This is a genomic window from Acidobacteriota bacterium, from assembly GCA_009838525.1.
In the GTDB taxonomy this organism is placed as follows: domain Bacteria; phylum Acidobacteriota; class Vicinamibacteria; order Vicinamibacterales; family UBA8438; genus VXRJ01.
In genome coordinates this window covers 58311-288996 of sequence record VXRJ01000034.1, presented here as the reverse complement: position 1 = coordinate 288996, position 230686 = coordinate 58311, and the positions used below count along the sequence as shown (strand labels likewise).

The window sequence follows — 230686 nt, the reverse complement described above, 5'->3', positions numbered from 1 at the left end:
TTACATTTAATAAGAAGTGGCCTCGCGCATCTGGAACCTCAAGACCGCCCGGAAGCCGCCATTTCCGTTCACCAGATTCGACGGCGACACTATACTGTCGATGACTATGCACCGGACGCTCCCTCTCGCCGCGGCGCTGGTTCTGGCCGCTCTATTTCCGGCCGCGCCCGCTGCTGCGCAGGCGCGGGACGTCCCCATCCCTCACGATGTCGGCCAGAGCGTCAGTCCGGTTTTTGAGGGCTGGTTTCCGAACGACGACGGCACGTACACCCTCTCGTTCGGCTACTTCAACCGGAACTACGAAGCCACCCTGGATATTCCGATCGGCCCCGACAACCGCTTCGAGCCGGGTCCCGCCGACCGCGGCCAGCCGACGCACCTGATGCCGCGCCGCCAGACTGGCATCTTTACGGTCGTCGTTCCGGCCGACTTCGACAATCAAACGCTCACCTGGTCGCTGACCTCGGCGGGCGAGACCTATGCCGTGCCGGGGCATATCCGCCCTGAATGGCAGATCGACGCCCTCCATGAAATAACGAGTGACAACCGACCGCCGGTCGTCGTGTTCCCCGGAGGGGCATCGGGGCAGGGACCGACCGGTGCGCGGCAGTCGCTGGAGGCGTCCGTTGGCCAGCCACTAACCCTCGACGTGACGGCGACCGACGACGGTGTCATGAAGCGCCCCACTGGCCAGCCGCCGATGCTCGGCCTCGCCTGGAGCAAGTATCGCGGCCCCGGGGAAGTCACCTTCGCCGAGCCTTCACCGGAGGTGGGTGGCGACGACCGCGCTACCACGACGGTGAGCTTCGCCGCGCCCGGCGACTACATTCTGCGCCTTCTGGCCTGGGACGATTCCGGTGGCCCGGGTGCGATAATGGCGTTGGGCTTCCAGTGCTGCTGGACCAACGCGTACGTCGACGTTCGTGTAGAGTGACACTGGCCGCCGGAACGCAAATCGCCGTAACGCTGGAGATGGATCGATGAAGATGCAGATTCTTGCGCTCGTGGCTGTGGTCACGCTGTTCGTTGCGGCTTCCGCAGCGCCCTCGGCCGTCGCTCAGATCACCGCCGGGGATGACCCGACGTTCGCGCGCGATGTCGCACCGATCCTGCAGCGAAGCTGCCAGGCATGCCACCGAACCGGCAGCATGGCGCCGATGTCGCTCGTCACTTATCAGGAGGTGCGGCCGTGGGCGCGCTCCATCCGCGAGAAGGTGGCGGGACGCATCATGCCGCCGTGGCACATCGATCCGACGGTCGGCGTCCGCGAGTTCGCTAACGACATTTCACTGAGCGATGAGGAGATCGACGCGGTGGTCCGCTGGGTCGACGCGGGCGCTCCGTTGGGCGATCCGAATGACATGCCGCCGCCAATTGAGTGGCCGGCGGGCGACATCTGGCGACTGGCGGACAAGTACCAGGAACTGGGCGAACCGGATCTCGTGGTCCGCTCGACGCCCTGGACGCAGGACGCCCAGGGGCAGGATCAGTGGTACCAGCCGATCGTCGAGACCGGGCTGACCGAGGATCGCTGGGTAAAGGCGCTCGAAGTGCGTCCTTCCCTGGTGGGGCGGCCGATCGTGCATCATGCCGTCACCTACCTGATGCAGGACGAGGATCCGGACGACTTCGAGGCGGCGGTTGACGTCCCGGGGACCGGCTCTTATTTCACGGAGTTCGCGGTCGGCAAGATCGGCGACATCTTCCGCGAGAACACCGGCAAGCTGCTGAAGGCGGACTCGCGCATCCGCTTCGATCTGCACTACCACTCGGTCGGGGAGGAGATCACCGACTCGACCGAACTGGGTATCTGGCTCTACCCAAAGGGCTATGTGCCGAAGTACCGGGTCTACGCGCAGGCCATGGGCGTGCGGCAGGCGATGCAGACGCTCGACATTCCACCCGGTGAGGTCACCGAGCACGAGGCGTTCATCCCGCTGCGCCACCCGGCGCGCCTCGAGAACTTTCAGCCGCACATGCATATTCGCGGCAAGGCGATGGCGATGGAGGCGATCTATCCCGACGGCCGGACCGAGATGATCAACTACGTCGATCGCTTCGACTTCAACTGGCACGTCAACTACGTCTACACCGAGGATTCCGCTCCGGTCCTGCCGGCCGGCACCATCATCAAGCTGACGGCCTGGCATGACAACTCCGCCGGCAACCGCGCCAACCCCGATCCCACCCAGTGGGTCGGCTGGGGCCAGCGCAGCTACGACGACATGTACCACGCTCACGTCAACGTCGTGTACCTGACCGACGAGGATTACGGGCAGATCGTCGCCGAGCGGGCCGCTACCGACGACAACTAGCGCGCCCGGCCGCGGTAGATTCGGGGTGGCCTCGTCGCGTAGGGGTTGCGCGGGCTCTCGTTGCTGTAGCGGCTGCCGTAACGGCTGTAGGGGTTGTTGACGCTGTCGGGGCTGTAGCGGCTGCCGTAGCGGCCGTACGGGTTCGCGATCGAATCCGGATCGTAGGGGTTGGCGCTCAGCTTGCCGAGATACCTGCCGTCGCGACTGTAGATTCTCGCGCTCGAACCGAACCAGCGGTTCCGGCGGCCAGTGGAATCCGCGGCCCTGTCTCGGGTCCAATGGCGGTCGAGGCGGTCAAGTAGTCTGGCGACAGAATCTGGGAACCAGCGATTGGCGCTGAGGGTGCCCAGATAAGTGCCGCGCGGCTCGTCGTTCCGGCCATCGCGCCGCTGCGCGGCAACCTCGGCCGCGAGAGTCAACAGGAGGATGAGCGCGGCGAAAGCCGTCAGGGAGGACCAGCGACGAGGGGGCGTGGACGCGGGCGCACCCGCGTGGCGTGATGCGTGATCCATACCCCCCAGTCTACGGTCAGGGGGTGACAGAAACTGTCAGGTCGGCCGTCGCCGCAAGGCCACCGTCGTGCGCGATGGCGCGCAGGATGTAGTCGCCCGGCGCGCTGAACGTCGCCTCCGCTGTCCAGCGGCCGTCCTCCGGCGGATCCGGAGTCAGGAAGCCCAGCGCCCAGGGGGAGTTCATGCCGTCTCGCGTGTCCTCCCAGACGCTGATCTGCTCCGGGTGGAAGGTGACGTTGTCGCCGGGGCCGCGGAAGACGAACCATGACAGCCGGTGACCGGTCGCGGTGTCGGTGGTGATCGGCCGCGCAAGCTGGACCCTCGTCGACGCCCGGCCGAGAGGCCGCGCGCGCGGCTTTCCATCGTCCGTCGAAACCGCCGTCAACGGCAGAGGCTCGCCAACCCTGACCGTCCGCTGCGCCGGGCCTTCGATGTCGAGCGTCGGAGCCTGGTTGTCCGGCAGCTCCGGAGTGGTCCCGGCCGCGCCGCCGGCCCCGTAGTTCGCCTGCACCACCAGGTCGTCGATGTAGTAGTCGCGCTTCAGCGTGGCGTAGGCCTTCTCCGTGGTCCCGTTCACGGTTACGGTCCAGACCAGTTCCTGCTCGCCGAAGTCGGCCGGAACCGGAACCTTGAAGACGAAGCGGTTGCGCCGCGGCAGGAAATAGGTGGGCTGACCCCGGTCTGGCTCCCCCGGCTCGAAGGAATTGTCCGGACCAACCGGCACGTACGGCGCCTGAGCCCAGTTCCGGTTCAGGTAGCCGAACACCAGGTTGAACGATCCGTCGTCGTTCACTTCCCAGCCTTCGTAGGCGGGCGAGAGGGTCTGTCCGAAGTCGTAGCGTTCCTGCAGGGTAGCGGCAGGGACGGCCGCCAACGCGACGACCAACGCAACCAGGGCTACTGCGGACGGCTTCAAGGCATCAGGCATACGTTTCTCCCGCACTCTTGTGCCGAAAGGGACGCCGACCCTCAGATGACGTGACCTAGTCCTAGTTGCCACCGCCGCCGGCAGTGTCTTCGTCAGCCAGCGTGTCGCAGGTGAGGCAGCCGATATCGGTCCCGCCGTTGGCCTCGAGCGCCGCCTCGCGCTCCGCGACCGCCGCCGCGAACTCCTCGTCATCCATGTAGATCGCCTGCATCAGGTTGATGAACATGTTGTCGACGGAGCGGTGGCCGGAGCCGGACCAGTTGCGCGGATCCGGTACGTTCGGGTTGGTCGGCGAGTTGTCGAAGTAACCGGTCAGCCGGAGCACCGTTCCCTTCGGCAGGAGCGGAGCCGCCGAGTCCGCGTACTTGTAGACGCGCACCCAGCTATGGTCGTAGCCGGCGCAATTGAGCATCTGCGACTGGGAGTTGTGGATCGCCTCCAGGCACATCCGGACACCCGGCGCGTGCATGTGCGGCTCGAAAACGCTGATTTTCGCGTTGTCGCGGAGGGTCAGGTACGCCTCGGCGCGTTGGTTCTTTTCCATCGCCCGGATGTCGAGATCCGGCCCGTTGCCGAAGAAGAGCAACTGCATCTCCTTCTCCGGCTGGTAACCCTTCGGGTGGAACTTGAAGCCGACATCGAGGTGCGCCCGCACGTCGGTCCCGTTCGCATGCAGATGGGTCGTCGGGAAGATCACCTGCGAACCCGCCTTGAGCAGCCGGCCCGCCTTCTCGTCGAAGACGTCGGCGTTGCGCCCGACTTCATGCACGGGCCAACTCACCAGCGCGTCGTCCTCCTCCGGACCCTTGATGTACAGCGCTGAGTGGTGAACCACGAACAATCCGCCGACCGTGTCGGAGCGGACGCCCCGCTCCATGTCGTTCCGCTCCTTGTACTCGATCGCCGCCACGTAGCGGTCCTCGGTCAGTCCGGACTCGACGGTGCCGAGGGCTCCCCACCAGTCGGGCTGTTCCGCCGCCACCTCGAATTCGGGCGACGAAACCACGAGATCCGGCTCGCCAATCTCCCACTCGTCGACGTCGATGAACGGCGGCGGCTCCGGCATGTCGGCGGGATCGCCCTGCGGCGCGCCGTTGTCGGCCCACCGAGCGATCGTGAGAATCTCGTCGTCGCTCAGCGACCAGTCGTCCTTGAACTCCTGGATGCCGATGTTCTTCTCGATGTACCAGGGCGGCATCACGCCCGGCTTGTCGCGCAGGCCGGTGCGGAACTTGATGGAGCGCGCCCACGGCCGGACATCCTCGTAGGTGATGAGCGACATCGGCGCCAACGAGTTGGGCCGGTGGCACTTCTGGCAACTTCGCTGGAGGATCGGCGCGATGTCCTTGCTGAACGTCGGCTCCTCGGGAGCCTCACCCGCGAACGCCGGAACCGGCGACACGAGCGCGACCATCGCGGCAAGACCAAGCAGGGAAAATCTCTTCGAAATCGTCATCATCGATGAACCTCGCACGACTACCCGGACCCGTCCCGGGGATCGTTGATCATATCACGGGCGGCCCACTCCTCGGCCCCGCTCCAGTGCCTCGAGCCGCTCCACTTGCATAGACGGTTGGCCACGCCGCGAGGTTCCGCGACCGGCTTCACCGGTACGCGCGGGTTGATAGAGTACGTTACCGATGCTTCCGACTGCCGGTCGCTGGCTGTTCCGTTTCGCGCTGGCCGGATCGCTGGCCGGATCGCTGGCCGCCTGCGGGACCGGGGCGGGTTCGGGCGCCGGCGCGCCCGCTCCAGGTGCGGATCCGCCGGGAGCCGCGGCCCCACCGGAAGAGACGGCAGCATCCGCCGGCTGGTTCGCCGAACGCGCGGAAGACGCCGGCCTCGACTTCGTCCATTTCAACGGGATGACCGGCCGGTTCTATTCGCCGGAGATGACCGGGCCGGGCCTCGGCCTGCTCGACTACGACAACGACGGCGACCTCGATGTCTACCTCGTGCAGGGGGTCCTGCTCGGAGACGGCGCGCCGCTCATCGGCCCGGCGGAGGGCCAGCCGCCAGGCGACCGCTTGTACCGCAACGACCTGATCGTCTCTCCCGACGGTGCGCGGATGCTGAGGTTTACCGACGTCACGCGCGAGGCGGGAATATCCTCCAGCGGGTACGGCATGGGCGTGGCGGCCGGCGACTACGACAACGACGGCCACATCGATCTCTACCTGACCCGGTTCGGACCGAACCAGATGTTCCGAAACCGGGGCGACGGGACGTTCGCCGACGTCTCGGTGGAGACGGGCACCGACGACCCGGCGTGGGGCGTTCCCGCGTCGTTCTTCGACTACGACCGCGACGGCTGGCTCGACCTGTTCGTCGGCAACTACCTGAACTACACGCTTGCGACCCACACCCAGTGCTACGACCGGGCGGGCGCGCCCGACTACTGTGCGCCGGGCACGAGCCGGCCGCATCCGGACGTTCTGTACCGCAACCAGGGCGACGGCAGCTTCGAGAACGTGACGGCGACGGCGGGGCTGGCGCGCGAGTACGGACCGGCCCTCGGCGCGGTGACCGCGGATGTTGACGGCGACGGCTGGCTCGACCTGTTCGTCGCCAATGACCAGACGCCGAACCAGTTGTGGGTCAACCAGCGGGACGGCACGTTCCGCAACATGGCGCTGCCCTGGGGCGCGGCCCTCGGCGCGGGCGGCAACGCCAAGGCGGACATGGGCGTGGGCGCGGGCGACTTCGACAACGACGGCGACGAAGACCTTTTCATCACCGAGCTGACCGGGCAGGGCAGCACGCTGTACGTCAACGACGGGACCGGACTGTTCCGGGAACGCAGCGCCGCACTCGGCATCCGGGCGCCCAGCCTGCCCTACACGGGCTTCGGCGCCGGTTGGCTGGACATCGACAACGACGGGTGGCTGGACATCCTGGCGGTGAACGGGTCGGTGGTCGTCAACTTTGAGTCGCGCGGCGAGAATCCCTTCCCGCTGGACCAGCGCAACCAGGTGTTTCACAACCTGGGCGGCGACCGCTTCGAGGATGCGACCGCGCGCGCCGGAGACGTGTTCGAACTCTCCGAGGTAAGCCGCGGCGCAGGATTCGGCGACATTGACAACGACGGCGACACCGACGTGGTGGTGGCCAACGCCGCCGGCCCGGTTCGGCTGCTGATCAACGAGGTCGGGCATCGGGCGCGCTGGCTGGGGCTGAGGCTGGTCGGCGGCGACCCGCCGCGGGATCTGAGCGGCGCCTGGGTAACCGTGGTGCGTGAGGATGGGTCGACGCTGCGGCGGCGGGCGCGCGCCGACGGGAGCTTCGCTTCGGCGAACGACCCGCGGGTGCTCTTCGGGCTCGGCGCGTCGGGCGTTTCGCGCCTGCGGATCACCTGGCCCGACGGCAGCACCGAGGAATGGGACGATGTGGAAACCGGCCGCTACACGACGCTGACCCAGGGCGAGGGCCGCTCACAATGAGGATCCTCGATCGCAGGCTGCCGGCGCTGCTCGTGGCGACAGTGGCGGTGACCGCGGCCTTGCTGGGCGCGGCGTGCGCCCCGGGGGGCGACACTGCTGCCCCCGGTGTCGAGACCTCGTCCACCGCCGCCGGCGGCGCTGATCCGACGTCCGGGGCTCCGGACGCCTCGCCGGCGGACGCGCCGGAAGTCGACGCGCCCCCGCCGCCGGTGGAGCTGCCGGACCTCTCCGAGCTGCCCGAACCGGTCCAGGTCCAGGTCCGCGAGAGCCACGACGCCCTGCTCCGCGCCCAGGCGGAATCCGCGCCGGCGGCGGCTCTCGGCGAGGCCTACGGCGAGTTCGGCCTGATCCTGATGGCCACCCGGTTCTACGACACCGCGGCGGCGGCCTTCCTGAACGCCTCGGCCGAGTCGCCCGGAGAGATGCGGTGGCCGTACTACCTCGCGCAGCTCTACCGGACGACCGGCGACCAGCCCCAGGCCCGCCGCTACTTCGAGCGTGCCGTGGAGATAGACCCCTCGTACCTGGCGTCGCTCGTGCGTCTGGGCGAGATGTACCTGGATGAGGGCCGCCCCGAGGAAGCCGAGCCGCTCTTCGAGCAGGCGCTCGCCATCGATTCCTCCTCCGCCGCGGCGCTCTCCGGCGCGGGGAGCGCCGCCCTCGCCCGCGGCGAGCCCGCGCGGGCGATCGACTACCTGGAACGGGCGCTCGCGGCGGGTCCGCCGGCCTGGAACGTCCACTATGCCCTGGCGACCGCCTATCGCGAAACAGGAGACCCGGCCAGGGCCGACGAGTACCTGAACCAGAGCGGCGGCGACCCGCCGGAGCCGCCCGATCCGCTAATGACGGCCTACGAGAACCTGCTCCGCAGCCCGCGCGCCTACGGCAACCGCGGGGCCGCGGCGATGCGCGAAGGCCGGCCGGCCGAAGCGGTGTCGATTTTCCGCGAAGGACTGGCCGAGGCGCCCGATGACGCGGACCTGCGACGGCAACTCGGCGACGCGCTGCTGGCCACCGGCGACACCCGAGGTGCGGGAGAGCAGTACGAGGCGGCCCTTCGGCTGAACCCGACCGAGGCGCGGGCCTACGTCGGCATCGGCGTGCTTCTGGCCATGAGCGGCCGGCACGCCGAGGCGATCGATCGCTATGCCGCGGCCATCCGCCACCAGCCCGACTATCTGGAGGCCCGGCTCGGCCTCGTTGACGCGTATCGCGCCGTCGGACGGACTGACGAGGCGGCGGCGGAAGCGTCACGGGCGGTCGAGGTAGCACCGGGGTTCCCCGACGCCTGGCTGGGCCTGGGGCTGCTCCTCACGCAGCTTGAACGTTACCGGGAGGCGCGCGACCGGCTGGAGGAGGCGATCGCGATCCATCCGGACGAACTCCGGCTGATCGACCTGCTGATCCGCATCCTCGCCGCCGCGCCGGACGACGCGGCGCGTGACGGCCAGCGCGCGATGGTACTCGCCGCGCCGTTGCTCCAGGCGCCGCCGAACCCGACCATCGACGAGACGGTGGCGATGGCCCTCGCGGAGACGGGACGCTACTCCGAGGCGGCAGAGCGCCAGCGCCGCGCGATCACCGCCGCCGAGCAGGCGGGACGGCCGGACATCGCTCGCGCCATGGCGGCCGCACTCACCCTCTACGAACAGGGACGGGCGCTGCGCTCACCGTTCGGCCGGGCGCCGCGGTAGCTTCGTCCGCGCTCTACGGCTGGGAATCCGACGTGAGCTGCGCCGTGAACTCCGCCTCGAGTTCAGCCTCCCACTGCGTGCGCTCCTCGATCTGATCGGGTCGCGTCTGGAGGCAGTCGTAGCAGACCGACCCCGGGATCTCGTGGCCTTCGCCCTCGGTGTCGATTCCCCGGGCGATCATCAGCTCGCGCAGGTGCGCCGCGGTGTGCTTCTGCGCCTTGTAGAAGTCCGAGTAGCTGAAGCCCTCGGCGACGGCGAGGGGAGACCAGCCGTGGACCGTCCGCGCGTCGAGGTCCGCCCCCCGCGCGACGAGGTAGTCGGCAAGGCTGTTGATGCCCCGGAACGCGGCCCCGTGCAGCGCCGTCATGCCCCGGTAGTTGGCGGCGTTGACGTCGGCGCCCTGCTCGACGCAGATCCGGACCGCCTCGAGCACCTCCTCCTCCTGCCCCTTGAGCGATCCGCCGTCCTCTCCCGGGTTCCAGATGGCGACGCCGGCCGCCACCATCAGCGGTGTCGTGCCGTCGGCATTGGGCGTCAGCGTGTCGGCGCCCGCATCGATCAGGACGCGCATCGCCTCCGTGTCGGTCACCTTTGCGGCGAGAAAGAACGGCGTGGCCCCCAGTCGGTTCAGCCGGTTACGCTGACCGTCCTTCATGCCGTTGACGGTCATGCGGGCGTTGACGTCGCCGCCCAGTGCGATCATCTTCTTCAGCACGTCGATGCTGTCGACGCTGCCGGTCGGAATCGGCGCCGGGAAACCGAAGCCGGTGTTCATCCGGCGGGTCCGGAGCAACTGGTGGAGGGCGTTCCAGCCGGCGTCCGCCAAGTTCGGGTCGGCGCCCCGGTCGAGCATGTAGTCGGCCAGCTCCCAGTTGGCGTTCGCCACCGTGACGACCAGCGCGCTCTGGCCGTCGGACAGCGTGTCATTGATGCCGGCCCCCGCTTCCAGCAGGACGCGCATGGCGTCGAGATGCCCGTCGCGCGCCGCGAACATCAACGCCGTGAAGCCGGTCGGATGCGGCGCGTAGAACATCCGGCTGCCGTTCGGAGGCCGTCCACCCGTCTCCGTCCGCGCATGGATGTCGGCGCCCAACTCAGCCAGAGCGTGGATGGCGGCGGCGTTGTTCCGGGACGCCGCCCACATCAGGGCGGTCTGGCCGCGGTACTCGTCGCGCGCGTTCGGGTCGGCGCCGCGCACGAGCAACAACCGGATGGCGTCGGCGTCGCCAGAGCGCGCCGCCGTCATCAGCACCGTTTCGCCTTCCGGGAGCGCTGCGTTCGGATCGGCGCCGGCGTCGATCAATACCTCCAGAATCGCCGCGCTGCCGTTCTCGGCGGCGAGTGCCAGCGGTTGTACGCCGTACCGGTTGATCGCGGCTACGTCGGCGCCCGCTTCGAGCAGCAGGTCAACCAGAGCGGGGTCGTTGCGGTGCACGGCCCAGTGCAGGGCGGTGGCGCCGTCCGGCTCGGCCTGGTTCACGTCGACGGTCGCGTCGCCGACCAGCGCGCGGACCGCATCGACGTCGCCCGCCCTGACCGCCGCGATCAGGGGCACGTCACGGTTGCCGGCCGCTTCCGCCGCCGGGCTCGCCGCCAACCCGGCGACCAGCACCGCGAGCGCGGCCAGCGCAACCGGGACTGCCCGCGAACCGCTTGACGACTTCAACATGTTCCTAGACCCCCGTCAGCGGCCCGGTGCTGTCGCTTATTCGGTCCACCTTCACGTCCACCTTCTCGAGCAGGGTCAGCCCGAGGTTCATGAACGGCGTGTGCATCTCGTAGACGAGGTGCCGGTTGCCGTCGAGCTGGCCGGCGCCGCCGCCCATCAACGTGATCGGCAGGTTGTACGGCGTGTGCTGATCGCCGTCGCCCATGCCCGCCCCATGCAGAAGGATGCTGTGATCGAGCAGCGTACCGTCACCGTCCGGCGTGTTGCGCATCTTCTCGACCAGCTTCGAGAAGAGCGTCATCTGGTACTGGCTGATCTTCGTGTACTGCGCGATGTTGTGCGGATCCTGCTGGTGGTGCGACACCGTGTGGTGCGCCTCCGGCACGCCGATGTTCGGGTAGGTCCGGCCGCTCGTCTCGCGCGCCATCTGCATGCAGCTCACGCGGGTGATGTCGGCCTGGAAGGCGAGCACCAGCATGTCCTGCAGCAGGCCAACATGCTCCTCGTAGTCGTCCGGCACGCCCGCCGGCTGATCGACGGCGGGAAGCGGCGTCGTCGTGTTCGTCTCTTCCGTCCGCTGAATACGCCGTTCGATCTGGCGGATCGACGACAGGTACTCGTCGACGGTGGCGCGGTCCTGCGCCCCGATCCGCCGTTCGATCCGCTGCACGGAATCCGTGACCGAATCGAGGATGCTGCGGTCGGTCTTCATCTGCGCCAAGCGCGCTTCGACGCTGCCGCCGTCGCCGAACAGCCGCTGGAAGATGACGCGCGGGTCGCGTTCGTGCGGCAGCGGAGTCGTCGGCGTCAGCCAGGATGTCGAGTTGCGGTAGGCGCACGAGTAGCCGTTCTCACAGTTGCCCACCTGGTAGTTCGACTCGGTCGTCAGCTCCAGCGAGCGGAGCGCGGTGTCAGCCCCCAGCTTGTCCGCCGCGTACTGATCGATCGTCTTGCCGGCGCGGATGTCGGCCCCCTCGGTCCGTTTCGGGAGGATGCCGTTCAGCCAGCCGCCGTGCGCCCGCGTGTGCACGCCGCCGCCCTCGTTCGGGCTGACCACCCCCGAGTTGCTCAGGCCCGTGACCACCGTCATCTGATCGCGAAACGGTGCGAGCGGACTCAGCACGGGGGTCAGCTCGAAGCCCGACCCGCCGCTTCCGTCCGGATGGAAGCTGCGCGGAAGGATGCCGTTCGGCACATAGAAGAACGCCAGCCGCGGCACCGGCGCGGTGACCGCCCGCGCCGTGGCCGACAGGGCCGGCACCATGGCGTCGAGCAGGGGGAGGGCTACGGTGGCGCCCAGTCCGCGCAGCACGGTCCGCCGGGAAAGGGACTTGTGCGTGACGATCATGATTGCGATCTCCTCATGAGGAACGGATCACTGGTGACGATACCCAGGATCACCGACTGGATGCGGTAGTCCGGCGCCGCTTCGCGCACGATGCGGCGGACGGTCGGCATGTCGTAGTAGTCGAGGCCGCGGCCGAGCGCGTAGGTCATCAGCTTCTCGGTCACGGTGGTGACGAACTGCTCCGGCCGGGAGGCGAGCGCTTCGCGCATCTCGCCCACGCTGCCGAACGACCGGCCGTCCGGCAACACCCCCGACGGATCGATCGGGTAGAACGACTCGTCCACTTCCCGCCACCGGCCGATCGCGTCGAAGTTCTCAAGCGCGAAGCCGGTCGGATCGATCATCGCGTGGCAGGCCGAGCACGCCGGGTTGTCGCGATGCTCCTCCATCCGCTTGCGGAGGGTCGGCCGCTTCGCCTGCGTCCGTTGGTCATTCAGGGCCGGGACGTTCGCCGGCGGGTCGGGCGGCGGCGTGCCCAGCAGGTTGTCGAGAATCCACTTGCCGCGGAGAACCGGGGAGGTCCGGATGGCGTGCGACGTGAGGGTCAGGATGCTGCCGTGCCCCAGAATCCCGCGGCGCGGGCTGTCGGCCGCGTGTGTCACCCGCCGGAAGTGGCTGCCGGTCACGCCGGGAATGCCGTAGTGCTCCGCGAGCCGCTCGTTCAGGAACGTGTAGTCGGCGGTCAGCAGCTCGATGATGCCGTGGTCGGCCCGGATGACGTCATCGACGAACAGACCCGTCTCGCGCAGCATGCTCTGCCGGAGTGACTCGTCGAAGGCGACCGAGAACGGATCGCCCGGACGCACTGTCGTCTCCAGGTTCCGCAACTGCAGCCACTGCGCCGCGAAATTCGTCGTCAGCGTCTCGGAGCGTGGGTCGACGATCATCCGGCGCACCTGCCGCTCGAGTTCGGCCGGGTCGCCCAGCCGCCCCGCTTCCGCTGCGTCGAGCAACTCGTCGTCGGGGATGCTGCTCCAGAGGAAGAAGGACAGCCGCGACGCCAACTCGATATCCCGGACGCGGTAGGGTGCGCCGGGCTCGACGCCATCCGGGTCCACCTCGATCCGGTAGAGGAACTCGGGACTGACGAGCAGGCGACGGAGCGCCAACTCGATCCCGTCCTCGAAGCTGCCGCCGCCCCGGCCCTGTTCATAGAAGTCGAGCAGGACGCCCAACTCTTCGGCGGTCGGAGCCCGGCGGTAGGCCCGGCGGGTCAGCGTCGTGAGGATCTCGCGCGCGCAGGCCGGCTCGCCCGCTTCGGACGCCGGCCGGCAGGTGAAGATTCGCGCCCGCGACGGCGTCTCCGAGACGCCGGTCGCATCGTACGGGCCGGTGATGGTCACGCTCTGGACGAACGGCTGCGCGCCCGCAAGGCCACCTGCGTTGCCCGCGACCCGCGGGTTCGCGAACGGTTCGCGCACCTGTTCGACGAGCGCCGCCGGCTTCCGGAAGAAAGTGACGCCGACTTCGCGGGGGCCGGCGGCAAAGGGTAGGCGCAGGTCGATCGTCGACGCCTGCGCGTACGGATTCTCCGGCACTCCCTCGGCCGGCGGGCCAACCGCGATCAGCCTTGCCTGCTCCCCGTCGATCGTCACTTCAAGATCGTGCGTCTCGGCCAGACGGCGTGCGTTACTCAACTGGATCCGGACCTCGTATTCCGCGTCCTGCGGAAAGAGATGCTCGATGTGCAGGCCGCCGCGCGTCCCGAACGGCAACCGCTCGACCCGCGCGTGCTGCGACAGGTCCTGCGCCGCCTCGTAGGTGTCCGCGGCGACGGCCGGCGGGGGGCTGCCGACGGCAAGGCGGCTCACGGTGCGGGCCGCGGCGAGATAGCGCTCCATAAGCGCCTGGGACATCCGCAGCACGCCGCCGATGTTGTCGAAGCCGAAGCTGGCGTCGTCGGCCGGAAGCAGGTCGTCGGCTTCGAGTTCGACCGCCAGCAGGTCGCGGATGGCGTTGCGGTATTCGGTCCGGTTCAGGCGGTGGAACGTCGCCGTTCGGCCCGGGTCGCCGGTGACCGCCCAAGCCCGATCCAGTTCGCCCTCCAGCCAGTCGAGGAAGCGCCCGGCGGCGGCGGCGTCCGGCCGGGGACGTCCGGCCGGCGGCATCACGCCGCCCCGCATTTTCCGGACCACGCGCTCCCAGTCGGCGGCGTGCGCGCCAACGTCGGCGACGTCCAGCGTGTCCAGGGTGAGGCCGACCGAGCGGAGTTGCGCGACGAGCGGCGAGGCGGGTTCGCCGGCGCCCGTCACCATCGCCGTGTTGTGGCAGGTGACGCAGTAGCGGTCGAGCAGGGCGCGGTGGTCGGTCAGCTCGGACTGGGCGGCCGCGGCCCGCGGTGCGGCCAAGCCCAGGGCAAGCACCGCTGTCGTCACGAGCGTCGCGAGATACGTCTGGCTCACGTCGTCAGCACCCGCCGGCTGGCCGTTCATGCCCCGGAATCAGGGCAGTTTCGTACCAGCATGCCATCGATCCCTGGATGCTAAACCGCGCCCGGAGGGGTGTCAATCGGGCCTTGACGGCCCTGGCTTGCGGCGCCAGCTCGACCGATCCGCAGCGTTGGCTCACCGCTCGGGTGCAGCCAAAGGGAGCCGCTAATCGGCCAGGTGCTCCCGGAGGAACGCCAGGGTGCGGGGCCACGCGTCTTCCGTGGCGCGGCGGTTGGCGTCCAGGCCTTCCTGGGCCTTCAGGAAGACGGTCGCCCCCTCGTAGACGATCGGCTCGAAAGAACGTCCCGCGGCGGCCATGGCTGCCGTCACCCGCGGCACCGTCTCGGCCGTCCTGAGGTCGCCGCCGTAGAGGGCGAGCACCGGTGCGTTGATCCGCTCGTAGTGGGATGCCGTGCCGGAAGCGGCCCCGTAAAAGACGACCAGCGCATCCAGGCCCGGTTGCGCGACCGCGTAGGCCAAGCCGGCCGACCCGCCCCAGTCGAAGCCGACCATCCCGAGAGGTCCGCTGGCGGCCGGCAGATCGAGCGCCCAGGATCGAACCGCGTCGAGCCGGACCGTCAGCTCACGCGACGAGATCCTCGAAACCGTAGGCACGACCCTGGTCTCCTCGAGGAAGAAGGGGTGGTCGCTCCCCGCGGGTGCAGCGGCAGTGAGCAGATCGGGAGCGACTGCGAGGAACCCCTCCGCCGCAAACGCGTCGGCGATGCTCCGGACCCAGTTCGACAGCCCGTAAAGATCGGAAAGGACAATCACGATGGGGGCGCGGGGCTGATCCGGATGGACCACCCAAGCGCGGACCGGCGTCACGCCTTCGGCAAGCTCGATGTCGACGAACTCGGCGCGCCGGGACGACGCTTCGAGATCACCTCGCGCCGTAGCTCCACTCGGCGGCAGGTGCGCGGCCGAGACCGGTGCTGGTCCTTCCCCACCGAGGATCGTCCCCACGACCGCGGACAGACCGCCAATCTGAAGCGCTGCGACCGCGAGGAGCAGAACTCCCGACAACACCCACCCGTTTGCCTTCCATCGTGGCGCAACCCTGACGTCGAATGGCTCTCCCGCCATGAACGCATGCTAGTCGAGAGAGCCGTCGTTGACCAGAGCCCCGGGTGACGGGAGAACGCCAATCGGATGGAAACGGATGGACAAATGGATGGCAAGCATGGCAAGCTCAATATCGGATGGAAACGGATGGACAAATGGATGGCACACCTAACGTGTCGTCGTTGCGCATCACTCCGGAGATCCTTGGACTCATCGCAGAGATCGACGAATTCAAGGGCGCCTGGCTCGCCCTAGGCCGCCTGGAACCGGAGAGGTTGTCTCGCCTGCGACGGGTGGCAACGATCGAGAGCGTCGGCTCGTCCACGCGCATTGAGGGGGCGAAGCTGAGCGACGCGGAGGTCGAGCGGCTGCTCTCCGAGGTAGAGGTCGGGTCGTTCGCGACGCGTGACGAACAGGAGGTGGCTGGGTACGCCGACACCTTGAACACGGTGTTCGCCGCCTGGGAGGTCATCGACCTCACCGAGAACCACGTACGGCAACTTCACCGCGACCTGCTGAAGTACTCGGAGAAGGACGAACGCCACCGCGGCGCCTACAAGACGCTTCCCAACCACGTGGAAGCGTTCGGCCCCGACGGCACGCGACTGGGCGTCGTTTTCGAGACCGCGGCGCCCTTCGACACGCCCCGGCTGACCGCCGATCTGCTGTCGTGGACGCAGGCCGGCCTGGCGCGCCCCTCGCCGGACCTGCACCCACTGCTGACCATCGCCGTCTTCGTCGTCACGTTTCTCGCCATCCATCCTTTTCAGGACGGCAATGGCCGCCTTTCGCGGATTCTGACGACCCTCCTCCTATTGCGTGCCGGATACGGCTACGTCTCCTATTCCTCCCTGGAACGCGTCGTCGAACAGAGCCGGGACGCCTACTATCTGGCTCTGCGCCGCACCCAGCGAACGCTCCGAACCCGCGCGCCGGACTGGAGTCCCTGGCTGGGGTATTTTCTGGCCGCGCTGCAAAGGCAGAAGCAGCACCTACAAGAGACCATCGAGCGTGAACGCCTGATGCTCGGCGACTTGCCCGAGCTATCGTTACGCATTCTGCGGATCGCCCGAGACCACAGTCGCGTCACCATTCGTGCCGCCGCGGAGGCGACCGGGGCCAGCCGCAACACAATCAAGGATCACGTAAAGGCACTGACCCGCAACGGCCATCTGACCAGACACGGCCATGGACGCGGGACGTGGTACCGGCCCACCTGACCTCCGCCTCAACGCAGCCCCACCTCCCGGTCATCGGGCGACAGGTGTAGGATGGCTGGCATCAGAGAGATTCAGCGGTCCGGGCCATCGCGCGTCCGGCAACTGCGCCACTAACGGAGGTCACGCCATGCGTCAGTCGTTCCCACTTGCCCTGCTGTCGGCACTGCTCGTCTTCGGACCCGCGCCCTCGGACGCCCAGTCGGCGGGATCAGATGGGCCGTGGCAGACCTACGACACGTCCAACGGCGAGTGGATGAGCTACGCCGGCGACGTCAAGGGCACGAAGTACTCGCCGCTCGACCAGATCGACCGGGACAACTTCGCCGATCTCGAGATCGCCTGGGAGTGGACGACCGTGGATCGAGTAGTGAGCCGAACGATGCCCGGGGGCGGCGAATGGTGGGCCCCGCTGGACGACATTGTCGACTCCCTGGTCGAGGACACGCCGGATCTCTACCGTCCCGGTCACCGTCCGGGGTACTCGCGCCTGCAGGCGACTCCGCTGATGGTGGGAGGCGTTCTCTACTTCAACACGCCGCTCTCGCAGGGCGTGGCGGTCGATGCGACGACCGGCGAGACGCTCTGGGTCTACAACCCGAAGAGCTACGAAGCGGGAACGCCGACCATGAGCGCCCCGTGGTCGCAGCGGGGCGTTGCCTACTGGACCGACGGCGAGGGAGACGAGCGCATCTTGTGGGGAACCGGCAGCGGCTTTCTCGTTTGCGTCGCGGCGAAGACGGGCGAGCCGTGCGAGGGGTTCGGCACAACAGACAACGGCATGGTGGACGCCATGGTGGGCCTGCCGCGCGCCGACCGTAACGAGCGCGACTACCTGAACGCGCTGCCGTGGGGAATCCACTCGCCGCCCATCGTCGTGCGCGACCGGGTGATCCATGGCTCGCACGTCGCCGACCGGCGGATCACAAAGGAAGCGATCCCGGGCTGGGTGCGGGCCTGGGACGTCCGGACCGGTGAGCATGCCTGGGACTTCCACACCGTTCCCAACAGCACCGACGAGTTCGGCGTCGACACCTGGCTGAACGACTCCTGGCGCTACTCGGGCAACGCCAACGTCTGGTCCATGCTCGCCGGCGACAACGAGCTGGGGCACGTCTACTTGCCCACCGGCACGACGACGAACGACTACTACGGCGCCGACCGGCTCGGTGACAACCTGTTCTCGGAGACGCTCATTGCCGTCGACGTCGAGACCGGCGACCGGCTCTGGCACTTCCAGGCCGTCCACCACGGGCTGTGGGACTACGACTTCGCGACCCACCCGAACCTGGTCGACGTCGTCGTCGACGGGCAGCCCATCCGCGCCATCGCGCAGGTGAGCAAGCAGGGCTTTGTCTATGTCTTCGACCGGGAAACGGGCGAGCCCATCTGGCCGATCGAGGAGCGTCCGGTGCCGCAGGAAACCAACATGCCGGGCGAGGTCCCCTCGCCGACCCAGCCGTTCCCGACGAAGCCGGCGGCGTTCGACTACCAGGGCATCGAGATCGACGACCTGATCGACTTCACGCCGGAGTTGCGGCAGATGGCCCTGGAAGTAGTCGACGGCTACCGACTCGGCCCGCTCTTCACCCCGCTCGACCGGCCCATCGAGGGCGTGACGCGCGGCACGCTCATGCGGCCGCCGCCGGGCGGCACGGCCGGTTGGTCCGGCGCCGCGGTCGATCCCGACACCGGCATGATCTACATCCCGTCCCGCAACCGCCCGGCGCTCATAACGCTCTACTCGCCCGACCCGGCCCTCGGCGCCACCGTCACCTATACGCACGGGGCGCCCGAGGAGCAGCGGCTTTCCGGCACCGCGCCGCGCGGACCCCAGATGCCGCAGGGGCTGCCTCTGGTCAAGCCGCCCTACTCGCGGATGACCGCGATCGACCTGAACACCGGCGACCACGCCTGGTGGGTGCCGACCGGCAACGGCGACCGTTTCCGCAATCACCCGATGCTGCGGGACCTGAACCTGCCCCCCCTGGGCGGCGACAACGCCATCAACGGTCCCCTGCTGACCAAGACCCTGCTCATCTACTGCCTCACCGCCGGCGGGTCGGACGGCGGGCCGCGCATCGTCGCGTACGACAAGGCGACCGGCGACGAACTGGCGTCGATCGACCTGCCAAGCGGCGCCATCGGAACGCCGATGACCTATATGGCGGATGGGCGGCAGTACATCGCCCTTACCGTCGGCGGCGGGCCGCGGCTCATCGCGTACGCACTACCGCAATGATGAACTCCGGGAGGGACGTCATGGCGGACAAGCACGCACGGACTCCCAACGACCGGCGGCTCTCCTGGATGGCGGCCGTCATCGTGCTGCCGCCCTTGTTCCTGGGGCTCCTGCTGGTCGCCGCCCGGCACGACGTGGCGCGGTCAGGGATGGCGGTTCCGCCGGATTCGATTCGGGGAGCGGCCTCGGCGCGAACCGACATCGACCCCGACTGGGCGGTGGTGGAGGAATACCTCGACCTGCAGAACGCCTGGAGTCAGCGCATGGGCGAGATCGCCGCCGGCCTGCCCGCCGAGGAACGGAACGCTCGCATCATGGAGGCGTTCGCCGACCGTCCGGACATCCGGCCGGCCATCGCCGCGGCGACGGCGATCATCGACGCCGGCGGCGACCACGACAGAGTGACGGAAGCCGCGGAGTTCCTGGTCATACGGACGGTCGGCGAGCCGGATGCCGGCCAGCACATGGCCAGGGGCGCACAGGCGCTTCTCGCCCACGCGCCAAACTCCCGGCGCTGGCCAGCGATCCTGAGGCAGATGGATGCACGCCGGTTCCACATGCCGGACGGCCGGTCCTCGACGCCTGACATCGACCGGTTCTTCGAAGAGGCGGCGGCCGACGCCGAGAGTCCATCTCTGCGCGCGATGGCGCAGTACTACGTGGCCTCCGGCTTCATGCGGTCTGCCAACGCATTGCGGCTGGACGAAGAACAACGGAACGACTGGCGACAACGTGCGCTCGATGCGGCTGAGGGCTTGAGTGCCGGCGTGGAGGACGAGCTCTTCGACGGCGCAACTGCCGCGCCGGCCCTTTCCGCCGGCGCACCGGGCGGTCCGGTCGGAGCGTTCACGCCTCGCACGTTCTCCGAAGCCGAGGCGGACCTCATCCAGGCCATACGGCACGCAACTCCAGGGGGTACCGCGCTGGACATCGCGGGTCGCCGGCTCGACGGCGCCGAGGACAGCCTCTCGGCCCATCGGGGCCGGGTCGTGTTAATTGACTTCTGGGCGACATGGTGTCCGCCCTGCATCGACGCGCTGCCGGAGTTGCGCGAGCTGGTCTCGGAGCTGCCGGCGGATCGATTCACCCTGCTGGCGATCAGCATCGATGACGAGCTCGAGACGGTCAACCGGTTTCTGGAGCGGGAGTCGATGCCGTGGGTCAACTGGCATGTTGGTCCCGACAACGACATCCGGCGAACCTGGGACCTGCGTGGGGTCCCGGTCTACGTCCTCGTTGACGAAGAGGGTCTGATCCTGGCTCGCTCGAACAGTCTTCCGGACTGGTTTACTACGCGCATCCGGGAAGCGGTCACGGGCGAGGACGCGCGTCCGGCCGACACGGCGGTCTACACGTGGGATCCGCCCGACATTGAGGAGCTTCGGCGCGCCGCCGAGGAGGGGGATCCCGAAGCGCAAGTCCAGCTCGGACAGGCGTACCAAAGTGGCAACGGCGTTGCGATGGACGACGACGCCGCCACCGCGTGGTACCTGCGGGCGGCGGAGCAGGGAAGCGCCGACGCGCAGTTTCACCTCGGATTCGCCTACAGCGGTGGCTCCGGTGTGCCCCTGGACTACAACGAGTCCCATGACTGGTTCGAGCGCGCGGCCGAACAGGGACATGACGCCGCACAGTGGATGCTCGGTTCGCTCTTCTACTCTTTCGGACGCGGCGATGTGGCCCGGGACGACGTCAAGGGGGCGATGTGGCTCTATCTCGCCGTGTCGCAGAACGACCGGCACGATCGAACGACGCTCGACATGCTGGAGGCGCGGATGACCCCGGCGCAGATCGAGGAAGCGCAACGGCTGGCGAGGGAATGGCGCGAGGCTCGGGAGTAGTGTTATCATAAAATGTTAAAGTGATAACATGATTCGGACCCAGATATCGGTCGACGCGGAGCTGTACGAGCGAGCAAGGGAGCTCGCGAAGCGCCAGGGCATCTCGCTTGCCGAGTTGTGCCGCCGGAGCCTGCAGGAAACGGTCTCGCGGGAACCGAGCAACAAGCCGTGGATGGCGTTTGCGGGCGATCTGGACGGCCATCCGAACGACAGCACAACCGTTGACGAAGTCGTCTACGGGCACGACGACCCGTGAACGGTGGACCGGTGTTTCTCGACACCGGGATCTTCGTCGCGATCCGCACGACCCGGGACCGTCATCACGAGCAGGCACGGGTCCTGTTCGGAGGGCCGCAGCCGCGCTGGTTCACTTCGGTACTCGTCTGCGCCGAGGCGTACGCCTGGTTCCTTCACCGGCACGGCGAAGAGGCAGCCCGGCGATTTCGGCTCCTGATCGATAACCTCGACGGGCTGGTTGTCCTGGACACCGACCCCGATCTCCGCGACGAGACGTGGCGCATGCTGAACCAACTGCGCGGCGCACGCCTGACCTGGGTCGACGCCTCCAGCCTGGCGCTGATGGCGCGCCACGGCATTCGGACCGTCTGGGCGACGGACCATCACCTCGGCCTGACCGGCGCGGAAGTGCTTCCCCGTTCATGAGCATCGACGCACTGCTCCGTGTTGGCCTCCTCGTCGTCGCTGCCAAGCTGAGCGAAGGCGTCCTGGGGCGGATTGGCCTGAGCGCCATCGTGGCGTACACGCTGGCCGGCGTGCTGCTCGGGCCTGCGACCGGCATTGTCGAACCGACGGACGACCTTCAGGTCTTCCTCAGCGTCGGCGTATCCGTCTTCTTCTTCCTCATCGGCCTCGACGAGCTCGACCTTCCGGGCTTCAAGGCCACCATCCGCGGTCCCTATTTCGTTGCCGCGACGGTATCGGTCGCGATCTCGGTTCTCGTGTCTCTGGTCGTCACGTCCGACCTCTTCGGCCTGGAGTTCGCGTTGGGGCTTGCGTTCGACGAGGCGTTGGCGGTTGCCGGGATCCTGTCGCTGTCCAGCCTGGGTCTCGCGGTCAAGGTGCTGGCCGACCTCGGGATTCTGAAGAAGCTGATAGGGCTCAGGATCTTCACCACCGTCATCATCGCGGAAGTGCTTGCCCTGCTCCTGGTCGGGGTAACTATCGGCGAGGCCGTCCACGAGACGAGCATTCGCGGCGTATTGCAGTTGCTCGGGCAGATCATCGGCTTCGCGGTGGTCACGTGGTTCCTGTCGACGAAGGTGCTTCCCGTCGCCATCGCTTTTCTCCAACGTTGGCTGCACGTGTCCGAGCTCTCGTTCGGGTTGTTGATCGGCAGCCTCTTCGTCGTGGTCGCGGGGGCTGAACGGATCGGCCTCCACGGCTCGCTCGGCGCGCTCCTGTTCGGCGCCGCGCATTCCGGGCTGCCACACCGCATGCGCAGGGACATCATGCCCGGCATCCGGAGCATTGCGGACGGACTCTTCGTGCCCCTCCTGTTCGCGTCTGCCGGTTTGTACCTGGACTTGTCCTTCACCGCGCTGCCCGCCGCCACGATCATCGCCGTGGCGGCCGTCCCGATCGGGGGCAAGTTCGCCGGCGCCCTCATCGGCACCTACCTGGCGCGGCTCGACACCCCGGTCGTCCTCGCCGTTGGGCTGATGGCCAAGGGTGTAGCCGAAATCGCTCTCCTGCTTGTTCTGCTCGAGACCGGCATGATCACCCGCGAGGTCTTCTCGCTCCTTGCGTTCATCATGTTCGGGTACATCCTGGTGATGCCCTCCGTGATCGGTCTGGCCACCCGCCGGGCCAAGGATCCGGAGCGCGCGACGCCTCCGTCGGCCGTGCCGCCGTCGTTCGCCCGGCACGCGATGAAAGGGGTCCTGGTGGGGTCCATCATGGACCGCACGCGCGCCTACCCCGCTCCCGAGCTGTCCGTGAGGGACTTCCTGAACGAATGGACGGTTCCGAACCAATCGGACTACCTCGTCGTGGAGGACGATGCTGCCGTGGGCGTCGTGTCGCTGGCAAGACTCCACCGTCTGGACGAACGCTCGCAGGCGGATACACCCCTGAGGGACCTGCTGCGCCGTAACGTTCCGCGCGCCTGGCCCGATGAGCCGGTTGACGACGTGCTGGAGCGTATGACGGATCACTCGCTGGGCGTCATTCCGATCATCGAGCGCGACACGGACCGGTTTCTGGGTTCCGTCGCCAGCCACGATGTCCTGGACCTGGTAGTGCTGATGCACGAGATTGAAGGCGAGGCGCAACGGCTTGCGGCCGAGAAGGACCCAGCGGAGGGTTGAATCTCGGCTCTTGTGAGCGGCGCTGAAGTACTGCCCCGATCCCGACGGGATCGTGATTGAATGTTGTCGTTCCGAGCCGGAATCGAGGTTCCCTATGCGCAAATCGCTCTCACTCGCCGTGATGCTCCTGCTCGCCGCGCCGCACTGGGCGGCCACCGCCGCGTACGCCCAGCAGGGCGGCAACTCCGGCCCCTGGCAGACGTACGACACCTCCAACGGTGAGTGGCGCAGCTACGCCGGCGACATCGGCGGCAGGAAGTACTCGCCACTCGATCAGATCGACGCCGGCAACTTCGCCGACCTCGAGCTGGCCTGGGAGTGGCTGTCGGTGGACCTTCAGGTCAGCAAGACGACGCCGGGCGGCGGAGAGTGGACGGCGCCGCTTGACGCCATCGTCGAGGAACTCGTCGCGGAGACGCCCGACCTCTACCGGACCGGCCACCTGCCGAGCCCCACCGGCTTCCAGGCGACGCCGCTGATGGTGGACGGCGTTCTCTACTTCAACACGCCGCTGTCCCAGGGGGTCGCGGTAGACGCGACGACCGGCGAGACGCTGTGGGTCTTCAATCCGAAGAGCTACGAAGAGGGCACCACCCCCATGACCGGCACGTGGCGCCAGCGCGGCGTCGCCTACTGGACTGACGGGGAAGGGGACGAGCGAATCTTCTGGGGCACCGGCAACGGCTATGTCGTCTGCGTGAAGGCGGGGACCGGGCGGCCGTGCCCCGACTTCGGGCCCGACGGCAGCGGCATGGTCGATGCGATGGTCGGCCTGCCGCGTGCCAGCCGCGAGGATCGCGACTATCTGAACGCGCTGCTCTACGGCATCCACTCGCCGCCCATCGTCGTCCGCGACAAGGTGATCCACGGCTCGCAGATCGCCGACCGGCGCATCACGAAGGAAGCGATTCCGGGCTGGGTGCGGGCGTGGGACGTGCGGACCGGTGAGCATTCGTGGGACTTCCACACCATCCCCAACAGTCCCGACGAGTACGGCGCCGACACCTGGCTGAACGAATCGTGGCGCTACTCCGGCAACGCCAATGTCTGGTCGATGCTGGCCGGCGACAACGAGCTGGGGCACGTCTATCTCCCCACCGGGACGACGACCAACGACTACTACGGCGCCGACCGGCTCGGGGACAACCTCTTCTCGGAGACGCTGATCGCGGTGGACGTGGAGACGGGCCAGCGCGTCTGGCACTTCCAGGCGGTCCACCACGGGCTGTGGGACTACGACTTCCCGACCCATCCGAACCTCGTGGACGTCGTCGTCGACGGCACGCCGATCAAGGCGATCACCCAGGTGAGCAAGCAGGGCTTCGTCTACGTCTTCGACCGGGTGACGGGCGATCCGATCTGGCCCATCGAGGAGCGGCCGGTGCCGCAGGAAACGAACATGCCGGGCGAGGTGCCGTCGCCGACGCAGCCCTTCCCGACGGAACCGGCGGCGTTAGACTAACAGGGGGGGACCCTCGACGACCTCGTGGGCGTGCCGCCGGGGATCCGCGAGATGGCGATGGAAGCGGTCGAGGGCTTCCGGCTCGGACCGCTGTTCACGCCGCTGGATCGCCCGATCGAAGGCGAAACGCGGGGTACCCTGATGCGGCCTCCCGACGGCGGCGCGGCTGGCTGGGCCGGCGCGGCGATCGATCCCGAGACGGGATGGCTCTACGTGCCGTCGCGCAACCAGGCCACGGTGATCCCGCTGTATGCGCCGGACCCGGCGCTCGGCGCCACGATGCGCTTCACGCACGGCGCGCCGGAGGCCGAACGGCTCGCCCGCCGCGGCGCCATCCGGCAGAGTCCGCAGATGCCGCAGGGGCTTCCGCTGCTGAAGCCGCCCTATTCGCGCATGACGGCGATCGACATCAACACCGGGGACCACGTCTGGTGGGTGCCCACCGGTAACGGCGACCGCTACCGCAACCACCCGCTGCTGCGCGACCTCAACCTGCCGCCGCTCGGCGGCGACAACGGCAGCAACGGGCCGCTGCTGACGAGGACGCTGCTCATCTACTGCCTGACGGCGGGCGGCTCCGACGGCGGACCGCGCATGGTGGCGTACGACAAGGCGACCGGGGAGGAGCTGGCGTCGGTGGACCTCCCGAGCGGCGCCATCGGGACGCCGATGACCTACCTGGTCGACGGCCGGCAGTACATCGCGCTCACCATCGGCGGCGGGCCGCGGCTGGTCGCCTTCGCGCTCCCGGAGAGCTAGCGCGCCCTGGCGGGCCGCGAAGAGTTCGCCCGCGCTACTTCTGCGGCACAGGCTCCTGACCGCCCGGTCCGCGTCCGTCTTACGTCAAGCGGAACATGGATCCCGGCGTGGCGGGCTTCAGACTCTCCCGCATCCGTTTCGCAAAGTCGTCCAGCGTGATGGACGTCAGGAAGCCGGCCCCGACGGCTACGGCAATTGTCATCGCGGCCACCGCGGCGACCCAGCGGAACAACACGTACTGGATCCCGACAGCCGCAGCCACGGCCATGAAGAGAACCAACATGGCCCCCATCGCGAGGGTGTTGCGGGTCGGATCCATCGGCCTGCCGAACGGTACCCCGCCTATCAGCCACAGCCCCACTCCCAGATAGAACGAAGAGACGGCCGTGCAGTAGGCGATGAACAGGACGGCATCGACGAAGCCCCAGGACCAGGCGAGCACGAGCAGCAAGAAGGCGTTCGGGAGCAGGACCACGAGGATCCAGAGGGCAGCGTGGATCCCGCGAGCGAACGGGCGGAACCGGTCGTCCGGTACGATGGCAAGCGACCAGGCGCCCTTGTAGTCGTTCCCGTACGCCAGGAGCAGGCAAACAAGTAGCACGAGCATGCCCAGCAGGTGCGGCAGAAAGTGCGTGAAGGCGAACTCCGGGCCAAATGGCGATCGGTCGCGCCCGACGACGAGCAGGACAGTGAGCATCACCAGTAGACCCGGCGCCTGCATCGCCATGCTGCGCCGGAACTGCCAGTCCCGGACCAGCAACCAGCGGAGATACTCGTAGCCGGCGCGGGCGGCCTGCCCGCCGGTGAGCCTCCCCACCCAACGCGCGATCGGCAGTCGCCGGCGCGTGCGCCGCCGGGTTCCGGCCCCTGATTGCATCAGGCTCGACGCCCGGATCAGATGATCCCGAGACAGCGCGCGGAGCCCGAAGACGACCGCGAACGTCGCCACGGCCACGACCGCGATCATCACCAAGGGCCAGAATCCGCCCGGTAGCGCCTCCCCGGTCGCGCGCCACGCCGCAGGCAGCCCGACCGAGGCTGCACAGGCTCGCAGCTCCGCGGCCAGGTCATCCAGGTATCGAAACCCGAAGATGAGGAGCATGGGGACAGCCTGGAACGCTGCCGCGGCCCCCTTCAGACGCCGAACCGGCACGAAGCGCACGAGCCATCCATACAGACTGCAGCACAGCAGTCCGGCGACCAGCCCGGCCGCCAGCACGGTCACGAAGTGGGTCAGGGGATAGGCCAGGCGGGCGTACGTGCCGCTGTGGGAAAGCAGCGCGCCGACGAACGCGGGCACCCCGTTCATCCCGATCACGACGCAGACCACGACGCGGACCAGGTGAGTCACTTTCGCCGCCCACCAGGTGGCGCCGTTTACCGGCTGATGCGCCAGGACGAGTCCGTCGACCGGGTTCACCAGGGTTTCGGCGACCTCGGCAACCAGGACGACGCTGAGTTGAAAGACCGTCAACGCCAGAAAGATCAGAAGGTAGGTCTGCGGGGCCTCACCCACCGCAGCCATCACGACGCTGATGAAGGCCGACAGGATGAACCACATGATCGCGAGGAAGCGCACGGAGTCGTAACTTCCGAGGCCCATGAGTTCCTGGCGCGCGCCCAGCGTCTCGAAGAGGTCGACGAGGACCCAGTACTGTCGCGGATCGATGCCGCGGCGCTTGAGCAGACGGGTGACCGCCGGTCCGCGAACCAGGTGCCGCAGTCCAGTGGGCAGGGTCGTCACGAGCGCAGCGCCTCGATGACGGCGGAAACGCCGCTGCTCGCCTCTTCCGTATCCGTCAGTTGCCGAAAGACGTCCTCCAGGCTGCCCCGCTCGGCGGACGCCTTTAACTTCTCGATCGAGCCATCGGCGATCAGCCGGCCTTCTTCGATGATCAGGACGCGGTCGCAGACACGCTCCACCACGTCGAGCACGTGGGAGCTGTAGAGAATGGTCTTGCCTTCCGCCGCCAGCGCCGCCACCAGATCCCGCACCATGATGCCGGTGTTGACGTCGAGGCCCGAGAGCGGCTCGTCGAGCAGGACGATGTCCGGATCGTGCAGGAGCGCCGCGCACAGCAGGATCTTCTGGCGCATTCCCTTGGAAAATTCGTCGAGGGGGCGCACGCGATCCTCGGTCAGCCCGAACGGTTCCAGGAACCGCTCGATGCGCAGCTGTAGCCGTTCCTCGGGGACGTCCTGAAGACGACCCATCAGCTCAAGGAACTCCTCGCCGGTAAGGCTCTCGAACAGACCGGCGGCCTCAGGCACGTAGCCGATGTGCTTCTTTGCCTCGACCGCTTCGTCCGGCATCGCATGACCGGCGACGGCTACCGTCCCGTCGCCCGGCGGCAGGATGCCCGCGAGAATCTTGATGGTCGTGCTCTTCCCGGCTCCGTTACGCCCGAGCAGCCCGACGACTTCGCCGCGCCGGAGCTCGAAGGAGATCCCATGCAGGACCTCGCCCGCTCCGTAGGTGAACGTGAGGCCGTCCACGCTTACCGCGACGTCAGGTTCCGGTGTAGTCCGCACGTCGGATGGTGATTCTAGTCCCGCAAGGCACCGATACCCAGGTATTGCCCGTTCCACCGGTGCCGAGTACGATGCAGGCCTTCAACGCGGTCGTCTCGACGGGCCGCAAGGGTCCGCTGACCGAAGGAGCATCGATGGTGCGGCGGCGGGACGAGTGTCGGCGCCGGATGGCCGGACAAACAGGCGGGAGGCTATTGACGGCTGCCGTCTGCGCCGTCGTGCTGGCTGGCGCGGCCGTGGGAACCGCAGCAGCCCAGACGGCGGCCGACGCCTCGCCGCGCGCGGTCTTCGACCGTTACTGCGTCACCTGCCACAACGATCGGCTGCAGACCGGCGGCCTCACACTGACTGCGACCAGCGTCGATGCGGACGACCCCAGCCGCCACGCGGACGTCTGGGAGCGGGTGATCGGCAAGCTGCGAACCGGCGCTATGCCGCCCCCCGGAAACGCCCGCCCGGACGCGGCGACGTATGACGCCGTGGCGAGCCGCCTCGAGGCCGCGATCGACCGCGCCGCCGCCGCGAACCCTGACCCCGGTCGGACGAGCACCGTGCACCGGCTGAACCGGACCGAGTATCGCAACGCGATTCGCGACCTGCTCGCCCTCGACCTCGACGTGACGCCCCTGCTGCCGGGCGACGAGACCTCGGACACCGGCTTCGACAACAACGCCGACGTGCTGTCCATTTCGACCGCGCAGCTAGAGCGGTATCTCTCGGCCGCGCGCACCATCACGCGTCTCGCGACCGGCCTTCCGCCGGCCAGCCCGGGATTCGAGACGTTCGACGTGCCGCTGCTCCTCCTACAGGACGAACGCCAGGACGAGAGCCTCCCGCTCGGCTCGCGCGGCGGCGTCGCCATCCCGCACTACTTCCCCGTCGACGGCGAGTACCTCATCAAACTGGAGCTCCGCACGAACTGGCAGGACTACATCCTCGGCATGGGATCGGAGCATCAGCTCGACGTCCGCATCGACGGCGAGCTGGTCAAGCGATTCACGGTGGGCGGCGAAGCCCGCGGCCGGCCCGCGCCGGTGACGTTCACCATCGCGGAGCCCGGCGATCCGGAGTGGGAGGCCTACCTCCAGACAGCCGACGAGAACCTGGAGGTTCGCGTGCCGGTGGCGGCGGGTCCGCGCGTCGTTGGCATCTCGTTCGTCCGCAACGTCTGGGAGCCGGAGGGGATCCTGAAGCCGCGGCAGGCCGGCGAGTTGCTCTCCAACGACGAGGTCTACCACGGCAACGCGGCGGTCAGCGCGGTGGGGATCGGCGGTCCGTATGACGTGACCGGACCGGGCGACACGCCGAGTCGGCGCGCCATCTTCAGTTGCCGGCCGGAGACGGCGGCCGCCGCGGCAGAGCGGGCCTGCGCCACCGAGATCGTCTCGCGGCTGGCGCGGCGCGCCTACCGCCGGCCGGTGACGGCGGAAGATGTCGACACGCTCCTCGGCTTCTACGAGAGCGGCCGGGAGAGCGGCGGCAGCTTCGACGCCGGCATCCAGCTCGCGCTGGAGCGCGTGCTGGTCGACCCTGACTTTCTGCTTCGCATCACTCGGGACCCGGAGGGCACGGCGCCCGGCGCGCCCTACCGCCTGAGCGACGTGGAGATCGCCTCTCGCCTCTCCTTCTTTCTCTGGGGGACCGTTCCCGACGACGCGCTGCTCGACGCGGCGGAGGCGGGGCGGCTGACCGAACCAGCGGTCCTGGAGGCGCAGGTCCGGCGCATGCTCGCCGATCCGCGGGCGGACTCGCTGATCGACGACTTCGCCATGCAGTGGCTGCACCTGCGCAACCTGGAGGACGTCAAGGGCGATCCCGTCCCCTACCCCGACTTCGACGACAACCTGGTCGAGGCGTTCCGGCAGGAGACCACGCTCTTTCTCACCAGCATGCTGCGCGACGACCGTAGCGTCGTGGACTTGCTCGACGCCGACTACACGTTCGTCAACGAGCGTCTCGCCCGCCACTACGGTATTCCCGGCGTCTACGGATCGCGGTTCCGGCGCGTCACGCTGCCGGACCGCCAGCAGCGCGGCGGCCTCCTCGGTCAGGGCTCCCTCCTCGCCCTGACCTCGTATCCGACCCGCACGTCCCCGGTTCTGCGCGGCAAGTGGCTGCTCGACACCATTCTCGGCGCGCCGCCCCCATCACCGCCCGCCGACGTGCCGGCCCTGCCGGAGCGGGGCGAAGGCAGCCACACCACGTCGGTGCGCGAACGGCTGGAGCGCCACCGGCAGGCGCCCGCCTGCGCCACCTGCCATGCGTCCATCGATCCGCCCGGCTTCGCCCTCGAGCAGTTCGGCGGCCTCGGCGCGTGGCGGACCCGGGACGAGTTCGGCAACGCAATCGACGCCACCGCCACCATGCCGAACGGCCGGACGGTGGAAGGGATGGCCGGACTGCGCGCGCTGCTGCTGGAGCGTCCCGAGCAGTTCGCCGGGACGGTGACCGAAAAGCTCCTCTCCTACGCTCTCGGGCGGGGCCTGGAGCACATCGACAAGCCGACCGTGCGCGCCATCGTGCGCGACGCCGCGGCCGACGACTACCGCTGGTCGGCGCTCATCGCCGGGATCGTGAAGAGCCCGGCATTTCTGATGCGCAACGCGGCGGCGGAGTGAGACAATGGCGGTGCAGGGGAGAACGACAGCATGACCATCAGCAGGAAAGCGCTGCCGCGCCGGACCGTGCTGCGCGGCCTCGGCGTGACCTTGAGCCTCCCGTTCCTCGATGCGATGTCGCCCGCGTTCACGGCGCTGGCGAAGAGTGCGGCGAAGCCGATCCACCGCTTCCAGGCGATCTACGTGCCGAACGGCATGGCGATGCAGTACTGGACGCCGGAGAAGGAAGGCCGCAACTTCGAGCTGACGCCGATTCTGGCGCCGTTCGAGCCGTTCCGCGACCAGTTGCTCGTCATCTCCGGGCTGCGGGCATCGTGGGCCTACGTCCACGCCGGCGCCTCGGCGTCGTTCCTGACCGGGACGCCCCATGGCGGGCAGAACGAGACCGACGTGCTGGCCAGCACGTCGATGGACCAGATCCTCGCGCGCGAGCTGGGCAAGACGACGCAGCTCGGCTCGCTCGAAGTGTCGATGGACAAGTTCGCCAACGCCGGCCAGTGCACGGCCGGGCTGAGCTGCGCCTATACGCAGACCATCTCATGGCGCACGCCGACGATGCCGCTGCCGATGGAGAACAATCCGCGCGCGGTCTTCGAGCGGCTGTTCGGCGACAGCGGCTCGGCCGACCCGGCCGTCCGCCGCGCACGGCGGCACCAGAAGCAGAGCATCCTCGACTCGGTAACCGACAAGCTGACCGACCTGAAGGTGGCCGTCGGCCCGCGCGACCGGTCGAAGCTGGACGAGTACACGGAGGCGGTGCGCGACGTCGAGCGGCGCATCCAGCTCGCCGAGCAGCAGCGCGACGTCGAGCCGTCGTTCACCGAGCAGCCGTCAGCCCCGCCGCGCGTCTTCGAGGAGCACCTCGGCCTGATGTTCGACCTGCAGTTCCTGGCCCTCCAGGCCGACCTGACGCGCGTCGTCACGTTCATGATGGGACGCGAGCAGAGCACGCGCTCGTATCCGCAGATCGGCGTGCCTGACGCGCACCATCCCCTGTCGCACCACGAGGACGATCCGGAGCGGATCGCCGTCATGTCGAAGATCAACGCGTACCACGCGAAGCTGACGACCGACTATCTGGCGCGGCTGCGCGCCGCGGAAGACGCCGACGGGTCGCTGCTCGACAACATGACGATCCTGTATGGCGCCGGCATCTCGAACAGCACGCGGCACCTGGGCGTCAACCTGCCGCTGCTCGTTCTCGGCGGCGGCGCCGGCAAGCTCAAGGGCGGCCGGCACCTGCGCTACCCGAGCGACACGTCGAACGCCGATCTGCTGATGACGCTGATGGACAAGCTCGACATGCCGCTCGACCGGCTGGGCGAGAGCACGACGCAGTTGCCGATCGACACGCTGTCGGAGGTCTGATGACCCGCATGACGCGTCCCCTCGGCGCTCGACGGCGGCTCGCCCTTGGCGGAGCGCTCCTCGGTTGGCTGACGCTGGGACTCGTGGCAGGCGGGTTCGCGGCGGACCAGCCGCTTCCCGACGCCGCGCAGCGCGCTGACTGGAGCATCGTCCGCACGCTGATCGACGACGGCGCCGACGTCAATGCCCGCCAGGGTGACGGGGCGACGGCGCTGCACTGGGCCGCCTACTGGGACGAACTCGAGGTCGCCACTCTGCTGATGCGCTCCGGCGCGGATGTGAACGCCGCCAACGACCTCGGCGTGACACCGCTCTGGGCCGCCGCCGAAAACGGCAGCGCCCCGATGGCGCAGCGGCTGCTCGACGCGGGGGCGGACCCGAACGTTTCGCTCCTTTCCGGCGAGACGCCGCTCATGACGGCGGCCCGGGTCGGCGCGGCGGACGTCGCGCGGGCACTTCTGGAGGCCGGCGCCGAGACCTCGATGACCGCCGGCCGCGGCCAGACGGCGCTGATGTGGGCGGTCGCGCAGCGGCATCCCATGGTGGTCGAGGCGCTGCTGGGGCACGGGACGGCGGTCGACGCCCGGACCGACGTCTGGACCGAGGTCGTCAAGACCACGCCGGAGCCATGGAACCCGGAGTACGTCGCGGAGCTGCCGCAGGGCGGCTACACGCCACTGCTGTTTGCGGCTCGCGTGGGAGACCTCGCCTCGGCGAAGCTGCTCGTCGCGGCCGGCGCCGACGTGGACGATCAACCGCCCTACGGCACGAGCGCGACGGTCGTCGCGGCCCACAGCGGACACCGTGACGTCGCCGTCTACCTGCTGGAACAGGGCGCCGATCCGAACGCGGCGGACGCCGGCTACACCGCCCTCCATGCGGCGATCCTCCACAAGGACGCCGGGCTGGTCCGCGCGCTGCTCGACCACGGCGCCGACGCGAATGCCCCCGTGCGGACTTCCACCCCGGTGCGGCGCGACTCGGTCGACTTCTATCTCCATCCGTCGTGGACCGGCGCCACGCCGTTCTGGCTCGCGGCCCGTTTCAACGCGCCCGACATCATGCGGCTGCTGCTCGACCACGGCGCCGACCCGCTGGCCGTCCACCATCCGAAGTACTGGCCCGGGTCGCTGTCGGTGCGGGACGAGCGGGTGCAGGTGGAAGAGGGCTCCACAACCGCGGTGATGGCGGCGGCGGGCCTGGGGGGGCGGAATCCGCTGATCTCGGTAGACCGGATGGATCGCATCGCCGAGAGCGCGCCGGTCCGGAGCACGCGGCGGGAACCGGATCGCGACGTCGTGGAGCGAACGATGCTGGAGGCGGTCACCTTCGCGGCCGAGCAGGGAATCGACGTCAACGTCGCCAACGCGGACGGGAACACGGCCCTGCACGCCGCCGCCGGGGCAGGCTATGACGGCGTCGTCGAGTACCTCGTCGCGCAGGGCGCCCGGGCCGACCTGGAGAACGCCGAAGGGCGCACGCCGCTCGCGCTCGCCCAGCGCGGTGCGCTCCGCGGCCGCGGTGATGGACCCCACGAGAGCACCGTCGAACTACTTCGCCGCCTCGGCGCCAGCGAGTAGGCTGGCCTGCCAGTTACAGTTGCAGCCCTTGCTGGCGCGATCCGGCGATCTTGAACAGGCCGACTATCGGTCCGGCGTGCTCATGAAGAGAGCCAACCGGAGACGTCGTCCGCCTCTTGAGAGGTCATTTCGTCCGGTCGGACAATGTCTAGGCCCAGGCTATCGAGGTGATCGATGAAGTCGGCCAGGGGCATTCCGCTGAGTTGCGCAGCCTTACCCAGCGAGACACGGCCGTCACGGTACAGCGTGATCGCACGAGCCCGTCGTTCGCGCTCGTCGTCCAGCGGCGATTCCCCCCGAGCGTTCGTGGGCATCCACTTCAGTGTACGCCTCGAAGCAAGGAACCGGCGCTGGCGCGCCGTGCTCTCGATGGCAGGCGGGTTCGCCATCGCGTGGCTCGCACTAGCACCGGTAACAGCCGCCAGCGCCCAGCCGACGCCCCAGGACGAGCATCCGGACATCCGGCTCTTCCTCGAAGCCGGCGTGCCGGGCCCGCAGAGCGGGGACGCGCTCCGGCAGATCGAGGCGCAGTGGCGCGATGCGTACGCCGGCATGATGTGGGATCTCGCCTGGATGCTGCGGCCGCCCGGCCAGGGCTTCGTCCATTTCTTCTCGCTCATCGGATTCCTGCAGGAGCTGACCGGACAGCCGTTCGGCGGGGATCTCGCCGCGTGGCAGCGATGGATCTGGTCGCAGCCGTACGATCCCCACCCGGACCACGCGTTCTTCAAGGGACAGTGGTACAGCCAGATCGATCCGCGCTTCGCCGACTTCTTCCCGCGCGGAGTGACTTCCCGCATCCGGCTCGACGAGATCGAGTGGGGCGGGGTGGCGGTCAACGGGATCCCGCCGCTCGAATACCCACTAACTCTGGTCGCCCCGGACGCCGCCTATCTGGCTGACAACCACGTCGTCTTCGGCATCGCGCTCAACGGCGAAGCGCGGGCGTATCCCAAGCGCATCCTCGCCTGGCACGAGATGGCCCTCGACAGCCTTGGCGGAATCGAGCTGACCATCGTCTACTGCACGTTGTGCGGAACGGTCATCCCCTTCGAGAGCGTGGCGGGCGGGCGGCATCTGACGTTCGGGACGAGCGGACTGCTCTACCGCTCGAACAAGCTGATGTTCGACCACGAGACCAGGAGCCTCTGGAACACGTTCGAAGGAATCCCGGTGGTCGGCGAGCTAGCGGGCGGCGACCTGCGCCTGACGCCGCACGCGGTCGTGACCACCACCTGGGGCGAGTGGCGGCGCCGGCATCCGGATACGACCGTCCTGTCGCTCGACACCGGCCACCGGCGGAACTACGCGGAAGGAGTCGCCTACCGGAGCTACTTCGGCACCGACGACCTGATGTTCGCGGTCTCCCGCACCGACGACCGCCTCGCCAACAAGGAAGAGGTGCTCGTCCTGCGCCAGCCCGACCCGGCTGGCGGCGGCGACCCGGCCGCGTTGGCCATCACCGCCCGTTTCCTCGCGCGCAACCGTGTCTTCCACCACGACTTCGCGGGCCTGAACCTAGTCGTGGCGACGAGCGAGCAGGGGGCGAACCGGGTCTACGACGCCGGCGACTTCCGCTTCGTCCGGCACCTCGACGAAGAACGCCTGGCCGACGACATCGGCCGGGCTTGGCGGGTCACGGAAGACGCGCTCGTCCTCGACGCCGACGCGAGCGTGCGGCGCATGCGCATCCCGGCCCAGCGCGCGTTCTGGTTCGGCTGGTACGCGCAGTTTCCCGACACCGCGTTGATCGACTGAGCCCCGCTCACCCGCCCGACGTCCATTCGTAGTTGATCCGGACGTAGTAGAACGCGCCGTTCGCGCCGAACGGCGTCTGCACGCTGAAGCGGTTTCCCTTTTCGCCGGCGATGGGGTTTTCCTCCGGGTCGTTGCCGAACGCGTTCCGGCCACCGACGGTGAGCGTGGCGGCGTCGTTGATCGCGTACGCGACCTCGAGGTCGACGACCGCGTCGCCGTGGTAGAGATAGAGATCTCGCGAGTCGAACCAGTCGTCGTAGTAACTGACGCGGCCAAGCAGGCCCCAGCGGCCGAGCTGCTGCCGGACCGAGGCGTTCCAGCGCGTGCCCGGAATCGCCTCCTGCAACTCGCGCACCCGCAACGCGTCCAGCACCGACGGATCGAAGCGAGTGACGGTGGTCGCGGTGCGGTTGAAGAGGAAGCCGAACGTCGTCCGCCCGCCGAGCCGCGGCGGCGCGTAGGTGGCGACGATGTCGAGTCCCTGCGTGCGGGTCTCGAAGTGATTCGTGAAGAAGCGGAAGTTCTGCAGGTTGCGCGCGCTCGTCACCCCTTCCGCGAGCAGCCCGCCCACTTCCGCCGCCTCCAGCGCAAACAACTGCGTCAGCGCCAGGCGGTCGGCGAGCCGTATCCGGAAGTAGTCGACGGTAAGGCTGAACGGTCCGGCATCGACCACCGTGCCCAGCGCCTGGCTGAGCGAACGCTCCGGCTGCAGCGGCTCCCCGCCCCGGAGCTCCGCGACCCGGGACGTGGATGGGATGGTGCCGTTGTTGACGAGGTCCATCAGCTCGTGGTCGTACTCTGTGGAGACGTTGAAGGCGTTCTGCTGGCCGGGAGTCGGGGCCCGAAAGCCGCTGCTCACGCTTGCCCGCAGGGCGGCGGCGGAGCCCAGCCGGTAGCGCCCGGACACCTTTCCGTTGGCCGTCGTGCCGAAGTCTTCGAAGTCCTCCAGCCGGAGCGCGCTGCCGAGCGTCCACGCGTCGTCCCCGCCCCGCAGTTCCACCTCGCCGTAGAGCGCCGTGTTGGCGCGGCTCCAGGCGCCGGCGGCGATGGGGCTGAAGCCGGGGAATCCGTTCGACCCGGCGCTGAAGCCCTGCGGCGCATAGGGGCCGATCTGCCACGACGGCTCGTCGCCGAGCCCGATCGTGAAGCGCTCGTCGCGCCACTCGGCGCCGCCCGCGAGATGCACGCGATCGCTGACGGGATAGCTGAGGTCGACGTTCAGGCCGATCTCCTCCTGGCGATAAAGGCCGGGATCGAATGTCGTCGGCGTCGCCGGGCCGAGCGAGGCATTGACGGTGTCGTAGATGAAGAAGTCCGCCTCGCTGACGCCGGCGCTCGCGCTCGCGTCCCACAGGATGCCGCCGCCGAACTGTCCGCGCATGCCGGCGACCAGCGAAGCGTCCAGCACGTCGCCACCGAACTGCGGCGTGAAGCCGCCCGGGAAGCGTTCCTGGAACGAGAAGCAGTTCGGATCGGCCAGGACCTGCGTCAGGGCCGCCTGATCCGGCCGCGCCGCGACGACAGGGACGACGGGGCAGCCCGCGGATCCGTCCGGAATGCCATCCCGCGCATCCAGCACGTCGCCAATCAACAGACTCCGCCCCTGATCGCCGCTGAAGACGGCGGCGCGCGTGTTGGGATTCCGGAAGAAGAAGCCTCCTTCGACCCGCCGGCCCGCGTAGTTGGCGTGACCGTAGAACTGGGCGCCGCCGTCAAACAGGTAGCCGAAGTTGCCCCACAGCTTCAGGTTGTCGTCGATGCGGGGCGAACCCGAGATCTGCGCCGGATCCCGCACCGCGTCGTTGCCGGCGGCAACCAGCGCCAACGCGTCGTCCCGCTGCACGCTGCGGCTGGTCGGCCTCGCATTGCCGTACTCCAGGCTGAGATTCGCGAACCCGGTCCGGCCGAGCGGCAATCCGGCGTTGCCGGCGACCGTATAGGTGCCGCCGTCACCCGCCGCATAACCCCCGGTGTGCAGCTCCAGACTGCCGCCCTCGCGGGCGTCCTTGAGCAGGAAATTCAGCACGCCGGCGATGGCGTCCGAGCCGTACTGGGCGGCCGCGCCGTCTCGCAGCACCTCGACCTGCCGCAACGCGATCGGCGGGATGGCGGAAATGTCCGGCCCCTGCGCCCCGTCCGAGACGCCGTTGCCGATCCAGGTAATGACGGCGCCCCGGTGCCGGCGCTTGCCATTGATCAGGACCAAGGTATGGTCCGGGGCCAGCCCGCGCAGGTTGGCGGGACGCATGATCCGCGCCGCGTCGCCGACCGGCTGCGGGTTGACGTTGTAGGACGGAACGAGGGTCCGCAACTGATCGCCGACGTCTATATGGCCCTGGCTGGCTATCTCTTCGTACGGAATGGCGTCGATGGGGACCGTCGATTCGGTCACGGATCGCGGCTGGGCGCGGCTGCCGACAACGACCACCCGCTCTTCGAACTGCGCCGTCATCACGATGTCGAGCGTCGTCGTGCCCGAGTCACCGATCGCCACGCCCCGCCGCACCTCCGTGACAAAGCCGGGCAGGGTGAACGTCACGTCATACATCGCGGGCGCGAGCGCGGGGAAGGCGAACCGGCCCGTGGCGTCGGAAACCACGCTCCGAACCGAAGCCGCACCGGTGGCGTCGCGCGCCTCCACGGTGACCCCGGGCAGGGCGAGGCCGGTCGCGTCGGCGACCCTGCCGGACAGCAGCCCGTCCTGGCGGGCCGCTTCACCGTTGGCCGGGACGGGAAGCAATCCGCAGACCAGGAGGCTCAGGCCTAGCAGCCTGTGGAGAGACTCCGCGTAGCACCGAGAACGGCAAGGCGCCCGGCTGACAAGGCGCGACGAGGCCCGTCTGAGGGCGCCCGCGCTCACAGGCGTTGAGCTCCTGACACGATGTGTTCCGACTTCCCGGCGCCGGCCTTACCGCCCGCGCCAGGCGTAGTTCACGCGCGCGTAGTAGTACCCGCCGCTGAAGCCCCACGGCGTGAACTGGCTGTAAGGGAGGCCGAACTGCGTGGCGAACAGGTCCATACGGTCCGAGAAGGTATTCAACACATTCTGGCCGCCCACCGCGAGCGACACGTCGGGGGCAAGGGGGATGGTCGCTTCGAGGTCGACGATGAACCGGCCGGCGAGCGCGGGCGCCTCGGCCCCTCGCACCGACCGCGCGTCGAGATGGTCGACCCATGACCCGTAGCGGTGCACCCGACCCAGCAGGCCGACCCGGCCCAGGCGCTGGTTGACGGCGACGTTCCAGCGGGTCTCCGGCACGCCCCGCTCTATGGCAAGCACGTCGCCGGGGCCCAGCAGGTCCGATTCCTCCGTTACCTCCGTGTCGGTGTGGTTCAGGGCGAAGCTGAAAATGGTGCCGCCGCCCAGGGCCGGCGGCGCATAAGTCGAGACGACGTCGATCCCCCGCGTCCGCGTCGAGAAGTCGTTGATGAAGAACCGGAAGAAGGCCAGGGTCCGGGCCGACGTAATGCCTTCGGACAGGAGCAGCGCGCGCTCGTCGGCTTCGAGGGTGAAGTTCTGCGACAGCGCGAGGCGATCGGTGACGTCCACCTGGAAGTAGTCGGCTGTCAGCGTGAAGGGTCCGGTGTCAAATACCATTCCGGCCGTCGTGTTGGCCGACGTCTCGGGGCCGAGCGGCTGGCCGCCCCGGAGCTGCGCGGCCCGGTAGGTGGACGGCACGGTGGCGCTGTCGACGAGGTCCAGCGTCTCGGGATTGATGGTCGACTGCACGTTGAACGTGTTCTGCTGGCCGGGCGTCGGCGCGCGGAACCCGGTGCTGACCCCGCCGCGCACGGACACCGCGTCGGCCAGCCGGTAGCGGGCTGACAGCTTGCCGTTCGTCGTCGCGCCGAAGACGTCGAAGCGCTCGACGCGCAACGCCCCGCCGAGAGTCCAGCGGTCATCCCGTCCGCGCAGCTCGACGTCCCCATAGAGGGCGACATTCGCCCGGGTCCAGGTTCCGGCCGTGTAGTCGGGGAAACCCGGAAAGCCATTGGAACCGGAGACGAAGCCCTGCGCCGCGTAGGGTCCGACTTCCCACGAGGGCCGTTCGCCGGCGCCGATCGTGAAACGCTCGTCCCGCCACTCGGCCCCTCCGGCCAAGTGGACTACGTCGGACGCGGCGTAGGAGACGTCGACGTTGAGGTTGACCTCCGCCTGCCGGTAGAGGCCCGGATCGAAGTCGCGCGGGCTCGCCGGGCCAAGCGACGCATTGACGGTGTTGAAGATGAAGAAGTCGGCCTCGTGCGCGCCGTAGCTGGCGCTGGCGTCCCAGGTAAGGCCATTCTCTGCGACGCGCCGCACGCCGGCGACCGCCGACAGGTCGGTGATGACTCCGCTGTACGACGGCGTGAACCCGCCCGGGGCTATCTCCTGAAAGGTGAAGCAGTTCGGGTCGTCGAAAACCCGCCCCAGCGCGGCCGGGTCCGGCCGGTGGGCGGTAATCGCCACCGTAGGGCAGCCCGCCGTACCGTCCCGGATGCCGTCGCGCGCGTCGAGTACGTCCCCGACCAGCAGCGTTCTGCCGCTGTCGAGACTGAAAATATTGGCTCGCGTGTTGGGGTTTCGGAAGTAGAACCCCTGGTCGGAGGTCCGGTTGGCATAGTTCGCGTGACCATAGAGCTGCAGGCCATTCGAATACAGGTGCCCGAAGTTGCCGAACAGCTTGAGGTCATCCTCGCTGGTCGTGTTGCCCCACGGCTGCGCCGGGTCGGCCACGGCGGTGTTGCCGGCCGCGATGAGCGCCGCCGCATCGGCGCGCTGCACGCTGCGGTCTGTTGGGCCGGCATTGCCGTACTCCAGGCTTAGGTTGGCGAAGCCTGTGTCACCGAGCGGCAGCCCGACGTTGCCGGCCACGCGGTACGCGTCGCCATCGCCCGCACGGTAGGTTCCCGTATCGAACTCGAGACTGCCTCCGCTGCGGCTGTCCTTGAGCAGGAAGTTCATCACCCCGGCGATGGCGTCCGAGCCGTACTGCGCCGAGGCACCGTCGCGCAGCACTTCAACCTGCCGCAGGGCGATCGCCGGGATGGTGGAGATATCCGGCCCCTGCGTCCCGTCCGTCACGCCCCCGAACCAGACGAGAATTGCCGAGCGATGGCGGCGCTTGCCGTTGACGAGCACCAGCGTGTGGTCGTGCGCGAGATTGCGCAGGCTGGCCGGCCGCACCAGCGAAGCGGCGCCGCTGATCGGATGCGTGGCGACATTGAACGAGGGAACCAGGTTTCTCAACTGGTAGTCGAGAGTGGTTGCCCCCTGCCTCGCCACCTCCTCGAACGGGATGGCGTCGATTGGGACTGGTGATTCGGTGACCGACCGAGGCTGGGCGCGGCTGCCGACCACGACCACCCGCTCCTCGAGTTCGACCACCAGCTCCATGTCGACGGTCGCCGTCGCCCCCGCGCTAACCGCCACGGCGCCGCGCGTCGCCGCGTGGAAACCGGGCAGCGTGAACGTCACGTCGTAGGCGCCGGGCGGCACGGAGATCGTGAACATGCCGGAACCATCGGTGACCACGATGTGCGGCGGACCGCCGGCCGCGTCACGCGCCTCCACGGTGACGCCGGGCAGTACGGCCCCGGTCGTGTCGGTGACGGTCCCGGAGAGCGTCGCGTCCTGGGCGGCAGCGCTTCCCGCTGCCAACCACACTGTGCAGAATGCAAGCAGGACCAGAAGAGCCGAACGTCGGGCGGCGTCCATGTCTTCGCGCTTCCTTCCGTCGGATAGCGACATGGCGATAGGGAACGTGCGGGCCCGCGTTGGCCGGCCGGATCAGGGCTGGTCGTTTTCCACGAAGGCCGGGACGTCGCGCAAGCGCTCCTGCACCGTGCCCGGAATGCCGAGCCGGGTGTTTGCACCCAACTCCGCGAGCAGGGCCGCGGTTTCGGGCCAGCTCTGGAACTGGAACGACTGCTTCGAGCCTTCCGCCATCCGGTAGGCAGTGCGGCCGCGGAAGTCGCGCGCGTCGATGTCGGCGCCCTGTGCGACGAGATACTCGATCACCTCGTTCAGGCCGCGGAACGCGGCGCCGTGCAGCGCGGTGAAGTCCGCCTCGTTGACGGCGTTGATGTCGCCGCCCGCCTCCACCAGCAGCTCGACCGCCGCCTCGGCGCTGGGCGACCGGACGCCACGCGGCTCGCGCGGCGTGTACGTGGCGCGGCCCAGCCCGGCCGCCGCCATCAGCGGCGTGGTGCCGTCGTCCGTCGTCAGGTGCTGATCCGCGCCCGCCGCGAGCAGGGTCTCGAGGATCTCGACGCCGCTGGACGTCCGGCTCGCGCCGCGGCTGAACACCTGACCGCCGGCGCCGTTCATGTCGAAGGCGGCGACCCAGAGCGGTGTGGCGCCGCGCAGATCGCCGGTTCCGCAGGCGAACGGCTCGAACGCGCCCTTCTTCGGGTAGCCGATGTAGCTCATGATCATCGCGGACGACGCGATCCGGCCGTTCGGGTCGGCGCCCCGATCCAGCAGCGCGCGCACGATCGGCAGCCTCGCCTGACCGCTGAGACGGGCGGCGCCCGGCCGGCGGTACAGTCCGCCGCGGCCATGCCGGCGATACCAGTCGAGCAGCCACGTGCCGACTCCGCCCGACGCCGCGTGAAGCGCCGGAACACCGTTCATCGTCCCGTTCGGATCGGCCCCCTCCTCGATCAGGAACATCGCGAAGTCGGCCTGGCCACCCACGATGGTGAACGGCAACAGGTGCGTCCCGTCCGCGCTCGGAGCATTGATGTCGGCGCCCGCCGCTACCAGCCCGCGCGCCGTCTCGACGTCGCCGTTGCTGGCGGCGAACATCAGCGGCGTGAACCCCTTGACGGTCGATGCCGACGGATCGGCGCCGGCGTCGAGCAGCAGGCGGACGATGGACGGGTGCGGTTCCGACACCGCCCACATCAGCGCCGTGCTGCGCGTGGCGTGCACGAGGGCGTCGACGTTCGCGCCGGCGTCGAGCAGGGCGCGGACGATCGCAGGATCGCCGGTCCGCGCCGCCGTCATGAGCGGCGTCAGGCCGCTCTCCTGGGCTGCGTTCGCGTGCGCCCCGGCGGCCAGAAGCACCTCGATCATCGGGAGGCTGGCGTTCTCCGCCGCGCGCTCCAGCGGCGTGACGCCATGGTCGTCCGCTGCGTTGACGTCGGCGCCGGCCGCGATCAGCCGCTCGGCGACCTCCAAGTCGTCGAGGTGCGCCGCCCAAAGCAGCGCCGTCGCGCCGTCCGCCCGCGCCAGGTTGACGTCCACTCCCTCGTCGAGCAGGGCGAACACGGCGCCTCGATCCTGGTCCGCCACCGCCGTCACGAGACGCAGGTCCGGGGCCTGGGCCGCCACTGTCGCCACACCGGCTGCGACGAGCAGGCAAACGGTGATGAGCAACCGAACTGTGGCGAACATCTTCGGTATCATGCCATGCCCTTTCGGTATTGTGCGAAGCACTATAGCGGTAACCTCGCGGCAGGGGTAGCCCTCTCAGCGCCCGTGCTCACAACTTCTTGAAGTACCTCGCGATCGGGACCCGGCGGAAGCCCGCAGACTCGTAGGTTCGGCGGGCCGGAGCATGCCCTGGGTCTCCTCCGGTATCCACCACCACGGTCGTCATGCCGGCCTCCTTGAACCAGGCAAGCGAGTGCCTGGTGAGTGCCGCCGCGATTCCCCGCCGCTGGAAATCGGGATCCACGGCGATCATGTAGATCTCGCCCATGCGCTCCTCGGGGTGAAGCTTCAGGGCGACGAATCCCACCGTCTGGAAGCCCTCCAAGGCGACCCAGACGTGGCAATCCTCCTGCGAGCAGACGGATTCGACCGCGCTCCGCTGGGTCACGCGCCAGTCCGGATGCTGCTCGCGAAAGATGTCGGCGCCCATCGCCTTCTCGATGGACTCGAAGACGGGTTCCCAGGCTCGCAGCGATAGCCGAACCACCGCATCAAGCCTGGAGTCGTCGTAGGGTTCGATTTCCATCGCGCGTATTGTCTCCTGCGCGTTCCTAGCGTCCTGTTGACAGCTAGAGGAGCTCTGGCTATTGTTCCTCTAGATGGCTAGAAGAAACTGTACGGCGGCGCTGGGAGACGCGGCAAGGAGGTGACCGTGACCCTTCGCCCCCAGAGGGACGACCTTCGAGGCTCCCTCGACTTGGTGATCCTGAAAACACTCTCGCTTGGGCCGATGCACGGTTGGGGCATTGGCCAACGGATCCAGCAGATGTCCTCGGGGGTGCTGGAGGTCAACCAGGGCTCGCTGTATCCGGCCCTCCAGCGCCTCGAGAAGCAGGGGCTGATTCGCAGCGACTGGGGAACGACGGACAACAACAGGCGGGCGCGCTACTACCGGCTGATGCCGTCGGGCCGGCGAGCGCTCGGCGAGGAGATCGACAGTTGGCAGCGCTTCGCGGAAGGCCTTAGCGCGGTGTTGCGGAGCACGTGATGCGGTGGGTGGGCGCCGCCCGCTCCCTTCTCCGCCGTCTGCTGTTTCGTGAAGAGGCCGAGCAGCGGATGGACGAGGAGTTCCGCTTCCATCTCGACATGGAAACGGAGCGATTGGTGCGCGAGACGGGAGTCGACCCGCGGGAAGCGCGCCGACGGGCGCGCGCCAAGTTTGGCAGCGTCGAAGCGCACAAGGACGCGGTGCGTGACGGTTGGGCCTGGCTGTCCGGGCTCCAGTTCGGTCGCGACGTCCGCGACAGCATTCGGTCCCTGGCCAAGCGCCCGGCGTTCGCGGCCGTTGCCATTCTCTCGCTGGCGCTCGGCATCGGCGCGAACGCCGCCGTTTTCAGCGCCATTAACAGTCTGCTGCTGCGGGATCCGCCGTTCAGAGAGCCCGATCGGCTCGTGCGCGTGACGAGCGTCCGCGGCGACGCGGACGGCGGCGCGCTGGCAGTGCCAGAGCTGGATGATCTGCTGGCGCTTCCGGTGATCGAGGACGCCGCGATGTACACCGATCAGGGCATGTACAACGCCAGCGGCTTCGGGACACCTGAAGAGTTGCAAGCGACGATCACGACCCATAATCTCTTTCGCCTGCTCGGGATCGAGCCGCTCGTCGGATCGACGTTTCCCGCCAGCTTCGATCGCACCCGCAGCTTCGGACTCGTCATCAGCCACGGCCTGTGGGTGCGCAAGTTCAACCGGGACCCGAATATCGTCGGGCGATCGATGACGCTCGACGGCGCGCCCGGCTACACGATTCACGGGGTGATGCCGCCCGCGTTCAACTTTCCATCGCATTCCGATCTCTTCCGCAGCGCCGGTATCGCGCCCGACCCGCAGTCGTATCGGCGGCGTGACGTCCGCGAGCGGTACGTCCTTGCGCGCCTTGCGCCCGGTGTCGGCCTCGAGCGAGCGCGAGACGCCATCGATGACCTGGCGCACCGGCTCGAGCGCGAATTCCCAGCCACCAATGCCGGCCTCGGCTTTCGCGTCACCCCGCTTCGCGAAATGTACTCCGGTCAGATCCGGCCGTACGTGCTGCTGCTGTTCGGCGCCGTGGCGCTGGTCCTGGCCGTCGCGTGCGCCAACGTGGCGAACCTCCTGCTGTCGCGCGCGATCGCGCGCCACCGTGAGATGGCCGAGCGCGCGGCCCTGGGAGCGGGTCGCTGGCGCGTCATCCCTGCAATCCAGGGTGACAGCATCGTCCTCGCCCTTGGCGGCGCGGCCGTGGGAGCGGTACTGGCGCTCGCCGGCGTTCGGGTGCTGACGAGGCTGGTCCCGGTCCAGCTTCCTCCGTGGATGCAGATCGACGTGGACGTGCACGTGGCGGCTTTTCTCATGAGCGTCGCGGTGCTGACAGCACTAGTCACCGGGCTCATGCCGGCGGTCCGTATCGCCTCGCAGCAGCCGTACGCCGCACTTAAGGAGGGCACAAGAGGATCGTCAGAAGGCGTCCAACACCGTCTGCCGCGGACGCTGCTCGTCGTGGGAGAGGTCGCACTCGCGGTGGTCCTCGTCGCCGGCGCCAGCCTGATGCTGCAGAGCGTCTGGCGCCTCACTAGCGTCGATCGCGGGTTCGACACGGCGAACACGCTGACGTTTCGGGTCGAGTTGGGGTGGGCGGCGTACGACACGTTCGAGAAGGAGCGTGCGTTTCACGATCGTGTCGTGTCGCGGTTCCGTGAGCTGCCCGGGGTGACGGCGGTGACCTTCGACGACAACTTGCCGATGGGCGGCGCGCCGCGCGCGCCGGTGGCCATACGCGTCACCGGACAAGGTCCGGACGATGAGGTCAGAAATCCGTACGTCAACCACCACTCGGTCGGACCGGACTACTTCGAGGTGATGGACATCGCCATCCGCCGGGGACGCGCCTTCGACGATCGGGACCGATTCGACACGCTTCCAACGGCCGTGGTCAGCCAACGTCTCGCCGACCGGCTCTGGCCCGGTGGCGATCCAATCGGCCAACGGCTGCAACTCGAGAGCACGGGGCGACCGCATGTCTGGTGGACGGTGGTCGGCGTATCGGCCCCAGTACTCCACCACGAGCTCGACGGCGAGCCGGGATTCGAGCTCTATCGCGCGCAGGCCCAGGTCGGGACCAGGGGTCCGTACTACGTCATTCGCACCAGGGGCGATCCGATGATCATCGCCCGGGCGGCGACGGCGATTGTCGGGGAGACGGATCCCAACCAGTCGTTCCTGGACGTGCAGACCTATGACCGTCGAGTCGAGAATCGAATCTGGCAACGTCGTCTCGCCGGTGCGCTGTTCGGCAGCTTCGCGGCGCTGGCGCTCGTGTTGGCCGCCGTCGGTCTCTACGGCGTGCTGTCGTACATCGTGAGCCACCAGACGCGCGACATCGGTGTCCGCCGGGCGCTCGGTGCGACGTCCGACGGCATCGTCCGCGAGATCCTCGCCCGCGGCTTGAGACCAGCCATTGCGGGTATCGTCCTGGGGCTCGTGCTCGTCGTCGCCTTCGGGCGTCTGATTGCCGGCATGTTGTACGCGGTCAGCCCGGTCGATCCGCTGACGCTCGTGCTCGCCCCGACACTTCTGCTCGCCATTGCCGCGCTTGCCTGCTACGTCCCGGCTCGCCGGGCCACACGCGTGGACCCGATCGTGGCGTTGCGGACCGAGTAGCGGTTCCGGTGTCGACCGTCGTCTCTTGCCTTGTCAGACCCGCGGGAGCCGGTAGACCCGTAACGCGGTGTCGTGGAACATCGCCGCCCGCTCGTCGGCCGAGAACCCCCGCGTCAGCTTCTTGAACTGGTTCCAGAGCACGGTGTACGAGCACGACAGTTTGTCGACCGGGAAGTTGCTCTCGAACATGCAGCGCTGCGGCCCGAACGCCTCGATGATGTGGCGATACCAGTCGCCGTTGGCCTCGAGCAACTCGTCCGAGGTCGGCGGCCGGTCGCGCTCGTGCCAGCCGTAGCCGTTAACGACCATCTGGATCCCACCCACCTTCGCCACCACGTTCGGACGTCGGGCCAGCTCGGTCACGGCTGGCCTCCAGACCTCGAAGACCTCGTCATGGCGTCCGGCGTAGGGCCCGATCCCGATGGGCCCGCCGAGGTGGTTGAAGATGATGGTCGTGTCGGGGAACGCATCCGCGAGGTCGGCCAGGTCTGCAATGTGGGTGTGATAGAGCCAGCCCTCGAACGTGAGTCCGTAGGGGCGCAGGTGCGCGTAGCCACGACGGAACTCGGGATCGAGAAGCAGATGCTCGGGTCCGGTCGGACGCCGCGCCACGACGGGCGGCTCCGCCCAGGCGGCCCGATGGCGGACGCCCCGGAAGCGCTGCGGGCTGGCCGCGATCTGCGCCTCGAGCACCGGCGCCACGCGGTCGCCGAGGAGCAGGTCGGCCGACCCCACGATCCCGGTCGCCACCCGGGTTTCACCGTACTGGCCGCTCGCGCTCATGGCGGCGACGCCCTGCACGAACTCCGTCTCGCCCACGATACGGAGCTCCTCCGGACCGTCCGCCCGATACATCGACGTGCACTCGACGAAGACGGTTTGACGGACGTTGTGCGTGTTCGTGTCCTCGAGCAACTCCTCCAACAGGTAGCGGTTGCCAGGGCGATCCCACAGGTGGTGGTGCGGGTCGATGATGGGCAGCTCCGGTTCCACCACGGCCTCGTCGGTCAGCGCCAGCCAGTCGGCGCGAGGACCGCTCGGCGCCGCCGTGCGCTGGGTCTGGGCACGAGCGCGCATCGAGCCGGGCAGACCAGCCGTTCCCGCCGCGGCCCCGAGGGCCCCCGCCGCCGCTCGACCGAAGAACGTCCGTCGCGAGATGTCATCCATGGTCGTCACTCCTGCCTCCTTGCGAGCACGCGCGCCCGTGCGGGCGCGTTGGAAGTTTAGCTGGCGCAAAAGCGTGCCCGGCGCGTTGGAAGTTTAGCTGGCGCGAAACTCTACGGCGCAAGCACCTCGCCGTCACTTCTCCTCTGCAATCTGGATCAAGTTGCCGCACGAATCGTCGAATACCGCGACAATAACAGTCCCGAGGTCTGTTGGCGGCTGTACGAATCGCACACCTCTTGCCAGGAGACGCTCGTGTTCGGCTTCGACGTCGTCGACCGCGAAGGAGGTCCAGGGGATACCGTCCTCTACGAGCGCTCTCTTGAACGGACGCACCGCGGGATGGGCATCGGGCTCGAGCACCAACTGTGTCCCCTCCGGAGCCTCCTCGGATACCACAGTGATCCAGGCGTGCTCTCCCAGGGGAATGTTGTGCTTCAACTGGAAGCCAAGCGTTTCCGTGTAGAAGCGAAGTGCCTTCCGTTGGTCGTCTACCGGGACGCTGGCCAGGTGAATTCTCATCTTTCAAACTCCCTTTCATCTGTCGAGATCGGCCAACGCTCCGTGATGGCCTTCAGCGGGCCGCCCTCGAACCAATGGAGCTTCGACCTTCCCTCGCGCCTCGTGCTAATCAGCCCGGCGGCCTCCAGGACGTCCAGGTGCTGCGTGATCGCCTGCCGTGAGGAGTTGATGCCGTGTTTCATGGTCAGGCGTGCGCAGAGTTCGAAGAGCGACTGGCCTGACCGATCGACAAGTTCGTCCAGGATGGCCCGCCGGGTAGGGTCAGCGATCGCGCGATACACGTCCACAAGAACATTATCAGGCAAGTGCTCGCTTGCATGTCAGGGGCCCATGATATGCAAGTGTGCGCTTGCATGTCAACGGTTCAACCTCACGCCGTCGAGGACGACGGCGACGGCCTCAACGTAGCGCCTGCCGGTGTCAAGGCAGCGCGAAAACTACCAGCCGCTCGTTCCCGCGCGGCTCGCCGCTGGCCGGCGCCGAGACGTTCGCCGCCACGTACTGTCTTCCGTCGCTGCCCGCGTAGGTGATGGGGACCGCCTCGACGTTGTAGTCGAACGCGACCGTCCACAGCTCCTCGCCGGTGCGGGAGTCGAACGCCCGGAAGCGGCGGTCGACGGTCGCGCCAATGAACACGAGGCCGCCCGCGGTGACGATGGCGCCGCCGACGTTCCGGCTGCCGACGCGCTGCTTGCCCTCGGGCAGGAGCTCGTCGATGCCCAGCGGCACCTGCCACGCGATCTCGCCGCTGGCCGCGTGGACCGCGTAGAGGCTCGCCCAGGGCGGCTTGAAGCAGGGCAGCGCACCGAGCCGCTCGCCGGCCGCGTCGAAGATGGGGGCCTCGAACGGCGGGCCGGCCTCGCGGACGAAAGCCACCTGGTCCTCGACGCCGGGACCGTACTCTTCGTTCTCCACCATCCAGCCGCTGATCGGCGCGTCCTTGGAGTTGACGAAGAGGTAGCCGAGCTCGGGATCGTAGGCGGTCCCGTTCCAGTTCACGCCGCCGCCGGTGCCGGGGAATACGAGCGACGGCGGCGTGCCTTCCTGCCGGTACCGGATGGGCGTGTACGGCCCGTCGTTGTAGTAGCCGACGGTGTCCCACAGCTCGCGGCAGGCGGCCGCGTGTTCTGGAGTGGTGTCGTCGGGCGTCACGATGTCGTCGGGGCCGACGCTGACCCGCGAGACCGCGGGCGGCGCGAGGGGAAAGGGCTGGGTCGGCGAGTACTGCTCGCCGGGCACGTCGCCGACGGGCACCGGCCGCTCCTCGATCCCGTGGATCGGCTCGCCGGTCACCCGGTTCAGGATGAACATCCAGCCCGACTTGCCGACCTGTGCGACGGCGGGAATGACCTCGCCGTCGCGCTCGATGTCGAGCAGGCCGGGCGCCGGCGGCAGGTTGTAGTCCCACAGCTCGCGGTGGATGTTCTGGAAGTACCACGCGAGCTCGCCGCTCCGGATGTCGATGGCGATGGTCGAGTTGGCGAAGAGGTTGGAACCGGGGCGGTCGCCGCCATAGAAGTTCGAGCCGGGACTGCTGACGGGCATGTAGACGAGGCCCCGCTCTTCGTCGACGGTGAGCGTGAACGCCCACACGTTGTTTCCGATGCGGTTGCGCCAGCTCTGGTTGCCCCACGTCTCGCTGCCGAAGTCGTTCTCCGTGGGCAGGGTCGGGAATTCCCAGAGCAGGGCGCCGGTCGTCGCGTCGATAGCCCGCGGCCAGGCCCGCGTAGGCTCTCCCCCGCCCCGCGGCTGGTTCAAGTGGGGCGCGATGTGCAGCTGCCCCGGTCCGAAGGCGCTCGATCCGAGGATCAGGGTGTCGTCGTAGATAACCGGCACGCCGGTGTAGGGGATGCGCAGCGCCGCCTCTCCCCCGTCGCCGAACGCGGCGTCGCGCTCGCCGGTCGCCGCCTTCAGAGCGATGACCTTCGACAGGCTGGTGAAATAGATGCGGGCCTCGTGGGCGTCGGTGGCCGGCCCGTAGGCGACGCCGCGGAACGACGCCAGCCCCTCGCTCAGCTCGTGCCGCCAGATCTCCTCGCCGGTCTCCGGCCGCAGGGCGACCACGCGGTTGCCGGCGGCCAGGTACATGACGCCGTCCACCACGATGGGCGTGACCTGCTGGAAGAGCTCCGCCGGACTCGGGCCTTCGATGAAGCCGTCCTCGGGATGGAAGCGGTACGACCAGACTTCCTGCAGCTCGCCGACGTTGCTGGTGTTGATCTGGTCGAGGGGCGAGTAGCGTGTCCCCGCCAGGTCGCGGTTGTAGGTCGGCCAGTCCGCGGCGGGGCTCCGGTCGGGTGCCTGGGCCAGTGCCGGGGCCGCAAGCAGCGCCGTCACCGCGAACGCCGCGAAGGCCCCGGCAGCAATCCTCGATCGACGCAGCGACAACCGTCTTCGGATAGCGAATCGCATGGCTCGTCTCCCTCTTGGATTGCGGCCCGCGGCCACGACTCACTATATGTCGACATCCAGCTCGCGAAGGGCGGCGTCGAAGATCCCAGGCCAACCACGGTTCGCGGCCGGGCTGGCCGGGCTCGGATGGGGCGCGGCGCCGCATCGTGCGCCGGCCGCTTCCGCGATCGGGCGGGCGCGGTCGGCCGCGAACCGGCCGACGCCCACCACCACGGCGGGCCGCAGGTGCTCCACCGTCGCGGCCAGCGCCTCGTCGCAGATCGCGAACAGCCGCTCGCGCGCCTCGCGGGGACGCAGCTTGTCGGGGGTGACGTTGCGCCCGCCGTCGTCGACGAAACACAGGGGACAGTAGTTCCACACGAAGGCGCGCCGAAAGAAGCGCTCCGGCGTCCCGAAACGGTCCCGGGCCCAGCCCCAGAGACGCGCGCCGCTCACTTCTCCCCGACCAATCCCGAAGCCGAGCACGGGCCGCCGCGGATGTTCGCGCTCCGGCCGCCCCACCGGCGCCTCGATGCCGAGCCAGTCCCGCACCATCGTCACGTCCCCGAACGGCACGCCGGTCTGCGCCATTCCGAACGGGCCGGGATTCATGCCGACGAAGAGAATCTCCCGCGGCCCGCGCCCGTAGCGCTCCAGGTACATGCGGTGCGGCGCCCAGGCGTAGTCGAGCGGGGCATACACGTGGGAGACGGGGCCGTCGAACCGGAGGGGGCGGGTCCTTTCCTGCAGTTTTTCGGCAACCGCTACGAGGACGTCCATGGCCAGACCCTACCAGCATCCGCGCGGCGCGTCGGCAAGACGACTCCGCCCACCGAATCGCAGCAGGACGGCACGATTCCCGGGTAGCAAACGCCCGGCGGTGCGCGGTAGACTTGCGCTTATGGCGAGGCTGCTATCGGTGCGTCTCGCGCTGGCCGCGTGCGCGACCGCGGTTTTCTTGTCACCGCTGTCCGCCGCGGCGCAGGCGCCGGAGCGCGTACTGTTCGACCGCTACTGCGTTACCTGCCACAACGAGCGGCTGCAGACTGCCGGACTGATGCTCGACCGGCTCGACATCGGCGACATCGCCGGCAACGCCGAGACGCTCGAGAGGGTCGTCCGCAAGCTCCGGAGCGGACAGATGCCGCCCGAGGGACGCCCCCGTCCCGATGAGGCCGAGATCGACGCGTTCGCCGGCGCGCTGGAATCCGCCCTCGATCGGGTCGCCGCCGAACGCCCCGACCCGGGCCGCGTCGCCTCCCGACGGCTGAACCGGCTGGAGTACGTCAACGCCATCTACGACCTGCTGGCGCTCGAGATCGACGGGGAGGCGCTGCTGCCCAGCGACATGGCGGGTTTCGGCTTCGACAACAACGCCGACGTGCTCTCGATTACGCCGGCGCTGATGGACCGCTACATCGCCGCGGCGACGAAGATCAGCCGCGCCGCGGTCGGGAGTCCCGACAATCGGGCGGTGATGCAGGTCTACAAGGTCGGTTACGAACGGCGCGACGTCCGGCGCAGCGACGACATGCCGTTCGCGACTCATGGCGGGCTCGCCGTGCGTCACAACTTCCCGCTCGACGGCGAATACCTCTTCGCCATCCGCCTGAAGCGGAATGAGACGATCGAAACGATCGACGGCATCGCGGAAGACGAGCATCAGATTGAGCTGCGGATCGATCACGAACTGATCCGGCGCTTCAACATCGGCGGGCGGTTTCCCGGCCCTGATCCCGGGCAGTTGATCGCCGTCCCGGAAGACGACGTCGAGGGGCAGCGCCTCCACGAGTACCGGATGACCGCCGACAACGAGCTGGAGATCCGCCTCCCCGTGCGCGCCGGGACCCGGCTCGTCTCGGTCGGCTTCACCGATTCCGCACCCTCGCCCAACGTCCCCACCGACCTGCCGGGAATCGACATGCTGTACCTGTCCGGGCCGTTCGACGGCGCCGTGCCGGCGAACACGCCCAGCCGGCAGCGCATCTTCACGTGCCGGCCGGAGAGCCCGGAGACCGCGGCAGAGGAAGCGTGCGCGCGGCGGATCCTCGGCACGCTGGCCCGGCGCGCCTACCGCCGGCCGGTCACGGACGACGACCTTGATCCGTTACTCACCGTCTACCGCGAGGGGCGCGCGGCGCGCGATTTCGAGGCGGGCATCGAGCGCGCGCTCGAGGCGCTGCTCGCCATGCCGGGCTTCCTGCTGCGCGTCGAGCGCCAACCCGTCGACACACAGCCGGGCGCCATCTACGAGCTGACCGACCTGGAGCTGGCCACCCGGCTCTCGTTCTTCCTCTGGAAGAGCGTCCCCGACGACGAGTTGCTCGAACTGGCCGAGCAGGGCCGCCTCCGCGATCCCGGCGTGCTGGCCGGCCAGGTGCGGCGGCTGCTGGCGGACCGGCGATCCACCCGGTTCATGAACGACTTTGCGGGGCAGTGGCTGCAGATGCGGAACATCCACTCCCAGGATCCGGACGGCGCGCTCTTCGCCGGATTCAACGATTCGCTCCGGAACGCGATGGTGCGCGAGACCGAGCTGTTCTTCGAGAGTCAGGTGCGCGCGGATCGTCCCATCGACGAACTGCTGACGGCCGACTACACGTTCCTGAACGAGCAGTTGGCGGACCACTACGGCGTTGAGGGGATCTACGGCAGTCGCTTCCGCCGCGTCGGCTGGAACGACGACCGGCGACACGGCCTGCTCGGCCACGCGAGCCTGCTGACGGTGACGTCCTACGCCAACCGGACCTCCGTCGTCTTGCGGGGCCTGTGGGTGCTCGAAACGCTGCTCGGCGCGCCGCCGCCACCGCCGCCGCCGAACGTCCCGCCGCTCGCCGAGAACGACCGGTCCAACCCGACGTCGCTGCGCGAACGGATGGAGCAGCACCGCCGCAACCCGGTCTGTGCAAGCTGCCACCGGCGGATGGATCCGCTCGGCTTCGCCATGGAGCACTTCGACGCCATCGGCCGCTGGCGCGAGAGCGACGGCGGCGCGCCGATCAATGCGACCATCGAGTTGTCCGGCCACACCATCGACAGTCCGCGAGCGCTGCGCGAGGCGCTGCTGGCGGAGGGCGACCGGGAATTCGTCCGGACGGTCGCGGAGAAGCTGCTTATCTACGCGATCGGACGAGGCGTGCTATACACCGATCAGCCGCTGCTCCGGCGGATCTCGGACCAGTTGGAACGCGAGGGAGACCGCTGGTCGTCGCTCGTGGAGGCGGTGGTCGCAAGCGATCAGTTCCGGATGCGGCGCGCTCCGGATGCCAACCGCGACAACGCGGTGGCGGCCGATCAGCCGTAGGGGATCGAGAGCGAGGAGCCAGAACGATGTTCATCACGAAGACGCACCTGCCACGACGCACCGTGCTGCGCGGACTCGGCGCGACGATCGCGCTGCCCCTGCTCGACGGGATGGTCCCGGCGCTCACCGCGCTGCAGCGCACCGCGGCCGCGCCGATCCGCCGCTTCGGCGTCTTCTACGTGCCGAACGGCATGTCGATGCCGTACTGGTTCCCCAAGACGGAGGGACCGATCGACGAGTTGCCGCCGACCCTCTCCTCGCTGCAGCCGTTCAAGGACCGCGTCCTGCTGTGCGGCGGGCTCGACGACGAAGCCGCCAACCTGGTGAAGGGCGGCGGCGACCACGCCCGCTCCGCCGGCACCTTCCTCACCTGCGTACCGTTCAAGATCACGAGCGGGGCCGACGTCTTCGCCGCCGTTTCGATGGATCAGCTCGCCGCGCGCGAGCTGTCGAAGGAAACCCAGATCGCCTCGCTGGAGCTCGGCATCGAGTCGAACGCCATGGTCGGCAACTGCGACGGGGGCGCGAGCTGCGCCTACACCAACACCATCGCGTGGCGGACGCCGACGACGCCGCTGCCGATCGAGAACGATCCGCGCGCAGTCTTCGAGCGGCTGTTCGGGACGAGCGGCAGCACCGACCCCGCCGCCCGGATGGAGCGCCTGCGGCGCGACCGGAGCATCCTGGACGCGGTCGGAAGCGAGCTGAAGGATCTGGAGCGCGTCATCGGCCCGGGCGACCGGGTCAAGCTGGACGAGTACACCGACGCCCTGCGCGACGTCGAGCGCCGTATCCAGATGGCGGAGGATCAGAGCGCGCGGGAGCTACCGGTCGTGGATCAGCCGGTCGGCGTCCCGAACGACTATGCCGAGCATGCGCGGTTGATGATGGACCTGCTCGCCCTCGCCTATCAGACCGACCTGACGCGCATCTCGACGTTCATGCTCGCCCGCGAGGTGAGCGGCCGCGCCTATCCGGAGATCGGCGTCCCCGACTCGCACCACCCGCTGTCACACCATCAGGACGAGCCGGCCAAACTGGAGCGGCTCCACAAGATCAACCAGCACCAGTTCGCGCAGTTCGCCTACCTCGTGGAGAAGATGGCCAACCTGCAGGAGGGCGACGGCTCGATGCTCGACTCGACCCTCTTCCTCTACGGCACCGGCATCAGCGACAGCAACACGCACTTCCACGATGATCTGCCGATCGCGCTCGTCGGCGGCAAGGCGGCCGGCATCCACGGCGGGCGCTACATCCGCTACGCCGACGACACGCCGCTCGCCAACCTGCACATGACGATCCTCGAGATGCTGGGCGTCCCGCAGGAGACGTTTGGCGACGGTACCGGCAACCTGCCGCGCCTCACCGTCTAGAACCCATGGCGCGCCGGCGTACGCGGTGCCCTGGCCGGTGCGCCGGCAGGTGCGTCGGCGGGTCCGCCGGCCTCCAGGCCGGCATCAAGAGGTCCGCCGGCCTCCAGGCCGGCATCAAGAGGTCCGCCGGCGTCCACGCCGGCATGAGCGCGGCCGCACTACTCCTGGCGCTACTGGCTGCCACCACCCTGCACGCCCAGAACCCCTACCCCGAGTACACCGCCGACCATCTGGCCGGCACGATGGAGACGGTCGGCCCCAACTTCGATGCCGGCGTCCGCGCCCTCGACGCGGCCGACTACGCCGCCGCCAAGGAGCGCTTCGTCCGCGCGCGAGAACAGCTCGCGACGACCATCACGTTCTGGCGGCAGCGCGACCGCGAGGACGCCATGCAGTGGGTCCGCGACGCCGTCACGAAGCTGGACAGCCTCGACACCGCCCTCTCGCAGGAATCCGTCGACGGCACTGCCGCCGCTCGCCAGGCCCGGGAGATTGAAACGACCTGCAACGCCTGTCACGCCACGTACCGCGAGCAGGATCCCGCTACCGGGGAGTACCGCCTGAAGCCGGGCGCCGCCGGCTGATGGCCGCTCGCGGCACCCGACCGTACGAGTCCGGAGCGACCTCTGCGATCCCGACGACCGCCCCGTCAGCCGAAGCTGACCGGTCGCGCGGTCAGGGCCGCCGCTGAGCCCCAATCACGCGGGCGCCCGTGATGAACCGCCGGTAGTTCGAGATCTCATGAGTGATGAACTGCCGGGTGACGCCGGCGTTCCGCCAGACCGTCATCGACTCCATCGACGAGGGCAGCAACAGCGTTTCGTCCGGGTCGGAGAACGCCACCCGGCGGTAGCGGACCGTGCTGGTGGAGCTCTCGATGATCATCGTCGCCGGCCCGCCCCGGCGACGCTGCTCGCGCGGCACGCGAAACTCGAACATGCCGCTCAGGCGCTCGTCCACGCGCAGCACGTCTCCGCTTTCCGCGTCGGCCCAGACCCTTCCGCGAGTGTGCCCAGGCAGATCGACGCTGACGCAGTTGCCTTCCCACTCGATGGTTGGGTCTTCGTGGCGCCGCAGCCGATACTCGATGACGTCCGTTTCCCGGCCAGCTTCGCGATCGCGCCCGAACCAGTCGAACACGAAGTCGTTGCGCCTCGCGGGGAGGAAGATGGCGAGGGGTTCTTCCGAGAACGGCTCAGGGTCGGCGCACTCGGGCTCGTCCTCCGGCTCCGCCGGCCGGCCATTGGCTTCCAGAAGTCGTCGCCTCACGACCGGCTCGGGCGACGCAGTGTCCACCCCCTCCGCCCACTCGACTCGCATCTCGTACAGGAGGCTTCTCGGAAAACCGGTGTCGCGAAAGCCCCGCGCCATCGACCGCACGCGAACTCGAACGTCCGCCAGCACGTGCAGCGCCCGCGAATAGAAGTGTTCGACGGAGGCCTGGATGCGTTGCACAATCGCCTCTACGTCGGGGTCGCCGGCACTCTGCGCGGCGACCGGTGCTGCGCCGACCAGGTGGGCTCCCAGAACGAGCACCCACAGGATTCGCCAGCGCATCCCGAGACAATAGCCACGGCGTCGACATCTCGCAACATCGCGCGCCTCCTCGACGGCAAGGGCGCCGAGCAAGAGGAGGTTGCCTGCTGAGGAGACTCACGGCGTTTCCCATAGGCGGCGAATCGGCACCGCGTACAGGCGATCACCGAAGCTGGCGCTCACTTCGCCATCGTAGAGGACCACGCCCTGCGCGAAGCGGTCGCCCGCGGCGGCCACCAGCTTGCGCAGTCCGCGAAAATCTGCTGGCGTCACCGTTGCGGCCGCCTTGACGTTCAGGCTCGGCAGATTGAAAGGTTTAGGGCCGGCTGATCGAAAGGTTCTTCGTCCCCTTGAACTTACTTCAGCCCGAGCTGGGCCTTGTACTGCGGCCAGTCCTGCTTGAGCGCCCGAAAGGCGTCGAAGTCCCGGCAGCGCAGGAAGGGGTTGGTCTCCTTCTCCAGGGCGAGCGTGGAGCTGGGCCGGACGCCGTAGTCGTGGCCGGGCCAGATGGTCGCCTCGTCGGGATAGTGTTCCAGCACGCGACGGAGGCTGTCCCACTCGGCCGCCGCGTCGGCAGCGGTCTTCGTGCCCCCCACCTTGCCGACGAAGATCAGGTCTCCCGTGAAGAGCAGGCGGCGCGTCGGCTCGTACAGGGTCAGGTGGTCGGCGCAATGACCGGGCACGTGAAGGCATTCGAGGACGAACGAGCCGACAGGCAGGCTGGCGCCGTCCGGGAGCGGGACGGACGGGCCAATCGGGCAGTCGGGGTGCGCGGCGACGGCCGGTGCGCCGGTCAGGCGCAGCGCCTCCGCGTTGCCGCCGGTGTGGTCCGGATGGCCGTGCGTGTTGACGATGTGCGTCACCGCGAGGCCCTGCGCCGCCGCACGCTCCGCCAGCGCGGTTGGCTCCGGGGACGGGTCGATGAGAACCGCCGCGCCGGCGTCCCGGTCGCCGAGCAGGTAGCCGAAGTTCCGGTCGCCCCCGGTCCGGACCTGTTCAAAAATGAGCGTCATGAAGGTATATTTTAGGGTCCGCGCCGCAAGGGTGGAGCGCGGGAGAGGTTTCAGGGAGAGGTAACCATGCGGAAGTCGCTGCTTGTAAGTGGACTGGTGATGGGCCTGGTGATCGCGTCCGGCCTCCTCGGCCGTCCGGCGATGCTTCAGGACGTGTTCGTGCTGCAGTTGCCGCTCGGACCGAGCCCGTACGACGTGGTCGAGGGCTGGCTGAAGCCGTTCGCGCCGGCCGGACACGCGTTCGGGTCGCATACCGGCGTTTTCGCGGAATCGCCGGACCGAATCTTCATCGTGCAGCGGGGCGAGATCCGCCTGCCCGATCCGGTGCCGCCCGGTTTCGCCGGCTTCGTCGGATCGATCGGCATGAACGCGCTCGAAGCGGGCGATGACCGCGTCTGGCGCAACTCCATCTTCGTCGTCGACGGCGACGGCAACATGATCGAGTCGTGGACGCAGTGGGACGAGATGTGGGAGGGCGGCGCCGGCCCCCACAAGGTGAAGATCAACCCGTTCGATCCCGACCGGAAGGTCTGGGTGGTGGACGAGACCAACCACCAGGTGCACGCGTTCACGAACGATGGCTCCGAGCTGGTCATGACGATCGGCGAGGAAGGGGCGGGTGACGGCGAGAACAACTTCAACCGGCCCCAGGACATCGCGTTCCTCGAGGACGGCTCGATCTTCGTCGCCGACTCCGACAACTCGCGCGTCGTGAAGTTCGACGCCGAGGGGAACTTCGTCACCACGTGGGGGACGATGGGCATCGAGCGCGGCCAGTTCGACGCCGTGCACGCGGTGGCGACGGACAGCATCGGCCGCATCTATGTCGCGGACCGGAACAACGACCGGATCCAGGTGTTCAACGAGACGACGCGCTCCGTCTGGTATCACCCGAACATCTCGCCCGTCGCGGCCTGGCCGGGCTTCGAGTTCCCGAACGACATCTATGCGAGCGGCTACGAGGTCTGGATCGCCGACAACCAGGAAACGCAGTTGATCAAGCTGGACTGGAACGGCAACCCGCAGTTCGCCTTCGATCTCGGCGGCGAGGGGCAGGGGCTGTTCCGCGAGCTGCACCAGTTCTCGGTCGACGCGGACCGGAACTTCTACGCGGTCGACAACATCCAGGGCCTCACGCAGAAGTTCGTCCCGAAGGAAGGCGCGAGCTTCACCGAACTGATGGGGCGCCCCGACCCCGCGCTCCGGTAGGCGTTCCGGCAGAAGCCGTGCCCCGACCTGCGGTCTGGCCAGTCGTCGCCGCGCTCCTGATCGCCACGCCGGCCACCGCCGCGGAGGCGACGGCCGCGCAGGCGCCGTCCGGACAGGCGCCGGCCAGCGCCCAAGCGCCGGCCGACGCACTACCGTCGGGGGCGGAAGTGGACGGGCGCGCCTTGTTGCGGCAGTACTGCGCCGCCTGCCATAACGACCAGGCCCGCACCGGGGGCCTGACCCTCGAGGGGGTCGATCCGGAGCATCCGGAGCTCGACCCCGCCACGTTCGAGCAGGTAATCCTCAAGCTGCGGACCGGCATGATGCCGCCCGAGGGCCGCCCGCGCCCGGAGACGCCCGTCCTCGCCGCGTTCATCGATCAGCTCGAGACACGCCTGGACCGTGCCGCGGCGGCGGCGCCCAACCCGGGGCGGCCCATCCTCCACCGGCTGAACCGGACCGAGTACGCCAACGCGGTCCGCGACCTGTTCGGGCTGGAGATCGACGCGACGTCGCTCCTGCCGCCCGACGACATGAGCCAGGGCTACGACAACATGTCCGACGTCCTGACCGTCTCGCCGACGCTGCTCGAGAGCTATCTGACCGCCGCCGGCCGGATCGCCCGGATGACGGTGGGCGACCCGGACGCCACGCCGTCGGTCGACACCTACGTCGTCCCACAGGCGTTCTCGCAGATGCGGCACGTCCCCGGCACGCCGTTCGGCACCCGCGGCGGCGTCGCCGTCACCCACAACTTCCCCGCCGACGGCGAGTACGTCTTCCGGCTGTCGTTCTACTTCGCCAGCATCGGCGCGTTCTTCGGCGACAACATCCCGGCCGAAGGAGAACAGATTGAGATCGCGGTGAACGGCGAGCGGGTGGCCCTGCTGGACCTCGACCGCAAGCTGCGGACGACCGACGTGCTCCGGACCGAGCCGATCCCGATCCGCGCCGGCCCGCAGCAGATCTCCGCCGCGTTCATTCAGCGCGCCGCCGGCCCCGTGCAGGACTTCGTGATGCCGTTCGATCAGGCCCTGGCCGACCTGTCGACCGGGCATTTCCCCGGGCTGACGGGGCTGCCGCACCTCCGGAACCTGGGCATCGACGGGCCGTACGACGTGACCGGGGTCAGCGAGACGCCGATCCGCCTGCGGCTTCTGACGTGCCGGCCGCGCGCCGGCGCGCCCGACGAGGAAACGGCGTGCGCGGACGAGATCCTCTCGCGCGTGGCCCGCCGCGCCTTCCGCCGACCGCTCACCGACGGCGATCGCACGCGCCTGCTGCGCTTCTACGACGAGGGACGCGCCGCCGGCGACCACGAGGCGGGCCTCCGGATGGGGCTGCAGGCGATTCTCGCCGACCCCGAGTTCCTGTTCCGTTTCGAGCGGACCCCGCCGGGAGTCGCGCCGGGCGAGAACCACCGGCTGACCGACCTGGAACTGGCGGCGCGACTGTCGTTCTTCCTCTGGAGCAGCCTTCCGGACGAAGCGCTGATCGACGTGGCGGCGGACGGACGGCTGTCGGACCGCGACGTGCTCGAGGCGCAGGTGGAGCGGATGCTGGCCGACCCGCGCGCCGAATCGCTCTCGACCAACTTCGCGTCGCACTGGCTGCGGCTGCAGAACCTGCAGGACGTGCATCCGGACGTCTTCCTCTATCCGGACTGGGACCTGAACCTGAGCGCGTCGATGCGGCGCGAGACGGAGATGCTGTTCGACAGCATCGTCCGCGAGAACCGCGGCGTGACGGACCTGATCGGCGCCGACTACACCTTCGTCGATCAGCGCCTGGCCGAGCACTACGGCGTGCCGAACGTCATCGGTAACCGGTTCCGCCGCGTCCCGGTGACCGACGACGCGCGCCGCGGCCTCCTCGGCCATGCCAGCATCCTGAGCCTCACGTCGCTCGCCAACCGGACGTCACCGGTAATCCGGGGCGCCTGGGTACTCGACGTGCTGCTGGGCGCGCCGCCGCCCCGCCCCCCGGCGGACATCCCGCCGCTCGACGAGAACGAGCACGGCGAAGAGCCCGCGACGATGCGCGAGCGGCTCGCCGCGCACCGGGCCAGCCCCGCCTGCGCGTCGTGCCATCGCATCATGGACCCGGTCGGCTTCGCCCTCGAGAACTTCGACCCGACCGGCGCATGGCGGACGCGCGACGGCGGTGAGCCGATCAATCCGAGCGACGTGCTGTTCGACGGCACCGCGGTCGCCGGTCCGGCCGACATCCGCCGCTTTATCGAGCGCCATGAAGAGAGCTTCGTCACCAACTTCACGCGCAACCTGCTGATGTTCGCGCTCGGGCGGATCCTGGAACCGACCGACATGCCGGCGGTCCGGGAGGTGGTTCGGCAGGCGGCGGCGGACGAGCACCGGTTCTCGACGTTCGTCATGGAGATCGTCACCAGCCCGCCCTTCACGATGCGGCGCGTGGACGCGGAAGTTGCCGGGGCGGCGATTCAGCCGTAGGATGCACTGATCCGAGCGTCCTGGGAGGGAGATCGCGGCATGTACATCACCGGTAATCACCTGTCGCGCCGCACCGTGCTGCGGGGAATGGGCGTATCGCTCGCCCTGCCGTTCCTCGACGCGATGGCCCCGGCGATGGCGGCCACGCGCCGCACCGCCGCCGCGCCCCGCACCCGGTTCGCCGCCATCGAGATGGTGCACGGCAGCGCGGGCAGCACCGGCGACGGCACGCGCCTCCACTACTGGTCGCCCAAGACGGTCGGCAAGGACTTCGAGATGACGCCGATCCTCCGGTCGCTAGAGCCGCACCGCGACTACCTGACCGTCGTCAGCCACACAGACATCGCCCCGGCGACGGCGCAGACCGAAGCCGAGGCGGGGGCGGACCACACGCGGTCGTCGGCCGCCTTCCTCACGTGCGCGCACGCGAAGATGACCGAGGGGGCGGACATCTACAACGCCACGTCGGCGGATCAGATCTACGCGCAGGCTTTCGGCCAAGAGACGCCGCTGCCGTCGCTTCAGCTCTGCATCGAGGACGTCGGCTCCCTGACCGGGGCCTGCGGCTACGGCTACAGTTGCGTCTACGCCAACACGATTTCGTGGTCGTCGCCGACCACCCCGCTCCCGATGGAGCGCGACCCGCGCGTCGCCTTCGAACGGCTGTTCGGCGACGGGGCGACGCCGGAGCAACGCGAGGCGCGGCGCCGCGCGAACGCCTCCATCCTCGACTCCATCCTGGACAAGATCGACGACCTCGAGATGGGCCTCGGGGCCACCGACCGGGCTCGCCTGGACGACTATCTCGAAGACGTCCGCGAGATCGAACGCCGCATTCAGCGCGTGGAAGCGACCAACGCGTCCGCCGTCGTGCGCGAGCTGCCGGCCTCGCCGATCGGCGTGCCCGACAGTTGGACCGACCACGTCAACCTGATGTTCGACCTGCAGGTGCTCGCGTTCATGACGGACACGACGCGGGTCGCCGCGTTCAAGATGGGGCGCGACGTCAGCTCGCGCGTCTTCACCGAGGCGGGCATCGAGACCCCGTTCCATTCGCTGTCGCACCACGGCAACCGGCCCGACCGGCTGGCGGAGTTCGCGAAGCTGAACGCGTTCCACGTCGACCAGGTGGCGCATTTCATTCAGCGGCTGAAGGAAACGCCCGACGGCGACGGCAACCTGCTCGACCAGTCGCTGGTCCTCTACGGCAGCCCGATGGGAGACGGCAGCGTCCACAACCACCTGCGGGTGCCGCTGTTCCTCGCTGGCCACGCGAACGGCCAGTTCAAGGGGAATCACCACCTGCTCTGCGCCGACGGCACCCCGATGGCAAACGCGCTGCTGACGGTGCTCCGCCGGCTGGGAGTCGACGCCGACAGCATCGGCGACAGCACCGGCGAGCTGGACCTCTAGCGATGAGATCACTGGTGCGCCGGCGTCCACGGCATCCGGGCCGGTGCGCCGGCGTCTACGGCCGCTGCGCCGGCGTCCACGCCGGCATTCTTCTCGCCGCCCTCTTCCTGCTCGCAACCACCGCCTCGCCGGCCGCCGCGTCCGACTCCCCCCTCGCCGACGCCGCCCGGGACGGCGACGTCGAGCGCGTCCGCACTCTGATCGCCGAACGCGCCCGACTCAACGCCCCGCAGGGAGACGGCATGACCGCGCTCCACTGGGCGGCGTTCAACGACGACCACGAGATCGCCGAGCTGCTGCTCGGCGCCGACGCCAACGTGATGGCCCGAACCCGCGTCGGCGCGATCACGCCGCTCTGGCTGGCCGCCAGCAACGGCAGTGCGGCGATGCTCGACCGGCTGCTCACGACCGAAGCAGATGTCAACATCCCGACCGCCACCGGCGCGACCCCGCTGATGGCGGCCGCCATGGCGGGCAGCGTCGAGGCAATCGACCTCCTCGCCGAACGCGGCGCCTGGGTCAACGCGCGCGAGAACGAGAACGGCCAGACCGCGCTGATGTTCGCGGCGTGGGAAGACCGCGCGGACGCGATCCGCGCCCTCGTCCGGCACGGCGCGCTGACCGGGTTGATGTCGTTCGTCGTTTCGATGATCGAGGACCGCCTGGACGAGTACGGCAATCCGATTCCCAATCGGCGTCGCCGCGTCCCGGGGGGCAGCTCGGTGATGGGCGGGCTGACGCCGTTGCTCTTCGCGGCGCGCGAGGGCCATCTCGACGCGGTCCGCGCGCTGGTCGAATCGGGCGCCGACGTGGACCGCGTCAGCGGCGGCGACGGCAGCAGCCCGATGGTGATCGCCATCGGCAACGGTCACTACGACGTCGCCCAGTACCTGCTCGATCGCGGCGCCGACACGAACCTGGTCAACCTCGACGGCCTGGGGCCGCTCTACGCGACCGTCAACATGCGGCACGCGCCGATCTCGTGGGCGCCGAATCCGCCGACGGATCAGGAAGGGGTGGACTCGCTCGACCTGATGCGCAACCTGCTCGCGGCGGGCGCCGACCCGAACGCCCGGCTCCTCCGCAAGCTCTGGTTCAGCCCGACGTCGCACGACCGCGGCTGGGTGGACTTCGCCGGATCGACCCCCTTCTGGCGGGCCGCGCACTCGACCGACGTCGAAGCGATGCGCATTCTCGTCGAGGCGGGGGCCGATCCCAACCTGGCGACCGACGCCGGCGCGACGCCCCTGATGGTGGCGGCGGGCGTCGGCTGGGTGGGCAACTTCACGCAGAACGCGCCCGACTCGTTCATGGAGGCGATCCGCTACTGCCTCGAGCTGGGGAACGACGTCAACGCGACCGACAGCCGCGGCTACACGGCCCTGCACGGCGCGGCCGGCCGCGGCGACTCGGAAATGGCCCGCTACCTCGTCGAGCAGGGCGCGCGCATCGACGCGTTGACGCGCGACGGCAACTCGCCCGCCGACATGGCGTTCGGGCCGTCGCGCTTCTTCATCCCGAAACCGGAGACCGCCGACCTCCTGGTCGCGCTCGGCTCCCCCTTCCAGAACAACTGCCGTTCGGATCAGTGCGTCGACGGGAAGTTCTTCGGCGGCGCGGGCGACGTCCCCGCCCGATAGGCGCGACCGGGCGGCACCTGGAGGTCCCCGAACTGCGCGGCAGCGGCGTCGGCCGTGCGACCACGGCTGACTGGGTACGGCGCGCCGCGCTCCTCGCGATGGTGCTGTGGCCGGCGCAACTGGCCGCCCAGACCCCCGGCGCCGATACGGACGACGACGATAACCCCGGCTGGGACAACGCCACCGAATTGAGCGTGGTCCGGACCGGCGGCAACGCCGAGACCCAGACCCTCGGCTTCTCGAACACCCTGCGGGTCCGCGGAGCGGCCCACCGCCTGCGGCTGCGCTTCGATGGCGTCCGCTCGCGCACCGGCGACGAGCGCTACCTCACGCTCCCGCCCGGCGTCCGCTTCCCGCTAGGGGGAACGCCCGAGAACTTCGAGACGGTGGTGGTCCGTCCGCCCCTCGATCCGGATGTCGAGCAGTACTTCCTGGAGGGCCGCTACGACCGCGAGCTCGGCGAGCGCTTCCTCTGGCACGCCGGGGCGAGCTGGGACCGCAACCGGGACGCCGGCATCCGCAACCGAAACATGATCTTCGCCGGCGTCGGCAACACCTGGGCCGATCGGGAATCGCTTGCCCTGTCCACCGCCTACGGGTTCAGCTACACGACCCGCGAGGAGGAGGAGACGGACGGCTTCAAGGCGAACCGGTTCGCCGGCCTCCGCATCAACGGCGACTACCGGCAGCAACTCGGAACGATCACGACGCTCGACGGCGCCCTGACGATGAACGTCAACATGACGGATCGCTCCGACTACTCGCTCAACACGGCCAGCGGCGCTTCCGTCGCGATGACGGATCACCTTTCGCTCCGCGTCAGCCTGCAGTGGCTCTACGAGCACCAGCCGGCCCTGGAGGAGGCCGCGATCGTCGCGCGCATCGCGCTGCGCGATCCGGACGGCATACCGTCCAGCGGCGACGAACTGTTCGAGACCGTCGTCAACGGCGGCCTTACCGTGGATCTGGGCACAGGCCGACTCCGCAAGGACGGGCTGGATACGATACTGAGGACCGCGCTCGTGATCAGTTTCTGACGGACGGAGGATGCCATGTGCGGAAACCACCGGCTGACGGCCCGGCTCGGCGTCGCGTCAACCGCGTTCGTTCTGTCGGGGCTGCTGGCTGCCGCGACCGGCGCGGCACCGACAACGGCTCAGACGGCGGCGCCCACGCCGGACGAGCGGGCCGGCTGCGAGGCGCTGCAGCAGATTCGAAACCTGACGATCACGCACGCCGGCGTGACGGAGACGGGCGCCGGCGAGCCCTATTGCTACGTGCGGGGCATCCTGCCTCCCGCCATCCACTTCCACGCGCAGTTACCGCTGCCGCGCAACTGGAACGGCCGTTTCTTGAAGTGGGGGGACGGCGGCAAGGACGGCGACCTCGACTTCGCCGACCACCGGGTGGCCGAAGGCTACGCCGTCGCCAACAGCAACACCGGCCACGACAACGGCGCGGAGCCCGGCTCGTCGTTCGCCTGGAACAACCGGCAGGCCGAGATCGACTTCGGCTATCGGGCCGTCCACCTGACCGCCATGGCGGGCAAGACGCTCGTGCGCGCCTACTACGACGCCGAGCCGGAGTACTCGTACTTCGAGGGCTGCTCCACCGGCGGGCGGCAGGGGTTGATGGAGGCGCAGCGCTACCCCGGCGACTTCGACGGGATCGTGGCGGGCGCGCCGGCGAACCACTACCAGGACATGAACGCGGTGCGGGTCTGGCTGCTGCAGCGGATGTTCCGCGACGACTTCGCCGGCGCGCTCGGCTTCGACACCGACGGCGACGGCCGGTTCGACAGCGTCCGGAAGGTGGAGATCCTGGCCGACGCGGTGCTGTCCGCGTGCGACCGCAACGACGGCGTCGCCGACGGCGTGATCGACGATCCGCTCGGCTGCGACTTCGATCCGGACCGCGACCTCGCGCCGCACCGGTGCATCGACGACATCGACGGCGACGAGTGCTTTACGCGCGCGCAGATGCAGACGGTCCGCGACTTTCATGCCGGGCCGCGCGACCGCCACGGCGAACCGATCTACGCGGGCAAGCCTCTCGGCTCGGAACTCCAGTGGCCGCGGCTGTTCATTCCGTATCCGGTGAACAACTTTGCGCCGGGGGCGGTGGGTCTCGGCGGCGACCACCTCAACTACCTCTTCTACGACGAGGACCCCGGCGTCGCTCCGGCCGACATGGTCGATGTTTCCACGCCGCCGGACCGGAACGCGACGCCACCTGAATGGGCATGGTGGGAGTTCGATATCAACGACGTCACGGACGGGAAGGGCGACGTCATGAAGGCGATCACGGACGCCGTGGATCCCGACCTGACGCGCTTTCTGCGGCAGGAGGACGGGAAGCTAATCCTCTACCACGGGTGGGCCGACGCGCTGGTGGTGCCGCAGCCCACCGTCACGTACTACGAGGAGATGGTCGAGACCACCTTCGGGGGCGACCTGGCGGCGGCCCAGGAGCGGGCGCGGCTGTTCATGGCGCCCGGCATGGGCCATTGCCGGGGCGGACGGGGTCCGGATACATGGGACCGCCTGGCGCCGCTCGTCGCCTGGGTCGAACGCGGCGAGGCGCCCGACGCGCTCATCGCCACGCACGCGACGGACGGCGTTGTCGACAACGAGCGGCCCCTCTGCCCCTGGCCGGCGCGGGCCGTCTATACTGGACCGGCCGGCGGGGCGGACGACCCCGCGAACTGGACCGCGGCGAGCTTCACCTGCCGGCAGCCTATCAGGTACATTGGTCGCGTGCCCTCGCCAGAGTCTTCCCATCGAGAGTTTCCGTCGGCTTTCCAGCCTCTTCCAAAGATCAGCCCCGACATGCCTCGGTGGGGCGAGCGTTTTGCTCGGGAGATGCCGTCGCTGGAGCCACCTTTCTACGGCGTGAATCTGGTGGATGTGCGCCGGGAGCACTACGACGCGATCTTCCGGAATATCGAACTGCAGGTGCAGGGCGCCGCCCAGCTCTTGGGTGGCCGACTGCACTTCTACTCCGTGACGGACTACGGAGAGATTCGGCGCGTGATCTTCATCATCTACTTTGAGACCTTCCCCGACTCACTGGCAGGACTAGTCCCCGATCAGGACAACGACGTGACCGGGTTTCCCGACATCTGGTCGGGGTCCGAACTCTGGTCGGAACAAAGGCAGGCGGGCCGCGTGGATTACTCCGCCGCCGGGACGTAGGCGGGCGCGGGGCCGGCGAACTGCACCGCCTCGTTGCCGGACGGCGCGCTGCCGAACATGCGGGCCGGGCGCTCGACCACTTCGGGAGGCGCGCTGCTGGTCAGGACCAGCCAGTTGGTGACGGCGCCCGGCTCGATGAGCCCCATCCGCAGTTCCTCGACGCTGTCCACCTGGTCGAGGAACGCGCTCTCCTCGAGGCTGCGCCACTCCACGCGCACCTGCGTGTCGCCCTTGTTGGTGAGCCGATAACGGTACTCGTAGCCGTCCGCCGTCGCCTCGACCTCGGACTCGAAGACGACATTGACGTAGTACCAGAGCTCGTACTCGACGTCGAACGCACGGGTCCCGCGCGTGGTGACGAGCGGCTCCCACGTGTCGGTCTGGATCGCGCCGGCGGTCGGCGCGGCAACGACCAACACCAGAGCCAGGGCCGCGGCGCGCGCCGCCCAGGGGAGTGCCATCGAACGTATTGTAGCGCCGCCCGAAACGGCGGTTGCCGTATGATTAGTGGCTTCCATGAAGGACGGAGAAGGGCGGCGGTCGTGCGCGCCGCGATACCTGCGGCGGCTCGCGACGGTAGCGTGCGTATGGCTGGTCGTCTGCGCCGGCGCGCCGGCCGGGGCGCAGACACCGGGCCCCGTCGCCATCGCCCCCTTCGCGAACGTCAGTCAGGAGCCGGCGGACGACTGGATCAGCGACGGCATCACGGAAGCACTCGCTACCGATCTCTGGGGACTGGGCGTTACGGTGGCCGACGATGCCGCGTTGCGGAACGCGCTCGACCCGGCCGCGTCGCCCCCCCCGCCCGAGGACGCGGCGGTGGCCGCCAGCCGGGTTCTCGGCGCGCGGTGGCTGGTCCTGGGGGGCTACCAGTTGCTCGGCGGCGAAATCCGCATCACGGCACGCCTGTTCGACGTCGCGGCGGGTATCGTGCACGGGACGGCGAAGATCGACGCGCCGCTGGACGACCTGTTCCAGGCCCAGGACGAGCTCGCCACGCGGATCGGGGAACTCTTGCCCGGCGGGGGGAACGTCGTCGCCGAACGGCGCGACGCCCCGAGAGCGCGCGGCGAGACGCCGGCGGAGCGCGGCAGCGCCCCGGTCGGTCGCGGCGGCGGCGCCATTCGATCTCGGCCGCCCGGCGCGCTGGGCGGCGGCGGCCGGCGCGCCACCGCGCCTCCGGCCGAAGGGGAAGGCTTCGCCGAACGGGACGGAAACGCCGTCACGGGGGTCCTGGAGCTGCCCGGGGCGCCCGGCAACCGCGGGACGGGGAGCGGCGATGGCGGGAACCAGGCCGGGCGCGACAGGCAGCGGACGGCGGGCCGAACGCGCTCCGGCGGCGGCCTCGGCGGCTTCGCGGCAGCCCCGAACGTCCAGCGGGCAGCCACCATCGGATTCGCCGCGCAGGCGCCCCAAATCGACGGCCGCCTGGACGATTCCGTCTGGGAGACGGCCACCCACATCACGGAATTCGTGCAGGTGGCGCCCATCGAAGGCGCGCCGGGCACGGAAGAGACCGAGGTGTGGATGGCGTATGACCGCGACAACCTCTACTTCGCCTTCTACGCCCACTACTCCGACCCGGGAATGATGCGCGCCAACCGGGCCGACCGCGACGAGATACGCGGCGACGACCGGATGGCCATCCTCTTCGATCCGTTCCTCGATCAGCAGCGCGCGTATCAGTTCGAGGTGAACGGCTACGGCGTGCAGAGCGATTCGCTCGTCAACGCGGACGGGAGCCGCGGCGCGTCGCGCAGCCGCAGCATGATGTCGCGTTCGTCGAGCCGCAGCGCGAGCGGCACCTCCCGCAGCAGCGGCGGGAGCGGGTTGAGCAACTCGGGCCAGTTCGGCATCCGGGGAGACGATTCGTGGAACGCGCTCTTCACGACCAGCGGCCGCGTGGTCGAGGACGGCTGGACGGCGGAGATGGCAATCCCGTTCAAGAGCCTCCGCTACCCCCAGCGCGCCGCCGCAGAGACCCACCGGTGGGGCTTTCAGATAACGCGTGTCATCCGGGGCAAGTCCGAGGCGCAGGCGTGGTCGCCGATCTCGCGCGGCGTCGCCGGGCAGCTCACGCAGTTCGGCATCCTGGACGGCCTGCGCGAGCTGTCGCGGAGCCGCAACCTGGAGATCCTGCCGGAACTGACCGGCGCCCAGTTGGGCTCGCTCGACACGAACACCGGCGCATTCAACGTCCCGGATCCGTTCGGCGACCTGGGCGTCAGCGTCAAGTACGGGCTCACCCCCAACCTGACCGCCGACTTCACCTACAACCCGGACTTCTCGCAGATCGAGTCGGATCAGCCGCAGATCGAAACGAACCAGCGCTTCGCCCTCTTCTATCCGGAGCAGCGTCCATTCTTCCTGGAAGGACAGGAGATCTTCCAGACCGCGACGACGCTCAACCTGATGCACACGCGCACCGTCGTCGATCCCCGCTTCGGCGGGAAGCTGACCGGCAAGGTGGGGAACACGACCCTCGGCGTGGTCGTCGCGGATGACGAAGCGGCGGGCCGGCTCGATGACGCCGGCGATCCGCGGTACGGCACGACGGCGCAGACGGTGGTGGGCCGGGCGCGTTACGACCTCTACCCGGAGTCGTATCTCGGCGCCATCATGACGTCGCGCCAGTTCGGCGACGACTACAACCGCGTCGGCGGGATCGACGGCCGGTTCCGCCTGGGCCGGACCCACCGGTTCAGTTTTCTCGCCGTCAACTCATCGACGCGCGATCGGGAATTCGGCGAGACGACGGCCCCCGCGTTCGAGGCGGACTTCATCCGGCAGGGCCGGAACTTCGGCTACAACGCTTCGTACAGCGACATCGACCCCGACTTCTGGACGCAGACCGGTTTCCTGCCGCGCGTGAACCTGCGGCAGGCGAGCACGACCGTGAGCTACCGCTGGTGGCCCGAGTCGACGCTCATCACGTGGGGGCCGTCCCTCACCTACCTCCGGCTGTTCGACCACTCGGGCGTCCTCCAGGACGAGCAGATCCAGACCACGACGAGCTTCTCGTTCCAGCGGAACATCTCGATCACGGCCAACGCCAACCGCGACCTCGAGCGTTTCGGCGAAGTCGACTTCCGGAAGACGGGATACGGCGCATTCGGCGTCATCAGCGCCCGCCTGCTCTCCGTGGTCGGCGGCTTCAACGTCGGTGACGGCATCTTCTACGACGAGACGAGCCCGTACCGCGGCCGCCTCACGTCAGCGAACTTCCTGATCTCCGGCCGCCCTACATCACGCTGGCGGGCGGAACTGACCGGCATCTACAACAAGTTCTTCAATCCGCTCGCGGGGACGGACGTCTACAACGTGCAGATCTACCGGTTCCGGAGCACGTACCAGTTCACGACGCGGATGCTGGTCCGGTACATCGCCGAGCACAACACGCTGGCCCGCACCCTCGGCAACAACGTTCTGTTCACCTATCGCATCAACGCCGGGACGGTCGCGTACCTGGGCTACGATGATCGCTACCGGCAGGGGCGGCTGATCGACGAGCTGCGGTTCCCGCACGATCGGTTCGAGCGAACCAACCGCGCGGTCTTCGGGAAGTTGTCGTACCTCTTCCGGTACTGACGCGCGCACAAACGCCGGGGAGCATTAAACATAGGGCTTAGTTATTTAATACTGGCGGCGGCGTCGAGAGGCTCATATTGTCATATATGGCTCCATTGCTTAATAAGGGTCGTGCCGTAACGACGGCAGTCGTGGTGGCAGTCCTGGTGGCCGTCGCGTTCGCCCTCTGTTTGCCGGCGGTCGCCCGGGCGCAGGCGATCCACGTCGACCCGCTGCTGCTGGAGCGCTACGTCGGCCAGTACGCGCTGTCGGAGCACTACGTCCTCACCATCCTCGTCGACCGGGACCGGCTCTACGTCCGGGCGCCCACCCGGGGACAGCGGCTGCTGATCCCCAGGTCCGAGACCGAGTTCATCGAAGTAGAGTCAGGCCTTCGCATCCGGTTCGGCATCCGCCAGGACACGCGGGAAGTGGATCACCTGATCTTCGAGCAGCAGGGGTTCGGCCGGCGCGCCGACCGCATTGCGTCGGATGTCGGGATCGACCCCGCTACCCGTCCGGCCGCCGCGCTGCCCAAGGCGACGCTTGAGCGCTACGTCGGCCAGTACGAGGAGCAGCCCGGCTTCGCTATCACCATCACCCGCGATGGCGACCACCTGCTGGCGCAGTTGACCGACCAGGAAGCGGTGGCGATCTTTCCCGAATCCGAAACCGATTTCTTCTACCGCGACAGCAACGCGCGCATCTCGTTCCGCGTCAGCGGCGGGCAGATCGAGGCGCTGGTGTTGCATCAGGGCGGTTCGGCGCTCGAGATGCGCCGGATGGACTAACGACAGGCGCGCCCACAAGGGCGCACGGAGGCGTCCGGCGCCGCCGGACGGAGGGACCATGGGCACGACGCAAGACAGACGGCGGTTCCTGAAGCAGACGGCGCGCGCCAGCGCGGCGCTCGCCGCCACCGGGGCGGGACTGGGGGCCGCCGGGCGCACTGTTACCGCGCAGGCATCGCCCGATCTCGTCCGGTTCGATCATGTCGCGGTGCCGATGCGGAACACTGCGGCGATGGTCGACTTCTACCGCGGGCTGGGTTTCGAGCTGATGGAAGGCGAACGGATCGTCTCGGTCCACTTCGGCGATAGCAAGATCAACTTCCATCGCCCCGAGATCTGGGAGAGCGGCACGTTCACGCTGCGCGCGCCGGAGGCGGTGCCGCCGTGCGGCGACTTCTGCTTCGTCTGGGGCGGGAGCGCCGCCGCGCTGGAGCAGGCGCTCGAACGGGTGGGCGCCGTCGTAATCGAAGGTCCGGCGCCTCGCCAGGGCGGCCGCAACGGTGGCCTCGACACCGGCACCAGCCGCTATATCCGCGACCCGGACGGTAACCTGCTCGAGTTCATCATCTACCCGTAGCTGAGCGTTGAAGCGGTCAAGCAGTATTCGAGGGCGGCACTGCCCTACTGGATACGTTGCGTCAACTCCTCCCGGAGAGCATATGCTGCAAGCGCGGATAGAGACCCGTAACGAGGCGGTCCAGATGTTCTCGCATCCACGCGACGGCATCGTCGAGGCTGGCAGGGTCCTCACTTGCCGCCAGAAAAGCCAACCCGGTGTTGCGCCTGAATCCAATTCTCGGGCGGCCCGCGCTGTTGCCCCACCGAATCAGATCGCTCCCAATCTCCTGTCGGAACTCCTCGAACAACGTCTCAAGTTCCTTGTATACGCGAACGGCAGAAGGAATGTCCTTGCGGCAGGTAACGTAGCAACCAATCGTCGGCGACTTACGGTACAGGTATGCGCCGAATGAGAGACCCCAATCGCCGAAACCGGAATTCGGCACCTTCAGGTAGATTGTCGATTCCTTGCTCGGCGCCGGGACCTCCACGTCAACGGCCTTGAACGCGTAACCCTCTAGCATCCTGGTCCAGAACTGGAGATTCTGCTCTTCATAGGGGAGAGGATCGGGATCCGGATCTGGACCGACGCGACGGCCGGTTGCCTCGTCGATGACGATTCGGTGCACTATTTCGGTCCGGGCAAGAACGCGGGGCTGGACGACGAGGTGATCGGTGCCGTCACGGTACAGAGCGGCCTCCACCAGAGCCAGATTGAAGTGCAAGCCCGTGTAGCGCTGGACGAAGTCCACGATGTTCTCCACGCCTTCACGGATGCCGTCACCGATGATCAGCAACAGGAACTCGCCACGCTTCAGGTGCCGTGTCACGTTGTCTACGAAATCGGCCTCATTCAATCCCGGCTCGTGCTTGCTCACCAGTTCGTAGAGAGTGTTCCCGTCAGTCCCGAGGGCCTTAGACACTTCGCGCTGCAGGTCTTCGTACCTCCACGAGGCAAGTTCCTTCGTGTAGTCGAGGATTTGGCCTATCACTTCGCGGCGCGCCTGAGGGTTGCGCCACAGCTTGAATTCGGCGAGGGTCAACCTGCCGAGAGCGTTGACATATAGCGCGTCCACGCGGCCGGCTCGCGTGGATAGTTCGCGGCAGATTGGGACGGGGTCGGCGTACGCTGCATCGATGGCGGCGATTGGCAGCGTCTGCGGGTACCGGTAGAGCAAGTCCTGTAGGAACGACTCGTCAACTCCCCCGCTGTCGCTGGAGGCACCAAGAGGAATACGCCGCAGAAGCTGAGCTGGCGCGCCGTTCTTCCGAGTGAGCCGTAGCAGACTTCCGTGGGCTTCCATGGGACGTAGACCGGCGCCTCCGAAGACCTTCAGACTACGACAGCAGGTCCCGCAGGGCTGGCTCAACCTCCGGGAACCGGAACTCGAATCCCTCCGCCAGCGCGCGTTCGGGCAGCACATGCTGCCCCTGTACCAGCAGCTCCGCCGCCTCACCCAGCGCGAGACGCAGCGCAAACGACGGCGCGGGCAGGATGGCCGGGCGGCGCAACACGCGTCCGAGCGCCCTCGAGAACGCCAGGTTCGTCGCGGGATTCGGCGCCGTGCCGTTGTAGACGCCGCTAACCTGATCGTTCGCGATCGCCCATTCGAACATCGCCAGCAGATCGTCCATGTGGATCCAGGAGATCCACTGCTCCCCGCTCCCGACCGGTCCGCCGACACCCAGCCGGAAGGGCAGCAACATCTTCCCCAGCGCCCCGCCGCCCGGATGCTGCACGACGCCGATCCGGATCGTCGCGGTCCGTACCCCGGCGTCGATTGCGGGTTGCCGCGCCGCCTCCCATTCGACGCTGAGCTGGGCCAGAAAATCGTCGCCCGCGCCATCGCGCTCCGTGAACCGGCGGAAGGTACTGAAGCCGTAGTAGCCGATTGCCGACGCCGTGACGAACACGGCGGGCCCGGCGTCGGCGACCGCCTGGGCCAGAAGCTGCGTGGTGTCCACCCGGCTCTCGCGTAACCGCTCCTTCTGGCGAGCGGTCCACCGCCGGCCGATCACGTTCTCGCCAGCCAGGTGGAGGACCGCGTCGCTCGCACTTACCGCCTCGCGAATGGCGTCCGGATCCCAGGTGACGTCGCCGCCCGGGCCGCGGCTCACGACACGGACCGTGTGTCCCAGCTCCTCGAGCCGCGTCTTCAGGCGCGACCCGATGAATCCCGTCCCTCCTGTAAGCAAGACCGTCATCCACTTCCTCCCGGCGCCGGCGCTCTCGCGATGGTCGCGCGCCTGGCGGCGCGACGCTTCGCGTGCCGAAGGCGCTCCTGTGCCTCCCATTGAATCACCAAACCGGCAGGCCTGTAGTATCGTGAGGCACAGGGAGACTCACATGCCGTTTGCCAACGCGCGTCGACGTACTACCCGGTCACCCCTCCGCTTCGGCCTGCTCATCGGCGCGGCGCTGGTCGCGGCGGGAACGGCGGGCGTGGCGCAGCAGGCGGCCGATGTCCGACCGGTCACCGATGCCGTGCTGCAGAACCCGGACGCGGGCGACTGGGTCAACTGGCGGCGCACGCTCGACGGCTGGGGCTACAGCCCGCTCGACGAGATTACGCGCGACAACGTCGGCGACCTGCAACTCGCCTGGTCCTGGGGCCTCGAGCCGGGAGTTTCGCAGACGACACCGATCGTCCGTGACGGCGTGATGTACATCGCCAATCCCGGGAACGTCGTGCAGGCGCTCGACGCCGCCACTGGTGACTTCATCTGGGAATACCGCCGCGAAATGGACGAGCGGCTCCGCCCGGCGGCGCAGATGCGGAGCCTAGCCATCTACGAGGACCTGATCCTGCTGAACACTGTCGATGCGCACATCGTCGGCCTGGACGCACGCACCGGCGCCGTCCGGTGGGACACCGACGTCGCCCCCGACCATGACGGCTACGGCTTCTCGAGCGGCCCGGTCGTCGCGGACGGCGTCGTCGTTGCCGGCCTGCGGGGATGCGAGCGGTTCCGCGAGGACACCTGCTACATCGTCGGTGTCGACGGGCGGACCGGACAGATTCTCTGGCGAACGTCCACCATCGCTCGCCCGGGCGAGCGGGGCGGCGACTCGTGGGGCGACCTACCGCTCCTGTTCCGCGCCGGCGCCGACGCCTGGATCCCGGGGAGCTACGACCCGGTCAACCGCCTCGTCTACTACGGCACGTCGCAGGCGAAGCCCTGGACGCGCGACGCCCGCGGCACCGACGGCGATGCGCTCTACAGCAACTCGACGCTGGCTCTCGACCCGGCTACCGGCGAGATGCAGTGGTACTACCAGCACATCCCGGGCGACAGCCACGACATGGACGAGACGTTCGAGCGAATCCTGATCGACGTGGACGGACAGCCTTCGGTCTACAGCATGGGCAAGCTGGGGATTCTCTGGCAGCTCGACCGCGTAACCGGCGACTACATCAACGCGACCGACCTCGGCTACCAGAACCTGATGGATCTGAACCGCGAGACGGGTGAGCTCACCTACCGCGACGGCGTCGTCGTGGACGTCGGCGAGGAGCTCTTCTTCTGCCCGAGCACGGGTGGCTTCAAGTCGTTGCGGGCGATGGCCTACCACCCGGACACCGCAGCGCTCTACGTCCCGATCAACCTGCAGTGCGAGACCGCCGCGTTCGGTCCGGTGGAGCGGCGTGACGGGGGCGGCGGCACCGGCGGCGTGCGGGGCCGGCAGAACCACTTCCATCCCGACGCCCCCGATCAGTTGGGTGAGGTCCGGGCCATGGACATCCGGACCGGCGACACGCTCTGGCACCACCGCCGTCGCGCGCCGTACAACACCGCCACGCTCACCACGGCCGGCGGCCTCGTCTTCATCGGCGACTGGGAACGCTACATCTTCGCCTACGACGCGGCGACCGGCGATCAGCTCTGGCAGAGCCGGCTCTCCACCATGTCGAACGGCTACCCGATCAGCTATGCGGTCGACGGCAAGCAGTACATCGCGTTCGGGGCCGGCGGTCCGCTCGGCGGTTCGAGCTGGACCAGTGTCATTCCGACCGATCTGCTGCCGGAGATGCGCAACCCCAGAGCCGGGAACGCCATCTTCGTCTTCGCCCTGCCTGAATGACCAATAGGTATCCGCCAAGGTCCAGCGTTGTGCAGGTGGCATCGTAAACTACTGACTAGTAGTAATTTATTACTTACACGCGCGATCCGAAGCGGTCAGAACGCGGCGCGAAATCCGCTTCATTCCTGCATATAATGGGGGAATGGATGTTGTAGCCGAAACCACCCCTGCACGCCGCAGAACCAAGCGCCGAGGACGCCATCCCGAAAGGGCGCTCTCGGCCGCCTTCGTCCGGTCCGCACCGCCGGGACGGCACGCGGACGGGAACGGGTTGTACCTGTTCGTCCAGCCCACCGGAACGCGAAGCTGGGTCCAGCGGATCGTCATCCGAGGACGCCGCCGCGAACTCGGACTCGGCGCCGCCGGGCTCGTCACACTGGCCGAGGCCCGCGAGCTGGCCCTGGCCAACCGCAAGCTGGCGCGCTCCGGCGGCGACCCGCTCTCCGAGAAACGCCGCGCTGACGGCGTTCCCACCTTCGCCGAGGCCGCCGAGCGCGTATTGGAGCAGAAGCGCGGCGGCTGGCGCGGCCGGTGGCACGCGCAGACCTGGTGGAACAGCATGGAGCGGTACGCCTTCCCGCGCATCGGTCGCCGGCCCGTCTCCGAGGTCAGCACGGCCGACGTGCTGGAGATCCTCACTCCCATCTGGCACGTCAAGGCGGAGACGGCCAGGGCGGTGCGCCAGCGCATCCGGTCGGTGATCGAGTGGGCGATCGCGCTCGATATGCGGAACGACAACCCATGCGACCGCGTGCTGCCGGTGCTCGGCCCGCAGAACGACATCGTGACGCACCGGCTGGCGCTGCCCCACAAGGACGTGGCCGCGGCCATCGAGACCGTGCGGACGTCGAAGTCCGGGCAGCCCGCCGTCAAGCTGGCGTTCGAGTTTCTCGTGCTCACGGCCGCTCGGTCGGCGGAGGTTAGGCTTGCGACGTGGGACGAGATGGACACGGCCGGCCGCGTGTGGACCGTCCCGGCGCTGCGGATGAAGGCGAAGCGGGAGCACCGGGTCCCGCTGTGCGGGAGGGCGCTCGAAATCCTCGAGGCGGCGCGGGCGCTCGGCGACGGCGGCCCGCTCGTGTTTCCCATGCGGAGCGGCAAGGCGATCTCGGCGTCGACGCTGCCGAAGATGCTCCAGTACCATCGGATCGCCGCCGTGGCGCATGGCTTCCGCTCCAGCTTCCGGGACTGGGCGGCGGAGGAGACGGACCACCCGCGCGAGGTCATTGAGGCCGCGCTGGCTCACGTCGTCCAAAACAAGGTCGAGGCCGCCTACGCGCGGTCGGACCTGTTCGAGCGTCGGCGGCGGCTCATGGACGATTGGGCCGAGTACCTGGACGGAGGATGTCGGCAGGCCGCCCCGCTCCACCGATGAGATCGGAGTCGGCAGGGCACTCCGCCGCAGACGTGCGCGGAGGTCCATCTCGGTCGGCTTGACCGGCTCGACTATCCTTGGAGGCAGTTTCCCGAGCAGCCGCCGGGACGCAGCGGCCGATACCGAAGCCGGCCACGGAGACAGCGATGCACCGGCGATTCGGACTTGTCACGGCGATGACAGTCTTGACCGTATGCGCCAACGACGCCCGGGGCCAGACCGGGCCGTATATCGAGATGGACCTGGGGACAAGCCTTGCACCGCCCCTCACCGTGCACGGGTCGGACAACGACTGGGGCACGAAGTGTGACCTGATCATCAACCCGCTCGGCGTCGAGGCCGCCGGCGAGTGCGACGCCGCTCCACCGCTCACGGCGTGGACCAACGAGTTCGACGGGGGCGCCGGCTTCCGGGCGGGCGTCGCGCTCGGCTACGACTGGGGACCTGTCCGGCTCGAAGGCGAGTACTTCCACCGCGTAACGATCTATGGCGATCAGTCAGACATCGACATCTTCGACGACGTGACGCTGGACAAGGGGGAGCAGGAGATCGAGCTGGCGGTTGGCGGCGTCGACGACTGGCGGTCGCACGGCGCCTTCGTGAACGCGTACTACGACTTCGGGGCGTCGGCAGCCTGGACGCCGTACCTCGGCGCCGGGTTCGGCATCGAGCGGGCATCGCTCGACTACGAGTCCGTGTGGAAGCGCAACGATGACCCTGAACGGATCTCGACGTTTGCCGATCCGCTCCTGCGCGCCAAGATCGCCGGCACGACCACGATCGGCGACGCACGGCTCACCGACGTCCTGGCCGGCTACCAACTGCTCGCGGGGGTGGACTACCAGCTCCGGGCACCGGTGACGCTGGGCGTGAGGTTCCGCTGGGTGGATTTCGGCGAGTTCACGAGCGAGCCGCTGCCCTGGAACCAGCTTCGCAGCCACGAGTCGAGCGTCGGACGGGGCGAGACCATCCTGTACCGGATGACGACGGACGCCAGCCGGTTCTGGGGCGTCAGTCTCAACCTGAAGTACCGGTTCTGAACGCGCCATCCCGCGAATCGCCATGGGGCCGCATGCCCCAGACTAGCGGCACTGCCGCTCGATGGTCGTTCCACAGCCAATGCGTCCCCGTCCGAGCACAAGTTCTCGCCATGCACCTTCAGCTGACGCTCGGCCGCCGTCTCGATCTTCACCCGCTCGTGCTCCAGCCAGCGCTGGCGCGGCGATGTCAAGTCGCTCCTGGTTGGAACATGGAACAACGACCTCCGGATCGGCGACGTGGCCACGGCGGCGACCGGCGGCGCCACCGGGGCCGCCGTGCGCTCGGTCAGCGTCACGGGAACGGCGCCGGATGCGACCTTGACGACGGCGCCGACAGCCTTCCTGGAAGGAACAATTCGCCGGGAGCGACCCCTGCGCGATGGGTGTGACTCGGGAACACCCATTGCGCCGCAAGACCGCGGGTCTTGGAGGGGTCGCTCCCGGCACTACGGGCGGCGCAATTGGGTCCGCCCGCTTCTTTGCCGAAGGCGTGATCCGTCCAGCAAAGACTGGACGATCCGGTGCGCCGATCGGGCCGGCGGGATGTGATTCGGGCTGTGATCGAGGGGCGCTGACTGAATCACACGCTGGCGCGGCGAATTAGGCGTCGGTGGTATGTGATGCAGGCGACGACGAGACGGGATTGCGGTTCGACACCGGCCTACTCGGACATCGGCGGCGGTACGGGTCGTGCCGGCTGCCCGTTGACCGACGCCTTCAGCTCCTTGCCCGCCTTGAAGTAGGCGACGCGCTTCGACGGCACGTGCACCGACTCGCCGGACCTGGGGTTGCGGCCGAGGCGCGGAGCACGGCGGCGAAGGCGAAAGCTGCCGAAGCCGCGGAGTTCAACCTTCTCCCCACGGCGGAGCGACTCGACGATGCTGCCGAGCACGGTCTCGACGACGGACTCGGCGGCCTTCTGCGGAACATCGGCCACCTGGGCCACCTCCTCGACGAGCGCAGCCTTGGTCAACTTGCCTTCGGTCACGGGTCGGTCTCTTGTCAGCGGAGCGCGATTGGTGGCGCCAGACGCGGGGAACTCGCTCGCTCAGCGACGGCCTGCCACGAGATGATACCAGCGGCAACGGTGAGGGGACACCCGCCACAGGGCTGGCCCGCGCGACCGCGCCCGCAAGCATATGGCGGCCCCGGCCAGGGGCCGGAACGGCGCAGGTCCCGGGGACCGAGCGAACCGCCAACCGGCACGGCCGGGCGGCGCAACGGCGGGGGTTCGAAGGGGGCGCGCAGCGTCCCCTCGCCAGTCCGATGTAGCACATCGGGTCTGCTGGCTCATGGCTCCTAACGGACCATGAGCCAGCGACGACCGCAGGTCGTCCGTCGCTCTTCGTCACCGCCGGTTCCTCGTGGCTGCCGGTCGTGAAGACGATGGCGTCTCGGCTATGCGGCGGGTCGATCCGAACCAGCTCGGGGACGGCTGGCGATGAAGTCGAGCACCTCCTGCTCGACCCAGCGGACCGCCCGGCTGCCGATGCGGATCGGCTTCGGAAAGCGGGACTCGGCCATCAGGGCGTAGACGGCCGAGCGGGACAGGGCGGTCATCCCCGTCACGTCGCGGAGCGTGAGAAGTCTCGTGGTCATGTGTGCATCTCCAGTTGTCCGGCCCGGGTGTTCCGAGGCGGTATTGCGCGGTTTCGCCGGGCACGGCGAGGGCCGAGTGTAGCACACAAGAAAGACCGTAAACTATTTATTAATAATAGTTTATTACTACTCGTTCCCGCCCGTACGGCAACGGACGACTGCGTATCGACCGGAACGGAGTACGCCGGTTGGCACGAAGTTTGCGGCTCGTTCGGGAGTGAGGCCAACCGACGAGGAAACCTGAGCCAGGAGGGCGACAGTGACGAAGCAACCGGACGTGTACACGACGCTCGGGCAGCAGTGCGGATGCTGCGGGCACCGGCACCCGACCGTGCGGCAGGCCGGACGATGCTTGGAGGACTACTGGCGGCGGGGATTCTCAGACCGGATCGCGGTCGCCGTCGCCGCCGCGTAACGCCGGCCGTCGGCACCGGTCACTAGGACGTGCTGCGATGACGCCAACGCTGGTGTCAACGCCAGCGAAGCAGACCGTGTCTTGCCTTTGGCCGAAACACTGTTCTCAATGCTGTTTCGTCAGCGAGGCGCTGGACGAGACGTGTACGGCACTTGACTACGCGGTTGCACGACCGGCACCAAGACAATAGTCTACTATTGAGGATAGTCATGCCTGAGTGGTTGATTCCCACCCTAGTCGCGCTGGCAGTTCCCGTCGTTGGAGGGCTGCTGTACTTGGCGCACTGGATGGGCAAGGTGGACGAGCACCGGGGCGCCGTCACCGCCTTCATGGACGAGATCCGGTCCAAGCTCGACGGCATCTTCGACAGACTTCCCCCGCCACGTACGGTGGAAAGCAAGAGCCCGCTGAAGGTGACCCCGTTCGGAAGGGAGTTGGCCAAGGCTCTGCAGGCTGGTGATTGGGCTGTCAGGACGGCCCGCACGCTCGCTAATCAAGTGAAGGAACTGACGGAAGACTACAGAATCGACGAATTCGCAAAGACCTATGTTTCGCAAGAGTTAGACGAAGTCTACAAGGATCGCGTTCGTGCAGTCGCGTACGACCACGGAATAGATACAGATGCCGTTCTGGTCGTTCTACGCGTCCTCTTGCGCGATGAATTGATAGCCATCAGGCAGCGCCAGCAGACGCCCACGGTGGAGGAGGAGCTGCCGTTCTAGGAGCCCGTGGTGAAACCCCCCGCTACATTCGAGCGGCGATGCATCCCGCCCGAACGGCGTTGCTCCTCGGTCACATATGGCCAATATGCTCCCTCGTCGCGCCCTGTCGGGCGTGCGCCTCGCCGCTCTCGGTGCTACGCAGGATTTCACCACGGGCTCCGAGGGTAGGCGAACCAAGTGGTTCGGGGGCAGAATCCCAACCGCGTCTACCCCAGGCAACGAGAAGAGGAGCGTCAACGTGGCATCTGCAGAAAGACCCATAGCCAGCAGGGACACCGAGAGGGCGTTAGCGCAGATCATAGAGCTGCTGGGCGAGCAGAACAGCCTCTTGGACCGTCAAGCGACGGCGCTAGAGCAAATCGCTAGCACGCTTGACGACATAACAACGGGCATCACGGTGGCTCCGATCGCCGTGACGGTAGCAGATCCAGTTTCCGTGAAAACGGACTAGCGGAACCCCGAGGAGGCTCCGCGCGGATCGACTAGCGGCGCGGTCCAATGATCCTCACGATTTGCCCGTTGCGACCAATCGTGAGGGTTCCCCAGTCCTCCGACCTCATGTCGTCCAGTATCGGTTGCCACCGTTCGTCATGGCCCACGTGCGCCCAAAACCACGCCGATGTCGCAAGCATGGCTACCGTCGAGACGAACATGGCGGTCCAGAACCAGTCGGCCGGATAGGTAGGCTCACGGGACTGGGTGCTGTTGCTTAACAGCTGCCCGTGGCCTCCGTGCACAAAGTCATTAAGCCACGGCGAGAGCCCGACCCACAGCGTACTCAAGTCCGGCCATCCTCGGCTGGTTGCTAGCTCTTTCAGACTCTTGCGCGTAATGCGGAGCCGACTGCCTACTATTCGCTTCCAACCATCGTCGTCGCCCTCGTAGGCGCCAACCATTGACTGTTTCAGCAGCGCCTCCAACGTCGGTCGAACCAGCGCGAAACCAGACGCGAACAACTCGGACCTGAAGGCGCTGGTGACAACTTGCGTGTGACTTGTGATGATCGGCGTGTACGCGCTCGCCGCGACCTCTCGCGGCGGTGCGTCGCGCCTGTATTGTGCATCCTCTCGCGGCGCGTGTCGCGAGAGCCGACGATACCGATCCAGTACGGCGTCCTTGATGATGCCGAACTCTCGGCTGTCAGTCGCCGAAGCCGAGACATCAATCTCGTACATCTCCATCACCCTCTCCAACAGATTGCCGGATGCCCCCATCCGACCATAAGAGCGTCTGCACCTCGTCCAGGGTTTCGACTGACAGTGCGGATGCCAAAGACTGTCGCCGCACCGACCGTGGCGCCTCGACTCAAGTGTACCCTCCGGTGCTGGATTGTCACGTCGGAAGCCCTGGAAGCTCAACGGCTCGTCGAGTTGCGCGACCACTGGCTGAATCCGCCGGAATGGGTCGACTTGGGTCGACGAGCCGGTTCCTGGATACCCGAAGCGGCTCGTTCCCCGGGAGAAGCGCACGCTGACGAGCCCCTACAACGCCCGTCCTCAGTGGCTCGCTGATGCGCACGAGGCTCTTGACGCGGCCGTGGCCGCCGCGTACGGTTGGTCGGCGGACATCTCCGACGACGAGGTTCTGCGGCAGCTGCTGGCTCTGAACGGCGGCGGGCAATGGACCTGCCGAGGTTCGGAGCGGTTCGCGGACGGCTCGAATGTTGCTCTGGATTCCCGCGCGGAGTGTGGTAATGGACGGGGGAATCACAACCGGCGGGGCTTAAGTAAGTCTCTTATTTATAGTCACTTGTGAGAATTAGGCGACTCGCCCTGCCTGAGTAGCCAACAGAGGGTCTGGTTCTTGCACCCCGGATTCCGGGACGCGTTACGAGGCCGTCACGGGTCGTCCGGCCGGGCCATGCGGTAGCCGACCCGGCGCTCGGTCACGATGTAGGCTGGCCGCTCCGCGTCATCGCCCAGCTTGTGGCGGAGCCTTTTCACGTAGGCGCGCAACCGCGGCACGTTGGCTTTTTTCTTGCCGCGCCACACCTGGCCCAGCAGCGCGTCGTAGGTGTGGACCCGTCGCGGGTTGAGCGACAGCGCGCGCAGCAGCTCGTACTCGGTGGCCGTCAGCCGCACCGTGCGGCCCGCGACCGTCACCCGGCGCTCCTCGTAGTGGATGGCGAGGTCGCCGAGCCGGAACGGCTCCACGTCGCCGAGCCGCCGCAACGTCGCCCGCACCCGGGCCGTCAGCTCCGTCGGCGAGAAGGGCTTGACGATGTAGTCGGCGGCGCCGGCCTGCAAGGCCCGCGCGATGGTCTCGTCGCGGCCGTAGCCTGAGATGAAGATGACCGGCAACTCGGCCAGCTCGGGGACGCGGTGCATCAGCTCGATGCCGTCCGCCCCCGGCAGCTTCAGGTCGAGCAGGACCAGTTGAGGCTGCTTCGTCTCGACGAGCCGAGCCAGCTCCTCCGGGTCGCCCGTCACGACGGGGGAGTAGCCGGCCGCCGTGAGCGCGTCCCGAACCGAGCGCAGCGTCTGCGGGTCGTCGTCGAGAACCAGGACGCGCGTCCGGCCGTCGTCCGGCGGCGAAGCGTCCGCACCGGAGCCGGCCGGGGTGGCGGCAGCCGCCTCGTCGGCCACCGGGATCGTGAACGAGAAGCGCGTGCCTAGCCCCGAGCCTTCGCTCTCGGCCCAGATGCGGCCCCCGTGGGCCTCCACCAGTCCCTTGCAGATGCCGAGGCCGAGCCCTCCGGACCCGCGCGCCGGATCGGCCGCAGCGAAGCCACCGCGCTTCCGGAACAGCAGCGGCAGCCGGTCCGCCGGCACGCCCCGGCCTTCGTCGGAGACCGAGACCGCCACGTAGACGCCGTCCCGCTCGGCCGCGACCCGGATGGGCGACGAGGAGGGAGCGTGCCGCGCCGCGTTCGACAGCAGGTTGTTGAGAACCTGGACGATGCGCTGTCTGTCGGCCATCACCTGCGGCAGGTCGGCCGGCAGGTCGATCTCCAGCGGGTGCCGGCCGCCGCCGCTGAGGTACGTGGTCCTGGCCTCGTCCACCAGGCCGGCCACCTCCGTTGCCGCGGGAGCGATCGTCAGCGTGCCCGTCTCGATGCGCCCCGCGTCCAGCAGGTCGTTGATCAAGCCACGCATGTGGTCGGCCTGCTCGTCGATGATCCGGAAGAACTGGCGCGTCTCGGCCGGGTCGGGCGGTGCGGCGCCCAGCGCGGCGGCCGTCGAGCCCATGATCGAGGTGAGCGGGACCCGCAGCTCGTGGCTCACCATGCTGAGGAACTCGGCCCGCAGATGCTCCAGCTCCTCAAGCGGCGCCAGGTCCTGCAGGGTAACGATCATCGATTCGACCGCACCATCCGCCGAGCGGATCGGCGTAGCGTTGACCAGCGTCCGGACGCTCCGGCCGTCGGGGACCGAGAGCACCATTTCCTCGGCACGCACCGTCTCGGGATCGGTCCACTGCTCCGCCAGCGGGAACTCGTCGAGGGCCACCTCCCGGCCATCGGCGCGCCGGCAGATCAGCACCCCCAACAGCTCCTCCGGCGGGCGGTCAGGCGCGGCCAGGCTGCCCACGATCCGCTTCGCCTCCCGGTTGAACAACACCGGATGGCCGGTCCGGGCGTCGAAGACCGCGACGCCCACCGGCGAGGTGTCGACCAGGGCCTCCAGATCGGCCCGCGCCCGCTGCTCGTCGCGGTGCTTGCGGGCGTTGGTTATCGCCGCCGCCGCCTGCGAGGCGAACAGGACCAGGATCTCTTCGTCCTCGCGCGTGAACTCCGGCCCGCCCTGCTTCCCGTTGAGGAAGAAGCTACCGACATGCGCCCCGTGGTGGCGCATGGGCGTGCCGGCCAGGGTTTTCTCGCGCATCAGGTCCGGAGCGAAGCCCAGCGACCGGACGTAGGCGTGCAGGTCGTTGAGCCGAACCGCGCCCGTCAGGCTCTTGAAGTGCGCGAAGAGCTGCGGCCCCTCGGGCCAGTCGACCAACTCCTGGCGCTCCTCCGGCGTGAAGCCGGAAGTGACGAACTCCTGGGGCTGCCCGGCGTCGTCGACGGTCGTGATCACGCCGTAGCGGGCGCCAATCAGCGCGCAGGCGCTGTCGACGACTTCCCGCAGCACGGTGTGGACATCGAGGCTCGCGCTGATCCGCAGGATGGCCGCGCTGAGCGCGGAGATGCGGTCACGTAGTGCCGCGTTCTCGCGTTTCAGTTCGTCAGGACCGTTCAAGTGGCTCTCGTTGCCATGCCGATGATAGTAAGGCTCAAAGCCATCTATCGGAAGAATAACAACTGAATTCATGATAAAGACCCGAAATGTATATGTAAACGTCATTCTTGTCTGGTGTGGTTCCTCTAGGGCCTCGACGCTCTCGTAGCAGACGATGCTCGATGCCGTGTAATACCGCCACCGCGGCCTCGGGCTGCTTGGGGACATGCAGGAACCGGTCATGCCGCGCGCCCAGACCGTTGTCGTTGAGGATCTTCTGGATCGTGATCTACGACACCCGCCGGCCCTCCAGCGACGGCATCGCTTCAAGACGGTTGCAACCATACGCCGGGTGCTTCAGCGCCAGTTCCTTGATCCGCTCCACCGTTTCCGGCGGCGTCGTCTGGGGATGGCTCTTGTGGATCGGCGGCAGGTCCTTCAGACCCTCGAACCCGTGGGTCTGGAAGCGCCGCTTCCCCTCGTAGCTCGTCCGATCCAGTCCGCGCTGGCGGCACGCCTCGGCGACGTTCCCTAGCTCCCGGGCCAACTCCAACACGCTCAGGCGGTGCTCGGCGAGCTTGGTCCTCGCATCCCGCTTGCTGCTCTCAGATTTCGTTGCGGAACGTCCCACGACGGCCTCCTCTCCGTGCCAGAAAATAGAACGGCGCCCGAGGCATCGGGGTCCGAAGGCAACACGTGATGTCGGGTGAAGATGCCTCTCCGTGATACCCTCATTCGCAGACGGAGGAATCGATGAAGACCGGATCCACCGGTTTCCGGAAGGGCCCGCCTCGCATTCCCAGCGATAGCAACCGTAACCATTCCCGGCGGCAGGAGCCGATTGCCATCGTCGGCATGGCCTGCCGGTTCCCCGGCGCGAACGGCATTCCGGCCTTCTGGCGACTGCTCGAGGCCGGCGGAAACGCGGTTACCGAAGGAGTTCCGGGCTCCAGCGTCGGCCGCATGGGTGAGCTGTTTCCGAACGCCGATGTTCAGAACGAAGCGTGCCGGTTCTGCGCTTTCGTCTCCGACATCGACCAGTTCGACGCTTCGTTCTTCCGAATCTCGCCGGTGGAGGCGCAGCTCCTCGATCCGCAGCAACGCATGATGCTGGAGACGAGCTGGCAGGCGCTTGAGGACGCGGGAATCGATCCGGACGGGCTGAAGGGAAGCCGCACCGGCGTTTACGCCGGAATCAGCAACAACGAATACCGCAGTCTCATCCTGGGCGCCAGCGATGCGGCCGAGCCCGCCGAGAGCCTCTACGCGGTCGCCGGAACTTCCTTCAACACCGCCATCGGCCGGGTCGCCTTCGCGTTGGGTCTCGAAGGACCGGCGATAGCCGTGGACACTGCCTGTTCCTCGTCGCTGGTGGCGATCCATCAGGCAGTGTCCGGGCTGCAGCGGGGGGAGGCGGATCTGGCGCTTGCGGGCGGGGTCAACACGATCCTCTCCGGCCGGTTGCTGGAGCTGCGCGGCAACGCCGGCATGCTGGCCCCGGACGGCAAGTGCAAGACGTTCGACGCCTCGGCGAACGGATACGTACGGGGTGAGGGTTGCGGGATCGTGGTGCTGAAGCGGCTCACCGACGCGGAGGCGGACGGCGAGCGCATCTGGGCGGTGATCCGTGGGTCCGCCCTCAACCAGGACGGAGCGAGTCCCGGACTGACAGTGCCGAACGGCGCGGCACAGGAACGGGTAATCGAGGCGGCGCTGTCACACGCCGGAGTCCGGCCCGCGGACGTGGACTACCTGGAGGCCCACGGGACGGGAACGGAGGTCGGAGACCCGATCGAATTGCAAGCGGCGGGGACGGCATACGGCAAGGAACGCGCCGCGGACCGGCCCCTGTTGATCGGCTCGGTCAAGACCAACATCGGCCACCTCGAATCGGCGGCGGGCGTCGCGGGACTGATCAAGACGGTGCTGGCCATGAACTGCGGGGTGATTCCCAGACACCTGCATTTTCGAAACCCGAATCCTCAGATGGACTGGGACCGGTTGCCTGTGCGGATCACGTCCGAGGCGATGAAGTGGCCCTTCGAGCCCCATCGTCCCCCGACGGCGGGCGTCAGCGGGTTCGGCTGGTCGGGCACCAACGCGCACGTCGTGTTGCAGTCTTACGACGCCTCGGAGAAGGTCCCTCAAGCTGCGCCCGAGCGGCTGTCGGCCGCGGGTCCTCCATACTCGGTTTCCGTTTCCCTGCCGGAGTCCGTCGCAGACCTTCCTGGCTTCAAGAAGGAACTTCCTGCGCCGGAGACGCGCCTGTTGCCCCTGTCAGGCAAGACGGAGAAGGCACTTCGCGAGCTGGCGGCACGCTATCTGTCGTGGCTCGACGACCGGGCCGAGGCGCTTGCCTCCGAAAGCGCCGCCACCGATCCGTTGCTTTCCGACATGGCGTGGACCGCCGGTGTTGGGCGAGCCCATTTCAGCCACCGCGCAGGGTTGGCGTTCCGCGACGCCGAGTCGCTTCGGGAGCGCTTGCGCCCGCTTGCCGAGGGAAATGAAGGACCCGAGCCGCGCGAAGCGGGGAGGGTGGCCTTCCTCTACACCGGACAGGGCTGCCAGTGGGTGGGGATGGGCGAGACGCTCTACGCGAGCCAGCCGACGGTGAGGGCGGTGCTGGACCGGTGCGATGCGCTGCTTCGAGAAGAGCGAGACGGCGCCTCGCTGCTGGACGTGATGTTCGGCCGGAACGGTGCGGCTGGAGACCTGGACGACCCGATGTGGAAGCAGCCGGCGATCTACGCGCTGGAGTGCGCGCTTACCGCGCTATGGTCGAGCTTGGGGGTGCGCCCGGAGGTGGTTCTCGGACACAGCCTGGGAGAGATCGCGGCGGCCCATACCGCCGGGGTGTTCGGTCTGGAGGAAGGACTGCGGTTCGCGGCGGCACGGGGCGCGCTCATCGGAGCGCTGCCCGGAGAGGGAGCGATGGCCGCGGTGTTCGCGCCGCCGTCCCGGGTGGTAGCGGCGCTGGAGGAGCACAGCGCTGGGACCCGAGGCTTGGGTCTGAGCATCGCCGCGGACAACGGGGCGCACCAGGTGGTGAGCGGTCCGGTGGAGGCGATCGAGTCCATCACGGATCACTTCGAGGCGGAAGCGATCCGGGTCAGGCGGCTGAGAAAGAGCCCCGCCTACCACAGCGCCATGATGGAACCCGCCCTGGACGACCTGGAAGCGGCGCTCGGAGACATGGCGTTCGCTCCTCCGACGACCACCCTGGTGAGCAATTTGACCGGCCGGGTGGTGGAGCCGGACACGTTGCTCGCCGCGGCGTACTGGCGCCGGCAGGCTCGGGATCCGGTCGCGTTCCGCGCATGCGTCGAGACGCTGGCGGAGCTGGGAGTGAACGCCGTCGTGGAGATCGGACCCCATGCGGTGCTCGGGCCGATGACGGCCCTCGCCTGGCCGGAGTCGGCGGCAGGCGGCCGGCCGCCGGCGATCGTCTCGAGCCTCAGGCAGCCGCCGTCCGATGTCCCGACGGCGGAGACGGACGACGCCTTCGTCGTCGCGGTCGCTCACGCGTACGAGGCCGGGCTCCCGATTCGATTCGAGGGGCTTTTCGCGGGCGAAGCGCGGCGCCGCATCGCGCTGCCCGGCTATCCCTTCCAGCGCGAGCGTTACTGGGTCGAGGCGGCGAAGCGGCGACGGCCCAGCGCCGGCCACCCATTGCTGGGCGACCGGCACGAGTCCGCACGCGGCGAGATTGCGTTCGAGACGGAGGTGTTCCCGTCCGATCCGGCCTGGCTGAGCGACCACCGGGTGTTCGGCCAGCTCGTAGTGCCGGGCGCGCTCTACGGGGCCATGGCCGCATCCGCCTCCCTTGCCGAGGGGACCGGATCGGCGGTTGTCGAGGACTTCCAGATGCAGAGCGCAATGGTCTTCCCTCAGGAGAATGGCGGCGCAGGCGAAAAGGGCCTGCGAATACAGATTCTGCTCGATGGTGCCGGGGAGGGCTCGTCGCGCGGTGTCCAGGTCCTCAGCCGAGGCGACACCAGCGAGGGGTGGACGCTGCACGCAGAGGGACGGATTGCGACAAGCCCGGGCGCCGGCGCGCCGCAAGGGGCCCCGCCGCTGAATCCGGAAGGACTGAAGGCGTATCTGTCGCCGGAAGACCTGCCGGCCTACTACCGTTCCAAGGCCGCGGTCGGGATCGATCTCGGTCCGTCGTTCCGCACGTTGCAAGCGCTCTGGTCCCGGACCGGAGAAGCGTTGGGCGAGATCGCGCTCCCTCCGGGAGTCGCCCGGAGCCGATTCGACGTGCATCCGCTCCTCCTCGACGGTTGTTTCCAGGTGATGGCGGCGGCGCGCGAACCGGCGGGAACCGCGGACAGCGGCGCCACGTATCTGCCTTTCGCGTGGGAGCGCCTGTGGCTCGCGGGGCGGTTGCCGGAGCGGGTGATTTGCCACGTGTCGCTGCGGGATTTCGCAAGTGACCGAGAGGCCGGCGCGGAGGCGGCCGAGCCACCCGAGGTCGTGAGCGGAGACATGCGCATCTACGCCCCCGACGGGGTACTGCTCGGTGAATTGAGCGGATACACCGTGAAGCGGGCGACACGCGCCGCGCTGCTCTCGACAGGTGGAGGATTCGACGATCTGCTGTACGACGTCGTCTGGCGCGATCGGGCTCCCGCGGCCGGAATGCTGCCGGCCGATTTTCTCCCGAGCCCGTCGAGGGTTGCTGCCGAAACGGACGGCTTCTCGCAGTACCTGGCGGCCGAAGGGGTCGACGCGTCGGTCAGACCCGCCTTGATGCAAGAGCTGGAGCGTTTGTGTCGACGCTATGCGCTGTCGGCCGTGGACAAGCTCGGTTGGGTACGGACGGGGGGCGAGGCGGTGGACGCGGAAGGCCTACGCCAACGCCTGCGGATCCTGCCCGAGCACGGAAAGATGTTTCGCCGGATGCTGGACATCCTTGCCCGGGGGGGCGTGCTGGAGACGGCGGGTGACGACCTTGCGGTGGCGGTGGGGTCCGGCGATTCGGTGCCGGTGGAGATCCCGGAAGACCCCGAGGCGTTCGTCGCATCGCTGAGCCAACGCTACTCGTACGCTTCGAACGAGATTGGAATCCTCCACCGGAGCGCCAGCGCCCTGGCGGACGTGCTCCGCGGCCAGGAGGATCCGCTGACGCTGCTGTTCGGCAGTGGGGAGCCGAGCGCCGCCGATCTGTACATCAAGGCGCCGGTCTGGCGCGCGGCCAACAAGATGCTGGCGGATGCGGTGAGAACGCTCCTGGCGGGACTGCCAGACGGACGACGCCTCCGGGTGATCGAGGTAGGGGCAGGTACCGGGTCGGCGACCCTCTCGGTCCTGCCGGAGCTCCCGGAAGGACGGTTCGACTACACCTTCACGGACATCTCGGCCGGCTTCTTTGCGGAGGCGGAGGGGCGCCTCGGGGACGGCGGCGGGTGCATCGAGTACCGGGCGCTGGACATCGAGAAGGATCCCGTCGCCCAGGGCTTCGACTCGCACGGCTACGACCTGCTGATCGCGTCCAACGTGCTGCACGCGACACGTTATCTGGAACAGACGCTCGCGCACTGCGGCGAGTTGCTGGCGCCGTCGGGGCAGTTGGTCGCACTTGAGAACCTGTGCGGTCAGGACTGGCTGGACATGACCTTCGGACAGCTCGACGGCTGGTGGCGGTTCTCCGACGACTGCCGCCCCCGCTACGCCCTGGCGGGACCGGAGGTTTGGCGGCAGGCCCTGGGCGCCGTGGGATTCGAGGAGGTGGAGGTCCTGGGACTGGGCAAGTCGGGATCCGGCGAGATGCCGGACCGGGGCGTGATTGTGGCTCGTGGACCGGCGGAGGTGACGGAACGACCGGGCCTGTGGGTGCTTGCCGCGGACCGGGGCGGCGCCGCGGCAGAGCTCGCCGAAGAGCTGGCGGGGCACAACCAGACGGTGGTGCTGGCCGGCTGCGACGGGCAGGCTGGCGGCGCATCGGCAGATGGCGCGCCAGGAATCGTCGAGGCGTTCGTCGAAATGGAGCGTCGCGAGTCATGGTGCTCGCTCCTGAATGATCTGCCGGACGACGTTCCGCTCGCCGGCATCGTACATCTCGTCGCGCTGGACGGTCACGGGACGGAGGCGTCCACCGAGGAGATGGCGAAGGACGTGCGGCAGGCGACGGCGAGCGCGCTGGCGCTGACGCAGGCGGCGGTCGACACCGACATGACCCCGGCAAACGGCGTGTGGTTCGTCACCCGTGGCGCGCAGGTGCTGGAGCGCGAGCGCGGCGGACAGTTGGCGGGCGCGACTCTCTGGGGACTCGGAAAAGTGGCGGCCCGGGAAGCGTCCCAACTGCAAGCCCGGATGGTCGATCTCGATCTCGAAGCGACGGCGGCGCCGGCCGATCTGGCGCGTGAGCTGCTCTATCCCGACCCGGAAACCCACATCGTGCACCGTAACGGACGACGACGCGTGGCCCGTGTGGTCCGGGCCGGTTCGGAGACGCGGCGTCTCGCCCTTCCGGAGGGGCCGGGCTGGGTCGTCGGGGTCGGCGCGAGCGGTGCGCTCGAGATCCTGCCGGTGGAGCGCCCGCGGTTGGGGCCGAGAGAGGTCCGGGTGGCGGTGGAGGCCGCCGGGCTGAACTTCTGGGACGTGTTCGCGTCGCTCGGCCTGATCGAGGAGAAGCTGCTGGGCACGGAGATGTGCGGGCGGGTGGCGGAGATCGGCTCCGAGGTGTCGACCGTCTCCGTGGGCGATCGCGTGGTCGGTCTGAGGCGCGGCAAGCGCGGTACGTTCGGGCCGGAGGCGGTGACGCGTGAGGAGCTGGTGGTGCCCGCGCCGCCGAACATGTCGGCCTCGGCGCTCGCCTCGATGCCGACCGTATTCGTATCGGCCGCGTTGTCCTTCGAACTCGCGGGATTGAAGGCTGGCGACCGGGTGCTGATTCACGCCGGCGCGGGCGGTGTCGGCCTGGCCGCCATCCAGTTGGCGCAAGCCGCCGGCGCGGAGGTCCTTGCAACCGCGAGCGCGCCAAAGCAGGCGTATCTCCGATCGCTCGGAGTGGAGCACGTATTCGACAGCCGTTCGACGGCGTTCGGCCAGGAGATCCTGGAAGCGACGGGAGGCGCAGGCGTCGACCTGGTGCTGAACAGCCTGACCGCGGAAGGCTTCATCGAGGCGACTCTGTCGTGCCTGGCCCAGGGAGGCCGGTTTGTGGAGCTGGCGGCGCGCGACATCCTGAGCGAGGAGGAGATGGCGGAGGTGCGGCCGGACGTCGCCTATTCCATCGTGAAGCTGGATGTTCTGAAGGAGGATCAGCCGGCGTGGCCGCGAGCGCTGCTGAAGGACGTGATGGCGCGCCTGGAGGCGGGAGAGCTGAAACCGCTCGTCCATACCCGATGGCCGCTGGCCGAGGCGGTGCCGGCCATCGAGTTCATGCGCGACGGCCGGCATATCGGGAAGATCGTCTTCACCAATTCACCACTTGCCAGCGGTCGCCTGCGGGCGGATCGCACGTACCTGGTGACCGGAGGGTTGGGTGGGATCGGATGCGCCGTGGCCGGCTGGCTCGTGGACCAGGGCGCGGGGACGATCGTGCTCAACGGGCGCCGGCCGCCGGATCCCGAGGCGGAAGAAGCGATCGGCGCGCTGAGGACACGCGGAGCCACGGTACGGGTCGAGTTGGCAGACGTGACGGATCCCGCCGCGCTGGACGGCATGTTGGCGAGGATGGACCGCGAGCTGCCCGCGCTCGGCGGCGTGATCCACAGCGTCGGTGTCCTGTCGGACGGCGCCCTGGGGAACCAGAGCTGGGAGCAGTTCGAGACGGTGCTGTGGCCGAAGGTGCTCGGCGCCTGGCACCTGCACCGGGCGACCGTGGACCGGGATCTGGACATGTTCGTCCTGTTCTCGAGCGTGGCAGGAGTTTTCGGCAGCCCGGGCCAGTCGAATCACGCGGCGGCAAACGCGTTCCTCGATCAGCTCGCCGGGCACCGCCGCGCACTGGGACTCCCCGGACAGGCCATCGCCTGGGGCGCATGGTCGGAGATCGGCGAGGCGGAGGAACAGCGGGAGCGGATCTCCACGCGAATCGCCAGGACTGGGATTGACTGGATCAACCCGCAACAGGGTCTCAGGGCGTTCGAGCACGTTGTGCGTGAGGACCCGGCAACGGCCGTGGTCGTCGCGAGGGACTGGGCGGTGTTCGGGGAATCCCTCGAGGTCCACCCACCGCTGTTCGAGGACCTTCTGTCCACCGCCGACGACGCCGATTCCGACGTCTCCGAATCCCCGGAAGACCTGCTTTCCCGGCTGCGCGAGGCACCCGCCGCGACGCGCGAGGAGCTGCTGGTGACGTTCCTGCAGCGCGAGGTGCAGGCGGTGTTGCGGCTTCCGTCGAAGCCGGCGCCTTCGGTGGGGTTCTTCGACCTGGGGATGGACTCCCTGATGGCGGTGGAGTTGCGTAACCGGCTGAATCGGGCGTTGTCTGCCGAGTACACGGCGCCGAACACCGTCGTGTTCGACTATCCCGACATCGCCGCCCTCGCTGCCCACCTGGCGGGAGAGCTCGCCGAGATCGGCGGCGTAGATGCCGCCGCGCAGCAACCGGCGCCGGCGGCGGCGCCTGGCCCTGTTGCACGGTACGATGACGGGAGCAGTCCGGAGGGCATCGCCATCGTCGGCATGGCTTGTCGCTTCCCGGGCGCGCCGAACCTGCCGGCTTTCTGGCGGCAGCTCGAAGCGGGGGCCGACGCGGTGACCGACGAACGCCCGGAGCCGGGCCCCTGGCAGGATTTCGTCGAGAACCTGCCCGCCCAGTACGGCGCCTACCGCCGGGCCGGTTTCGTGGATGGGATCGACGCCTTCGATGCCGCGTTCTTCCGCATCACGCCCATCGAGGCGCGGCTGATGGACCCGCAACAGCGGATGCTGCTGGAGACAGCCTGGCAAGCGCTCGAGGACGCGGGCATCGATCCTGACCGACTGCGGGGCAGCCGCACCGGGGTGTATGCCGGCGTGGCGGCCAGCGAATACCGGGACCTGATGCGAGGCGGCGACTACGGCGTCGGCTACCTGAGCACCGCCGCGAGCATGACGGTCGGGCGGGTCGCCTTCCAGCTCGGCCTGGAGGGGCCGACGGTGCCGTTGGAGCTCAACTGCGCCTCGTCATTGATCGCCGTGCATCAGGCGGTCACGGGCCTGCGCCTCGGGGAGTCGGACCTGGCCCTGGTCGGCGGTACGAGTGCGGTTCTCTCGGCCGGCATCACCCGAGAGATGGCGGACTTGCGGCTCCTGTCGCAGGAGGGTCGATGCAAGAGCTTCGATGACTCCGCAGACGGCTTCGTGCGCGGCGAAGGCTGCGGGATGGTCGTCCTGAAGCGGCTGAGCGAGGCGGAGTCCGACGGCGATCGGATCTGGGCGGTCATCCGCGGCTCGGCCTTCAATCAGAATGGCGCGAGCGCCGGCGCAACGGTACCGAGCGGCCCGGCGCAGGAGCGATTGATAGAGCGGGCACTCGCACAGGCCGGCATCGCGCCGTCCGAGGTGGACTACCTGGAGGCCTACGGCGGCGGCTCCGCGTTCGGTGACCCGATCGAGGTGAAAGCGGCGTCGGCGGTTTACGGCAAAGGACGCGCGGCGGACCGCCCGCTGCTGATGGGCTCCGTCAAGACCAACATCGGCCACCTGGAGGCGGCGGCCGGCATTGCCGGCCTGATCAAGGCCGTGCTGGCGATGAAGCAGGGCGTAGTCCCGCGCAGCCTTCACTTCAAGAACCCGAGTACGCTCGTCGATTGGGAAACTCTGCCGGTGCGTGTGATGGCGGAGGCCGAGGATTGGCCTCAGGACCCCGACCGGCCGCCGCGGGCCGGGGTCAGTGCATTCGGGATTTCGGGCGTGAACGCACACGTCGTGCTGGAGGGATACGGGCCGACGAATGGCGCTTCGCCCGAGGCCGATCGAGGGCATTCGCACGCGGGAGCTGCACTGCGCGTCGCCGCGACCCTTCCGGAGCCGGTCGCCGGTCTGCAGCCGACCGGGGACGGTCTCTCGGCGCGCCGCACGCGGTTGCTGCCGCTCTCGGCCAAGTCCGACGAGGCGCTCCGGGCGCTGGCGGGACGGTATCTCTCATGGCTCGACGAACATGCCGACGCATTGTCGGCGGAGAGCGCCGCGTCCGCCCCCCTGCTCTCGGACATGGCGTGGACAGCCGCCATCGGCCGCAGCCACTTCGGCCATCGTGCGGGGGTGGTGTTCAAGGACGCGGCATCGCTGCGGCAGGCTCTCACCGAGCACACAGGAGCGGTAGAGGGACGTGGCCCCAGGATGGCAACCAAGGTGGCATTCACCTGCGCCGGCGAGGGGAACCGGTGGACCGGCATGGGCGCGGCGCTCTACGAGTGCGAGCCGGTCGTGCGCGCGGTGCTCGATCGGTGCAACGCAGTGCTCGGCGACGACCGGGGGGAGTCGCTACTCGACGCGATGTTCGGCCGTGCCGCCTCAGCCGGACTTCGCGACGATTCCACGTGGGCGCGCCCTGCCACCTATTCGCTCGCGTGCGCGCTGGCGGCGCTTTGGGAGAGTGTCGGCATCCGTCCGAGCGTGATAGCCGGGAACGGCGCCGGCGAGATCGCGGCAGCGCAGGTCGCCGGGTTGTTCAGCCTGGAGGACGGATTACGCCTTGCGACGGCCGGGGGCGATCCCGAGGGGGCGCCGGAGGGTGGCGCGATTGGCCAGCCATCGGCGATCCTCGTGAACAGCCACACCGGGCGGGTGGTCGACCCGGATCAAGCCATGGATGACGCTTACTGGCGTCAGCAAGCGACCGGCGATCCGCAGGAAACCGGCGGCTGCGCGGGAACCTTCGCCGAATTGGGCGTAGAGGTCGTCATCGAGATCGGCCCTGGCGCGGTGCTGCCGCCGCCGCAGGCCCAGACAGGGGGAAATGCAGTTGACGCCGCCGCGGCCCCGACCGTGGTGTCCAGCTTGCCGCGGCCATCGGATGGCGAGGAAACGGTAGCGGCAGGAAGTTCCGACGGGGGCTTCGTGGACGCGGTCGCCAGGGCCTACCAAACGGGGCTCGGCGTTTCCTTCGCGGGGCTTTTCGCGGGCGAGACGCGGCGGCGTGTGTCCGTTCCGGGCTATCCCTTCGAGCGCCGGCGATTCTGGCTCACGAAGCCGGGGCGGCCCGCCGCTCGGGGTTGATCCCCCGCTGGCGAGTCCTCCGGGGCGCCGGCCGAACCGGCGCTACGCGAGGCCGTGCCGCTCCAGGAACTCGCGTGTCAGGGCAGCGCACTCCTCTGGTTTTTCCAGTGGCAGCATGTGCGTTGCTTCCGGGATGAAGTCGTAGTCCACCAGCGAGGCGAGCCGCGGGTCCAGGGCCGGCAGATACGCATGCGGGATCGTGGGGTCGGCGCCGATGAATTTCGTCGGGCACTCGAGCAGATCGAGATCCAGCAGCGGGAAGAAGCTTCGGCAGTAGAGCATTAGTTGCGCTTCGTACTCGGGAGGGCAGCGAAGCTCATAGCCCTCGCCACTTGCGGACCGACGAAGCGTGGTCCGCGCCATGAGCTCGCGCACGCCGGGAACGCTTCGCCGGAACATTGGGAACATCCGTAGGAGCTCGACGAAATCCTCGCGCTTCCTGAAGCGATGGGCCCGCTGCCGATACGCGGCGGCCGTGCGCTCAGCGGCTTCCAGCTGCTCTCGTTGACTCATGCCGGCCCTGGTCAAGGGCGGATCGAACAGAACCAACGCCGAATAGAACTTGTTGACGGAGAGGAGCGCGACAATCGTGGTGAGCGAATGAAAGACCCCGACGGTCAGCTTGCTTCCATAGACGCGGTCGATGGCCTCCAGAATGGTGTCATGGTCGTGAATCAGTGTCGGGACATTGTGCTTCCACTGGGGGCCGACACTGTTCCAGCCGTGATTCCTGAGGTCGTAGACCATCAGGTCGTAATCGTCCGCGAGCAGCGACCAGTACGGATAATAGAGATCCGTCGCCAGACCGCTGGCGTGGCTCACGAAGACCCTCGGCCCCGACGGATTGCCGTGTTGGCGCACGGTGGTGACGGTTTCGGCGTCCAGACGGACTTCACACGTCGAAAGTGGTTCGGGCACCTCCCACACCGCCTCGGTCGCCATGGATGAAGATCGATTCTGGTCAGGAAGGACCATGGATGCAAGGAACCGGAATCGATTCCGTCCGCACCGCCTCCACAGGGCGCTTCACGAGAACTGCATCCATCCAGACACCGCCCCCAGCCGGCCCGCTTGCTCCTTGCTCAATCACGCCGCACGGCGACGCTATCCGGACTGAGATATCCATGTCAACGCGTTGTAAGGCCCATGGCACGTGGCAATCGGGTACTGGCGCTAGGATTTGAGGGTTCAGCTGGTCGGACGTCCGGCGCCGAAATCGGCTCCCGACCGCAACTGCTCCAAGGTGGCGCCATCGCGTGCTCCCTGGGGCTTGGAAAACTCGCTGGCGTACCGCCGGAAGAGGACCGGGCCTTTGCCGTTTACGAATTGACCCGGAATTACTTGCGACAATAACATCGGAGCGTGGTCAGAAGGTTGTGTTCGGTCCAGACGATAGAGACGAGCATGATTCGGATCAGCGGATCCGTCACCGCAACGTGTCGCACGGGCCGTCGACCGTGGCGCGGCTCGTGCTCCACCGGAGGGTGGGCTGGGCCAACCGGCCATCGTGGAGAAGCCGGGTTCTGGCGGCGGACCATCGTCATGTCGCGCCTCTGCCCCGTCGCGAGGCGCCGTTGCGCTTACGCCGAGTGGGGACCCCGTGCGAACGGCAAGATCGGCGGATTCCTGATCGCCGATTCCGGCTGTTGAAACGTTTACTGTATGGGGACGAAACGATGAAACATGATGTCCAGATGGCACTGCTCGACAGGATGGTGGAGCTTCGGAAGCGAGGCCGGGACCAACGGGCTAACGGAGGAATCTCACATCTGTCTCTGGACCCCTATACGAACCAGGAGATTCTCGACCGGGAACTCGAAACCGTCTTTTCGGATTGCCCCTTCGTCGCCGGCCACGTGGACAGAGTACGCAAGCCCGGGCAATACATGCTCAGCGACTGGAACCACCAACCCTATGTCGTCGTTCGGGGGAACGACGGTGTCCTGCGGGCTTTCATGAACACCTGCCGCCACCGCGGCGCGCCGTTGGTGGAGAGAGAGAGAGATGAACCATTGCGCGCGTTCGTGTGCCCATTCCACGGCTGGACCTACGGGTTGGACGGCGCGCTGAGCGGCATGCCGTGTGCATTCGCTTTCCCTGGCATCAACAAGCAGGACCTCGGTCTGAAGGAGCTCCCGGTAACAGAGAGCACGGGACTCGTTTGGGTACACCCGAAAGAGGACGGCCCGCTCGCTCCGATCGAAGACCTGGGGTGTTTCTCGGAGGACTTTGAACACTTCGCGCTGGACCGTTACGTGCGGTACAAGAAAACCGTGACCGAGAAGAAAGCCAACTGGAAGCTGCTGATCCAGTTGAACCTGGAGGGATATCACGTCGCCGCCGTGCACCGGAACACCCTTGCCAAGGGGTATGGCGGGTTTCTGGATCATGACGCGGAAGGCGCACATCTGCGCATCCTGGCGGCGAAGGCCCACTTGATGGATTCGGTCCGGATGCCGAAGGAAGAGACCAATCTGTTGGATTTCGTGCAGCTTCTCTATTTTCTGTTCCCTAATACGATAATTATCATTAATGAGCACGCTTTTTCGATGCTGAGGTTCTTTCCTGTCGCGCCGGACAGGACGCTGTATTCATACGAGTTGGTCTATTTGCCCGATCGATACGGCGGCGAATCGGGCCAGCAATCCCTCAGGAATCGATTCATTTACGGCGGCGTGGTGATCGGTGACGAGGATTTTGCGATGGCTGAGAAAGTGCAGAGGAATCTTCATAATGGTGTCAACGACACCCACATGCTCGGCCAGGAGGAACAACTCGTTCTGTTCTTTCACGAGAGCGTCAACAAGTGGATTGGGTCGGGACCCTCCGGTCAAGGGACACGTTGAAGCGGCGAGGCCCCGGTCTATGCGCTCCCGAAGCCTCGCTCCGGCGTCAGAACCGCGTAGAGACCTCCCGACTCGCCCCGCACCTCCGGGTCCGACCCCCATTCCCTGGTTGGACCGCGCTGGGAACCATGGTCCCATGTTTCCTGCTATCGCCATGCGAATCGCTCGGGAGCCCTACCCCATACCCGAAGGCCGCTTGCGCCGGATCATCCGACGTCCACGGTCGCTGAAGTAAGCGCTCTCCGCCAGGAGGTCGCCGTGCACTGCGCCCGCTTCGGCGAGTTCGATGTGCTGACGCGCGATGGGCTTGTACGGGAGCAGTTCCTTCCGGTACTGTCGAATCGGATAGTCGAGGTCTTGCGCCCGCTGCAGGTCGTAGTGTGATCCCGCATCGATAAAGCGCAGCACGTGGGCCGCCCGCCGGGAAAGCTCTCCTTCCTCAAGCCTGATGCTCTTGTGGACGACCATCTTGTGAAACACGAGGACGTCACCGGGTTCGAAGTCGTCCTCGACCTGGTGGTTCTCCATTATCTCAAGCATGACCGGTGAATTGAGGATGCCGTGACGGAGTTCGAAATAATCCGCCAGGCTCGTCTTGACTCCCGCTTCCTCCCTGGCCTTGAGCGTCGATACCACCGCAGCTTCCATTTCAAAGACCCACTCCCCCGAAATGACCGGCCGAGGGACGCAAGCCACCCCCCCCCGCTGCCCCTTTGCATTCACAGGATGAAGTGGCGCCCATATGTTGCAACCGAACTCTCTCGCGAACTGATAGCCGAAACTCTGAACGCCGACCTGCCACGGCTGCCCTGGGCTGACGTTCTTTTCGACTTCGAACAGCTCGAAAGTGAAGAAAAGATCCCGTTCCACTAGATCCGTCAAAGCCCGCCGGACGTAAGGCCGTTCCAAAAGCTCGAAGATGTCGCCTTTGTCGCCCTTATGGTCATACGTGACCCGCTTGAGGAGCGAATGCGCCGTGGTCTTCTCCGCGTCTCGGCCCATTTCGGCGTCTACCCGATGAAGCAACATTTCGACTACGTTGGCATTCAGGAATCCGGGCAATTTGACGAACCCGTCGCGCTCGAACTGTTTCTTTTGTGCGGGCGTAATGCGAAACCCATGATCGAAGGAATGTCGCGTCATGGCTTGCTCCTCATCGTCTCCTGCCGAGAGCACGGGGCGAAGATGGCGAACGCCATACCGCGCGACACACTCACCAGGTTGGAGCGCGTTTCGCGACTGTGCCCGCGCCAGCGCCTGACGATGGAGACGGGCGCCCACCCATTCGATGTCAAGAGCCGCCGCGTTAACTCCGCAGAGCGTCGCAGGTGGCTTCGTCTAACTGAATCTGCAGGCGCTTCACGGGTGAATGATATCATGACGGAATGACCGGGTGTCTCCCCGCTAATCACGGAACTAGCCGAGGGTGACGGGCGGGATCGCGAAGTTTTCGGTCCGCTTGGCAACCTTGGCGCCGGCGTCGATGGTAGTGCGGCCGATCGTGAAAGGCGAGAGCGGGATGAGCTACACCTCGGGCTCCGATGAGTTCGGCACCATCCGCTACGAGGACCCGAGCCGGATTTACCAGGTCGGCGACAAGCTCGAACTCATCGTCTCGCACTGCCACTTCCTGCCGCTCGACAATCGCGACGCCCGCGACGGCACCCGCGCCCTGGCCCCGACAGAACACGAGGAGAACAAGGTATGAACCGACATCCCTTCGATCATGAGTTTCGGATTACTCCGGAGCAGAAGGCGCAGTTCCAGCGTGACGGGTTCGTCAAACTGGCGGGATTCTTGAACGCTGAAGTTATCGAAGCCCTGCTTGATCGGGTCGAAGTCGAACTGCGTCGGGGCACAGTTGACAACTTCAAGGCGGATTCACAGTTCAAACGCGCCAAATATGACTTCGAGAGCAACAAGGACGCCATCTTCCAGCTGCTGGAACGGCGCTACTTTCGGAACGCGCTCACGGACCTGGTAGAACGCGATCTCTTTCTCACGTTCGAACTGTGCTTCGAAATCGAAAGGGGGGTCAGCAAGGGATTCCCGTGGCATGTCGGCGCGCAGAGTTTCGGGTACCAATTCGCAGAGGAGTTCGGATGCACATTGTGGGCGCCGCTGCATTCGGTGGACACGAAGGGCCAGCACGGAGGAATGGCATATGTCCCCCAGCACGTCGTATCCGGTGAGTTTGTGTTTGACCAAATCGAACCGGCGGTTGTCTCGACGCTCAGGGCCAAGGATCGGGCGGGGGTCAGGACGAGCGTGAACGAGTATTTCGCCATGCGTGGGGGGATTCTCAATTCACCGGCCATCGGTGACATACTTGAGAATCACCGGGTCGAAGACGATTTCGAGCCCGGCGACGCGCTGCTGTTCAACAAGACGGTTGTTCATAGGAGCGTAATGCTCGGGGACGGCGAACTCGCCAGCCGCGCAGCCTACGTGTTGCGTTTTGTCGATGCGGGATCGCGCTACGACCTGCGGCGGGCGCAGAACCTCGAGTATCCCGTTCAAAGGTACGGGAAAGGACTTTTCCCGTACAGGCCAATCACGCGTCAGCACATTGAGATCGCGGAAGCCGGAGCGGCGGACGGCGACCTTATCTCCACTTGCGCTTACTTCAGCGATCGGAACCGTCGGATGGTGCGGCGGGAGCAGCCTCCGGCGTAGGGCGGGAGCCGATCGGCCGCCGCCCGCCCTTCAGGGCCCCGGGATCTCGCTTGCGCCCGCATTCGGGATTCGCGGATCCGACGTGTCCTTGGCGACACGATCCTCGGGACCTGTGATATTAATAACCAATTCGCTTTTAGGAGGAACCATGACCACGACGACCACCGAGCAACGTTTGGTAGATCTTGCTCACGAGCATCTCGGTATCGACCCATCACCCGAAGCCAACAGCAATCTGGCCGAAACTGGAGTGTCGTCCATTGACCTCGTCGCCTTCCTGAAGGTGGTGAGTAAAGAGTTCAACGTGACATCGCTGAACGTTGGCGATTGCGACGGAGTGGAAACGCTTCGCGATCTCGCCGCCCTGGTGGATTCGCATAAGGGCTGACGCCGCCCGGACTTCCCGAGCTCGCCCCGCCGGGTTTGGGTGTCGGACTCGCCCGTTCTTCGAGAGGGCGCCGACGCGGGGAGTGGTCATCGATGTAGACGTGGACGTAGTCCCAGCCGGCCCCTGGCGTGCACCGGCGGCGGTTGCCGGTGGCGCGGTGGCCGGGCTGGTTGAAACGCGCGAGTTTCTTGACACACCGAACGTCACGCCCACGGCCCGGGCGCGTTGGAGCAGGTGGTTCCAGTCCGGTCGAGGGTGGCTCATTGCTGTCGGCTCCGCGGCCTTCTATGCGCCGGGTCCGAGCCGCCCCAATGTCCGTTGCAGGTCGTCGAGAATCAGACAGCCGACCGGCACGAGAATCAGGGTGATGAACGTCGCGAAGAGCACTCCGAATCCCAACGAGACCGCCATCGGCACGAAGAAAGCAGCCTGCCCGCTCCGATCGAACATCATGGGGGCGAGTCCGGCGAACGTGGTCAACGAGGTGATGAGGATCGGACGGAAGCGCGTGCCCGCCGCTGCGAGGATTGCGAGGTCGAGACCCGTCGAGGTCAACCCGCGCGGATCCTGAGGTCCCGCTGCGTCACCGGCATGGCGCGCTGACGCGGATTGCCGGTCCCGCGCCCGATTGATGCCGTCGATCATCACCAGGCTGTCGTTCACCACGATTCCAGACAGCGCGACGCAACCCAGTAACGACGACGTGGAGAAGTCGAGGTTCATCAACACGTGGCCCAGGATGGCGCCCGCAACTCCGAACGGGATGGCGGCCATGATGACGAGCGGTTGCAGGTACGACCGCAACGGAACGGCCAGCAGGGCAAAGATCGCGAGCATGGCGAGCATGAACCCGCGCTGCAGGCCGCCGATGACCTCCGCCTGATCGGCCTGCTGGCCTGCGAAAGCGTACGACACCCCCGGGTGCTCCGCCATTACGGCCGGCAGGATGCGCTCACTCAAGTCGGCGACGATCTGCGCGGTTGACGCCGCTCGCGGATCGACTCCCGCGGTCACGTTGACCGTGCGGTTGCGGTTGACGCGCCTGATGGACGAGAAACCGCTTTGCGGTTCCACCCGCGCCACGTAGCTGAAGGGCACCTCGCCGCCGGCCGGCGTCCGGATGCGCATGTGCTCCAGATCGCCGAGCGATCGGCGCTGGTCGCGGGGATAGCGGACCATGACACGGATGTCGTCGCGGCCGCGCTGGATGCGCTGGACTTCCTCGCCGTAGAACCCCTGACGGACCTGGCGCCCCAGATCCTGCAGCGTCAGGCCGAGAGTCTCCGCGGCCGGCTTGATGCCGAGTTGCATCTCCCGTTTGCCGGCGCGGAACGAATCGCGGACGCCGTAGACGCCGGCGTACTCGGCCAGCCGGCGCTTGACCGCCTCGGCGGCGGCGCGCAGGCGGCCGACATCCGATCCGGTCAGCTCGAGGTCGATGTCGGCCCCCGTGTTGACGAGCGAGGTGCTGAAATCGATGGCGACAGCTTCCGGGATGGGCCCGGCCGCCTCGCGCCACAGGAGCCCGAGCCGCTCGCTGGTGTAGATCCGGTCATCCGGCGGCGCCAGCTCGACCGTGATCTCGCCAAGGTGCGCCCCGGCCACGATTGTGGCATCCCCGCCCGAAAGCGGGCTCGCGTTTCCCGCCAGCGTCGGCTGGTCGCCGACAATCGTGGACACGTGCCCGAGATGGTCGATTCCGGTCTCGGTCATCAGACGGGTCCGCAGGCGCGCGGCGCCTGCCTCGAGCGCGGCGATGGCCTGCGAAGTCGCTTCGGCGGGAGCGCCTTGCGGCATCGTGACGGACGCCGTTATGTAATCGGCCTCCATCGCCGTGCGAAAGCTGAAAGCGGTCCAGCCGCCCAGCACCATGCCGGCGGCCAGCACCAGGATCGAGACGCCGACCGCGGCGGTGGCGTACCGCCAGCGGAGGGCGGTCCGGAGCACCGGCGTCCGGTAGACCGTCGCGGCAATCTCCATGCTCCTGCGCACGATCCGCTGGAGCCCGTGGAGCGGGCCGCGACGGGCCCGCGCGCCGGTGTGGGCGAGGTGGGCCGGCAGGATGCCGAGTGATTCGAGCAGGGAGAACAGCAGGCACGGCGCGACGATAAGGGGAATGACCTCGAACATCTGGCCGAACGCACCGGGGATGAAGAGCAAAGGCAGGAAGGCCGTCACGGTGGTCAGGACGGCAAAGGTCACGGGCTTGGCGACCTCTCTTGCTCCCTCGATGGCGCTCCGCAGTCCGTTTCCTGGTTCTTCCTGATGCCGGAAGATGTTCTCCCCGACGATGATCGCATCGTCGACCAGCACGCCGAGCACGAGGATGAAGGCGAAAATCGAGATCATGTTGATCGATACGTTCAGCACCGGCAGGAGGGCTATCGCGCCGAGGAACGAGAGCGGAATCCCGAGACTGACCCAGCAGGCCAGCCGCAGGTCCAAGAACAACGCCAGGACTATGACGACGAGGACGAACCCCATGGCGCCATTGCGGAGCATGACCGAGAGCCGATCCCGAAGCAGTGCGGACTGATCCTGCCAGACGGTCAGGTTGATCCCGTGCGGCAGACTCGCCGGCCGGTTCTCGACGTAGCGGTGTACGGCGGACGAGATGTCGAGCGCGCTCTGTTCGCCGCTTCGGAAGACCGACACCATGACAGCGGCATCCCCGTTGAATCGGGCGGATTGGTCGGTCTCGGCAAAACCGTCGACGACGGTTGCAATGTCGCCCAGCTCCAGCCGGCTGCCGTCGGATCTTGTCCAGAGCACGAGATTCTCGTATTCGTGGCCCCGGTAGGCCTGACCGGTGGTGCGCAGCAGGATCTCGCCGCCCTCGGTCCGTACGGAGCCTCCGGGCAGGTCGAGCGACGACCGGCGGACGGCATCCGCGAAGCTGTCGAAGGTCAACCCATGGCGACGTAGCGCGACCTCGGACACCTCGATGGAGATCTCATAGGGCGGGGCGCTTACCACGTCGACCTGCGAGATCTCGGGCAGGGCCGAAAGCTCATCGCGCACCCGCTCGGCGGCTTCCTTCAGGACGAACGCGTCGGCACTGCCGGAGACGATGATGTCGGCAACCTGGTTGCGAGCGATCAGCTCACGGATGATCGGCCTCTCGGTCTCGATCGGAAAGGTAGTGATGGCGTCGACGTTGTTCTTGACTTCGTCGACCACCCGGCGGGTGTCCGCACCGGTTTCCAGCTCGACGGTGACCGACGCGGTGCCTTCCGACGCGACGGACCGGATCTCCTTGACCCCGTCAACGCCCTGGATCGCCTCCTCGATGCGTGAGACGACGCCCTCCTCGACTTCTTCCGGCCCAGCGCCGAGATAGGGAACTTCGATGCTGATGCTGTCGAGTGCGAGATCGGGATAGACCTCCTGGGTGACGGTCGAAACGCCGATCAGCCCGCTCGCCACGATCAGGACCATCAGGAGATTGGCCGCGACGGAATTGCGGGCGAGCCAGGCGATGGCGCCGTTCATGGTTGCTCAGCCCAGAGTGCAGGTCGGCGTTCCCATCGCCATAGGGCGCCAGTCTAGCAGGCTGTGGCAGAACAGCCGCTTTGCAATGTGTTGACACGACGCGAACCGGTTGCAACAATGCGCGTGGTTTCAGTCGGGGTCGAGCGCCGCACGCCATCTGACTGTGTCCAATGTCCAGCCTTGGTGGCGACCGTTCAGGAAGGCCCGCGCCGTTACCGTGGCGCATGTCGATTTGACGCCCCACGCCGCACGTGAAGCGGCGGCGATGACGGCGCTCGACGAGGAGGAACGGGGGCGTTGGCGGCGTTTCACGCACGACGGTTCGAGACGGCGATTCACCCTGTGCCGCGCGGCGCTTCGCGCCGTGCTCCGTAGCCAACTCGGCTGCCGAAACGAAGAGCTGTCGTTCGGCGCCTCTAGTCACGGAAAGCCCTTCGCCCTGGTGCACGGAAGACCGGCGCCCATCAGCTTCAACGTCAGCCACAGCGGCGAGCATGGACTTATCGCGTTTGCGGCCAACGGCCGTCTGGGTGTGGACGTGGAAGAGCGCGTGGAGCGGCGAGACCTCGACGGGTTGATCGCGACGGTGTTGGGGCCGGACGAGCAGGCTGAGCTTCTCACCGCACGCGGCCGCCGCAGGCTTCACCTGTTTTTTGGACTCTGGACGCTGAAGGAAGCGCTGATCAAGGCGCGCGGGCTTGGACTGTCGCTGCAGATGTCCCGGTTCGAGATCCCAGCCGCGATGCGCCGCGGCGCGGCGACGGGCCTGTTCCGGTTTCCCGACACGCCGGCGGTCCAATGGCGGCTGGAAGACCTGAGCAACGAGCGTTTTGCGGCCGGCGTCGCCCATGAAGCGCGCGAGTCCGTTCCCTAACTGTCTGCCACCCGTTCCTTGACCTGGACGGTCACGATATCAGCGTCGTGGTACTGTTGATGCCGCACGGAAGAGGCCAGGTGCTGCAACAACCGGATCGAGACGTCCCGCTCGGACCGACCCTGATCGTTCACGTCCCCAAGGAGCGCGAGTCGTTCCTGAATGTTCTCGCCGCTCGGTGCCACGACAAACTCCAGCGTCGCCCCGCCCTCCCCCCTGGATGATGAGAGCCGGAGGCGGCGCGGCCGGTCGTGCGTCTCACCGTCCTCAAACTGCTGGAGAAGGGTCAGCAACGTCTCCTCGGCGACCGCGTCCAGGCGGTCCGCCATCGCTCCGCTCCAGCGGTTGCGGGCGGCGAACGCCTTCAAGAACTCCCGGATTTCCGGGAGCGCGGAAACGGCGCATTCTGTTTCCATGCGGTGGGGGCGCGGTCCGGTGGCTTCCACCAGCCAGGTCATGAGGATGGCGGCAAGGCCACCGGCAGTCAACCCGTTGCTCAGGATCCCGCCAGCGAGATCCGAGACCAGCTCAGGGTAGATCAGATCATTCTGGAAACCGACGCCGAGCCAGAAGGAGACGCCGACGATCAACACCTTGCGGTAGTCCATCCCTTCCTGCAGCGCCATGCTCATGCCGATTACGAAGAGGATCGCCATCAGAACGATGAGGTAGGCGCCCACGACCGGACCTGGTACGGCCAGCACCACTGCGAGCGCCTTGGGCAGGCAAACCAGCGCAAGGAAGATGGCTCCGGTGGCGACCCCGATCGCCCTGGACGCGACCCCCGTGACCTCGACGAGCGGAGCGGCCAGGGAGTAGGTCGTGTTCGGCACTGTTCCGGCCAACCCGGCGAGCAAGTTGCTCATACCGTCGACCGTGACGGAGCCCTGCACGGACCGGAAGTCCACGGGCCGCCGGCTACGCCAGGACACACGCTGCATTGCGATGCAGCTGCTCATCGTGCGGATCGAGCCGATCAGCGCCGCCAAGAGGAAGGCCGGAAGGAACGCCCAGAACGGCGGACCGAAATCGAGATCGAATCCCGGCGCCCGCCACTCGGTCAGTCCGAACCAGGGGGCCGCGGCGATGCGATCCACATCGTACACGCCGAAGAAGCCCGCCACCGCCGTACCCGCGACAATGCCGATGATCGGTGACCAGATACGGAGTGCGGGGCTTCCCTTCAACGAAGCGCCGACGATGGCGGTGGTCGTGGCGAGTGCGATCACGGGCCCGACGTAGGCAGGGCTGCCCTCCGGTACGTCCTCGAGCATCCCGAACACGATAGGCACGACCGTGACGGGCACCAGCATGATCACCGTGCCGGAAACAGCCGGTGTGAGAAGCTTCCGGAAAAGCGCGAGCCGCTCGGATACGAGGAGTTGCAAGAGCGCGGAACAGACGACGAGGGTGGCGAAGAGTGCCGGGCCGGCCTCTGCAATCGCTACGATGCTGACGCCGATGAACGCGCCAGAGGTGCCCATCACGAGCACCTGGCCGGCACCGATCCTGCGCCACCGGACTGCTTGCAGCGCAGTGCCCGCGCCGGAGATCGCGACGGCGGCAAACGCTGCCCAGGACAGATAGTCCTCTGGAGCACCGGCGATTCGCATGACCGCGGTCGGGATCAAGACCGGGATGGCCACCGTGAGCACGGCGAGCTGAAGCCCCAGACCCATCGTGAGACGCACGGGAGGAGTCTCGTCAGCCTGGTAGCGAAGCCCGGTCTGGCGGCGCCCGCCCCTGCTGCTCATCGCGCTTCCGCCGTCAATTGGACCTTCGCTCGCCCAAGGCGGTCTGGATGTGGTTATCTCTACCGCGAACCGTCCGGGTACGACGGCATCTCCGGCTCAAGTTCGACGTGCACCGCGTCGGCGACGCGGTTGATGTAGTTGAAGAAAGAAACGACCTGTATCGCGTGGTGGATCGCTCGGTCGCCAAGGCCGGCCGCTCGTAGAGGCTCCAGGTCCGCCTCGGTCATCGCCGCGGGGTCCCGCGTGAGCTTCTCGGCGTAGGCGCACAGCGCCGAGTCGACCGGCTCGAGCGGGGCCTTACGCCAGTCCGCGAGCACGGCGTCCGCCACTCCCGCGTCGCCACCCCCTCGTGCGATCTCGACCCGGAGATCGTCTGCGTGCTGCAGCATTCAATAGTGGCAGTCGTTGGCCCGGCTCACCACCGTGGCCAGCATCTCTCGCTGCGCGAGAGACAGTTCGCCAGGCTGCTTCATGATGGCCACGTAGAGTCCCATCGAGGCGTCCAGCACCGCCGGCTGCAGGCTCATCGTCCGTACGATGCCGAACACGCGCCCGGCCCGCTCCACCCCGGCGCGGTAGCTCTTGGCGAGGCGGCCTGAGGCCGCCTCGGGTCTGACGGTTTGAATCCAGGGCATGGCGTCGATGACCGTGTCGCGCGCGCTTCCAGCCGCCATTCTACAGGCCGGGGTCGCGGGAGTACAATCCGGGTCACACGTGGATCCTCCCAAGACTGGAGGGACTGAAGATGCGACCAGACTGGCGCTACGCCGGACGGGCGGCCGTCGCGTTCGCGCTGTTCGGACTGGCGGCGGGATGTGCTACGCCGGCCGGCGAATCAGCGGCGGCCTACACCGAGGTGGAGTGGCCGATTGCGGCGACGACGGCAGCCGATTCGCCGACGGTCTGGAACTTCGGGCAGGTGGTGGCGGTGGCGACCGGCGCCAACGGGAACATCCTGATGCTGCAACGGCAGCGCCATCCCATTCTGGAGTTCGCGCCGGACGGCACGTTCGTCCGCGCCTGGGGCGACGGATTGTTCAGCCACGGCAAGGTGGCGGGCGTCCCGCCGGAAGACCGCGCGCCGGGTGCTTCCGGCTACTCGGCGGTCTACGGGGCGGCCGGCTGCCAGCACTGCGGAGCCCACGCGATCCGCGTCGACCCGGACGGAAATGTCTGGGTCGTCGACGCGCCGGGGCACGTCATCCACAAGCTGAGTCCGACCGGCGAACTGCTGATGCAACTGGGGACGCCGGAGGTCCCGGGTGACGGGCCGGACACGTTCAACCTGCCGACCGACATCGCGTTCGGACCCGACGGCGATCTCTTCGTGAGCGACGGCTACGGCAACGCGCGCATCGTCCGGTTCACGAAGGATGGCACGTACAAGGCGGAATGGGGATCGCGCGGCACCGGGCCCGGCGAGTTCGGCCTCCCGCACGGTATCGCGGTGGCGCGCGACGGTCGTGTCTTCGCCGTCGACCGCGACAACCGCCGCGTGCAGGTCTTCGACTCGGAGGGAACGTTCCTCGACGAGTGGACCGACCTGACCGGCGTCCAGGCGCTCTTCGTCACCGACGACCAGCGGATCTGGGCGGGCGGCGCGCTGCGTGAGCTGGACGGCACGATCCTCACGGAGCTGCCGGACGGCTACGGCGGCCATGGCATGACCGTCTCGCAGAACGGCGAGGTGTTCGTCGCGCAACTCAGCGGACGGGTGCAGAAATTCGTCCCGAGATCGGGCGGCTGATGATCACGCCACCCTGGGATTCAAACGGGAGACGGAAGATGAACCAATCATGCATGGCGCGAGTTCTGGCGGTGACGTTGCTCACGGTGGCCGCGCCGGGGCCGGGCGCCGCTCCGCCGGTCGAGGCACAGTCATCCCAGCCGGAGTCGTGGACCGTTCCGCGCACGCTGGACGGCCAGCCGGACCTGCAGGGCGTTTGGGCCAACAACACCGCCACGCCGCTGGAGCGCCCGGAGATTCTGGGCGACAAGGCGGAGCTGACGGACGAGGAGCTGGCTCGCGTGCAAGCGCGCTACGCGGAGCTCTTCGCGAGCGGCGAGAGCGATGCGGCGTTCGCAGACAGCGTGTTCGTCGCTGCCCTCGGCGATCAGGACTCGTTCTCGTCGCGTGACGCCGCCACCGGCAACTACAACCAGTTCTGGCTGGTGGATCGGGATTTCGACAACCGGACCTCGCTGGTGATCGATCCCCCGAACGGGCGCCTGCCGCCGTTCACGCCGGAGGCGCAGCGGCAGCGCGAGGCCCGAATCGCCCATCTCGCCGACAATCCGGCGTCATCCTGGACCGACCGCCGGCTGCAGGAGCGCTGCATCACCTTCGGCATGCCCAACCTGTTCGCCGGGTACAACACCTACTACCAGATCATCCAGACTCCGGGGCACGTCGTCTTCCTGCACGAGATGATCCACGACGCCCGCATCATCCCCCTGGATGGACCTCCGCACGTGGACGACGCCATCCGGCAGTGGCACGGCGACGCCCGCGGGCGCTGGGAGGGCGACACGCTGGTGGTCGAAACCACGAACTTCTCGCCCCGGAGCGAGTCGCCAGCCGCCCTCTACCAGCGGACGCGCGGCTCCGCGCAACAGTTGCGCCTGGTCGAGCGCTTCACCCGAGTCGGCCCCGACACGCTCCAGCACGAGTTCACGGTCGAGGATCCGGGCACGTACGCAGGCAACTGGACGGCGATGATTCCCCTGTCGCGCAAGGACGAAGCCCTATTCGAATATGCCTGCCACGAAGGGAACATCGGCATGGAGGGCATTCTCGCCGGCCATCGCGCCGAGGAACGGGAAGCCGAAGCGGCGGCCGCCGGAGCACGGTGACTACTGGCTGCGGTCCCCGGAGGCGGCTGGGCCGTCTTGGGGTCGCGTGTATCGCGGCGCTACTCACACCGGCTGCTGCCGCGCTGGCGCAAACATCCGAGCTTGAACCGGGCACGCCCGATCCGCGTGAGGCCGTGACCACGGTAGCCGGCGCGGCGACCGGATCCGCTCCGTCCGGCGTCGCCGACCGCCCGGGCCCGCCGGCGCCGCCCGCCGTCATCGCCCGGGACGAACAGGCACGGGCCACCGTGCGCGCCGTCAGGCTGGCCACCGGCATCCGCCTGGACGGCGTCCTCGACGAACCGGCCTACGAAACCGTCCCCGCCCTCGACGACTTCATCCAGCAGGAACCGAACGAGGGCGCACCGGCCAGCGAGAAGACGGAGGCCTGGGTTCTGTTCGACGCGACCAACATCTACATAAGCGCCCGTCTCTGGGACTCGGCTCCGCCATCCGCGTGGGTGGCGAACGAAATGCAGCGCGACACGCCGCAACTCCGCGAGAATGACACGTTCTGGGTCGCCTTCGACACGTTCAACGACCGCCGCAACGGAGTCGCCTTCTACACCAACCCGCTCGGCGCACTCGGCGACTTCCAGATCACCAACGAGGGCAATCCGAACGGCGACTGGAACCCGGTGTGGGACGTGCGCACGGGACGCTTCGACGGCGGCTGGACTGTGGAGATGGAGATTCCCTTCAAGTCGGTGCGCTACCGTCCCGGGCCCGAGCCGGTCTGGGGCATCCAGTTCCGCCGCATGGTGCGGCGGAAGAACGAACGCTCATACCTGACGCCGGTGCCCATCTCGGCCGGGCGCCGCGGCCTCTTCCGCCTATCCGACGCGGCGATGCTGGTGGGCCTGGAACTGCCTGCGGCGGGCACCAACCTGGAAATCAAGCCGTACACCATCGGCGGGACCACGACCGACGTCAGCGCCAGCCCGCCCACCGCGTGGAACGGCGACGCCGGTGTGGACGTGAAGTACGGGATCACCCAGAACCTGACCGCCGACTTCACATACAACACGGACTTCGCGCAGGTAGAAGTGGACGAGCAGCAGGTGAATCTGACCCGCTTCAGCCTGTTCTTTCCCGAGAAACGGGAGTTCTTCCTCGAGGGCCGGGGAATCTTCGAGTTCGCGCGCGGCGGCGGCCCGAGCTCGCGGTCCAGCGCCCTGCGCCAGATCGGAGGCGGCGGGCGCAGCTCGCGCGGCATCGGCAATGCGCCGACCCTCTTCTATTCGCGGCAGATCGGCCTTCAGGGCGGAGCAGTGGTGCCGATAGTCGGCGGCGGACGCGTCACGGGAAAGGTGGGCGATTTCGACGTAGGCGCCCTGAACATCCAGACCGGTCATTTGTCGCCCGGTTCCCAGGGGGGCACCAGCGCCGAGTCGACGAACTTCGCCGTCGTGCGGATAAAGCGCGACATCCTGCGCCGCAGTGCGGTCGGCGGCCTGTTTACCAACCGTTCCGTCTCGGTTGTCGGAGAGGGCGCCGGCGCAAACCGCGTGTTCGGCGCCGACGCCACCCTCGCGTTCTACGAGAACGTGAGCGTGGTGGGCTACGTCGCCAGGACCCAGACGCCCGGTTTCGAGGGGCGGGATGTGAGCTACCAGGGCCAGTTCATGTACGCCGGGGACCGCTACGGCGTCACGGCCGAGCATCTCGTCGTCGAGGACAACTTCATTCCCGAGGTCGGCTTTCTACGGCGCGACAACTTCCGGCGATCGTACCTCGCGGGACGTTTCAGTCCGCGCCCGGCGTCACTGGAGGCAGTGCGGCAGTTCCGGCTGGAAGCGAGCTACGACTACATCCTGACCGCCGACACCGGCATCCTGGAGACGAAGCAGGCGCAGGTGGGCTTCAACACGGAGTTCGAGACCAGCGACCGGTTGGGGATGACCCTTGCGGACAACTACGAGTTCCTCGTGCGCCCGTTCGAGCCGGGGCCGGGCGTCGTGCTGCCGGTGGGCGGCTACGGGTTCCGTGATGTCGAGGCGACCTACCAGATTGGGGCGCAGCGCCGCCTCACGGGGATTGTCACGGTACGCGGCGGCGAGTACTTCAACGGGAACATCTGGTCGGTCGGCTTCAGCCAGGGCCGTCTGTCGGTCACGCCGGAGCTGTCGATCGAACCGACCGTGTCGGAGAACTGGATCGACACGCCGTACGGCTCGTTCCACACCCGCCTGATCGTCTCCCGGGTCATCTACACGTTCTCGCCCCGCATGTTCTTCGGCGGGCTGATTCAGTACAACTCCGCCACGAACAGCGTCAGCACCAACCTCCGGCTGCGGTGGGAGTACAGCCCGGGCAGTGAGCTGTTCGTCGTCTACACGGAAGACCGCGACACCGACCCCCTGCGCCCGGATCGCTTCGACAGCTTCTCCCTGCTGCGCAACCGCGGTCTCGTCGTCAAGGTGAACCGGCTGTTTCGCCTGTAGCGGGAATCTCTCCGGGCCCGTACAATCGGCGACGGCCCGATGATTACCGACAGCGCCCTGGTCGCGATCGCCGGCCTCTTGGCCGTCGTCGCCCTGCTCTTTCTCCTGATCGCACGTTTTCGCTGGCACGTCTTCATCGCGCTGCTGCTGCCCATCGTCCTGCTCGCGCTGGTCCCGGGACTTGACCGGGAGGCGTTCATCGACGCATTCGAGCAGGGTTTCGGCCGGACGATTCAGAGCATCGCGGTGGTCATAGTCCTGGGCTCGGTACTGGCCGAGGCGCTGAAACACACCGGCGGCATCGAGCGGATCACCATCTCGATGATCCGGTGGGTGGGCGAAGCGCGGATGCCGCTGGCGCTGACGCTGAGCGGCTTCGTAATCGGGCTCGCGATCTTCTCCGACGTCGGCTACGTCATCCTCAACCCGCTCGTCCACTCCGCCGCGATCAACAGCGGACTGAACATGAGCGTGATGGCGACCGGGCTCGTAGGCGCCATGCAGCTCACGCACGCGATGGTGCCGCCCACGCCCGGGCCGCTCGCGGCCGTCGCGCTGGTCGGCGCCGACATCGGCCAGGTGATCCTGTTCGGCGGGATAGCGACCTTCGTCGGGGCGCTCGCTGGCTGGGCGTATGCATCGATCGTCGGACCCCACATCGAATCACCCCCGTCGCGCGAGTTCGTCGGGCAGTCGTTCGTCGAGCAGGGACGCGAGGCCGAGTTGCCCGCCACGTGGCGGGCCTACGCGCCGATCCTCATTCCGCTCGCCCTCATCGCCGGGCAGAGCGTCGCCGCGTTCGCGCTTCCGGCCGGCCACATCGTCAATCGCGCGATGCTCTACCTCGGCTGGCCGGTCGTCGCCCTCGGCATCGGCGTGCTGCTCGCCTACCGAAACACGCGCGCCAATCAGCGGGCGGCGCGGACGAGCGAGTGGATCGAGAACGCGCTCCGCACGTCCGCCATGATCATCATGGTGACCGGCCTGGGCGGATCGCTGAGCCAGATCCTGCGCGAGACGCCCGCCGTCGACGCCATCGCCGGAGCCGTCGCCGCGACCGGCGTCCCCTCCATCTTCCTGCCGTTCGTCCTCGGCATCGCCGGCAACATGGTGACCGGCTCGACCACCGTCGGCGTCATCACCGCGGCCAGCGTCGCGGCGCCGATGATGGGCACCCTCGGACTCAGCCCGGAGGCGACGATGCTGTCCGGCGCGGCCGGCTCCATCATCATCAAGTACGTCAACTCCAGCTACTTCTGGGTCTGCATGTCGCTCTCGAAGATGACCCTCAAGGCGGGCCTGCTGTCCTACGGCGGCGTCACGCTGGTGAACGGCGTGGTCTCGATGGCGGTCGTCTACGTCCTGTGGGCGGCAGGGTTGATCTGAACGCCATCAACCGTGCCGCTACCGCATCGCAAGGGCGGCGACAAGATCTTCGTTCTCGAACGCCGAGGCTAGCCGGTCTGTTTCGCGGCGCGCGGCGCCGAGGCGCTCGGCCGTCTGCTTCCATGCGGCGACTGCAGCCCCTACCTCTCCGGCGATCCCGCGGGCGGTTGGCGCTTCAAGACCGTACGACTCCGCCGTCTCGAGAGCCAAGTCGAGCGACGCGGCCGGATCGTCGAAGCCGATCGACGTGGAGAGGACGCGGGGCCGAACGTCCGTTGGCGTCGGGTTGAGATCGTAGACCGGCGAGAGACGCCAGCCGAGTTGGCCTTCGTGCAGGAAACCGTGGTTGCGGAGGTGGTCGTCGGTGTTCGAGATCAGCACGTTGAAGACAATCCGCCGCCACAACTGCGCGAGATCCTGCCGCGGGCGGGCGCCATGCTGGCGCAGCGCATCCGCAATCTCCAGGTACGAGTGCGTCTCCCGATCCGCAGCTCCCACCAGGCTCATCGCGGAAAGGAACGGTATCCGCTCGCCGCCGCGCCGGTCGAAGCGGTCGACGATCAGGACGGTCTTGCCGCCGACGTTCTGGATCCGCCGGGACGGCGCCTCGATGCCGGCGCGTTCCGCGAGGGCGAGCGCCACCGCTTCCCAGAGAACGACGTTGCGATCGTCCTCGGTGTGCGGGAACTTGGCGATCGCAAGCGCACCGTCCGGCAATCGTACCGCCGCCTTGGGCCGTGCACCGCCCAGTGACGAGCCCGGGCCGATCAGCAGCCGCAGGTCCTCATCGTCCTCACGGTCGCCTGTGACCCGGTCGGCGCTCGCGACCAGTCGCCGCAGCTCGACGAGCGGTGGCATTCGCGATGGTTGGGGCGCAGCCAGGAACGGCCCCTCCGGCTCGATGGCGAAACGGAGCGCGCCCTGACGGGCCTCGTCGTCGACTGACAGCAGCACGTCGGCCTCCGACAACCCTCGGGGCGCCAGATCGTTCCGACGCGCGCGGCGGCGCTCGGCGCGACGCAACAACATCCGGCCCCAACGGTCCGGGGCCGAATCGCTCATGGCCCCGAACAGCGCCACGCCTCGCACGGTGTGGAACGGTCCGGCCGCCGCAGTCAGCGGTAGCGCCGGATCGATAGCGAAGCGTTCTGGATGCTCCAGCCATCCAGCGTCGTACTCGAATGTCGCGCTCTCGCGACCGCCGCGGAAGCGGCACCACAGGCGTCCCACCAGGACCGGTGCGCCGTGCAGATCGACGGATACAAAGATCTCCCGCTCCATCGTCGGCTATTCCTGCGACGACGGGCGGCGTCGGCGAGCGCGAATCCGTTGCGGCAGGCGTTCCGCCTCCAGGTCCAGCCCTACGCTGTCGCGTCCGGCGTCGGCCAGCGTGGCGATCCGGTCCGACAGCCCCAGGACGAACAGCACCGTCGCCACTGCGCCGAGCGCGACGCCCGGATCACCCCGCTCGATCTTGTGGAGCGTTGAACGGCTGATCAGGGCGCGCTCCGCCATCATGGCCGTCGGGATGCGGCGGCGGCGGCGTGCATCGCGGATGTCCGCACCGAGCTGCATCAGCGCCCGGCGCGCCGCAAACGGCATGGACTTCCTGATCGGAACACTCATATATCACCTAAAATTATGCAGTATAGATGTTACTGCTAATAATTGCATACATAAAGAGAGGAAAGCAGACAGAGTCTCGGTGTGAGGCGGTGCGAGTTCGAACGTCCGAGGACGGCTAGGGAGGTGCTGACGGAGGCGCCTTCAAGTGCGGCGACCGCGTGCTTATACGAGGCCGTCGAGCGCTTCGACCAACATACGCCCTTCGGCAACCGCCGCCGCCGCCTGTGTCTTGTCCAACGTCGCCAACGGTGCATCCGCCCGAAGGGCCAGTTCAAGGTACGTGGCGTCGTAGATGGACAGTCGATGGGCGCGCGCTAGCGCAAACGAGACGCCGACATTGAGCTTCGTGTCCGTCTCAACCGGCAGTTCTTCGATGCGGCGCAAACACTCGTCGACTTCATCTGCCCGCATGCGTCCCCGGCGTTCTGCGCCGATGAGGGCACTCCTGACTTCCAGGTGCCAGAGCTGCGGCACGAGCGCGAGCTCTGTCTCGAGCCGCTCCAGGGCCGCGTTCGCCCGCGGGTTGTCTTCGTCATCGAAGAGCCATGCCGCGGCGACGGACGCGTCCAGCACAAAGCAGGTCACCAGCGATGGCCTTCGTGAATCGAGGAGAGGATCTCCTCGGTACTCATTTCAATGCGCCGCCGCTGCGGCCGCCACTATCACGGGCAGGGCGCGGCGGCGCGATATGATACGGGTTCGACTCGCCAGGACGACGGGAGGCAGCCGTGGGGAAGATTGAGAAGCGCTGGCGCCGGGGCATGTCGCGTCGGAAGGCGATTGCCGGGATGGCGTCGTTCGTGGCGGCGTCGCCCGTGCTTTACGCTCAGCGTGACCCGTGGCCGCTCGGGCCCCACCGGCGGTTCCTCGGCTTTGACGAGATGCGCGACGTCTTCGACTTCGAGCCGGTCTTCCGCGCCAACGTCCCGCTGTCGGTCTACGACTACACGGCCCACGGCACCGAATCGGAGTTCACGCTCTACCGCAACCGCGACGCGATGGACTGGGTGCAGCTCGTCGGCCGGGGCGGCATTGACCCGGAATCGGTTGACACGTCGACGGAACTGTTCGGCCACCGGATGCCGAGTCCGATCATGATCGCGCCCACCTCGTTCCAGCGCGACCTGCATCCGGACGGCGAGGTGGGCATGCACCGCGCCGCGACGACGATGGGAACGACCATGATGGTCAGCAACGCGTCGCACTTCCCGTTCCGGCGGATAGCGGAGACGTCGGACGGGCCGCTCTGGTTCCAGCGCTATGCGACGCCGGATCCGGAGACGAACCAAAAGGTGTTGGCGGAAGCCCAGGAACTGGGCGCCCAGACCATCGTCGTGACCATCGATCAGCAGGCGTCCTACTACGAGCGCGACCTGCACGACCGCCACCTCGGGGGCACGCCCCGCACGGTGACGCGACGCCGGCAGAACAATCCGCCCAACCCCTACCGCGTAAGCGCCGGGCGCCTCTGGTACGAGTGGTCGCTCTTCGATCAGCTCCGCCCGATGTGCGAGGTGCCGATGCTCGCCAAGGGCATCCTGACCGCGGAGGGGGCGCTGAAATGCCTCGAAATGGGCGTCGACGGCATCGTCGTCTCCAACCACGGCGGACGCGCAATCGACTACGGTCCGTCGAGCCTCGAGGTGCTCGAGGAGGTCGTCGAGGCGGTCGACGGACGCGTGCCGGTGCTCATCGACAGCGGGTTCCGGCGCGGCAGCGACGCCCTCAAGGCGCTCGCGCTCGGGGCCGACGCGGTCTGCTTCGGCCGCGCGCTGCGGTGGGGACTCGGCGCGTTCGGCGAAGCAGGCGCCCAGCGCGTGCTGGAAATCCTGAACGCCGAGCTGCGGCATGCGATGGCGGCGGTCGGCGTCGACTCTATCGCCCGGATCGACCGCAGCATCGTGAAGACCAACTTCCCGTAGGGTTGGTGCAAGAACCACGACGAGCACGACGATGAGGATGGCAAAACGCGGAACGACTCACAGGCCGACAGCAAGCAGCCGGCGCGACTGGCTGCGCCGGCTCGGACTTGCCGCGACCGGCTCCACCGCCGGACCCGACGCTGCCGCGCCGTCGGCCGGAGTCCCCGGCGCACAGCGCGAACCCTGGAGCGGCGCCCCGCCGAACGACCGGCTTGCGCCGGTCCTCGAACTGGTGAACGTCCCGGAATTCGAGGCGATGGCGCGCCTGAAGCTCACGCCGGACCGGTTCGACACGATTGCCGGGGGCGACCGCGGCTCGTTCGATCGGATGACGTTCCGGCAGCGGCTGATGGTCTACGCGATGGAGCTCGACCTGACGACGCGCCTCTTCGACTACGACATGTTCGCGCCGATCATCGTCGGCCCGGTCGGTAACCAGTCCGCCCTTCACCCGGACGGCGAGTTGGCGACGGCGCGCGGCGCCTCCGACGCCAAGGCGGTGATGGTGGCGACGCGGCAGTCGGACAAGCCCATCGATCAGGTGGTGGCGGCGAGCAGCGAGCCGGTCTGGTACCAGATCTACGCGGGCGACCCCGGCGCCGAAGACGACGCTGCGCGCGCCGTCGAGGCGGGTTGCCGCGCCGTCTGCGTCACCGTCGGCGCGGACATCGACCGTCAGCCGGCGCCAGTCGATTGGGACGCTATCGGGCGACTCAGCAGTGCGATCGACGTGCCGGTGGTCGCCAAGGGCATCATGCGAGTGGACGACGCCCGCGCCGCTCTCGATCAGGGAGCGCGCGGCCTGGTGGTTTCGAACCATGGCGGCATGCTGCCGACGGGGAACGCGCTCGCGATCGACGTCCTGCCGGGAATCTCGGACGCCGTGGGCGACGAGGCGCCGGTCCTCGTGGACGGCAGCTTCCGCCGCGGCACGGACGTCCTGAAGGGGCTGGCCCTGGGGGCGAGCGCCGTCATGGTGGCGCGGCCCCCGATGTGGGGCCTGACCGCCTACGGCGCGGAGGGCGTGCAGGTGGGCCTGGAGATCCTGCAGACCGAGCTGGCCCGCAACATGGCGTCCTCGGGGCGTCCCACCATCGCCATGATCGACCGGGAACTGGTCCGCTTCGATTCACGGTAGCGCCTCGCGTGGCATGGTGCGCCACTCTGTGCGCGGTTTGGTGCGCCGGCTTGGTGCGCCGGCCTCCAGGCCGGCAAGAAAAGGAGACTTCGATGCAGCTGACGAACGTCGCGCGACACGTTCCGTCTAGAGCAGACATCCCGGCCGCTGCACTGGCGGTGGCGACGGCGGCCGCAGTCGGCATCGCCGCGGTCGCGATGCAGGCCCAGGACGCCGACATGGTCGAATGGCCCTACGTCGGCGCGGACCAGGCGGCGTCAAAGTACTCCCCGCTTGCCGACATCAACCGTGCCAACGTCGATCAGCTCGAGATTGCCTGGACGTGGGAGCCGAACGAGTTGCCGAACCAGGAGTTCGGCACGCGCCCCGGTAGCTTCGAGGTAATGCCGCTGATGATCGACGGCATCGTCTACGTCTCGACGATGTACACGCGCGTCGTCGCGCTCGACGCCGAGACGGGCGAACAGCTTTGGGCGTTCGACCCCGAAGCATGGCGCGGGGGCGCGGAGGGAAGTCCTCCCGGCGGCTTCAAGCACCGCGGGGTCGCCGTCTGGGGCGAGGGCGACGCCATGCGGATCTTCATCAACAGCCGCGACAGGCTGTACGCCGTCGACGCGGCGGACGGCGCGTTGATTCCGACGTTCGGCGAGGATGGTCAGATCCGATTGACCGAGGACTTCCCCAACCCGGTCACCCCCGACATGTTCGATCAGACGTCGCCACCGGTTGTCTTCGAGGACCTCGTGATCGTCGGCAGCCGCGTGCCCGACCGCATCCAGCGACGGTTCGACACGCCCGGCTCGGTGCAGGCGTTCGACGTTCACACCGGCGAGCGGCGGTGGGTCTTCTACACGGTGCCGCAGTCGAACGACGCGTTCGGCGCCGACACGTGGGAGAACGGATCGTGGCGCTACACGGGGCACGCCAATGTCTGGGGACTGATGTCCCTCGACGACGAACGGGGCCTCCTCTACGTCCCGACCAGCACACCGAGCAGCGACTACTGGGGCGGCGACCGGCTCGGGGCCAACCTGTTCGCCGAGTCGCTCGTCTGCCTCGACGCGCGGACCGGCGAGCGCCAGTGGCATTTCCAGGCGGTTCACCACGGGCTGTGGGACTACGACTTCACGTCGGCCCCCAACCTGATGACGCTCGAGGTGGACGGCCGGGCCATCGACGCAGTGGCGGAGGTTTCTAAGCAAGGCTTCACCTACGTCTTCGACCGGGTGACGGGCGAGCCGGTCTGGCCGATCGAGGAGCGCCCGGTCGACACCGAGACCGACGTGCCGGGCGAGGTGGCCTACCCGACGCAACCGTTCCCGACCAAGCCGCCTCCGTTCGCGGCGCAGGGCGTCTCGCTCGATGACGCGAACGACCTGACGCCGGAGATCCACCGCATCGCCACTGAGGAGATGCAGACCTTTCGGCTCGGTCCGCTCTTTACGCCTCCCAGCATGCGCGGAACGCTGCAACGCCCGCGCGTAGACGGCGGAGCCAACTGGGGCGGCGCCGCCCTCGATCACGAGACCAACTGGCTCTACGTGCGCACCTCGGAGGGGGTCTCCCCCAACCAGGTCTGCGCCACGGATCCGAACGTGCCGGATGTCGACGTCGAATACACCAACAACTGTCCGCGCGGCGGATCGGCGGGAATCTTTCGTGGACTGGATGGCTACGTGCCGGCCGAGCGTAGCCAGCTCGGGCCGATTCCCCTCATCAAGCCGCCCTACGCGAAGCTCGTCGCCATCGACCTCAACGCTGGCGACATCGCCTGGAGCGTCCCGTTCGGGGAGGGCAGCCGGGTCATGCGGTCGCACCCTCTGCTGCGCGGCGTCGACCTGCCGGAGCGCCTCGGCACGCCGGGGGCCATGGGTCCGATGGTGACCGGTGGCGGACTCGTCTTCCTGGGCGGGGGAGACCCGTATCTCTATGCGTTCGACGCCGCCACCGGCGAGGAGCTGACGCGTCACGCCACCGAGTTCCGCACGAGCGGCAACCCGATGACGTATCGCTCGCGCGCGGGGCGGCAGTTCATCCTGATCGCGACGGGCGCGGGTCCCGACGCCCGCCTCGTCGCCTTTGCCCTGCCCTGACGGCGACTACGATGTCGAGAATCTGGACGCTGGCTGTTCTTGTGGCGACACTGGTCGGTTGCGACAGTTCACAGGCACCCGAAGTCATCGTCGTCGAGACCCCGGGCGCCGTGTCGATCAAGGCCGAGGTTTGGGCCGACAACTGGTTCGCCTTCTACCTCGGCGAACGGCTGATCATCGAGGACTCGACTCCGATAACGACGGAGCGGTCGTTCAATGCCGAGGCGTTTGTCTTCAACGCCGACTACCCCCTGCAATTGAACATCGTCGCCAAGGACTTCAAGCAGGACGATACCGGTCTGGAATACATCGGCCGCAGCAACCAGCAGATGGGCGATGGCGGGCTCATCGCGCAGTTCACGGATGTTGCCACCGGAGCGATGGTCGCAGTCACGAATAGCGATTGGCGATGCCTGGTGATTCACGATGCGCCGCTCGACCGCGCTTGCGAAGACGAGGCCGAACCGGTACCCGGCGCCGGCCCGTGCCAGTTCGAGTCGATGCCAGAGCCTGACGGCTGGCGCATGGCCGGATTCGACGATGCCCAATGGCCGTCGGCGGTGGAGCACAGCGAAGCCGCCGTCAGACCCCGAGGTGGCTACGATGCGATAGCGTGGCGGGACGAGGCGCGTCTGATCTGGGGAGCCGACCTCGAGACGCACAATACGATGCTGTGTCGCCTTACGGTGGAGCAGCCCTGAAGAGGAGCTTCGGGCTAACGGGGCTTCGACGCGGTGAAGGCCGTCAGGGGCGCCTGGGCCATGAATTCGCCCCAGTACGGGTCGCCGTGCTCGGACGGATCGAGCAGGGCATCGACCCAGCGGAAATCGTCGAAACCGGCATCGCGCGCCGCCGCCGTGTAGGTGGCGGGTTCCAGATAGTAGTTCTCGAATTCAAACGACCGCCCGTCGTGATTCGTGATCCGGTACTGGATGATGTCGCCTTCGCTCGGAGGGTGCGGACACGTTCTTTCCAATCCGTACTTCGCCAGTGAAGCTCCCGGCTGCGGCGGACGCCGCACGTTGTCGTTGAATCCGACGAGCCGGCCACCAGACCTCAGAGCGCGATAGCACGCGCGGAAGAACCGATTGATTGCGAGCCGGGTTCGCGCGTAGTTGAGAAGATAGATCGCGACCACGATATCGACCGGCGCCGGCGGCGTGAACGTGGCGGCATCTTCGCAGACATAGCGGCAGCCAAGCGGGTCCCTGCGCTCCTCCGCCTCCGCCAGCGCGACCATTTCCCGCGAGAGATCGACGCCGGTCACGGCGGCTGCGCCGGACCGCTTGAATTGGCGCGCGTAGACTCCCTCGCCACAGGCCAGGTCCAGCACCGTCCTGCCGCGCAGGTCACCCAGCAACTCGACGAGCGTGTATCGCTCTACGTAGTGGCGGAACAGCAGCCACTTCGATTCGCGGTAGCGATCGGCGATGGCATCGTAGGCGGCGGGCTGCGTCATCGCACCTTCTCGACCCGGCTCGCGCCTGCGTCATCGACCGGCTGCAGGCTCGGGGAGTTCGACATCGTCCCGCCGAATTATATGGCCGCCGCGCAAGTAGACTGGAGGCTGGCGTCACATCAGGCTGCAATATGTCCATCTCCGTCATTTCCCTTTTCAGCGATACGGAAACCCGCCCCACCGACGCCATGCGCGCCGCCATCGCCGCGGCCAGGGTGGGTGACGAGCAGAAGAACGCCGACCCGACCGTCCTTGCCCTGCAGGAACGCGTCGGTGGCGGCCGGGGTGCCGGCGGCGGACTTCGCCGCCTGCGTCGACTCGGTCTGGATCGACTTCACGAAGGGACTGGGAGCCCCGATTGGCGCGGTCCTGGCCGGGTCGAAGGACTTCATCCAGGCCGCGCGGCGCTTCAAGCAGCTCTTCGGAGGAGCGATGCGGCAGGCGGGGATCGCGGCGGCGGCGACCCGTACCTCTACGCGTTCGACGCCGCCACCGGCGAAGAGCTGACGCGCCATGCGACCGAGTTCCGGACGAGCGGCAACCCGATGAGTTAGCGCTCGCGGGGCGGGCGTCCCCGTCACCCGGACGCGGCGACGAACTGAAACACTTCTTCGAGCGGCTTGCGGAACACGTGGGCAATCCGGAACGCGACCTCGAGCGACGGCGAGTACTTGCCGCCCTCGATAGCGTTGACGGTCTGCCGGGTGACGCCGACCCGATCGGCGAGTTGCTGCTGCGTCATCTCGCCGTGGCGGAACCGCAGGGTCCGGATCTGGTTGCGGATGCTCGTCCCCGACTGAGCCACGTTCAGATCCCCCGGCGGTAGTAGACGATTTGCAACACGTCCTTCGCCACCTCGGAACCGAACAGCGAGATGAGGAGCAGGTGCGCCACCCAGACGCCGCCGACCGACAGGATCAGCGCCATGATCGCGCCAATGACTCCGACGCCCAGGATCCACGACGACCGGCTCTCTGCGCAACAGGCGATGAGCCGATCGCGCTCGTCGGCCTCGTCCGACCGGCTGGTAATCGCGGCGACGACGTGCCCTGCGATATTGACGGCTACGATGAGGACGATCGCCACGGCGAAGATCGGCACGAAGGGCGGCAAGGCGCTGACGCCGTTCGACAGCATGAGGCCGGCGACGACCAGATAGCCACCCAAGCCGACGACGAGACTGACAAGTTGAATCCAGACGCTCTTCTGCTCGAAGGACATACCCGGGGAATCTCCCGATTCCGATGAAGTGACTGCTGTAGTTGACATGGTGTAAAGAATACTAGACACCATCCGGTGTGTCGAGAATTCTTGACATCCGTGTCGGGCGACGGCGCGGGTCCGTGGTTGGCTGCGAGATCGAGCGTATCATTGGCCTCGTCGCCGGACCCTGCGGCATGCCGGCGTGCAGGCTGATGTCCAACCGCGTCGTCTCCCTCTACAGTGATACCGAGACCCGCCCCACGGAAGGAATGCGCGCCGCGATCGCCGCGGCCAAGGTGGGTGACGAGCAGAAGAACGCCGACCCGACCGTCCTCGCCCTGCAGGAACGCGTCGCCGGCCTGCTCGGCAAGGAGGCGGCGCTCTGGATGCCGACCGGCACGATGTGCAACCTGACGGCGATCCGGACGCACACCCGACCGGGTGACGCCATCGTCGCCGACTGGATGGCGCATATCGTCCGCGCGGAATCGGGCGGGTCGGCCCTGGCGTCCGGGGTGACGATAGAACCGATCCGGACCGCCCGGGGGATCTTCACCCCCGACGAAGCCGAAGCCGCTATCGCCCGAGCGACCACGGTGCCGACACCGTACGGCCAGCCCGTCTCGCTGGTTTGCGTCGAGCAGACCCACAACTTCGGTGGCGGCGCGGTCTGGCCGCTCGACGCGTTGCGTGAGGTCTCGGGCGCCGTGCGCGGGCGCGGCATCGCGATGCACATGGACGGCGCGCGGCTGATGAACGCGTCGGTGGCGGCCGGGGCGCCGGCGGCAGACTTCGCGGCCTGCGTCGACTCGGTCTGGATCGACTTCACGAAGGGACTCGGAGCCCCGATTGGCGCGGTGCTGGCCGGATCGAAGGAATTCATCCAGGCCGCGCGGCGCTTCAAGCAGCTCTTCGGAGGAGCGATGCGGCAGGCGGGGATCGCGGCGGCGGGCTGCCTGTACGCGCTGGATCACCACGTCGAGCGGCTGGCCGACGATCATGCGAACGCGCGCCGCCTGGCGACCGGATTGGCGGAGATTCCCAGCATCACGCTGCGGACGCCGGAACCGGAAACGAACATGATCTTCTTCGCCGTCGACGGCCTCAGGATGACCGCCGCCGAATTCGCGGCGAAGCTGAAGGCGGCCGGCGTCCTGATGAGCGGCGCGGGTGGGTACGTCCGCGCCGTCACGCATCTCGACGTGTCGCGGGACGACATCGACCGCGCCCTCGCCGTGATCCGGGGCGTGGCGGCCAGTGGCGACTGATCGGCGGGTAGCCTAGGCAGCCCGTGGTGAAAGCCGGCGTGGACGCCGGCGCACCAACGCATACAATAGCGGCCATGGACCTCCGCCTCTCGGCAGCGGTGATCGGCATCCTTCTGGCAGGCGCCCTTCCGGCGCCGGCAACCGCCCAGGACCACCCCGGCAGCGTTCCCTACCAGCAGGTTTGCCAGGCATGCCATGGCGAGGGGGCGCGCGGAAATATCGCGCCAGCGCTTGTGCCGGGCAGCTTCGACACGAACTATGTCCTGGCCGTCGTCCGCGAGGGCTACGGCCAGATGCCACCCATCTCGCGGCGCGAGCTCACCGATGACCAGGTGCGGCAGGTGGTCGGCTACCTCGACTCGCTCAACGCCGGGGGAAGCGGCGGCGCGGGCGGGTCGGCCGCGACCCAGAGCGCCTACGACGGACCGCGGACGCCGGAAGGACAGCCCGACCTGAACGGCATCTGGCAGACGCTCAATTCAGCGTCGTGGGACATCCGCCCGCACAACGCGTCGGACGGCATCCCCGCCGGCCTCGGCGTCGTCGTCGGCGACGAAATCCCCTACCAGGAATGGGCGGCCGAACAGCAGGAGCAGAACTACGCCAACCGGCTGCAGGACGATCCCGTCCGCAAGTGCTACCTGCCCGGCGTGCCGCGCATCACCTACATGCCGTTCCCGTTCCGGATCCTGCAGACGCCCGATCACGTCGTCATCACGTACGAATACCAGCACGTCGTCCGCATCATCTATACCGACGGCAGCGACCATCCGTTGCCGAACGACTTCTGGCTGGGCGACTCGCGGGGCCACTGGGAAGGCGACACGCTCGTCGTCGACACCACCCACTTCAACGGACTCACCTGGTTCGACGCGGCGGGCAACTTTCACAGCAATCAGTTGCATGTCGTCGAGCGCTATACGCCCGTCAGCGAGACCCATATCGACTACGAAGTGACCATCGAGGATCCGGAGGTCTTCACCCGGCCCTGGACGATGCGGATGCCGCTCTATCGCCGGTTGGAAGAGCGGCTGCAACTGCTCGACTACGACTGCGTCGACTTCATCCTGCAGAAACTGACCGCACCAGAGGGAGGTGCACCATGAACCTGCGTGCAAACACAACGTTCCGGCGTACCACGGTTCTGATCGGCGCGCTGGCAGTGGCCGGCGTGGTGGGGCTTCCCGCGGGCGCGCCCGCGCAGCAAGGCGGCGGCACCGAGTTCGATCCGCCGCGCACGCCCTGGGGCGACCCGGACTTCAGCGGCTACTACCTGCCGGGCGGGGGGCAACCGCTCGAGACGCCAGCCAGTGACGACTGGTCGCCGCCCGAGGGGGCAAACCGCGGACAGGGCGCCGCATTCTCCCGCTTCTTCGCGGACGACGCCAACGCACCTCCCCGCGCGGAGCGGGTCTCACGGCCGATGATCATCGACCCGCCCGATGGCAGGGTCCCCCTTCAGCCCTGGGCGGCCGAGCAGCGCGACGAGATCATGCGGCGGCAGGACGAGTTGGCCCACCTCGACCCGCGCGTGAAGTGCCTGCCGTCAGCCTTGCCGCGCGTGCATCTGCCGGTCGGCTACAACTCGTACCAGATCCTGCAGATCCCCGGCTATGTCGTGATGATCTACGAGTGGAACCACCTGTTCCGCTACATCCCGGTCGATGGCGATCAGTCGGCCCTGCCCGACAACATCCGTCTCGGCATGGGTAATCCGCGCGGCCGGTGGGAGGGGAACACGCTGGTCGTCGAATCGACCAACTTCACCGACAACACCTGGCCGGTCGGCCATGGCGCGCCACCGGAGGGGGCGCCGGGCCGGACGCTCAGCACGGGCCACGGCGTCTTCCACAGCGGCAACCTGCGCGTCACCGAACGGTTCACGTTCGTTGACGCCGACACGATCAGCTACCGCGCGACCATTGAGGATCCGGAGGTGTTCACCCAGCCCTGGACCATCGAGTTCAATGCACTCCGCCGCGCGCCGGAAGGGCACATGCTCTTCGAGTACGCCTGCCACGAAGGCAACGGGCGCAACCTCGAACTGATGACCGGCGTCGACGTCGACTCGGTCCGGGTCGAAGCGAAATAGCGGCAACGCTGCAGCGGAAGCGAGGGACATGCGATGCGACTGACATTCTGCGCACTCGGCGTCGGTGCCGTGACGGCCGCGCTGCTGATCGGAACCGGGACGCCGGTCGGAGCGCACCATGCCTTCTCGGCCGAGTTCGACGCGAACCGGCCGCTGCAACTGCGCGGCACGGTATCGAAGACGGAGTGGATCAACCCGCATTCCTGGATCCACATCGACGTGGAGGGAGAGGACGGCGAGGTGACCACCTGGGCCATAGAGTGCGGCGCGCCCAACGCGCTGATGCGCCGCGGCCTGAACAAGAACTCGCTCCCGGTCGGCACCGAACTGGTAATCGACGGCTTTGGGGCCAAGAACGGGTCCAATACGGCGAACGCCCGTGACATCACGCTGCCGGACGGGTCGCAGTTCTTTGTCGGCTCGTCCGGCACGGGGGCGCCCTACGATCGCCGCTAGCGCGCCCTGGCGGGTGCTTGCGGCGCAAGCTCCTGGCCGCGCGGTGGCGCTGCTTGCGCTGCTGATCGCCACGTTCCCGGCCGCCGCTCAAGGGCAGGTAACGACCACCGGCTCGATTCGGGTCGCCGTCAGCGATCCGGCCGGCCTCTCTATCCCCGGCGCCACCGTCACGGCGGCGGCGGATGATGCCGCCACCACGCGCGTCGCATTCACGGACGCGGCAGGGCTGGTCGAGTTGCGCGCCCTGAACCCGTCGGCCCGCTATGTCGTGACCGTCGAGTTGCCCGGCTTCCGAACGAGCCGGCAGGCGGGCGTCCTGGTCCGCGCGGGCCAGACCGCATCGCTCGCCGTGAGTCTGGAGGTCGGCAACCTGACCGAGGCCGTGGTGGTAACCGCCGCGCCCCCGGTCGTCGACGTCACCAGCGCGGTCGTCGCCGAAGACATCACCCTGGATCTGACCGAGGCGGTCCCGACCGGCCGCAGCTACCAGAGCTACCTGCAACTCGTGCCCGGCGTGCTGCCGGACGACCCGGAGTCACCCGGCAACCCCGCCTCCAAGTCGGGCCTCAACTACCGCGACATCGGCGGCGACGCAGGCGTTTCGCGCGACAACTTCTACTACATTGACGGCATCAACGTGACCGATGGCGTCAGCGGCACGTTCGGCGCCAACCTCAACACCGAGATCATCCAGGAGCAACAGGTGCTGACCGGGGGCATCCCGGCCGAGTACGTCGGTGCTCCCGGGCTGCTCTCGAGCGTCATCACGAAGTCGGGCGCCAACCAGTTCAGCGGCTCGATCAACTACTTCTTCCAGAACGACGGCCTCGTCGCCGAGAACCGCAACGCCTCCGATCAGGAGTTCTCCCGGTTCGACACGGCTCTCACCGGCGGCGGCCCGGTCATCAGGGACGAGGCATGGTTCTTTGCCAGCTACCGCCGGCTCGGGCGTACCGACACCGTGGTTGCTCTCGACGGAATCGACGTGATCCGCACCGTCCAGAAGAAACAGCACCAGCTCTACGGCCGAGGAACCTGGGCGCCGGACACGAACGAGACGATCACGTTCACGTTTCTGAATGACCCGACCGACATCAGCGGCAGCCGCAACCGCGAGGTCACGAACGCGAGGGACAGCAGTCGCGTTCAAGGGGGGAACAACTACCACCTGAAGTACACGCGCCTGTTCGGAAACCTGCTCGTGGAGGGCTCCTACAGCAAGCACAACGGCGAGGTGTCCGACTACGCGGCGCTCTCCGGCCCCAGAAACAGCATCGTCTTCAGGGACACCGATATCCGCACCCTCGAGGACGAGCAGCTCGGCGGCTTCGGGCTCGACGACCTCGATCAGCGCGACACCGAGGGCTACAAGGCCACCGCCGTGGTGCAATCTGGTCGCCACGCCATCCATGGCGGCGTGGAGTTCATGCGGAACGCAAACCTGCGCGACACGGTGTTCGACGGGGGGCTATACACCTCCCTGGCCGGTCCGCTGGCGGGACTCACCGCGGCCGAGCTGTTCGCGGGGAGCTTCTCCGATACCCGCTTCGACCCGACCAACAGCAGCGATTACTCCGGCTTCATCCGCACGGTCGACCGCCTTCCCGACCGGGCGTCGTTCTACGGGCTCTACGATCTGGACGGCGACGGCACGATCACCCAGGACGAACTCGCCGCCGGCCTGGCGTTCGCCAGCACCGCCGGGAACCCGGACGGGGCGATCAACTACGACCGGATGATCCAGTCGGAACTAGGCCTGCAGCAGACCCGTTCCGATGGGCTGAGCTTCTTCCTGCAGGATACGTTCAGCGTTGCTGACAACCTGTCGTTCGATGTCGGCGTGCGCACGGAGCGGTTTGCGCATTTCGCCACGGACGGCGTTAACATCTTCACCTTCGACTGGACGTTCGCGCCCCGCCTCAGTGTGTCGTACGACCCGGCCGGGAACGGACGGCAACGGATCAGCGCGTACTACGGCAGGTACTACGACCCGATTCGCAACAACCTCACGAATTTCGCGGGGACTCTGACCGGTTCCATCCGCGAGGAGCAGGTGTACGCCAACGATCAGTGGGTGACCTACCGGGTACGCGGGGGGCCTCAGCAGGCCGACGCGCTGTTCGCGCCGACCACGAAGACTCCATGGACCGACGACTTCCAGGTGAGCTGGGAAACCGACCTCGGCGGCGGCCGCAGCGTCATGGCCCTCTATACGAAACGGCGGACACGGGACATCATCGAGGACTACGACATGGCCCTCTATGCGTTCCGCTCCGACGGAACGACGAACTACCCGGGGCGGGTCGATCATCCGGACTCGCTCTTCCTCGGTCTCGACTACTTCGGTTACGACACCTTCCCCGAGTCGAACTTCGTCATTGCGACCCTCGCCGGCGGCGCGCGCGACTACCAAGGCCTCGAATTCACCTTCCGCCAGCGGCTGCGGGCCAACTGGCAGGCGCTGGCCGCTTACACCTACGGCCACGCGACCGGCAACACCAACTCGGACTCGAACGCCGACTTCCAGGGCGATGTGATCTGGCTCGACCCGCGCGCTCCGAACCAGTGGGGAGACCAGCCGGGTTCGATCGCGCACCTGTTCAAGGTGAGCACGTCGTACCACTGGGCCGGCGGATTCCAGATTGGCGCCAACTGGCGCTGGAATTCGGGGACGCTGGCCAGTCGCACGTTCCGGGCCTTCAGGCGCAACTTGCCCGTTCGCGTCGAGACCGGCGAGGAGTTCGAGTTCGCCGGGATCACGCGCCGCTGGCTCTCGCCGACCGCGGTAGGAAGCCTGCGCAATCCGTCCTTCGGGGTTGTCGACGTCCGCCTGCTCTACAACTATCGGCTCGCGGACACCCGCCTCGAGCTGTTCGCGGACGTCTTCAACCTGCTCGACAGTCAGGACGCCATTCGCAACCAGGACCTGCTGGCCGGCGCCGGCGGCAACGCCTTCGGCGACGGTATCCGCTTCACGCCGCCGCGGCGGGTCTTCCTCGGCACCCGGCTGAGCTTCGGTTAGCCGCCCGCCGCGATTCGCAGGATCGCGCCAGCGGCAAGATGCCGAAACCCCTGGCGGCACACCGCGGGATCCGCCAGTTGTGATGCGATGATGCAGACATAGTATGATCCTACATCATGCGGACGACGATCACGCTGGACGAGCAACTCCTCGCGCAACTGAAGCGGCGGGCGGCCGAGTCAGGCACATCCGTCAGCCGGCTCATCGAGCAAGCAGTGCGACTGTTTGTGCGGGCGCCGACTCACACGGTAGACGAAGAACCGTTCGAGTTGATCACCTTTGGAGCCGGCGGCGAGTTTTCCCGTCACAACATTGACAAGGCCTCCGCGCTGCTGGAGGCGGAAGATAGAGAACGGTACGGGTCGGGCAGCTAGGCGGTGCAGTTACCCGACGTCAACGTCCTGATCTACGCGCATCGAGAAGACTCTCCGGAGCACGCGCGCTACGCGTCCTGGTTGCGGGCGCTGACGCATTCCCCGGAGCCCTTTGCCGTGTCGGAGACCGTACTGGCCAGTTTCCTCCGTCTGGTGACGAACGGAAGGATCTTCACTCCCCCGACGCCGATGGAAACGGCCATCGCATTCTGTCAGCGACTCGCGACACAACCGCGGGCCGTTGTGGCGCGGCCCACGCCTCAGCACTGGAAGATCTTCGTCGAGTTGTGCCGGGAGATCGAAGGACCTCTGGTGTCGGATGCCTACCTTGCCGCGCTGGCAATCGAGCACGGTTGTGAGCTGATCACGACGGACAGCGATTTCGCCCGCTTCCCGGGCCTCCGTTGGCGGCATCCACTCAGCGCCTGACGCGCTGCGCGGTCTCCCCGGCTAACCGCGCCGGCAACTGGTGTGCTCGCGTGTTCAGCGGCCCCCGCGTTCCTCCTCGAGCTGATCCAGATAGGCCTGCTCCAGCCGCTCCACGGCGAGACGGAACCCGTCGGGGTCGACGAACGTGTTCGGGTCGTAGGGGTTGCCCGGCGCCCACTTGTCGTGGAGGTTGTATTGCGAGCCGTGCGCGGCGACCCAGACGTCGATGTCCATGGCCTTCTGCTTGCGGAACGTCTCCGCGAAATCGTCCGCGACGCCCGGGTAGGTGGGATCGACGACGAGTTGCTTGCCCGGGTTGATGGTCCCCATGTTCGCGATGATGACGTCGTAGTCACGTCCCGCCTCGTGGACGGTCATCGCGTAGCCGGAACTCCCTGCAGTATGGCCCGGCATCTCCACCACGGTCAGCCGCGCCGCCCCCAGCTCGAGGACATCGCCGTCGGCGATGATGCGGTCCACCTCGACCGGCTGGAACGACTGCTCGCCGCCGAAGTGCGGGTCGCTGAAGCCGCCGTCCTCCAGCACGGGAGCGTCGTCGGCCGTCGCCCACATCTCCGCGCCGGTGATCTCCTTGATCTCGGCCAGCGCCGCCGTGTGATCCCAGTGCGCCTGCATCTGCAGGAGCACTCTGATGTCCTCGAAGTCGAAACCGAGCGACTCGATGTTCTGCCGGATCAGTTCGGTCGAATCCTCGAGGCCGGTGTTGATGAGGAAGTGACCCTCCTCGGAAGTGACGAGGAACACCGCCAGATCGTAGGTGCCGACGGCATACAGGTTGCCGATGACCCGGTGACCGGGGAAAGGCCGGGCCCAGTTGTCGCGCTGGGCCACCGCCGGAGCGGCGGCGGCCAGGGTGATTGCAAAGGCCAGGCCGGTCGCGAAAACAGTTCGAAGCATCCGCTTCCGCATCATGAGCATTCGCTCCCTACCGCCCCGCGGCCGCCTCCGCCTCTTCCATGCGGGCGCCGGCGAGGATCCCTTCCATGCTGTAGTTCCCCTCGTGGCAGGCGTACTCGTACATCGGCTGGTCCGCCAGCCGCATCGGGATGGACGCCGTCCACGCCGAAACCCAGGTCTCCGGGTCTGTCACCGTGTACGTGTAGTCCAGCGTGTCTTCGTCGACGCGTGTCAGGCGCTCGACCAGCGTCATGTTGGGCGTCGTGCCGCGCCAGCCCCGCTGATCGTTGAAGTTCCTGGTCTCGATGACCAACGTGTCGCCGTCCCAGTGCGCGCGCGAGTCGCCCGTCCACTGCCGTATGTCCTCGCCGAGGGCGGGCCGGCCGTCGAGCGGAACGATGCGGTGCGTGTGGACCATCTCGGTCACGAGGGCGATGTGATCTGGCGTCTGGAAGACCTGCATGTTCTGGTTGTAGCCGCCTGGCGTGATGGGCGGGCCGGCGTTGAAGCCGAGAATGCACCGGTCGTAAGCCGACCGGTCGCGCCAGGAGTCGGCCGGGTGTTCGCGCCGGTAGTCGCGACGCGCCTCGGCCCGTTCCCTGCCCTGGGACGACAGCTCGGGCAGCCGGCCGTTCGGCGGATCGACGACAAGCGACGTCCGGCGCGTGTCGATGGTCCGGGTGCCCCGGTCGAGCCAGAAGTTGTTGTAGAAACCAGGTGATCCGTCGGCGCGGCGATCGACCTGATCGGCCGCTTCGGTCCGTTCGGCCTCCCGCTCGAGCAGTTCCTGGTTTCGATCGACCACTTCCTGCTCCGCCCTCGCCGCCTCCTCGGCCGTCAGGAACTCCTGGTCACCCAACTCTTCCGGGCGCTCCAGCGGCGTGATGGTCCGGAAATCCCAGACCCCCTGCAGGTTCGGAGCTCCCCACGCGGTGCGGAGAGCGTTCTGGGCGTCGGCCGGCGCGGCAGCCACGAGCACTGTGGCGACCGCGACAACGAAGATGGTCCGCTGCATGATGCGCTCCTTTTCGCTGCGTCTCGCTACTTGCCGGCCTGTGCCGCTTCCTCGGCGCGGGAGCCGGCGAGAATGTTCTCAAGGCCGTAGTTCCCTTCGTGGCACGCGTACTCGTAGAGCGGCTCCGGGTTGAGCCACATCGGGAGGGAACCCTTCCAGGGCTGCGTCCAGACGTTCGGATCGTTGACCGTGAACTCGTAATCGAGGACGTCCTCGGACACGCGCGTGAACCGTTCCTCCACCACCAGGTCGGGCGTGAGATCCGCGTTGAAGTTGCGAATGAACGCGTGGTCGTTGAAGTTGCGCGTCTCGACGACCAGCGTGTCGCCCTCCCAGCGGCCGCGGGAGCTGCCGGCGAACTGCGGGACTGACGCCGGCAGGTGAGGCCGCCCGTCCAGCGGGATGTACCGGACGTCGTGGATGTGCTCCTGCAGGATCAGCACGTAATCCGGGTTCTGCACGATCAGGTAGTTGTTGTTGTAGCCGGTCGGGAAGGACGGGACGCCGCGGTACCAGAGGCAGCGGTCGCCGCCGTCGAGCGTTTCGTAAGAGTCGACCGGCAGGTCGCCGCGCCGCATCGCCGTCCGGCGGGCCGCCTCGTCGGAGTTGAGCCAGCGTTCCACTTCCGGCGTCACCGCCGGTAGCCGCCCGTTCGGTGGATCGGTGATGACCGACGTCCGTAGGGTCGGCACCACCGCGCGGCCCCGCTCCATCCAGAAGTTGTTGTAGGCCCCGACATTGCCTCCCGCTTCGGTCCTCCGTGCCGGCGCGTCGAACAGCTCGGCGTTCCGGTCCACCTGCCGCTGCGCGATGGCGGCAGCCTCTTCCTCCGTCAGAAACTCCTGCATGCCCAGCTCCTCGGGCCTCTGGAACGGTGTCAGGGTCGCGTTGTTCCACACCCCCTGAATGTCCGGATCGCCCCAGCCGGTGCGCGGCGTCGTCCCATCCTGGGCCTGGACGGCCGCCGGCGACCAGACGAGTGCCGCCACGGAGGCGACGAGAACCACGAAACGCACGGCGACGGCGCATTGATGACTCATCTCATCCTCCTCTTGGTGTCCCGGAAGGCCGGGCTGCTAGCGCGCGCCCGTCGAGGCGGCCGCTTCGGCCTCCTCGGCTCGAGCGCCCCCCAGGATGTTGATCATGGCGTGGTTGCCCTCGTGGCACGCGTACTCCCAGATCTCGCCTGCCGTCACACCGCGCGACGCCTGATCCGTCGTCATCGGCGCCGCCGCGGTCCAGGGTTGTGTGAACGATGTCGGATCTTCGAGCGTGAAGGTGTAATCGATGGACTCCGGTCCGACGCGCGTGAATCGCTCGACCAGCCGCAGGGTGGGACGCGCGGCCCGCCAGGGCGCACTCCAGTAGGTCTCGGGCCGGTCGATGAAGTTGACCGTCTCGACCACCAGCGTCTCGCCTTCCCAGCGCCCGCGTGCCTCGCCGGTCCACTGCGGGATGCCGTTCAGCGGACGGTCGTCCAGTGGGATGACCCGCAGCTCGTGGTACATCTCGTGCAGCATGACCACCTGTCCCGGGGTCTGGAAGATGCGCATGTTCATGTTGTACGGCTGCAGCGGGACCATGTTGGGGAGGCCGTCGGTGATGCAGCGCTCGCCCGTGTCGAGGTCCGTATAGGTGTAGAAGGGACCGACGCCGTAACGGGCCTGCTCGCGGTCGCTCTCAACCTTCTTCTCCGGGACCCAGGGGATGACTCCCTCCGGCGGATCGACGATGAGCGACGTCCGCCGGTCGCCGACGATACGGGTGCCGGCATCCAGCCAGACCTGGTTGTAGCCGCCCACGCTGCCGGGGGCCGACTTGCCGTCCGACTCTATGCGCCGCCGGGCTGACTCTTCTTCGATGGCGGCGGCTTCCTCATCCGTCAGCAGTGACTGCTCCGACTGCCGCCCGGGCCGTTCCAGCGGCGTAAGGGTGGCCGAGGTCCAGAGCCCCTGGAGGTCCGGGTCGCCCCAGGTGGTGCGTGGGGTTGTTGACTCGTTGCCTGCCGCCGATTGGCCCAGCGCCGCGGCCGGCAGCAGCACGAGAACTGTCAGCGCGCCAACTGCCAGAACCGGAGAGAAAGAAACCCTGTGAACCATCGCAACCTCCATCGGCGCAAGCATACCGCTCCCGTCAGAAGATGGCGATGGGATTCACCGGCGATCCCGGGTCGCGAACGGGTTCCGGACCGTCAGAGTCTCAACAACGCAACCGGTCTGCAAGTCCTCGGTGTGGAGCGTCGCGCAGGATCCATTGAGAGCCGCCCGCACGATGAGCGCGTCCCAGAAGGAGAGGTGATGCAGTCTGTGGAGATCGATCGCTGCAAGGAGATCCACGGGACCTAGGGCCACCACATCGAAACGCGAGTAGAGGAGGACGCGGCGGCGGGCGTCCTCGCTCGCCATGCCGAGCTTCCGCGTGGCAGCCGAGAAGAACTCCTGCAGGACCTGTATGGACAGAACGCCACGACGCTCGCTCAGGAGGCGTTCTATCAGCATACGGGCGTGTGCCTGTTTCAAAGGATCCCGTGCATCGTCGGCGTAGATCAGGACGTTCGTATCGAGAAACTCACGCTCGCTCATACAACTCCTCACGGGTCCACGGACCGGTTGAGCGATACGTTTCGTCGGCCCAGATCCTGTTGAGCTCGGCAATGACCGACTCTGCGTCGTCGACCCGTGTCAACTCGTTCAGGTAGTCGCGAATCAGCTGGTTCAGGCTTGTTCCCCGTGCCACGGCGATGCGGCGGGCCTCCGTCACGATTCGATCGTCGATCGAGAGAGTCACGTTCATGCACACATATTATGTGCACACGTGATACGTGTCAACGGCTGGTAGGACAACCCCTCTTCAGTGGCGCGATGTCGATTGGCTACGCGTCGATTCCGCCCATGCAGAGGTACTTGATCTCGACGAAGTCGTCCATGCCGTACTTCGACCCCTCGCGGCCGATCCCCGATTCCTTGACGCCCCCGAACGGAGCTACTTCGTTCGAGATAATCCCCTCGTTGACACCGACGATGCCGTACTCCAGGCCTTCCGAAACACGCCAGATGCGGCCGATGTCGCGGCTGTAGAAATAGGCGGCGAGACCGAACTCGGTGTCGTTGGCCATCCGGACCGCCTCTTCCTCGGTCGAGAACCGGAAGAGCGGGGCGAGGGGACCGAACGTCTCCTCGCGCGCCACCGCCATCGCCGGGGTGACACCGGTCAGCAGGGTCGGCTCGAAGAAAGTGCGGCCCAGGGCGTGGCGTCCGCCGCCGACGGCGATCGTCGCTCCCTTGCCGACCGCGTCCGCTATGTGCTCCTCGACCTTCTCGACCGCGCGCATGTCGATAAGCGGACCTTGCTGGGCTCCCTCCTCCAGGCCGTTACCGACCTTGAGTTCCGCGACCGCCGCGGCCATCTTCGTGGCGAACGCGTTGTAGACGCCATCCTGCACGAGCACGCGGTTGGCGCAGACGCAGGTCTGCCCCGTGTTGCGGTACTTCGAGGCCATTGCGCCGGCCACCGCCGCGTCGAGATCGGCGTCGTCGAAGACGATGAACGGGGCGTTGCCACCCAGCTCCAGACTGACCTTTTTCACCGTCGATGCGCACTGCGACATCAGCAGCTTGCCCACCTCGGTGGAACCGGTGAACGACAGCTTGCGGACGGTGGGATTCGAGGTGAGTTCCGCCCCCATGGGACCGGACGGACCGGTGATCACGTTGACTACTCCGGGCGGGATGCCCGCGCGGTCGGCGAGCTCCGCCAGCGCGAGGGCCGTGAACGGCGTCTGCGAGGCCGGACGGATCACGACCGGGCACCCCGCTGCGAGCGCCGGCGCGCACTTGCGGGTGATCATCGCGGCCGGGAAGTTCCACGGCGTAATCGAGGCAACGACGCCGATCGGCTGCTTCAGCACCACGATCCGCCGGCCGGGCTGCGGATGGTTGATGACGTCGCCGTAGACGCGCTTCGCCTCTTCGCCGAACCACTCCACGAAGGACGCGGCGTAGGCGATCTCGCCTCGCGACTCGGCGAGCGGCTTGCCCTGCTCGCTCGTCATCAGCACCGCGAGGTCGTCCTGATACGCCATCATCAGCTCGAACCACCGGCGCATCAGCCGGGCGCGCTCCTTGGCCGCGCGGGAGCGCCAACCGTTCCACGCCGCGTCGGCGACCTCGATGGCGGCCCGTGTCTCCTCCCGGCCGAAGGCGGGAACGGTGCCGAGAATCTCGCCTGTAGCTGGATTGTCGACCTCCATCGCGCCGCCGTTCAGCGCCTCGGTCCAGCGGCCGTTCACGTAGCACTGCTGGCGAAACAGGGCGCGGTCACCGAGGGTCGCTGTCGTCCTGGCCTCCATGGTCGGTCCTTTCTCCGTGCAAGTTAGAATCGCCATGCTACCCGAAGCTCCAGGGAGAGATGGCGGGTGCGAGCGAACCGGAGGAGATCGATGGCGCGGGTCGCGATTACGGTCAATGGGAAGCGTCGGACGGCGGAGGTGGAGCCGCGGCTGCTGCTGGTGCACTTTCTGCGGGAGCAGCTCAACCTCACGGGCGCGCACGTCGGATGCGACACCAGTCAGTGCGGGGCGTGCACGGTGCTGGTGGACGGGCGGAGCGCCAAGTCCTGCACCCTCTTTGCGGTGCAGGCCGATGGTTCGGAGGTGACGACGATCGAGGGGCTCGCGCAGGACGGGCAGCTCCATCCGCTGCAGGAGGGGTTCTGGGAAGAACACGGCCTGCAGTGCGGCTACTGCACGCCCGGCATGATCCTGTCGGCGGTCAACCTGCTGGCTGACAATCCCGAGCCGAGCGAGCAGGAGATCCGCGAGGGGCTGGACGGCAACCTCTGCCGCTGCACCGGCTATCAGCACATCGTCAACGCGGTGCAGTACGCGGCGGCGCGTGCGGCGGAAGGCGATGACACCAACGCCGCCGAACCCTCGACGGGCATGAACGCCCCCGGCAAGTAAGACGATGGCGTCCCCGGTCCTTCCGAAGCTGGTCGGCGAACGCGTCAAGCGACGTGAGGATCCGCGCCTGATTCAGGGGCACGGCACCTACGTCGACGACGTGAAGATCGCCGGCCTGCAGCATCTGGCGTTCAAGCGGAGCGACATTCCGCACGGCCGGATCCGCTCCATCGACGTGAGCGCCGCCGCCGCGATGGACGGCGTCGAAGCGGTCTTCACGGGGGCACAGATCGCCGGGTTCCTGCCGCCGATGCGGGTAGCCACGCCGTTCCCGGCGCCCGAACACCGCGCGGTGGCGGTGGACAGGGTCCGCTTCGTCGGCGAACCGGTCGCGGTGGTGGTCGCCGCCGACCGCTACATCGCGCGCGATGCCGCGGACGCGATCGCCGTCGACTACGAACCGCTCCCGGCGGTCGTCGACCCGGAAGCGGCCATGACCGGCGAGCCCGCTGTCCTGCATGCCGACTTCCCCAACAACGTGTGCGTCGGACCGATGCCGACGGGGACCGGCGTCCGGCGGGGCGCGGTCGACGACAGCGCGATCGAGCAGGCGTTCGCCGGCGCTGATGTCACCGTTTCACAGCGGATGGTGAACCATCGCCTGGCTCCAACGTCCATCGAGGCCCGCGGCGTCGTCGCCTGGTACGAGCCGGGCAGGGAGGCGCTGACCATCTGGTCGTCGACACAGAATCCACACGCCGTTCGGACGTTCGTTGCCGAGATGCTTGGCCTCGGCGAGGATCGGGTCCGCGCCATCGCTCCGGAGGTTGGGGGTGGCTTCGGCGCCAAGATCAACATCTACGGGGAGGAGTACGTCGCGGCGGCGCTGTCGAAGCAGCTCGGCCTGCCGGTCAAATGGATCGAGGATCGCTCCGAGGCGTTCCTGGCGACCATCCACGGCCGCGGCTCGATCGCCTACATCGATCTGGCCGCCACCCGCGACGGGCGCGTGCTCGCGCTGAAGATGCGGATCATCGCCGACATCGGCGCGTACAACATGCTGCTGACGGCCGGAATTCCGACGTTGACGATGTCGATGGCGAGCAACGTCTATGCCTTCCCGGCGATCCGCGCCGAGCTGACGGAGGTCTTCACCAACAAGACGCCGACCGATGCCTACCGGGGGGCCGGGCGGCCGGAAGCGATCTACTACGTCGAACGGGCGATGGACATGCTGGCGCGCGAACTGGGGATGGAACCCGCCGACGTGCGCCGCCGGAACTTCATTCCGCCCGATCAGTTCCCGTTCCGGACCGAGACGGGCTCCGTGTACGACTCGGGCAACTACGCGGGGGCGCTCGATCACGCGCTCGAGGCAGCCGGCTGGGAAGAGCTCAAGGCGGAACGGGACGCCGCCCGCGCCGACGGACGCATCGTCGGTCTGGGCCTGTCGATGTACGTCGAGGTGTGCGGCATCGGCCCGTCTCGCGGGGTCTGGTCGGGTGGCTGGGAGCACGCCCAGGTGACGGTGGAGCGAGACGGCCGCATCAGCGCCACGACCGGCGCTTCTCCTCACGGTCAGGGGAACGAGACAACGTTCGCCCAGATGCTGGCCGACCAGTTCGGCATCCCGATGGACCACGTCACGATCCACCATGGCGACACGAGTGTCGTCAAGCAGGGAGTCGGCACCTTCGGCAGCCGGTCGCAAGCGGTGGGGGGCACGGCGCTGCACCTGGCGGGCGCGAAGGTGAAGACGAAGATGGCGCGGTTCGCGGCACTGCTGCTCGAGGCGCACGAGGCCGATCTGGTGTTCGAGAACGGACGGATCGCGGTCGCGGGCGCGCCGTCGTCCGCGAAGTCGTTCGCCGAGGTTGCAGCGTACGCTTACCGGCCGACCAGGCTGCCCGACGGGCTCGACCCGGGTCTGAGCGACGAGTCGTTCTTCGAACCCGACAACAACACGTATCCGTTCGGCTGCCACATCGCGCTGCTCGAGATCGACCGCGACACCGGCGAACCGAGGCTGCTCCGGATGGTGGCGGTGGACGATGCGGGCAACCTGATCAACCCGCTAATCGTCGAGGGACAGATCCACGGCGGCCTGGCCCAGGGAATCGGGCAGGCGATGGTGGAGGAGGTGGTCTACGGCGAGGACGGCCAGCCGGTTACGGGCTCGTTGATGGATTACGCGCTGCCCCGGGCGAGCGACTTCCCGCGGTTCGAACTGTCGAACACGGTGACCCCGACGCCGTGCAATCCCCTCGGCGCGAAGGGCGTGGGCGAAGCGGGCACGATCGGCTCCACGCCCTGCATCGTCAACGCCGCGGTCGACGCGCTCAGCCCATTCGGCGTGCGGCACGTCGACATGATGCTGCGGCCGGAGAAGCTCTGGCGGATCATTAACGGCGCCGGCAGCGCACCGGAGACAGGCGGCGGCGAGGGCGAGGGCACGGGAGGCGCGTCGTGATCCCGGCGGCGTTCGAGTACGAACGGGCGACCTCCGTCGACGACGCGATCGCCAGGCTGAAGGCCGCGGGCGGCGCGGGCAAGCTGATTGCCGGCGGCCACAGCCTGGTGCCGCTCATGAAGCTGCGGCTGAGCCAGCCGGCGGTGCTGATAGACCTCGCGCACATTCCCGACTTTGCCGGCGTGCGCGAGGCGGACCGTGGTGGGATCATTATCGGCGCGGGGACGACGCACCACGACGTGGCGACATCACCGCTGCTGCGCGAGCGCTGCCCGGCGGTGGCGGACACGGCCGCGGTCATCGGCGACCCGCAGGTGCGGAACCGGGGGACGATCGGCGGCAGCCTCGCCCATGCCGACCCGGCGGCCGACTATCCGGCGACCATGTTGGCCCTCGATGCCTCGTTACGGGTCGCCGGGCCGAACGGCATGCGGGTCGTGCGGGCCGACGACTTTTCCCAGGGGATGTTCACGGTGGACCTCGCAGCGGACGAGATCCTGACCGCGGTGACATTCGAGCCGGTGCGGCGGGCAGCCTACGCGAAGCTCCCTCAGCGGGCCTCGCGCTTCGCCATCGTCGGCGTGGCGGCGGCGCTGGAAGTGGAGGATGGCGTCGTGGTCTCGGCGCGGGTGGCCGTCACCGGGGCGGCGGGATCGCCATCGCGGTTGGAAGGCGTCGAACGTGCTCTCGCCGGCCGGCCGGCGACGATTGAAGCCATGACCGCCGCAGCCACCGGCGCGGGCGTCGGGCTCACGGACCTGAACGAGGACATCCATGCGAGCGCCGGCTACCGGCGCGCGATGGTAGAGGTCTTCACGCGGCGCGCGCTGACCGCCGCACTGGCGCGGTCCGACGCAGTGTAGCGCTGAAAGCCGGCCTGGAGGCCAGCGCACCATGGCCGGCGCACCAACCGGAACCCGGTCCGGCGCACCAGGTCGGCGCGCCAAGCCTGCTAGCTGACGGGCAGCAAATCGAGCGGGCCGGTGCTGTCCGCGATCTTGTCGACCGGCACCCCCATCTTGTCGAGGATGGTGAGGTGGAGGTTGGTCGCAGGCGTCTTGTCCTTGTAGACGAGATGCCGGCTGCCCGGCTTGAGCGTGCCGGACCCGCCGCCCACGAGCACGATCGGCAGTCCCTTGTTGTCGTGCGCGTTGCTGTCCGACATGCCGGCGCCGTAGAGCAGCATCATGTGATCGAGCAGGCTGCCATCGCCATCCGGAGTCGCCCGCGCCTTCTCGAGGAAGTAGCCGAAGAGCCCGATGTGGAATTCGTTGATCTTGGCAATCTTCTCGTAGAGGGTCGGGTCGTTCCGATGGTGCGACGTCGGGTGGTGCGAGTCGGGCACCCCGATCTCCGGATAGGTCCGCCCGCTGATCTCGCGAGCCAGCATGTACGTGCTGACCCTCGTCAGGTCGGTCTGATACGCGAGGAGCATCAGGTCGAACATCAGCTTGGCGTGCTCCTCGTAGGTCGCCGGCACGCCGGCCGGCTGATCCACTTCCGGCAACTCGCGGTCGCTTTGCTCCTCCGCCTTCTGGATGCGGCGCTCGATATCGCGCACGGCGTCCAGATACTCGTCAACGCGGATCCGATCGTTGGGGCCGAGGCCCTGCTGCAGCGCGTCGATCTTGTCGGTGACCGAATCGAGAATGCTCCGCTCCTTCCGGATCTGGGCCATCCGAACGGATGTGTCGGTCGTCCCGGCATCGCCGAAGAGGCGCTCGAAGACGGCGCGCGGGTTGTTCTCCCCCGGCAACGGAGTCGACTCGCTGCGCCAGGCGATTGTGTTCGTGTAGGTGCAACTGAACCCGACGTCGCAGGAACCCGAAACGTCACGGCTGTCGAGCGCCAGTTCGAGCGACGCGAGCTGCGTGTGCTGCTCGAAGCTCCGCGCGACCAACTGATCGACGGAAACTCCGGCCTGGAGATCCGACTCGGTCCGCGCTGGCGTTACGCCGGTGAGGAAGCGGGTTGCCGCGCTGGCGTGGACGCCGGCGTTGCTCGGCACCCCGTTCAGCCCGGTCAGAACGTGCATCTGATCGGCGAACTGCTCCACCGGCTTCAGGATGCGGGAGATCTCAAAGCCTTCACCCTCCGTCGCCGGTGTGAAGTGGCGCATCGCCATCCCGTTCGGGACGTAGACCACACCGAACCGGCGAACCGGGTTCGCCGCCGACTTGCGGATGGCCGCAAACGCTGGCGCCATGCTGTCGAGGAACGGCAGCGCAAGGGACGCGCCAATGCCCCGCAAAACGGTCCGCCGCGGAATCGCTTTCCGAGTGACGATCATGAGCCTGACCTCCGCATCTGAAACGGATCGCTCCGAACGATGCCCAGAATGATAGACGACCAGCGGTAGTCTTCGCTAGCCGCTTCTCGGACGATTTCCCGCACCACCGGGGAGTCGTAGTATTCCACGCCGCGCCCCAGGGCATACATCAACAGCTTCTCGGTGACGGTCCCGACGAAGTCCTCCGGGCGGTCCAGAAGCAGGTTGCGCAGTCCCTCCCGCCCGGTGAAGGCGGCTCCGTCCGGAAGCACGCCGGAAGCATCGACCGGCGTGCCCCCTTCGTTGGTGTCGCGCCAGCCGCCGATCGCGTCGTAGTTCTGCAGCGCGAAGCCGATCGGGTCCATCGGCGCGTGGCAGACCGAGCACGACGGATTCTCGCGGTGCTCCACCATCGCCTCGCGGAGGGAGCGCGGCTTGCCGTCGGCGGTTTCCTCCTCCAGGGCCGGGATGTCCGGCGGCGGCTCCGGCGGCGGCGCGCCGAGCATGTTCTCCAGCACCCACTTGCCACGCAGCACCGGAGACGTACGGTTCGGGTACGACGTCACCGTCATCACGCTGCCGTGCCCGAGCAGGCCGCCCCGCTGCAGGCCGTCGAGCTCGACGCGGCGGAACCGATTGCCGTAGACGCCAGGTATCCCGTAGTGCTCGGCGAGGCGCTCATTGACGTAGGTGTAGTCGGCCGAAAGCAATTCCAGAAGGCTTCGGTCCTCGCGCAGTTGATTGCCGATGAACAGCTCGGTCTCCGTTTCGAACGCCTCCCGCAGATTCTCGTCAAACTGGGGAAAGATGTTCGGGTCAGGGCTCACGCCACCCATGTTCCGGACATAGAGCCACTGCCCGGCGAAGTTGTCGACCATCGCCTGGGAGCGCGGATCGGCCATCATCCGCCGGACCTGCTGCTCCAGAACGCCGGGATTGCGCAGCGTCCCCTGCTCGACCGCATCGAGCAGTTCGTCGTCCGGAATACTGCTCCAGAGGAAGAACGACAACCGCGACGCCAGCGCGACATCCGAAATCGGATAGCCGGCGTTCGGCGCGGCGTCGACCGGATCGCGGATCACCCGGAAGAGAAAGTCGGGATCGGCGAGCAGCCGCTCGATGCCGAGTTGCACTCCGCGCTCAAAGCCCCCCTCCGCGAAGCCGTCGTCGTAGAACGCCACCAGCGTTGAGACATCAGCACCCTCCACCGGCCGGCGGTACGCGCGGCGGGCAAGCGCGGACAGGATCTCCCGGGCGCAAGCGCGCGCCTCAGCCTCGGTCGCGCCCGGCTCCGGCCGGCAGGTGAATATGCGGCGACGCGTCGGCGTATCGCCTGGACCCTCGACGCTGAGCGGACCGGTGATCTGCACGCTGGCGAGCCGCGGGTTAGTGTCCGGCATCTCGTTGATGGCGAGCGCGAAGCCCGTCTGGCGAGGCTGCAGGACACCTTCCTCTTCCCACGTCTCACGCGGGAACGAGACGCCGAGCGTGTGCGGGCCGGCCGGGACGAACAACGTCATCTGCAGACCGTCGTCGGCGTGCAGCGTGTAGTCCTCCCAATCGTCCGTACCGCGGATGTTGCCGGAAAAGCTGATCGGCGCGGGCATCCCGGGCGCCTCACCCCCGAACGTGAAGTGGCCCACCCGCTCGCCGTCCAGCCGGATTTCCACGTCATGCGCGTCATCGATGCCGCGCACGTAGCCGACGTAGTTGGTCTGCAACCGCAACTGGATCCGGTACTCGCCATCGACCGGGAAGTGGTGACGGATGGCGGCGCCGCCACGAGATCCGAACGGCAGGTCCTCACTCTGCTGATCGGTCTGAATCAGGTTGAGCGGGACGTCGTAGGTATCGATGACCGCGCCGCCCGGTGGCGTTTCGCCCACCGCCAGGCGGCTGATCTTCCGCGCCGCCGAGACGTAGCGCTCGAGCAGGGCGGGCGAGAGCGACAGCGACGTGGCGATGTTGTCGAAGCCGTGCTGGTCGGGTGAATCCGGCGGAATCAGCGACGCGACGTCGACCTCGAGGTCGAGCAGGTCGCGGATGACGTTCCGGTACTCGGCCTGGTTGAGACGGTGGAACGCGGCGGTCCGCCCGGGATTCGGCCGCGCCGCGGCCGCGCGATCGAGCTCGTCTTCCAGCCAGCGGCGGAAGCCGTCGTAGGTCTCCTGATCGGGACGCGGCCGGGGCTGCGGCGGCATCGCGCCCACGCGGAGCTTCCGGACCACCTTCTCCCACAGTTCGGGATCGGTCGCGACGTTGTCGACGTCCGCCGTGTCGAGCGTCAGGCCGAGCAGGCGCAATTGGTCGGCGAGCCGGCCGGCGCCGGCCGTCCCGTTGACGATTCGCTCGTTGTGGCAGGTGACGCAGTACTGGTTGACCAGTGCCCGCTGCGGCGAGACATCCGCCGCGTCCGAGGCAGACGCCTGAGTCTGGGCGGCAGGCGCTTCCGCCATTGCGACCACGCCGAGCAGCAGCCCGGCCGTACCGACCGCCGAGAACAGCCGCTTTCGCAAACGCAACTCTTCCTCGTAGTGGTTGGAACGCCCTGGCGCCGAAGACGGGCGCACCAGCCCGATCCCGGCGACAGCACGCCTCAGGCCGCCAATTTTTTCGCCGTTTCAGGCGGTTGTCAAACCCCTGGACACCGTTACGGCCCGGAATCTTCGTCCACGCGTTCCCACCAGACCGAACCGAAGTTGACGAACGGACCTCCGTCCTCCGAGATCCGCATCCGAACCTGATACGCGAACGGCGAGGTGATGTAGGTGCGGCCAGCGAGGCGGACCTGGCTGCCGCCCCGCGAAATGGCAGGGGTCTCCCAGTGATGCGAGAAGTAGCCGCCGGGATCGCCGCCCACCCGGCCCACCTTCACCAGTCGAAAGCCGCGGCTGTCGTCCTCGATGCGGACCATGTAGGTCGCCCGCCGGTCGTACACCGTCAGCGCTTCGATCGTGACGTTCTCCTCCGCGATCGTCGCCTCAATGGTGGATCGGTAGGAGCATCCGCCGACGTGCTCGACCGTCTCGGTGCCGATGAACTCGCCAGCGGGCGCCAGCGGGGAATCCGGCAGCACGCCTTCGATGGACCACTCACCCACCAGGTAGTGCGGATCGAACGGGAGCGGATCGTCGCCGTCCGCCTCGACCCCCACCGTTGGACGCCGAAGCGCGTTCAGACCGTCGATCAGATCGAGTTCCTGCTGAGTGAGGCACTGACCCTCAACCGGCGTCTCACCCGCCTGCAGCTTGACGATCGGCTCCGCCTCGATCTCCTCCGGCGTCTGCGCGGCGAGCGGTGCGGCCCATGCAACGACGGCCACTCCAGCGATGAACCCCGTCACCGGTTTCCGTCCGATCAACGTACCCCTCCCGGTCAGTCCGTTCCGCAGTTATCAGCCAGGCCGACGACGGCAAGCAGGTTCAGGCGCGGCGGGGGCTCCGCATCGATCAGGAGCGCCTTCACGAGAACGGCGCGGCCGTCGCGCAACTCGCCGGTGGCGTTCACCTGATCGGGCTCCGTGAACAGCGCCCGGTCGGCCGCTCTCAGCAGTGCCTCGGCCCCCAGAAAGTCCGGCACGCCGATCAGCTGGAATTCGCGGTCACCGAGAGGACGCGACTTGGCGGCGTCCACCTCGAGAACATTGAAGACGCCCACCCCCGTCGGCTCCGGCTCGGCGGCCCGGACGAGCCACCAGTCGGCGTCGCCGCCTCGCCGCTCGGCGCAACCCACGGTGTGAACCACCTCGACCGCAGGCCCGTTGTCGCCGCCGCCCGGCTGTTGCAGCGAAGCAGCCGCAGCGCCTGACACCGACGCCGAGAGCATCGCCACCAGCAGCGCGCCCGCGCGGTGCAACGCGACCGTGCGACCGTGGTTCATCAGTCCTCGCTCGCGGGTTCTCCGTCCTTGAGCGTGTAACTGACGTTCGCCAGGAACATGTCGTCCCAGCTCTGCTCCGACCAGTACACCTCCTTGTGGGGAGCCGGGTTCAGCCGGTTCGTCCGGGAGTTGTCGTAGCGGGCAATCGCCTTGACGGTGCTACCGGCCGGCGCGAAGACGGGCTCGGTCAGGTCGTACTCGAACTGCCAGTCGAAGCTGTAGTTCGGCACCCGCAGAAGGATCTCCTCCGTTCCATCGGGGCGGGTGAGCACGTAGGTGACGTCCTTGCCCCGCACGTGCATGTGGAGGAACAGACTCTGAATGAACGCGTCGTTCTGGAACGCGCCGATGCCCGTGACGGTCCAGTTCGCGTCGTTGGGCGGAATCGGAGCCAGCAGTGGATTGAGCCCCTGGCCCACCTGGCGCGACGCAGCGGCGGCGCGGCGCTCCTCCGGGGTGAGGGGTGGCGGCGCGACCAACTGCTCGTTTTCGGACGTGTACTCGCGCAGAAACATGGTCCGCTCGAAGTTCTCGGCGTCATCCGACGCCAGCCAGGCCCCGATCGCCGGCCGTGCGGTCTCGGGCTTGCCGGTCGCCTGGTAGTGGAGGTTCCAGATGATGTAGTCGAAGAGGTCGCCGCGGATCTCGCGCTTCTGCCCCGGCTTCACCAGTTCGGCGCCCACACCCGGAATATAGGGACCGAAGCCGGACCGCGCGCGCGCACGCTCCTCCGCGTCGGCGTCGTTCCGGCCGTCACGCGCGTCCTCGTCCTGCTGCTGCTCCCGTTCCGCTTCCTCCGCGGCGGCAACCTCCTCCGGGTCGGCATCCGGATCCTCCACCGGCACGTAGTCGACCATCGGTCCGCCCGCCCAGGCGGCTCCACGTCCCAGTTTCACGCCGACAGGCAGGTTCACCAGGCCGGTCGTGATGTGGTGGGTGGCCGCGTAGTTGCCCGGCCGCACCTGCGTGGCGGACACCTGCATCACGTCGTCGAACGGCAGTGGCGTGTACAAGTTGAAGTTGGGCGTCTCACCGTCGGCGTCGATATGCCACGCTATCGGAAACTCGATCACGTAGTCCGGCTCGAGTCCCTCGGGATGGCTCCAGCCCGCTTCCGAAAAGACCGGCGGCTCCGGCGCCAGGCCATCTCCTTCCGGCGCACCCGCATCCACCCAGGCGACGATCGTGGCGATCTCGTCGTCGCTCAGGCTCGTGTCGTTCTCGAACGTGCCGAACCGCGGATCGGCGAACCAGGGCGGCATTTCGCGGGATGCCACTTTCGCCTTGATCGCCCGCGCCCACGGCCGCGCGTCGCCGTAAGACAGCAGCGACATCGGCGCCACCTGGTTCGGCCGGTGGCAACTGGCGCAATTGTCGAGCAGGAGCTGCCCCACCCCTCCGTTGTAGGTGGGATGATCCTGGGCCACGGCGGGCGCCGATCCCAGCATAAGCACGGCGACGACGGCAGCGAAACTGATCCATCGGGTCATGGCTAAGGCCTCCACGCACAACGGCACCGTCCCGGCGGTGCCGGATTCTGCCCATTATGTGCCGAGGTGAGGCTTGGTTCAACCGGCACATCGCGAGAAGCGGACCGGATGGACAAGAACGATTGTGGAAACGAAGGGCTACGGTAAGATAGGCGCGATGATGGGCGGAAAGGGGTATGGCGTGACGGCGGCGCGTGCACGGACCTCGACGCGGGTGGCGATTGCCCTCGCACTTGCCCTGCCGGCGGCTGCCCCGGCCGCCGCGAATGTCGACGGCGCGCCGATAATCGAGGCGGCACGCAATCAGGACGCCGAGGCGGTCCGGACGCTGATCGCCGACGGCGCCGACGTCAACGCCCGGCAGCCGGACGGCGCGACCGCGCTGCACTGGGCCGCCTACCGTGACGACCTCGAGATCGCCGACCTGCTGATCGACGCCGGGGCTGACGTAACCGCCGCGAACGAGCTGGGCGCCACCCCGCTCTGGCTGGCCGCCGACAACAGCAGCGCACGCATGGTCGAGCGGCTGCTCGACGCGGGCGCCGACCCGAACGTCACCTTGCCGGAAGGCGAAACCCCAATCATGACTGCCTCCCGCACCGGCAGCGTAGAGGCGGTCCGCCTGCTCCTGGCGCACGGCGCGGACATCGACGCGGCCGAAGCGTCGCGCGACCAGACCGCGCTGATGTGGGCGGTTGCGCAGGGCCATCACGACGTGATCGCCGCGTTGCTCGAGCACGGCGCCGACGTCGCCGCGCGCTCGCGGATCCGTCCCCGCCTGATGCACAGCGACAGCACCAATGCGTCCCAGTACGACCAGGGTATCGTCTGGAATCGCGGCGGCTACACACCGCTCCTCTTCGCCGCGCGCCATGGCGATACGGAAGCGGGCCGGCTGCTTGTCGCGGGCGGCGCTGACATCAACGAAACAGCGCCGACCGGCGCGAGCGTCCTGACCATTGCGACGCACAGCGGCCAGACGAACTTCGCACTGTTCGCGCTCGAGGCAGGGGCCGACCCGAACGCACGGGGCGCCGGCTACACGCCGCTGCACGCCGCGATTCTGCGCGGCGATCTGGGGCTCGTGCGGGCGCTGACCGAAGCGGGAGCGGATCCCAACGCGCGCCTTGAAAAGGGCACACCCCTCCGCCGCGCCGGCCAGGACTGGTACATCGCGCCGCAACTGACGAGCGCCACGCCGTTTTGGCTCGCAGCCTACTATCAGGAACCACAGATCATGCGAGCCCTGGTCGACGCCGGGGCCGATCCGTCACTCACGACACTCGAAATGTGGGAGTCGGTGTTCGAGCGGGCGGGCGGTGTCGGCCCGCCGTACATCGCAGGCGGCTTCCAGTCGCCGTTGCTTGCCGCCGTGCGCGGCCAGCACAATCGGGGCCGCGTCTTCAACAGCTCGCTCCGCGATCCCGACGCCGACGAGCGGCAGGCCCTCGAAGCAGCCAGCGTGGCGATCGAGTTCGGTGCCGATGTGAACCACACCGATCGCGATGGCACGGCGCCCATCCATACCGCCGCTCAGCGCAACTACGCCACCGTCGTGGAGTTGCTCGCTGAGCACGGCGCCGACCTCGCCCTGAAGAACGGCAACGGCCAAACGCCGCTGCAGATCGCGGAGGGCGCCGAGCAGCGCCGCGCGGCGCGGCCCGACATCACTACCTACCCGAGTGGCAACTCCGCGCAAGCGCTCCGCGATCTCGGGGTCGTCCACGAGACGGCCGAGAACGTTCAGGCGGACGGCACCGGTCAGCAGCAATGACGGCGCGGCGGGCGACGCTCGCGCTGGCTGCGGCGTTTTTCGCCAGCGTCGCGATCCCCGCGTCGGCTGCAGCGCAACAGGGCGCGCCGAACGGTGAGTGGACCTACTACGGCGGCGACGTGGGGGGCACCAAGTACTCCGGCCTGGATCAGATCGACGCCACCAACTTCAACGACCTGAAGATCGCCTGGCGCTGGCAGTCGGCCGATGCCGGCCTGGATCTCGAGGCGCTCCGCGAGATCCATGAAGACCTCAGCCTGGGCAACCTGAAGGTCACCCCGCTCATGGTCGGAGGTGTCGTCTACGTCGTGACGCCGCTCCGTCTCGCGGTGGCGCTCGACGCCGGGACCGGCGAGACGATCTGGGTGCACAACCCGGAGGTGGTCCGGGACACGAAGTTCTCCATCAACTCGAGCAACTTCAGCTCGCGGGGCGGCGCGTACTGGCGGGACGGCAGCGACGAGTTCTTCTACTACGGCACGCCCGACGGGTACCTGCTTGCCCTCGACGCCAGAACCGGGCAGCCGGCCGCGGGCTTCGGCGACAACGGCCGCGTCGACCTGGCGGCGGAGCTGCCGCGCAACGGTCGCGGCCGGGTCGACTGGAAGGGCCACCCGTTCGTGAGCGTCAACTCGCCGCCGCTCGTCGCCCGTGGCGTGATAGTCACGCCGCTCTCGATCTCCGATCAGCCGATTGCTCGCGAGCAGGTGCCGGGCTGGGTGCAGGGAGTGGACGCACGCACCGGCGAGACGCGGTGGATGTTCAAGACGGTGCCGGAATCGGATGACTTCGGCGTCGACACGTGGGGAGGCGATTCGTGGCGCTACACCGGTGGCGCCAACGTCTGGTCCGCCTTCGCGGCCGACGAGGAACTGGGCTTCGTCTATCTGCCGACCGGCACGCCGACCAACGACTACTACGGTGGCCACCGCCCGGGCGACAACCTCTTCGCGGAGAGCATCGTCGCCCTCGACATCGAAACGGGCGCGCGCCAGTGGTATTTCCAGGCGGTACACCACGGCGTCTGGGACTACGACTTCCCGACACACCCGAACCTGGTGGATGTCACGGTGGACGGGCGGCCCGTGAAGATGCTGGCGCAGATCAGCAAGCAGGGCTTTACCTACGTCTTCGATCGCGTGACCGGCGAGCCGGTCTGGCCTATCGAAGAGCGGCCGGTCGAGACGGACACCGACCTGCCGGGCGAGGTGCTTGCGCCCACGCAACCGTTTCCGACAAGGCCGGCGCCGTTCGAGTACCAGGGCTCATCGATCGACGACCTGGTCGACTTCACGCCGGAGCTGCGGGAGATGGCGGTCGAAGCGGTGCGGAACCACCGGCTGGGCGGGTTGTTCTCGCCTCCCATGCTGTCCGTCGAGGGAGGGATGCAGGGAACGATTCAACGCCCGGCGTTGGCCGGCGGCGCCAACTGGGGCGGCTCGGCCGTCGATCCCGAGACCGGCATCCTCTACGTCCCGTCGGTAAACGCCTATTCCATCCTGAAGTACGTCACTCCGGAAGAGGAGGGATCGGACCTCAACTACACGCAGGGCGGGTTTCAGACACCTTCCCTGATGCCACAGGGGCTTCCGCTGTTCAAGCCACCGTATTCCCGGATGACCGCCATCGATCTCAACACCGGCGATCATGCCTGGATGCGACCAAACGGCGACGGCGACCGTTTTCGCAACCACCCGCGCCTGCGCGACCTCGATCTCCCGCCCGTCGGGGGAGACGGCAGGGGTGGCCCGGTCCTCACGAAGACGCTCCTGGTTAGCGCGCTGTCCGCCGGCGGCGAGAACAACGACGGCGGCCCCCGGCTGATCGCCCGCGACAAGGCTACCGGCGAGATCGTCGGCTCGCTCGATCTACCCGGCGGCGCCATCGGCACTCCGATGACCTACCTGCACGAGGGCCGCCAGTACATCGCGCTCACTGTCGGCGGCGACGTGCCCGAGTTGGTGGCCTTCGCGCTGCCGGACTAGGCGTTCCCTACGGTGCGCCGGCGTCCACGTCCTACGGTGCGCCGGCGTCCACGTCCTACGGTGCGCCGGCGTCCCCGCCGGCATCATCCGAACGTTCGCGAAGCAGGCGATCCCACTGTCGGCGGCACCGGGCAGGAAGCTGGCTCACATCGTCGCTGACCGCACTCACCAAGGTCTCGGAGTCCGCACCGACCAATAGCTGCTCAATGTCCCACAGATCGTGGGGACCACCGGCGAAGAGCTTGAGAAGAACGAGATCACGAGGCTGGGCAGTCGGCAGCGTGATGGCTCCTCCCACGACGGCGGGCTCGGCACGCTCGAGGAGACGCTGCTGCCAGCGGTAGCGTCCGACAATCCGGTCGACCTGATCCTGACCCTCCTGCCTGAAGCGGACAACGCCAGCGAGGGGATCGTCCGCGTCGCCACGGGTCACCGACACGTCCACGCCTCCCTCCGCGAGCGGCTCCCAGGCTGCGCCGTCCAGACTGACGTCCGACAGTGTGAGAAGGTCCACGTCCTGCGTCGAGCGAGCGACGCCGTGGACAGCCATGGCGGCGGCGCCGATCAGGGCGAATCGCGCTCGCGCCGCGCCGAGCGTCGCGGCAACTCGCTCTGCGAGCTTCAGCCGATCAGCCGGTCCAGGCATGCGCTGGGTTGGCGGGTCGCCTGCTTGCGCCGCTCGAGGAGACGCCTTGCCGTCGCCCGGTCGAGATGGTGCGTGGCGCGGAACGACTCAAGGTCTCGCTCGCCCAGGCGCAACGCCAGTTCCACGCGCTGGGGAATCGACATGCGGCGCACGTCGTCCGCGGCGCGCGCATGGAGATCGTGGAGCGCCGCGGTCACCGTGGGCATGTTCCGAGTATAGCCACCCGGACGCAGCCCACCTCGGGTCTTACCGCTTCAGAACATCGCGATCGGATTTACGGGGCTGCCGGTACCTCCCGCGACGTTGAGGGGAAGCGCCTGGAACAGGAAGGACCAACGGTTCTCCTCGGCGCACGCTTCCGCAATCGGTTCCAGCAGCGCGTTGTCGAGCAGGGCGACGCCGAAGTTGAAGAGGACGCCATGCACGGGCCAGGCGAGGTCGCCCTGGGGGCGGGCGTCCATCAGGTCCCAGCCGAGCAGCGCGACATCGTGGTCGCGGATGAACTCCGCGCAACTCGCGTGAAGACCGGGACCGCCCTGGCTACGGTCGGAATCGCTCGCCATGTAGGCGCCCCAGCCGCTGTGGACCAGCAACGCGTCGCCCGGCTCCACGGTGACGTTCTCGGTTTGCGCGATTGCCTCCAACTCCTCGCCGGTCACCGGTTGTTCGATCGAGACGTGCGGCTCGCCCCGATGGCGCGGGACGTCGATCAGCACGCCCTTCGTAATGATCCCTTCCTTCCAGTGCGTGATGTCGCCGAAGTGAGCCCCCTGCGTGGTGACCTCCACGTCCGGATCGCGCCCCTGCCACATCCCGTCGTCATCCCAGATGTGGCAAAGCGCGTCGATGTGCGTGATCGTCACGCCGTGGTAGATGAAGCCGAGATAGTCCATGACGTAGCCACTGCCGGGTCCGAGCGAGCCCTTCGTCATGAAGTGCTGGGGCGGCTCGAAAGTGCGGCTGAGCGAGACGGTCCGCCCCGTCTGCACCAGTCCCGCCGCCGCACGGCGCTTCTCGGCGGTAATCAGGTTGATCGCACCCACCTGATCGTTGGCTCCCCAGCGCCCCCAGTTACGCCGCTCGCGGTACATGGCGGCATAGTCCGCCGCGCTGCCCGACTGCGCCGCCGCGCGCGCGGGCGACACCCCGGGTCGGGCGGCCAGCGCCACCCCTCCGAACGCCGCCGCCTGCATCAGGAATCTGCGTCGTGAAGTCATGTCCCCTTCCGACGCGGACCCGGGCTACTGGGACTCCGCTTCCTCGGCCCGCGCGCCGCTGAGGATGTTCAACAGGCCGTAGTTCCCTTCGTGGCAGGCGTACTCGAACACAGGCTCCGTGTTGCGACGCATCGGAACCGCCACGGTGAACGGCTGCGTGAAGATGGTCGGGTCGTCCACCGTGTACTCGTAGAGAAGCGTGTCCTCATCGACACGGGTGAAGCGCTCGGTCAGGGTCACCGTCAATCCCGTGCCGATCGACAGGGTGGCGGACGGGTCGAAGCTGCCGGTGTATTCCGTCAGGTTCTTCGTGACCACGACCAGCGTGTCGCCGTCCCAGTGACCGCGTGAGTCGCCCATCCACTGGCGAACGTCCTCCGGAAGGTGCGGACGGCCGTCGAGCGGGATGATCCGGGAGTCGTGCACCATCTCGTTCAGGATGACGACGTGATCCGGCGTCTGGAACAACTGCATGTTGTTGTTGTAGCCGCTCGGCATCATCGGCGGACCGCTGTTGAAGCCAAGCAGGCAACGCTCGGCCAGGCCACGATCTTCGGGATCATTGGGGCCGGTGCCGGCCGCCCGGACCCGGACGGGGCGCTCGATCGGAAGATCCTCGGCGAGGGAACCGACCTGACGCAGGCGCTCGCCTTCCGGCGTCAGGGACGGCAGCCGGCCGTCCGGCGGATCGACGATGAGCGATGTCCGGCGGTCCCCGATGATGTTGGTACCGTAGTCGAGCCAGAAATCGTTGTAGCCGCCCACTCGCTGGCCGCGTTCCGCGCCGGTGCCTCCCGCCGGCAACGGTTCAGTCCGCACTTCGCTGGGCTCCAGCAGTGCCGCGCGCCGCGCGTTGGCGGCCGCTTCCGCTTCCGCCGCCTCCTCCTCGGTGAGGAACTCCTGTTCCTGATCCTCCGGCCGTTGCAGCGGCGTCATCGTGCGGAAGTCCCAGACCCCCTGCAGGTCCGGCTGGCCATCCGGCGTGCGCAGCTCCGACTGAGCCGCCGCCACCGTAACGAAGAGCATCGGAACGACTACCGCGAGCGCCACCGCGCGAAACTGAATCTGCATGTTGACCATCTCCTGTGGCCCGCGTCCGTACCCGCGCGGGCTCCCTGGAAAACGACCTTCGTCGTAGCAGTGCATGGTATCACCGCCGGCGCGCCAGGACGTGCAGTTGGTCGCCCAGAATCAGCCGGGCCTGCCGGGCGGCCCCCAGTGTCGCCACCCGGCTCCGGATGCCGGTCGCCAGCACCGCGCCCAGGACCATCCACAACAGCACGATGGCCCACTCCTCCGGCCAGACGAGCGCCGACGGGCTGCCCGGCAGATAGAGCAGGATGAAAAAGACGGTCGCCGCGACCGCAAGCCACCCGACCACCGCCGGCGCCGCGACGCGATACGGGCGCGGCAGGTCGGGGTGCCGCCGCCGGATGACGAGAAACGCCGCGGCCACGAACAGGTAGGCGACGACGGTCGCCAGTGAACCCGCGTCGACCAGCCATACCAACGCGGGCCGGCCGAAGAACGGCGCGATCGTGGTGATGCCCGTCAGCACGACGACCACCGCCGCCGGCGACCCGTAGCGGGGGTGAAGGCGCGCGAAGACGGCCGGCAGCATCCCGCCGCGAGCCATTGCGAAGAGCAGGCGGGAAGCACCCAGGAAGAACGCGTTCCAGCTCGTCAGGATGCCGAACGCGCCGCCGATCACGAGCACGCGCCCGGCCCACTCGCTGCCGTAGACGGCGCTCATGGCGTCCGCCGTCGGCAGGGCCCGATCCGTCAGCGTGGCGGGGTCCAGCGACAGGCCGACCGTCCACTGCACGAGGCCGTACCAACCGAGCGCCATCACGATGGAGAGGACGATGACGCGGCCGACGGTCCGGAGCGGAACGTCGATCTCTTCCGCGAGCTGCGGAATGACGTCGAACCCGACGTACAAGAACGGCGTCATGATGACCACGCGCAGCACGCCCTCCCATCCGGTGATCAACGGCGCCAGGTTGGCAGTGTCGCCGTGTACGGAGCCCGGCAGAAAGAACGCCAATCCCACCAGCAGCAGGCCGCCGACGGCGAGGCGTTGCGCGAAGGCCGCGAAACGGATCCCCCGGTAGTTGACCACGCCGATCGCCAGGGTGCCCGCCACCCCCGCGATCACCCAGCTCGCGTGCACGTCCCAGCCCGCTACTTGGTAGAGGCGCGCAACCTCGAAACCGGGCACGAGATGGCTGAGAACCGTTGGCAGGGCAACGGCCTCGAAGGCACATACCGCAACGTAGGCAAGCACCAGCGTCCAGCCGCACGCGAACGCCCCGGCAGGTCCGAACGCCACGAAGGTGAAGCTGATCTCGCCGCCGGCGCGGGAGAGCGCAGCCGACAGTTCCGCGTAGGTAAGGCCGACCAACCAGACCATCACCGCGCCGGCCCCAAAGGCGAGGATCGAGCCGACCGCGCCCGCGCGCACGATCATCTCGCCGGCCAGCACGACCCAACTCCAGCCAACCATCGCGCCGAAGGCGATGGCCAGCACGTCGCCGCGGCCGAGCAATCGGCGCAGGTTCGCCTCCGATGGCATTTGTGCGCTATACGATAGTCGCACGCGGAACCAGGATGCGCGACCCGCCGCGCGTTCCTGACTGGAGGATCCGATGTCCGCTCGACACGCACGTTTAGTCGCCGTCGCCGCCGCGGCGCTGCCGTTCGTGCTGGCGCCCGGGCCCGTCGCCGCGCAGTACGGCGCTGTCGACGGGGAGTGGCGCAGTTACGCCGCCGACAACGGAAGCACGAAGTACTCGCCGCTCGATCAGATCGATGCGACCAACTTCAGCGACCTCGAGATTGCCTGGCGGTGGGACACGCCCGACGCCGGGGTCGACATCGAGACGATTCAGCAGCGCCTGATGGCGGCAGGCGCCGGGGCGAACACGAACGACGGCGCGCAGCCGACCGACCCGCCCCGGATCTCGATCCGCGGCATCCAGGCGACGCCGTTGATGGTGGACGGCGTGCTGTATCTCTCCACCGCGCTCTATCAGGCAGCCGCCATCGACGCCGGAACGGGCGAAACGCTCTGGGTCTACAACCCGGAGGCCTACAACGGCGGCCGACCGACGCACGCCTACCGCTCGCGCGGCGTTGCCTATTGGTCCGAGCCGGACGGCAGCGACGCCCGGATCTTCTGGGGAACGAACGCGGCGTACCTGCACGCCGTCGACGCGCGCACCGGCGAGCCGGTCCGCGGCTTCGGCGACAACGGCCGCGTCGATCTGACGACGGGCATTCCTCGCGCGGACCGCAACGACCGGAACTACCTGGGCCGCAACCTGATAGGCGTCGCCTCGCCGCCCGTCGTCACGCACGACGTCGTCGTGACACCCACGATCGTCTCGGACTTCGTCATCCGCAAGGAGGCGCCACCCGGCTGGCTGAAGGGGATCGACGCCCGGACCGGCGAGCTGAAGTGGACGTTCCGAACCGTTCCGCAGGGAGACGACTTCGGCGCCGACACCTGGCTGAACGAGTCATGGCGCTACTCGGGCAACGCCAACATCTGGCCGCCGTTCAGCGCCGACGACGAACTGGGCATCTTCTATCTGCCGCTCGGCACGCCGACGAGCGACTACTACGGCGGCCACCGCCTGGGTGACAACCTGTTCGCGGAGAGCATCGTCGCCGTCGACGCCGGAACCGGCCAACGCGTGTGGCACTTCCAAGCGGTGCATCACGGGGTCTGGGACTACGACTTCCCCGCCGCGCCCAACCTGGTTGACATCACCGTGGATGGCCGCGACATCAAGGCCGTGGCGCAGGTGAGCAAGCAGGGCTTTACCTATGTCTTCGACCGTGCGACGGGCGACCCGGTCTGGCCGATCGAGGAGCGTCCGGTGGAAACCGACACCGACCTCGAGGGCGAAGTGCTGGCGCCGACGCAGCCCTTCCCGACGAAGCCACCGCCGTTCGAGTACCAGGGGATAGCGATCGACGATCTCGTCGATTTCACGCCGGAGATCCGCGAGTTGGCGGTGGAGGCGGTGAAGGACTTCCGCCTCGGCCCGCTGTTCACGCCGCCGATGCTGAGCCACGACGGAGGGCTACAGGGGACGATTCAGCGTCCCCACATCGCTGGCGGCGCCAGTTGGAGCGGCGCGGCCGTCGATCCGGACACCGGCATGCTCTACGTTCCGTCCGAAAACCGCTTCTCGGTCATCAAGTACTACACGCCGGAGCCGGCCGAGGGCGGCAACCTTCGTTACACACAGGCGGCCTTCGACAGCGGCATTCAGCCGACGATGCCACGCGGCCTTCCGCTGCTGAAGCCGCCCTATTCCCGCATGACCGCCATCGACATGCACCGCGGCGAGCACGCATGGATGCAGCCGAACGGCGACGGCGACCGCTACAGAAACCACCCGATGCTGCGCGACCTCGACCTTCCGCCCCTGGGCGGTGAAGGCCACGCCGGACCGGTGCTGACTAAGACGCTCCTCATCAGCGCCCTGAGTGCGGGCGGCTCGGACGGCGGCCCGCGCCTGGTGGCGCGCGACAAGTCGACGGGCGAGATTGTCGGCTCGGTCGACCTTCCGGCCGGCGCCATCGGCACGCCGATGACCTACCTGCACGAGGGTCGCCAGTACATCGCCCTCACCATCGGCGGGGATGTCCCCCAACTGATCGCGCTGACGCTGCCATAAACCCCTCCATGAGCGACACGAGACGCTACGTTCGGCAGGCCCGGGGGCGGCAGGGGCAGCTTGCACTTGTGTTGGTCCTTTGTTTCGGTGTCGCTCTCGGCGCGGCCGGGTTTCTCACCCGCGCCGCCGCCCAGATCTCGTCCGAGGACGCAGGGACGGACAGTTGGACGGCCCCCACTACCCCCTGGGGCGATCCTGATCTGCAAGGCATCTGGGACTACCGGACGCTGACGCCGCTCCAGCGCCCCGAGGAGTTCGCCGACCGGACCGTCGCCACGGAAGAAGAGGCGGCCGAGTACGAAACCCGCGCCAACGCGGTGCGCGATGCCCGGACCACGGTCCATGCCGTCTGGTGGCTCGACTATGGTCGCGAACTCACCTCGGACCGCAGGACCTCGCTGATCATCGATCCACCCGACGGCCGGATCCCCGAGACGACCGAGGCGGCGAAGGCGCGCGCTGGGGCCCGGCGCGAGCGGGCGCAACAACATCCCGCCGCCGGCCCGACGTTCCGTAGCCTCACGGAACGCTGCATCAACTTCGGCATGCCGCCGGTGCCGGGTCCGTACAACAACAACTACCTAATCGTGCAGACGCCGGATCACGTCGTCCTCTTCTCCGAGATGATTCATGACGCGCGCATCGTGGCGCTCGACGGGCGGGATCGTCCGGCGGACGACGTGCGGCTCTGGTCCGGCGTCGCGCGCGGGCATTGGGAAGGCGACACGCTCGTCGTCGTCAGCACGCACTTCTCGGACAGGGCGGCTCCCCGCGGCTCGACGGCGGGGCTCCGGCTGGAGGAACGCCTGACCCGCGTCGGCCCGGAAACGATCCGCTACAGCGCGACCCTAACGGACCCGGAGACCTGGACGCGCCCCTGGACGTTCGCCATGCCGATGACCCGGACGGACCAGCCACCCTACGAGTACGCCTGCCACGAAGGGAACTACGGCCTCCGGAACATCCTCCACAACGCGCGCTACGCGGAGGATCCGGACTACCTGTCGAAGCTGCCGTCGCCGCCCGCGAAGTGAGGAGATCACCGCGGGCCGGAGGGACTCAGGGCTAACGCCCTTCGTGGAGCAGTCCCACGATCATCTCGACCCGGTCCGGGGGCGCCTGGAAGTCGCTGAACTGACTCGGCAGCGTATACGCAGCCGCGGTTTCGGCGGCGCTCCGGCCGGCCTCCTTGCCTTCTTCCGCGTGGGCGACCAGGTCGTTATAGAAGGCGGAGTACTCGACGAGATCATCCCAAGTCAGTGGGTCGTCGTTATGGCCGGGGATGAGTGTGTCGACGCCCGAGACACCGGCGATCGCCTTCTCCAGCGTCTGGCCGAACTCGGTGGCGCTGCCATTGGTGTTGGCCGCGTCGATGAACGGCAGGCCCTTGCGCGCCATCATGTCGCCGGTGTGCATCGTGCGGGCTTCCCGGAAGACGACCCACGTGTCGCCGTCGGTGTGGCCCCGGCCGAAGTAGTAGAGGTCGATCTGATCGGGCCCGCTGAAGAGCGATGTCCGGGTGGAGAACGTCGTCTTCGGCAGGAACCTGCTGTTCTCGCCGGTGAAGGCCTCGCAGTTCTTGATCGAGCCGCCCTGGAAGCCGGAGCCGTCATCGCAGTCCGTGCTCGCCATGTGCCCCGCCGTGTTCTCGTGCGTCACGAAGTTCACGGTATCGGGGAACTCAGTGTTCGCGCCGCTGTGGTCCCAGTGCGTATGCGTGTTGATGATCGTGGTCACCGGCTGGTCCGTGATCCGGCGCACCTCGTCCATGATGTCCTGGCCGTAGCCCCGGATCTTCGTGTCCACAAGCACGACGCCCGACGACGTGACGAAGACGGCCGTGTTGCCACCGGTGCGCATCCCCTGCTCCGACGGATCGGAAGTCAGCATGTAGAGATTGTCCGTCAGCTCCAGCGGGCGGATCCGGAACCGGTCCTGCCGCGCCTCGTTCGCGGCGACCGTTACCAGCACGCCGACCAGGGTCAGTGCGGCCAAACAGCGTGTGCGCTTCATCTCGACCTCCCCGAAAACAGGTAGCTACTGTAGCACCGGCTCCCGGAAGATGTACCGGGGAAATGGAGTCGATCCACAGGCGGAGGAGTGATATCCTTGCCGATCAAAGTCTCTGGCGAGGCTCTGGCGGCGCTGTGTCCGGCGGTCGCCCTGGCGGGAGGTGTTGGGTGTGTGATGGACTTCGCACCGCACTGCGTTTGGCAGTCGCGGCTTCGTTGATCGCCGTGTGGGCTGGGACGGCCCTGGCGCAGGAGCGCGCGGGCGAGGGCGCCGGCGCGGCGGCCGACGACTTCGAGGCGCCGCGCACGCCGTGGGGTGCGCCGGACCTGCAGGGAGTCTGGGACTACCGGACGGCGACGCCGCTCGAGCGCCCGCGGGAGTTCGGCGACAAGTCAACGCTGACGGCCGAGGAAGTTGCGGAGTACGAGCGGGTCAATTCCGAACGCCTCGACGACTACGACCGCTCGCCCAGCGTGCACGCGAAGTGGTGGTTGGACAACGGACGCGAGATGACCGCCGACCGGCGTACGTCACTCATCGTCGACCCGCCTGACGGCCGCATTCCGCCGACCACCGAGACGGCCCGCGCGGCTGGACGCGAACGTAGCGCGCGCCGCGGACTGACACATTCGGTTCAGGACCGGAGCCTGGGCGAGCGTTGCATCACGTTCGGCGTGCCGCGGCTGCCGGGCGCCTACAACAACAACTACCAGTTAGCGCAGACGCCGACGCACGTGGCGATCATGCAGGAGATGATTCACGCCGTCCGGATCGTCCCGCTGGACGATCGTCCGCACCTGGCCGGCGCCATCCCGCAGTGGCACGGCTCGTCTCGCGGCTATTACGACGGCGATACGCTGGTGGTGGAGACCACCAACTTCGTGCCGCACGGCGCCCCGCGCGGCGCGACGGCCGGGATGGTACTGACGGAGCGTTTCACGCGCGTCGCGCCCGACGTCATCGAGTACGAGGTGACTTTCGACGATCCCGCGACCTGGGAGCGGCACTGGACGGCCGTCATCCCGATGCACAAGACCGATCAGCCGATGTTCGAGTACGCCTGCCACGAAGGCAACCGTGGCGTGGAGAACATCGTGCACAACTACCGGTACGCCGAGGATCCGGAGTACCGGTCGAAGCTGCCGAAGATCGCCAGGTAGCGATCGCTGGTCCAAAGAGCGAAGGAACCGAAACGATGCGCAGCCTCACACCCACGTCCCCAGCCCCCCGGACGCTTCTGGTTGCGGCGGCAGCCATTCTCCTCGTCGCGAGCTCCGCGGCGCCGGCCGCCGCACAGACGGGACCGGTCACCTTTACCGACCACATCCGTCCGATCATGGAGCGGAGCTGCTGGAACTGCCACGGCGAGGCGGCGCAGCTCTCCGATCTCGACCTGAGTTCGCGCGACGGCGCGCTCGCGGGCGGAACGAAGGGTCCGGCGATCGTGCCGGGCGACGCCGACGGCAGTCGTCTCTATCGGATGGTGGCGGGGCTGGATCAGCCGCCCATGCCGATGAGCGGCGATGCGTTGACGGACGCCGAACTTGCCATGGTGCGTACCTGGATCGACGAGGGCGCGCATTGGGATGCGGGTGGCGCGATCGATGCCGACGTTGCCCTCGCCGCCCTCGAGAACAGCGAGCTGCCTCCCGGCGCACGTGACTACTGGGCGTTCCAGCACCCGGTGCAAGTGGACGTGCCCGCGTCGGACGTCTACACCCACCCGGTCGATCGCTTCCTCGCGGCGGCGCGGGGCGGTGCGGGTGTTGAGGCGGCGCCGCGGGCCGACCGACTGACGGCGCTGCGGCGCGCGTACCTCGACCTCACCGGATTGCCGCCGACGCCGGAGCAGGTCGAGGCCTTCCTTGCTGACACCGAGCGCGGCGCCTGGGAACGGCTCATCGAGCAGTTGCTCGACTCCCCCCACTACGGCGAGCGCTGGGGCCGCCACTGGCTGGACGTCGCGCGCTACGCCGACACGGACGGCTTCGAGCAGGACTACGTCCGGATGAACGCCTGGCGCTACCGGGACTATGTCATCAACGCGTTCAACCGGGACAAGCCCTACAACCAGTTCCTGCGCGAGCAGATCGCGGGTGACGAGCTGGACCACGTGACGGACGAGACGCTGATCGCGACCGGCTTCCTCCGCTCGGGACCACGCGTCAACTTCCGGGAGAAAGACAACCCGGAGCGGCGGCACGACTATCTCGACGACATGCTGGCGACGCTCGGGCGCGGGGTCCTCGGCATGACCGTCCACTGCGCCCGCTGCCACGACCACAAGTTCGACCCGATCCTGCAGAAGGACTACTACAGCATGCAGGCGTCGATCTACGGCTACGTCGAGATCGATCAGCCGCTCCTCGACCGCGCCGAGGCGGACGTCTGGCGCGCCGCGAACGCCGACATCGACCGCCAGCAGCAGCCGCTACGCGACCAGATCGACGCCATCGAGAACCCGTACCGCGAAGAGCTCCGCGCGAAGATGATCCGGGAGAACTTCCCGGAGAACGTCCAGGCCGCTGCATTCAAGCCGGAGGCGGAACGCACGCCGGGCGAGCAGCTCCTGGCAACGCAGGTGCTCACCATCAATCCGCCGCGGGCTCAGGTAACCGAGGCGCTCAGCCCCGACGATGCGGCCCGGGTGGAGGAACTCCGGGCACAGATCGCGGCGTTCAACGAGCAGCGGCCATCCGAGCCGCCGATGGCCCACATCGTCACCGACGGCGACTACCGCTTCGCGCCCGACGGCCCGGGAGACGAGGTGATCGGGTGTCCCGAATGCCGGACGGCGCCTGACGCGGAGGGAACGTACCTGTGGGAGGAGGGCGGACCCGCTTACCAGTCGCCTCCCAACTATTTCCTGATTCGGGGCGATCCGTTCAGTCCTGGTTCGGAGATGTCCCCCGGGTTCCTGACCGCCGCGACCTACGGCGATCCGCCCACCGAGATCCCCCGCCCCGACGGTCGCACGTCCGGCCGGCGGCTCGCCCTCGCCGAGTGGATCGCGTCACGTGACAACCCGCTGACGGCCCGCGTCATAGTCAACCGGATCTGGCACCACCACTTCGGCCGTGGCATCGTCCGGACATTGGACAACCTGGGCCGGATGGGCGATGCGCCGACGCATCCCGAGTTGCTCGACTGGCTTGCCGTCGAGTTCATGGACCGGGGCTGGAGCATCAAGGAGATGCACCGGTTCCTCATGACATCGGAGGCCTACCGGATGGCGTCGTCGTTCGCCAATGAATCGAACGTGGCCGCCGATCCCGAGAACAACCTCCTCTGGCGCTACCGCGGACAGCGCCTGGAGGCCGAAGTCCTGCGCGACGCCATCATGACCGTGAGCGGCGGCATCGACCTGACGGTAGGCGGCCCCGCAATTTTCCCGCACATCCCCGCCGACATCCTGTTCCAGTCGGACGGCAAGGGTTTCTGGTGCGGCAGCCCGGAGCCGGGACGGCGGATCACGGCGCCGTCAACGGGCATCTGGTGCGAGGAGCCGGATCGTCCGGAAGTGTGGCGCCGCAGTGTCTACGTCTTCCGGCGCCGGTCGCTCGGCTTCCCCTTCTTCGACACCTTCGATCTGCCGGATCAGAACCAGACCGCGGCGGCGCGCAACGTCTCGACCGTGTCGACGCAGGCGCTGACGTTGATGAACAACCCGTTCGTGCTGAACCAGGCGCAACTGTTCGCCGACCGGCTCGAGCGCGAGGCGCCCGGCGACGTCGATGCGCAGATCGAGCGCGCGTACCTGATCGCCCTGACGCGGCAACCGACCGATGGGGAAAGGGCGATCGCCCGCGATCTGATCGCGGACGAGTCGCTGGTCGACTTCACCCACGTCATGATGAACCTGAACGAGTTCCTGTACCTGCGGTAGCAACCAGACAGACCACACTCACAACGACCGACGACAGAGGAAGACGAACATGGCTGACCACCATCATCACTGCCGGAAGCGGACGTTCTGGTCGCGGCGCGACTTTCTGTTCCAGTCGGGGGGCGGCATCGCCGGACTCGCCCTGGCCGACATGCTCAGCCGTGAGGGACTGCTCGCGGCCGGGCAGTCCGACACTTGCGAGGCGCCGATCCCGGGCAACCCGTTCGCGCCGAAGGACCCGCATTTCACGCCCCGCGCCACCGCGGTCATCTCGCTCTTCATGAGCGGTGGCGTCAGCCAGGTCGACACGTTCGACCCGAAGCCGGCGCTGAAGCAGTACGCGGGGCAGCCGATGGCCGAATCGGTCGTCGTCCGGCAGGGGCATCCCGGTCCGCTGATGCCGAGCCCGTTCGAGTTCCACCGGCACGGCGAGAGCGGCATCGAGGTCTCCGAGCTCTTCCCGCACATCGGCTCGAAGGTGGACGAGATGGCTTTCATCCGGTCGCTCTACGGCCGGTCGAACGATCACATCCAGGCCACGTACGAGATGCAGAGCGGCCAGATCCGCATGGGCTTCCCCAGCGTCGGGTCGTGGGTCACTTACGGCCTCGGCTCCGAGGCGGCCAGCCTGCCGGCGTACGTCGTGATGAACGACCACCGGGGTGGACCCCTCGGCGGGCCGAACGACTGGAGCGCTGGATTCATGCCGGCCAGCTACCAGGGAACGCTGTTCCGCGCGGTGGGCGATCCGATCGTCGATCTGGCGCCGCCCGAGGGGATGACGGAAGCACAGCAGCGCGCCCGCCTCGACACGCTGGCGAAGCTGAACGAGATCGACCTGGCAGAGAATCCGGGCAACTCGGAATTGGCGGCGCGTATTTCGTCGTATGAGCTCGCTTACCGGATGCAGGGTTGCGCGCCCGAGGCGGTCGACACCACCGTGGAGTCCGAGGCGACGAAGAAGCTCTACGGGCTCGACGATCCGATTACGGAACCGTTCGGACGGCAGTGCCTGATGGCGCGGCGGCTGGTTGAACGGGGCGTTCGTTACGTGCAGCTCTTCCACGGCGGCATCGGGCAGCAGAACACTGACACATGGGATGCGCACAGCAACCTGGTGGAGAACCACACGCTGCACGCCAAGGAGACGGACAAGCCGATCGCCGGGCTGATGACCGACCTGAAGGCGCGTGGCATGCTCGACTCCACGCTCCTCGTCTGGCACGCCGAGTTCGGCCGGATGCCGATTTCGCAGCGTGGCGTCGGCCGCGACCACAACCCGGGGACGATGACCGGCTGGATGGCGGGGGCCGGAATTCAGGGCGGCCAGGTCATCGGCGCGAGCGACGAGTTCGGCTACAAGGCAGCCGAGCAGCGCGTCTCGCCGCACGACCTGCACGCCACGATCCTGCACCTGCTGGGCATCGATCACGAGAAGCTCACGTACCGTTACAACGGCCGCGACATGCGCCTGACGGATGTCCACGGAGTGCCGATTCCGCAGATCATCGCGTAGGCCGTCTCCCGGCGATCAGCACTAGCAACACTAGCCAGCACGCGCGGGTGCACCTTTCCCCGGAACCGAGAGGTGTCCGCGCACGCACGTACCCAGAACGGAGCCAACGGTGACGAGAACTGAATCCATTGACATGCCGGGTGCCTTGCGCGCGCTGACAGGAATCCTGACGGTGGGCCTGCTGGCAGCGGCGCTACCGGTCGAGATGGCGGTGGCTCAGGCGGCGGCTGCCCAGAACCAGCAGCAGGATCCGGACGAAGAAGAGCAACCGACGTTCACCGAGACGGTTGTCGTCGTCGGCACTCGCGCGGAACCCCGATCCGTAACGGAATCACCGGTGCCCGTCGACGCCATTCCGGCTACCGAGCTGGTCAGCCAGGGGCTGGTGACGCTGCAGGATCAGTTGCGCACCGTCGTCCCGTCGTTCAACGTCAACATGCAGCCAATCAGCGACGCCTCGACCGTCGTCCGGCCGGCCATGCTGCGGAACCTGGCGCCGGATCACACGCTGGTGCTCGTGAACGGAAAGCGCCGGCACCGCTCGTCGATCATCGACTGGCACGGCGGCAATGGCGTCGCGTTCGGATCGCAGGGCCCGGATCTCTCCGCCATTCCGGCGATCGCCCTGCGGCAGGTGGAGGTGCTGCGCGACGGCGCGGCGGCCCAGTACGGATCCGACGCCATCGCCGGCGTCATGAACTTCCTCCTGAAGGATGCGCGCGAGGGAGGCAGCGTCGAGTTCACAACCGGCATCTACGGAGAGCAATGGGATGGTCAGACTGCCACCTTCGCGGGCAATGTCGGGTTGCCCCTGGGCCAGACGGGATTCGCCAACCTGAGTCTGGAATATGGCGGTTCGGGCGCGACCGACCGCAGCATCCGGCGCAACGACGTTGAAACGCTGGTCGGCACCGGCGTCTTCAACGACATCAACGAGCCGGCACAGATCTGGGGTTCGCCGGACATCGACAACGACCTCAAGGCCTTCGGCAACTTCGGCCACCTGTTTGCCAACGGCACGCAGTTCTACGCCCACACCAACTATGCGAGCAAGCGCGTGGTGGGGGGATTTTTCTTCCGCAACCCGAACACGCGCGGCGGCGTCTTCAGTGCGGATGGCGGCGAAACGTTGCTGATCGGCGATGCCCTCGCGGCACGGGGCATGGGGTCGGCCAATTGCCCGGCGGTGGCGGTCACGGGCAACGTACCGGACCCGGCGGCTCTTGACGCGATCCGGGCGAACGACAACTGTTTCTCGTTTCAGGAGCGGTTTCCCGGCGGCTTCACGCCCAACTTCGGGGGCGACGCCCGCGACATGTCGGTCGTCGGCGGCATCCGGGGCTTCGGCGCCAACGGCCTGACCTGGGATGCGAGCGCCAGCTTCGGGGCGCACCAGGCGGACCTGTTCATCCGCAATACCGTGAACGCCTCGCTCGGCCCCCAGACGCCGACCGAGTTCGACCTGGGCAGCAACCGCCAGCAGGACCTCGCGTTCAACTTCGACGTCTCGTATCCGGTAAGCGACCAGGTCAATTTCGCGTTCGGCGCGGAGTGGCGCGACGAGCAGTACCGGACGAGCCAGGGCCAGCCGGAATCGTGGCAGGTCGGCCCGTACGCCGCACAGGGTTTCAGCGCCGGATCGAATGGCTTCAGCGGCTACAGTCCGCTCGCGGCCGGCGAGTGGTCGCGCAACAACGTTGCCGTGTACGGCGACCTCGAAGCGACGGGCACGGACGACCGCTGGACACTCGGCGGCGCGCTCCGGCTGGAGCGGTTCGAGGACTTCGGCGCGACCGCGAACGGCAAGGTGTCGGCCCGCGTGGCGATGGGCGACTACGCTTCGCTGCGCGGCAGCGTCAGCACCGGCTTCCGCGCGCCGACGCCGGGGCAGCAGAACGGTTTCAACGTCTCGACGACGTTTGACCCGGTGTTGATGGACCTCACCGAGCGGGGCACCGTCCCGTCGATCCATCCCGTCGCCGCGCTGCGCGGCGGCGCACCGCTCGATCCGGAAAGGTCCCGGAACTACACGGTCGGCATCGTTGCCGACAACGGTCCGTTCACCCTGACCGTCGACTACTTCCGGATCGACCTGGACGACCGGCTCGCCGTCACGCGCGATTTCTCACTGACCGCCGACGAGATAGACGGTCTGCTCGCAGCCGGCGTCGAGAACGCCCGCGGGCTCGCCAGCTTCCGTTTCTTCACGAACGAGATCTCCACCACCACCCAAGGCGTCGATATCGTGTCGACCTACATGCCGCCGGGGCTGAATGGCAATACCGTTTTCAGTGCGGTCTTCAACCACACGAACACCGAAGTGACGAAGTTTGACGACGGCCTCCTGAACGTCAGCCGCCGCATCCGCGAGCTTCAGGAGGCGCTTCCGAAGAACCGGTGGAACTTCGCGATCAACCACTCCGCCGGACGCGTGAACGTCCTCGGGCGTGTCAACTACTACGGGGCGTGGTTCGACTGGGACAGCGCACAGACGCTGTTCAGCGGCAAGCCGGTGGTGGACGTCGAGGTGAGCATCCCCCTGGCCGGCGGGACGGCATTGGCGATCGGCAGCCAGAACGTCTTCAACACGTTCCCGGACGAGAGCCCGAACGCGAGAAGCGTCGGCGAGCGCTACAGTGAATACACGCCATGGGGCTTCAACGGCGCCTACTACTACGCCCGGATCCGCCACTCGTGGGGAGGCTAGGGCCAGGCACGGCTTCCGGTGGTCCGCCGGCGTCTACGCCGGCCACTACCTCACTCCCCTTGAGGGCGCCTAGCCCTAGTCGCTGATCCGCCTCCACGTAAGCCTGCTCTGCACCGGCCGGCCCTCGTCGTCGGTGCCCGGAGGCGGCATGAGTACGAGGTGCGTATCGGTCAACTCGTAGAACCGCTGCGCGTCGCTTCCGTCGGCGTTGGGGTTCTCGCTTCCAATCCGATGGTGGACCAGATACCGCTCCTCCTCGTTGACCGAGAAGGGCCCGAAGTAGCTGCCGTACGTGTCGGTCGCCATCAAGGCCTCCTCCGGCGTCGGCCGGTCGCCAGCGTATGGCGTCCGGCCCGGCCGCATCAGGTGGACCGACATGTGGCCGGACGGCGCGTACATGATGTACGCGACTTCGTACTGATTCGCCGGCACCTCCTCCCCGTCCCCCGTCCGGCGCTCCACGGATTCGACGCTGTAGACGCCGACCAGGCGCCGGTGCGTGTCGGTCAACTCGGACTCGGGTAGATCCGGCAGCCGCGTCCAGGTGATGAACGATTTCTCGCCCCGGTCGTTCGGCGGCGGCTGCAGCGTCAGCGTGTTGTCGCCGAACGTGAAGAAACGCTGATAGTCGGATCCGGCTCCGGACGGGTTCACGCTCCCCAGAAGGTGATGGGTGACGTACCCATCCGCCTCATTGACGGTGAACGGCCCGAAGTACGACGTGTACGTGCCGAGGCGATCCAACGCCTCGTCCGCGGTCGGAGTGTCCCCGGCGTACGGCTGCCGATCCGGCTGCATCAACGTGACTCCCATGTGACCCGACGCGTCGTACATGAGGTAGCCCAACCGGTCCGTCGTCGGCTCGCCCAACAGTTCGCCGTTCACGTCCCGCCGCTCGATCCGGGTTAACGACCAGACCCCCGCGAACCGTTCGTTCGCCGACGTATCAATGGCTGTCTCCGCGGGAGCCGCGGCTTCGGCCTCCGGTTCCGCCGGCGGGGCTTCGCCGCTGCAGCCGAACGCGGCAATGACGGCTACCGAGGCGAACAGAACGAAACATGGCATCCACGTCTTCCGCATCATGCCCTCCTGGCCTTCCGGCTCTCAATCCGTACGACCGCACTCTATCCGATGCAATGGACTTTGGGGTCAACAAAAGACCGCGAAAGCCAAAGTGATATCATCCTGTCAGGAATGAGTGATATCATGCGGAACAAGCCATGACATCTACTCGTGCTCAGCCGAAGTCCGGACGCTTTGTTCTCCGCATGCCACCGGCGCTGCACACGGCGCTCGACGGCGCGGCCCAGGCGAGCGGGCTGTCGCTCAACGCGTACTGCGTGCGGCACCTGGCGGCGGCCGGCCTCGGCGCGGCAGGTGACGAAGACGCGGGCGCGCTCATCACGCGCGCCCGCGCGGTAGCCGGTGACGCGCTGTCGGCGGTCTTGCTCCACGGCTCCTGGGTGCGCGGAGAGGCGACACCCGCCTCCGACGTCGACGCCCTGATCGTCGTCGATTCCCGCCTCTCGCTGAGCCGTGACCTGTATCGTCAGTGGGACGCCCAGCCGATCACCTGGCGGGGCCGCCGGATGGACCCTCACTTCGTGCAGCCGGCCGCCGGGGAAGGGCAGTTCAGCGGCCTGTGGGCCGAGGTGGCGCTGGACGGAATCGTCCTGTACGAGCGTGACTGGAAGGTGTCAGCGCACCTGGCGAAGATTCGTCGCGCGATCGCCGCGGGACGGCTCGTGAGGCGGGTCGTGCACGGACAGCCCTACTGGACGGAGACCTCCTGATGCGCAATCGCGCCCTCGCCACCGACTACGTCAGACGCGCCGCCACGCGCCTGCGGGCGCTAGACGTCCTGTACGAGTCGGGGAGCTGGGCCGATGTCGTTCGGGAATCGCAGGAGGTCGTCGAACTCGCCCTTAAGGGCCTGCTGCGCGCCGCCGGCATCGACCCGCCGCGCGTGCACGACGTCGCCGACGTTCTGGAGGCCGAGCGGAGCCAGTTGCCGGCAGGCCTGGCCAGCGAGATCGACCGGCTCGCCGCGGCCTCCCGCCTCCTGCGGCGTGACCGCGAGCTTGCTTTCTACGGCGCCGAAGACCTGACGCCGTCGGACTTCTACCGGGAACGCGACGCCGAGGAGGCGCGCGCGGCCGCCCGGCTCGTGGTTGAGCGCGTGCGGCCGCACGTCCTCACGCAGGATTCCGACTGAGGCGCCCTTGCGGGCGCGTTGGAAGTTCCGCTGGCGCGCAACTTCTACGGCGCAAGCGCCTAGTCGACCGACAGTCCCGCGTCGGATGCAATCTCGCCGATGCGGGCCGCCTGGTTCGGGTTGTTGCCCATGATCTCGCGCAGCCGGCGGATCACCTGCCCCTGCTCCGCGTCCGACATGCCGCTGGCTCCGCTCGCCGCGCTCCGGACCGCCGAGTAGCAGTCGTCCTCATACGTGATCGAACCGCACTGCGCGGTCAGCTCGGCAAGCAACGCCGCCACGCCGGAGCGCTCCATTGGGGCGCCGCCGCCGGTGGCAGCGAAGCTCTGGTTGGCCTGCTCGATCTCCGCCGCCGCGCCGCGGCGGATGTTCGCCGCCTCGGTGCCCGCCTGGAAACAGGTGAACGACGCGCGGTTGGCCCAGCGGAGCGGGGCGCAGGCATGGATGCCGGCTTCGATGGCCGCCTCCGACACCTCGGTGATCAGCGCCTCGTACTCCGTGTCGCCCTCGCCGAAGCCGGAGAAGTTGCCAAGGTCGCCGCTTGCCGCGAACAGCCCGTCGACGCCCGGAAGCCTGGCGATCTCACGCGCCGCCTCGACCCCCTCGAGTGTCTCGATCATCAGGAACAGGACGACGTTGTCGTTCCATGTCTGGCGGTAGCCGCCGGGCACCTGGTTCCACATCTCGCCGGGGCCCTGGCCGCCACCCGCGCTCCGGCGCCCGAGCGGAGGGAAATAGGTCCAGTCGACCGCGGCCTGCGCCTCTTCTACGCTGTCGACGGTAGGCACCACGATGACCAGAGCGCCCATGTCGGTGGCGTGCTGAATCTCACGCTCGTCGGCATAGGCGACGCGCACGCCGGGCGCGGCCGGCCCGGGGCACGTCCGCCACATGCGCGCAACCTGCTCCCACGAAATGGCCTCATGCTGCATTTCGACCCAGATGAAGTCGTAGCCGGCTGCCGCCATCGCGCAGTACATGCGCGGATCCGTTCCCCGGACCGTTCCCCCAATCATCGGTCCGCCGGCCACCAGCTTGCGCTTGGCGGGATTCCAGATCTCGGCCGTCTCCCCTTGCGGCAGGTCGAAACGCGATCCGAAGTCGAATTCCGAGGCCCGGAACTGGGCGGTCGCATCTCCGGCGGTCATGGCGGCCAGCGCCCCGACCACGACGGCGACCTTGAACAACGTGGTGATTCTCATGACATCCCTCGCTTGGTGCTGTCCCGCGTCTTGCGCGTACGCCGCGCCGACTCTGTCTACCGGGCGAGTCTACCCCGTGACCCGCCCCGCCATCCACCGCCGCGCGTGTTACGGTTCGACATGCCAACTCGCCTGGCGGCCTCCTTGCGCGTGCTGTCCCCACTGTTCGTTCTCGGAGCCTGCGTCGGGACCGCTAGTCCAGCCTTCGCGCAACCCGACATCGCGCCGCAGAATGATGCCCCCAATCCCTATGTCACGGTCCGCGGGTGGGCAAAGCTGCCGGACGGTCGCGAGTGGGGATCGACGGGCGGAGTCGACATGGACCGGGACGGCCGCCATGTTTGGGTCGCCGAGCGCTGCGGCGGCAACTCCTGCGTGGGCCTCGACCTCGACCCCGTGCTGAAGTTCGACCCGGAAGGGAACCTCGTCGCCAGCTTCGGGGCCGGTTTGATGATCCAGCCTCATGGGCTGCACGTCGATCCCGAGGGCAACGTCTGGGTCACCGACGCCCAGGGGCCGGATGGCACGGATCCGCACCGGGAGGGCAAGGGTCACGTCGTCATGAAGTTCAGCCCGGAGGGAGAGCTGCTGATGACGCTCGGCACGCCGGGCGTCGGCACCGCCGGGCCAAACACCCTCGACCAGCCCTGCGACGTGGTGGTTGCGGGCGACGGCACGATCTACGTCGCCGACGGACACGGGGGCCAGCTTCCCGGGGCCGGTCCCCACACGACGGCCCGCGTCGTAAAGTTCGCGCCCGACGGAACCTATCTGGCGGAATGGGGCTCGTGGGGCGACGGAGCGGGCCAGTTCCGCACGCCGCACGCCATCGATCTCGACTCGCGGGGCCGGGTCGTGGTCGCCGACCGAGGCAACGACCGGCTCCAGGTGTTCAGCCCCGACGGCGCGTTCATCGAGGAGTTCTACCAGTACAGCCGGCCGAGCGGCCTCCACATCACCGCCGACGACACGGTCTACGTCGCCGACTCGGCGTCGTCACGGAACGGCCAGCATCCGGGCTGGGAATACGGCGTCCGCATCGGCAACCTGCGCACCGGTTCACTGGACTGGTTCATCGACGGATCCAATCCCGAAGGAGTCACCGTCGCCGCCGACGGAACGGTCTACGGCGCCGTGGTGGCGTACGGCGGCGCGCTCCTGAAGTACGTCCGGCCGGACGAGCCGGGCGGACGATGAACGCGCCACCGCCCCGGGGTTACGGGAGCGTGAACGTCAACACGGTGTTGGTCGCGATCACCGTGACGTACTGCTTTCCGTTGACCTGGTAGGTCATCGGACTCGACCGAACGGGACGCGGCGCCCGGTGTTCGAACAGCAACTCGCCGGTCTCCGCGTGGAACGCATAGAAGGCGCCGTCGTCCGCGCCCTGGAAAACCAGATCGCCCGCCGTAGCAAGGTTGCCGCTCGCCCCGATGGTGGTGAGGGCCGGAAACACCTGTTGCCACACCTCTTCCCCGCTTGCCGGCTCGTAGGCAGTAAGGGTCGTGGTCGGCGTGAATTCGGGAATGCGGCTGATCTCCTCGAAGTTCGCGCTGTGGCCGTCGCCGTGCGGCCCCGGCTCCAGGCTGTCGCCGACCGGCCGGACGATCATCGAGACCGCCGCGTTCTTGCCGGTGACGTAGAGCAGCCCCGTGCGCGGGCTGAATGCGGGCGAGCCGAAGCTTGATCCGCCATGAGCGACGATCAGGTGCTCCTCGATGGAGTACGGCGTGTACATCTGTCGCGACCTCGACTGCATCTCCGGATCGTCCAGGTGCACGTACGTGGCGCAGAACGGCATCATCGGCACGCCGCGCGCGTTATGCGGGATGGGCTGGGTCGGATAGACCACTTCGCCGGGCACGTTCGTCTCGGTCGGCACCAGCGTCTCCACCATCGGGTTGATCGGCTCGCCGGTCTCGCGGTGCCACAGGTAGAGCAGGCAGTTCTTGCCGGCCGAACCGACGCCCCGGATCGTCTCGCCGTTGCGTGTCACATCGAAAAGCACCGGTCCGGTGACGTGGTCCCAGTCCCACAGGTCGTGATGGATGGCCTGGTAGTACCAGCGGAGCGCGCCGGTTTCCAGGTCGAGAGCGACGGTGGCGTTGGTGAACAGGTTCGCGCCGGGTCGCGCCGATCCGTCGTAGTCGGGCGATGGGTTGCCGGTGTTGAAGTAGATGAGCCCCAAGTCGAGGTCGATGGCGGGCTGCGTCCAGACCCCGCCGCCGGCACGCTGGCCGTCGCCCCACGTGTCGCGCGCGATCTCCCACCCGTCGTCCTGCGGCCGCTGCGGGATCGTGTTGAAGACCCACTTGATGGCCCCGGTGGCGGCATCGGTGGCAATCACCAGGCCACCCGGGATGTGCCCCTCCGAAAGCGCCGCGCCGACGTAAAGCGTGCCGTCGTGGTACGCGGGCGCGGCCGTGATCCGATAGCCCAGCTCGTGCGGATCCAGGGTCGGCGGATAAACGTCCGGATACTTGGCCTGCAGCGCCAATCCGACGACCGGCAGAACGCCGCCGTCGCCGTACGATTCCACGAGTTCGCCGGTCTTCGCGTCGGCCGCGACGAGGTTGGGGCCGTTGTAGGAGTAGATCTTCCCCTCCGCGTAGGTCGGCCCCCGCACGCGGTTGGTCCGCGCCTCGTTCAGCTCGAGGTTCCAGACCTCCTCCCCGGTGACGGCATTGATGGCAATCACTCTGGGGCCCGCATGCAGGTACATGAGGCCGTCGACCACGAGCGGCGTCACCTGGGCGACATCGATCCCCGCCGCGACCTCGTAGGACCACTGCTCGGACAATCGGCCAGCCGTTCCCGCGTTTATCTGGTCGAGTTCCGAGTAGCGGCTGTTGTCGAGGTCGAGGTTGTGGCTCGTCCAGTTGGTCTGGCCGCCCGCCGTGATGTTCGGCGGCGCTCCCTGCCGGGTGGTCCGTCCCTGCTGCCCAGCCGCCGTCGATGTGCCAGTGACCATGGCAACCGCGGTCATGGCTACGAGGAGTCGTCGGGTTGCCGCCCAGTTGGATGAAATCATCTCTTGCTCCTTGCTCCCGGCTGGCCGCGAACGCCAACACCGAGGAGCGTGCGGTTCCACTGCCGGTCCTACGGCGTCACCGTCACCGTGACGTCGGCGTGGGAATACAGGAAGCCGTCGTCAGCCATTCCCCGGAGCACGTAAGTGCCTGGCTCGGTGAACGTGACGGTGGTGACGACGCGGCCGTCCGGCGGCAGCTCCGGCGGGGTCCAGCCGGGCGTGTGGTCCTCCATCGGCGGCGTCCAGGGGTCGAAGGCGACATCGGCCGGACCGCGGTAGTGAATCCAGGCCAGGCGCAGACCGCGGGCGTTCCGGCGGCCGGGCGGGCGGCTGTTGCGGGCGGGGCGCATCTCGGGGATACCGTCATCGGCAATCACCGCGGTGAGGGCGAGCGCCTCGCCGACGCTGGCGGTTCGCTCCAGGCCCTCCTCGATGTGGATCGTCGGGGCCGCGTTGGCCATCTCCGGCGCGCCCCCGCCGGCGCGATTCATGGCGATTACCTGCTCGTCGATGATCTGCTCCGGCACCAGCCAGCCAACGGCGCGGTCGGCCTTGCCGTGCGCGGTAACGGTCCAGACGAGTTCCTTGTCGCCCCAGTCGGCGGGAACGCGGACCCGGAAGATGACCCGCTGGCGGCGCGGGTAGAAGTAGGTGGGCTGACCCCGGTCGGCGGGTCCGGGTTCGAAGTGGTTGTCCGGACCGACCGGGATGTTCAGGTGCTCCTCGTAGTTGCGGTTGAGGTAACCGAAGACCATGTTGAAGCTGCCGTCGGGATTCTCCTCCCATCCCTCGAACACCGGCTGCAGGTTCTGCCCGCTGTGGTAGGTCTGCGCGCCAGCGGGCGGCGCGGACGCCAGCAGGCAGGCCGCGGTGAGGGCGGAGCAGAGCCGAATGGCGGTGGGCCCGGCGGCGCGCATCAGTTGTTGTTCGTCTGGCGCGCCCGCTCCTCGATCCGCCGCTCGTACTCGTCGTCCGACATGTGGAAGAAGCTCATCCAGGCGAAGCTCATGTCGTCGATGGAACGGTTGCCGAAGCCGACCCAGTTCTTCGGGTCGGGGTTGTAGCGGTTGGTCGCCGTATTGTTGTGCCAGCCGATGACGTGAAGGATCGTCCCGGCCGGCAGCAACGGCGCCTCGTGGTCAGCGTAGTTGTAGACGATGTGCCAGCCGAAGTTGTGCTTCGTGCAGCTCAGGGTGTCGATCCTGCCGTCCGGGTAGATCGCCTCGACGCACATCCGGTCGCCGCGGATGTGCATGTGCGGCTGGAAGCCGGTCACCTGCGTAGGCTCGGGCAGGACGTAGTAGCCGTCACTCCGCGCGTCTCTCTCGCCGGCGCGGATGTCGAGCGTATCGAAGCTGTCGCCCACGTGGCGCGAGATCAGGACCTGGTCAGGCACGTACCCCGGCGGGTAGAACTGGAAGCCGACGCGGGTCCGGTCGCGAATCTCCTCGCCCACCGAGCTGTAGTGCATGTTGAAGCGGATCTGCGTGCCCGCCTTGATCAGGCGGCCGGTTCCGTTGGGAAAGATGTCGCCGTTCTTCCCCATCGCGTACTCGTTGAGAAAGCCGCCCCCTTCTTCGCCGTCCTCCTCTTCCCACGTCATGGACGTGGCGACGTGATGGACCACCGGGTAGGCGCCGGGCGATGGCTTGGTCTCGACCGCCTTGATGTAGCGGTCCTCCGTGAGCCGCGAGTCGGCCCAGATGTCGAGCCAGCGGTCGGCATCTACCGCGCCGACGACAACTTCCTCCGGCAACTCGACAATCCACTCGGGGGTGCCGATGCGCCACTCGTCAAGGTCCGCCAGTTCAACCGGCGGCGGCGCGTCGGCCGGGTTGCCCCGCGGCGCGCCGGCCTCCACCCAGCGATCGATGGTGGCGATCTCCTCGTCCGACAGCGACGGATCTTCCTTGAAGGCGCGAACGCCGACGTTCCGTTCTATGAACCACGGCGGCATCTCGCGCTGCGCCGTCTTGTCGCGGATGGCGCGCGCCCAAGGCCGAACGTCTTCGTAGGTGAGGAGCGACATCGGCGCGACGGATCCGGGCCGATGGCACTGCTGGCAGGCGCGCTGCAGGATCGGCAGCACGTCCTTGGTGAAGGTGGTCTCGGCCGGCGCCTGAGCCCCCTCGGCGGTCGCGGCGGCAACGAAGAATAGCGCCAGGATGACGCCGACCGTGTAGCACGTGCGGTTCATCGTTCAGCCTCCCGCCGTGGCCCTGCACCACGGCTGCATCTCACGCTACTGGCTCTCGGACACTTCGTCGTAGAAGCGTTGAAGCGCCACGTCGCTCAGCGGCCAATCGAGGTCGTCGGTCTGGATGCGGCCCGGCACGTCGTCGCGACTGACACCCGCCTCGACCGCCTCTCGCATCCTGTCCTGCAAGGTCTGCATCCGGTCGCGGAAGATGCGGACCTCGTCCTTGCCCAGGATCGGCCCGTGGCCCGGGATGACAGTATCGAAATCGAGCTCCAGCACGCCGTCGAGAGTTCCCGTCCACGCAAGCCCGCTGCCGCCGTTACCGAAGTCCATGAAGGGCGAGAGCGTGCTGCCGTCGGAGCGCTGCCCCCAGATGAACAGGTCGCCGGTGTGGATCGTGCGCAGGTCCGGGAAATAAATGACGGCGTCGCCGTCGGTGTGGCCGCGCCCGAAGTGGTGCGCCTGCACTTCGACGCCGCCGATGAAGATGGAGGTCTCGTCACTGAAGACGACGCGCGGCGCGCCCGGTTGGTTGTTCCGGATCATGTTGCCGCGCGCGTTCTTGTGCGAGATCACCTCGCTCACCGCCATGAAGTCGGCGTTGCTTCCCGAATGGTCGCCGTGGTGGTGCGTATCGAGCACGTACCGGATCGGCAGGGACGTCATCTTCCGCACTTCGGTCGTGATCATCTCGTAGCTGTAGGGGAACTTGTTGTCGACGAGGACGACGCCGTCGTTGGTGACCCGCACCGCGACGTTGCCGCCCGTGACACCGCCGTCGAGACCCGGGATGACGTACAGGCCGTTCTTACCGGGAACGGGTCGAATGGCCGTCAACTCGGCGAGCCGCTCCGGCGTGATCTCCTGCTGGGCGGCCGGACGCTCCGCCGCCACTACCGCCAGGACCGCCAACCCTCCCACGGCCACTGCCGCCACCAATCTCGGTCTGCGCATCACGGTTCTCCTCGCAACGGCTCCATTATGCGTCAACCGGCGTCGATTCCGGCCTTCGTTTCCGCAATTGCGGGATCAACAATGGACCGGAGCGCCGCCTCGTGGGCGCGTTCTTCGCCACGGGTGGGTGGGAGCCCGTGGTCAAGCCCCGCTGGACCGAGGGCCGATGGCGATGTGAATCCGCGTCACGTGCCAGCGCGGGCGCTGACGCTTTTAGTTGCCGGCCGGCCGGAGCTCGACGGCGGCGGCGACGAAGCTCACCTCGGTCGCTGTGCCGTCGGGATTGCGGGTCAGCTCCACGCCCTCTTCGATGAGGTGGTCCGCCTGGCGCTTCGAGAAGACGTTGGTCTCGAAGACCCCCTCGATCCGCGCCGCCTGGCCGTCCGAGTCGGTGGGGACGAAGAAGCCGTAGTCCTTGAACGTGACGCGCAGGCCACGCGACGCGCCCTCCTGCACCAGCTCCATCCAGCATCCCTTCACCTGGCACACCCGGCGCACCGACCCTTCCAGAATCACGCTGGTGTCCGTGTACGCGTGAATGGTGCTGAGCGCGTCCGCGAGGTCGACCACCGGTGAATTCCCGATCGCGTCCCCACGGGTGATAACCGAGTCCTGCGCTCCCGCCGTACCGGCGAAACCGAAAGCGACGAGCGCGAAACCAACAAGCACCGTGCGGCTGAACTGACGCATCCTGAACCCCCTGTCGACCACCGTGTTCCGCATCATAACACCTGCCCCCGGCGCCCTACGGGTCCGTCACGAACGGCACCGCCGGCTCCCGAACGCCGGGATGCCCCGCCTCCGTCCGCTGCCGCGAGACCAGCGTCGAAGCCCTGATCGCCAGCGGCTCATTGGCGCGGGCGCCGCTGAGCAGGTTCACCATACCGTAGTTGCCCTCGTGACAGGCGTATTCGTAGATGGGCTCCTGATTCTCCCGCCATCGAAAGGGAATCGCCACGGTATACGGGCGGGTGTAGGTGAACGGGTCCTCCACCGTGAACCGGTAGTCGATCGTCTCGGCGTCGACACGCGTGAAGCGCTCCACGATGCGCAGGGTGTCGCCGGGGCCGCGATGACCCGTCTGCAGAATGTGCGATGGCTGATAGTCGCCGCCGTCCATCCGGTCGTGGAAGTGGATGGTCTCGACGACGAGGGTGTCGCCTTCCCAGCGGCCGCGCGAGTCTCCTAGCCACTGGCGAATCCCGTCCGACGAATGCGGCCGGCCGTCTATCGGGATGATCCGGGTTTCGTGAATCATCTCGATCTGAATGACGACGTGGGTGGGCGTCTGGAAGATCTGGTAGTTGTTGTTGTAGAGGTTGGGGATCATCTGGACCGGCATCGTCCGCGAGATGCAGCGCTCCCAACTGTTCCGGTCGAGCCAGGAATCCCCCTCGCCCCGGCCTTCCCGAGCCTTCTCGCGCGCCACGAGACGGGCGATCGCTTCCGGCGTCATCGTGATCCGCCCGTCCGGCGGATCGATGATCAGCGACGGCTGCTCGAGGTTTCCCCCCGTCTCCGGCCACGCCGCCCCGGTCCCCCGCGTCGCCTCGATGACCGGAGCCCGTGCGTCGCGGTCTCGCTGCACCTCCGCCTCGGTCAACTGTTCGAGGCGCGTCGTCGTCGAGTTGTTCCAGATCCCCTGCAGATCGGGATCGCCCCACGGTGTTCGTGGGAGCGCTTCATCGCCGTTCTGGGCCGCCACCGGAGCCGCAGCCAGCAATGCGGCCGCACACACCGCTCCCACCCTGCTCATCCTGCGAACTGCTGATCTCGGCATCTGACCTCCTGCGTGCGCGTTGCCAATCTCCCGGGGAACCGGTTGGCGTCTCCTTCGTATTCTAAGGATAGACAATGACCAAGTTCCTCCTCTGGTGCATCCTGTTCGTGCTGTGCTGGCCGCTTGCCCTGCTGGCACTCTTCGTCTACCCGATCGTCTGGCTCGTCTTGCTGCCGTTCCGGCTAATCGGGATCGCGGTCGGCGGCGCGCTGAGCTTCATCGCGGCGGTCATCATGCTGCCCGCTCGCGTGCTCGGCGGCCCTCGGTTCGCCTAGCGGGGCCGCCCGCCCCTACTGCTGCTCGGCCGCTTCCCGCTCCTCGGCCCGGGCGCCGCGCAGGAGGTTCTCCATCCCGTAGTTGCCCTCGTGGCAGGCGTACTCGTAGAGCGGCAGGTCGCTCCGGTTCATCGGAAGCCGCCCGCTGAAGGGACGAGTGAAGCTGGCCGGATCGTTTACGGTGAACTCGTAGAGGAGCGTGTCGCCGTCCACCCGGGTGAACCGCTCCTCCAGATGCAGCCCTTCCGCCGAGCCCCACGCACTGCCGGTCAGTGCGAAGCTGGCCGTCCGGCCGGTGAAGTTGCGGGTGTCGATGACCAGCGTGTCACCTTCCCAACGGCCGCGCGAGCTGCCCATCCACTGCCGGATTCCGTCGGCTATCGCGGCGCGGCCGTCGAGCGGCACCACTCTCACATCGTGGTTCATTTCAATCAGCAGCACGACCGCGTCAGGCGTCTGGAACACCTGCACGTTGTTGTTGTAGCCGCCGGGCAGCAGGGGCGGTCCAGTGCTGAATCCGAGCAGGCAGCGCTCGGCCAGTCCACGCTCTTCGGGTCCCGCTGCGCCAAAACCGCCGACGCGAATCCGCACCGGCAGTCCGTCGCCGGCCAGCCTCGTCTCCTCGCGCGCCTCGGCCTCGGGCGTCAGGGGCGGGACCCGGCCGTCGGGCGGATCAACGATGAGCGCCGTCTGGGTCAGCGCCGTCGCCCGGGCGCGATCCGTCCAGACCGCCTGGCTGTAGGCGCCGGGATCCCCGGGCGGAGCGGCCAGGTCACGCGCCAGCGCGGCCTCGTTGGCCTCCTGCGCCACCGCCGCCGCCTCTTCCTCGGTCAGCGTCGCCCGGTCGGCGAGCGCTTCCGGACGTTCGAGGGGCGTGAACGTCCAGTAGTCCCACACGCCACCGAGATCGGGATCGCCCCACGGCGTGCGCGGGGCTTCGGACGATTGCGCGGCGGCGGCCGCCGGCATCAGCAGTATCGCCAGCACGGTCAGGAACCCCATCCGGAACCGCGATTGCGTTGTTCGTACCCGCATTGATCTCCTCCCCCCGTCCGCCACCGTCATGGGGCGCCGCATCCCCTGCCTTTGTAGAGCCCGACGTTGTCTATCTGCACGTCCACGTCGCTCTGCGCCAGCGTGAAGGCGATTCTCGCGTTGTAGTCCGCTTCCGGGCTGACGAACCGGTGCCGGAACTGGTGGAAGTCGCGCGTCAGACTCGCCCCCGAGCCCCGGACCGCCCCACCGACATCCGGACTGATGCCAGTGCCCATCACGCTACGGTACTCCGTCGCACCGGTGTCCACGTTGACCTGGATGTAGCGAAAGTCGTCGGCTCGGGCAGAGTAGCAGAGCGTATACTCCGCCCCCTCCTCTATCACCACATTGTGAGAGAGCTGCACGCGCCACGGCTGGACCGCGGGTGCGTCGATAGTGAAATCCGCCTCTCCGTTCCAGGTGACGGACGCGTTCGTCAGGTTCACCCGCCAGGAACCCTGCACGTCGAACCTGCCGCCGCTCGTGATGAGATTCCCGGACTCGGCCCGCGGCGCCGCCTCGATCACGTGGAACGGCAGGTCGTTGCTGAACAGGCCCTCGGGATTCTGCACCTGCAGCATGTGGAGCCCCGTCTCCGCCGGCAACCGGGCGAGCTGGACGACCACGGTATCGCCCTCGCAGTCCGGCAGGACGCCCGCCTCGCAGACGACAGAGCCCGCCACGCGGCGTCCGTTGACCAACACGTAGGCGCCGAGCTGTATGTGCTCGCCCCGCAGCCGCATTGGCCCGGCGGCATGCAATTCGGGAAACTCCGCAGGACGCCCTCCGGGGAACCTCGGCAATACGGGAAGTTCGTGCGGATACAGCGTCGGCTGCGGATGATCGTAGTCCGCGAGGTAGCCGAGACGCGCGGTAATGGTCAGCAGCACTTCGCCCGCCGCGGCTGAAGTCGTCAACTCGCTGCGCGTGTGCGAGGCGCCGTCGCCAAGCCGGCTGCGGTAGACGCCGCCGCTGAACTGCAGCGCCAGGGGCGCGCCCGCCCCGGTTGCGTGGAGTCGCAGGCCTTCCGCCTGCAGAACGACTCCGCCCTCGGCGGCCGCCTGCTCCAGCGCATCCAGCAGATCCCGGGTTGCGTCGGCGCCCGCCGTCTCCTGATTCAGGGTCACCTGCCGCCCGAGCGCGCCGGAGAAGCCGACGCTTCCCTCCACAATCATCTGGAACAGGTTGTTGTCGTTGACGAAAGTGTTGCGCTCCGGAAAACCCCGCGTGTCGCCACCCACGAGGTCGGCGAAGAAGAAGCGATTCTGGGGGGACGTCTTCCAGCGGTCGTTGGCGCCCCGCCACGACGGCACGTCCATGCCGCTGCCGCCCATGTTGGTCATGGTCCAGAACGGCAGGCGGTGGCAGTTGGCGCACTGCCGGCTGAAGTGGAACAGGCGCACACCCTCCATCGCCGTCGCGGACATGGCGTTGGTGTACGGCCGCTCCGGCGATGGCGGATAGGGAACGCTTAGCAGGTACTTCGCCATGGCGGCCCGCTCCGCCCCGGAGAGCCGACCCGGTTTGCCTTCTTCGTTGGTCTCGCAGTCGGTCTGGTCGCACATGGTGGTGCGCAAGGCGGTTTCCATGACATGGAGCGTGCAGCTCTCCGGAACCTCCGGATCGCAGTTCGGCTCGACCAGGCTGGTGATGTTGGGGGTGTTGATGCCGCCGAACGGATCGCCGAGCGTGCCGTCCCAGTGATACGGCGCGCTGCCGCGCAACCCGCGAACGTCCTGCACCAGGCGCGGCTGAATCTGGTCGCAACCCACATCGCACAACGGGGTATCCAGCACCCAGATCAACTGATCGGTGTGCCCGTCCGGATGGCAACTGGCGCAGGCGAACGTCTCCGTGCTGGATCCCTCCGCATTGTTGAACGCGATACGGCCCTGCTTCAGCTCGGGATCCGTCGGGTCGTGCAGGGCAATCGTGGTCACCACCCGTGGCGCCGCGCGATTTCGCAGATCGACCAGCGACACGCTGTTCTCCAGCGCGTTGAGGACCCACGCCCGCGCGGGCGCTCCGGCCGCCGTCGTCTCCAGGGCGACGCCTCGCGGGCCTGAACCGACTTCAACCCGGCCGAGCACCGCGCCGGATCCGGCATCCACCGTGAAAACGCGGCTGGATGCCGACGCCGTGACCACCAGCGTCGCGTCGTCATCGCTGACCGCGATGGCGAAGGGCGTCGCCAGAGCCGTGCCGGGAGCGGGGTGGGCAGGAGGCACGGGCTCCAGTTCAAACAACGTCGGCTCACCGCACCCGCCGTCGCAGGGCAGGCGGGTGATCCGGTTGAGGTAGGGGCGGTTCTCCAGCTCCGCGAGGCCATGGTTCGCGGTACCCGCCTTGCCGTTCTTGTCGTTGCGGGCTTCGGTCTGCGAAATGAAGATGCGGCCCTGCGAATCGGCGGTGATCCCATAGAGCAGGGTTCCCAGCGTGTCCACCACCTCGACCAGAGCGTCCGTCGCCGTGTCGTAGACGAACAGGTCCCGATCCGGGATTCGAGGATGCCGAACCACATCCGCGACGTAGTTCAACGACAGCGTCGGCGCGTTGCCCGGTTCCGCCTCGGTCACGTGCTTGCGGGCGTCGAAGGTGCAGAGATCGCCGTCGATGTAGCGCGGCCAGCAGCCCGAGAGCTGCGTCTGGTTGTTCGATTCGAACGGCACGACGTAGAGCCGGTCGCCGCTCACGGTCAGGGCGCGCGGATCCTGCGCGCTCAACTCGAGCATGTACGTCAGGCTGCGCGCCGCCACGTCGACAACCGCGACCCGGTTGGACGACGACAGGGCGACGTAGGCCTTTTCGTTGTTTGCAAAAGCGATTCCGACCGGCTCGTCGAAGCGCGTCCGGCCCGTGTTGTCGTAGCGCTGGATGGTGGCCAGTACCTGGTGCCGCGTGGGGCTGGCCGGGTCGGAGTCGATGACGCTGACGGAATCGGAAATGTGGTTGGACACCCAGACTTCCCGGCCGTCCGGACGCACCGCTATGCCGACCGGGTCGATTCCGACCGGGATGCGCGCAACGATGGCCCGCGTGGCCGGGTCGATAACGTCGACGGTGTCGGACGGGGTGTTGACGGTGTAGAGCAGGGACGAGTCCGGCAGCAGGGCGATCGGGTTCGAGTAGGGGCTCTCGTAGCTCATGTAGCCAACGCCCGACGCTTCCACGTCGAATCCGTCCGCCTGGGGCCCGGCAACGTCCGTCGTGGCCCCCAAGGCGCCGATGGCCACCTGCTCATTGGTCGCCGCCCCGCCAGCGTCGTTTCGGCCGGCGTCAGTAGTAGCGGCAGCAGCGGCGACATCGTTGCGGGCGCCGGCGGCGCGGCGCTCGCCCTCCCGAACGTCCTCCTGTTCCCGCAACGGCGGCAGGCCGACGGCCCGCAACGACTGCTCGACCGCCTGCTGAACGACCGAACCGGCCTCCAGATCGTGCGCGGACTGGCGGATGGCCTCCGCCGCGAGCGGAAACGACAGCACCGGCGGCATCAGCACATGCCGCGCGCGGAGGAAGATCGCTTCGATCCGGTCGCGATTCGCGAGGCCCGCGCCGTCTACGGTCAGCCCCGTCGCCCCGTTCGTTCCACCCTCGACGGCAAGATGAAACGCCCGGCTCAGGATCGTCGCGTTCCACCGCTCCGCCCCGTCGCAGCAATCCCCGGTAGCGCCAGCGAACTGTCCGTCGGTGAAAGCGACGCCCGAGTAGCGCCAGCGCCCTCCATCGGCAACGAGCGCAAACTCCAGGCGTGAGGAATAGGCGACCGGACTTCCTCCGGCACGCTGATCCACCTGGAGCACGCGGGCACCGGGCCCCTTCCCGTCGGCCGCGGTCGAGAAGATATCCGCGTAGGCCTGGCCCACGGCACCTCCCTGGGACGACGCGAGCACGAACCGGCCGTCCTCGCACCAGGCGGGCATCGATTGCCAGACGCCCTCCGCCTGAACCGGGAACATCGCGCTATCGCAGGTTTGGATGTGCCCGTATTCGTCGGTGAACTGCCGCGGCCCGAGCCGCGCGGCGGCCGCGAAGTCCGGGATCGCGGTGGCGATCCCGGCGCCCTCCGGCACACCGCCGTCGCGCTCGGCGGCACCGATGGCCTCCTCCACGTGCGCGACACGGCCGTCCATCGCGTCGCCGAAGAAGGCGCGCTCGTCGATGGACAACATCCGGTAGGCCAGTCGGTAGGCGCCATTCGGGAATGCCAGGATGAATAGCCGAACCGGGTCGTCCGGCGCCGGCCTCGCGCCGGTGGCGTGCTGGATGCTCGCCGTGACCTCGACGTCGGACAGAAGCGATCCCGGCTCCACATCGATCCCCCGATGAATCGAGCCGAGCATCGAGACCGTCACGCCGCGATCGAGCTGCCGCACGAGGCCGCCGCCATGCACGGGCACGCCGCCGACATATTGGGCGAGGTACTCGTGCGTGCGGCCGTTCAGCACGGGGTCCGGGCGGCGGGATGCAACGCGCAGTTCTCCGGTGCGCGTCATGCGCTCGACCACCGCCTCCCAGTGCCGAAGTTCTTCCACGGTGGAGGCATGGCCTACCGACACGTGCACGACGCCTGACTGCGGTTCGGTGGTGGTATTCCGACCGGTGGCGACGATTGCCACCCCGGCGATGGCCGACGCGACGACGAAGCGCGAAGCTCGACCCAACGGATCACCCCTTGGCGCCGACGAGAACGACCGGTCCGGAGACGGACCGATCCGCGAGTATATCGCTCAGGGCGCCGCTTCGATCAGCTCCAGCGCCAGGCCGTCGAGGTCTTCGATCAGGACCGCGCGCGTCTCGCCGAACGGGTAGGGCCCCTCGATGATTGGAACGCCGCGCGACTCCAGATGGGCGAGCACGGGATCAAGATCGGGATACGCGATCCCGACACGATCGACGACTTGGCCGCGGGACGGTGACAAAGGCACGTCCAGCTCCGGGCCGCAGCGGCCGTCGCGGCACTGGCGCGTATACCAGGCCCATCCCGCGTTCTCGAGGCGGACGCTCGCAATCGGACGCCGGAGCTGCCCCATCGGCAGGAACGACGCATAGCTGACGTCGCCGATCGGGACGTCGCACGGGTCGTAGAGCGGGCGTGGCTCCAACTCACCGGTGTCCGGGTTGCGCTGGGGCGGCAGGGTCACGCCAAGCGTTTCGACGTACCAGTTGGCGGCGCAGAGTGGCTGCTCGTGCCAGAAGTGCGTGTGGCCGTAGAAGAGATCGTCGGTCTCAGCGTTCCCGTTGAACTCTACGAGTATCCCGTCGGGATCGACGAGATAGCCGAAGTCCTGCCCGCTCCCCCGGTCGCGCGTCGGGTTCGGGCCTTCGCGCGCCCGCCGCTCCTCCATCTCGGCGACCGTGAGCAGTTGATCGCCGAACGGCGCCAGCCCCGAGTGCGGCACGCCGACCGTGTCGTCCGGCCCCGTAAACACGGGCAGGAAGGCGAACCGTTCCCCGTCCGGATCGAGTGCCGTCAGCCGCTCGTACAGCGCCAGCCCGTCCGTGCTCGGTCCGGTCGTCCAGAACGGGCTCTGCGGAATCGACTGCCGCCGTTCCGGATCGAAGGCGCCCGGCGCCGGTTCGTCCACCTGCGTATACAGCAAGTAGATCCCGTCCGCCGCGAACGCCGGCATCCCCGCGAAGGTCGTCCGCTCACCCGCCGGCCAGAACGTCGACCACCAGTCGAGGGCGCGCTCCGGATCGACGGAGTTGATGTGGATGTGGTGAAAGGCCGGACGTGGCAGTGCCGGTGCTGGATCGGCGGCGGCCGCTTCAGCCGGTTCGACCTCGTCGCCGGTCGTACCGGGCGCGCCGGAACATGCCATCGCAGTGGCGAGGGCGCAGGCGGCGGCAAGCACCCGCAGAGAAGTCATGTGTCCGGGCAGCTGCTCCGTCTGACGGCTCACTCGCCGATGATAGCGATGCCCCAGGGGCGCTCGCCCGCCGGAATGGTCCCGACGACCTGGTTGGTTTCCGTGTCGACGACGCTGACGTCGTTGGACGGACCGTTGGCGGTGTAGAGATAGCGGCCATCGGGCGTGATTCCGATCCCCCAGGGACGCTCGCCCACTTCGATGGTTGACAGCGGCTCCCAGGTGGCGGCGTCGATGACAACGACGGTGCGCCCGCGGCCGGTGGTGACGTAGACGCGGGTGCCGTCGGGGGATACGACGACGCCCATGGGACGGACCAGATCACCCAGATCGGAAAGGTCGATGGTGTGCAGCACCTCGTGCGTCGACGTGTCCACGACATGGACGGTGCCGCTGTTCTCGGCGGTTACGTAGGCCCGGTTGCTGTCCGGCGAGAACGCGCTGGCCCGCGGGCGGGCGCCTACCTCGAACTGCGCGATCGCTTCGTTGGTCGCGGTGTCGATGGCGGTCACCCGATTGTCCTCCTCCGAGGTGACGTAGACGACGCGGCCGTCGGGGCTGATGCGCACCCCCTCGGGTTCGCCGCCGACGGGGAGCTCGGCCAGGATCTCGCCGGTCGCGATGTCGACGACGCTCGCTATCCCGGCGTCCTCGTTCGCGACGTAGAGCCGCGTGCCGTCATTGCTCACCGCCATCTGCTCCGGGTCGGTGCCGGCGCGGACCATGTTGACCACTTCACCGGCGGCCAGGTCGACCACTCCGATGCCGTCGGCGGAGCGATCCGGGGGCGGGAGCGTGCTCTCGTCGGTGCCGGGCGGTGACGGCGGTGACCCGCTCAGCGCGACAAACAGTTGCGTGGCGTCCGGCGACACCTTGATGCCGCGGGGGCGCTTGCCGAGCGGAATGGTCTCCACCGCCTCGTTAGTCGCGCCGTTGATGACGGTCAGGTCACCGGAATACTCGTTGGTGACGTAGACCATGTACGAAGGCGCCGCGGGCGCTTCGTCCATCGCCGCCGCGTCCTCGGCCGGGGCCTCGCCCCCGCCGCCACCGCCGCACGCAACCGCGAACGCCGTGGCTACCGTCGCAGCGACAGCAACCCAATCGCGTGGCCTCTCTGTAGTTGTCATCTTCATGGCTCCATCACCATCCCTGCTCCATCGCCCAGGGATGGTCCTCACAGGGATACGTGCGCGCAACCTCGCCAGAATAGACGAAGGGGACAGGCGCGCGCGGCGCCTGCCCCCTCCGAAACGTTACGAACGAACCCGGCGCGCCCTACCTGGCGAGCGGGTCGGGCCGAAGCTGGAAGTGCACCATCTTGCTCTTGGTGCCCTTGCCGCCCTCGGTGTGCCAGATGTAGTTGGAACCGTAGTTGGCCCAGAGGCCACGGCCCTTCCACCCGGCGTTCGGGTCGTCGATGCGCCCGTCGAGCCCGCGGGAGTAGAACGCCATCGGGTACGGCACCCGCAGGATCGTCCACTCGCCGCTATCCGGGTCGAGCGCCAGCAGCGAATCGGACGACGATCCGTTCGCGATCGGAACGTTCTCCCCCAGACCCAGCGTGTTGTACTGGTCGACCCAGCTGTAGTAGTGGAAGTCCGCGCTACCCGGCGTGTCGACCCCTTCCATCTGCGGGCCCGGCACCGTGTAGAGCGTCCACCCCTCGGCGCACTGCTGGCCGGTCGCATCCGGACCGTTCAGCGTGGCGCACTTCGTCCGGTCGAAGCTGGCCATCTGGCTGCTGCCCGAGAGCGCCGTCCAGATGACGCCGTTCCGATCGACGTCGATGCCGCGCGGCGCGAAGCCGGTCTGGCTCGCGTCGACGTTCGGGTTCTCGATGGAAGGCGGCTCGTAGACCTCGGCGATGCAGGTCTCGGGCGGATTGTCGCCCCGGTCGAGGCGGACCAGCCGGCCCGGGAACGGCCCGGTGCGGGTGATCCAGATGGAATCGTCCGACGGGTGCGCGATGATGCCGTAACCGAAGCCGACAATCCGCGTGTCGAGGCTCGGATCGATCTCCACCTCGCCCCCGCGGCTCGGCTCGTTCCACGGCTTCGTGATCCTGCCGTCGCCATTCGTGTCGATGACGGTCGGGCACCAGCCCTGCGAGTACTGCTCGTCGCCCGTCTCGTCGTACAGCTTGGTGTCGATCCAGCCGATCGCGTTGCTGTCGCCACTGAACCAGAGGGTGTCGTTGGCGTCCTCACCGAACTGCAGGTGGTGCGTCCCGAAGCACGTGTCGACCAGGACGAACTTCTCCGTCTCGGGGTCGTAGTAGGACGCCTGCCGGCCGCTCTGATTCAGCGGGAAGTACTCGGCGTACTTGTTGTCCGACCCCTCCCGGCACCAGTCGGGGTTCGGGCGGGCGCGGATGGTCGAGGTCATCCAGACGCGGCCGTCCTGATCCATCATCGGGTTGTGCGGGTCGGACGAGTTCTCGTTCCCGTCCGGACCGCCCCGGCCCCAGAGAAGCTGATCGCCCCAGTAGTACGACGGCTGGAGCTGCTCCTGCGGGAAGCGTGACGGGACCGAGTTGGGATCCGCCGGCCGCACCGGGATCGGCAGCTCGACCGCGGAGTTCTCAACCGGGTCGACGATCGTCAGGCTGCCGTGGCCCGCCGATACGCCGTAGACCGGGCCGCCACCGTTGACGGTCGGATTCCGCTTGTCGGTCGTGATCTCGTCGTGGATGAAGGAGCTGTCGGTGCCCCAGTCCCACAGCGTGACCACGAGGTTCTGCTCCATGCCATCCGGACGCGGCGGCCGAGGCGGCGTCTCGCCGGCGGCGATCCGGTCGGTCCAGTCCGCGAACATCTCGAGCGCGCGCCCGCGGCCCATGCGGCTCATCGCCGCGCTCATCGAGGTACCGCGCTGGCCGGTCTGCACCCGGTGATCCCAGGCCTCGACCGCCGAGTCGAAGTCGTCGAGTTGCTGGACGACTCGCGTCGCCGTGTTGCCGAGCTGGTGGCAGAGCTGGCAGCCCTGCTTCATGACGTCGAGCCAGTGCTGCTGCGTCCGCATGTTCTCGGCGATGCCGTTACCGTCCGGCCCGGTGCCGGGGAACTCGCTCGCCGGCGGCGGCTTGATGAGCGAGTACCAGTAGTTGCCCGGGTAATACTCCGCCGCCGCCTGCTCGTTCGGGGCGATGACCGCCTCGAGCGTGACGTCCTCGTTGGTCGGCGACAGCTGTACCTTCTCGGAGTCGACCAGCCCGTAGCCGCGGACCCAGACGTCGTAGGTGGCGTCGGGCAACTGCGGCAGGACGAAGCGGCCGTCATCAGCGGTGACGACGATCTTGACGAACCTCGTCTCCAGCTCCTCCGTTTCGGCAATGACCCAGACGCCTCCTTCCGGGCCGCTGCTGCTTTCGACGACGCCGCTGATGTAGCCCTCGGCCATCTGCGCCTCCTCGGCGGTCGGCATCGCCCCAAAGAGGGCAATGGCGCCGACGACGGCGGCGCTGACGGCTCCCAGCCGCAGCCTGCGCCATGATGTGAATGTGCGCGCGTTCATGTTTTCTCCTCCTGAGTCCGCGTCAGTCCCGGGTCGCTATCAAGTTCTTCTATCGTGGCGTTCGCAAGGCGCGATTATGGATCGGTTTCGGCCGATTGTCCCGTTCTGTTTATGGTTCCTCGACAGCTTTCCCCGATCTTCCAGCCGCCTACTGCTCCTGCTCCTCGGCCAGGGCCAGGCGTTCCGCCGGCGAAAGATCTTCCGGCCGCCGGGTTCCGGCGTCCGGATCGGCGCCCAGATCAAGCAGTAGGTCCACAAGCTCCGGATGCCGGTTGAAAGTGTTGGGATAGAAGACCCCCTGCGCGACGGAGAGCGCCGTCCAACCGTTCTCGTTCACGGCGTCGATGTTCGCTCCCTTCTCGACCAGGAAGCGGACAATATTGTCCGCGCCACGGTGGATTGCGCCATGCAGCGCGGTGTCGCCGTTCACGTCGACGGCGTTCACGTCGTTCCCCAGCTCCCAGGCCAGTTCGACGGCGGCGAGCGCTTCCTCGTTGGTGCCGGGGTTCTCGCCAATCTTCCAAATGCCGACGCCGGCCGCCGCCATCAGCGGCGTGGCGCCCTCCTCCGTCGTGATGGACGGATCGGCGCCCAGATCGACCAGCAACTGCATCATCTCGATGTCCGCCACCTTCGCCGCCTGCAGGAACGCCGTCGAACCAATCCGGTTCAGCACGTTCCGGTTGCCGTCGCGCGGCTCCTTCGTCTGGCGCAAGTTCAGATCCGCTCCGGCGGCGGCAAGCTCGCGCACCATGTCGAAGGCGTCCAGCTCGCCCAGCGGCACCGGGAAGGGCGGATTGCGACCCAGGTTGGGACGGTAAGTCCACACTACCTGGTGAAGCGCGGTCCAGCCGTTCCCGGACGCGTTGGGGTCGGCGCCCTCGTCGAGCAGCGCCTTGGCGAAGTCGTACTGCGCGTTGTAGACAGCGAGCACCAGACCGCTCATGCCGCGTTCGGGCAGCACGTCGTCCACATCGGCGCCGGACCGGACAAGTGGCGCCAGTACTTCCACATTGCCTTCGCGCGCCGCGAAGAGCACCGGCGTGAAGCCTCGCGCGGAGCGGGCATTCGGATCCGCACCCGCCGCGAGCAGCCGTTCGACCGATGTCACCTGGTTCTGCGCCGCCGCCCACATGAGCGCGGTCTGGCCGCGCCACTCCTCCACCGCATCCACGTCGGCGCCGTGCGCGAGCAGCGCGTCGATGGCGGCGCCGTGTCCGGTCCGCGCCGCGGTCATCAGGGGCGTCTCCCCTTCCGGGTTGGCGCGGTTCGGGTCGGCCCCCGCCTCGAGCAGGCGCGTGATCATCGGCGTGCTGCCATTGAGCGAGGCGAGCGCGAGGGGCGTGACCCCGTAGCGGGTGGTCGCATCGGCCGCCGCGCCAGCGTCCAGCAGCAGTTGTACGATGTCGAGACGGTCGTGATGAGCCGCCCAGTGGAGGGCCGTCGTTCCGTCGGCCTCCGCCGTCCCGACCGCAACGCCATCGGCCAGCAGTGCGCGGACCGCCTGCGCGTCGCCCGCCTTGACGGCGTCGATGAGCGGCGCATCGACCGCGCGCGCCGCCACACCGGCCGTGCAGGCGAGCGCAAGGGCGACGACGGCGATGGTGGTGACTCGCATTGTCGAAATGCCGGCCTGGAGGCCGGCGCACCTCTCGTTGCCGGCGCGGGCGCCGGCGCGCCAACCGGCAGCCATGTCAGACGTTCGCGAGCGTTTCCATCGGCAGGCGGCCGGTACTGTCGCCCAGCTCGTCGACCGGGACGCCCGCCTTGTCGAGAACGCTGACCAGCAGATTGGTCATCGGGGTCTCGCCCTCGTACTTCAGGTGGCGGCCTCCCTTCAGCGCGCCCGCTCCGCCCCCTGCCAGGATCAGCGGCAGATCCATGTGCGAGTGCTGATCGCCGTCGCTGATGCCGCCGCCGTAGAGGATCATCGCCTGATCGAGCAGCGTGCCGTCACCATCCGGCGTCGCCGCCAGCTTTTCGAGGAAGCCGGCCAGCAGGCTTACCTCGTAGGTGTTGATCATGGCGTATTTCTCGAGCCGCTCGGCATCCATTTGGTGATGCGACATCGCGTGATGCGGGTCGGGCACGCCGATCTCGGGGAAGCTCTGCGCGGTCTGCTCCCGGCCGATCAGGAACGTGAAGACCCGCGTGATATCGGCCTGGAAGGCGAGCGCCTGCAGGTCGAACATCAGTTTCGCATGCTCGTCGAACGACTCCGGGATCCCCACCGGTCGCTCCAGTACGTCCGGTAACGCAGCGTCGCTCTGCGCCTCCGCCCGCGAGATGCGGCGCTCGATCTCGCGCACCGCCTCGAGGTACTGCGTGACCCGCGACCGGTCGGCGGCGCCGAGGCTCCGGTCGAGCCGCACCATGTCCTCGCGCACCGCATCGAGGATGCTCCGGTCGTCCTGCAGGCGGGCGACCCGCTGCTCTTCGGTCCCGCCCTCGCCGAACAGGCGCTCGAAGACGACGCGCGGGTTGTGCTCCATCGGGAGCGGCGTCGTGGGCGTCCGCCAGGAGAAGGTGTTCGTGTAGACGCAGGAGTACCCGTTGTCGCAGTTTCCTACGACGTAGCTGTTCTCGAGCGCCAGTTCCAGCGACGGCAGCGGCGTCTCCTGGCCGAGCGTGGCGGCGGCAATCTGGTCCGCCGTCGTGCCCGCGCGGACGTCCGCGCCCTCGGTCCGCTTCGGGTGAACGCCGTTCAGCCAGACCGCGCTGGCCCGCGAGTGTTCGCCGTTCCCGTCGCCCCACGCCTCCGCCTGCCGATGGTCCAGGCCGGTCGGGATGACGACGTGGTCGCGCACGTTGGCGAGCGGCTGCAGACTGCGCGACAGCTCGAGCGCACCGCTGTCGCCAGGCGGCGTCCACTCCGCCATGTTGGCGCCGTTCGGAATGTAGATGAAGCCGAGGCGCGGCGACGCCTTCGCGGCCGTCCGCGCCAGCGCGGTGCCGGCCGGCACCATCGCGTCGAGCAGCGGCAGCGCCAGCGTCGCGCCCACCCCGCGCAGGAAAGTCCGGCGGGGCAAGGACATCTTCGTGATGATCATGACGGCGTTCTCCTCATCTGGAACGGCGCGCTCCGAACGATCCCCTTGATGAGGGTCGACAGCCGGTAGTCGTCAGCCGCGGCTTCCCGGACAATCGCCCGCACCGTGGGGGCGTCATAGTACTCCACCCCACGCCCCAGGGCGTAGGTCAGCAGCTTCTCGGTAACGGTCGTAACGAAGCGGTCGGGGTGACGCAGCAGCGCCGCCTTCAACTCGCCGGGCCCATCGAACGTGGAGCCATCGGGCAGCTCCCCGGAGGCATCGATCACATGCTTCGTCTCGCTCCGGTCCCGCCAGCGGCCGACGGCATCGAAGTTCTCCAGCGACAGGCCTACCGGATCCATCAGGCGGTGGCAGCTTGCGCAGACCGGGTTGGCGCGATGCTGGGCCATCGCCTCGCGCATCGAAAGGGCCTCTCCCCCCTCCGCCGTCTCCAGTTCCGGCACGTTCGGGGGCGGCGGAGGCGGCGGGGTTCCGAGAATGTTCTCGAGCACCCACTTGCCGCGATTCACCGGGGACGTGCGGTTGGCGTACGACGTAACGGTCAGGATGCTGCCGTGACCCAGCAGGCCGCCGCGAGCCGGCTCGTCAAGCGTGACGCGACGGAAATGGCTGCCACGGACTCCCGGCAGGCCGTAGTGGCGGGCAAGCCGCTCGTTGACGAACGTATAGTCGGCCGCGAGCAGGTCGAGGACGCTCCGGTTCTCGCGCAGCACGCTGTCGAAGAGCAGTTCTGTCTCGCGGCGGAAGGCCAGACGCAGCCCCTCCCCGAAGTCTGGAAAGACATCCTCGTCCGGCTGCACCGCGGCGGCGTTTCGAAGCGTCAGCCACTGCCCGGCGAAATTGCTCGTGAGCGCGTCTGAGCGCGGATCGGCCAGCATCCGCTCCACCTGCGCCTCGAACGTGGCAGGGTCGCTCAGCTCGTCCTGCTCGGCAAGCTCCAGAAGCTCGTCGTCCGGGATGCTGCTCCAGAGGAAGAACGACAGGCGCGATGCCAGCTCGAGGTCGCCGACCCGGTAGATGCTGGCCGCCCCGGCGTCCTCCGGATCCCGCTCGACGCGGAAGAGGAATTCCGGACTGACGAGCAGCCGGCGAAGCGCCATCTCGATCCCGGCGTCGAAGCTGCCGCCGGCGCGGCCACGTTCGTAGAAGTCAAACAGGCGATCCACGTCCTCACCGTCGACCGGCCGGCGGAACGCGCGCCGCGCGAGAGTCGAGAGGATCTCCCGCGCACAGGCGGCCTCCTCGCCAGCGGCCGCTCCCGCCGCCGGCCGGCACGTGAAGAGCCGCTCACGGCTCGGTGTCTCGTCGACCGGCCGCGCGCCGCTGGACTCGTAAGGTCCCGCGATCGTCACGCTCTCCACATAAGGCTGGTAGCGGGAATCACCGCCGGAGCCTTCGCCGGTGAACGGCCGGAGGTACAGCTTGCGAATCCCCTCCGGCTCGGCCGACGTCTTGCGGAGGAACGCCACGCCGACTTCATGGGGTCCGGCGGTGACCGGGACCCGCACCTCCAGCGTTTCGATCTCCGGCACGTAGAGGCCGCGCGGGTCGTTCTCGTCGGGCGCCTTGCCGACAGTGAGCAACTCGATCCGCTCGCCGTCGATGGTGATCTCCAGATCGTGCGGCTCGATCCGCAGCGGACCGTCCGGCAGCACCTGGATGACGTACTCGGCGTCCTCCGGGAAGTTGTACTCGACCGCAATTCCGCCCCGCGTACCGAACGGGAGGCCCTCCATCCGAACGTCCTGCCCCAGATCGGACGCGATCCGGAAGGTCTCGGCGGTGGGGGACGGCACGGGCGAGGCCACGGCGAGGCGGCTGACCTTGCGCGCTGCGGAGAGGTAACGATCCATCAGCGTCGGCGAGACGCCCAGCACGCCGGCGATGTTGTCGAAGCCGTAGCTGGTGTCGTCCGCCGGCAGCAGTTCGTCGACGCTCACGTCGAGCGCGAGCAGGTCACGGATGGCGTTGCGGTACTCCGTGCGGCTGAGCCGGTGGAACGTCTCGGTACGGCCCGGGTTCGGATCGGCGGCTGCCGCCGTGTCCAGTTCGCCCTCAAGCCAGGCGCGGAAGGCGCCGTAGGTCGCATCGTCCGGGCGCGGACGCGGACGGGGCGGCATCGCCCCGGCGCGGAGCTTACGCACGACCTTCTCCCACTGCTCCGGATGCGCTGCCACGTCCGCCGCGTCGAGGGATTCGAGCGAGAAGCCGCCAGTCTCCAGGCGGTCGTTGTGGCACGTGGCGCAGTAGCGGTCGAGGAGCGCCTGCTGATCGAGCTCGACCGGGGCGCCGGGCGCACCGGAGGCCTGCGGGGCGGACGTAGCCGGCGCGGCCACCGTCAGAAAGACGGCGACGCCGCCTGCCACCGCCGCGAATGCGAGTCGCGCGCTTCTCGGCATCTGAGGCCCCGGGACGAGGACCGCGCGCGGCAGCGCACAAACTTCGTCCCACATGGAAAACACGCCATTCTGAATCGAAGCGCGGAGGCGTGTCAATCGGCGTCGGAGTGCGGTAGCATGAGCCGGAATCACGCTTCAGGGGAGATGTCCATGGCTCCGACCAGACGGCGGTTCCTGTCGACGGTGAGCGCGGCGGCGGCCGGTGCGGGAATGGCGCGGAGCGCCCGGGCGGCCGAAGCGTTGCAGTCCGACCCACGAATGCCCAGCCAGGCGGAAATGGAAGCGGTCTACGCGGACCGCCGCAACTGGGGCCGCTGGGGCGATGACGACCAGAAGGGCGCCGTCAACCTGGTGACGGCGGAGAAGAGCGCCGCCGCGGCCCGGCTGGTCCGGAACGGTCGGCGTGTCTCGATGAGCCGGGTCTTCGAGCCGGAGCAGCACTTCATCCGGAAGAGCCCGCGTCCGAGCGGGGCCGGCGCCTGCGTCGACTACCTGGGATTCATCTACCACGGCCAGACCGTCACCCATATCGACGCGCTCTGCCACATGTGGGACGTCGATGGGATGTGGGGCGGCCGCGACCCCGACGAAGGCGTGACGACCCAGGGGGCGCAGTGGGGCGCGGTTGACGCCTGGAAGGACGGCATCGTCACGAAGGGCGTCCTGCTCGACGTGCCGCGCCACCGGGGCGAGCCCTACGTCGAGCCCGACCGTCCGGTGCACGGATGGGAACTCGAGGAGATCGCCGAGTCGGAGGGAGTGAGCGTCGAGCCGGGAGATGCGCTGCTCGTCTATAGCGGCAAGGACGCGTTCGTCAGGGCCGGCGGGGAGTACGCCGGCGGGGACCGCCCGGGACTGAGCGCCACCTGCGCGAAGTTCATCCGGGACCATGACGTCGCCCTGCTCGGCTGGGACATGATGGACGCGCGGCCCGACCCCTACAACCTGGCGTTCCCGATGCACGGCGTGCTCTTCAACTTCGGCGTCGCCCTGCTCGACAACGCGCTGCTCGAACCGCTCGCCGGCGCGTGCGCCGAGGAGAACCGTTACGAGTTCATGTTCATGGGCCTGCCCCTCAACATCGCACGCGGCACGGGCAGCCCCACGAATCCAATCGCCATGTTCTAGTAGTCCGGAAGCACAAGCGGCCGGCCCGGCGACGCGCCCGGCTGCGCCGCAGGATCAATAGACGAGGAGAAGACCGATGAAGCGCACGTTCACCGCCGCCCTGATCGCCGCTGTGGCCGCCAGCGTTGGCGCCGGCATCGACGACGCCGCCCGCGGGACCGCCGTCGCGGCCGCCGAGCCGGCTCACTTCGGCGCCGCCGCCCCGGCCGCGGCGCAGTCCGCCGCCTGCGCGGACCTGATGTCGCTCTCGCTGCCGAACACGGAGATCACCGGCGCGGAAGGAGTGGCGGCGGGCGCGTTCACGCCCCCCGGCGGCGGCGGGCGCGGCGCGGAGATGTACGCCGCGCTGCCCGCCTTCTGCCGCGTCCTGGCGACGCTGACGCCATCCGCCGATTCCGACATCAAGGTGGAGATCTGGCTGCCCGCGGACGCGAACGACTGGAACGGCAAGTATCAGGCGGTCGGGAACGGCGCGTTCACCGGGTCCATCCGCCACAACTCGCTGGCCCAGGCGCTCGCACGCGGCTATGCGGGCAGTTCGACGGACACCGGCCACGAGGGGAACACCGCCAGCTTCGGTCTCGGCCACCCCGAAAAGGTGATCGACTTCGGCTGGCGCGCCGTGCACGAGATGACCGTCGTCTCGAAGGCGGCGATCGAGGCCTACTACGACGAGGCGCCCCGCTACTCGTACTGGGTGGGCTGCTCGGCCGGCGGGCGCCAGGCGATGAAGGCGGCCCAGCGCTTCCCGGACGACTTCGACGGAATCATCGCCGGCGCGCCGGGCAACGCCTGGACCGACCGCGCCGCGGCGTCGCTCCGCGTGGCGAAGCCGCTCGCGGCCGACCCGGCGATGCAGTTGCCGGAAGCGACGCGCCAGCTCGTCCACAACGCGGTCCTGGAGGCGTGCGACGCCGGCGACGGCGTAACCGACGGCGTGGTGGGCGATCCCGAGCGCTGCGACTTCGATCCGGCGGCGCTCGCGTGCCAGGGCTCGGACCGCGAAGGATGCCTGACGCAACCGCAGCTGAACGCGGTGCGGATGATCTACTCGTCCCCCGAGAATCCGGCGACCGGACGGCCGATCACGGGGCTGCTGCCTGGCAGCGAGCTCGGCTGGACCGACCTGGGGTGGACCAACTCGGCCCGCTCGACCGGTCTGGAGCAGTTCCGCTATCTGACGTTCGCCGACCCCGAGTGGACGATCGATCAGTTCAACTTCGAGACCGACATCGTCCGCGCCGAAGAGGTGGACGACGACACCCTGAACGCGCTCGACCCCAACCTGCGGCCCTTCTTCGACCGGGGGGGCAAGCTGATTGCCTACCACGGCTGGAGCGACCCGCAGATCTCGCCGGCGAACGCGACGCAGTACTACAGCCGCGTCCTCGACACCCTCGGCGGGCGCGACGCCGTCCACGACAACTACCGCCTCTTCATGGCCCCCGGCATGGGCCACTGCGCCGGCGGCAACGGGCCGAGCCGCTTCGACATGCTCGCCGCGCTGGAAGCGTGGGTGGAAGAGGGAAACGCTCCCAACTCCGTCCTCGCCGAGCGGCAGCGTGACGGCCGGGTCGACCGCACCCGGCCGCTGTGCCCGTATCCGGAGCAGGCGGTGTACGACGGCAGCGGCAGCACGGACGACGCCGCCAACTTCAGTTGCCGGATGCCGTCTGAGTAGTCAGCGGTCGTCGCGCGGCTCGGTAGCGTCCGGATCGCCAAGGGTCCAGTCGATCGTGTTGTCGGCGCCGACGGCAGTCGTGGGGTCGGCGCCCAGCTCCAGCAACAGCGCTTCCATCTCGGGCCAGCGCTTGCCGGTGTTGGAATAGAACACGCCCTTCGCGATGCGGAATGGCGTCCAGCCCTTTTCGTTGGCCGCCTCGATGTCCGCACCCTGGTCCAGCAGGAACCGGACGAGCGGTTCGGACCCGCGGATGATGGCGCCGTGCAGGGCGGTGTCGCCGTTGTCGTCCACGGTGGTGACGTCACCCCCCAGCTCCAGGGCGTACCGGACCGCCTCCAGCGCCTCCGCGTTGGTGCCGGGGCTCTCGCCGACGGCCCAGATGCCGACGCCGGCCGCGACCATCAGCGGCGTGGTGCCGTCCTCGTTCGGAATCAGCGGGTCGGCGCCCAGGTCGACGAGCAGGCGCATCATTTCCACGTCGGCGCCCTTTGCGGCCAGCAGAAACGGCGTGGATCCGATCCGGTTCAGGACGTTGCGGTAGCGGTTGTTCGGCTCCTTCGTCATCCGGGCGTTCAGGTCGGCGCCGTGCTCGACCAGCTCCCGGGCGAATGCCAGGTCGCTCATCGTACCGGTGACGATGGGCGGCGGGTTGTTGAAACCGAGATTGGGCCGCCGCGTCCACTTGATCTCGTGCAGCGCTGTCCAGCCATTGTCGTCGGCGTTCGGATTGGCGCCCGCGTCGAGCAGCACGGCGCCCAACTCGTAGTGGCCGTTCTTCGTCGCGAGGACGACGGCGCTGGTGCCGTCGAGCAACGTTTCGTCCGGGTTCGCACCGGCGTCGAGCAAGCGTCGCGTCATCTCGAGGTGGCCCGCGCGCACGGCAAACAGCAGTGGACTAAACCCGAGGCTCCCGGTGGAACGCTCGTGCACGTCAGCGCCCGCCGCGAGCAGCGCCGCCGCCACTTCGAGACGGTTTTCAGTGGACGCCCACATCAGCGCGGTCTGGCCCCGCCACGACTCGGCGCGGTTCGGATCGGCGCCCCGCTCCAGCAGAAGCCGCACCGCATCGGTCCGGCCGGTGCGGGCAACCGTCATCAGCAGGGTCTCGCCTTCCGGGGTCGCCCAGTCCGGATCGGCGCCCGCATCGAGCAGCACGGTGAGGAAGGCGACGCTGGCGTTCTCGGCGGCGAGTGCGATGGACGTCGCGCCGAACCGGGTCACGGCATCGACGTGCGCGCCCGCCTCGATCAGCGCGCGGCCGATCTCGACCTCATCGTCGAACGTAGCCCAATGGAGCGCCGTCGCGCCGTCGGCGTCGGCCGCATTGACATCGACATCGCTGGCGATCAGCGCCCGCACCTGCTCCTGATCGCCCGCCCGCACCGCTTCGATCAACGGCAGATCGGCCGGCGCCGCCACCGCGACTCGAACGCCAGCGGCGAACCCGACCGCCAGCCAAGCGACAGCGAGCACCGCGGTCGCCCTGCGCCGCAAGTTCCCGTTTGACCGCATAGTCACTCAGAACCGAGTCCGGCGCGCCCTCACTTCTAGACGTCGGTGAGCGCCGTCAGGCGGCCGGTGCTGTCACCCAACTGCTCGGCCGGCAGGCCCGCCTTGGCAAGCATGCTGATGAGCAGGTTGGTCATCGGCGTGTCCTTCGGATACTCGAGGTGGCGGCCGCCCCGCATGTCCGCCGCCTTCCCGCCTACGGTCAGGACCGGCAGGTCGTAGTGCAGGTGGTCGTTGCTGTCGCCCAGGCCGGCGCCATAGAGCACGATCGACTTGTCGAGCAGCGACCCCTCGCCGTCGGGCGCCTCCGCGAGGCTTCCCAGGAAGTGCGTGAACAGCTCGACGTGGTGCCGGTTGATCTTCGTCAGCTTCGCCAGCTTTTCCGGATCGTTGCGGTGGTGCGAGAGCCCGTGGTGAGGATCCGGCACGCCGATCTGCGGATAGGTCCGGCCGCCCAGTTCGCGCCCCACCATGAACGTGAAGACGCGCGTGATGTCCGCCTGGTAGGAGAGCGAGATCAGGTCGAACATCAGCTTGACGTGTTCCTCGTACGAGTCGGGAATCCCTGCGGGGCGCTCCAGTTCGTCGGGCAGCGCCGTATCGGCTCCCTGCGCTTCCGACAACTGGATGCGGCGCTCCACGGCGCGCACCGCGTCGAGGTACTGATCCAGGCGGTGGCGGTCGCTGTTGCCGAGGCTCCGCTCGAGATGCGTCAGGTCGTCGGTCACCGAATCGAGGATGCTCCGGTCCGTGCGCAACTCGGCGAGCCGCTCCTCGCGGGTGCCGCCATCGCCGAAGAGCCGCTCGAAGACGACGCGCGGGTTGTTCTCCATCGGCAGCGGCGTCGTCGCGGTGCGCCACGCCACCGTGTTCATATAGACGCACGAGTAGCCGTTCTCGCAATTGCCAACGAGAAAGTCGAGGTCGATCGCCAGCTCCAGCGACGGTAGCGGCGTGTCGCGTCCGATCTCGGCCGCCGCCACCTGATCCGCCGTGATCCCGGCCCGCACGTCGGCTCCCTCCGTCTGCTTCGGGTGGACGCCGTTCAGCCAGACCGAGCTGGCCCGGGAGTGCTCGCCGTTGCCGTCCCCGAGCGGCTCCGCCTGCCCATGAGCAAGCCGGCTGTAGACGATCGTCTGATCGCGGAACGGTGCGAGCGGACCGAGCGACGGCGAGAGCGCCAGCTCCGTGCCGTTGCTCTCCGGCGTCCAGGTCTGCATCACCGCGCCGTTCGGCAGGTAGATGAAGCCGAGTCGCTTGACCGGCGCCGCCGCGGTCTTCGAAAGCGCCGTCAGCGCCGGCGACATCGCGTCGAGCAGGGGCAGCGCCACCGCGGCGCCGACGCCGCGGAGAAACGTCCGGCGTGGCAGGGCGAGCTTGGTGATGATCATGATGCGGATCTCCTCATCTGGAAGGGCACGCTTCGGACGATGCCCAGGACGATCGACGAGAACGTCGTGCCGTCACGCGCGGCGGCGCGGGTGATCGTGCGGACGGCGGGTGCGTCGTAGTGCTCGACGCCGCGGCCGAGCGCGTAGGTCATCAGTTTCTCGGTCAGCGTGGTGACCACCAGGTCAGGTCGCTTGAGCAGCGCGTCGCGCAGGCCGGCGGCGCCCTCGAACCCGGTGCCGTCCGGCAGCATGCCGGAGGCGTCGATCGGCAGGTTGGCCTCGTTGCGCGTCCGGTGCTTGCCGACCGCGTCGAACTCCTCGAGAGCGAAGCCCGGCGGATCCATCAGGCGGTGGCAACTCGCGCAGACCGGGCTGGCGCGATGCTGTTCCATCGCCTCGCGCATCGACAACGCGCGCCCTTCGCTGGTCGTCTCCTCGAGGGAAGGCACGTCCGGCGGCGGAAGCGGCGGCGGCGTGCCCAGCAGGTTCTCCAGCACCCACTTGCCGCGCAGGACCGGCGAGGTTCGCGTCGGATAGGCGGTCGCCGCGAGGATGCTGCCGTGTCCCAGCAGGCCGCGCCGCGTCGCATCGGGCAGCGTCACGCGCCGGAAGTGGCTCCCGGATACCCCCGGAATGCCGTAATGGCGCGCAAGCCGCTCGTTGACGAACGTATAGTCCGCGGTCAGCAGCTCCAGGACGTTCCGGTCCTCGCGCACGATGCTCTCGAAGAAGAGCTCCGTCTCGCGGCGCATCGCCTGCCGCAAACCTTCGCCGAACTCCGGGTACCGGTTCTCGTCGGGCACCAGGGCCGGGATGTTGCGCAAGTAGAGCCACTGCCCGGCGAAGTTCTCGACCAGTGCGCGCGACCGCTCGTCGTCGAGCATCCGGCGGACCTGCGCCTCCAGCACGTCCGGATCGCTCAGCCGTCCCTCTACCGCCGCGTCGAGCAGCTCGTCGTCCGGAATGCTGCTCCAGAGGAAGAACGAGAGACGTGACGCGAGCTCCAGGTCGCCCAGCCGATAGTTCTCGCCCGGGCCGACGTCCTCCGGATCGCGGACGACCCGGAACAGGAACTCGGGGCTGACGAGGAGGCGGCGGACCGCCAGTTCGACGCCGCGTTCGAAGTTGCCGTCCGCCGCGCCGTCCTCGTAGAACCCGAGCAGGATGTCCAGATCTCGGTCGGTCACCGGGCGCCGGTAACCCCGCCGGGCCAGCGTCGACAGGATCTCGCGGGCGCAGGCTCGCGCCTCCGTCGCGTCCGCGTCGTTTGCCGGCAGGCAGGTGAATACGCGCGCGCGGCTCGGCGTGTCCACGGCGGGCGGCGCGCCGCTCCCCTCGAACGGTCCCGTGATGACAACGCTCTCGAGGTACGGCTGATAGCGGGTGTCGCCGCCCGTGGTATTGGTGTACGGCCGTAGGTACGGCTGCCGGAGCGTTTCGGGATAGGCGGATGTCTTCTTCCGGAACGCGACGCGCAGCGTCCGGGGGCCGGCCCGCACCGGAAGGCGTATCACCCAGTCCTCGTCAATCCGTCCCTGGGCGAGTCGCCACTCGCGATACTCATCGCTCCGCCGATCCTCCGGCGCCGTCTCGCCGCCGACGATGAAGGTTTCGAGATGCTCCCCGTCCAGGCTGACGTCCAGCTCATGCGCTTCCACGAAAGTCTTGATGTTGTCCGCCGTGTCGCGGCTCAGCCGGACGCGGATGGTGTACTCCGCGTCGGCCGGGAAGGCGAACGGGATCGCCATTCCGCCGCGGGTGCCGAACGGCAGGCCATCGATTCGGTCGTCCTGCGGATAGTCGGCCGCGAGCCGGTAGGTCATCGCGGTCGGCGTGACGTCCGGATTGCCGATTGCCAGGCGGCTCACCTTCTTGGCCGCGGACAGATAGCGTTCGAGCAGGGTCGGCGAGACGCCCAGGACGCCAGCGATGTTGTCGAAGCCGTAGCTGCCGTCGTCGGCCGGGAGCAGCTCCGCGACATCGACGTCCAGCGCGAGCAGGTCGCGGATGACGTTGCGGTACTCGGCGCGGTTCAGCCGGTGGAACGTCTCCGTCCGCCCCGGATCGGGACTGGTTGCAGCCGCCGCATCGAGCTCCGATTCGATCCACCCGATGAAGCGCGCGTAGGTAGCCTCGTCGGGCCGCGGGCGCGGGGCCGGCGGCATGGCGCCCGCGCGCAGCTTCCGCGCCACCTTCTCCCAAAGCGCGGGGTCCGTCGCGACGTTGGCCACGTCCGCGGTGTCGAGTTGCAGCTCGGCGGTGCGAAGCCGCTCGTTGTGGCAGGTGACGCAGTAGCGATCGAGCAGCGCCCGATGGTCGAGCTCCTGCGCTTCGGCCGGTACGGCGGACGCCAACGCAAGCGCCGCAACCGAGACTCGCAGAATCCCCCCGGTCAGTCCCATTATCGGGCCCCCCGGCCCGCCTTCCTGGGCTAAACGCCAGCGCTGCTCAGGTCTGGCGATTCTCCCTGATCCGGGGTGATCCTGCAACCTCTGACGGCGCCGCCCGCGGAGCGCCGATGGTCTCGCGGAGCGGGATCTCGTCAAGGAGGAAACCGAAGATGACACAGAGAACGGTGAGAGGGACGGCAGACAAGAAGATCGTCTGAATCGAAGCCTCCACGGCGGCGGCGACGCCGGTCGCGACTTCGGGGGCCAGCGCCCGGATGGCGGTCGGGCTCTGGAGCAGCCGAGTCACCTCGCCCCCTACCTCCGCAACCGTGGCGGCGGGGAGACGGGCGGGCAGCTCGGTGGCGAGCCGGACGTTCAAAATCGAGCCGAAGACCGCAACGCCGAACGAGCCCCCCAACAGGCGAAAAAACTGTGTCGACGAAGTGGCGACGCCCAGGTCGCGGTGGTCCACGCCATTCTGCACCGCGAGCAATGACGTCTGCAGGATCATGCCGAAACCAAGACCGGCCAGGAGCATCGTCCCCGAAATGACAAGCGGCGACGTGCCGCCCTGCATGACGCTCAGCAACGCCATGCCGACTACGGTGCAGATGCCGCCGGCGATCGGATAGATACGGTAGCGGCCCGTGGCCGTGATGAGACGTCCCGAGCCAGCCGATCCGGCCACGATGCCGGCGGTCAGCGGCAGCAGAAGCAGGCCGGAGTTGGTGGCGGAGACCCCCGTTACCACCTGGAGGAAGAGCGGCAGGAAGACCACCGTCCCGAAGAACGCGCTGCCGGTCGCCAGACCAAGGGCCGCGCAGACCGAGAAGATGCGGATCCGGAACAGCCGAAGTGGCAGCAACGGTTCCTCCGCGGCGGCCTCCCAGCGGACGAACGCCGCGAGCAACGCCGCCCCGGCGGCCGCGGATGCGAGGAACGGGACCGTGCGCCACGCCGCTGGTCCACCGCGTTCGACCTGAAGGAGCGCGAGAAGGACGAGACTGACGCCGCACATCAACAGCACGGCGCCACCGATGTCGAGCTTCGCTGGGCGATGTACGGGCGGCAGCTTCAACACCACCGCAACCACCGCGAGCACCACCGCACCGATCGGCAGGTTGACCAGGAAGACCCACCGCCACGAGACGTTGTCCACGATGAAACCGCCCACCAGAGGCCCGACGACGCTCGCCACCGCCCAGACGGAACCCATGTAGCCGATGTAGCGCCCACGCTGCCGGGCGGGGACGACATCGCCGATGATGGCGAACGCCGACGTGGCCAGACCGCCCGCGCCGACACCCTGCACGCCACGTGCGATCACGAGTTCCATCATCCCGGGCGCCAGACCCGCCATCAGCGATCCGAGCAGGAAGATCGCGACCGCCGCCTGGTAGACGATCCGCCGGCCGTACAGGTCGCCCAGCTTGCCGAAGAGCGGAGGCGTGACGGTGCCGGAGAGAAGGTAGGCGGTAACGACCCAGGAGTAGTAGTCGAGGCCGCCCAGCTCGCCGACGATGGTCGGGAGCGCGGTCGCCACGATCATCTGATCGAGCGCCGACAGAAACATCCCGGCCATCAGGCCGACGTAGATGATGAGGACCTGGCGGTGCGTGAAGGCGGTGGGGGCGGTACTCATCGTGTAAGCCGGCCGGGACCGGGCGCGCGCCTGTACAGACGCTGCCCGTCATCCGGCGCAGCGACAGATGCGCGCACCTGTGCTGCCAGCCGAGGCCGGTGCGCGGTGGACGGTAGCCGAGGAGCCCGTACGCGGCGCACCCCGCCAGCGCGGGGCGCGCCGTCGCAAGCGACTAGTTGGCGAGCTGAATCGGGACGGTCGCCAACTGGTTGTCCCAGAGGACGTACATCGCGCCGCCCTGCTGCGTCATGTCGACGAAACCGACCTGCAACTGGTCCATGGAGTACTCGACCGTCTCCACCGACATCGTCGTCCGCATGACGTCCTTGCTGTCGTCGTAACCGTAGGCGCCCCAGAGCGCGTTGGGGTTGTCCTCGCGGAACTGCTGCTTGACGCCCCAGGTGGTGAAGATGAGCGTCCACGCTGTGGGATTCCCGAGGTCGGCGAACATCGTGTACTCGCCCGCCGCGAGACGCTGACCGCCGATCAGCAGGTCCGCCTCGGTCGTGAACGTGGTCGTCTGGTCCGCCCCGACCCGCCAGAGCGGGGCCCCGGCGTAGATCCCCTGGGCGTACTCGGCGCCCTCGCCGAAGATGCCCTGCCGGCCGCGGAGAATCGGGCGACCATAGTGGATGTCGATCCAGTTCCCGCCTTCGTAGCGACCCTCGTCGTTGTAGGAGCCTCCGAGTTGTGTGGCCGTATGCCCCCGCGTACTGGCTGGCCGGTTCTGCGCCTCGACGAGGCTTGCCATCATCCCTGCCGCCACGACCGTCGCGACGACGCCGAAGATCTTCGCTGCCCGCATTGCTCTTTTCCCTCCGAGAGTTGGACCCATGCCCCGTGTTACCAGTTGCCGAACCCGAGAACGGTCTGCCCGACCCATCAGTCTGGATCGAACGTCGCTACTTGATCAACGTCGCCGGCTTCGTCGCCAGCAGTTCCGTGAAGAAGTCGTTCCCCTTGTCATCTGTGACGATGAAGGCGGGGAAATCGTTGACCTCAATCGACCAGATGGCCTCCATCCCCAGCTCCGGGTACTCGAGCACCTCCACCTTCCGGATGCTGTGGTCGGCGAGCCGGGCCGCCGGACCACCGATGGAGCCCAGGTAAAAGCCGCCGTGACGCCTGCACGCCTCGGCCACCTGGGGTGACCGGTTCCCCTTGGCGAGCATCACCATGCTGCCGCCGTGCGACTGGAACAGGTCGACGTAGGCGTCCATTCTGCCCGCCGTGGTAGGGCCGAACGAACCGGACGGACGCCCGTCCGGCTTCTTCGCCGGGCCGGCGTAGTAGACCATGTGGTCGCGCATGTAGGCGGGCAGCTCCTCGCCCGCGTCGAGCCGTTCCTTCAACTTCGCGTGCGCGATGTCGCGCGCCACCACCATCGGTCCGCTCAGCGACAGGCGCGTAGCCACGGGGTACCTGGTCAGCTCGCCCAGAATGTCCGGCATCGGCCGGTTCAGGTCGATCCGGACGACGTCGCCCGGCAGTTCCTCGTCGGTCACCTCCGGGAGGTACTTCGCCGGATTCTCCTCGAGCTGCTCGAGGAAAACGCCCTCCCGCGTGATCTTCGCGAGCGCCTGCCGGTCGGCCGAGCATGAAACCCCAAGGCCGACCGGACACGACGCGCCGTGGCGCGGCAGACGGATCACACGGACGTCGTGGGCGAAGTACTTCCCGCCGAACTGCGCGCCGACCCCGATCTGGCGCGCAAGCTCGAAGATCTGCTGCTCCAGGGCGACGTCGCGGAAGGCGCGGCCGTACTCGTTGCCGGCGGTTGGGAGCCGGTCGAGGTATTTGGTCGTCGCCAACTTCAGCGTCTTGAGCGTGAACTCCGCCGAGGTCCCGCCGATCACCAGTGCCAGGTGGTACGGCGGGCAGGCCGCGGTGCCGATCGTCTTCAGCTTCGCCTCGACGAAGGCCAGGAGCGACGTCGGGTTCAGCAGCGCCTTCGTCTCCTGGTAGAGGAAGCTCTTGTTGGCGGATCCGCCCCCCTTGGCGATGAACAGCAGCTCGTACTCGTCGCCCGGTTCCGCGTAGATTTCGATCTGCGCCGGCAGGTTCGACCCTGTGTTCGTCTCCGTGTACATGTCGAGCGGCGCCATCTGCGAATACCGCAGGTTCCGCTCGTTGTAGGCGTCGTAGACCCCGCGCGAGAGGGCGACGGCGTCGTCGCCGAAGGTGAGCACCTGCTCCCCCTTGTGCCCCATGACGATCGCCGTTCCGGTGTCCTGACAGCCGGGCAGGACGCGGCCGGCCGCGATGTTGGCGTTGCGCAGCAATTCGAGGGCAACGAACTTGTCGTTCGCCGACGCCTCCGGGTCGTCGATGATCGAGCGGAGCTGGGCGAGGTGCGCCGGCCGAAGCAGGTGGGCGACGTCGTCGAACGCCTGCCGCGCGACGTTCCGTAGCACGTCCGCTTCCACCGTCAGCATCTCGCGGCCGTTCATCGAGACGGTGGAAACACCCTCCGCGCCGAGGTGCCGGTACGGCGTTTCGTCCGGTCCGAACTCGAAGATCGGCTGATAATGGAAGTGGGCCATCCCGAAGATCTTAGATGAACACGTTCGCCGTCATCATCCTGGTCGCCCTGATTGGCGAGTACCTGCTCCGCCTGGCCAGCGGCATTCTTAACGCGCGCGCCTTCTCGCCGACCCTGCCGGCCGAGTTCACCGGCGTGTTCGACGACGACAAATACGCGCAGGCGCAGCGTTACACGACGACGCGGACCCGCTTCGGCCTGATCCGGGGCGCGTTCGATCTCGCCGTGGTGCTGCTCTTCTGGTTCGCGGGCGGCTTCGAATGGCTCGACCAGACGATCCGCGGGCTGGACCACGGACCGATCATCACGGGGCTTCTCTACATCGGCGGACTCGGCCTGGCGTCTACGCTGCTGGGCCTGCCGTTCCGCATCTACTCCACGTTCGGCATCGAAGCCAGCTATGGGTTCAACCGCACGACCGCGAAGACGTTCGTGTCCGATCTCCTCAAGGGCGGGCTGCTAGCCGTCGTGCTGGGCGGCGCGCTGCTGGCCATCGTTCTCGCGTTCTTCGAGTGGGCGGGATCGCTTGCCTGGCTCTGGTGCTGGATCGCCGCCACCCTGTTCATGCTGGCCGTCCAATTCATCGCGCCGACCTGGATCATGCCGCTGTTCAACAAGTTCACGCTCCTCGAAACGGGCGACCTGCACGACGCCATTCTGCAGTACGCACGGTCGGCCCGTTTTCCCCTCCGCGGCATCTTCGTCGTCGACGGATCGCGCCGTTCATCCAAGGCGAACGCCTTCTTTACCGGCTTCGGCCGGCACAAGCGGATCGGCCTGTTCGACACCCTCATCGAACAGCACACGGTGCCGGAGCTGGTCGCGGTGGTCGCCCACGAGGTCGGCCATTACAAGAAGCGGCACATCTGGCAGGGCATGGCGCTGTCGATAGCCCATCTCGGAGCGATGCTCTGGATCCTCTCCTTCTTCCTGCAGCAGGACGGACTGTTCTCCGCCTTCTACGTGAGCGAGCCGTCCGTCTACGCCGGACTCCTCTTCTTCGGCCTGCTCTTCACGCCGGTCGAACTGGTCCTGTCGGTGCTCGTCAACCTCTTCTCCCGCCGCAACGAGTTCGAAGCCGACCGGTTCGCGGCCGAGACCACCGGCAGCGGGGAACCGCTCATCAGCGCTCTCAAGAAGCTGTCCGCCGACAACCTCACCAATCTGACACCGCACCCGCTCGCTGTCTTCCTGGGCTATTCACATCCGCCGGTGTTGCAGCGGATCGCCGCGCTGCGGCGGACGAGCTGAGGAGGCACGGCCCCAGCGGCACCGGAGGCCTATGCCGCGACCGCGCAACAAAACCAAGTTGCGGAAATCCGGCCGCAGTCCTACTATGCATGGTTGGAGGTGTGTCCATGGGGCAGGCACCGTTCCGCGTCGTGATTCCGCTCGCCGCACTCGCGATCGGGTTCGGCGGTTACTTCTCAGGTCCTCCCGCCACCGCGTCGGCACAGCAGCCGGCGGAACCGCTCGAGTTCAACCGTGACATCCGGCCGATTCTCAACGAGTCGTGCCTGATCTGCCACGGCCCGAACGAGACCACGCGGCAGGCCGACCTGCGGTTCGATACCGACGACTTCATCGGAACCGTCGTCGTGACGGGCGATGCGGAGGCAAGCCCGCTGTACCAGCGGCTGACCACCGAGGATCGCATCGGGCGGATGCCCCCCGTCTCGTCGGGCCAGTCACTGACCGACGAGCAGATCGACGCGGTGCGCCGATGGATTGACGGAGGTGCGGAATGGGGGGCGGAACTGGCCGACGCCGACGCGCTACCGATGCCCGAACGGGTGGTCGACTTCGCCCGCGAGGTGCGGCCCATTCTTTCCCAGAACTGCTTTACCTGCCACGGCCCGGATGAGGGCACCCGCCAGCGCGGCCTGCGCCTCGACGTGGCGGAGGGGCCGTTCGCGGAACGTGGCACGTTCGGCGGCGCGGTCGTCATTCCCGGCAACGCGGACGACAGCCTGCTGATCCACCGGGTCACGGCCACCGAAGACCGGGTGCGGATGCCCTACCGCCTCGGCCTGAACACGCCGGTCATGCCGGGCACGGCGGAGGACGCCCTGAGCCCTGGTGAGATCGAGACCCTTCGGCTCTGGATCGATCAGGGAGCCGAATGGCAGTCGCACTGGGCATTCGTCCCACCCGAACGCCCGTCGGTTCCGCCGGTCGCCGACCCCGAGTGGGGACGCAACCCGATCGACAGTTTCGTTTTGTCCAGCCTGGAAGCCCAGGGGCTGGGCCCCGCGCCGGAAGCCGATAGGACGACTCTGCTCCGGCGGGTGACGCTCGACCTGACCGGCCTGCCGCCGTCGGCAGGTGATGTCGCCGCTTTCCTCAACGACGACTCGCCGGACGCCTACGAGAACGCTGTCGACCGGCTGCTCGGCTCCACCGCCTTCGGCGAGCGCATGGCGGTCGAGTGGCTCGACGGGGCACGGTACGCAGACTCCAGCGGCTACCAGACGGACGCGCCGCGTTCCATGTGGCGCTACCGGGACTGGGTGATCGACGCCTACAACAGCAATATGCCGTTCGACCAGTTCACCATCGAGCAGCTCGCGGGCGACATGCTCCCGAGCGCGACGCTGGACCAGCGCATCGCCACCGCTTTCAACCGGAACCACAGCCAGAACGGAGAAGGAGGCATCGTTCCCGAGGAGTTCCTCGTGGAGAACGTGGTTGATCGCGTGTCGACCACCGGGACGGTCTGGATGGGCCTCACGCTCGGCTGCGCCCGCTGCCACGACCACAAGTTCGACCCGCTCTCGCAACGGGAGTTCTATGAGCTCTTCGCTTTCTTCAACAACGTGCCGGAGCGTGGCAAGGCGTTCAAGTACGGCAACTCGCCCCCGATGATTACCGCGCCGACCGACGAGCAGTTCGCGGAGCTGGCCGAGCTGGACGAGGAGCTCGCCGCGGCGCGGGAGGCGCTTGCGACCCTCGAGACCGAGGCAGGCGACGCGCAGCGGGAGTGGGAAGCCTCCCTGGCGGCCGCCGGGGATGTCGACTGGGTACTCCGCGACAAGCTGCTCGTCCACCATCCCCTCGACGGTGACATCGCGGGGGTCTATACCTCGGAGCCGGTCTTCCTTTCGCCCAACGTGACCTCCGATGTGCGGGGCGAGCAGGAGCCGGAGCTCGCCGAACTCCCCGTCAACGTCAAGCTGGTGGACGGCCAGCCCCTTTTCGTGCCCGGCCGGATTGGTGAAGCGGTCAGCTTCGACGGCCAGCGCTTCATCGACGCGGGCGACATCGCCAACTTCACCTACAACGACCCGTTCAGCGTAGCCGCCTGGATTCATCCCACCGCCGGTGACGGCGTGATCGTGTCGCGGGCGCTCGCCGGCGACCAGGGAGAGCGGGGCTGGGGACTGTACCTCGCCGACGGCAAGTTGCAGGTGAACCTGTCCGAACGCTGGCAGGACGACGGAGTACGGGTGGAAACGCAGGACGTGCTGCCTCTCGACGAATGGCTCCACGTGCTGATGACCTACGACGGGAAACGCGTCCCCGCGAGCTTCCGGGTCTACGTCAACGGGGAGTCGGTGGAACTCACGCCGCAGGTCGACGGCATTAACAACCCGATGCGGACGCGCGAGCCGCTGCGCATCGGAGCGAGCGGACCTCCGCCGGAGGATTCCGGCGGTACGGATAGCGCGCCGCGTTTCCAGGGCCTCATTGACGACGTCCGGGTTTATACGCAGGCACTGACGCCCGAGCAGGCGGCGGTCGTCGCGACCGCAGACTCGCTGACCGAGATCGCGAACCTCCCGGCGGCCGACCGCACGGCCGGACAGGCGGAGAAGCTCCGTCTCGCCTTCCTCGACCAGTACGCGTCGGAAAAGATCCAGGAAGCCTGGCGTGCCGCCGGGGATCTGGAGCGCAAGCGGGCGGAGCTGTGGGACAACATCCAGACCGTCATGGTGATGGAGGAAATGGACCCGCCGCGCGATACGTTCCTGCTGGTCCGCGGCGCCTACGACGTGCCGGGCGAGCAGGTGAGCCCGGGCGTTCCTGCGGTGCTGCCGCCACTTCCCGAGGGCGGGGAGAACAACCGGCTGGCGTTCGCCCGCTGGCTCGTCGAGCCCGACCATCCGCTCACCGCGCGGGTCACCGTGAACCGCTTCTGGCAGATGCTGTTCGGAACCGGCATCGTCAAGACGGCCGAGAACTTCGGGCTGCAGGGCGAGTACCCCAGCCATCCCGACCTGCTCGACTGGCTGGCGACCAGCTTCATCGACTCCGGCTGGGACGTGAAGTCGATCCTGCGGGAGATCGTCATCAGCGCCACCTACCGTCAGGCGTCCGCGGTGACGCCGGAGCAGCTCGAGTCCGACCCGGAGAACCGCATGCTGGCCCGCGGACCACGCCTGCGGTTGCCGGCGCAGATGATCCGCGACCAGGCTCTGACCGTCGCCGGGCTGCTCGTGGACCAGGTCGGCGGACCGTCCGTCAAGCCGTACCAGCCGGAAGGTCTGTGGGATCAGGCGAGCCAGCGCTACGACCAGTCCGAGGGGAACGACCTCTACCGACGCAGTCTCTATACCTACTGGAAGCGGACACTGGCGCCGCCCTCGATGCTCACCTTCGACTCGTCGACCCGCGAGACCTGCATCGTGCGCACCGATCGGACGAACACGCCGCTCCAGGCCCTGAACCTGATGAACGACGTCACCTACGTCGAGGCGGCGCGGCGAGTGGCCGAGCGCATGATGACCGAGGGGGGCGCGACACCGGAAGAACGCGTGGCGTTCGCCTATCGCCTGACTACGGCCCACCGGCCGCGGCCCGAGGCGCACGACGTGCTGTCGAGCGCCTTTCACGACTATCTGGAACGCTACCAGGCCGACCGGGCGGCGGCGCTCGGACTCGTCAGCGTGGGCGAGTCGCCGCGTGACGAAACACTGGACATCGCGGAACTTGCCTCCTACACGATGGTCGCCAGCATGATCCTGAACCTCGATCGCACCATCACGAAGGACTGAAAGATGAAGCCGCAAACTCAACTGCAGCAGTTGCTCACGCGCCGGCGGTTTCTTGAACTCTCGGGCACCGGAATCGGTGCAGCCGCCCTGGCGACGCTCTTCAACGACGACCTGCTGGCCCAGGCGCCACCGTCCATCGGTGGGTTGCCCGGACTGCCCCACTTCGCTCCAAAGGCGAAGCGGATCATCTACCTGTTCCAGGGTGGCGCGCCATCACAGCATGACCTGTGGGACCACAAGCCGCAGATCGCCGACCTGCGCGGGACCGAATTGCCCGAGTCAATCCGGGAAGGGCACCGCCTGACCGGGATGACGGTCAACCAGGCCAGCTTTCCCGTCGTCCCATCCACCTTCCAGTTCGAGCAGCACGGCGAGTCGGGCTCGTGGGTCAGCGAGTTGATGCCCCACACCGCCAAGATCGTCGACGAGCTCTGCTTCATCCGGACGATGCACACCGAGGCGATCAACCACGATCCCGGCGTCACCTTCTTCCAGACCGGAGCCCAACTGGCGGGCCGGCCCAGCGTCGGGGCCTGGCTCTCCTACGGACTCGGCAGCATGAACCGCGATCTGCCGACCTTTGTCGCCATGGTCACCAACCGCGGCGGCAACCCGATCTATGACCGGTTGTGGGGCAGCGGATTTCTGCCCTCCGAGTATCAGGGCGTCAAGTTCCTCTCGACCGGCGACCCGGTCCTCTACCTGTCGAATCCGCCCGGCGTCAGCCGGGACGCCCGGCGGCGGTTCCTCGACGACCTCGGAAAGCTCAACGAGATCGACCATGCGGCGGCCGGCGACCCGCAGACGACCGCCCGAATCGCCCAGTACGAGATGGCCTACCGGATGCAGGCCTCGGTGCCGGACCTGACCGACTTGTCGGACGAGCCGGACAGCGTATTCGAGCGCTATGGGCCCGATTCCCGAACGCCCGGGACGTTCGCGGCCAACTGTCTGCTCGCCCGGCGGCTGGCGGAGCGCGACGTGCGGTTCATCCAGGTCTTCCACCGCGGTTGGGACATGCACACCGGGCTGCCCAAGCGAATCCAGGTGCAGGCCAAGGACGTCGACCAGCCGCAGGCAGCGCTGGTCATGGAATTGAAGGAGCGCGGCCTGCTGGAAGACACCCTCGTCATCTGGGGAGGCGAGTTCGGCCGCACCATCTTCTGCCAGGGCCGGCTGACCGAGGAGACCTACGGCCGCGACCATCACCCGCGTGCCTTCACCATCTGGATGGCGGGAGGCGGGGTCAAGCCGGGCATCAGCTACGGAGAGACGGACGACTTCGGGTTCAACATCGTGAAGGATCCGGTGCACGTCCACGACCTGCACGCCACCATGCTGCACCTGCTGGGCATCGACCACACCCGGCTGACGTACCAATACCAGGGGCGCGATTTCCGGTTGACGGACGTCCACGGCGATCTCGTCAACGGCATCCTGGCGTAACGGCTCCACGTAGCGGCCGCTGGTCGGAAGCGAAAGCGTTACTCGACCAGCCTCACGGTCGACGCCAGAGTTGTCCCCGCCAGTGTCCGCCGGAGTCGGCCATCGAAGGTCGCGAGGCGACCACGATGGTGGGCCGCCAACGCTACGAGATGGAAATCAGTGACCTGCCCATGGCCCTGCAGGCGGCCTTTGACGTCATCGTCGAGTGAAATCCGCAGTGAGACATCGTCCGTCCAGAAACTGTGCCCACCGGCGTCGCAGAACTGCGAGAGTCGCTTCAACACGTCGGTGGGAGTCGTCGAGACAGTCGGATACGCCGAGTGTGACAACACGCGGCTACATCCGGCTTCCGTGATCGAGCATGTCGCCCAACCGGAGGCGAATTCCGTGCTGAACCAGTAGTGGGCGGCTTCGTGATTGACATGCCGCGGATCGAACAGCGCCACCAGAAAGTTGACGTCCAGTAGATGGCTCACGGTTCCTGGTCGCGAAGCCGATTGACCAGCTCGATGTCCGGAACGGCCTCCCGATCTCCGTCTCCAGCACCGCCGGCCGCGGAAAAGAGCGGCACACCGTTGCGAGTCTCCGGCGCGTCTTCCGGCTCCAGCGCCTTGAGAATCAGTTCCGACGCAACGGCGCCGAGCGTCTTGCCGCGCTGCTGTGCAAGCTGACGCACATTGGCCAGCGCTTGGGCGGAGAGGTTCAGCGTGGTTCTCATGGTCGGGCGCCTCTCCAGCTAGACTATCAAGTGGTGATGCGCCGCATCAAGCATCGCAAGGCCGTTGACTACGATGACCCAGCCGTCGCGCGTCGCGCTCGTGGCCGCCTTCGCCGCCGTCTACATCATCTGGGGCTCGACCTACCTCGCCATCCGCTGGGCCGTGGCGGAGATCCCGCCGTTCCTGATGGCCGGCGTGCGCTTCGTGGCGGCGGGCGCCGTGTTCGTCGCGCTGGCCCTGCGTTGGGGAGCAGCCCGGCCACCCGCCTACTATTGGCTGACCACCGGGATCATCGGCGTGCTGATGGCGACCGGCGGCAACGGCCTGGTCAGTTGGGCACTACAGCGGATTTCGTCCGGACTCGGCGCCCTGCTCGTCGGAATGGTGCCATTCTGGGTGGCCTTGGGCGACTGGCTGCGCCCCCGAGGCACCCGACCGCCGGCGCAGGTGATCCTCGGGCTCGTGATCGGGTTCACGGGGGTCGCGCTGCTCGTGAATCCCTCCGACATCGATGGCGAGCGCTCGCTCGACGCGGTCGGCGCCGGCGCGGTCATCGTCGCCAGCCTGCTGTGGGCGGCAGGCTCCGTCTATTCGCGCTACGCCCCACAGCCCGGGTCGCACTGGCTCTCGGCGGGCATGCAGATGCTGGGCGGCGGGGCCGCTCTCATAGCGCTATCGGCGGCGTCCGGCGAGATGGCGGAACTCGACTGGTCCGCCGTGTCACCCGCCGCTTTCGGGGCGTGGATCTACGTGGCGGCGTTCGGGTCGGTCGCCTACGGCAGCTACCTCTGGCTGCTGAAGGCATCGACGCCGGCCAAGGCAGCCACCTATGCCTACGTGAACCCGGTCATTGCCCTCGTCCTGGGGTACCTGCTCGCCGGCGAGACGCTGACGCTCTGGTCGTTCGGCTGCTCGACCATAGTCGTCGTCGGGGTGTTGCTGGTCGTGTCGCGGTAGTCCGGACCTCGTTAGGCCAGTTCGGACCTGAATGCCCCGTTTCAGAACGGTTATATTGAATGCGTGAGTGTTGCCGCGGCAACTCCAGCGAGGAAGCCAGCAGAACGTATCGAGGCTGCCGCTGAACGCTCGCTCTCGCCGTTTCCGGAGGGTTGGTACTTCGTTGCCAGCCGTGACTCGATACGCAAGGCGAAGCTGCTTCAGAGGACCTGGATGGGTCAGGATATCGTCGCGTGGTGCGACGATACGGACCGTGTTTGCGTGGCCGTCGCGATCTGCCCGCATCTGGGTTCCAGCCTCGGCCCGGCCGCCGGCGGCCGGGTGCGTGATGGCCGCATCGTCTGTCCGTTTCACGGCTTCGAGTTCGACATCGGCGGCCAATGTGTTAACACTCCTTTTGCAGAGCCACCCCGAACCGCGCAACTGAGAGTATTCCCGACGCGGGAAGTCCTCGGCATGATCTTCGCCTGGTGGGGGATCGATGGACGGCCACCGCAATGGCACCTGCCCGAGGACCCGCCGACGGGCGCCGACTGGTCGGAACTGGGATTCCGCACCCTGCGGTTTCCCGGGCACCCGCAGGAAACCACCGAGAACGTCGTGGACCTGGCGCACCTGCGGTACGTCCACGGCTACGGCAACGTCGACCGGGTCGAACCGGTGACCGTGGACGGCGCCTGTCTAACGAGTCGCTTCAACTTCAGGCGTACGCGAACCATCGCCGGGTTCGTGGAATCCGTATTCGACGTGTCCGCCACCGCCTACATCCTTGGGCTGGGCTACTCGCTGGTGCAGATTCGCGAGCACACCATTGGAATGGACGCCCGTTTGTGGGTGCTGGCGACACCCGTCGATGGCACTCACATCGACATGGTGCTGGTCGGCCAGATCCGGGAAATCCGTAAACCGAAACGGCCGATCGTCGGCTTGCGGTTCCTTCCGGTGAGTCTTCGAGGCAGGATCATGAACCGGATCATTCTGTCCGCACAGAAACAAGACGTCCTGCAGGACATCGTGATCTGGCAACGGAAACAGTACCGGTCCGTCCCGGCGCTGTGTCGGTCCGACGGGGAGATCGGAATGTACCGCCGCTATTGCAGGCAGTTCTATTCGGATCCCGGGGCTCGACACCGTCAGGGACATTCACTCGCCGGCTAGCAGGCTGTGCGTCACGCCTTTCTGAAGCGCCAGCCGTACATCATCCGCCCATAGAAGTTGAACCACTTCCTGGCTTCGGAATCCCGGAACGGGTAGTCGGCGCCGATCTGCCGGGCCGTGACGAGGCCGGTCACGAAGCAGGTTTCCTGGCTGTTCACCAGCGTGTGAGCGCCGCAGTGCCACGTGCGCCGCCTCCCCTGAATAAAGCGAAAGAGCTGGACCAGCAACGTCACGTGACGCACGTCGTGGACTATGTGCTGAAACCACCACCTCTTGACGACTTTGTCTTCGTCAATACGGCTGATCGGATTGTAGGTCACGAGGCACGGCTTGTCCGACCGGTTCGCCCAGGGCTGCTGGTTGTGCATGATGTAGGTGATTTCGTAGTTGTCCGGCCGCGAGCCATATTGCTCGATGTGGTTGCTTCGGGTGGCGAGCGGCTCGACCTCGTTCTCCGGGAGAACCGAGGCATCCGAATGCACGACGGTATGGTTGTGCAGTTCGCTCTCGTAGCGTATCGACGAAAGAAGCCAGCTCTCCAGAAAAGTCGGTGCGTCCAACATCATCAGCGTCTGGTTCGCGTTGCACGCGAAGACCACGTCGTCGAACGCCTCGGTGTCGCCGTTCTCGTCCTCCACGACTACCTCGGACGGACGCCGGTACACCTTTCTGACCGGGCGGTCGAGGTATATCTTGTCCCTATAGGCGGACGACATCTCCTCGTAAATGCGCCGTGTGCCCCGGTCCCAGGTCTGCATCGGCGTGGCGGTTTCGATATCGAAGAACTCCAGATACCGGGAGAACAGGGACGCGGGCATGTCGAACACGTTCGTCGCCATGAGGAAGTTGACGAACATGGGCTTCAGTATCTTGTAACGGAAGTCCCCCGAGAATCCGCCGAGATTGAGAACCGAGCCCATGCTGATGTAATTGAACGGGTTGAGGGCGTTCAGCAACCTGGACCTGGACCGGTTGAGCCGGCCAAACCACTTCAGCCGTTTCAAGACCTTCTGGAATCTTCGGATTTCCGGCTGCAACTGCCTCCTGATGTCGGAGTCGAAGTCGTGGGCATAGATGCCCCCGTGGTACTTCACGCTGTAACTGAACGTGGTATCCAGCAGTTCGATACCGTGTTGCTGCAGGAACAGAAGGACGTGGTGGTAGACGGAGGGAATGCACGCGGTGACGGAAATGTCGAACGGAATCGTGGTTCCGTCGTCCTGCGGCATGTCGGCGGTTACGGCGTTGCCGCCGATCCGGGGATGCGCTTCGAACAATCGAAAGTCGAATCGATCAGGATGGTGATGCAGGGCCCAGGCCGCCCCGAGGCCCGATACGCCCGCACCGATGATGGCAACCCTTCTCGGCAACGCCGCACCCCTTCCAGCTCCGATTCATGCGCTCGACAGAATCTGATCAAGGATCGCGGTCATGCTGAGACCGCTGCTTTCACGGCGCGTCTGCCGCGTCGGTCCGAACCGGCATGCCGTCGATGGCCACCTGGACTCCACCGACGATGACTGCCTGGCCTGCTTCGAGCCCGCCGGTCAGGAACACCTCGTCATCCGAACGCTGCAGGACCTGCACCGGAACAATCTGCACCGTACCGTCGCGCACCGCCCAGACCTCGTTTCCAGGCCTGAGGGCGGCCCGCTGCACCCTGAAGTACTCGTCCGGGGCCAACCCGTCGATTTCTACTTCCACGAACTTGCCGACAAGGAGGGGTGGCCCCGTGTTGTCCGCGGCCTCATCGTGACTGCCTGTCCCCATCGACGAGCCTCCCGCGAACGGATCCGGGACGCGCACAATCACGTCGATCGTCCGTGTCATCTCGTCGAGGGCCGCCTCGGCCCGGTCCACGTAGCCTTCCCACACGTAGTGCGCGTCGCCGTACTCCGCGATCACGCGAACCGGCACGCGCGGGTCGGCGCTACCGGCTTCCAGCTCCCAAAGGCCCGGGATGAGCGCCGCCTCGGCGTCCGACAGGGGAACCACGACCTCCACGGCGTCGGCGGCGTACAAACGCCCGACGCTCCGTCCGGCCGCGACGAACTGACCCACGTCCAGTGACTCCTCCAGCACGATGCCCGCGAACGGCGCATGGACTTCCGTGCGCGATAGTTGCAGCTCCGCCGCCACGAGCGCGGCGCGATCTCTGGCCAGCGTGGCCTCGGCGGCCTTCATCTGGGGCTCCCACAACGTCAGGGGGCTGGTCTCGGCGGCGGACGCGACACCTTCCCGCATACGTCTGAAGCGTTCGTACTGCGAGCGCGCGACACGGGCCTCTTCCGTCACCCGCAACAGTTCAAGCTCCTGAACGGCCATGCTCGCCCCCACCTGCTCCACCGTGTTGCGATAGTCGGCATCGTCGATACGAAACAGCAACTGGTCCGCGTCGACCCGCCCCCCGCTCTGGAAGTTCGAGGCTACCCACACAACCCGACCGGTGATCTCGGCCGCCACATCCACCTCCGCCCGCGGACGAACCGTGCCGGCTCCGTACACGGGAATGGAGCCGGAGCCAGCGGCCACGAGCGCCGTGCTTGCAAACGGGATGCGCGAGGGGACCTCCTGGCGCTCCGGCTCGGGTCTTTGAGCAACCAGAACCCAAGCCACGATCCCGGATCCGAGGAGGATGGCGATGACTGCCAGAAAGCTGACTGCTCTGTTCATCGGTTTCGTCAATCCTTGACTGTTTCTTCAGCGAATCCGTCGGCACGACCGAAATCCGACGCCTCGTTCGGCGCGGCTGGCGCGTCCGGCACGTCCGGCACGTCCGGGGCAACCCACGCTCCGCCCAGGGCGCGGTGCACGGCAAGGCGCGCCAGCGCCAGATCCCGTTGGACACCGATTAGCGCGGACTCGACGTTCAGGAGGGCGCGCAGCGCATCGAGGAAGTCAGCGTAGCCACCAATTCCCGAGGCGTAGCGCTCCGATCGGAGATCCAGGGTCGCCTGGGCCTCCTCCTGCCGGGACAACAGAAACGCGTGGCGCCGGCCCTCGCTCTCGAGCCCGGCCAGGGCCGCTTCGACCTCGTTGACGGCGGTGACCACCGTGCGCCCATAGGCAGCGGCCAGCTCATTGAAGCGGGCCTCCGCGAGAGCAACCTGCGTCTCGCGCCGCCCGCCGTCGAAGACCGGCTCCAGCAGGTTGGCCGCGAGATTGGTGAACCACTGGTTCACGTTGAACCAGCTGCCGATCTGCGCGCTCTGGAGCCCGATCGAGCCCGACAGGGAGAGCGTCGGCATGAGCTCCGCGACGCGGGCCTGCCTCGCGTAGCCGGCCGCATCGAGCCGATGGCGCGCGGCCTGCACGTCCGGCCGCTGCAACAGCAGGTCGGCCGGGATACCGGCGGGCACCGGATCCGGCGGCGGCGCCGGCGAGAGCGTCTCGGACAGGATCCCGTCCAACTGTTCCCGGTAGCCGCCCAGGAGCACGGCGAGGCGCGCTTCGGCGGCAGCGAGCTGTCGTTCCAGTTGCGGCACGCCGGCCTGTGTGTCCCGCAGCTCCTGGCGCACGCGGTACAGATCCAGGGAGTCGGCCAGTCCGCGGTCGTAGCGGGTCGCGGCCACGTCCTCGCGCTCCTGGAGGACCTCCACCATCTCGCCCGTCAAGGCAATCCGCCGCCGGAGGTCGACGATCTCGAAATACGCCGTGATCGTCTCCGACAGTATCCCGATGCGGACCGCCTGGAGATCCGACTCCGAGGCCAGGTAGTCGGCGCCGGCCGCCAGCCGGCTGCTGCGAACGCGCCCCCAGAAGTCCAGCTCGTAGGCGACGTCGGCGCTCAGGATGTAGTTGGTGAGCCCGAGGCGATCGGGCAGCGTGAAGTCATCGCCAAAGGCGCCGAGCAACTCCTCCAGTCCCAGTTCCTGCACCTGTGCGCCAATGCCCGCGTTGGTCGGCGACCGGAAGTCGTCCACGCCGGCCCGTGCCCCGACGACGGGAAAGATCGCGGCCTTGGCCAGCAGCGCCGTCTCTCTGGCCTGCTCAACCCGGGCCACCGCCTCCGCCATGTCGAAGTTGGAGGCCAGAGCCATCTCGATCACTTCATCGAGCACCGGATCGCCAAACGCCCGCCACCATTCCAACGGCTCATGAGCACCTGACGGAGCGGTCTCAGCGAATTGGCCGGGAACTTCCTGGAGCGGATCGGTCTCCAGTTCAGGCAATGCCGGCTTCGTACCGATCGCGCAGGCGGCGCAGACGCAACACGCCAGGACGGCCAATAGCCGCACACAATCAGTGGGGCGGGACAACCAGGAAGCCGCCATACGCTGAAACCCGGAACTCACGAACAGTATATCGGCCATGCTAATGTAGTCGAACACGTGGAGGGCGCCCAAAGCCTTTGACCTCCATAGGTTGAGTCGCTTCCCACGCTCGAGGACAGAGCACGATGAGCGCGCCCCCACAGTTCCCGATACGCATCGCCGAGGAGTTGATCCTCCTGATGCTGGACGAGCAAAGCGGCTATCTGGAAACCGCTCCGGACTGGAACTTCCAGTGCGTCATGGCCGGCGCGGTGCTCGCCGACCTGGCGCTGGAAGACCGCATCGACACCGATCAGGAACGACTGTATCTGGTGGATCCCACGCCCACGGGGGACAGCCTGCTCGATCCGGCGCTCAAGGACGTCGCCGAATCCGGCGAGGAATCGGACGCACAGTTCTGGGTCGAACGCGGCTCGCGCCACGCCGACGAAATCGTCGCAACCGCGCTGGACCGCCTGGTGGAGCGAAACATCCTCACTCACGCGAGCGGCGGATTCTGGGGGCTCTCGCGCTCCGTCGCCCGCTCGGGAGTCTTTCCCACCGAGGCGGTCGAGACTCGCGAGGAGTCCAAGACGAGAATCCTGAACGTCATCCTGAACAACGAGATCCCCGACCCACGCGACGGGATCCTCGTAGCCTTGATGCACACGTGCGGCGGTTTCAAGCTGTTGCTTGAAGAAGATGACTACCGGGAGTGCCTCGACCGGATCGAACTGGTCGCCAAGCTGGACCTCATCGGGCGCACGGTTGCCAGCGCCGTGGAGGACAGCACCGCCAAGCCGAAGACTCGTCGCGTTCTGCAGACCAAACCCATCCCGCGTCTCGGATTCGTCGACATGCTGCGGCAACGCGATTTCCTCTCGGGCAATATTCCGAAGGCGATGTACGGCATCTACCGAGACCATGGACCGGTCGTCAGAATGCCCTTCAAGATCCGGGGCGCGCCGGTGGTCGCCTTGATGGGTTCGGATGCCAATCATTGGATTAACAGGCACGGGCGGTTCTACTTCCGTTCCAAGGACTACATCGAAGGGCTGGAGAGGGCATTCGGCGCCTCCCGGAGCATGCCGGGGATGGATGGCGCAGAACACTATCGAATGCGCAAATCGCTCCAGAGTGCGTATTCCCGCGCCACGTTGGCGTCGCGGTTGCCGGAGCTGATAGACAACTGCCGGAAATCACTCAGTCGGTGGAAGGAAGGGGACGTCTTCCGCGGCACCGAGGACTTTCAAAACCACATCAGCAGCCAGATCTCCCATCTCACGATGGGAGTGGATTGCAGCCACTATGTTGACGAACTGTTGGCTTTTGAACACCGCGCGCTGGTGACGCGGATCCAGGGCGCTTTGCCGGATTTCATGCTGTCCACGCCGAGGATGAAACGCTACGGGAAGCATGTCAATAGGCTCCAGGAGGCGATTCTGGAATCGCACACGCCGGCCCAACGCAAGGGAAAGCCGCGGGACATAGCGGACGCGCTCCTCGAACTCCACAAGAGCGATCCACAGTTTCTTCCTGAAACCGACCTCACGTTTCCGTTCGTGGCGGCCATGGTTGCCAGCATCTATCTCGGCAGTGGATTGGCCTTCACCATATACAACATGGCTCGTCACCCGGACGTGTATGCAAGAGTTCGGAGCGAAGCCGAGTCGCTCTTCGGGAACGGTCGTGAACCGGAGGACGGCGATTTCAATCACGACAGCATCGACGTCACGGTTCGTCTCTGCATGGAGTCCTCGCGTATGTACCCCGTGATTCCCTGGCAGTTGAGAACGGTCATGAACGAGTGCATCGTCAGCGGCTACGAGATCCCGACGAAGACGATGGCGTTGATTTGCCAGACGGCGCCGCACTACGACGACGATCTGTACCCGGAACCGTCGAAGTTCGACATAGATCGGTACCTGCCAGAGCGAGCCGAACACTTGCAGCCGGGCGCTTACGCTCCCTACGGCCTGGGTACGCACATGTGCCTCGGCCATCGGTGGGTGGAACTGCAGATGGCTGTGAATGTCCTGCTCATCGCCCATCACCTGCAGCTCGAAGTGGTGCCCGCCAATTACAGCATGGGAATCAACCCGTTCCCGACCCTGGCCCCCAACAAGAAACTGAAGTTCCGCGTCGCCCAGATTCCGAATCCCGTGTGAGCGCGGAAGCGCGTAGCGGCCCAGCCGACCCCCGAGTGCTTTTCCAGACCCGCTCCGACCTTTGCCAATGAGCCCCAACCGAGGCGACCACGCCGAACCCGGTGGACCGATCGCCTACATGGCGAGCAACGGCGTCGCGTCCAATCTGTTGATGTTCGGCATCCTCGCGGTGGGCCTCGTGTCGCTGACCGGCCTCGAGCAGGAAGCGTGGCCCACGGTGCCCTTCAACCAGTTCGAAATCTCCGTGGCGCTCCCCGGAGCAACCCCCGAAGAGGTGGAGGAGGCCATCGTCGTCAAGATCGAGGATGAGGTCCGGGGACTGGCCGACGTGAAGACGGTCCGCTCCGTAGCGGCCCCGGGAATGGCGTCCGTCAGGGTCGAATTCGATTCGGGGACGGACATGGGCGCGAAGAGGGATGAAGTCGAGTCGGCGGTCGGGCGCATTCAGACGTTCCCGGGCGCAGCCGAACGGCCCCAAATCCGGGAAATGACCAACGCCCAGAGCATGATGCGTCTCGTCCTCTACGGCGACGTTCCCGAGCGCTCGCTGAAAGAGCTCGCCTACCGTATCGAGGACGATCTCGCTTCGCTCCCGGACGTGTCCCAGGTCGAGACCAGCGGGGTTCGCAACTACGAAATCTCGATCGAGGTGCCGCTGCAGCGGCTGCGAGCCCTGGGGCTCACGCTGACCGATGTCGCCAGTACGATTCGCCGCGGTTCCCTGGACCTGTCCGCGGGCAGCATCAATACCGAGCGGTCCGAGGTGCGGGTTCGGACGCTCGGCCAGAGCTACGATCAGCAGGATTTCGAGAACATCGTCATCCTCGGCCGCGAAGACGGCACGGTGGTGCGCCTGGGTGACATCGCCGAGGTGCGCGACGGCTTCGAGGATTCCGGCTTGCTCGTCCGGCACGAGGGGCGCCCCGCCGTGTTCGTCGAAGTCTCGCGAGCCGACGGCGAGAGGGTGATGGACGTGGCGAGCGCTGTTCGTGACTACGTTGCGAACGAGTTGACCCCCGCGCTTCCCGACGGGGTGGGCATCAACATCTGGAGCGACGACTCTTCGATCTTCGTGGAGCGCGGCCTCCTTCTCCTCAAGAACGGAGCCTTGGGGCTGTTGCTGGTCTTGCTCGCGCTCGGCCTTTTTCTCGAAATCCGGCTGGCGTTTTGGGTCGCCGTCGGTCTCGGCGTTTCCGCGATCGGCGCCCTGGCCGCCATGATGATGTTCGACATCCCGCTCCATGAGGTGTCGCTGTTCGCTTTCGTGCTTGCCATCGGAATCGTCGTGGACGATGCGATCGTCGTGTCCGAGCACATTCACCTGGAACGAATGCGCGGCACGCCGGGGGTTGTTGCAGCGATCCGGGGTGCGCGACGCATCAAGGTGCCGCTGATCTTCGCGGTGCTGACGACCGTCGTGGCGTTCCTGCCGCTGCTCTTCATACCCGCGGGCTTCGGAGAGGTCTGGAAGGCACTGCCGATCGTCGTCATTGCCACGCTGTTGATCTCGCTGGCCGAATCGCTGCTGGTGCTGCCCAACCACCTCTCCCATCATGTGCACGGTCCGGATTGGGCGCCCACTACACGCGGGGAACGATTCGTTAACCGGATCCGGAGTCGTGTCGATTCCCTGTTGCACCGTTTTGTGCAGGGACCCCTGGACCGGGGAATCCAGTTCGCGACGGACTGGCCCGGGGTGACGGTCTCGGCGGCCGTTGCGCTGCTCGTCGTGAGCGTTTCCCTCATTCCGGCCGGTATCGTCCGGTCCACCTTTGCGACCGAGGTCGAAGGCGATTTCGCAATCGCCACTCTCGAAATGCCGGACGGAACGACCGCGCCGCAGACGTACGCCGTGGCGCAGGAACTCGAATCAGCCGGTCGCCGGGCCGTGGAGCGGCTTTCCGAAGGCCGGCCCGCGGATGCGCCTCCTCTGCTGTCCGGCGTTACGGTCGTCGTCGGTCAGCGTTCGCGGATCGAAACCGGGGGCCTCAACCCCTCGCCCACCCTGAACCCGGAAACCAACATCGCCACCATCGAGTTCAAGCTCCTGAGCGCGCAGCAGCGGCGCATCACTTCGGGAGAAGTCGTGCAGGCATGGCGCGAGGAGGTGGGTGTCCTGCCGCAGGTGCGCGCGGTCACCTTCATCAGCGAGATCTACACACTGGGGAACCCCGTCGAGGCCGCGCTGTCCCACCCGGATCCGGAACGCCTGACCGCGATGGCGAATTCCGCCGTCGCGGACCTCGGCGGAGTCGGAGGCGTCTTCGACATACGCTCTGATCACACTCCCGGTATCCCGGAAGTTCAGGTGGGATTGCTTCCCGATGCGCGCACCCTCGGCCTCACGCTTGACGATCTTGCCTGGCAGACGCGAGCCGCTTTCTTCGGCGCGGAAGCCGTCCGGGTGCAGCGAGGACGTGAAGAAGTTCGGGTTTACGTGCGGCTACCCGAGGAGCAGCGCAACTCGATTACCGACGTCGAGAGATATTGGCTCCGTACCCCAACCGGCGCCGACGTGCCGGTAAGCCGCGTGGCTTCGCTGAGTTCGGGCACATCGCCGCCGGCCATCCGGCGCCAGGATGGCCAGCGCATTGTCACGGTGACCGCCGATGTGGATGCCAGTGTGGTTTCCGCGGCGACCGCCAATGACATTCTGGAGAACACCATCCTGGCGGAACTCATCGACGAAAACCCGGAACTCACGTACACCTTCGGAGGTGAACAGCAGCAGCAACTCGACTCATTGGGCGGTCTCTATCGCGGATTCGCGATCGCGTTGCTCATGATCTTCGCGCTGCTGGCCATTCCGCTGCGCTCCTATACCAAACCGTTCATCATCATGGCCATCATCCCGTTTGGGTTCATCGGCGTGATCCTGGGTCACTGGGCCCTGGGGGTGGCGCTGAGCGCGGAGTCCTTTGTCGGGATATTCGGCCTCGCCGGCGTGGTGGTGAACGATTCCCTGGTGATGATCGATTTCACCGATCAGAAGCTCAGGGAGGACATTCCGGGACGAACCGCGATCATCGAGGGTGCGAAGGGACGCTTTCGCCCGATCATGCTGACTTCCCTGACGACCTTCCTCGGCTTCACCCCCCTGATTCTCGAGGACGCGATTCAGGCGCAGTTCTTTGTGCCCTTCTCCGCCTCGATCGGCTGCGGCATCCTCTTCACAACGGTGATCGTCATGTTCCTGGTACCCGCGCTTTCCTCGCTGCACCTGCGCCTGACCTCGACGCGGCAAGAACTGGCCCGCAACGCCTCCACTTGACGGGCGCTCGGGGGCAGGGCCCCAAGGGGAACGGGGCTAACCCGACAGCGGCCGGCGCGCCAGGAAACAGTAGAGCGGCGTGAAGATCCCTGCCCTGCCCCCCGCGACATAGGCATTTGCGGTCCGATCCAGCAGCGCGACCACCTCCGCCGAGCCCTTCGGGAACACACCGAAGAACTCGGCCATCCTGATTCCCCACCGCGTCGCCTTGCGGCCTATCGGAATCCGGCGGAAGGCGCCGCCCGGCAGCCCGCGCCGGGTGTCCATGGGCTGATACCACGATGTGCCCGGGCCGCGCTGCCGGGCGGCGAGGTCTTCACCCTCCACGACTTCGAATCCCGCGGTTTCGAGCGCCCGGTTCACCTCCCCGCACGTCGCAATGTCCTTGAGTGCGATGCCGTGCCTGAGCTCCCGCTTGATGGCGCGGTGCAGGTCGCGCCCAGGGTCGTACAGGTCGGTCATGCACATTTCCTGACCCCAGAAGAGGGCGCCGGGCTTCAGGACCCGGTAGATTTCGGCGAACGCGCCAGCCTTGTCGGGCGCATGGCAGGTTGACTCGATCGCGTAGCCCCGGTCGAAGGTCTGATCCGCGATCGCGCTCATGTCCATGAAACTGCACCGGAGGCAGTCGGTCTGGTCAGCGAGCCCCGCGGCGGCATTCAACCGCCGGGCGGTGTTGCACTGGACTTCACTGAGGTTGATCCCGACAACACGGACACCGGACTCGCGGGCAACCCGGCGCATCGGACCGCCGATCCCACAGCCGACATCCACGACCGTCATGCCCGGACGCAGTTCGAGCTTCGAGATCATGGATTTCTGGTGCCGGATCTTGGAGTCCTCCAGGCTTTCGCGAGGAAACAGCGGCGCGAAGTGCAGGGATTCTCCCCAACCCCAGACCATGAACTCGGTACAAAGGTCGTAGTACTCCCCGACGGTCCGCGTGTGGTCGTACCCCCCGGCGGAATCCTCGTCGGACACCCGGTCGGTCCATCCCTCGAAGTCCTGCACTCGGTGCGCGACGTTCGAGCCGTCGAACGCGGTTCTCAACCCCTCGGATAGTTCGCGGATTTGTCTGGTGCCCTTCATGGCCGCGTTCCCGCTTTCCCACCCCCCAAACAGTGGCTAGTGTATTGCAGGGCGCCGCCGGCAATCCCAGTTTCGAGCCCAACGCGCAAGAGGCGCGGACGCAACACGCCGTGACGACCACTAGCCGAACCGGGATCACCGACCTTGCCGTCAGAACGCGATGCGCAGGCCGAGCTGCGCCTGGCGCGGAGCGCCGACGAGCACGCCGGCAAGGCCGAACTCCGGGTTCGGGGTCACGCCGTCGTTCTGGAAGACCTCTTGCTGGTCGGCGTGCCCGACCCGGAAGGCGCCGGTGTTCAGGAGGTTGAAAACCTCGAAAAGCCCCTCCACCCGCGCTCCGGCCAGTTGAAAGTGCCGGGTCAGCCGCAGATCGAGGTTGGTCCACGACGCGTTCCGCTCGCCGTTCACGGGCGCGAGCTCGCCGTCGACCACCGCCCGGGTCTGGGCCCCATGCGGACCGATGGCGAAGCCGGGGTGGTTGTGGAAGCCCACCGCCGGATCGAGCGCGGTAAAGGGAGCGCCCGACTGGGCCGTCAGAATCGCGCTCGCGGTGACGTCGAAGGGCAGAGCGAAGATGCCGCTCGCCACAAGGCGGTGGGGGATGTCGCGGATCGAGAGCCCCCAGTCGTAGTCAGGATCCGTGGGGTCGGTGAGCGTCAGGCTCCCCGAGCGTTCGTTGTCGTCGTTCGAGCGGTCGCGCGACCACGTGTAGTGAGCCTGGAACTGGACCCCGTCGCTGAAACGCCGACGCAGGCCGGCGGTGAGCGCCAGGTAGTCGGAGCGGGCCGGTGAGGC

The 230686-nt window shown here is 67.7% G+C and carries 166 protein-coding genes and 3 pseudogenes (1 of these 169 running past the window's edge); 81 read left to right on the top strand and 88 right to left on the bottom strand.

Annotated features, from left to right (window positions below):
• Positions 1-106: 106 nt before the first annotated feature.
• Both F4Y45_15360 and F4Y45_15355 read left to right on the top strand, forming a co-directional pair.
• A complete protein-coding gene (locus tag F4Y45_15360) occupies positions 107-934 on the top strand; it encodes a hypothetical protein (GenBank protein ID MXY25882.1) in 828 nt (275 codons plus the stop codon).
• A 46-nt stretch (positions 935-980) separates the two neighbouring features.
• The gene (locus F4Y45_15355; protein ID MXY25881.1) at positions 981-2315 is read left to right on the top strand and encodes a cytochrome c; all 1335 of its coding nucleotides are present in this window, start codon (positions 981-983) and stop codon (positions 2313-2315) included.
• On the opposite strand, the gene F4Y45_15350 is transcribed toward F4Y45_15355, so the two are convergent.
• The 3 genes from F4Y45_15350 to F4Y45_15340 form a co-directional block, all read right to left on the bottom strand.
• A complete protein-coding gene (locus tag F4Y45_15350) occupies positions 2312-2527 on the bottom strand; it encodes a hypothetical protein (GenBank protein ID MXY25880.1) in 216 nt (71 codons plus the stop codon). The two genes, F4Y45_15355 and F4Y45_15350, sit on opposite strands and share 4 nt — an antisense overlap.
• A 316-nt stretch (positions 2528-2843) precedes the next feature.
• Positions 2844-3743, bottom strand: a complete 900-nt coding sequence (locus F4Y45_15345; GenBank protein MXY25879.1) for a hypothetical protein — start codon at positions 3741-3743, stop codon at positions 2844-2846.
• Between the two features lie 73 nt (positions 3744-3816).
• Positions 3817-5214, bottom strand: a complete 1398-nt coding sequence (locus F4Y45_15340) for a hypothetical protein (protein ID MXY25878.1) — start codon at positions 5212-5214, stop codon at positions 3817-3819.
• Between the two features lie 181 nt (positions 5215-5395).
• Between F4Y45_15340 and F4Y45_15335 the strand changes: the two genes are divergently transcribed.
• Entirely contained in the window at positions 5396-7195 is a 1800-nt protein-coding gene (locus F4Y45_15335; GenBank protein ID MXY25877.1) for a CRTAC1 family protein, read from the top strand.
• On the top strand, positions 7192-8889 hold the full coding sequence (locus F4Y45_15330; GenBank protein MXY25876.1) for a tetratricopeptide repeat protein: 1698 nt from the start codon (positions 7192-7194) through the stop codon (positions 8887-8889). The genes F4Y45_15335 and F4Y45_15330 overlap by 4 nt, the downstream gene beginning before the upstream one ends.
• Before the next feature lie 13 nt (positions 8890-8902).
• Here the strand turns inward: F4Y45_15330 and F4Y45_15325 are convergent, their stop codons facing one another.
• The 4 genes from F4Y45_15325 to F4Y45_15310 all read right to left on the bottom strand — a co-directional run bounded on the left by F4Y45_15325 (position 8903) and on the right by F4Y45_15310 (position 15421).
• A complete protein-coding gene (locus F4Y45_15325; protein MXY25875.1) occupies positions 8903-10558 on the bottom strand; it encodes a hypothetical protein in 1656 nt (551 codons plus the stop codon).
• A gap of 4 nt (positions 10559-10562) precedes the next feature.
• A complete protein-coding gene (locus tag F4Y45_15320; GenBank protein MXY25874.1) occupies positions 10563-11906 on the bottom strand; it encodes a DUF1552 domain-containing protein in 1344 nt (447 codons plus the stop codon).
• Positions 11903-14338, bottom strand: a complete 2436-nt coding sequence (locus F4Y45_15315; protein ID MXY25873.1) for a DUF1592 domain-containing protein — start codon at positions 14336-14338, stop codon at positions 11903-11905. Before F4Y45_15315 ends, F4Y45_15320 begins: the two co-directional genes overlap by 4 nt.
• A 162-nt stretch (positions 14339-14500) precedes the next feature.
• Positions 14501-15421, bottom strand: coding sequence for a dienelactone hydrolase family protein (locus F4Y45_15310; protein MXY25872.1), 921 nt, complete (start codon positions 15419-15421; stop codon positions 14501-14503).
• A gap of 134 nt (positions 15422-15555) precedes the next feature.
• On the opposite strand from F4Y45_15310, the gene F4Y45_15305 reads away from it, so the two are divergent.
• From F4Y45_15305 to F4Y45_15270, 8 genes are all read left to right on the top strand, one after another.
• Positions 15556-16620: a Fic family protein gene (locus F4Y45_15305; protein ID MXY25871.1), complete on the top strand. Its 1065-nt coding sequence runs from the start codon at positions 15556-15558 to the stop codon at positions 16618-16620.
• Between the two features lie 127 nt (positions 16621-16747).
• Positions 16748-18859: a pyrroloquinoline quinone-dependent dehydrogenase gene (locus tag F4Y45_15300; GenBank protein ID MXY25870.1), complete on the top strand. Its 2112-nt coding sequence runs from the start codon at positions 16748-16750 to the stop codon at positions 18857-18859.
• The gene (locus F4Y45_15295) at positions 18856-20700 is read left to right on the top strand and encodes a redoxin domain-containing protein (GenBank protein ID MXY25869.1); all 1845 of its coding nucleotides are present in this window, start codon (positions 18856-18858) and stop codon (positions 20698-20700) included. Before F4Y45_15300 ends, F4Y45_15295 begins: the two co-directional genes overlap by 4 nt.
• Before the next feature lie 28 nt (positions 20701-20728).
• On the top strand, positions 20729-20956 hold the full coding sequence (locus F4Y45_15290; GenBank protein MXY25868.1) for a ribbon-helix-helix protein, CopG family: 228 nt from the start codon (positions 20729-20731) through the stop codon (positions 20954-20956).
• The gene (locus tag F4Y45_15285) at positions 20953-21363 is read left to right on the top strand and encodes a type II toxin-antitoxin system VapC family toxin (GenBank protein ID MXY25867.1); all 411 of its coding nucleotides are present in this window, start codon (positions 20953-20955) and stop codon (positions 21361-21363) included. The genes F4Y45_15290 and F4Y45_15285 overlap by 4 nt, the downstream gene beginning before the upstream one ends.
• A complete protein-coding gene (locus tag F4Y45_15280; protein MXY25866.1) occupies positions 21360-23027 on the top strand; it encodes a CBS domain-containing protein in 1668 nt (555 codons plus the stop codon). Before F4Y45_15285 ends, F4Y45_15280 begins: the two co-directional genes overlap by 4 nt.
• A 94-nt stretch (positions 23028-23121) precedes the next feature.
• Complete coding sequence (locus tag F4Y45_15275; protein ID MXY25865.1) at positions 23122-24489, top strand: PQQ-binding-like beta-propeller repeat protein; 1368 nt, start codon at positions 23122-23124, stop codon at positions 24487-24489.
• Positions 24490-24540: 51 nt separating this feature from the next.
• Positions 24541-25248: a hypothetical protein gene (locus tag F4Y45_15270; protein ID MXY25864.1), complete on the top strand. Its 708-nt coding sequence runs from the start codon at positions 24541-24543 to the stop codon at positions 25246-25248.
• Between the two features lie 79 nt (positions 25249-25327).
• Here F4Y45_15270 and F4Y45_15265 read toward each other — a convergent pair whose 3' ends face one another.
• Both F4Y45_15265 and F4Y45_15260 read right to left on the bottom strand, forming a co-directional pair.
• A complete protein-coding gene (locus F4Y45_15265; protein ID MXY25863.1) occupies positions 25328-26992 on the bottom strand; it encodes a hypothetical protein in 1665 nt (554 codons plus the stop codon).
• Positions 26989-27744: an ABC transporter ATP-binding protein gene (locus F4Y45_15260; GenBank protein ID MXY25862.1), complete on the bottom strand. Its 756-nt coding sequence runs from the start codon at positions 27742-27744 to the stop codon at positions 26989-26991. The genes F4Y45_15265 and F4Y45_15260 overlap by 4 nt, the downstream gene beginning before the upstream one ends.
• Positions 27745-27785: 41 nt before the next feature.
• On the opposite strand from F4Y45_15260, the gene F4Y45_15255 reads away from it, so the two are divergent.
• The 4 genes from F4Y45_15255 (at position 27786) to F4Y45_15240 (ending at position 35104) form a co-directional block, all read left to right on the top strand.
• On the top strand, positions 27786-30398 hold the full coding sequence (locus tag F4Y45_15255; protein ID MXY25861.1) for a DUF1592 domain-containing protein: 2613 nt from the start codon (positions 27786-27788) through the stop codon (positions 30396-30398).
• Between the two features lie 30 nt (positions 30399-30428).
• Positions 30429-31766 carry a DUF1552 domain-containing protein gene (locus tag F4Y45_15250; protein ID MXY25860.1) on the top strand — a complete coding sequence of 446 codons (1338 nt, stop codon included), beginning with the start codon at positions 30429-30431 and terminating at the stop codon, positions 31764-31766.
• Positions 31766-33346 (top strand): hypothetical protein, encoded by a 1581-nt coding sequence (locus tag F4Y45_15245; GenBank protein ID MXY25859.1) that lies wholly within the window; start codon positions 31766-31768, stop codon positions 33344-33346. Before F4Y45_15250 ends, F4Y45_15245 begins: the two co-directional genes overlap by 1 nt.
• 174 nt (positions 33347-33520) lie before the next feature.
• Positions 33521-35104, top strand: coding sequence for a DUF3179 domain-containing protein (locus tag F4Y45_15240; protein MXY25858.1), 1584 nt, complete (start codon positions 33521-33523; stop codon positions 35102-35104).
• Positions 35105-35111: 7 nt separating this feature from the next.
• Here the strand turns inward: F4Y45_15240 and F4Y45_15235 are convergent, their stop codons facing one another.
• The 4 genes from F4Y45_15235 to F4Y45_15220 all read right to left on the bottom strand — a co-directional run bounded on the left by F4Y45_15235 (position 35112) and on the right by F4Y45_15220 (position 43050).
• Positions 35112-37964, bottom strand: coding sequence for a TonB-dependent receptor (locus tag F4Y45_15235; protein ID MXY25857.1), 2853 nt, complete (start codon positions 37962-37964; stop codon positions 35112-35114).
• A gap of 48 nt (positions 37965-38012) precedes the next feature.
• Positions 38013-40835 (bottom strand): TonB-dependent receptor, encoded by a 2823-nt coding sequence (locus F4Y45_15230; protein MXY25856.1) that lies wholly within the window; start codon positions 40833-40835, stop codon positions 38013-38015.
• 39 nt (positions 40836-40874) lie between these two features.
• The gene (locus F4Y45_15225) at positions 40875-42497 is read right to left on the bottom strand and encodes a hypothetical protein (protein MXY25855.1); all 1623 of its coding nucleotides are present in this window, start codon (positions 42495-42497) and stop codon (positions 40875-40877) included.
• Between the two features lie 76 nt (positions 42498-42573).
• Complete coding sequence (locus F4Y45_15220) at positions 42574-43050, bottom strand: GNAT family N-acetyltransferase (GenBank protein MXY25854.1); 477 nt, start codon at positions 43048-43050, stop codon at positions 42574-42576.
• Positions 43051-43176: 126 nt separating this feature from the next.
• On the opposite strand from F4Y45_15220, the gene F4Y45_15215 reads away from it, so the two are divergent.
• Both F4Y45_15215 and F4Y45_15210 read left to right on the top strand, forming a co-directional pair.
• Positions 43177-43512 (top strand): PadR family transcriptional regulator, encoded by a 336-nt coding sequence (locus tag F4Y45_15215; protein ID MXY25853.1) that lies wholly within the window; start codon positions 43177-43179, stop codon positions 43510-43512.
• Positions 43512-46160, top strand: a complete 2649-nt coding sequence (locus tag F4Y45_15210; GenBank protein MXY25852.1) for an ABC transporter permease — start codon at positions 43512-43514, stop codon at positions 46158-46160. Before F4Y45_15215 ends, F4Y45_15210 begins: the two co-directional genes overlap by 1 nt.
• Positions 46161-46193: 33 nt before the next feature.
• Here F4Y45_15210 and F4Y45_15205 read toward each other — a convergent pair whose 3' ends face one another.
• From F4Y45_15205 to F4Y45_15185, 5 genes are all read right to left on the bottom strand, one after another.
• Positions 46194-47237 (bottom strand): amidohydrolase family protein, encoded by a 1044-nt coding sequence (locus tag F4Y45_15205; GenBank protein ID MXY25851.1) that lies wholly within the window; start codon positions 47235-47237, stop codon positions 46194-46196.
• Between the two features lie 222 nt (positions 47238-47459).
• A complete protein-coding gene (locus F4Y45_15200) occupies positions 47460-47846 on the bottom strand; it encodes a VOC family protein (GenBank protein MXY25850.1) in 387 nt (128 codons plus the stop codon).
• Positions 47843-48151 carry a helix-turn-helix transcriptional regulator gene (locus F4Y45_15195; GenBank protein ID MXY25849.1) on the bottom strand — a complete coding sequence of 103 codons (309 nt, stop codon included), beginning with the start codon at positions 48149-48151 and terminating at the stop codon, positions 47843-47845. The genes F4Y45_15200 and F4Y45_15195 overlap by 4 nt, the downstream gene beginning before the upstream one ends.
• Before the next feature lie 115 nt (positions 48152-48266).
• Positions 48267-50258 (bottom strand): PQQ-binding-like beta-propeller repeat protein, encoded by a 1992-nt coding sequence (locus tag F4Y45_15190; protein ID MXY25848.1) that lies wholly within the window; start codon positions 50256-50258, stop codon positions 48267-48269.
• 42 nt (positions 50259-50300) lie between these two features.
• The gene (locus F4Y45_15185; protein MXY25847.1) at positions 50301-51017 is read right to left on the bottom strand and encodes a single-stranded DNA-binding protein; all 717 of its coding nucleotides are present in this window, start codon (positions 51015-51017) and stop codon (positions 50301-50303) included.
• Between F4Y45_15185 and F4Y45_15180 the strand changes: the two genes are divergently transcribed.
• The 3 genes from F4Y45_15180 (at position 51016) to F4Y45_15170 (ending at position 55498) form a co-directional block, all read left to right on the top strand.
• Positions 51016-53541 (top strand): DUF1592 domain-containing protein, encoded by a 2526-nt coding sequence (locus F4Y45_15180; protein ID MXY25846.1) that lies wholly within the window; start codon positions 51016-51018, stop codon positions 53539-53541. The genes F4Y45_15185 and F4Y45_15180 overlap by 2 nt on opposite strands.
• 26 nt (positions 53542-53567) lie before the next feature.
• Positions 53568-54914: a DUF1552 domain-containing protein gene (locus F4Y45_15175; protein ID MXY25845.1), complete on the top strand. Its 1347-nt coding sequence runs from the start codon at positions 53568-53570 to the stop codon at positions 54912-54914.
• Positions 54915-55057: 143 nt separating this feature from the next.
• Positions 55058-55498 carry a hypothetical protein gene (locus F4Y45_15170; protein MXY25844.1) on the top strand — a complete coding sequence of 147 codons (441 nt, stop codon included), beginning with the start codon at positions 55058-55060 and terminating at the stop codon, positions 55496-55498.
• Between the two features lie 91 nt (positions 55499-55589).
• Here the strand turns inward: F4Y45_15170 and F4Y45_15165 are convergent, their stop codons facing one another.
• The 3 genes and pseudogenes from F4Y45_15165 to F4Y45_15155 all read right to left on the bottom strand — a co-directional run bounded on the left by F4Y45_15165 (position 55590) and on the right by F4Y45_15155 (position 57463).
• Positions 55590-56471, bottom strand: a complete 882-nt coding sequence (locus F4Y45_15165) for a hypothetical protein (GenBank protein MXY25843.1) — start codon at positions 56469-56471, stop codon at positions 55590-55592.
• Between the two features lie 96 nt (positions 56472-56567).
• Positions 56568-56747 (bottom strand): annotated as a pseudogene (locus tag F4Y45_15160) (AAA family ATPase).
• 59 nt (positions 56748-56806) lie between these two features.
• Complete coding sequence (locus F4Y45_15155; GenBank protein ID MXY25842.1) at positions 56807-57463, bottom strand: hydroxyacylglutathione hydrolase; 657 nt, start codon at positions 57461-57463, stop codon at positions 56807-56809.
• Positions 57464-57529: 66 nt separating this feature from the next.
• On the opposite strand from F4Y45_15155, the gene F4Y45_15150 reads away from it, so the two are divergent.
• Genes F4Y45_15150 through F4Y45_15125 form a run of 6 tightly spaced genes read left to right on the top strand, consistent with a single transcriptional unit; the run spans position 57530 to position 67387 of the window.
• On the top strand, positions 57530-58672 hold the full coding sequence (locus F4Y45_15150) for a hypothetical protein (protein MXY25841.1): 1143 nt from the start codon (positions 57530-57532) through the stop codon (positions 58670-58672).
• The gene (locus tag F4Y45_15145) at positions 58210-61140 is read left to right on the top strand and encodes a DUF1592 domain-containing protein (protein MXY25840.1); all 2931 of its coding nucleotides are present in this window, start codon (positions 58210-58212) and stop codon (positions 61138-61140) included. Before F4Y45_15150 ends, F4Y45_15145 begins: the two co-directional genes overlap by 463 nt.
• Before the next feature lie 39 nt (positions 61141-61179).
• Positions 61180-62553 (top strand): DUF1552 domain-containing protein, encoded by a 1374-nt coding sequence (locus F4Y45_15140; protein ID MXY25839.1) that lies wholly within the window; start codon positions 61180-61182, stop codon positions 62551-62553.
• 2 nt (positions 62554-62555) lie between these two features.
• The gene (locus tag F4Y45_15135; GenBank protein ID MXY25838.1) at positions 62556-64193 is read left to right on the top strand and encodes a hypothetical protein; all 1638 of its coding nucleotides are present in this window, start codon (positions 62556-62558) and stop codon (positions 64191-64193) included.
• Entirely contained in the window at positions 64142-65230 is a 1089-nt protein-coding gene (locus F4Y45_15130; GenBank protein MXY25837.1) for a DUF481 domain-containing protein, read from the top strand. Before F4Y45_15135 ends, F4Y45_15130 begins: the two co-directional genes overlap by 52 nt.
• A 15-nt stretch (positions 65231-65245) precedes the next feature.
• The gene (locus F4Y45_15125) at positions 65246-67387 is read left to right on the top strand and encodes a tannase/feruloyl esterase family alpha/beta hydrolase (protein MXY25836.1); all 2142 of its coding nucleotides are present in this window, start codon (positions 65246-65248) and stop codon (positions 67385-67387) included.
• Here the strand turns inward: F4Y45_15125 and F4Y45_15120 are convergent.
• Positions 67366-67848 (bottom strand): hypothetical protein, encoded by a 483-nt coding sequence (locus tag F4Y45_15120; GenBank protein MXY25835.1) that lies wholly within the window; start codon positions 67846-67848, stop codon positions 67366-67368. The two genes, F4Y45_15125 and F4Y45_15120, sit on opposite strands and share 22 nt — an antisense overlap.
• Before the next feature lie 55 nt (positions 67849-67903).
• On the opposite strand from F4Y45_15120, the gene F4Y45_15115 reads away from it, so the two are divergent.
• From F4Y45_15115 to F4Y45_15105, 3 genes are all read left to right on the top strand, one after another.
• Positions 67904-70975 carry a hypothetical protein gene (locus F4Y45_15115; protein ID MXY25834.1) on the top strand — a complete coding sequence of 1024 codons (3072 nt, stop codon included), beginning with the start codon at positions 67904-67906 and terminating at the stop codon, positions 70973-70975.
• Positions 70976-71106: 131 nt separating this feature from the next.
• The gene (locus F4Y45_15110; protein MXY25833.1) at positions 71107-71745 is read left to right on the top strand and encodes a DUF3471 domain-containing protein; all 639 of its coding nucleotides are present in this window, start codon (positions 71107-71109) and stop codon (positions 71743-71745) included.
• Between the two features lie 58 nt (positions 71746-71803).
• Positions 71804-72322: a hypothetical protein gene (locus tag F4Y45_15105; protein ID MXY25832.1), complete on the top strand. Its 519-nt coding sequence runs from the start codon at positions 71804-71806 to the stop codon at positions 72320-72322.
• 61 nt (positions 72323-72383) lie between these two features.
• Here the strand turns inward: F4Y45_15105 and F4Y45_15100 are convergent, their stop codons facing one another.
• Positions 72384-73607, bottom strand: coding sequence for a hypothetical protein (locus F4Y45_15100; protein ID MXY25831.1), 1224 nt, complete (start codon positions 73605-73607; stop codon positions 72384-72386).
• A 34-nt stretch (positions 73608-73641) separates the two neighbouring features.
• The gene (locus F4Y45_15095) at positions 73642-74508 is read right to left on the bottom strand and encodes a TIGR01777 family protein (protein ID MXY25830.1); all 867 of its coding nucleotides are present in this window, start codon (positions 74506-74508) and stop codon (positions 73642-73644) included.
• Here F4Y45_15095 and F4Y45_15090 point away from each other — a divergent pair.
• The 3 genes from F4Y45_15090 to F4Y45_15080 all read left to right on the top strand — a co-directional run bounded on the left by F4Y45_15090 (position 74474) and on the right by F4Y45_15080 (position 78802).
• Positions 74474-76387, top strand: a complete 1914-nt coding sequence (locus tag F4Y45_15090; GenBank protein MXY25829.1) for a PQQ-binding-like beta-propeller repeat protein — start codon at positions 74474-74476, stop codon at positions 76385-76387. The two genes, F4Y45_15095 and F4Y45_15090, sit on opposite strands and share 35 nt — an antisense overlap.
• Positions 76388-76529: 142 nt before the next feature.
• Positions 76530-77762, top strand: coding sequence for a DUF4102 domain-containing protein (locus tag F4Y45_15085; GenBank protein MXY25828.1), 1233 nt, complete (start codon positions 76530-76532; stop codon positions 77760-77762).
• A 146-nt stretch (positions 77763-77908) separates the two neighbouring features.
• Positions 77909-78802, top strand: a complete 894-nt coding sequence (locus F4Y45_15080; protein ID MXY25827.1) for an outer membrane beta-barrel protein — start codon at positions 77909-77911, stop codon at positions 78800-78802.
• A gap of 661 nt (positions 78803-79463) precedes the next feature.
• Here F4Y45_15080 and F4Y45_15075 read toward each other — a convergent pair.
• Positions 79464-79775 (bottom strand): integration host factor subunit beta, encoded by a 312-nt coding sequence (locus F4Y45_15075; protein MXY25826.1) that lies wholly within the window; start codon positions 79773-79775, stop codon positions 79464-79466.
• Positions 79776-80200: 425 nt separating this feature from the next.
• Positions 80201-80401: an AlpA family phage regulatory protein gene (locus F4Y45_15070; GenBank protein ID MXY25825.1), complete on the bottom strand. Its 201-nt coding sequence runs from the start codon at positions 80399-80401 to the stop codon at positions 80201-80203.
• A 624-nt stretch (positions 80402-81025) separates the two neighbouring features.
• Here F4Y45_15070 and F4Y45_15065 point away from each other — a divergent pair.
• Positions 81026-81538, top strand: coding sequence for a hypothetical protein (locus F4Y45_15065; protein MXY25824.1), 513 nt, complete (start codon positions 81026-81028; stop codon positions 81536-81538).
• 482 nt (positions 81539-82020) lie between these two features.
• Here F4Y45_15065 and F4Y45_15060 read toward each other — a convergent pair whose 3' ends face one another.
• Positions 82021-82713, bottom strand: a complete 693-nt coding sequence (locus F4Y45_15060) for a hypothetical protein (protein MXY25823.1) — start codon at positions 82711-82713, stop codon at positions 82021-82023.
• Between the two features lie 195 nt (positions 82714-82908).
• Between F4Y45_15060 and F4Y45_15055 the strand changes: the two are divergent.
• Positions 82909-83146, top strand: a pseudogene (locus tag F4Y45_15055) (adenine methyltransferase).
• Positions 83147-83376: 230 nt separating this feature from the next.
• Here the strand turns inward: F4Y45_15055 and F4Y45_15050 are convergent.
• Together F4Y45_15050 and F4Y45_15045 are read right to left on the bottom strand one after the other, a co-directional pair.
• Positions 83377-85941, bottom strand: coding sequence for a response regulator (locus tag F4Y45_15050; GenBank protein MXY25822.1), 2565 nt, complete (start codon positions 85939-85941; stop codon positions 83377-83379).
• A pseudogene (locus F4Y45_15045) lies at positions 85928-86329 on the bottom strand (helix-turn-helix domain containing protein). Before F4Y45_15045 ends, F4Y45_15050 begins: the two are co-directional and overlap by 14 nt.
• A 122-nt stretch (positions 86330-86451) precedes the next feature.
• Between F4Y45_15045 and F4Y45_15040 the strand changes: the two are divergent.
• Positions 86452-96852: an SDR family NAD(P)-dependent oxidoreductase gene (locus F4Y45_15040; GenBank protein ID MXY25821.1), complete on the top strand. Its 10401-nt coding sequence runs from the start codon at positions 86452-86454 to the stop codon at positions 96850-96852.
• 42 nt (positions 96853-96894) lie between these two features.
• Here F4Y45_15040 and F4Y45_15035 read toward each other — a convergent pair whose 3' ends face one another.
• Positions 96895-97827 (bottom strand): alpha/beta hydrolase, encoded by a 933-nt coding sequence (locus tag F4Y45_15035; GenBank protein MXY25820.1) that lies wholly within the window; start codon positions 97825-97827, stop codon positions 96895-96897.
• A 701-nt stretch (positions 97828-98528) separates the two neighbouring features.
• Here F4Y45_15035 and F4Y45_15030 point away from each other — a divergent pair.
• Complete coding sequence (locus F4Y45_15030; protein MXY25819.1) at positions 98529-99698, top strand: aromatic ring-hydroxylating dioxygenase subunit alpha; 1170 nt, start codon at positions 98529-98531, stop codon at positions 99696-99698.
• Positions 99699-99872: 174 nt separating this feature from the next.
• On the opposite strand, the gene F4Y45_15025 is transcribed toward F4Y45_15030, so the two are convergent.
• A complete protein-coding gene (locus tag F4Y45_15025; protein ID MXY25818.1) occupies positions 99873-100841 on the bottom strand; it encodes a hypothetical protein in 969 nt (322 codons plus the stop codon).
• Between the two features lie 283 nt (positions 100842-101124).
• Here F4Y45_15025 and F4Y45_15020 point away from each other — a divergent pair, with 283 nt between their 5' ends.
• The 3 genes from F4Y45_15020 to F4Y45_15010 all read left to right on the top strand — a co-directional run bounded on the left by F4Y45_15020 (position 101125) and on the right by F4Y45_15010 (position 102762).
• Positions 101125-101406 carry a hypothetical protein gene (locus F4Y45_15020; GenBank protein ID MXY25817.1) on the top strand — a complete coding sequence of 94 codons (282 nt, stop codon included), beginning with the start codon at positions 101125-101127 and terminating at the stop codon, positions 101404-101406.
• Positions 101403-102374 carry a phytanoyl-CoA dioxygenase family protein gene (locus F4Y45_15015; GenBank protein MXY25816.1) on the top strand — a complete coding sequence of 324 codons (972 nt, stop codon included), beginning with the start codon at positions 101403-101405 and terminating at the stop codon, positions 102372-102374. The genes F4Y45_15020 and F4Y45_15015 overlap by 4 nt, the downstream gene beginning before the upstream one ends.
• A gap of 148 nt (positions 102375-102522) precedes the next feature.
• Positions 102523-102762: an acyl carrier protein gene (locus F4Y45_15010; protein ID MXY25815.1), complete on the top strand. Its 240-nt coding sequence runs from the start codon at positions 102523-102525 to the stop codon at positions 102760-102762.
• A 285-nt stretch (positions 102763-103047) separates the two neighbouring features.
• Here the strand turns inward: F4Y45_15010 and F4Y45_15005 are convergent, their stop codons facing one another.
• The gene (locus F4Y45_15005) at positions 103048-106254 is read right to left on the bottom strand and encodes an efflux RND transporter permease subunit (protein ID MXY25814.1); all 3207 of its coding nucleotides are present in this window, start codon (positions 106252-106254) and stop codon (positions 103048-103050) included.
• Positions 106255-106471: 217 nt separating this feature from the next.
• Here F4Y45_15005 and F4Y45_15000 point away from each other — a divergent pair, with 217 nt between their 5' ends.
• The gene (locus tag F4Y45_15000) at positions 106472-107128 is read left to right on the top strand and encodes a 4'-phosphopantetheinyl transferase superfamily protein (protein MXY25813.1); all 657 of its coding nucleotides are present in this window, start codon (positions 106472-106474) and stop codon (positions 107126-107128) included.
• Here the strand turns inward: F4Y45_15000 and F4Y45_14995 are convergent.
• From F4Y45_14995 to F4Y45_14985, 3 genes are read right to left on the bottom strand one after another with little or no spacing between them, the layout of a single operon-like run.
• Positions 107125-108882 carry a hypothetical protein gene (locus F4Y45_14995; protein MXY25812.1) on the bottom strand — a complete coding sequence of 586 codons (1758 nt, stop codon included), beginning with the start codon at positions 108880-108882 and terminating at the stop codon, positions 107125-107127. The genes F4Y45_15000 and F4Y45_14995 overlap by 4 nt on opposite strands.
• A gap of 59 nt (positions 108883-108941) precedes the next feature.
• Entirely contained in the window at positions 108942-109271 is a 330-nt protein-coding gene (locus F4Y45_14990) for a peroxidase (protein ID MXY25811.1), read from the bottom strand.
• Entirely contained in the window at positions 109272-109556 is a 285-nt protein-coding gene (locus F4Y45_14985; protein MXY25810.1) for a peroxidase, read from the bottom strand.
• Positions 109557-109627: 71 nt separating this feature from the next.
• Here F4Y45_14985 and F4Y45_14980 point away from each other — a divergent pair, with 71 nt between their 5' ends.
• From F4Y45_14980 to F4Y45_14965, 4 genes are all read left to right on the top strand, one after another.
• Complete coding sequence (locus F4Y45_14980) at positions 109628-110629, top strand: 6-bladed beta-propeller (GenBank protein ID MXY25809.1); 1002 nt, start codon at positions 109628-109630, stop codon at positions 110627-110629.
• Between the two features lie 53 nt (positions 110630-110682).
• Positions 110683-111735 carry a hypothetical protein gene (locus F4Y45_14975; GenBank protein ID MXY25808.1) on the top strand — a complete coding sequence of 351 codons (1053 nt, stop codon included), beginning with the start codon at positions 110683-110685 and terminating at the stop codon, positions 111733-111735.
• A gap of 134 nt (positions 111736-111869) precedes the next feature.
• The gene (locus F4Y45_14970) at positions 111870-114179 is read left to right on the top strand and encodes a carbohydrate binding family 9 domain-containing protein (protein MXY25807.1); all 2310 of its coding nucleotides are present in this window, start codon (positions 111870-111872) and stop codon (positions 114177-114179) included.
• A gap of 39 nt (positions 114180-114218) precedes the next feature.
• Entirely contained in the window at positions 114219-115565 is a 1347-nt protein-coding gene (locus tag F4Y45_14965; protein ID MXY25806.1) for a GntP family permease, read from the top strand.
• Positions 115566-115583: 18 nt separating this feature from the next.
• Here the strand turns inward: F4Y45_14965 and F4Y45_14960 are convergent, their stop codons facing one another.
• From F4Y45_14960 to F4Y45_14950, 3 genes are all read right to left on the bottom strand, one after another.
• Positions 115584-116846: a type II toxin-antitoxin system HipA family toxin gene (locus F4Y45_14960; protein MXY25805.1), complete on the bottom strand. Its 1263-nt coding sequence runs from the start codon at positions 116844-116846 to the stop codon at positions 115584-115586.
• 6 nt (positions 116847-116852) lie between these two features.
• Positions 116853-117191, bottom strand: coding sequence for a helix-turn-helix domain-containing protein (locus F4Y45_14955; GenBank protein MXY25804.1), 339 nt, complete (start codon positions 117189-117191; stop codon positions 116853-116855).
• 162 nt (positions 117192-117353) lie between these two features.
• The gene (locus F4Y45_14950; GenBank protein ID MXY25803.1) at positions 117354-117779 is read right to left on the bottom strand and encodes a type II toxin-antitoxin system VapC family toxin; all 426 of its coding nucleotides are present in this window, start codon (positions 117777-117779) and stop codon (positions 117354-117356) included.
• A gap of 140 nt (positions 117780-117919) precedes the next feature.
• Between F4Y45_14950 and F4Y45_14945 the strand changes: the two genes are divergently transcribed.
• The 4 genes from F4Y45_14945 (at position 117920) to F4Y45_14930 (ending at position 123045) form a co-directional block, all read left to right on the top strand.
• Positions 117920-119113, top strand: coding sequence for an alpha-hydroxy-acid oxidizing protein (locus F4Y45_14945; GenBank protein MXY25802.1), 1194 nt, complete (start codon positions 117920-117922; stop codon positions 119111-119113).
• A 31-nt stretch (positions 119114-119144) separates the two neighbouring features.
• Positions 119145-120251: an alpha-hydroxy-acid oxidizing protein gene (locus F4Y45_14940; protein MXY25801.1), complete on the top strand. Its 1107-nt coding sequence runs from the start codon at positions 119145-119147 to the stop codon at positions 120249-120251.
• Between the two features lie 92 nt (positions 120252-120343).
• Entirely contained in the window at positions 120344-122344 is a 2001-nt protein-coding gene (locus F4Y45_14935; GenBank protein MXY25800.1) for a PQQ-binding-like beta-propeller repeat protein, read from the top strand.
• An 11-nt stretch (positions 122345-122355) separates the two neighbouring features.
• Positions 122356-123045, top strand: coding sequence for a PEBP family protein (locus F4Y45_14930; protein ID MXY25799.1), 690 nt, complete (start codon positions 122356-122358; stop codon positions 123043-123045).
• 14 nt (positions 123046-123059) lie between these two features.
• Here F4Y45_14930 and F4Y45_14925 read toward each other — a convergent pair whose 3' ends face one another.
• Positions 123060-123803, bottom strand: a complete 744-nt coding sequence (locus tag F4Y45_14925; protein MXY25798.1) for a class I SAM-dependent methyltransferase — start codon at positions 123801-123803, stop codon at positions 123060-123062.
• Positions 123804-124018: 215 nt separating this feature from the next.
• Here F4Y45_14925 and F4Y45_14920 point away from each other — a divergent pair, with 215 nt between their 5' ends.
• Positions 124019-124357 carry a PQQ-binding-like beta-propeller repeat protein gene (locus F4Y45_14920; GenBank protein MXY25797.1) on the top strand — a complete coding sequence of 113 codons (339 nt, stop codon included), beginning with the start codon at positions 124019-124021 and terminating at the stop codon, positions 124355-124357.
• Positions 124358-124380: 23 nt separating this feature from the next.
• Here F4Y45_14920 and F4Y45_14915 read toward each other — a convergent pair whose 3' ends face one another.
• Positions 124381-124545, bottom strand: a complete 165-nt coding sequence (locus F4Y45_14915) for a helix-turn-helix transcriptional regulator (protein ID MXY25796.1) — start codon at positions 124543-124545, stop codon at positions 124381-124383.
• Positions 124546-124610: 65 nt separating this feature from the next.
• Entirely contained in the window at positions 124611-125072 is a 462-nt protein-coding gene (locus tag F4Y45_14910) for a hypothetical protein (GenBank protein MXY25795.1), read from the bottom strand.
• Between the two features lie 128 nt (positions 125073-125200).
• On the opposite strand from F4Y45_14910, the gene F4Y45_14905 reads away from it, so the two are divergent.
• The 7 genes from F4Y45_14905 (at position 125201) to F4Y45_14875 (ending at position 132647) form a co-directional block, all read left to right on the top strand.
• Positions 125201-126274, top strand: a complete 1074-nt coding sequence (locus tag F4Y45_14905; protein MXY25794.1) for a low specificity L-threonine aldolase — start codon at positions 125201-125203, stop codon at positions 126272-126274.
• A gap of 74 nt (positions 126275-126348) precedes the next feature.
• Complete coding sequence (locus tag F4Y45_14900) at positions 126349-127380, top strand: cytochrome c (GenBank protein MXY25793.1); 1032 nt, start codon at positions 126349-126351, stop codon at positions 127378-127380.
• Positions 127377-128366, top strand: coding sequence for a hypothetical protein (locus F4Y45_14895; protein MXY25792.1), 990 nt, complete (start codon positions 127377-127379; stop codon positions 128364-128366). Before F4Y45_14900 ends, F4Y45_14895 begins: the two co-directional genes overlap by 4 nt.
• Positions 128367-128399: 33 nt before the next feature.
• On the top strand, positions 128400-128822 hold the full coding sequence (locus tag F4Y45_14890) for a hypothetical protein (GenBank protein ID MXY25791.1): 423 nt from the start codon (positions 128400-128402) through the stop codon (positions 128820-128822).
• Positions 128710-131844: a TonB-dependent receptor plug domain-containing protein gene (locus tag F4Y45_14885; protein MXY25790.1), complete on the top strand. Its 3135-nt coding sequence runs from the start codon at positions 128710-128712 to the stop codon at positions 131842-131844. Before F4Y45_14890 ends, F4Y45_14885 begins: the two co-directional genes overlap by 113 nt.
• Positions 131845-131960: 116 nt before the next feature.
• Positions 131961-132218, top strand: a complete 258-nt coding sequence (locus tag F4Y45_14880) for a ribbon-helix-helix protein, CopG family (GenBank protein ID MXY25789.1) — start codon at positions 131961-131963, stop codon at positions 132216-132218.
• Between the two features lie 3 nt (positions 132219-132221).
• Positions 132222-132647, top strand: a complete 426-nt coding sequence (locus F4Y45_14875) for a type II toxin-antitoxin system VapC family toxin (protein MXY25788.1) — start codon at positions 132222-132224, stop codon at positions 132645-132647.
• 54 nt (positions 132648-132701) lie between these two features.
• On the opposite strand, the gene bla is transcribed toward F4Y45_14875, so the two are convergent.
• From bla to F4Y45_14840, 7 genes are all read right to left on the bottom strand, one after another.
• Positions 132702-133586: a subclass B3 metallo-beta-lactamase gene (bla, locus tag F4Y45_14870; GenBank protein ID MXY25787.1), complete on the bottom strand. Its 885-nt coding sequence runs from the start codon at positions 133584-133586 to the stop codon at positions 132702-132704.
• A gap of 7 nt (positions 133587-133593) precedes the next feature.
• The gene (locus F4Y45_14865; GenBank protein ID MXY25786.1) at positions 133594-134580 is read right to left on the bottom strand and encodes a hypothetical protein; all 987 of its coding nucleotides are present in this window, start codon (positions 134578-134580) and stop codon (positions 133594-133596) included.
• Positions 134581-134606: 26 nt separating this feature from the next.
• Positions 134607-135620 carry a hypothetical protein gene (locus F4Y45_14860; GenBank protein MXY25785.1) on the bottom strand — a complete coding sequence of 338 codons (1014 nt, stop codon included), beginning with the start codon at positions 135618-135620 and terminating at the stop codon, positions 134607-134609.
• A gap of 36 nt (positions 135621-135656) precedes the next feature.
• Complete coding sequence (locus F4Y45_14855) at positions 135657-136679, bottom strand: hypothetical protein (GenBank protein ID MXY25784.1); 1023 nt, start codon at positions 136677-136679, stop codon at positions 135657-135659.
• Between the two features lie 54 nt (positions 136680-136733).
• Positions 136734-137162 (bottom strand): PIN domain-containing protein, encoded by a 429-nt coding sequence (locus F4Y45_14850; GenBank protein MXY25783.1) that lies wholly within the window; start codon positions 137160-137162, stop codon positions 136734-136736.
• Entirely contained in the window at positions 137149-137373 is a 225-nt protein-coding gene (locus F4Y45_14845) for a hypothetical protein (protein ID MXY25782.1), read from the bottom strand. Before F4Y45_14845 ends, F4Y45_14850 begins: the two co-directional genes overlap by 14 nt.
• A 79-nt stretch (positions 137374-137452) precedes the next feature.
• Positions 137453-138928 (bottom strand): NAD-dependent succinate-semialdehyde dehydrogenase, encoded by a 1476-nt coding sequence (locus F4Y45_14840; GenBank protein MXY25781.1) that lies wholly within the window; start codon positions 138926-138928, stop codon positions 137453-137455.
• A gap of 90 nt (positions 138929-139018) precedes the next feature.
• Between F4Y45_14840 and F4Y45_14835 the strand changes: the two genes are divergently transcribed.
• From F4Y45_14835 to F4Y45_14825, 3 genes are read left to right on the top strand one after another with little or no spacing between them, the layout of a single operon-like run.
• Positions 139019-139540: a (2Fe-2S)-binding protein gene (locus tag F4Y45_14835; GenBank protein MXY25780.1), complete on the top strand. Its 522-nt coding sequence runs from the start codon at positions 139019-139021 to the stop codon at positions 139538-139540.
• A 4-nt stretch (positions 139541-139544) separates the two neighbouring features.
• Complete coding sequence (locus tag F4Y45_14830) at positions 139545-141950, top strand: molybdopterin-dependent oxidoreductase (protein MXY25779.1); 2406 nt, start codon at positions 139545-139547, stop codon at positions 141948-141950.
• The gene (locus F4Y45_14825; GenBank protein MXY25778.1) at positions 141947-142813 is read left to right on the top strand and encodes a xanthine dehydrogenase family protein subunit M; all 867 of its coding nucleotides are present in this window, start codon (positions 141947-141949) and stop codon (positions 142811-142813) included. The genes F4Y45_14830 and F4Y45_14825 overlap by 4 nt, the downstream gene beginning before the upstream one ends.
• Before the next feature lie 89 nt (positions 142814-142902).
• Here F4Y45_14825 and F4Y45_14820 read toward each other — a convergent pair whose 3' ends face one another.
• The 5 genes from F4Y45_14820 to F4Y45_14800 all read right to left on the bottom strand — a co-directional run bounded on the left by F4Y45_14820 (position 142903) and on the right by F4Y45_14800 (position 149588).
• Positions 142903-144240, bottom strand: a complete 1338-nt coding sequence (locus tag F4Y45_14820; GenBank protein MXY25777.1) for a DUF1552 domain-containing protein — start codon at positions 144238-144240, stop codon at positions 142903-142905.
• Positions 144237-146735 (bottom strand): DUF1592 domain-containing protein, encoded by a 2499-nt coding sequence (locus F4Y45_14815; GenBank protein MXY25776.1) that lies wholly within the window; start codon positions 146733-146735, stop codon positions 144237-144239. The genes F4Y45_14820 and F4Y45_14815 overlap by 4 nt, the downstream gene beginning before the upstream one ends.
• A gap of 134 nt (positions 146736-146869) precedes the next feature.
• Positions 146870-147580, bottom strand: coding sequence for a hypothetical protein (locus F4Y45_14810; protein ID MXY25775.1), 711 nt, complete (start codon positions 147578-147580; stop codon positions 146870-146872).
• 14 nt (positions 147581-147594) lie between these two features.
• A complete protein-coding gene (locus F4Y45_14805) occupies positions 147595-148098 on the bottom strand; it encodes a hypothetical protein (protein ID MXY25774.1) in 504 nt (167 codons plus the stop codon).
• Entirely contained in the window at positions 148098-149588 is a 1491-nt protein-coding gene (locus F4Y45_14800; protein MXY25773.1) for a cytochrome c, read from the bottom strand. Before F4Y45_14800 ends, F4Y45_14805 begins: the two co-directional genes overlap by 1 nt.
• Before the next feature lie 157 nt (positions 149589-149745).
• Between F4Y45_14800 and F4Y45_14795 the strand changes: the two genes are divergently transcribed.
• Both F4Y45_14795 and F4Y45_14790 read left to right on the top strand, forming a co-directional pair.
• Positions 149746-151362 carry a hypothetical protein gene (locus F4Y45_14795; protein ID MXY25772.1) on the top strand — a complete coding sequence of 539 codons (1617 nt, stop codon included), beginning with the start codon at positions 149746-149748 and terminating at the stop codon, positions 151360-151362.
• Positions 151359-153347, top strand: coding sequence for a pyrroloquinoline quinone-dependent dehydrogenase (locus F4Y45_14790; GenBank protein ID MXY25771.1), 1989 nt, complete (start codon positions 151359-151361; stop codon positions 153345-153347). The genes F4Y45_14795 and F4Y45_14790 overlap by 4 nt, the downstream gene beginning before the upstream one ends.
• Positions 153348-153402: 55 nt before the next feature.
• Here F4Y45_14790 and F4Y45_14785 read toward each other — a convergent pair whose 3' ends face one another.
• From F4Y45_14785 to F4Y45_14765, 5 genes are all read right to left on the bottom strand, one after another.
• Positions 153403-153993, bottom strand: coding sequence for a hypothetical protein (locus F4Y45_14785; GenBank protein ID MXY25770.1), 591 nt, complete (start codon positions 153991-153993; stop codon positions 153403-153405).
• Positions 153969-154199, bottom strand: a complete 231-nt coding sequence (locus tag F4Y45_14780; protein MXY25769.1) for a hypothetical protein — start codon at positions 154197-154199, stop codon at positions 153969-153971. The genes F4Y45_14785 and F4Y45_14780 overlap by 25 nt, the downstream gene beginning before the upstream one ends.
• Positions 154200-154247: 48 nt before the next feature.
• Positions 154248-155210 (bottom strand): cyclase family protein, encoded by a 963-nt coding sequence (locus F4Y45_14775; protein ID MXY25768.1) that lies wholly within the window; start codon positions 155208-155210, stop codon positions 154248-154250.
• Between the two features lie 24 nt (positions 155211-155234).
• Positions 155235-156281: a hypothetical protein gene (locus F4Y45_14770; GenBank protein ID MXY25767.1), complete on the bottom strand. Its 1047-nt coding sequence runs from the start codon at positions 156279-156281 to the stop codon at positions 155235-155237.
• Positions 156282-156360: 79 nt separating this feature from the next.
• Positions 156361-157785 (bottom strand): amino acid permease, encoded by a 1425-nt coding sequence (locus tag F4Y45_14765; GenBank protein ID MXY25766.1) that lies wholly within the window; start codon positions 157783-157785, stop codon positions 156361-156363.
• A 73-nt stretch (positions 157786-157858) separates the two neighbouring features.
• On the opposite strand from F4Y45_14765, the gene F4Y45_14760 reads away from it, so the two are divergent.
• Positions 157859-159901 carry a pyrroloquinoline quinone-dependent dehydrogenase gene (locus F4Y45_14760; GenBank protein MXY25765.1) on the top strand — a complete coding sequence of 681 codons (2043 nt, stop codon included), beginning with the start codon at positions 157859-157861 and terminating at the stop codon, positions 159899-159901.
• An 8-nt stretch (positions 159902-159909) separates the two neighbouring features.
• Positions 159910-160935 (top strand): hypothetical protein, encoded by a 1026-nt coding sequence (locus F4Y45_14755; protein ID MXY25764.1) that lies wholly within the window; start codon positions 159910-159912, stop codon positions 160933-160935.
• Positions 160936-160966: 31 nt separating this feature from the next.
• Here the strand turns inward: F4Y45_14755 and F4Y45_14750 are convergent, their stop codons facing one another.
• On the bottom strand, positions 160967-161914 hold the full coding sequence (locus F4Y45_14750; GenBank protein ID MXY25763.1) for an MBL fold metallo-hydrolase: 948 nt from the start codon (positions 161912-161914) through the stop codon (positions 160967-160969).
• A 224-nt stretch (positions 161915-162138) separates the two neighbouring features.
• Here F4Y45_14750 and F4Y45_14745 point away from each other — a divergent pair, with 224 nt between their 5' ends.
• From F4Y45_14745 to F4Y45_14730, 4 genes are all read left to right on the top strand, one after another.
• A complete protein-coding gene (locus F4Y45_14745; protein MXY25762.1) occupies positions 162139-163074 on the top strand; it encodes a hypothetical protein in 936 nt (311 codons plus the stop codon).
• 35 nt (positions 163075-163109) lie between these two features.
• Positions 163110-165800, top strand: coding sequence for a DUF1553 domain-containing protein (locus F4Y45_14740; protein ID MXY25761.1), 2691 nt, complete (start codon positions 163110-163112; stop codon positions 165798-165800).
• A gap of 49 nt (positions 165801-165849) precedes the next feature.
• A complete protein-coding gene (locus F4Y45_14735) occupies positions 165850-167316 on the top strand; it encodes a DUF1501 domain-containing protein (protein MXY25760.1) in 1467 nt (488 codons plus the stop codon).
• 109 nt (positions 167317-167425) lie between these two features.
• Positions 167426-170023, top strand: coding sequence for a TonB-dependent receptor (locus F4Y45_14730; GenBank protein MXY25759.1), 2598 nt, complete (start codon positions 167426-167428; stop codon positions 170021-170023).
• Between the two features lie 75 nt (positions 170024-170098).
• On the opposite strand, the gene F4Y45_14725 is transcribed toward F4Y45_14730, so the two are convergent.
• Complete coding sequence (locus F4Y45_14725) at positions 170099-171106, bottom strand: lipocalin-like domain-containing protein (GenBank protein ID MXY25758.1); 1008 nt, start codon at positions 171104-171106, stop codon at positions 170099-170101.
• Between the two features lie 137 nt (positions 171107-171243).
• Here F4Y45_14725 and F4Y45_14720 point away from each other — a divergent pair, with 137 nt between their 5' ends.
• Positions 171244-171816, top strand: coding sequence for a toxin-antitoxin system HicB family antitoxin (locus tag F4Y45_14720; protein MXY25757.1), 573 nt, complete (start codon positions 171244-171246; stop codon positions 171814-171816).
• Complete coding sequence (locus tag F4Y45_14715; GenBank protein ID MXY25756.1) at positions 171816-172238, top strand: HEPN domain-containing protein; 423 nt, start codon at positions 171816-171818, stop codon at positions 172236-172238. Before F4Y45_14720 ends, F4Y45_14715 begins: the two co-directional genes overlap by 1 nt.
• Before the next feature lie 59 nt (positions 172239-172297).
• On the opposite strand, the gene F4Y45_14710 is transcribed toward F4Y45_14715, so the two are convergent.
• Positions 172298-173440 (bottom strand): hypothetical protein, encoded by a 1143-nt coding sequence (locus F4Y45_14710; GenBank protein MXY25755.1) that lies wholly within the window; start codon positions 173438-173440, stop codon positions 172298-172300.
• A 120-nt stretch (positions 173441-173560) separates the two neighbouring features.
• Between F4Y45_14710 and F4Y45_14705 the strand changes: the two genes are divergently transcribed.
• The gene (locus tag F4Y45_14705) at positions 173561-174637 is read left to right on the top strand and encodes a hypothetical protein (GenBank protein MXY25754.1); all 1077 of its coding nucleotides are present in this window, start codon (positions 173561-173563) and stop codon (positions 174635-174637) included.
• Between the two features lie 19 nt (positions 174638-174656).
• Here F4Y45_14705 and F4Y45_14700 read toward each other — a convergent pair whose 3' ends face one another.
• From F4Y45_14700 to F4Y45_14675, 6 genes are all read right to left on the bottom strand, one after another.
• The gene (locus F4Y45_14700; GenBank protein ID MXY25753.1) at positions 174657-176471 is read right to left on the bottom strand and encodes a PQQ-binding-like beta-propeller repeat protein; all 1815 of its coding nucleotides are present in this window, start codon (positions 176469-176471) and stop codon (positions 174657-174659) included.
• Between the two features lie 68 nt (positions 176472-176539).
• Positions 176540-177388, bottom strand: a complete 849-nt coding sequence (locus tag F4Y45_14695) for a hypothetical protein (protein MXY25752.1) — start codon at positions 177386-177388, stop codon at positions 176540-176542.
• On the bottom strand, positions 177388-178668 hold the full coding sequence (locus F4Y45_14690) for a hypothetical protein (protein ID MXY25751.1): 1281 nt from the start codon (positions 178666-178668) through the stop codon (positions 177388-177390). Before F4Y45_14690 ends, F4Y45_14695 begins: the two co-directional genes overlap by 1 nt.
• A gap of 45 nt (positions 178669-178713) precedes the next feature.
• Positions 178714-179625, bottom strand: coding sequence for an MBL fold metallo-hydrolase (locus F4Y45_14685; protein MXY25750.1), 912 nt, complete (start codon positions 179623-179625; stop codon positions 178714-178716).
• A gap of 213 nt (positions 179626-179838) precedes the next feature.
• Positions 179839-180351 carry a DUF4920 domain-containing protein gene (locus F4Y45_14680; GenBank protein ID MXY25749.1) on the bottom strand — a complete coding sequence of 171 codons (513 nt, stop codon included), beginning with the start codon at positions 180349-180351 and terminating at the stop codon, positions 179839-179841.
• 19 nt (positions 180352-180370) lie between these two features.
• Positions 180371-181405: a hypothetical protein gene (locus F4Y45_14675; GenBank protein MXY25748.1), complete on the bottom strand. Its 1035-nt coding sequence runs from the start codon at positions 181403-181405 to the stop codon at positions 180371-180373.
• A 74-nt stretch (positions 181406-181479) separates the two neighbouring features.
• On the opposite strand from F4Y45_14675, the gene F4Y45_14670 reads away from it, so the two are divergent.
• Entirely contained in the window at positions 181480-181680 is a 201-nt protein-coding gene (locus tag F4Y45_14670) for a hypothetical protein (GenBank protein ID MXY25747.1), read from the top strand.
• A gap of 15 nt (positions 181681-181695) precedes the next feature.
• Here F4Y45_14670 and F4Y45_14665 read toward each other — a convergent pair whose 3' ends face one another.
• The 8 genes from F4Y45_14665 to F4Y45_14630 all read right to left on the bottom strand — a co-directional run bounded on the left by F4Y45_14665 (position 181696) and on the right by F4Y45_14630 (position 197604).
• Positions 181696-182715 carry a hypothetical protein gene (locus F4Y45_14665; protein ID MXY25746.1) on the bottom strand — a complete coding sequence of 340 codons (1020 nt, stop codon included), beginning with the start codon at positions 182713-182715 and terminating at the stop codon, positions 181696-181698.
• A 26-nt stretch (positions 182716-182741) separates the two neighbouring features.
• Positions 182742-187373, bottom strand: a complete 4632-nt coding sequence (locus tag F4Y45_14660) for a hypothetical protein (protein ID MXY25745.1) — start codon at positions 187371-187373, stop codon at positions 182742-182744.
• A gap of 66 nt (positions 187374-187439) precedes the next feature.
• The gene (locus F4Y45_14655; GenBank protein ID MXY25744.1) at positions 187440-188615 is read right to left on the bottom strand and encodes a hypothetical protein; all 1176 of its coding nucleotides are present in this window, start codon (positions 188613-188615) and stop codon (positions 187440-187442) included.
• Complete coding sequence (locus tag F4Y45_14650) at positions 188612-189592, bottom strand: beta-propeller fold lactonase family protein (protein MXY25743.1); 981 nt, start codon at positions 189590-189592, stop codon at positions 188612-188614. Before F4Y45_14650 ends, F4Y45_14655 begins: the two co-directional genes overlap by 4 nt.
• A gap of 268 nt (positions 189593-189860) precedes the next feature.
• A complete protein-coding gene (locus F4Y45_14645) occupies positions 189861-192098 on the bottom strand; it encodes a carboxypeptidase regulatory-like domain-containing protein (protein ID MXY25742.1) in 2238 nt (745 codons plus the stop codon).
• Between the two features lie 148 nt (positions 192099-192246).
• Complete coding sequence (locus F4Y45_14640) at positions 192247-193791, bottom strand: hypothetical protein (GenBank protein ID MXY25741.1); 1545 nt, start codon at positions 193789-193791, stop codon at positions 192247-192249.
• A gap of 1 nt (position 193792) precedes the next feature.
• Positions 193793-195148, bottom strand: a complete 1356-nt coding sequence (locus tag F4Y45_14635; protein MXY25740.1) for a DUF1552 domain-containing protein — start codon at positions 195146-195148, stop codon at positions 193793-193795.
• Positions 195145-197604, bottom strand: coding sequence for a DUF1592 domain-containing protein (locus tag F4Y45_14630; protein MXY25739.1), 2460 nt, complete (start codon positions 197602-197604; stop codon positions 195145-195147). The genes F4Y45_14635 and F4Y45_14630 overlap by 4 nt, the downstream gene beginning before the upstream one ends.
• Here F4Y45_14630 and F4Y45_14625 point away from each other — a divergent pair.
• Both F4Y45_14625 and F4Y45_14620 read left to right on the top strand, forming a co-directional pair.
• The gene (locus F4Y45_14625; protein MXY25738.1) at positions 197317-198678 is read left to right on the top strand and encodes a cyclase family protein; all 1362 of its coding nucleotides are present in this window, start codon (positions 197317-197319) and stop codon (positions 198676-198678) included. The two genes, F4Y45_14630 and F4Y45_14625, sit on opposite strands and share 288 nt — an antisense overlap.
• Positions 198679-198754: 76 nt before the next feature.
• A complete protein-coding gene (locus F4Y45_14620; GenBank protein ID MXY25737.1) occupies positions 198755-200359 on the top strand; it encodes a tannase/feruloyl esterase family alpha/beta hydrolase in 1605 nt (534 codons plus the stop codon).
• Here F4Y45_14620 and F4Y45_14615 read toward each other — a convergent pair whose 3' ends face one another.
• The 6 genes from F4Y45_14615 to F4Y45_14590 form a co-directional block, all read right to left on the bottom strand.
• On the bottom strand, positions 200360-201874 hold the full coding sequence (locus tag F4Y45_14615; protein MXY25736.1) for a hypothetical protein: 1515 nt from the start codon (positions 201872-201874) through the stop codon (positions 200360-200362). It lies immediately after the preceding gene.
• A 35-nt stretch (positions 201875-201909) separates the two neighbouring features.
• Entirely contained in the window at positions 201910-203262 is a 1353-nt protein-coding gene (locus tag F4Y45_14610) for a DUF1552 domain-containing protein (protein MXY25735.1), read from the bottom strand.
• Complete coding sequence (locus tag F4Y45_14605) at positions 203259-205664, bottom strand: DUF1592 domain-containing protein (GenBank protein MXY25734.1); 2406 nt, start codon at positions 205662-205664, stop codon at positions 203259-203261. The genes F4Y45_14610 and F4Y45_14605 overlap by 4 nt, the downstream gene beginning before the upstream one ends.
• Before the next feature lie 46 nt (positions 205665-205710).
• Positions 205711-207294 carry an MFS transporter gene (locus F4Y45_14600; protein ID MXY25733.1) on the bottom strand — a complete coding sequence of 528 codons (1584 nt, stop codon included), beginning with the start codon at positions 207292-207294 and terminating at the stop codon, positions 205711-205713.
• A gap of 172 nt (positions 207295-207466) precedes the next feature.
• Complete coding sequence (locus F4Y45_14595; GenBank protein ID MXY25732.1) at positions 207467-208177, bottom strand: DUF2911 domain-containing protein; 711 nt, start codon at positions 208175-208177, stop codon at positions 207467-207469.
• 19 nt (positions 208178-208196) lie between these two features.
• Positions 208197-209837 carry a fumarate hydratase gene (locus tag F4Y45_14590; GenBank protein MXY25731.1) on the bottom strand — a complete coding sequence of 547 codons (1641 nt, stop codon included), beginning with the start codon at positions 209835-209837 and terminating at the stop codon, positions 208197-208199.
• Between the two features lie 14 nt (positions 209838-209851).
• Between F4Y45_14590 and F4Y45_14585 the strand changes: the two genes are divergently transcribed.
• The 3 genes from F4Y45_14585 (at position 209852) to F4Y45_14575 (ending at position 216276) form a co-directional block, all read left to right on the top strand.
• Positions 209852-211087 (top strand): M48 family metallopeptidase, encoded by a 1236-nt coding sequence (locus F4Y45_14585; protein ID MXY25730.1) that lies wholly within the window; start codon positions 209852-209854, stop codon positions 211085-211087.
• Between the two features lie 89 nt (positions 211088-211176).
• A complete protein-coding gene (locus F4Y45_14580; GenBank protein MXY25729.1) occupies positions 211177-214830 on the top strand; it encodes a DUF1553 domain-containing protein in 3654 nt (1217 codons plus the stop codon).
• 3 nt (positions 214831-214833) lie between these two features.
• Positions 214834-216276 (top strand): DUF1501 domain-containing protein, encoded by a 1443-nt coding sequence (locus F4Y45_14575; GenBank protein ID MXY25728.1) that lies wholly within the window; start codon positions 214834-214836, stop codon positions 216274-216276.
• A 38-nt stretch (positions 216277-216314) separates the two neighbouring features.
• On the opposite strand, the gene F4Y45_14570 is transcribed toward F4Y45_14575, so the two are convergent.
• Together F4Y45_14570 and F4Y45_14565 are read right to left on the bottom strand one after the other, a co-directional pair.
• Positions 216315-216752: a VapC toxin family PIN domain ribonuclease gene (locus F4Y45_14570; GenBank protein MXY25727.1), complete on the bottom strand. Its 438-nt coding sequence runs from the start codon at positions 216750-216752 to the stop codon at positions 216315-216317.
• Positions 216749-216994 (bottom strand): CopG family transcriptional regulator, encoded by a 246-nt coding sequence (locus tag F4Y45_14565; protein ID MXY25726.1) that lies wholly within the window; start codon positions 216992-216994, stop codon positions 216749-216751. Before F4Y45_14565 ends, F4Y45_14570 begins: the two co-directional genes overlap by 4 nt.
• A gap of 73 nt (positions 216995-217067) precedes the next feature.
• Between F4Y45_14565 and F4Y45_14560 the strand changes: the two genes are divergently transcribed.
• Complete coding sequence (locus F4Y45_14560; protein ID MXY25725.1) at positions 217068-217952, top strand: EamA family transporter; 885 nt, start codon at positions 217068-217070, stop codon at positions 217950-217952.
• 27 nt (positions 217953-217979) lie between these two features.
• Complete coding sequence (locus F4Y45_14555) at positions 217980-219110, top strand: Rieske 2Fe-2S domain-containing protein (GenBank protein MXY25724.1); 1131 nt, start codon at positions 217980-217982, stop codon at positions 219108-219110.
• An 11-nt stretch (positions 219111-219121) separates the two neighbouring features.
• On the opposite strand, the gene F4Y45_14550 is transcribed toward F4Y45_14555, so the two are convergent.
• The 3 genes from F4Y45_14550 to F4Y45_14540 are packed head-to-tail and all read right to left on the bottom strand — an operon-like array spanning position 219122 to position 223423.
• Positions 219122-220504 (bottom strand): NAD(P)-binding protein, encoded by a 1383-nt coding sequence (locus tag F4Y45_14550; protein MXY25723.1) that lies wholly within the window; start codon positions 220502-220504, stop codon positions 219122-219124.
• Between the two features lie 55 nt (positions 220505-220559).
• On the bottom strand, positions 220560-221783 hold the full coding sequence (locus F4Y45_14545) for an efflux RND transporter periplasmic adaptor subunit (GenBank protein MXY25722.1): 1224 nt from the start codon (positions 221781-221783) through the stop codon (positions 220560-220562).
• Positions 221784-221791: 8 nt separating this feature from the next.
• Complete coding sequence (locus F4Y45_14540; GenBank protein MXY25721.1) at positions 221792-223423, bottom strand: TolC family protein; 1632 nt, start codon at positions 223421-223423, stop codon at positions 221792-221794.
• A gap of 86 nt (positions 223424-223509) precedes the next feature.
• On the opposite strand from F4Y45_14540, the gene F4Y45_14535 reads away from it, so the two are divergent.
• Together F4Y45_14535 and F4Y45_14530 are read left to right on the top strand one after the other, a co-directional pair.
• Positions 223510-225531 (top strand): cytochrome P450, encoded by a 2022-nt coding sequence (locus F4Y45_14535; protein ID MXY25720.1) that lies wholly within the window; start codon positions 223510-223512, stop codon positions 225529-225531.
• Between the two features lie 67 nt (positions 225532-225598).
• Positions 225599-228802 carry an efflux RND transporter permease subunit gene (locus F4Y45_14530; GenBank protein MXY25719.1) on the top strand — a complete coding sequence of 1068 codons (3204 nt, stop codon included), beginning with the start codon at positions 225599-225601 and terminating at the stop codon, positions 228800-228802.
• A gap of 36 nt (positions 228803-228838) precedes the next feature.
• Here F4Y45_14530 and F4Y45_14525 read toward each other — a convergent pair whose 3' ends face one another.
• A complete protein-coding gene (locus tag F4Y45_14525; GenBank protein MXY25718.1) occupies positions 228839-229891 on the bottom strand; it encodes a methyltransferase domain-containing protein in 1053 nt (350 codons plus the stop codon).
• 150 nt (positions 229892-230041) lie between these two features.
• Positions 230042-230686 carry the end of a TonB-dependent receptor gene (locus F4Y45_14520; protein MXY25717.1) on the bottom strand. Its footprint extends 2313 nt past the window's final position, so the window shows 645 of its 2958 coding nt (coding positions 2314-2958); its start codon lies off the right edge, out of view; it ends in the stop codon at positions 230042-230044.

Coding starts and splice junctions, on each gene's coding strand:
- F4Y45_15360 (MXY25882.1), top strand. CDS start 107: ATGCACCGGACGCTCCCTCTCGCCGCGGCGCTGGTTCTGGCCGCTCTA.
- F4Y45_15355 (MXY25881.1), top strand. CDS start 981: ATGAAGATGCAGATTCTTGCGCTCGTGGCTGTGGTCACGCTGTTCGTT.
- F4Y45_15340 (MXY25878.1), bottom strand. CDS start 5,214: ATGATGACGATTTCGAAGAGATTTTCCCTGCTTGGTCTTGCCGCGATG.
- F4Y45_15335 (MXY25877.1), top strand. CDS start 5,396: ATGCTTCCGACTGCCGGTCGCTGGCTGTTCCGTTTCGCGCTGGCCGGA.
- F4Y45_15330 (MXY25876.1), top strand. CDS start 7,192: ATGAGGATCCTCGATCGCAGGCTGCCGGCGCTGCTCGTGGCGACAGTG.
- F4Y45_15325 (MXY25875.1), bottom strand. CDS start 10,558: ATGTTGAAGTCGTCAAGCGGTTCGCGGGCAGTCCCGGTTGCGCTGGCC.
- F4Y45_15320 (MXY25874.1), bottom strand. CDS start 11,906: ATGATCGTCACGCACAAGTCCCTTTCCCGGCGGACCGTGCTGCGCGGA.
- F4Y45_15315 (MXY25873.1), bottom strand. CDS start 14,338: ATGAACGGCCAGCCGGCGGGTGCTGACGACGTGAGCCAGACGTATCTC.
- F4Y45_15310 (MXY25872.1), bottom strand. CDS start 15,421: ATGGCGGGAGAGCCATTCGACGTCAGGGTTGCGCCACGATGGAAGGCA.
- F4Y45_15305 (MXY25871.1), top strand. CDS start 15,556: ATGGATGGCACACCTAACGTGTCGTCGTTGCGCATCACTCCGGAGATC.
- F4Y45_15300 (MXY25870.1), top strand. CDS start 16,748: ATGCGTCAGTCGTTCCCACTTGCCCTGCTGTCGGCACTGCTCGTCTTC.
- F4Y45_15295 (MXY25869.1), top strand. CDS start 18,856: ATGATGAACTCCGGGAGGGACGTCATGGCGGACAAGCACGCACGGACT.
- F4Y45_15290 (MXY25868.1), top strand. CDS start 20,729: ATGATTCGGACCCAGATATCGGTCGACGCGGAGCTGTACGAGCGAGCA.
- F4Y45_15280 (MXY25866.1), top strand. CDS start 21,360: ATGAGCATCGACGCACTGCTCCGTGTTGGCCTCCTCGTCGTCGCTGCC.
- F4Y45_15275 (MXY25865.1), top strand. CDS start 23,122: ATGCGCAAATCGCTCTCACTCGCCGTGATGCTCCTGCTCGCCGCGCCG.
- F4Y45_15270 (MXY25864.1), top strand. CDS start 24,541: ATGGCGATGGAAGCGGTCGAGGGCTTCCGGCTCGGACCGCTGTTCACG.
- F4Y45_15255 (MXY25861.1), top strand. CDS start 27,786: ATGGTGATTCTAGTCCCGCAAGGCACCGATACCCAGGTATTGCCCGTT.
- F4Y45_15250 (MXY25860.1), top strand. CDS start 30,429: ATGACCATCAGCAGGAAAGCGCTGCCGCGCCGGACCGTGCTGCGCGGC.
- F4Y45_15245 (MXY25859.1), top strand. CDS start 31,766: ATGACCCGCATGACGCGTCCCCTCGGCGCTCGACGGCGGCTCGCCCTT.
- F4Y45_15240 (MXY25858.1), top strand. CDS start 33,521: ATGAAGTCGGCCAGGGGCATTCCGCTGAGTTGCGCAGCCTTACCCAGC.
- F4Y45_15230 (MXY25856.1), bottom strand. CDS start 40,835: ATGTCGCTATCCGACGGAAGGAAGCGCGAAGACATGGACGCCGCCCGA.
- F4Y45_15225 (MXY25855.1), bottom strand. CDS start 42,497: ATGATACCGAAGATGTTCGCCACAGTTCGGTTGCTCATCACCGTTTGC.
- F4Y45_15220 (MXY25854.1), bottom strand. CDS start 43,050: ATGGAAATCGAACCCTACGACGACTCCAGGCTTGATGCGGTGGTTCGG.
- F4Y45_15210 (MXY25852.1), top strand. CDS start 43,512: ATGCGGTGGGTGGGCGCCGCCCGCTCCCTTCTCCGCCGTCTGCTGTTT.
- F4Y45_15205 (MXY25851.1), bottom strand. CDS start 47,237: ATGCGCGCTCGTGCCCAGACCCAGCGCACGGCGGCGCCGAGCGGTCCT.
- F4Y45_15200 (MXY25850.1), bottom strand. CDS start 47,846: ATGAGAATTCACCTGGCCAGCGTCCCGGTAGACGACCAACGGAAGGCA.
- F4Y45_15190 (MXY25848.1), bottom strand. CDS start 50,258: ATGCGATTCGCTATCCGAAGACGGTTGTCGCTGCGTCGATCGAGGATT.
- F4Y45_15180 (MXY25846.1), top strand. CDS start 51,016: ATGGCCAGACCCTACCAGCATCCGCGCGGCGCGTCGGCAAGACGACTC.
- F4Y45_15185 (MXY25847.1), bottom strand. CDS start 51,017: ATGGACGTCCTCGTAGCGGTTGCCGAAAAACTGCAGGAAAGGACCCGC.
- F4Y45_15175 (MXY25845.1), top strand. CDS start 53,568: ATGTTCATCACGAAGACGCACCTGCCACGACGCACCGTGCTGCGCGGA.
- F4Y45_15170 (MXY25844.1), top strand. CDS start 55,058: ATGAGCGCGGCCGCACTACTCCTGGCGCTACTGGCTGCCACCACCCTG.
- F4Y45_15165 (MXY25843.1), bottom strand. CDS start 56,471: ATGCGCTGGCGAATCCTGTGGGTGCTCGTTCTGGGAGCCCACCTGGTC.
- F4Y45_15155 (MXY25842.1), bottom strand. CDS start 57,463: ATGACGCTCATTTTTGAACAGGTCCGGACCGGGGGCGACCGGAACTTC.
- F4Y45_15150 (MXY25841.1), top strand. CDS start 57,530: ATGCGGAAGTCGCTGCTTGTAAGTGGACTGGTGATGGGCCTGGTGATC.
- F4Y45_15140 (MXY25839.1), top strand. CDS start 61,180: ATGTACATCACCGGTAATCACCTGTCGCGCCGCACCGTGCTGCGGGGA.
- F4Y45_15135 (MXY25838.1), top strand. CDS start 62,556: ATGAGATCACTGGTGCGCCGGCGTCCACGGCATCCGGGCCGGTGCGCC.
- F4Y45_15125 (MXY25836.1), top strand. CDS start 65,246: ATGTGCGGAAACCACCGGCTGACGGCCCGGCTCGGCGTCGCGTCAACC.
- F4Y45_15120 (MXY25835.1), bottom strand. CDS start 67,848: ATGGCACTCCCCTGGGCGGCGCGCGCCGCGGCCCTGGCTCTGGTGTTG.
- F4Y45_15115 (MXY25834.1), top strand. CDS start 67,904: ATGAAGGACGGAGAAGGGCGGCGGTCGTGCGCGCCGCGATACCTGCGG.
- F4Y45_15105 (MXY25832.1), top strand. CDS start 71,804: ATGGGCACGACGCAAGACAGACGGCGGTTCCTGAAGCAGACGGCGCGC.
- F4Y45_15100 (MXY25831.1), bottom strand. CDS start 73,607: ATGGAAGCCCACGGAAGTCTGCTACGGCTCACTCGGAAGAACGGCGCG.
- F4Y45_15090 (MXY25829.1), top strand. CDS start 74,474: ATGAATCCCGTCCCTCCTGTAAGCAAGACCGTCATCCACTTCCTCCCG.
- F4Y45_15095 (MXY25830.1), bottom strand. CDS start 74,508: ATGACGGTCTTGCTTACAGGAGGGACGGGATTCATCGGGTCGCGCCTG.
- F4Y45_15085 (MXY25828.1), top strand. CDS start 76,530: ATGGATGTTGTAGCCGAAACCACCCCTGCACGCCGCAGAACCAAGCGC.
- F4Y45_15080 (MXY25827.1), top strand. CDS start 77,909: ATGCACCGGCGATTCGGACTTGTCACGGCGATGACAGTCTTGACCGTA.
- F4Y45_15070 (MXY25825.1), bottom strand. CDS start 80,401: ATGACCACGAGACTTCTCACGCTCCGCGACGTGACGGGGATGACCGCC.
- F4Y45_15065 (MXY25824.1), top strand. CDS start 81,026: ATGCCTGAGTGGTTGATTCCCACCCTAGTCGCGCTGGCAGTTCCCGTC.
- F4Y45_15060 (MXY25823.1), bottom strand. CDS start 82,713: ATGTACGAGATTGATGTCTCGGCTTCGGCGACTGACAGCCGAGAGTTC.
- F4Y45_15050 (MXY25822.1), bottom strand. CDS start 85,941: ATGACCGGTTCCTGCATGTCCCCAAGCAGCCCGAGGCCGCGGTGGCGG.
- F4Y45_15040 (MXY25821.1), top strand. CDS start 86,452: ATGAAGACCGGATCCACCGGTTTCCGGAAGGGCCCGCCTCGCATTCCC.
- F4Y45_15035 (MXY25820.1), bottom strand. CDS start 97,827: ATGGTCCTTCCTGACCAGAATCGATCTTCATCCATGGCGACCGAGGCG.
- F4Y45_15030 (MXY25819.1), top strand. CDS start 98,529: ATGAAACATGATGTCCAGATGGCACTGCTCGACAGGATGGTGGAGCTT.
- F4Y45_15025 (MXY25818.1), bottom strand. CDS start 100,841: ATGACGCGACATTCCTTCGATCATGGGTTTCGCATTACGCCCGCACAA.
- F4Y45_15015 (MXY25816.1), top strand. CDS start 101,403: ATGAACCGACATCCCTTCGATCATGAGTTTCGGATTACTCCGGAGCAG.
- F4Y45_15010 (MXY25815.1), top strand. CDS start 102,523: ATGACCACGACGACCACCGAGCAACGTTTGGTAGATCTTGCTCACGAG.
- F4Y45_15005 (MXY25814.1), bottom strand. CDS start 106,254: ATGAACGGCGCCATCGCCTGGCTCGCCCGCAATTCCGTCGCGGCCAAT.
- F4Y45_14995 (MXY25812.1), bottom strand. CDS start 108,882: ATGAGCAGCAGGGGCGGGCGCCGCCAGACCGGGCTTCGCTACCAGGCT.
- F4Y45_14990 (MXY25811.1), bottom strand. CDS start 109,271: ATGCTGCAGCACGCAGACGATCTCCGGGTCGAGATCGCACGAGGGGGT.
- F4Y45_14985 (MXY25810.1), bottom strand. CDS start 109,556: ATGGCGGCTGGAAGCGCGCGCGACACGGTCATCGACGCCATGCCCTGG.
- F4Y45_14980 (MXY25809.1), top strand. CDS start 109,628: ATGCGACCAGACTGGCGCTACGCCGGACGGGCGGCCGTCGCGTTCGCG.
- F4Y45_14975 (MXY25808.1), top strand. CDS start 110,683: ATGGCGCGAGTTCTGGCGGTGACGTTGCTCACGGTGGCCGCGCCGGGG.
- F4Y45_14965 (MXY25806.1), top strand. CDS start 114,219: ATGATTACCGACAGCGCCCTGGTCGCGATCGCCGGCCTCTTGGCCGTC.
- F4Y45_14960 (MXY25805.1), bottom strand. CDS start 116,846: ATGGAGCGGGAGATCTTTGTATCCGTCGATCTGCACGGCGCACCGGTC.
- F4Y45_14955 (MXY25804.1), bottom strand. CDS start 117,191: ATGAGTGTTCCGATCAGGAAGTCCATGCCGTTTGCGGCGCGCCGGGCG.
- F4Y45_14940 (MXY25801.1), top strand. CDS start 119,145: ATGAGGATGGCAAAACGCGGAACGACTCACAGGCCGACAGCAAGCAGC.
- F4Y45_14935 (MXY25800.1), top strand. CDS start 120,344: ATGCAGCTGACGAACGTCGCGCGACACGTTCCGTCTAGAGCAGACATC.
- F4Y45_14930 (MXY25799.1), top strand. CDS start 122,356: ATGTCGAGAATCTGGACGCTGGCTGTTCTTGTGGCGACACTGGTCGGT.
- F4Y45_14925 (MXY25798.1), bottom strand. CDS start 123,803: ATGACGCAGCCCGCCGCCTACGATGCCATCGCCGATCGCTACCGCGAA.
- F4Y45_14915 (MXY25796.1), bottom strand. CDS start 124,545: ATGACGCAGCAGCAACTCGCCGATCGGGTCGGCGTCACCCGGCAGACC.
- F4Y45_14910 (MXY25795.1), bottom strand. CDS start 125,072: ATGTCAACTACAGCAGTCACTTCATCGGAATCGGGAGATTCCCCGGGT.
- F4Y45_14905 (MXY25794.1), top strand. CDS start 125,201: ATGCCGGCGTGCAGGCTGATGTCCAACCGCGTCGTCTCCCTCTACAGT.
- F4Y45_14900 (MXY25793.1), top strand. CDS start 126,349: ATGGACCTCCGCCTCTCGGCAGCGGTGATCGGCATCCTTCTGGCAGGC.
- F4Y45_14895 (MXY25792.1), top strand. CDS start 127,377: ATGAACCTGCGTGCAAACACAACGTTCCGGCGTACCACGGTTCTGATC.
- F4Y45_14890 (MXY25791.1), top strand. CDS start 128,400: ATGCGACTGACATTCTGCGCACTCGGCGTCGGTGCCGTGACGGCCGCG.
- F4Y45_14880 (MXY25789.1), top strand. CDS start 131,961: ATGCGGACGACGATCACGCTGGACGAGCAACTCCTCGCGCAACTGAAG.
- bla (MXY25787.1), bottom strand. CDS start 133,586: ATGCTCATGATGCGGAAGCGGATGCTTCGAACTGTTTTCGCGACCGGC.
- F4Y45_14865 (MXY25786.1), bottom strand. CDS start 134,580: ATGCAGCGGACCATCTTCGTTGTCGCGGTCGCCACAGTGCTCGTGGCT.
- F4Y45_14860 (MXY25785.1), bottom strand. CDS start 135,620: ATGAGTCATCAATGCGCCGTCGCCGTGCGTTTCGTGGTTCTCGTCGCC.
- F4Y45_14855 (MXY25784.1), bottom strand. CDS start 136,679: ATGGTTCACAGGGTTTCTTTCTCTCCGGTTCTGGCAGTTGGCGCGCTG.
- F4Y45_14850 (MXY25783.1), bottom strand. CDS start 137,162: ATGAGCGAGCGTGAGTTTCTCGATACGAACGTCCTGATCTACGCCGAC.
- F4Y45_14845 (MXY25782.1), bottom strand. CDS start 137,373: ATGAACGTGACTCTCTCGATCGACGATCGAATCGTGACGGAGGCCCGC.
- F4Y45_14840 (MXY25781.1), bottom strand. CDS start 138,928: ATGGAGGCCAGGACGACAGCGACCCTCGGTGACCGCGCCCTGTTTCGC.
- F4Y45_14835 (MXY25780.1), top strand. CDS start 139,019: ATGGCGCGGGTCGCGATTACGGTCAATGGGAAGCGTCGGACGGCGGAG.
- F4Y45_14830 (MXY25779.1), top strand. CDS start 139,545: ATGGCGTCCCCGGTCCTTCCGAAGCTGGTCGGCGAACGCGTCAAGCGA.
- F4Y45_14820 (MXY25777.1), bottom strand. CDS start 144,240: ATGATCGTCACTCGGAAAGCGATTCCGCGGCGGACCGTTTTGCGGGGC.
- F4Y45_14805 (MXY25774.1), bottom strand. CDS start 148,098: ATGAACCACGGTCGCACGGTCGCGTTGCACCGCGCGGGCGCGCTGCTG.
- F4Y45_14800 (MXY25773.1), bottom strand. CDS start 149,588: ATGACCCGATGGATCAGTTTCGCTGCCGTCGTCGCCGTGCTTATGCTG.
- F4Y45_14795 (MXY25772.1), top strand. CDS start 149,746: ATGATGGGCGGAAAGGGGTATGGCGTGACGGCGGCGCGTGCACGGACC.
- F4Y45_14790 (MXY25771.1), top strand. CDS start 151,359: ATGACGGCGCGGCGGGCGACGCTCGCGCTGGCTGCGGCGTTTTTCGCC.
- F4Y45_14785 (MXY25770.1), bottom strand. CDS start 153,993: ATGCCTGGACCGGCTGATCGGCTGAAGCTCGCAGAGCGAGTTGCCGCG.
- F4Y45_14780 (MXY25769.1), bottom strand. CDS start 154,199: ATGCCCACGGTGACCGCGGCGCTCCACGATCTCCATGCGCGCGCCGCG.
- F4Y45_14775 (MXY25768.1), bottom strand. CDS start 155,210: ATGACTTCACGACGCAGATTCCTGATGCAGGCGGCGGCGTTCGGAGGG.
- F4Y45_14770 (MXY25767.1), bottom strand. CDS start 156,281: ATGCAGATTCAGTTTCGCGCGGTGGCGCTCGCGGTAGTCGTTCCGATG.
- F4Y45_14765 (MXY25766.1), bottom strand. CDS start 157,785: ATGCCATCGGAGGCGAACCTGCGCCGATTGCTCGGCCGCGGCGACGTG.
- F4Y45_14760 (MXY25765.1), top strand. CDS start 157,859: ATGTCCGCTCGACACGCACGTTTAGTCGCCGTCGCCGCCGCGGCGCTG.
- F4Y45_14755 (MXY25764.1), top strand. CDS start 159,910: ATGAGCGACACGAGACGCTACGTTCGGCAGGCCCGGGGGCGGCAGGGG.
- F4Y45_14750 (MXY25763.1), bottom strand. CDS start 161,914: ATGAAGCGCACACGCTGTTTGGCCGCACTGACCCTGGTCGGCGTGCTG.
- F4Y45_14740 (MXY25761.1), top strand. CDS start 163,110: ATGCGCAGCCTCACACCCACGTCCCCAGCCCCCCGGACGCTTCTGGTT.
- F4Y45_14735 (MXY25760.1), top strand. CDS start 165,850: ATGGCTGACCACCATCATCACTGCCGGAAGCGGACGTTCTGGTCGCGG.
- F4Y45_14725 (MXY25758.1), bottom strand. CDS start 171,106: ATGATGCGGAAGACGTGGATGCCATGTTTCGTTCTGTTCGCCTCGGTA.
- F4Y45_14720 (MXY25757.1), top strand. CDS start 171,244: ATGACATCTACTCGTGCTCAGCCGAAGTCCGGACGCTTTGTTCTCCGC.
- F4Y45_14715 (MXY25756.1), top strand. CDS start 171,816: ATGCGCAATCGCGCCCTCGCCACCGACTACGTCAGACGCGCCGCCACG.
- F4Y45_14710 (MXY25755.1), bottom strand. CDS start 173,440: ATGAGAATCACCACGTTGTTCAAGGTCGCCGTCGTGGTCGGGGCGCTG.
- F4Y45_14705 (MXY25754.1), top strand. CDS start 173,561: ATGCCAACTCGCCTGGCGGCCTCCTTGCGCGTGCTGTCCCCACTGTTC.
- F4Y45_14700 (MXY25753.1), bottom strand. CDS start 176,471: ATGATTTCATCCAACTGGGCGGCAACCCGACGACTCCTCGTAGCCATG.
- F4Y45_14695 (MXY25752.1), bottom strand. CDS start 177,388: ATGCGCGCCGCCGGGCCCACCGCCATTCGGCTCTGCTCCGCCCTCACC.
- F4Y45_14690 (MXY25751.1), bottom strand. CDS start 178,668: ATGAACCGCACGTGCTACACGGTCGGCGTCATCCTGGCGCTATTCTTC.
- F4Y45_14685 (MXY25750.1), bottom strand. CDS start 179,625: ATGCGCAGACCGAGATTGGTGGCGGCAGTGGCCGTGGGAGGGTTGGCG.
- F4Y45_14680 (MXY25749.1), bottom strand. CDS start 180,351: ATGATGCGGAACACGGTGGTCGACAGGGGGTTCAGGATGCGTCAGTTC.
- F4Y45_14675 (MXY25748.1), bottom strand. CDS start 181,405: ATGCCGAGATCAGCAGTTCGCAGGATGAGCAGGGTGGGAGCGGTGTGT.
- F4Y45_14670 (MXY25747.1), top strand. CDS start 181,480: ATGACCAAGTTCCTCCTCTGGTGCATCCTGTTCGTGCTGTGCTGGCCG.
- F4Y45_14665 (MXY25746.1), bottom strand. CDS start 182,715: ATGCGGGTACGAACAACGCAATCGCGGTTCCGGATGGGGTTCCTGACC.
- F4Y45_14650 (MXY25743.1), bottom strand. CDS start 189,592: ATGGACGAAGCGCCCGCGGCGCCTTCGTACATGGTCTACGTCACCAAC.
- F4Y45_14645 (MXY25742.1), bottom strand. CDS start 192,098: ATGAACGCGCGCACATTCACATCATGGCGCAGGCTGCGGCTGGGAGCC.
- F4Y45_14640 (MXY25741.1), bottom strand. CDS start 193,791: ATGGCTGCCGGTTGGCGCGCCGGCGCCCGCGCCGGCAACGAGAGGTGC.
- F4Y45_14635 (MXY25740.1), bottom strand. CDS start 195,148: ATGATCATCACGAAGATGTCCTTGCCCCGCCGGACTTTCCTGCGCGGG.
- F4Y45_14625 (MXY25738.1), top strand. CDS start 197,317: ATGCGCTGCCACGTCCGCCGCGTCGAGGGATTCGAGCGAGAAGCCGCC.
- F4Y45_14630 (MXY25739.1), bottom strand. CDS start 197,604: ATGTGGGACGAAGTTTGTGCGCTGCCGCGCGCGGTCCTCGTCCCGGGG.
- F4Y45_14620 (MXY25737.1), top strand. CDS start 198,755: ATGAAGCGCACGTTCACCGCCGCCCTGATCGCCGCTGTGGCCGCCAGC.
- F4Y45_14615 (MXY25736.1), bottom strand. CDS start 201,874: ATGCGGTCAAACGGGAACTTGCGGCGCAGGGCGACCGCGGTGCTCGCT.
- F4Y45_14610 (MXY25735.1), bottom strand. CDS start 203,262: ATGATCATCACCAAGCTCGCCCTGCCACGCCGGACGTTTCTCCGCGGC.
- F4Y45_14605 (MXY25734.1), bottom strand. CDS start 205,664: ATGGGACTGACCGGGGGGATTCTGCGAGTCTCGGTTGCGGCGCTTGCG.
- F4Y45_14600 (MXY25733.1), bottom strand. CDS start 207,294: ATGAGTACCGCCCCCACCGCCTTCACGCACCGCCAGGTCCTCATCATC.
- F4Y45_14595 (MXY25732.1), bottom strand. CDS start 208,177: ATGGGTCGGGCAGACCGTTCTCGGGTTCGGCAACTGGTAACACGGGGC.
- F4Y45_14590 (MXY25731.1), bottom strand. CDS start 209,837: ATGGCCCACTTCCATTATCAGCCGATCTTCGAGTTCGGACCGGACGAA.
- F4Y45_14585 (MXY25730.1), top strand. CDS start 209,852: ATGAACACGTTCGCCGTCATCATCCTGGTCGCCCTGATTGGCGAGTAC.
- F4Y45_14580 (MXY25729.1), top strand. CDS start 211,177: ATGGTTGGAGGTGTGTCCATGGGGCAGGCACCGTTCCGCGTCGTGATT.
- F4Y45_14575 (MXY25728.1), top strand. CDS start 214,834: ATGAAGCCGCAAACTCAACTGCAGCAGTTGCTCACGCGCCGGCGGTTT.
- F4Y45_14565 (MXY25726.1), bottom strand. CDS start 216,994: ATGAGAACCACGCTGAACCTCTCCGCCCAAGCGCTGGCCAATGTGCGT.
- F4Y45_14560 (MXY25725.1), top strand. CDS start 217,068: ATGACCCAGCCGTCGCGCGTCGCGCTCGTGGCCGCCTTCGCCGCCGTC.
- F4Y45_14545 (MXY25722.1), bottom strand. CDS start 221,783: ATGAACAGAGCAGTCAGCTTTCTGGCAGTCATCGCCATCCTCCTCGGA.
- F4Y45_14540 (MXY25721.1), bottom strand. CDS start 223,423: ATGGCCGATATACTGTTCGTGAGTTCCGGGTTTCAGCGTATGGCGGCT.
- F4Y45_14535 (MXY25720.1), top strand. CDS start 223,510: ATGAGCGCGCCCCCACAGTTCCCGATACGCATCGCCGAGGAGTTGATC.
- F4Y45_14530 (MXY25719.1), top strand. CDS start 225,599: ATGAGCCCCAACCGAGGCGACCACGCCGAACCCGGTGGACCGATCGCC.
- F4Y45_14525 (MXY25718.1), bottom strand. CDS start 229,891: ATGAAGGGCACCAGACAAATCCGCGAACTATCCGAGGGGTTGAGAACC.